This window comes from Psychrobacter sp. CX90 (genome assembly GCF_057396305.2).
Map to the genome: position 1 here is coordinate 2,710,559 of NZ_CM182008.1, position 230,686 is coordinate 2,941,244.

Here is a 230,686-nt window from a genome sequence, read left to right on the forward strand (position 1 = left end):
CATCAGCGTCCACTCCCATCTCAACAGTTCGAGCCACAGCATCAGGTTGCTCATAAATTTCTTTAAGCATATAATGCTTAAATTCGCCCTTATCAGCATTATGTTGCTTAGCGTCAAGCTCTTTTACTGGGCGTGATACCGGTTTGCCATCAGCAAATACACTAATGATATCGCGCGTAATGAAGGCAATATCGCCTTCTTCAAGATACATAAAACGATTTGTAACGGGGAGTAGCGCCAATTGATCTGAGGCAATGAAATTCTCGCCAATACCCACACCAATAACCAAGGGTGAACCCAACCGCACCGTTATTAAAGTATCTGGCTCATCAACATGTAATACACCGAGTGCAAAGGCACCTTCTAAACGTGGTATAACTTTTTCTACGGCTTGAAACAAATTGTTGGTTTGTTTATAAGCATCAGCAACTAAATGAGCGACTACTTCTGTATCTGTTTGAGAGGTAAAAATATAGCCTTTATCTAGCAGCTCTTGTTTTAATTCAGCGTAGTTTTCTACAATACCATTATGTACAACAGCAACTTTACCAGAGACATGAGGATGGGCATTACATTGTGCTGGCTCGCCGTGCGTTGCCCACCGAGTATGTGCAATACCTGTTTTGCCCTCGAAAAAGTCAGGGTTTTTATCTACTGCCTTGACAAGCTCATTAACCTTCCCCACTTGACGCTCACGATGCAGCTCAGAATTACGAATCACGGTCAGACCAGCTGAGTCATAACCTCGGTATTCAAGCCTCTTTAAGCCTTCTAATAAAATATGAGAGATATTACGCTCAGCAACAGCACCTACTATTCCACACATAACGAGTCCTTAATATTTTTTTGTAAATAATTGCCAATACAATAACATGCTAATGTGCCTATGCGCATTATACTATTTCTTCTTTTCAGGACGTTGATAGTTGTCTTTTTGTACTTGACGACCTCTGGCAATAGCAAGCGCATTATCCTCTACATCTTTTGTAATCACGGAGCCTGCACCAATGGTCACAGTATGACCTATAGTAAGGGGAGCAACCAAACAGGAGTTTGTACCGATGAAACTATTGTCGCCTATTGTTGTCTTATATTTATTAATCCCATCATAGTTGCAGGTTATCACGCCAGCACCAACATTCACGCCAGCACCAATTTGAGCGTCGCCGATATAGCTCAGATGATTAACTTTGCTTCCCTTGCCAACTTGGGACTTTTTAATCTCAACAAAATTACCTAAGCGTGCCTTATCGTCAACTATTGTTCCTGGGCGAAGATGAGCAAAAGGACCAATAGTTACGTCATTACCGATTATCGCTTCATCAATGACACAGTTAGGCTTAACAGAAACATTGTCTGCTAACGTGCTGTTTTTAATAACACAACCTGCCTGAATAGTGACATTATTGCCTAGAGTAACTCTCCCTTCAAAAATCACATTGATATCGACAAACACATCTCTGCCAACTGTGATACTACCTCGTATATCAACCCTATTCGGATCAGCAAAGTGAACGCCCTGTATTTGTAAGTCTGCCACTAATTTTGCTTGAAAGCGGCGTTCTAGCTCAGAGAGCTGTTGGCGATTATTCACACCTTCAATTTCAAATTCATGTTCAGGTTCAATAGCCGTTATGGCGATACCGTCTGCAACTGCCATTTTCACAATGTCTGTCAAATAATACTCTTTTTGGGCGTTATCATTTGATAAATTTGGGAGGTACTTATGTAGTAGAGCATTATCCACACAATAAATGCCACTATTAATCTCATGTATTGCTTGTTCTTCTTCACTGGCATCTTTTTGTTCAACAATGGCAATGATATTACCTTGAGAATTACGCTTGATACGACCAAGCCCGAAGGGGTCGCTTACCGTTAAGGTCAACATAGAAACGCCATCTTTATTGGCTTCTTTAAGCTTAGTCAGTGTCTTTGCAGTGACAAGCGGTACATCCCCATATAGGATAAGGCTCTTGCCCTCATTTGGCAATTCATCTAAAGCCACTTTAACAGCATGACCTGTACCCAGTTGTTCGGCTTGCTCTACCCAAGTCAGCGGATAATCAGACATTGCAGACTTCACTTGATTACCACCGAAGCCATACACGACAATTGTCTTATCAACATTTATACTTTGACAGGTGTCTAAAACATGCGCTAATAATGGTTTATTTGCCAACGTTTGCAAAACTTTAGGCTTTGCTGACTGCATACGCGTTCCTTTGCCAGCAGCAAGTACTATGGTGGTAAGAGAATTTTTCATAATTATAAGTCTATTAGTTAAATTACATTTTTAAGTTATAAAAGACAAAAGACGATTCAGTTGTATCAGGAGTAGGTCATATCAAGAGTTATAAATTACCCACATCACGGTAACTAATAATATTCAAAAAAATCAGGCGGGATTAAAACTCATCACTAATGCGACAATCATAAGCCAAGCTACCATTGCCATGATACCTGCTAGAATATCATCTAGCATGATACCTAGCCCCCCGCTAACCTTTATGTCCACCCATTTAATCGGGTTTGGCTTAATAATATCGAAAAATCTAAATAGCCCAAATGCCAACGCCATACCCGACCAATAAAGCGTACTCGTTAGCTGTTGCGGCATATAAGTAATGATAAAGGCCATGGGTATAAGAGTAAACCAAATCCCCACCCATTCATCCCACACAATATGCGGGTCGTCATGAACATTCATAATTGTTGAAGTACGATGACAAATCCATACGCCTATAAGGCTGGCCGCAATTACAATATATATAAATGCTAGAAACCCTAGCGACATAATAGGAATAGCAACAATTAAACCGGCTAATGTTCCCCATGTGCCAGGAGCACGCTTGGGAAGACCACTGCCGAAACCAATACCAAGTAGATACACCATCTTATTAAAAACACTAGCGTCATGTGGCAAAGGAGGACAAACATTTGCTTTGCGGATATCAGGTTTTTGATGGGAAAGGTCTGGAGATGATTCAGGATTTGAAGGATTATTATTCATGAAGTGAATACCAAACTGCAATAGCAGACTTTTATAGAAGCTTAACTAACTAGCACGATGGATACTATTATGTTTTTATAATAAAGAAGTGACATTAATAACACATAGAACAATAGCGTATGGGATTTAGTCAAAAATGTTGAAACCCTTTTAACTCAGGTAATGATTTGAACGGATAAGGACTGTTTTCAGTAACCATACTGCCACGATAAACCATATGTATATTTGTCTTACTATCTACGACAGTATTATGGGCCACTACTTCACCGATACAGGTAACTTTCATATTTAAGTCTTTACTTAAGTCAATACTCAAGTCACTAGGCTGTGACTCATTGACAGGTAAAGTAAAAGCCAGCTCGTAGTCATCTCCGCCCGTCAGCTGGCAACGAAGCCTTTCTAGGAGCTCAACCTGCTGTAGAGGATCGCTACTAGGTAAGTGCTCTAAATTAAGCCGCATCGCAACCTTACTTTGCTGACAAATATGATTTAAATCTTGTGCTAGCCCATCTGACACATCAATCATAGAGGTAACGTTGCCTAATTTAGCTAAAGCCTGACCAAGATGTATGCGCGGCGTAGGCATGTGCAAACGGTGTGCTAATTGCTGACCTATAGCACTGTGTGGATGATTAAGCGCATAACAGGCATCACCTAATGTTCCTGAGACATACACTTTATCGCCTACTTTAGCCCCATTTCGATAAATAGGCCGAGTACCGTTTTCTATAATGCCATTGGCATTCACACTCAACACTAACTTATCATGTCGTGTGGTATCGCCTCCTATTAAGCGTACATCAAACTGACGGCAAGCATGATGTAAGCCTTTGGCGAACGTACGAAGCCATTCTTCATTTGCCAAACGTTTAGGTAGCGTTAAAGCTAATAACAAACTATGAGGCTTTGCACCCATGGCCGCAATATCTGAAACATTCACTGCCACTGCTTTATAACCGATAGAAAAGGCTAACTCATTAATTTGATTCCAGTCATCACTAAAATGGCGACCTTGAACCAGAGTATCTATACAGGTAACCATCTGGCTATTTTCTGAGAACTCAACTACCGCAGCATCATCACCTATGCTTTTAATAATAGAAGCAGAAGATGGGCTAGAGGAAGACCGTTTGTCTTCCTCTAATTTAAAATAACGATATATCAAATCAAATTCAGTCACTTGAATATCAATCGCCAGCTTTACTTTGTGTCACAGACTTTCGGCCAATTCTTGGTTTTGAAACATTTTTAAGGGTTTCAGCATGATTTTCTTCTGGTTTAACTGGCTCAGAACCTAAGTTAGGCTTAGCATTTGCATCCAAAGATGCTTTATTATGAGCCGCTTTCTCAGCGACTTTATCTTTATGCTCGGTATCTGCTTCAACCTCTAAAGTACGTAATTCAGCCGCTAGCTTATCCATTACAGCATTAATTAATTTATGAGCATCCGTTGCTCCAAAATGCGTATTGAGTTTCATTGCCTCATCCAGCACTACTTTGTAAGGAATATGCAAACTATATTTAAGCTCGTATGCACCAATCAATAATACCGCATGTTCAACCATATCTATTTGATTAATATGTCGGTCAAGATGTTGAGAAATTAATACCTCAAGTTCCTCAATCTGCTCAGGAATATCACGCATCATTTCATGATAGTAACCTAAGTGCACAGTGTGCATGGCATTATTTGCTCTTGTACGTGCCGCAATATCGTGCGGGGCATTTGATTGCCACTCGCCTTGCCCTGTTTGCTCAAAACGATGGTCCGTCATCAACCATTCATACAAGCCCTGTAACGCAAAACGGCGGGCTTTGCGCACGGCAGTATGGCTCGTTTTATAGCTTGATTCATTAATGTCGAATTGATTGCTGTCAGCTTTTACCGGATTCTGCTTACTCATTGATGGATGCTCTTAAAGATGGATGCTATTACTTGAAATTATCTTGTGCTAAAAGACTGAAGGCTTTTAAAGATCTTCTGAAAAAATTACCTATGACTAAATCAAGGCATTTATTATAAAAAGTGTTGATTATAAAAGGCATGTTGACAACCGCCGATAATCCCGACGATTGCTCTATATTTTTTTAATATACAAAATACTATGGTCCACTATAACAATTTGATTAATAGCACCCCATTAATCGTCATCATAGTCAGTGCCATATTCATAATCTGCTTCGATTTGAGACAATACAGCGATCATCTCAAGCGCTACCATAGCTGCCTCAGCACCTTTATTACCTGCTTTTGTGCCCGCACGCTCAATGGCTTGTTCGATACTATCTGTCGTCAAGATGCCGTTAATAACCGGAATATTATAATCCATCGCCACGCTATTAAGGCCGTTAGCAGAGGCACCAGCCACATATTCAAAGTGGGGGGTACTGCCACGGATGACGGCACCAAGGGCGACAATAGCATCAAATTTATCAGACTCAGCAGCACGCTGCGCTGCTAACGGTAATTCAAATGCGCCTGGTACTCTAATGACACTAATATTACTGCCCAATACACCGTGGCGTAATAAAGCATCAATAGCACCTTCAACTAACGACTCTACGACAAATGCATTGAAGCGTCCCACAACAATACCAATACGGGCATGACTGTTTTGATGCAAATGGCCCTCAATGTGAGTGATATCATCTCTTTCTTTCTGTAAGTCCTGCATAAAAAATCCTAGATAAAACCAATAGGGGTTTAAAGACAAAAGTTATAAATTTAGCGTTTATCATATGGCTAAGTTTAGTATCGCTATGATAACATTTTTTAGTATTTATTATTATTCCAGTATGTATTATTAACTGACATCACTATTTTTATAACATCAAACTTAAAACTCACTTAAACCAACATGTTATGTCATCGTCTACGGAAAATCTATATCCGCCTCATTTCAATGCCTTGCTCAGCCATAAACTGCTTAGCCTCAGTAATTGTATACTCTCCAAAGTGGAAGATACTGGCTGCTAGCACTGCATCGGCACCACCTTCAAGGACACCGTCTGCCAAGTGTTGCAAGGTACCCACACCACCCGAGGCAATAACTGGCACATTTACCCTGTCAGTTATCGCTTTCATCAGCTCTAAGTCGTAGCCTTTTTTAGTACCATCACCATCCATTGAGGTAACCAGTAACTCGCCGGCGCCAAGATCAGCCATCTTTTCGGACCAAGCCACGGCATCAATGCCGGTAGGTTTACGGCCTCCATGGGTAAATATCTCCCATCTAGGCATGCCATCGACATCGTCGACACGTTTAGCATCAATTGCCACAACAATGCATTGACTACCAAACTTTTCTGCTGCTTCGCCGACAAACTCCGGTGTAAACACGGCCGCTGAATTTATCGCCACTTTGTCAGCACCGGCATTTAGCAAGTTACGAATATCCTCAATTTTACGTACTCCACCGCCCACTGTCAGCGGTACAAACACTGTTTCTGCAATACGTTCAACCATATCGTAAGTCGTATCACGGCCATGATGAGTGGCGGTAATGTCTAAAAAAGTAATCTCATCGGCACCTTGCTCATTATAACGACGAGCCACTTCTACAGGGTCGCCAGCATCTTTAATATCAACAAACTGCACCCCCTTTACCACACGCCCATTATCTACATCTAAACATGGAATGATTCGTTTCGCTAACATGCGTTTGTCCTATTGAGTTATGCTTATTGTTTCATCGCGGTTAATTTAAGCGCTGTCATTATGCTATATACCATTGTTGCATTTTAGCAAAATTAATAGTCGATTTTATGCTAATCTGAGATAACACTTTTATTTATTATCTGAGAGATTTTAACAAAACTGATTTTATAAAACTGCGAATATTGGCATGGTCTGCCAATAACCTTTTTTGCATGCGTCCATTTCATTCAAGCTCGTTCTTTTCTGGATTTAATTATGACTTCACACACTTGGCTATTCTATTTTATAACGGTGCTGATATTAACCGCATCACCTGGACCAAGCACACTGGTGTGTATGACAAAAAGCATTGGTTTTGGATTACGCGCAGGCGTTGTTACCGCATTAGGTAGTCTAACAGCCATTACGATTATAATGACATTGTCATTTACTGGACTTAGCGTTATTGTGGCTTCATCTGAGATTATTTTTAATATCATTAAATGGTTTGGCGCAGGGTATCTAGTTTATCTTGGTTTGAAGGCACTTCTGTCTACTCAAACAACCTATGAGATTGGCCAAAGCCACACGCTATCAGACTCTTTAGCGGTGTCAAACAAACGTCATGTGAGGTCATCTTATAAACTTTATTTGAATGGTTTCCTTGTGGGTGCCAGCAATCCTAAAGCAATTGTATTTTTTACGGCACTCTTCCCACAATTTATCAATCCAAATGCCAATATGCTACAACAATATTTGGCGTTTGCCACCACCTTTGTTTTATTAGAGTTATTCTGGCTATTAACCTATGCCTATATGGGCGCAAAGTCCTCGAAATGGATCATGAAATCTGGACGTGCCACTTTTTTTAATCGACTAACTGGTGGTGTGTTTATAGGTGCAGGTTTGTTGCTATCAACATCAAATAGGACATAATTCAGATCCATTACTTAGGCTATTCCTATCGATGACTACCTTGTAGCGATCTATTGAAGTCCTCTAAAATTAACAAGACTATCTGGCCTTCTCCTACCTCGCCTCTTTAATAATTACCCTATCTAAAACATAGAGCATCCTTAGGCCTGTTTTTCACTCCGCTTCTACTTATTCCACTGCCTTATTAATGACGGGTAGTGATAGCTATTACTCTCTAGACCGCACCACAGAAACTTATTCCTGAGCTGGTAGATTTATACCAAAAGGGTAAATTTCCGTTTGATAAACTCGTTAAATTCTACGAGTTTAATGATATTAACCAAGCGGCTAAAGACAGTGAAAATGGCATCACATTAAAGCCTATTATTAAGATTGCTTGTCATTAAGTAAAATTCATTAAGTAAAATATAGCTAATTTTAAAAAAATTAATTAGCCGCTTAGCTGGAATTATCAAGCACCACTTATGTCAACATACAACGATCGAGTGTGATGTATACGGCTCATGCACCACACTCAATTTTTTATGGTGTTTATATTAGGGTAAGTATACGCTGAAGTGAAGTATAGAAGATATGCGTGGTTTTTAGGTCAAAAAGCTTTTAGGTTAAGAAATAAGTATAGGAAGGTAGATATATAACAGCTATTGGGCGGCGCTTAACGCCTAGAATTCCATTAATTCGGCACATCATGACAAGACAGCATATTAAGAGAACGCTTTACTCAATACGTCAATGATTCTGTAAATATTAATCGATTAGATATCTGTTGCTTTATTTTCGGTATAATAAGTGTATAGAGTGCCTTGTTGTGCGAATAAACTTATTTCAAAAAACCAATTAAGAGAACCACATGTCTGTTTATACTCATCTGTCAGAAGACCAATTTACTGCTTTTTGCCAAGCTTTTGGCGTGTCATTTAGCAAGGCTATTCCCATCACTCAAGGGGTAAAAAACTCCAATTGGTTTATCCAGACGACCGAAGATGACGAAGGTAAATACTCTTATGTCTTTACCTTATTCGAAGAGCGCCCACCAGCAGACATCGAAAAAATGGCCTCTATTTTAAACATCTTAAAGACGCAACTACCTGTAGCGGCACCACTGGCTAAAAAAAGTGTTAAAGCAAACGCAGATACCGAGTATTTAATTCATTATGAAAATAAAGCCATTACACTTGTGCCTTGCCTCTCTGGGACGCATCCTAAAAAGACCACAGCCCATATGTGTCATACGATGGGTAAGGCTTTGGCAAAGCTACATGATACGCTGCAAAGCTTAACGCCAGCAGAAGACTATGGTGTGCCTTTATACCCTTGGGATAAAGTCCGAGATCGTGAAATGCAATTTATGCCTTCTGATGAAGCACAGCTTATGCGTGCTATTTGGGAAGGCTATGAGGCACTACCGTTAGATAGCTTGCCTAAAGGATTATGCCATTTAGATATGTTTGCCGATAACACCTTATGGAACTTAGGTAACGACCAAGAGACATTAACCGGTCTTCTTGACTTCACTGAGGTCAGTATCGAGCATTATGTCATGGATATTGCCATTACCATTAATGACTTCTGTACTACTTGGGGAGATGCAGGAGATGGCGAATCCGTCAATTTCGATACGCAAAAAATGTACGCTTTTATCGAAGGCTATGAAACCATACGCTCGTTAAGTGAAAATGAAAAACAAGCGTTACCCATCATGTTAGCAATGGCAGCCGTTACCTTTTGGCTGCTGCGCCTCAATGTCATTTACTACAATCGTGAGCAAGGTCGAACTGGCGATAATATCATGGTAAAAAATCCCGATCTAATGAAGCGCTTAGCCGCTTATCATTGGAGCGAGGTTGAAAAATTACGCAGTAATCAACAGACTGTTTATGTCTTAGAGCATGCCCGCTTTAAAAATGATAACAGAGAAAACGACGTTGAGGATTTTAAGCTCATTGGGGTATTCGCTAATGAAGCTGAAGCACAGTCAGCAATTGAACAACTAAAAGACAAACCCGGCTTCAAAGATTACCCCAATGGATTTCATATTGATGCCTATCCAGTGGGGCAAATTAATTGGGGCTCTGGCTTTAGCGATATCTAGGAAAGTCAACTCAAAACTGACACATTAAATTTTTAAATGTTTCACGTGAAACACGTCGCCTGAGCGCAACTAGCATCTTATGAAAAAATATTTCACAGAAGTTCAAAAATTGCCTCTTAAAACACAAAACAAGGAATGATTATGAGTAATCAAGTTGATGACTGGCACAAATTAGCAAGTTACGATACCAATATTCAGGGTGAATTGCATGCCAACTTATTGCGAAATAATGGGATTCCTGTATCGATACAAGCACTAAGCGCCATACCTGGAATGAACTCAGGAGCCGTCTTATGGGTACACAGCTCAGACTTAAAAAAGGCAACACAAATCTTAGACAGTATTGATGTCGAACACGTTAATGATGCTAAAAATGGATAAGGGGTAAGCAATCTATGTGTCAACTCCTTGGTATGAATGCCAATACGCCAACCGATATTGGGTTTAGCTTTGCAGGGTTCCGCAAGCGAGGCGGTAATACAGATCATCATAGTGATGGATTCGGTATTGCCTTTTTTGAGCCAAGTTTACGTGAGAACAATGACAATGATCCCGCACTAAATCGAGGGAAAGGCCTACGCTTGTTTCATGACGATAAGGCCAGTTTTGAATCACCCATTGCAGAGCTGGTAAAAAATTACCCAATCAAAGCATTAAATGTGGTGGCGCATATACGTAAAGCAACTCAAGGACATAACTGTTTAGCGAATACACATCCTTTCGTCAGAGAGGTGTGGGGTGAACAATGGGTGTTTGCGCATAATGGACAGATGAATGATGGCTTTATACAGCGCTGTCAACGCCTGCAGGATAATGGAAATGCTACTCATTGCCGGCCCGTAGGAACAACTGATTCTGAAGTGGCATTTTGTTATCTCATCAACCGTTTAAAATCCACATTTAAAACTCGCCCACCAAACGACGATTTATTTAAATTCTTAACGGCTCAATGTCGCTATTTAGCCGCTAATGGGCTATTTAACTGCTTATTATCCAATGGCGATTGGCAATTGGCTTATGCAAACTCTCTGTTATTTTATTTAACCCGTAAAGCACCATTTGGTAATGCTAAGCTTGCTGATGAAGACTTAGCAATAAATTTTGGCGACGTGACCACTGATAATGACAAAGTCACTATTATTGTGACCATACCCTTGACAGAAAACGAAAAGTGGCAACAGCTAGCAGTAAATGAATGTTTAATATTCCGAGATGGCGAGATTATTTATCAGGACACACCGAGTCAGCGTAAATATTTGACTATAGAAGAAGGCGTTGCTATTGCCAAAGCCGTTGGGGCAAGTGTTTAGTGACCTCGATATTAACTCTAAATAAACGCCCCACAACAGCGCTTAAACTTATCTCCTGACCCACAAATACAAGGTTGCTTTTGCGTCAACCTCATTCTTACTGTCGGGTCTAAATAGTACCAGTACCACTTTTGGTCTGCTGCACTAGGTTTGGCTTTAACGAATACTGACAGCTCATGGTGGGCTAATATCTCTCTGCTTAAATCAAGTTTATTATTAGTCTCATCATTATGAGAACCCTCATGATAATATGCTTTGAACTCCACCTGTGCATGCCGTTTACCTACCTTTGGCAGGTATTGTAATACCTCCAGACCTGCCCACCGTGTCTTTGCTGCCCAATCAATGATCTCTTTTTTATCCAGCAGATGCTGTTGGGCTGGTAACGTCGTCTGTACAATGAAGTCAGACCGTTTTAATACGAAAGCTGAATATCGAGAACGCATAAGCTGTTCAGCTGTTTCAGCAGGCTTAACCCCTGTATGTAATGGGTGACAACAATCAGTATAGAGTTGCTGCTTTAACTCAGACATTAACGTTTGGCAGGGACAAATGTTCATTGGCATCTCTTGACACTCTTTGACTAACTCACTTTGAATGACGAATGCTTTAACCGATTATCCCTAGAGCCGCAAAAAGCCCACATCGTCTTTAAGATAATGTGGGCTTTAAACAGGTATAAAGAAATAATATTAAAACACTAATATTTTTTAGTATAACTTACTTCTTCTTCCATGTTTGGCTTCGAGAGAATGGACCTAGATGCCCTTTCAACTTCAAGCTATTACCGTTCAAGTTAGCCGTTAGGCGGTAAGTTTTGCCATTTTCGGGATCAGTAATTTTACCACCGCTATATTTTCCACCACCATCTGCTTTTAGGCCTTTGATAACTGTAGAACCAACATGTTTACCAGTCTTAGTAGACACAATAGTTCCGGTCAATACACCACCAGACTCAGTAATTTTAACAATGGCTTTTGGTTGTCCATTATCATATGTTTGCCAATTAGTGTTGGCAAGCGGATCTGCTGCCATAGCTACGGTTGCTATGCCTAATACAGAGAGGGCTAAAACGGATTGATTTAATAACTTCATAAAGAGATTCCTTTCAAAATAAAATAAACAACCTAATAGTAAGTCCTAGCTTGGTTATTTATCATCAAATTATATCATGCCAAACTTATTGAATATTCGTCTTCAATGTTGAGTCTATTGCCTTTCAGTTCTACTTGCAGAACTTACCATGCGTTAGACTCTATACTAAACGTATTATAAAACTATATAGATAGGCTTAGAATAGGTTTAGAGTTTCTAAAAGCGACATGTGTTCTATTCTAATTATAACGATAAGTTTGTAGAAAGCTAGACATGATTGAGTCAAATATTGCACTTACCTTGTTTAATGGTATTAATTATGAAAATGGATTCTTAACCATTTTGACACTGTTGCTCTGTTCAAGCATATCTTCGCCCTGCTGCATAGTTGAATCGTGACTTCGTTCTTGAGAGTTATTTGAGCTCCCCTCATTTAGGCTATCACTCAGTTCACTGACTATATTAGTAAATAGCCTTTGTAATCTTTGCGCATGCTCTAGCCCAGTTTGAGTTTTGACAATATCAATATCTCCATAAACCGTGACTTTATCAGTTTGATTTTCGATAATGAGCTCACCTACTTGCATGCTTTGATGATCATTCTTGAATGGCTCAAACATAGCGTAACCCTCATTCATTTATATATAAGCACTGGTCATTTTTATTTCTGTAGGTTCTATTGTGGCTTCTGTGGCTAGACCAATCAATCCTGCATCATCGCACATCATATTATGGTTATGCATAATCTACCTTGTTATAATGTTATCTGCTACCCAATGTAACACCTCAATAAAAAGTCTTAACCACAAAGGGGTTTCTTTACTGTCCAAATCACTTTGTCTTTCTCTCTCTTCGCCGATATGAACAGGTAAAAACAGGGTAGTAGATTTTGCTTCCATACTAACCGCTGGAAACGCATCTATCCCTGTTCGCAGTGCTAGCTCGTCCAAGCTAATGACCTCTATACGCTCAGTGCTATCATTTGGCGTATAGTAGGCGGCAGCTTCACCTGTTTTGGGAATATAAATCGCTTTAAATACATGTGTCGGTACCAGAACACGGCCGTTTAGCGCTTTAACGCTCTCACCGATAAAAGCAACACCAGTTATCACATATATCTCTCCATGTTTTTTAGCTAAATATCGAGTCATAGACTCTATATTACGCCATACGTAGCGATTGTTTTCTGGTACTTGTGGAATGATATTAGCAAGGCTAAAACTATCATACTGCTGATTAAGATTAGCCATATCTGCATTTGGTGCAAGATGACCACGATCATAACCTGACCCTTTATAATCAGCTAATTGTGACCTTTTTTTACTGGGTATGCGACTCTCTATATGAAAACTATCCTCTCTTGGGAGGGTATCTGCTTGAGAGAGTCTATCTCGAGTTAAATGTTCAGCTGACCATAATGGCGTACGAGAAATACCAGAGTAGAGTGTCGCAAAGCCATGAAAGCATAGTGCTTCACTTTGAATCAATAGCTTTGGTTCAATGTAATCTGGTTCAGTAGCCTCATAAAAATGCTGATTACAATCACTAAAGCCCTCCGCCCATGCGATAACTGACAGAAAAGGGGGTATCATGAGAACCACTAATAATCGACAAATACACGTCAGCACCTGCCCTGTTTTTTTAATTTGAGATTTATATTGTAACATCAGAAGCTGCGCTCTAATTGAGCGCGGAATAATACTATTTTTAAACACTATTTGAGTTAACCTTGAACCTCCTAAGAGGTTACCTTTGGAGCAGAAACATGAAGCAAAAATACTTTTGCATAGGAAGGAGAGTAATAAAAAACGCTATGCTACCAATGACTATCTAGTGTGTAAAGTGTATAAGCGAAATTTACGACAGAGATGGTCGTCTAAAGTCAAAATAATAGAGTAGAAAATAAGCCATACCAATCTAATAAACAAAAAGATCAAGGTATTGATGACAATGAGCCTACCTTTGGTTATACTATACGCCCTAAACGGTGAAGTGGCTGAGTGGTCGAAAGCGCACGCCTGGAAAGTGTGTATACGTTAATAGCGTATCGAGGGTTCGAATCCCTCCTTCACCGCCAATTTTATTCTCATATCCTGCACCCCTCTCACAAACCCCGAAAATCTACCTATATCAAGGCTTAAGCGCGAGGCTTTTATGTCTTGACTTCGTCATTATTTCTATTAAAATCGACCTAACCTTAATAACTTAACTAAACTTACCTAATTGAGCAATATGAACGATGCTATTGATCAACCATTGGTAGGGAATTTGGTAAAGAATAATGAGCGGTTTATTAGACTGGGAAACTCATACTACTATAAGCCGAATAAATTCGCTGACTCTAGCTTGAGTTTTTTATTTTAAGTTAGGTATACCCCAAATTTTATCTTAGAAAAGGGCGGGTTTTGGCTAATTTGAGTAATCTAGCTAACTAAGGCTAACTAAAAAGGTACTGGACTTTCCCACGCCATCCATGCATTCATAGTAGGGTGCTTCAATCGCAGCTTATGGGCATGCAAATTTAAGCGTGATGACAACTGTAAAGCCTCACCTTCAGCGTAAATTGGATCCCCTATAATGACATGCCCCAAATGCACCATGTGCACACGCAGTTGATGGCTACGTCCAGTCACAGGATGCAATGCCACACGAGTGACAGGTTTGCCATGCCGCAGTTCATGATGAAGGACTTCATAATGGGTAAGCGCGTGTTTTTTCCATTTAGGATCTACGACATGTTTTGGCTTAATACTTGGTTCATAACGCACAGGAATATTGATGTCGCCTTTCTTTCCCGGTGTGGCTAATGTACCCGACACCACTGCCTGATACTCTTTTTGCGGAATGCGCTCGATAAACTGCTTGCTGATATGTGTTTGAGCCGCTTTATTTTTAGCAAAAATCATTAATCCAGATGTATCCATATCTAAGCGATGAATAAGCTTCACATCAGGATTGACACGCGTCAGCCTTGACAATAAGCTTACGCTAAGAGTCTTACCATCGGTACTCAAAAGCCCCGCAGGTTTATCAACGATTAAAACATCGTCATCTTCATATAACGTAATATTGTCTAAGAAATCTTTGAAAAACGATTGTCCATATTGAGTTTCTTCAAAGTTTAACTTCTCAATAATCTCTGGGGATATCACCATAATAAATCGCTAAAATAATTGGGTTTTGAAAGTTTATATGCCTCAAAGTTTGACTAAAAGCTAAACCTGATTAAAATAATAGAATTGCCCACTAAGTATACCATCAATCATACTGATACCAATCATTAACCATATTTAACTGGCTAAAAACAAATCATAGGGAAATAAATGCTAATATAAGGACATGGTAAATTGGTTATCTCTTATTAGTTTTTTGCAAACAACCTATTTATTTAACATAGTTATACTTTAATATGAATTTGATACGCCCATAATTGAACACTCACAAAAGGATAATATTATGTCAGATTTAATCGTCAACTCTTCAGATGCTAATTTTGAACAAGATGTTTTGAAAGCAGATACACCTGTATTAGTCGACTTTTGGGCAGCGTGGTGTGGCCCCTGTAAAGCCATTGCTCCAGTGTTGGAAGAACTCGCTGATGACTATAAAGATAAAGTAAAAGTCGTTAAAATTGATGTGGATGACAACCCTGAAATTGCTAGCCAGTTTGGTATCCGTAGTATTCCCACAATAATGATATTTAAAGAGGGTGAGAAAGTTGATATGGCTATGGGTCTACAGCCTAAAGACCAGTTAGTTGCTTTGATTGATAAACACGCTTAATTTTTGCATTCCGCCATCTCTTCGCTGCACTAGACTCTATGTATAAAACGACTGTCATTTCGATAGTCGTTTTATGCTTTATAATGTCCGAATATTTTATCTGAATTTATCCGGTTATTTTGACCTTTTATTAAAAACAGACTATAAATTAAGGGGAAAGTGAGCAAATAACCCAATGTGCCTGTTAAAAACTAATAAAATTATTGACAGAGCAAGGTTAAACACCGTATAGTTTGACTTCTTAAGAGGCCTGTTGTCACAGTGCGGGGTTTCATTTAGAATTGTCTATATATCTTATTCCTCATTCGATGTATTGAACGTTGCTTATTAGCTTGTATTTTTTAATTCATCACTCGTACTTCAATAATTATTCCACAGTTCATTCGCTATTTTTTAGCCCTAGTAATGGCTAGTACGTGTTATGAGTTATACGTAAAAAAGTTGACAACCCAATTGTTCTTTCTTGCATCTTAGTATGCTCTATCGATACTCGTTAAACATACCTTAATTGATTGTGATTTTTTAATTGGCTTAATGCTTATTATTAAGGGAAACCCTTATAGAAACCTTAATTTTACTAAGTAAGCACCCTGTTTGTACGGTTCATCTTATTCTGTAACCGACATACCAATCAGCCTATATACACGATTATTATTTTAATATGTGGCCTAGTTGTATTACCTGACAGCGGTAAAGAGCTTTTTACAGCATGCAATGACTTTGATTTATTAAAATCAGTATCTATGTGACTAATTTTTTAACCCGACTTCAACGCTATATTGAAAGACTGCCAATTCATACCTTACCTATAAACAAATACCCATTAATCTATTTTCTATAGTTTCCTCTGTGATTCTGACGACTTACTATGACTCAACCTGCAAATGAAACCTCTATGAACTTAACTGAACTGAAAAAAAACTCCGTTTCTGAATTACTTAACATTGCTAAAGACATGGGGCTTGATAATCTGGCGCGTAGTCGTAAGCAAGATATTATTTTTGCCATCTTAAAGAAGCATGCCAAAAACGGTGAAGCGATTTATGGTGATGGTGTTCTTGAAGTCCTGCCCGATGGTTTCGGCTTTTTACGATCATCTGAAGGCTCGTATTTGGCTGGACCTGATGACATTTATGTCAGTCCAAGTCAAATTCGGCGCTTTAGCTTAAAAACAGGCGATTCAATTGCAGGAACCATCCGTCCTCCAAAAGATTCTGAACGTTATTTTGCGTTACTAAAAGTAGGCGAAATTAACTTTGATACGCCTGATCGCTCGCGTCACAAACTCATTTTTGAAAATTTAACGCCCCTGTTTCCTACTAAGCAGTTAAAACTTGAACTTGGTAATGGTACTACTGAAGACTTAACAGGCCGTATCATCGATTTGATTGCACCAATTGGTAAAGGTCAACGCTCGATTATTGTTGCCCCTCCAAAAGCAGGTAAAACTGTATTACTACAAACGATTGCCCAGTCTATTACCCGTAATCATCCTGAGTGTTACTTGATTGTTTTGTTAATCGATGAGCGCCCTGAAGAGGTTACAGAGATGCAGCGTACCGTACGCGGAGAAGTTGTGGCATCTACCTTTGACGAGCCCCCTCAACGTCACGTGCAAGTAGCTGAAATGGTTATTGAAAAAGCAAAGAGGCTCGTAGAGCATAAACAAGATGTGGTTATCTTATTGGATTCAATTACCCGATTAGCCCGTGCATACAATACCGTTATCCCGTCATCAGGAAAAGTGTTAACTGGTGGGGTAGATGCTAATGCTTTAGCTCAACCCAAACGATTCTTTGGTGCAGCGCGCAACATCGAAGAGGGGGGTAGCTTAACCATCATCTCTACCGCACTAATTGATACGGGTAGCAAAATGGATAGTGTTATTTTTGAAGAGTTTAAGGGTACCGGCAACCAAGAAATTACCTTAGAACGTGATCTGGCTGAGAAACGTATCTTCCCAGCAATTAACATCAAAAAATCGGGCACTCGACGTGAAGAAAGACTTTTAGATGAAGAGACGCTGCGTAAGGTATGGATTTTACGCAAGCTTCTGCAGCCTATGGATGGATCACAAGCAACTGAGTTTTTGCTTGATCGATTAAAAGAAGCCAAAACAAATGATGACTTCTTTGATCAAATGTCCAGTAAGTCAAAGAATTAAAGAAGGCTTACGCAATAAAAAGACTGCTCTTGGGCAGTCTTTTTTTTACTAAATTTTAGTGCGGATCTAATATGAGTAAGTTACTAAAATAAGCATGGCTAAAGGGTTCGATAATAGGTAAATATAGACGTTAAAAGTTGTGCTCAACGAGATCAAAGCTTAGTAAAGTTATAATGGCTATATCCGCGCTATTAAATACTGCCACTAAACGTATCACAACTACGTATGTCACCTGAGTTTAACCCTTGGGTAAACCAACGCACACGCTGCTGACTCGTCCCATGAGTGAAATTGTCTGGTACAACAGCCTGACCTTGAGAGTGTGCTAAACGGTCATCACCAATTTGACTGGCTGCGTGCATCGCTTCTTGGATGTCACCCTCTTCTAGAAACTGTACACGTTTTTGATTCCGGTTTGCCCACACTCCCGCATAACAGTCTGCCTGTAATTCTTGACGCACTGACAGCTCATTCGCTTGAGATTTAGTTACCTGACGGCGCGCTTCGTTTACTTTTTGAGACGTGCCTACCAGAGTTTGAACATGATGACCTACTTCATGTGCTATAACATAGGCTTGAGCAAAATCACCTGCTTTTCCTTGGTTTTCACTCTCGCCAGAACCCTGCTGATCACCAGTTATCCCTAAATTACGACGCATTTCGGCAAAAAAACTGGTATCTAAATAAACGGTCTGATCGGAAGGACAATAAAAAGGACCTGTTGCTGCACTCGCACTACCGCAAGCAGAATTAACTGTACCATTAAAAACGACCAAAGATGGCTCTTGATAAGTACCGCCTAGCTCTTGAAAGACTTCATGCCACACTGCTTCAGTATCAGCTAATACTACTGATACAAACTGGCTATCACGGCTATTATCATCAAGTGGCTTCGTTTGAGATGACCCTCCTCCAGCAGTAACCGATTGACCTGCCTGGAAAGCTGACATTGGATTCATACCAAAAACAAGCCAAAGAACTAAACCAATAATAATACCTAAAATACCACCACCAGCAGCTTTACCACCGCTCATTCTAACATTTGCACTGCCTTTTCTATCTCGCCACTTCATAGTGCCTACCCCATACGATTACTAAAAAACAACCAAATTCCTTCTAAATACCAGTAGGTATAGTTTAGGGCTTAGATTATCATATTTACAGTAGTATTAACCATGGTGATGGTTAAATTACGTAGCGCTTAAATAAACATTTGCGAGTTAAAATCGTTACTTTTTGTATCACGTATTAATATTGATATATTAATGATATATAATATGCCAATGAATTTTGGCTCAGCGATTACTAACGTAAAAGTTTAGTCAGGCGCATGTGTCAAATGATACTGCATTTTCTAATAATGAACTGCTTTTCAGTTCTATTTTGTTTTTTGGAGAAATATATGAAACTTAAATTAATCGCATTATCAGGTTTAATGGCTGCTACTATGGGTCTGGCCGCTTGTGACAGCAATAAAGAAAACGCTGTGGAAGATCTTAACGACGCTAAAGAAGAAGTGAATGACGCTGCTGCTGAAGTACAAGAGGCTGCTGCTGAAGGCGAAACTGTTGCTAACGAACAAGCTGCTGTCGCTGATGCTGAAGCTGCTGTAGATAAAGCAGAAGCTGCTGTAATGGCTGGCGATGAAGAAGCGAAAGAAGAGTCTAACACTATGGCAACTGACCAAGCTGACGCTGCTGCCAATGAAGCTATGGGCGCAGCTGATGACACTGCAACTGCTACCACAAAAGAAACTACTACCACTACTACTGTAGAAGAAACTAAGTAATATTTAGTAAACGCTAATATTACTATATTATATTGGATTATAGATTATATAATATTAAAAAAGAGAGCGATTGCTCTCTTTTTTAATATCAGTTGTTTTTAACGATTAAATATAAAGCGGATAAATATATTCATATGTTTACAAAACTATCAATCTGCTGTCCGTTATAGTTATAGTCATTATTCTATCTAAACTCATTGATAGTTAGCGAGACCCCGATTTATCTTCCTTAAACTGTAATGCTTCAACTTGTTGGCGCAGCTTTTGTCCTGCCTTAAAGGTTACGACACGACGCGCGGAAACCATAACCTCTTGTCCTGTTTTAGGATTACGACCTGGACGGCTTTTTTTATCTTTTAATACAAAATTACCGAACCCTGATAGTTTGACATCACGTCCTTCTATTAAATTTTCGGAGATTTCATCAAAAAATGAGTCGACAACCATACGTCCTTGTTGCCTAGTAAACCCTAAATTAGCAACAAGGTGGTCTACCATATCTGCTTTTGTTAACGTCATAACTGTGGCTTCCTTATCATCTCATATCCCTTTGATTATAAATTTCGCTCTTCCTGAGCGTAATAATGTTGCACCTTAAAAAACTTTCATCTACTGTGTCAGATAGCCATTAACTGTCACGAAGCGTAGCGCCGTGCTCGTCATGTAATGCTTTAATGACTTTGTCTACTGCAGCGTTAACTATATCGTCTGACAATGTTTGATTTGCATCTTGCCATATTAAACCAAAGGCGACTGAACGTACACCTTCTGGCGTATTTTTGCCCTGATAAACATCGAATAACCAGTGATGTTGCAATAAACTTCCGCCAGCCTTGCTTATCGTTATAGATAAATCTTGCTTAGGTATATCTTTATCAACAAGTAATGCGATATCTCGACGTACGAGAGGGAATTTTGAGGGGGTGTTAATCTCACTCTCTGCACGATTTACTGAAAAAATGGGCTCTAGAGCAAGCTGGGCTACCCACGTCGTCGGTAAATCAAGCTGAGCAGAAACGCTAGGATGCAGCTGCCCCATCCAGCCTACGACCACACCATGCAACAATAGCGTAGCACTCTGACCTGGATGTAAAAATGCAAGGGTACTCCGCTCATAGGTCAGCTCAGAATCATCTATATTATTAGGAAAAAGTTGTTCTACATCACGTTTTAAATCATAAAAGTCCATCAAACGATTGCTATGTGCTTGCTCAGGGTTGACTTCCCCAGTAGCAACAATAGCGATACTTGGCGTTTGCACAAGCTCACTCACAGTTGCACCAACAAAGCTCAGTCCTGTTTCAAAAAAACGCACACGCGTTTGCTGTCTATTTAAATTATGCTGAACACAAGGGATTAAGCTTGATAATAATGTACGACGCATAACCGCTAAATCAGCTGAAATAGGGTTAGCAAGAGGTAGTAAATTTCCAAGCGCATCATCACTTAAGATATTTTCATACTTCTCATCACTAAAGCTAAAGCTAATGGCCTCCATATAGCCTGCTTCTACCATTGCCAGCTTTAAACGATACGTTAAATCTGCCGAATCATCATAGCTCATGTCTACACCGAGATTTGGCAAGGTACTTGGAATATTATCATAGCCATAGATACGGGCAATTTCTTCGATAAGATCTTCCTTAATCTCAATATCAAAACGATGGCTAGGGGGACGGCAGTTAAGTACAACGTTTCCATCCTGCTCGATTTCGTTAACTTCAATTTCAAGTTGCGTTAAAATATCAATAATGCGTTGTTTCTCAATATTAATACCAATGACTTCTGCGACTTTGAGCAAAGGAAGTTTAACCGCTGGGCGCTTAGGTAGCTGCTCAATACTCTCAATCACGGTTATATTACCCGCTTGGCCCTTAGTTACCCGACTGATTAAATTAACCGCACGGTTTAATGCAGTTGATGGCAGTTCAAAATCTACCCCTCGCTCAAAGCGTTGAGAAGCATCGGTATGTAAGCCAAAGCGACGAGCCCGCCCTGCAATAGCTATTGGATCAAAGAAAGCACTCTCCAATACAATATTTTTTGTGTCATTCGTAACGCTACTGCGTAGTCCACCCATAATACCAGCGAGCGCTAAGATACCTTCATCATCAGCAATGACCAACTCATCACCATGCAAGGTAATGTTTTGTTCATTCAGTAACTCTAATTGTTCGCCTTTATTGGCAATACGCACTGTAATAGCGCCAACGACTTTGTCAGCATCAAAAGCATGTATAGGTTGACCAAGTTCTAATAAAACATAGTTGGTCACGTCTACTAAAAAGTTATGCAATCTTTGTCCGCTATGCAATAAAGACTTTTGAATCCAATCTGGCGTCTCGACACTTCGATCGATATTCATTACTGGCTGAGCCAAATAACGTGGACAAGCGTCAGAAGCTTTAACAACAACGTCTTGAGTGGCATCAACCTCCCCTGCTTGAGCAGTAATATCTGGTGCTGCGATAGCCATACCATTTAAAACGCCTATCTCACGTGCAATGCCACGCACACTGAAGCAATCACCACGATTTGGGGTAATGGAGATGTCGAGTATTTTATTGTCCAAACCTAAGTATTCACGAATATCTGTGCCAATTGGAGCATCATCCGGTAACTCAAACAGTCCGTCGACCACATCAGGCAAATCAATCTCAGAAGCACCGCACAACATACCTTGAGACTCAATACCACGCAGTTTGCTTTTCTTGATCTTAAAACCTTTGCCATCTTCAGTTGGTAACTTAGCACCAATTGTAGCAACTGGCGCCTTCATTCCAACGTGCACATTTGGCGCCCCACAAACAATCTGAAGTGGTTCAGAAGTCGACCCAATATTAACCTTGGTGACTCGCAGTTTATCGGCATCAGGGTGCTGCTGAATATCTATCACTTCGCCCACAACCACACCACTAAACTCTGCTGCAACCGAGGCGATATCATCAATTTCTAGTCCTGCCATCGTTAACTGATTGGCAAGCGCTTGCGTATCATTATTGGGGTTTACCCAGCTGCGTAACCACTGTTCGCTAATTTTCATAGAAGTCTCAAAAGGTATTCAATTATTATATAAGTCGTCGTATTTATCTTTATATGAAACTCAGTAGGGGGCTAACTCATATCGTATAATCCGCCATATTGTATAGCCGATAGTATAACGTGCTATTTTAATTACCTTTACACATTATCTTTAACCAAATTGACGTAAGAAGCGTACGTCATTTTGGAAAAATAAGCGTAAATCATCAATGCCATAATACAGCATGGCAAAACGCTCAATCCCCATACCAAAGGCAAATCCAGTATATTTATTACTATCGATACCGCAGTTAGTCAGTACCTTAGGATGTACCATACCGCAGCCCATAACCTCTAACCACTTACCATTATCATCTAATATATCAACCTCTGCCGAGGGCTCTGTAAACGGAAAAAAGGAGGGGCGGAAGCGCACAGTAAGTTTTTTACCAAAGAAGGCTTCTAAAAACTCATTTATTAAGCCTTTTAGCTCAGCAAATGTTGTGCGCTCAGTGACCATTAAACCTTCTAGCTGATGGAACATTGGCGAATGTGTTTGATCTGAATCGCAGCGATAAACACGACCAGGACAGACAATACGAATAGGAGGCTTATTATTTGTCATCGTGCGAATTTGTACAGGGCTGGTATGCGTACGTAATAAATAATGCGCATCAAAATAGAAGGTATCATGCATGGCTCGTGCAGGATGATGTGATGGAATATTAAGCGCCTCAAAATTGTAGTAATCACTTTCAACTTCTGGCCCGGTCGCTACATTAAATCCCGCTTGCATAAAAAACCGCTGCATACGCTGTGCAGTCATAGTAACTGGATGAAGTTGCCCTTTTCTCTGACCACGCGCTGGTAATGTAATGTCAATGCGCTCAGTAGACAGCTTGGCATCCAAGGCTGCTTGATCAATAATAGCTTGTTGTCTATTTAAGGCATCATTAACTTTAGTTCGTACATTATGCAACCAACCGCCTTTCATCTTCTTATCATCAACACTCAGTTTACCCATCTGCTTCGACCAACCAGTAAGCGCACTTTTTTTACCTGTCAAGTTAACTCGCATTTGCTGTAAGTCTGTAGCCGTTGCAATGTCGCCTAGCGCTGACTGAATCGCTGCCACATAATCCTGTAATTGACACTCTGTCAACTCACTCAAAGCGTTTGTCATTTCAGGCAAGCTAGCCATAATATCTGCGACACTGCGCTTTGAGGCCTCTTGTACTGAATTATTTGATGATGAATTGGTCGATAAAATTTCAGATTGAGTCATGTGAGCATTCTCAGAGTGTATTTGCTATCGGCAATTTGCCAAAATAAATTTATGGGATGGGTGTACTATGAGTAAGAAAAATCTTTCAATACGCTGATTCGTCAACACTCAGCGCTAATTATTTTATAGTGCTTAGATACTTTATTTTATAGAATTTAGATGCTTTATATACTGATTATATATCGTGTCTACTATAGTCGCACTCAAATAATTTCTCTACAAGGCGACCAATCTCAAATAGTAAAATGAGTATATTCAGGGCGCTAAACACCGTAGTGGATTTATTTGAGACAAACTATAAGCTATAAAAAGCATCTGTAATTAGCTTACATAAGTAAAACAAATACTTAATATAGACCTACTTTAATTGTAAGCAAATAAAACTAAAAAAGCCATCGAATATCGATGGCTTTTTGAATAAGGCAGGAACCTCATTAAATTAATAATGACTCATTAAGCCAAAGCAGCTTTCGCTTTTTCCGTCAATGCAGTAAAAGCAGGGGCATCATGCATAGCGATATCCGCTAAAACACGACGATCGATTTCGATATTTGCTCTTTTCAAACCATTGATGAAACGGCTATACGTTAAACCATTTAAGCGTGCGCCAGCATTAATACGTGCAATCCATAAACGGCGGAAAGTACGCTTTTTATTGCGACGGTCACGGTAAGCATATTGACCAGCTTTAGTAACTGCTTGTACAGCGACACGATAAACTCTTGAGCGAGCGCCATAATAACCTTTAGCACGCTTTAAAATTTTCTTGTGACGACGATTTGCTTGAACACCACGTTTTACACGGGCCATAAAATACTCCTAAAAAAATTGATTTGCCTGAACTTATATTCTTAAATAAAACTAATTATAAAAGGTTATACAAGGTCGATAGAAATTAAGTGGGTTTAGATATATGGACACATACGGCGAACCGCAGCTACATCAGCAACGTGTACCAGTTTCGTACCACGTAATTGGCGAATACGCTTAGGAGACTTTTTGGTCAGAATGTGACGCTTAAATGCTTGCTTACGCTTAAAACCGTTAGCCGTTTTTTTGAAACGCTTAGCGGCACCACGTTTCGTTTTCATTTTAACTTTCATAAGAACCTCTTATCTTTGTTGTTAGTATCAGTTATCACGAATGTAACCCATCTAACAGCCAAGGGAAAACCTGTTTGTCAGCATATTTCATTATGATTTTTTTAGGTAAACTACCTAGTTTAAAGCCATTAAATATGTGCCTTGAGGTGGGAAGCGCGCATTATAGCAGATGTTTTACGGTTAACCAACACCTATTCTCTATATTATGATTATGCCAGTATTTAGCAAGCACTTTATACAAATTCAATGTTCAATCAAATCATTTAGCAAGTACAAAAGATATAAGAAGACTTGATAAGAACAAGTTTGCTATCAAAAAAACGACTTATTTATGAATGTTTCCCGACTTACGGTCGATTTTTCCGACTTAGGCGTATATTTAATGTAAAATAACGAATATAACTCTTTTTAATTACCTACGCCTAAATCCAAAAACTAATCTGATAAGATAGATAATTAGTGCTAGCCTTAACAAATTTAACAAAGTTAGGGCGTTTTAAAAAAAAGTATAATGCCTGTAAATTAATCATACTATGGTGTAAGCCTTAGGAGTAACCCATATGGCTAGAATCAATATTGATACGAGTAAAGGCAATTTTATTTTTGAAACTGTGATGTCTGTGCGCCATAATGAAATTGATGTTGGCGAACTAATCACAATCGATTCATTGACCGCTTTGCTAATAGAAGCAAGGGCGCGTTTTTTTTTCTCTCGGGGTATTAAAGACATCAATGATGAGTTTCACGCGCTGATCGCCAACGATATAATTATTAACATTGTACGTCGGGCACGGGTACGTCAAAAGTTATTGTTTGAAGTTGGTGTAAGCAATCTTGCTCGAGATGGCGGTGAGCTGCTGATTAAGGTGTCTAGTATGTACGATAATGCTGTTGTGGCTAAAGCCCTTATTAATTTTGTTAATTATGACTACCGTGCGAATGAAATTACCCCCATGAGTCCCTCTGTCATTCAGGCTTTAGATGTCCGTTCGTAAACGTTTATTTTGTGATAAATTAATGCTGATTTGTCAGTAAGTCTATATACTGGTTAATGAATATAGCTAAAATTAGATATCAACGTAATATCTGCTATATTTACTGCTGAATTAACCTGATATTCTTTAACATAAAATTTTAGTATTGGGCCGTGCCATCCGCTAAATTTAACGATTATAATACGATCTATATAACCGATGGCACGCTCTAGAACTTAGGGTGCACAAAATGTCTAACCCCGTCTCAGATCCTACTCACAAAACCAATACTATATCTCATTGGCTCGAAGAAGTTGCCTTCAATAGAGATGGATTAATACCTGCTATAGCTCATGATAAACAAACAGGCGACATTCTAATGATGGCTTGGATGAACGCGGAATCACTACAGCAAACAGTTCAAACCAAAACTGCCGTTTATTATTCACGCTCTCGTAACAAACTCTGGCACAAAGGGGAAACTTCGGGGCATACGCAGTTAGTACATGACATTTTTTTAGATTGCGATGCCGATGTTATCGTTTTGTCGGTCACTCAAATTGGTGGAATTGCTTGCCACACTGGCAGAAAGTCGTGCTTTTTTCGCCGCTTAGACATATCAGATAGTACTTCCCCAAACTGGGAGGTTGTCGCGCCAGTATTAAAAGACCCTAAAGATATATACAGCCCTACAGAAAATACAGCATCTGATAATGTAAAAACAGCACATATTGATGACATCAGTAACGATGTTGGCAAAAATAAAGTTCTTGATGCGCAAAACCTTTTGCGTCAATTAGATGCCGTATTGTCTGAGCGAAAACAAGCGGATGCTGACAGCTCATACGTCGCAAGCTTATATGCGAGAGGAATTAATAAGATTTTAGAGAAAGTTGGCGAAGAATCAGTTGAAGCAATACTTGCGGCTAAAGATTTGGCTACTGCAGCGCAAGGGAGTAATCAAACTACTGATGCTACTTTAGTTAATGATCTGGTATACGAAATTGCCGACTTGTGGTTTCACACGTTAGTCACATTAGCGTGGTTTAATCTCGACTCGAATATGATTTTAACTGAATTAGCACGACGATTTGGGCTATCAGGTATTGAAGAAAAAAACAGCAGAATAGCTTAATACATTATCTAAGAGAAACCATTAACTAACTTTAAGCAGTGTTACCGTAACATACGGTTTTTAAATCTAATTTAATCGACAGGATACGATGATGAGCCTATCTCCAATGCAGTTATTAATTATTCTTGGTATTGCCCTTCTAATTTTTGGTACCACAAAGCTTAAGAATGCTGGAAAAGACCTTGGCGGGGCGGTTAAAGGCTTTAAAGATGCCGTTAAAGATGAGAATGAAGCACACGCTAATAAACATACTGTCATTGACCATCAAGCCAGTGTGGACAACGATGTTGATGTTAATGCAAAAGTTGAGGAAGTCAAAGCTAAAGACCATCAATTATAGGCGCTGTGATTTATTACCTAACTTTTACACTTTAACAAAGCATTGACTTGTTTCGTATAGTCTACTAATTTTAAAAACGGTTTGATTATAGTCCCAACTCTGCGCCTTAGAGTGGTAGTAGATCATGGCATAGGACAATGGGTAATTATGTTTGACTTTAGTTTTTACGAACTTATGGTATTTGGGATAATTGCGCTCATTGTCCTTGGACCAGAGAAATTGCCTCAAGCTGTACGCACAGCAGGTACTTACTATGCTAAATTTCGTCGAACAGCGAGCACCTTAAAAGCTGAAATGGAAGCTGAGCTTGACTTAGCCGAAACCCGACAGCAACTGCAAAAAGAGCTTGAAATGATTCGCCAAGCTGAAGCTGAGATGCAAAAAGAGATGGCGCAAATACGCGGTAATATGGAGACTTTTAAGAAACAACAACACTCAGAATTAAATGAAATCGAAGACTCTTTTACCAAGATGGGAACCGTTGACACTGATCACGTTGACACTGATCACGTTGACACTGATCATAGTACAATTCAAACCAACCCCCCAATAGTACCGGTGAACATTTCAAAGTCGCAAAAAAATAGTAGGCAACTAGACAGCGAGCAACTGAATAATACGGAAGAAAGTCCTACCGCTCCGCATACATTATCTCGTATTGAATCAGATTATCTACCCTCTGTAGCAGTAACACGACCATGGGAAAATATGTGGTTTTTATTGGGCGACTATGACAAAAAACGTCGTTTGCCCCCTGCCCCTCTGTTGCCAGACTACAAAGCCACCTCACTGATGAACGTTGGTCACTCTCCTGCTAGCAATGCTGACAAAAAACTGCCTCCTAGCAATCCTAAGGTGGCATCATGAGTTTATTTAAATCTGACAAAGCCAACCCTAAATCTACGTATCCAGATAGCGTATCACAGCATAAATCTGACCCAAGCACTGCTGAACAAAGCGCCTCTGAACAGCCAGCTAAATCAGAGGGTCTAGATAGTCTGACTGATATGCCAATCACTGAGCACCTCATTGAGCTGCGCTTGCACTTAATTAAAATCATGGTAGTGGTTGGTATTATCTTTTTGGTGTTGGTAGGTTTCTCTCGTGAACTGTACGATTTTATTTCACAGCCTTTGGTAGATATTTTGCCTGCCGCCTCCACAATGATTGCGATTGATCCTGTTGCCAACTTTATGGCACCCATTCGCCTTACCCTTCTAGTGGCGGCATTCGTGGCCATGCCCTTCATTTTATATCAAATTTGGTCATTTGTTGCGCCAGGATTATATAAGCATGAAAAGCGTATTGCAGTACCCATCTTATTGTCTTCCATCTTACTGTTTTACACGGGTGTTGCCTTTGCTTATTTTATTGTTTTAAAACGAGCACTTGGCTTCTTAATTGCCTTCGCACCTTCTAGCGTACAACCGATGACAGACATTGAAAGCTATCTAAGCTTTGTTACTAAACTGCTTATGATGTTTGGTATTACCTTTGAAATTCCCGTTGTGGTTCTCATCCTGGTTATTACCGGTATTGTTTCTGTTGCAAGTTTAGCCAGTAAACGCCGTTATGTGATTGTCGCTTGCTTTGCTGCTGCTGGCGTCATGTCTCCTCCTGATGTGCCTTCTATGTTTTTATTGGCACTACCTATGATACTGCTATTTGAATTCGGCTTATTAATGGCACGTATGTTGGTTAAAGAGAAAAAGTCTGCAGTAACCGTTGATTAAAGTTGCTTTGCACACATCTCAAATTACCCCAAATATCTAGCATTGGGTATAGGTATTTAAGATACTTTTATTTAAGATACTGATATTTAAGATACTGGTATTTAAAACATAGGAAGCCTTAACTGGTATAATGAAATCAAAGGGATATCAACAGCAAACGCTAAATATTTATATCGGTTTATGCCATCAAATTATGGCTTTTTAGAGCCCTCCATAAGGTTAACGATTCAATTTAGAGTGTTTTGATATGATTTTGCCATTGCCTCGTCAATGGCTTTTTTAGCGATTTAAGAAATAAACAGGTATAGATATGTCTGCAAACGCACCAATGCCCGCCTATATGAGCGACCCAACTGATGAACAATTGGCTGCGCTGAATATGGCAATGGATGGTAAATCATTTAAAGTAGTGGCTTATGCCGGAGCAGGTAAGACCACGACTTTAAAACTTATTGGTGAAAGACTGCGCGGAAGAGGCCTTTATTTAGCCTTTAACAAAGGCATTGCCACAGAAGCCAAGCAGAAATTTCCAGGACATGTTGATTGCCGTACGTTTCACTCATTGGCCTATCGTCATGTACCTCGTGATATAACCGCCAAATTGTCACTACCCAGATTTTCTCCCAAACGTTTGGGCGATGATTTAGGATTGCACACGGTACAAGTGCGGCGTCAAATGGATGGTAAAAGCAGTTATGTGAATCTGACGCCTGCCCGCCAAGCCCGTTTTGTGAGCGATGCGGTCAGCAATTTTTGTAGTACTCATGCCAGCTATCCTGCCCCAAGACATATACTGTTACCCAGCTGGATGAGCGAGTCTGATACTGAGCAATTACGCGAGGCTCTGTACCCGGCTGTGGAACAACGCTGGCTGCAATCTATTGACCCACGCCATCCTGCAGGCATCGGTCATGATATTTACCTGAAGCTCTGGGCATTATCAAAACCTGCTATTCCTGCTGATTTCATTTTATTCGATGAAGCTCAGGATGCTGACCCATTAATGATGGGTATCTTGACTCAACAGCCTCGCCAAGTCATTTATGTGGGTGATGCGCATCAGCAGATTTACGAATGGCGTGGCGCAGTGAATGCCATGAAGAAATTACCGTTACCGCAAACTCTGTTGACTCAATCTTTTCGCTTTGGAGAACCCATTGCTGAGGTGGCGAACCTACTATTAAAGGCGTTGCAAGAAGACGTCCCTTTAAAAGGCAATCCCAATAAAAAATCTGGTACAGCTAAATCATTATTACATGGCAAAAAAGACGCCATCTTATGTCGGACCAATGCTTCAGCGATGGCACAACTGTTGGCTGGCTTAAAAAATGGTCATAAAGTTGCTCTACAGGCCGATGCCGATAGAATGCTTAAGTTCTGTAAAGCAGCTGAAAGCTTAAAAGCAGGTAAATCTGCTTATGGCGTTCCAGAGCTCGCCTATTTTTATCAATGGGCAGATGTGCAAGATTATGCGGAAACCAATGAAGGTAGCGACTTAAAAACTTTGGTAAAATTGGTAGACGACCACGGTACAAATGTCTTAACCAAAGCGGTAAACAGTTTGACAGATGTCAAAGATGCCGATTATGTCATCTCTACTGCCCATAAAGCCAAAGGACTTGAATGGTCTCGAGTGCAGCTTGATGATGACTTTTATTATGATGTGACCACTAACGGTGTAAAAATTAGCCCAGAAGAGCTGCGTCTTTTATATGTCGCCTGTACCCGAGCGCAAGATAACTTAGATATTCATAATATTAGTGATTTGATATCAGGTCTTAAGTCGGGTAAAAAAGTGATTTATGGGTCTTAATTGCTAGTCAAAGATAATGCACTTATTGAAGCCAGTTATACGCTTGGGTTAGCCGAATAAAAATTAATATTTTAGCCATTATAAAGTGTAGTGGCATACCAAATTGGGCTGCTTATGATATCGGCGACTACCTTATAGATATTTATCTAAAGGCTTCGAACCAAACCGCCAGTGAGTGTCATGGTACTAACAGTACGGATATACAAACGTTACTAAGCGAATGCTCTGTCATTAAACACTAAAACCTTGGTATTGCAAACCTCCTCTAATCTAAGATCATTATGTGTGAGCTTTATGTCATTTTCAACTCAGTTTTTCTCAACCCCTGTACGACTGCTCGCACCAATGGAAGGTCTGTCTGACCCTTTGATGCGGCAAATACTCACTCAAATTGCCTACGATTTAGGTCGTCCTTACGATTGGTCGGTCAGTGAGTTTATTCGGGTTACTCAACACGTGTTACCTAATCATGTGTTTTACCGTTATGTTCCAGAACTTAAAAACGAAAGCAAGACTCAAAGTGGCACCCCAATCCATGTTCAACTTTTAGGCAGTAACCCTGAACTCATGGCAGAAAACGCCTTAGCCGCTTGTGAACTGGGTGCCTTAGCCATTGATCTAAACTTTGGTTGTCCTGCTAAAACAGTAAATAACCATCGAGGTGGTAGTGTATTACTGGATGAGCCAACATTAATGCGAGATATTATCTCTGCGGTACGTACTGCCGTTCCAACCGACATTCCTGTATCCGCTAAAATACGCTTGGGCTATACCGATACCACTAACATGGATGATATTCAAAAGGCCATTACTGATAGCGGTGCTGACTGGCTAACCATTCACGCCCGTACCAAGACTCAAGGCTATAAACCACCTGCCTATTGGGAGAAAATAGCCCGTTTTAACGACTTACCTATTCCCATTATTGCAAATGGCGAAATATGGAATACGGAGCATGCACAAAACTGTATGATAAAGGCACAAACCCGTCATTTGATGCTTGGCCGTGGCGCAGTAACACGCCCAGATTTAGTGGCTCAAGTTGATGAATCCAGTGCAGAATTAGCATGGCAACAGCTACTACCCTACCAAATTGCATTTTTGCATGGTGACGCTAAAAACGACACCGTTTTAGTAGGCCGTTATAAACAATGGATTGCTATGCTCTCTAAAGGATATATTGAAGCGAAGCAAACATGGGAAATCATTAAACGAGTGAAAGACAAGCAAGTCATTATTAGAGCATTGGAAGATTCTATTTAAGTTTGCTCAAAATAAAATTAGTTCGACAATCAGGAAATAATTAACTACTGACACGAATGGCTAAGTAAAATAACATGAAACAACAGACCATGGATAAGCCCCACAGAATGGAGCGGAATGTTGGTAAGTTAATGATGTATGCAATGCCGTAAGCGATTCGAATCACGACATACATCACTGCTAAGTTATTAATGACAACTTGAGGCACAAAAAAGAGCATGGCGACAATTACTGAAGCTAAAAACACAGGTAAGGTTTCAAAGCTATTTTGTTGAGCAGCATGAGCACGAGCTGCCCTACCACTAAACTTAGCGACCGTTTCACGCGGATGGGCATTGTCTGCCATATGAAACTCGCCCAAAACCTTTGCCAACATCGCAAACAAAATGGGTAGTATGCTGGCGGCCACCATTGCCCAAATGGCCACACTAGCGGACTGCGGTATTAGTACGAAAAACCAACTCATTTTACTTTCCTTCTAATGCTCATCTTTGGCTTATCTTATTTTTCTTATGTTTATATAAACATCATTTTGTTAAGTGATGGAATAAAGTTATATTTTAAAACTAGTTAAACTTACCTTTTTACCTTTGAGGGCAGACCTTAGCCTTCGCTGGCATCTACTTCAAAGCTATGAGTGATATTAACCCCACCTAATGCTAACATTCGACTGGCCGAGCAGTATTTTTCCGCAGATAATTCGACCGCTTTTGCCACTAGGCTTTCTTTTATATTTTTACCAGTAACGACAAAGTTTAGATGAATATCTGTATAGACCGCAGGCACGCTATCGGCACGAATGGCAGACAATTCACAACGAACGTCTTTAATATCCTGACGCCCTTTTTGTAATATACCGACGACATCATAACTGGCACAGCCTCCTAACCCTAACAAAATGAGCTCCATTGGGCTTGCACCAGCTATTTTATTGGCATCAATATCTACTGTTTGTCCAGATGGCGCTGTTCCTAAAAAATGCTTGTCTTCTTTCCATACTACGCTGCCTTGCAGTGGCATATCTGCTGGTGTTTGAACAGGTGTTTGGTTGCTCATGCGGTTATCCCTAATTTTAGTATTTATCTTTATAAATTTTTCTATAAACTTTTATATTGGCGATGCATAATCGTAACACGACCATTTTTTGATGCAATATTAGTTGGGTAAGTAACGCAACGTTCACTCAAGCAGATAATTAAGTAAGCCTCAATTAAATACTCGAATGGGTTTTCTCACTATTAGATATTAGCTTATTTGAGATTATACCGCTAAAAGTGCTTTTATTTCTAAGCAGAGAGCGAGATATGCAGCGAGCGCGGTCTTACGTTTAACGCTGTTTTATATGCATAGTAATTTCAGCTTGAAATACCGTTTTACCGCTTTCATCTATCAAAACAACTGGGACAACAATATTACCTGCTACCCACTCAATATCTTTATCGCTAGCAATAGCGGTTAAACTTGTTTTAGCTTTATGTAGATACTTTACCGTCATCCCACTAGGTATCCACTTATAGTCAGAGGGTATTGAAACGTCGGTCATCATCCCTGCTGCCAATTCAGCGGCGTTACACATAGCGATCGCATGTATCGTATTGATGTGATTTAGAATGGAACGACGCTTTTTTAGAAGGATTTCACAGTAACCCGGTCTTAACTCCACTATTTTTGGCGATATTGAAGAAAAATATGGCGCTTTAAAGCACACAATTTTACTAAACAAAGGCTTACCTAACGGTAACTTCTGCAAAGTTTGATACAATTTCAAAGTTTTCATGACATCTCAACCATCTATAAATTTTGGGAAGTATAGTCTACCGTCGATTAAATCAACACGGCGTTACCCTAGTTAACCATACTACTGTATAGCCCGCCTTGAGTTGCTTTATAGCGGTTTTAGAGTGACTAAACTAGCGTAAGTTTAAATTGACTGGACTATAAATTTATTCTATTTAAATATTTACGTTGCCACTTTAAAATGTGTTATAAAAATACCAAGCCCTTACCCCTGCTTGGCATTTTTATAAGCTTAGGCTTTTAAACTAGACTGAAAAATTTAAGGTTAAGGAGTGTCCTCATTTTGAAAATGGAGATAAAAATAAGGTAAATCGCAGTCAGACAAGGAAAATAATAGGTAAATATCGAGATATTTCCCCGTTATTTGACGTGGTATGACAAGATTTAGCTATTTTTAGCCCATTTAAATGCAATTGTACGCACTGAGGACACGCCCTAGGTTGCGACTAATTAAAACGCTCTACTGAATCCAACAAACACACTGGTTGCATCATCATCTTTAGCGTTTGTATGAGTCACACCAGCGTTAGCGTTAAACGGACCAAATTGACGAGACAAACCCACAGTCATACCAAAGCTATCCTCATCGAATGCTGGCTGAGGCGTGGTAAAACTATTATCTGGCAAGCTATTTAAGCGGGCAGTAACCCCCTCCTGATCATCAGATAGTTGCTTTTGATAATAAATGTCCCCAAATAAATTCAGGGTCTCACTAAGGTTTCTATTTCCTTTTAGCCCAATCTTGCCATAGCTGGTAGTGTATTCTTGCTCATCAAACTGCATAGCTATACCCGACATTTCGACTTCTTTTAGCGCATCTACATTAACTCGGCTAACTGATGCACCCAAATATGGCGTCATTGTTGTATGGCTAAACTGCATAGGGTAGCCGGCTTGCAAATTGGCATAATACCGCTTTCCATCAGCGTTCGACTTAAACTTTTGCGTATAATCTCTTAGTGTCACAGCTCGGGTAACATCCATATCCAGCTTACCAAATCCTAATGCACCATTAACTTGTATACCGCCAAGATTATCAAATGTATTGCTGTGATAGACGCCAACTCCAAACTCATCTAGTTCAATATCACTAAGCCCTGAGACGACATTGTTATTATTAAATTCTTTTTTAGTGATGTTAGCGTATATTCCCGTCACTGCATGTGGCGAATTAGCGTAGGCAAAATCCATACCCACTAATAATTGAGCATTACCGCTACTTTCAAGATTATCAATATCTTGGCCTTGAACATCGCCCGTTGCCCAAACGTTACGTGTCGCTCTGATAGCGCTGTTATTTAAAGAGTTAGTCATTAAAGAGCCATTAGCGCTTTGGGTCTGGTTGATATGTGACTGCAAGCGCTCATTGGTGGCAAATCCTGCTGTGGTTGCTAAATGCGGTAAAATCGCTATCTGGTTTGGTGCAGTAACGACAGCATTGGCATAATCTGCAATCATTTTATGAGCTTGCCCAGTTGGGTGAACGCTATCAGCAAAAAAGTAGGTCTCATTGGCATCTGCTGCTACTCGCGCTGATTTTCCGCAAATCAAGGAGCTGTCAGTCAAACATGCCTTGTCTGTTACATTTTTGAAGCCGTATGTTTCAGGCGATGCGGCAACCTGCTGTAGCAAGCCAAAAGTGTCTAGCGGTATTACATTTGCATCGATGTTAGCAGCACCTTTTAACATAGCTTGGTTAAACTGATTGGTAACATAAGTGCTGGGCGCTTGAGCAGCAGTTCCTACCACATCAGGCGTTAAGCCAATATCTGGAATATTAGGCACTAAAATATACTTTGCCCCCTTATCACTCAGCTTTTTGATGTTCATAACTTGACTATTAACCGCTGAACCTATGATGTTTTGAGCATTGGCACTATCTTCTGAAGCGGCAAGTAGATCATTTGCACCTGCCCACACCACATATAAACCATTAGGGTCTATTTTATTATTGGCTAAATATTGGTCTATTTGACTACTGGCAGAAGCGACGGGAATGTCAAAGCCAAAGTTACTATTGGTTACTTCCACACCCGCTTTTGCACCACCGATGGCATAGTTATTAATTGCTTGGTTATGAACAGCTTGATCACCCGTTTGACCACCAAATGTATTGGCCAAAGAGGTAAGACCCAGCTGATGGGCAAAAGGGGTTGCCCATGTATCGTCTGGATTGGTAGTAAATTGTCCTGATTCAGTTACGCCAGGAATTTGTTGCGTCACTGGTAAAAAGTAACCCCCGTCAGTTAGGCTATCGCCAAAGAAGGTAATACTGTTGTAATGACTATCCGCATGTGCATGACCTACCACTGCTGCATATAATGCAATGGTCAACATACTTTTAGTGAGCATTCTAGGTGCGTTGTAGATAGGCGTGGTAGTGTGAGACATTGTGGCTTCCTTGGTAACTTGCTTAATAATTTGTTTAGGGTCTGTTGAACATTCACATATTAGGAATGCTGATAGCCTGCTGGGTGGCTTCCTTGTCGTATATACAAGCGGTTTATAAAGTTTAGTGTATAGCGTTTATAGTGGGCTGGCAATTGATTTGGTGGGCAAAATTAAAGGAGAACGTGTTTGATTCTATGGCGGTGTTAGGACGTTAACGACTCAGCAGGGCTGACTGCAAAAGATCAATACTTCCCGACAAAGCAATGCTTATTCGAACCTCATTTTATTCTTTATATTATATCGTTAATAAGCAGTAATAAATCTGTGTTGTCTATTTTGATATTCATTTGGCTGAGCAAGGTAGTTACCTGAGTCTGTGATGGGTGTAATGGGTATGATGATTAAAAAAATGCGGTACTAAAGAGCTAAAAGGCTTGGTAAAGTGATAATGGTTAGTATTTAGATAGGTTAGACCCACCTTATAATCTGAATCTGAATGTTTAGTGTCGTTAATAAAACTCGCTATTATCCTATCAAGTAGTGCTCGGTTAAGTCTATCGCTTTCTAAAGACTTATAGAAAGTCTGATCTAGTGTATTCGGCATAGGGAACTGAGATAACTTAACTAATGACACTGCCTCGCTAAACCACGCAGATACAAGCGAATGGCAGGATTGGCTACTGCTTTATTAGAGGGTATGATTGAAAGTAATGAGTAAAGCTCTTTTTCAAAAATAATCCTACCCTGTTATAAGCCAATTAACCTAGCTTAAGTGGCTGAACTAGCTTGACTTTATTTAGTTGTACTTTAAAACAATGTAAAACAATTATTACCAAAATAAATTACCAATTTACATAATTTACTGGTTTAATAGTAGCAACGATTCTCAACCTACTATTTCATGATTCCTTATTAGATATTAGAACGATAAAAGTAACGTGTTGACGGTAGGTGTTTTTTAATTTCGACAATTTTTAAAGGTTTAAGTCATGATTGATGCAGACGGCTTTCGAGCCAATGTCGGTATCATCTTGGCAAATACACAAGGACAAGTTCTATGGGCGAAACGCGTTGGTCATAATTCTTGGCAGTTCCCGCAAGGGGGGATAGATGTTGGCGAAACCCCCATTGATGCAATGTATCGAGAGCTCTGGGAGGAGGTAGGACTATATCCTCGCCACGTTCAAATGTTAGCCGTCACGGATAATTGGCTAAGATATCGCTTGCCTAAACGATACATTCGTCATGGGCAACACCCTTTGTGTATTGGACAAAAACAAAAGTGGTTTTTGCTCCAGCTAGATGAACCGAACACCGAACATATCCGCTTTGATACATCTAAACCAGAGTTTGATCATTGGAGATGGGTCAGTTACTGGTATCCGCTGGGTCAGGTGGTTCATTTTAAACGAGGGGTTTATCGCCGTGCTTTGCACGAATTAGCACGTGAATTACCCCTGAAACCAGAGTTAGTCATTCCTGAGCAAACCAACCATTTGATTCAGGTATAATACTCTTATGAGATTTTCAATTTGTATAACAAAGAGCCTATATCTAGTGATATGGGCTCTTTGTGTATTCGGGCGTGTCTATAGTGAACCCAGTTTAAAATGGATGGATGTAGGCAAGCGAGCTCAAAGATGCCAACCAGTCGGCTAAGTGAGCTTAGCATGCTTAACACGGTAACCGTTTAAAACCCGTGAGACTATAGGCTATGGCTTGATAGCCACTTTTAACACGCCATCTCGTTGATGCATAAATAAATCATAGGCCTCAACGATATCATCTAGCGCATAGGTGTGAGTTACCATTTCAGACAAATCAATGCGACCTGATTCAATCACATTCATCAGACGGCGCATACGCTCTTTACCCCCCGGACACAGTGCGGTGCGAATAGTATGATCGCCAAGTCCTGCGGCAAAATGCGCCATAGGAATGGTCAAGTCCTCAGAATAGACGCCTAAGCTTGAAAACGTACCACCCGGCTTAAGTATCTTGAGCCCCTGCTCGAATGTCGACTGTAATCCCAATGCTTCGATACTACTGTCGACGCCGCGCCCGCCTGTCAACTTCATCACTTCGTCTACGACGTCCACTTCTTTAAAGTTCAGCGTGATGTCGGCACCCATCTTTTTGGCCATTGCCAAACGATCGTTATTACCATCGATGGCGATAATAGTCGACGCGCCTTTTAATTTAGCACCCGCTGTGGCACATAAGCCAATTGGCCCTTGGGCAAAAATAGCGACGATATCGCCTATTTGAATATTGGCATTTTCAGCGCCTTTAAAGCCCGTGGACATGATGTCAGGGCACATCAATACTTGCTCATCGGTTAAGCCATCAGGGACAGGGGCTAGGTTTGCTTGTGCGTCTGGCACTAGAATATATTCGGCTTGAGTGCCATCGATGATATTACCAAAGCGCCAACCCCCAGTGGCCTTATAACCATGACAAGCACACGTACCATCTGGCTGAATATAACCGCCATCTTGAGAAGGAAAGCCATCTTGGCTCGCATATGAGGTAAAGGTAGGGCAAATTGCACCTGCAACCACCCGTTGCCCCTCTTCGTAGCCCATCACCGCACTACCAAGCTTCTCAATAATGCCAACAGGCTCGTGACCGATGGTAAGACCCTGTGCCACAGGATACTCACCTTTAAAGATATGAATGTCGGTACCGCAAATGGTGGTTGTAGTAATTTTAATTAGAGCATCATTGGGGCCGACGTCTGGTATCTTTTTTTCAGTGATTTCAATTTTACCTGGCTCAACAAATATTAGTGATTTCATCATGCTCATGTGGTACTCCTTGTACTTAGATTGCTGTTTATCTTATATAGGTTATCTCTCTTATAGAATATACCCTTAAAATATGACAAGCCAGTTTAAAGCCACATTATTTTTATGGATTTTGGTAACTCTATACTTTATATTTCGCATACAACAAAGCCATTAGCCCAGTCACGAGATTTAGGTACTATGATTAATTACTATGATGCGGATATTCACGACTCTCTAACGTTAAGATTGAGGTATTGTGAGTGTGTTGTTTATTTGTGTCGAAAGCTAGGTTAAAGCTGGGTACTAAATGTGAGGCTAAACTCAAGGTCAGGATGCTCTGAGTACGTGTACCATAGTCACTCAAATCTGGGGTATCAATACAAATCGATGATAATGCTTTTTCAAGCGCCTCGGGCATACCCGTATGAGGCAATTGATCATCTGCGGCTTGCTGCGTATCAGACAGTACATTCCATGCCGCTGATTTCCAGTAACTTTCCTCGCTATTTTTAAGCTCAAAGCTTTCGGCTATAAGCGGCAGCACTTCTTGGCGCACCCGCCCGCGTAAACGTTCACACTTATACCAACTGCTTTCGGGCTGACCATTTGATAGGATATGTAGTCCACTATAAAGAGAGGTTGGCGGATAACCTCGATTGTTGACCACAACCGCTTGGCGAATGTCCCCGACAATTAAGTTAAATCCTGCGTAAGCTTGCAAGTCAATCTGGCGAGCAAACTGCATAGGCGATAGCTCAGAGGTAAGAAAACCTGCTACTAATTCGCCCCGTGAGCGTTGCTCCTCAGTCGCCTGTACGCCATCACGAAAATTTAATACTGCGGCCCATCGTCCATTTTGGCTGACAAATTGATTGCCACTACTTTGGTTTAGAGTCTGTTGATGATACCCAAGCCAAGTGCCACCACTTTTTTCATCTCGCCCAGCAAATATTGGCGCGTCTTCCCATTGATGCGCTGGCGTGGTAGGACGCTCATAAAACTCATCTCGATTTGATAAAAGCACCAATGGCATCTCGTCAAATAACTGCCATGCTATTGCCACAATACACATGCTGTCTCCTTTCTATAACTATTTTATAGTTCTCTCCATAACGTTCTTAGGGGAGACTGTTATTAAATGCTCATTACCACAAATCTATTTACACACTCAATAGTATCTAGCTAATAAATAGCACCTACCTAAATAGTGTTCTTTAAAACGACATTATCATATTAAGGGGTATAGTACATATTATGACAACCCTGATTATTAAGACAGTCATCAGTGCTTAAAGCGAGTCCTAAAAGATTCTGTTTATAGTATTTATTTGTGGTATTAGATGCATTTGATAAAGCCGATCCTAATTTTCAAATATTTTTGCCAGATAAGGGTATTACTGTTTCATCAAATGCGCGACTCGGCTTTTTTTTCAATAAATAACCAAACCAATGCCATAGTTAGTTACTATTTTTACACCCTAACATTCATTAATCTATAAAAATCATAATCCATAAAATGTCCAATTTAGTGCAGATTTACTGTAAATCGTAAAATAAGTAACTATTTTGGTGCATGTTTGGTGCATGAATGCCCCTGCAAATTCTCCAAAGCATACATATTTTCATTAAATTCCACTTTTTTAAGGTTGGCACAGATATTGAACTATTCATAACAGTAAATCACAGCACGTTACATCTGTTTACAACACTGTTATTTTGAATTTTTGGAGAAATAAATGTTTATATTACCCTCTTCTACTGCTGTAAATGCAGCCGCCACTTCTGACACTCTTTTTACCTCTCGTTTGTCAGTACTTGCCGTTGCTATTGTCGGTAGCTTGAGCCTGATTGGTTGCCAAAAACCTGCTGAAACAGCTGCAGAGACTGCACCAACTGAAGCTTCGACAGAAACTACAGAAACCACCACCACACCAGCTGCAGATGGCGACAAGATTAAAGTGGGTATCTTGCATTCTTTATCTGGCACCATGGCCATCTCTGAGACGTCTCTGAAAGATACTGCACTTATGACCATTGATGAAATCAATGCCAATGGCGGTGTGTTAGGCAAGCAGCTTGAAGCCGTGGTCGTTGATCCTGCTTCAGACTGGCCTTTATTTGCGGAAAAAGCCCGCCAGCTATTAACTCAAGATAAAGTAGACGTGATATTTGGCGGTTGGACGTCAGTATCTCGTAAATCTGTGCTACCAGTCGTTGAAGAATTAAATGGTTTAATGTTCTACCCAGTACAGTATGAAGGTCAGGAACAATCTGAAAATATCTTCTATACAGGCGCAGCACCTAATCAGCAGGCAATTCCTGCTGTTGAATACCTAATGAGCCCTGAGGGCGGTAGTGCTGAGCGTTTCGTACTTTTGGGTACCGATTATGTTTATCCGCGTACCACCAACCAGATTTTAAGAGCGTTTTTGAAATCTAAAGGTGTGGCAGATGAAGACATCATGGAAGAATACACTCCTTTCGGCTTCAGCAACTATCAAACTATTGTGTCGAATGTTAAAAAATTCTCTACTGGTAAAAAGACAGCCGTTATTTCGACCATTAATGGTGATTCAAACGTGCCATTTTATCGTGAACTGGCTAACCAAGGTATCAAAGCTTCTGATATTCCTGTGATGGCATTCTCAGTAGGGGAAGAAGAGCTACGTGGTATTGATACCAGTTTATTACAAGGCCATTTGGCAGCGTGGAACTACTTTATGTCGGTTAAAAACCCAGTCAATAGCGACTTTACCAAAAAATATAAAAAGTATGCCCTTGACCATAAATTACCAAATGCCGACAAAGTGGTAACTAACGATCCGATGGAAGCCACTTATGTGGGTATCAACATGTGGAAGCAAGCGGTAGAGAAAGCGGGTACGACTGATGTTGATAAAGTACGCATTAGCATGGGTGGTCAAACATTCGATGCACCTTCAGGTTACACTTTAAAAATGGATGAAGAAAACCATCATTTATGGAAGCCGGTCATGATCGGTCAAATCCGTGCCGATGGTCAGTTCGATGTGATTAGTAAAACGCCAGAGGTAATCCGTGCGGAGCCTTGGAGTAAGTACATTCCTAAATAAGGCTGACATAGCTTAGAGTTATTTTATAACGCATCATCAAGAAATATAAAAGATCACCTCCCTGCAGGATACTGCTTATTGGATAAAGGAACTAAAACGGCAACGTTGAGGTCAATATCTGCTTAATTAGTATAAAAAGGTTAGACATCATTGCAGGGAATGTCGATTTTAAATCACTTTGGAGCCGTAAAAGATGCCATGCCCACCAATCCGCTCAGTGACCACACAGACAGCCTCTTTTAATACCGATAATATCAATAGCACTATTCACAAATACAGTACGTTACTGATATCAAATCATGCAGAGACTTATAAACAAGGGTTAATGAAGCGTCTTATGAACCTTTGTTTATGGGTGCCCTTGTTATTTATAACATTATTTTCTGTACTGACACCTGCTCATGCCCAAACTCAAGAACAAACCCAAGTTGATACTACTCAATCTATTAATGCAAACCCTATAGATGATGCTTCAGGCCTCAATACAGTAGCGATAACATCGAATTTAACGACATCAACTGATACCACACTGCAAGACCAAAACGCGCAGTCGCTCACGACTCCAAACGTCGCCACTCAGGGTGCTACAACTCATTCTGGTGATGCGATTGAGCAATTTGTAGCGGCTGATTTTGCTCAGCGCCAAGCCATGTTAAACAGCTGGCCTGGAACCGCTGAAAGCTTAGATACGTTAGTTGAGCTTATTAGCAAAGATGAGCTGTATCAAGGCAATGGCGGTCAAACTTATCTGCTCAATAGTGACGATCAATTATTCACTTATCCTGATAAACAAGAAACCAGCGAATGGCCTAGCGATTTATCACAAATTACGCTGACCAATGCCCTACGCTCTGCCCTTATTTTTGGTCAAGCTAAGGTCAAGCTTGAATCAGAAAAACCTGCACAGCGCTTACAAGCAGTAGAAATTCTATCTGAGAATATTGATCAAGTAGACCCTGCGACGATTACAGCAGCCGCTGCTAATGAGAAAAACAGCAAGGTTATAGATGCCCTAGCAGCTCTACAAGCCCGTATAGACTTCAGAGATGGCGATCTACCCACTAAAATTGCGGCGGTAAATCAGCTTGCAGATAGCGACAGTCCGCAAGTCCTAGTTGATATTCAATCTGCCCTCACTGCTGACAATTTAGATCCTGCGTTAAAAAGTGCATTAGTGGCAGCCGAAAGCAGTGTTGCCAATAGAATTAAAGTCAGTACTTGGACAGGTCATTTATTTACTGGTATGAGTACTGCTAGTATCTTGCTTTTAGCCGCTCTTGGTCTTGCCATTACCTTTGGGTTACTAGGTGTGATTAATATGGCACATGGTGAGCTGATTATGATTGGGGCTTATGCCACTTATGTGGTGCAAAATCTATTTCAAACCTATCTACCGGGTATGGCAGGATGGTATTTAGTCGCAGCCATCCCTGTTGCCTTCTTAGTCAGTGCTGTTATTGGCATGATTATCGAGCGTATTGTCATTCGTCCTTTATACGGCCGTGAGCTTGAAACTTTACTGGCGACCTTCGGTGTCAGTCTGATTTTAATGCAGCTGGTGCGTATGATTTTTGGCGCACAAAACGTGGAAGTGAGTAACGTTGACTGGTTAAGCGGTGCTTATCAGGTTTCCGCAAGTTTATCACTACCATATAACCGTATCGCTATTATCGGTTTTACTGTGATTGTATTGGCGCTACTGGTGTATTTGCTGAATAAGACCCGCTTTGGCTTGTTTGTTCGAGCCGTGACTCAAAACCGTCAAATGGCGCGCGCCGTTGGTATTCCTTCTGCCCGTATTGATATGCTCGCTTTTGGACTTGGTTCAGGACTTGCTGGGCTTGCTGGTTGCGCTTTGGCGCAAGTGGGTAACGTTGGCCCTGATTTAGGTCAGACTTATATAATCGATGCCTTTTTAGTCGTCGTCGTTGGTGGTGTTGGTCAAGTATGGGGCGCTGTATTGGCAGCTCTAGGTCTTGGTGTCAGCGGTACTGTGCTTGAAATTGGCATCGGTGCTGTTATGGCTAAAATTGTATTACTGGTTCTTGTGATTCTGTTTATTCAGAAACGTCCACAAGGTTTATTCGCCCTCAAAGGCCGATTTGTGGATTAAGGAGAACCCTATGAAATTGACTCAATTACTATCTGATACACCGCGCAACGCCCTCTTAATTGGTCTATGCTTTCTGGTACTGCTGATATTGCCTTGGCTACATTTAATGCCAGAAACCTCAGCGTTGCACCTATCTGCTTACTGGATCACTTTAATAGGCAAAATCATGGCACTTGCCATGGTAGCGCTAGCTTTAGACTTGGTATGGGGCTATGCGGGTATTTTAAGTTTAGGCCACGGTTTGTATTTTGCTTTAGGCGGTTATGCCTTCGGGATGTATCTCACTCGTGAAACCGCAGGCGCTGCCCTACCCGACTTTATGCGCTTTTTAAGCTGGACTGAAATGCCGTGGTACTGGGCAGGTACTCAACACTTTTGGTGGGCAATGGCGCTGGTAGTTCTAGTGCCAGGTCTTGTAGCGTTTATCTTTGGCTACTTCGCCTTCCGCTCCAAAATCAAAGGCGTTTACTTCTCCATTATTACCCAAGCCATGACCTATGCCGCCGCCTTGCTATTCTTCCGTAACGAAACGGGCTTTGGGGGTAATAACGGCTTCACAGGATTTACCACGTTACTTGGCTATGACATTACCGCCGCTTCAACCAGAGCCATGCTTTGCTTTGCGACCGCTTTGGCACTACTGCTCTCATATATCGGACTTCGCTATTTAATGAATCAACCTTATGGACGTGTACTTGGCGCCATTCGTGACAGTGAAAACCGCTTGCAATATCTGGGCTATCGTACGCTTTGGTACAAGCTATCTGCTTGGGTATTGTCTGCCGTGATTGCGGGTATTGCTGGAGCGTTATATGTCCCACAAGTAGGGATTATCAATCCAGGCGAGATGAACCCCGTTAACTCTATTGAGATGGCTGTTTGGGTTGCTGCTGGTGGCCGTGGAACCTTGATTGGTGCCATAGTCGGTGCTGGCGCTGTGAATGCTATCAAAACCTACTTTACGGTTGCCTACCCTGAATTTTGGTTACTTATCTTAGGTGGGCTATTTGTTGTTGTTACCTTATTTATGCCGAATGGCATTATTGGCCTACTCGACCGCTTTAAGAAGGAAAAAGAATAATGCCAAAACAATCAATTGATTCAAACTTAGCGCAGCCTACAGCAACTGAGGGATTAGTAAAGACCCCTATTAAAGGGGTAACTGACTACAGTGAAAATAACCCCGCAGCTGGTAAGCCCAATAGCGTAGATCATAAACTAACCAGCAAGGCGACAACGACTACGCCTGTGACCACTAGCTTAGGTGAGGATTATGGGGATAGCGATGGCTTAGCGCATCCTAAACCTAAGTCAGGGCCTGATATGAGCCATGGTATTGCGCTCTATTTAGAAGAAGTCAGTGTCTGGTTTGACTCGTTTCGTGCTCTAAACAATTTATCGCTTTATATCGAAGAAGGTGAGCTGCGCTGCATTATTGGACCTAATGGGGCGGGTAAAACCACCCTAATGGATGTCATTACGGGTAAAACGCGACCGACTGAAGGTACGGCGTTTTTTGGTCAGGTTCATGATTTATCGAAGCTGTCTACCGAGCAAATTGCTGAAGCGGGCATTGGTCGTAAGTTTCAAAAACCAACAGTGTTTGAGAACTTTACCGTACTTGATAATTTAATGCTTGCAGCACCTAAAGACAAACGGGTTTCAAAAAGCTGGTTTACTAAAATTGATGCCGACACACAGAACACCCTTGATTCAACACTTGAACAAATCCGTTTAAAAGACATGCTCCATAAGCCAGCTGGGCTGTTATCTCATGGTCAAAAGCAGTGGCTAGAGATTGGCATGTTACTCATGCAAAGCCCAAAGCTTATCTTACTTGATGAGCCTGTCGCTGGCATGACTGACGCCGAAACGGAGCATACTGCTGAGCTGTGTCTACGTCTTAAGAAAAACCATACCCTTGTGGTGGTTGAACATGACATGACCTTTATTGATGCGATTAGTGAGAAGGTAACCGTACTGGCAAATGGGGCAATTTTAGCAGAAGGCACCTTGGCAGAAGTGCAAAACGATGAAGCAGTTATTGAGACCTATCTTGGCCGATAGTTAATATGGTCGGTGGCAGTAAGACTCTATATTGACATGGGCTAAAAATGCCACTGAAAATAATAACGGCACTGAAAAATCAGAATTTACACAAAAATTAGGGTGTTTATATGTTAGAAGTTAATGCCATAAATCAATATTACGGTGGCAGTCATATTCTACGTGATGTGACGCTTGCCGCCCCGATTGGGGAATGTAGTGTGGTACTTGGCCGTAACGGTGTTGGCAAGACCACGTTACTAAAATGCCTAATGGGTATTTTGCCAATAAAATCAGGCCAGATTTTATTAGACGGAAAAGACATCAGTAAGATGACACCTGAGCAGCGTGTGCGTGAGGGATTGGCGTATGTTCCGCAGGGCCGCGATATTTTTTCAACGTTAACGGTTGAGGAAAACATTCTTATTGGCATGGCAAAGTTTTCACAGCGCAAAGCAGGCAAAGTACCAAAGCATCTATACGATATATTTCCAGTGCTTGATGAGATGAAGCATCGCCGTGGCGGTGATTTGTCCGGTGGTCAGCAGCAGCAGTTGGCTATTGCGCGTGCCCTCGCCTCCGAGCCGCGTATTCTCATTTTAGATGAACCCACCGAAGGTATTCAGCCTTCTATCATTAAAGATATTGGCCGAGTCATTCGCAGTTTGGCGGATAAAGGCGATATGGCAATCGTCTTAGTTGAGCAGTTTTATGAATTTGCTGAAGAGCTTGCTGATAATTATACTGTGCTATCACGCGGCCAAGTTGTGGCACAGGGCGCAGGCAATGTGATGGCTGAAAACAATATTCAAGAACTGGTGGCTATTTAAACTTAACTCTAAATTTACTACCTTAGCCGAGTCCTCCACGTACTCGGCTTTTTTGTATCTTTCTCAATCAAATAATAGTTCAGGGTCTGTTTTGATCCTTCAAGCATGGAAATGGCTAGGACTAATTTGTGAATGATCAAACAGACTGTAATGCTCTATTGATTAAATTTTGCTATTATGACTCTCATCAAATAATACAACTAATAGACACTTACTATGATGATTCATCCTCAATTTGATCCTGTCGCATTATCCCTAGGCCCAGTACAAGTACATTGGTATGGATTTATGTATTTACTTGCCTTCGCAGCCGCGTATGGGCTTGCTTGGTATCGCAGTACTAAAAGAGAGGGATGGACTAGTGATATGGTGTCAGACCTTGTATTCTATGGCGCACTTGGTGTGATATTAGGGGGCCGTATTGGATATGTGCTGCTATATCAGTTTGGCGAATTGCTGCAAAACCCGATGTATCTATTCAGAGTATGGGAAGGTGGTATGTCGTTCCATGGGGGCTTTGTGGGTGTGGCACTTGCCATGATATTTTTTGCACGTAAATACAAAAAACCAATTTTCAACGTATTAGATTTTATTGTGCCTTGCGTACCCACTGGGCTGCTATTTGGCCGCTTTGGTAACTACATCAATGGCGAGCTTTGGGGACGTGTCTCAGATGGTGGATACAGCTGGCTGACTTATTTTCCTCAAGCCGCTGCCTTTGATGCACAGCTGATTAATACTAACTCTGCCTTGCAATCCTTAATGACGCAAGTGAACAGCATTTATTTATTACCCCGTCATCCCTCACAGTTGTACGAAGCATTTGCGGAAGGCTTATTGACCTTTATTATTGTTTGGTGGTTTTCATCAAAACCTCGCCCGCGCATGGCCGTGACGGCATTATTTATGCTTTGTTACGGCATCAGTCGCTTTGTAATTGAGTTTTTCCGCCAGCCAGATGCAGGTTACGAGCTTATATTTGGCTGGATGAGTAAAGGCCAGTTATATACCTTACCGATGATTATCCTTGGTGTCGTATTAATGATTTTAGCCTATCGCCGTCAAGAATATGACTGGGGCAAACACGCAGCCGTGTAACCAGTATAATTTGCGTCTATTTCAATACATTCACAACCACACTGATTAATACACTGATAACTATGATAACCTCAAAAAATGAAGCTGCTTACCTTGATTTAATTCGCTATGTGCGTGATCACGGCACCCCTAAAGGGGACAGAACGGGCACGGGTACGCTAAGCCATTTTGGTGCCCAAATTCGGTTTGATTTAAACGATGGCTTTCCTTTGCTGACCACCAAAAAAGTTCATATGAAATCTATTACCTATGAGCTGTTTTGGTTTTTAAATGGCGATACGCACGTTAAGTATTTGCAAGATAACGGTGTGCGTATTTGGAATGAATGGTCTACCGCTGAGCAAACTGCTCGTTTTGGTCGCCCAGAAGGTGAGCTTGGCCCAATTTATGGTCATCAATGGCGTAATTATGGCGCCACAAAAAATGAGGATGGCCGCTATCGGCAAGATGGGGTTGACCAAATAAAAACGCTTATTGAACAAATAAAAACCAATCCAAATTCGCGCCGTTTAATCGTTTCAGGCTGGAATCCAGCGGAAGCCAATCAAGTTGCCCTACCCCCTTGCCATACCCTTTTCCAATTTTTTGTGGCTGATGGAAAATTGTCTTGTCAGTTATACCAACGTTCAGCCGATTTATTTTTGGGCGTGCCTTTTAATATCGCCAGCTACTCCCTACTGACTCATATGATTGCTCAAGTATGTGACCTAAAAGTTGGCGAGTTTATTTGGACAGGTGGTGACTGTCACCTCTATCAAAACCATATTACTCAAGTCAACGAGCAGTTATCACGCACTGCTTATGAGCTACCTAGCTTATGGTTAAACCCAGACGTGAAAGATATTTTTGACTTTAAATTTGAAGACATTCGAGTTGAAAACTATCAATCACATCCAGCCATTAAAGCACCCGTTGCCGTATAATTTTTAGCACCCTTAACGTTTAAGTATTGACTAAAAACAACTGCTTATAACCGCTTATTTATAATAAAAGGATATTCTAATGAGCTATGCGCACACCCAAGTTGCCCAAATTGCTGCCATCAGCAATAACCGCTGTATTGGTAAAAACAATCGTCTTCCTTGGCATATTTCAAAGGACTTAAAACACTTTAAAGCGTTGACCACAGCAGAAACTGATGCCTATGCCGATAGCGGTGTCAAAGGTATCGTTATTATGGGTCGTAAAACTTTTGAGTCGATGGGTGGGAAGCCTCTACCAAAAAGGGTTAACTTTATCATCACTACTCAATTAGATTATGCCAAAGAAAACGGCCTAACTGCAAACGATAACTTTATTATTGTACATAATATGGATGATGCTCTCACTCAAGCGGCTAACGTAGCACATGGTTTGAAATTTACAACCATTTGGATCATTGGTGGTGAGAAGATTTTCAAAAACACTATGATGTATACCGACCGCATCGAGCTAACAGTGGTAGATACTGAGATTGAAAATGGAGACGCATTTTACCCAGAAATCCCAGAAGGTTTTCAGCTTGCCTCAGAGTCTGACTCTCATACTGATGACGATAACGGTTTGACTTATAAATTTGTCACTTATATGAAAATAAAATCATAAAGCATAGCTGATAGACTAAGCTGCTTTTTAATAGAGGCTTAATAGACGAATAAAGAAATAGAGCCTGCTGTAAACGTAGGCTTTTTTTGACCGTTTTATCAAACTATCAGGAGCTGGGGTAGCAACTCTTAACCATACTGACTGTTCTAAATACCTTCAAACAACATCCACCTTAACAACAATGACCTTTAAACAGCGTCGACCTATAAGATTCTTGATTCGTCTTTGTTTAGCCATAAAGGGCCCGCTATGTTAGTAAGCGTACTAAAAAAACTGCTGATTATAGTCATAGCTTTGTTAGGACTATTGGTGCTGCTGGCTCTACTGGGCTTAATGACTTATCAAGATTTACCTGATAATACTCAGCGCAAGGCCTCAGTCCACCTTCCTGTCGATCCTAATAGCACCATAGCTAAACAGATTCTGCCTGTCATAAATGAGCATCCTGGGCTAAGTGGTGTCTACCTATTGGATAATAGTCATGAAGCCTTTTTGGCTCGGCTAGCACTCACAGCATCGGCTCAAGATACGTTAGATGTACAATATTATATCTGGCACGACGATACCACTGGCCACCTGCTCATGCAAAGCCTGTATCAAGCCGCTGAGCGTGGGGTGCGGGTGCGTCTATTGCTTGATGATAACAACACTGATGGTATGGATGAGTTGCTCTCTAAGATCAATGCTCACCCTAATATTGAAGTGCGTCTGTTCAACCCGTTTATGCAGCGCCGCTTTCGCACACTAGGTTACTTAAGTGACTTTTTTCGCCTAAATCGGCGGATGCATAATAAATCATTTACCGCAGACGGCTTAGTGACCATTGGGGGTGGTCGTAATGTGGGCGATGAATATTTTGGCTTTGGTAGTGGTGTCATGTTTGCTGACTTGGATATTCTGGCCGTTGGACCAGTTGCTAAAGATGTCGAGCAGGACTTTGATCAGTATTGGGTCAGTGAATCCTCTTATCCGGCTGAAAATATCATAAAAGATAAGACATTTGCCGCCTTTGATCCCAAGCCTATTAACAATACTGAGACGAACACTTTTTTAAAAGAATTGGGACAATCTACGTTTGTAAAAAAATTGCGCGAGGGCTCACTGCCTCTAATATGGACGGAGACACAGCTGATCAGTGACTCTCCCGCCAAAGTATTGCGACAGCCCAAAAAATCCGACTCACTTCTTACCAATATTATCCCTTTGATGCAGAAAACCCAACATGAGTTGCTGATTATTTCTCCCTACTTTGTCCCCACCAAGCGTGGTAAAGATGTGTTTACTTCGCTGGCTAAAGATGGCAAACGGGTCGCTGTACTTACCAACTCTCTTGCAGCCACTGATGTCGTACCTGTTCATGCCGGTTATGCCAAATATCGGAAACCTTTGCTAGACTCTGGCGTATCGCTTTTTGAGCTAAAGCCGATGGCGACTGTTATTACTAAACACCATGGCGGCATGATCAAAAGTAGCGGTGCCAGCCTACATGCCAAGACCTTTATTATCGATACCAAAACCTTGTTTATTGGATCTTTTAATATCGACCCTCGCTCCGCTTCACTAAACACAGAGATGGGGTTTATATTCGATAGTCCAGAGCTAGCAAGTTATCTGGCTGATAATATGAAGAAAAATCAGATGCAGTACAGCTATGTGGTTAGCAAATCCCCCCAAGGAAAACTACACTGGGAAACCGAAGAGAACCATCAGATTGTTGAGTTCGATGATGAGCCTCACAGCTCTGCATGGTCCCGTATTGGGGTCTGGATATGTTCGTTGCTACCGATTGAGTGGTTATTATGAGAATGATATGAGACGATAAAAATCTAAAAACCGACCCCTTTTTATCATAAAAATAAACGTATAAAAAGACGTCTTATGATTGCTATTTTTTTAGAGGAATTGCTTATTAGGTACTGTAACTACTCAGCTATCTTAGTTTGACGATAATGGGACGGAGAAATACCATAGGTATCTTTAAATAATTGACTAAAATACCCTGCTTGATACCCACACAGCTCAGCAACTATTTGTATATTAAGCATAGGCTGTAGTATTAGCAAATTTTGAGCTTGTCTTAACCGATAATGAGTCAAGTACTCATGAATGCTTTGCCCTGTATAAGACTTAAAATATTGTTTTAGATATGAGGCATTTGTCCCTACCCTTAAAGCCAGCTCCCGGATAGTTAGTGGCTGAGAGTATTCTTTATGAATAATATCACACGCTAACATCACAAACCTCTTAGATTTATTCGCTAAATCATTGCCCACTAAGACATGATCATTTATCGGCTTATGTGTCGGGTTAGACTCAATCATGCCAGCCAGCCAGTCTAAAGCTTTAGACTCTATACGCAACGAGTCGCTAAGTAACCTTGTTAGTGGCAATTGACTTATCTGCCATGCTAAATGTCTTAAAATAGGCGAGACAGTCATCCGGTCAAGTACATATCCATCTTTATAAGAAGCCAAACTTAATAGCCATTTTGGTATTGACTGCTGTTCGTTTAGCGATTCAATAAAGTAACTATCAAACTGTAAACTAACATAATGTAGAGGCTTATTTATAGCGTATAGAGTCTCTGCTTGATATTGAAAGCCATTCGTAATATTCAAATCTTTATGATAGATATGCTTAAACGCTAGATTATTCTTATCTATTTCTTCTGGAGCAAACAAAAAACATACCCCAATATAATCTGTTCTTTCAAATGGCGGATAGTAGAGGGGAGTGGATGTATAGGTCTGTTCACGAACCAATCGAAACCCTTGGCGAATTTGGTGCGTTTCTTTATTGACAGCAACGGAATTTACAGTAATTGGGCCAGTTCTAACGGCACTTCCCACGTCATTACTGTCATCGTAGGCACTTTCAACGACTGCGTTACCAACACTGTTAGTTATCCATAACAACTTATCATAATTTATAGTCATAATTTGTCACTAACTATCTTCAATTCACTCACTATCTTCAATTTACTCACTATCTTCAATATAGCCATCATCAATACAACCTAATACTCATTAGTATGTAGTCTAGCGAAGGTCGCTACAATGCAAAGCGAACCATATGCTAAAAACTTTTCCAATTGCGACATTCTTTTTTTCCGATTATTACATAATTAAAAAAAGGATAATAGATAATAATCATTCTCATAAACCTTAATGCCGAATAATTAATGCTATTCCGATTATTGATTTTATTTTTCGCTCTCTGTGTTATCTCCTTAGTTATCGGTACTAATCAAATTGTATTGCCTGAGCTGTTCAACTTATCGGGTAATACTTGGCTCACGTTGACAGCCAGTAGAATACCCCGTTTAGCTGCCTTGATATTAATAGGCGTTGGGCTTGCTACTAGCGGCGTTATTTTACAGCACATAGTACACAATAAATTCGTAGAGCCTGCTACATCTGGCGGACTAGATGCAGCGAAACTAGGTATTTTAGTAGCTATTACCCTATTACCCAATACCAGTACTTTTAGCAAAATGTTGTTTTCTCTAACTTTTTGCTTTGTAGCTAGCCTACTGTTTATCGCCATCATTAAACGCATCAAGTTTAAAAACTCGGTTCTAATTCCTGTGCTCGGCTTGATGTATGGCAGTGTACTGAGCGCAATAGCAGAATTTTATGCCTATCAACATAATATTCTACAAAGCATGCAAGGGTGGCTGCTCGGTAATTTTTCGCGAGTTGTTCAGGGTCATTATGAGCTGATTTATATCATTATACCCATTGTTGTACTGACTTATTTATATGCCCATCGCTTTACGCTAATGGGCATGGGTGAGGAGATGGCAACCAGTCTTGGGATGAGTTATATAGCAACTACGGCAATGGGGCTTATGTTGGTATCCATTACAGTAGCAGTGTCTGTTATTACAGTCGGAGCTATTCCTTTTGTCGGTTTGGTAGTGCCAAATTTAGTTGCCCTAAAATATGGAGAGAATTTATCCCGAACGTTGCCACTCGTAGCGCTCGGTGGTGCCTGTTTACTGTTAGTTAGCGACATTGTTGGGCGGATTGTTATTTATCCTTTTGAAGTCCCTATTGGGCTAACGGCAGGGGGTATTGGTGGGGTGATATTCCTTATTTTAATCATAAGGGGTGTGCGATGACACAGGTGCCAATAAAAACGGTTTTAAAAAAGATAGTAATGGGTGTGACTCACTCAAAACTGCTGAAAACGTTAGCGATATTCAAGGTTTGGTTGGGTGTCATATTTATACTTGGGTTAATGCTCACTTTTCTGCTGGTCGACTCGAACTTAAGCAATGGTTTAGATTTTGATTACCTTATTCCTAAACGACTGCTTAGACTAGCGACCCTTATTATCGGTAGTGTTTGTTTAACCTTATCGGCGATAACCTTTCAGACAATCGTCGGCAATCGTATTTTAGTGCCCTCTATTATGGGATATGAAGCAGTTTACCTACTTTGGCAAGCACTATTGTTGTTGGTAATGGGGACTAAAGGGACAATGCTACTTGGAGCAACTGGCCACTTCGTTATCTCGTTGCTACTCATGCTGATGTACTCATTGTTGCTACATCGCTGGTTATTGCCAAAGTGTAAGAACGACATGTTTATGCTGCTGCTGTTTGGCTTTGTATTAACAATGGTACTTAGCACGGTTACTCAATTTATCCAGTTGCGTATCAGTCCATCTGAGTTTTCAGTCCTACAAGGGGTAAGTTATACCTCTTTTAACCGTAGCAACCCTGAAATATTAACTTATGGCGCAGTGCTGGTAGCAATAGTGGTCTGGGTAGGGCGAAAAACCTTACCAATATTGGATGTCATGGCATTGGGACGAGAGCAATCTTTGTCGCTTGGGGTCGATTATCCCAAGTATGTGCACTTAGTTTTGGCTTTAATTGCCATTTTGGTGGCGGTATCTACCAGCCTGATAGGCCCTACAGCGTTTATGGGTATCTTCATCGCCAATATTACTTATGCTTTAGTAGGTAGTCATAAGCACAAACTAACTCTACCCATTGGCACTCTGGTGTCTATTGCTATTTTTTTAGTTGCACAGCTTTTGGTGGAGCATGTTTTTAACTATAAAACAACGGTCAGTATTTTGGTAAATCTAGTGTGTGGTATTTACTTTCTGGCTTTAACGGTACATACCAATGCACGTACTAATGTGGGTGGGAAGGGCACAGCATGATTGAGGTCAATAATATCTACAAGCATTATGGCAAACAGGCCATCCTATCCAATATCAGTGTTGACATTCCCAAAGGACAAATTACCTCACTCATTGGACCAAATGGAGCAGGCAAGTCTACATTATTGATGATTATTGCTAAGTTGCTAGAGCCAAGTAGCGGTGAGGTAATGATCGATCATTGCCGTATTCGAGATATTCAGACGTCCAAGTATGCCCATTACGTCGCCACACTCCGTCAAACCAATAGTTTTAACCTGCGCTTGACTGTTGAGGAGTTAGTTTCTTTTGGACGCTTTCCTTACAGTCGCGGCGCATTAACGCAATCGGATTGGCAGGTTATTGAAGACTCTATTTCCTTTTTAGGATTAGAGTCTTTACGCCACTGCTATATCGATGAAATTAGTGGCGGACAACGCCAAATGGCTTTTTTGGCCATGGCCATAACACAACAAACGGATGTGCTGTTACTGGATGAACCGCTAAATAATCTTGACATCAAGCATTGTGTTCAAATAATGCAGGCGCTACGGCGTTTGTGCGATGAGCAAGGTCGCACCGTGGTTTTGGTCATTCATGACATTAACTTTGCTGCCAATTATTCCGATTACATCATTGCTCTAAAAGGCGGAGAGATTATGTTTGATGGTGCAGTAAACAGGGTCATTAATGAGAAAAACTTAACTAAATTATATGAATTAGCCTTTGATATTACTCATATTAACGATGTTAATAAAAGCGGCAATAAAAGCAATAGCGGAATGCTATGTAATTATTTTATGGCAAAAAATGAGGGATAAAAAATGGCTTTAAATAAAGAAAATGGTTGTTTTATATTGGTATGTGGTTTGGCTATTTTAGTCCAAGCCTGTCAACAACCAGAGCATAAGGATGCTCAAGCGTCACAGCAGGGTTCAACAAATGCGACAGAGCAATCGGCATCTTCTCAAGATAGTGCGCAACGAATGGCACTAGAACAAGCAGATTTAGAACAATCAGAACAGTCTTTTCCACTCACTATTCAGCATCAGCTCGGTAAGACAGTAATTGTAAAGCCACCAACAATAGTCGCCGCGCTATCTATGAATGAGGTTGATTTTCTTGACCAACTTCAAATTCCCATTGCAGGTATGGTAAAGGACTTTGTTCCCAACTTTTTATCTCAATACAAAGATGATGGACGTGTGCAAGATTTGGGCTCTATTGTGCAGCCCAATATGGAGCGAGTACATGCGCTGCATCCAGATTTGATTTTGATGACACCACTACAAGCACAAAACTATGAAGAATTATCTCATATTGCCCCAACGCTGCATTTTGATATTGATTATAAAAACAGCCAAAGTGGTCATATCGCCAAAATAAAAGCGCATCTACTAACCTTAGGTAAGATTTTCCAAAAAGAAGCACTAGCCACGAAAAAAATTGATGCTATTGACGAAAAATTAGCGGAAGTGAAAGCGATTACTCAAGATAGAAATGAGCGAGCGTTGGTAATTTTGCATAACAATGGTGCATTTAGCAACTTTGGTGTGCAGTCCCGTTATGGGTTTGTTTTTAGCGATTTGGGGGTTAAACCTGCCAGTACAGTTGTTGAAACTAGTTTACACGGTGAGCCAATTTCAAGTGAGTTCATTCTTAATGCAGATCCTGACATTTTGTACATCATTGATAGAACAGCTGTTATGCAGCATCAAGACGAAATTGATGCCGATAGTGTGAGCAATCCGCTACTTACGAACACCAAAGCTTGGAAAAACGGCAAAGTTATCTTTGTTAATGCAGACGCATGGTACACCACATCCGCCAGTCCAACATCAATACAAATCATAATCGATGATGTTATTAGAGGGTATCAGGAGCAGCCTAAATAGCATTACAAATACTGCTCAGTCTAAATTCAGTCTAAAAATAATCATTTAATAGGATAAGAACATGGCTTTAGTCATTCAAAATAATAGTGATATCCAACCCGCAAAAACTAAAAGTGCTCAACCACCTTTTAAGCTAAATCATATTATGTCAGCAAGATGCACACTTATGTATGGCTTGCTTGGTACGGTCATAGTTTTTAGTCCAGAAGCCCTAGCACAAACTGAAAGCCAATCTCAAAAGCAGTCTCAAGCGTCAGAAGCATTGCCCATAACGGTTTTACCAATTGTCACTGTCGTTGCCAAAGCTGATCAAGAACCCGTCTATCCTGGTGGCCATGTGACGTATAAAAACCATGTTGGATTTTTGGGTAATAAAGACTCGTTGGATACTCCCTTTAATACCATAAGTTATACCGAAACGTTTATTGAAGATACTCAAGCAACCGACCTTAGTGATGTTATCGCTAATACAGATGCCTCCGTTTATAGTAGCGACATTGAGGGGCAAAATCTTGAAAGTTTTAAAATAAGGGGATTTGACTCAAATATTAGTGATGTCACGGTAGATGGTCTTTATGGAGTAGCACCGCGCTATCGCAGTTCCCCTGAAATGTTTGAGCGCATTGACGTACTAAAAGGACCGTCGGCAATGCTCAATGGTATGGCACCCAATGGCTCGGTGGGTGGTGCAATAAATTTGGTACCAAAACGCGCCACTGACAAACCATTAACCCAAGTTACAGCACGCTATTTATCTGACTCACAATTTGGTGGGCATGTCGATTTAGGTCGCCGTTTTGGTGATAACAATCAATTTGGTGTGCGATTTAATGGGGTTTATCGAGACGGAGATAGTCCGATTAATAATCAAACTAAACAAGCACAGCTGGCTGCTATTGGTCTAGACTGGCGAGGCAAACGTATTCGTCTTTCAGCAGATCTTTATGATAGTAAAGAGCACGTAGATGGTCCCACTAGAGGATTGAACCTTGCACCTGATGTTAAGCTTCCTACACCGCTTAATGCAGATACTTTACTCAATCCAGACTGGGCATTTAACGACTCTGTAGACACAGGTGGATTAGCTCGCGGTGAGTTTGATATCAATGACAATCTAATGTTTTATACCGCAGTAGGGTTTAGTAATAGTACCTTTAAATCTCGTAGTGCTGCGGTTTCTACTTTATTGACTACATCTGGTGACTATGAAACTAAGATTGGTGACCTTAAAGATAGATCCAAAGAGAAGTCGGCCGAAGTAGGCTTAAAGACTGACTTTGAGACAGGTAGTGTTGGGCATCAAATTGCGATTAATGCCACAGCATATAAGGATATTAATAATCTTGCTGGGCATTTTTATAAAAACACAATTAACAACAATCTTTACACTAATCTAGTCTGGCCTAATTTTAATGCCCCTTTTACTGATCCTGAGCTTCTTGAAACGCAGACACGCATGACCAGTTATGGGTTAGCAGATACTTTATCATTTAATGACGATAAATATCAGCTTACCTTAGGGGTGCGCCATCAGCAGGTTGAAACTAAGCAGTCTGGACTTTTTGCTTCAGGTAAAGACTATGATGAGAGTGCAACCACACCTTCTGTGGCCTTGTTAGTAAATCTGTCGGATGCAGTATCCGTTTATGGTAACTATATTGAAGGTCTTACCAAAGGAAAGACTGCACCTGTCGCTGCCAAAAATGCAGGTGAAACATTTGCTCCTTATAAAACCAAGCAAAAAGAGGTGGGTATTAAAGTGGATTTAGGCGAGTTTTCGCACACTTTAAGTGTGTTTGATATTCAAAAACCTTATGCTGATGTCAACCCAATAAGCAAAATATATGCGGTGGAGGGAGAGCAGCAAAACCGAGGTATTGAATGGGGTTTCTTTGGTGCACCATTGCCAAATGTGCGTTTGATGGGGGGTGTTACTTATATTGATGCCAGTCTGAACGGGGGCCTCAATCAAGGTAAACAACCCACGGGTGTACCCGAATGGCAGGCGAAACTGGGCGCAGAATGGGACCAACCTTATATCGACAACCTCACATTAACAGCCAATGTAACCTCTGTATCTGACCAGTATGCTACTGATGACAAGACACTATCTATTCCAAACTATACGATAGTTGACTTAGGCACTCGCTATAAAACCTCAGCTTGGCAGTATCCTGTCACCATACGCTCCGAGATTAAAAATGTAGCCGATAAAAATTATTGGACTAAGCCACACTATACTACACTTGGATTGGGTGCGCCGCGAACGGTTATGGTTTCTGCCACTGTCGACTTTTAATTTAAAAATTTTAGAGCGATTCAAAAAATTGCAAATGATCACTGCTACATAAAACACACAATATAAGGAACACCAACATGACGCTTAAGATAACCAATATTGCTAATGAGCTAGAGAGTATTCAAGAATTTTGGCAGCCCAAAACGGCCACTGCCTTTAACCAAATGCAAGTAAAAATGGCGAAGCTGAAAGGCGATTATGACTGGCATAACCATGAATTTGAAGATAAGTTATTTCATGTTGTGGCGGGACAGCTTTTTATAGAACTTAAAGATGAAACTGTCCAAATTAACGCAGGGGAGATGGTAGTCATACCCAAAAATACTGCTCACAAACCCTTTGCACCCATTGAAGCCAGTGTTATATTTTTTGAGCCTTCTAATTGAGTGTCTTATATTGTTCATATAGATAAAACTTTGGTTTAGGCGAGCTTGACTCTAACAGTTAATGTGACCACATCGGTGGTAAATGAGCCATCTGACTGTAGATTATAATACTTTCTTACCTCTTCTCCTATCTGCTGTTGTAAGGCTTGAATAGCTTTTACATAGTCTGTTGGGGTACGCATTCGACTAATCCAACTTGCAAACTCTAATAACAACTTATGAGTTTGCATAGTATTAACGGCTAAGCCTGCTTGACTAAGCATAAGTTGCCACTCAGCTGCTGAATAATCCCTGACATGGCTGTTATCACGCAATATTTCTATGGTTTGTAAAAAGGTATCGCACAAAGGGTTTGCAGGTGCCATGATATCTATGATAATAATGCGACCATTAGGCTGACAAACTCTGCGCATCTCTCTTAAGGCAAGAGGCACATCTTGCCAATGATGTGCTGAAAAACGGCTAATGACTATATCAAAACTATTGTCGGCAAAGGGTAAGGACTCAGCGATACCCTTTACCGTATTTATATTATCCAGTCCTTTTTTTGATGCAGTTATCTCGACGACTTTGAGCATTTCGGCAGATAAATCATAGGCGATGACCGTTTTAGCAACAGGTGCAACACAAAAGCTTATGTGCCCTGCTCCGCAGCCTAAATCCAACACATGGGGTTGATCAAATTGACGCAGTTGATTGTCGACAATAGCAAACTCCTGCCCTGTTGCATGTACACTACTGGTTAAATACTTTGCTGCTTGTGAGCTAAATTGGCGGTCGACTACTTGGTTATGGCTTAGATTTTCATTACCTGAGTGAGTCATATAAATTCTCCGAGAATTAAGCTTGCCCTTATAGGACTATCCCTACAATAGATAATTTAACTCATAATGAATACCGACTTATTAAACACTTAAACCAAACTTATTAGAATATATAAATTATATTCCCAAATAAAAACCCTCTTTTAGTCTTCTAAAAGAGGGTTTTTATTTGGGAATAGTCATTATAAGCTTTAAACCTATTAAACCGCCTTCGTACGCTCAGTCAACCAAACTAACGCATGACCTTTAACTCGGTCTTTCAGCTCGTTAAATACTTGCTGGTGATAATTGTTTAACCAGTCTTTTTCATCTGCATTGAGTAAATCAGCTTGAATCAATCGAGTATCAATTGGACATAAGGTCACGGTTTCAAAGTACATATAGTTGCCAAACTCAGACTCGGTAGGATGTGCTACAGGCTGATTCACAACTAAGTTCTCAATACGAATACCCCATTGCCCTTCACGGTATAATCCTGGCTCATTACTGGTAATCATGCCAGCTTTCATGGCACGTTGGGCAGTCGGTGGTGTACTGTAAGAAATGCTTTGCGGGCCTTCATGCACATTTAAGAAGTAACCAACGCCATGACCTGTGCCATGACCGAAGTCGAGTTGCTCTTTCCATAACGGCGCACGGCAAATAGCATCTAATAAAGGCGCAGATAAACCGTCTGGGAAATGGGCTTTGGCGAGTGCAATGTGTGCTTTTAATACGACGGTAAAATCACGTTTTTGCGCCTCGCTTACCTTACCAATACCGACCACACGAGTAATATCTGTGGTGCCATTTTGATATTGAGCACCTGAGTCAATGAGTAATAAGCCGTCACCTTCAAGGTAGCTGAACTTCTCTTCTGTCGCACGGTAATGGGGTAGCGCACCATTTTCGTTATAGCCTGCAATGGTGGGAAAGCTTGGCGAGACATAGTGCGGTTGTTTACTGCGCATGTCGATTAACAGGGTATCGACATCAAGCTCACTTAAACGCTCGCCTCGGCTTAAACGGGCTTCAAATTCTGCAAAAAACTCACATAATGCGGCGCCATCTTGACGCATGGCTTCACGTATGTGTTCGATATCCTGAGGGGATTTGACGGATTTGAGTAAGGTACTTGGTGCGATATTTTCTATCATACCAATGTCATCTCCTAGCTCATTTAGAGTACCCACCGCCACTTTATTAGGGTCGAGTAACAATAAATCCGCAGGTGTGAGTTGGCTCAATGCAGATTGGATTTGGTCATATTCTGCAATATCAATCCCTGCCTCATTAAGCAACTGAGCCGTGCTACTATCTACTTTATTAATATCCACAAATAAGGTGGCTTTATCAGCACTGATCAGCATATGTGCCAAAAATACAGGGTTGTAATCGACATCACTGCCCCGTAAGTTGGTTAACCAAGCGATATCATCTAAGCTTGAAATAAGGTGATGGCTGGCACCAAGCTCTGTCATATGCTTACGCACATCGGCAAGTTTGGATTTGGCTGATTGAGAGACGAATTGGGCATCATGGGCGAAGAGTTTGGCACTGGGCAACTCTGGACGGTCTGCCCATAGTTGAGTTAGTAAATCTTGTTCAGTGATGAGTCGAATGCCTTCTTCTCGTGTTTCAATATTATCACTATCTTCATTAGCCTCCTCAAAAGCATCCAGCAATCGGTCTTGTTCTGATAGTGATAGAACATTGCCATCGATAGCGACATTGTCCCCAGGCTTAAGATGTGACGCTAGCCAGTCAATATGATTGGGCTGACCTTTTTGCAATTTTTGCATGTCAATACCAGTACCAGCCAATTGGTCTTTCGCTTGTACCCAGTAACGACTGTCCGTCCACATGCCTGCGAAGTCTTCAGTAACAACCAGTGTCCCAACGGAACCTGTAAACCCAGTCAGCCACTCACGACCTTGCCAATACTCTGGTAGGTATTCCGATAAATGCGGGTCAGCAGTCGGCACTATAATGGCAGCAATGTCATTATCTTTTAGGACTTGGCGCAGTTTGCTAATACGGTCTTGGAATATTTGTTTGGTCATATTTTTTCTCTTATTTATTGCTATTTTTATTTTAAATCTTGTCAGCTATAGTCGATATCTAAGCCATATGCCCCATGCTTCAGGTTCAAGGCTAAAGAATGTAAATAGTACACGTAGTATCTCTAGGGAGGTTACCACCGGAGCCGTTTATAATGACTCTGACCATAAGTGTTTCGACTATACCTCTTCCAACTGTATACTAATATACTAATTTTTGATAAATTCCCCGTCTCATGCTTTGACTAACTATAGTTAAAGAAGTCTAAAATGGTTACAAGGCAACCGAGTGCAAGTACTACTGGAGTAGGCTTAACGAGGTTAACGCTGTAACCGTTTAGTAGTTCGCTGACTATATATGGGGCGTATCCGATATAAAAAAACGTGCTACCCAATAATAGGATAGCACGTTGATTGGTTAACGCTGTAGCAAGCTCTTCAATAGCTATTGATCAACATAGAAACCTGATCGGCCAAATGCAATCGTCTTGTTGATTGAAAACTTGTCTATTCAAAAAACATCTATTGGTCTATTTTTACAGTGAGTTATTCAGCTGCTTTTTCTTCTTTCACTTCTGCTGCAGCCTCTTTCAGTTCTTGGGTAGGCTTAGCTTCAGAAGGCTGGCCTTCCTCAGGTGGTAGAACATTTTCTTCAACCGCAGTATCAGTTGCAACGTCTTCTGCCGAAGCTCCAGCATCCTCTTTGCCTTCTGGCGCAGCAGGTGCAGTCTCTGATGATGCCTTACCTTCTGCTATTGCTGGCTCTTCTGCTATTGCTGGCTCTTCTACTGGCGCTGTTTCTTCAGCTTCCGGTTCCGCATTTGCTTCAGCTGCAACCATTTCTGTCGCGCCTTCCTCAGTAGGGGCTTCCGCTACCACATGATCGCCTGCTGGACGTAAAAAAGCGGAAATTGCGATTAACAGTATCATCGCCAAAAACAGAATAATACCAAAAATGGCGAATGTGAATTCTTTAATGGGTTTGTTTTGGCTTGCATCTGCCATAAATCACCTATGTATATCAGCTGAGTGTTAAAGATGTCATCATCACATTGGTGCAGTGCACTTTTAATAATGAGGTCGAATAAGAGTAAGTATAACCTTTAAAGTGGTGCTTTAAATAAAGTGGTGCTTTATAATTTTGGTAACTGGAATAAATTGGATCTTTAAAATATGACGCCTTTACAAGATGATGCGTTTACAAATAGTATCTTAACCTTAATGCCTAAACTTAGCACTTTGAATAAAACACTGTAAATAAAATACTTTGAAACAAACATTTTAAAACCAGCACCTTGCAAAGAGTACCTTCACAAACAATGCATTGCTTATCTCTTGTAAATAACACACAAAACACGAATTTTTTATTCGTAACCAACAAGTGAACTCATCAATACATCATTCACCATTGGCTTAATTGGCCACTGCCTGCTCATGCCTAAGGTTGCTATGACAACCTAAGCCACACCAATACGGTTGGTTTATCTTGCTATTATATCTTAATTTGCTACCTTATGTAAAAACACCTTAATTTATTTATGGATTAGCAGTGCACTTTTTTATCGAGTTTTTGATACATAATTCCCCATAACACTCAATAGTAGCAATAGAGTAATGATGGCCAATATTGGATAGTTACCAAATCGAACATAAGGGGTAACCCCTGTACGCGACTGTACCTGACCACGAAGCACCGTACGCTCGAACTGGGGCGCACGTGCCACAATTCTACCTTTATGGTCAATAATAGCCGTTACACCTGTATTGGTTGCCCGCATAAACCAACGCCCTGTCTCTAATGACCGCATTTGTACCATTTGTAAATGTTGTAATGGGCCGGCAGAGGTACCAAACCAAGCATCATTAGAGATGGTAAGTAGAAAGTCGGTATCAATCGCATTGCGGCGGGTGGTGTCAGGATATGCCACCTCATAACATACAGCTGAGCCTAAGTTACGACCTCGCACTTTTAGTGGCGGTTGGTGTGCTGAACCACGGCTATAACTCAAAACCTCTTGATTGCCCGCTAAGTTGGGAAATAAGTCTAGTGCACCCTCAAAAGGAATATATTCGCCAAACGGCACAAGGCGTTGTTTTTTATACAGACCCTCGGCATCGGCACCTAGTGCAATTACGCCATTATAGAATGGTGCATATTTATCCGTCTCAGGATTAAACGCCGCCTCGTCTTTATAAGGTATGCCAGTGACCCATGTGGTATTGTTTTCTTTGGCGAACTTGACCATCTCGGTAATAAAGGGCCATGCTTCGGTTTGGAACATGGGAATAGAGGACTCTGGCCACACTACCAAATCTCTTCCCCACTCGGTTGCTGTCAGCCCAGCATAGATCTCTAACGTCTGATACTGATATTCTGTCAACCATTTTAGGTCTTGCGGAATGTTGCCTTGAATAAGCGAAACTTTAAGGTCTGGTGTGCCTGCTTTAGGCTGTGTCCAAGCAGGATTAATTAACCATAACGCCACACTTAGTGCCAGCAGTAGCGCCGTGACTACCATGTAACCCGCACGGCGACGGAATATCTCTACCAAGCTTGCCGCCAACAATATGGCAACAAATGATATGGCAAATACACCGCCAAGCGGTGCTAATGAAGACAACCAAGCTTGCTCTGTAAAGGCATATCCCACAAATAACCATGGAAATCCAGTAAATAACCACGTTTTCATCCACTCTTGCAGCACCCACAATGCGGCAAATGCCAAAGGCTGCCTACCGACAAAGCGATTGAATATCACAGCCAACACTGCATGAAACAACCCCATACCGAGACCCATCACTGCGATAGCCAGCAATGCCAGTGGCATAGAGACATCGCCATAGTCGTGAATGGAGGTATATAGCCAAAAAGCACCAACACACCATAGCCCCATGCCATATGCTTCGCCAATAACAAATGCGCGTAGATTAGACATCGGCGCTAACAGTAAGGCGTACAATAAGGCGGGCGATATTAAGGCAATAATCCAGTAACCATAGGGTGCAAGCGACAGCATAAACATCGCCCCTGCCAACCAGGCGACAATAACGGCAATACCAATTGGCACTGCGCTTTGCTGGGCAGACTCAGCAGGCTGGCTAAGTCTGGTTTGAACGTGTTGGGTTGAGGCACGCATGACGGCTCCAATATCTAATACCTGATATTAGGGCAGGTCTTCATTTAGAGATCTAGGATAAAAATAAGAGTGCTACTCATTAAAACACGAATGAATTCAAACAATATTGCTATTGCTATATTAGTGAGAAATCAAACATAGTTTAACCAGAAGACATCCATTTTTAGCCCCTAACCTGTCAGTTGTTAGAAATGAGGAGGTGCCCTAACTATAAAAACAAATGTAAAAGTGTAGACCTAAAGGATGAAACCAAAATAATGGGCGTATCATACCAGTGTCTTGCGAAAAATCCTAAGCCTGATACGCTATAGTCGACATAGTCTAAAATAACCACAAAGCAATCATCAAATAACTACTAAATAGCCACCAAATAACCACCAAATAACCACCAAATAACCAAGTTCATATTAGATGCATACCGAGTGCACAGTACAACTCATTTATTCAAGCGGGTAGCACAAGCGAGGTAAACAGAACAATCGTCAACCATAACGTTGACTCTAATGAACAACATTAACGGTTAGAGGCGGTTGCACTATACTATAATACAGCCACTATACTGTCAGATTACGATATAACAAACCCAATCAAGGGATAACCAATGCCCGATAGCAAACACAGACCAAGTGCCCAACCACAAATGACGTCCGTTGATTTACCCATTAACGTGCTTGCTGGCGTTGGAGTAAAAATCGAAGGTCAGCTTGAGCAATTAGGTATCGCCCGCTTATTTGATTTATTGCTGCATCTGCCTCGGGATTACGAAGACCGTAGCCGCCTCGTCAATATGAGGGACTTACAAGATGGTCAAGCGGCTTTAGTTGAAGGCGAAGTTACCTACGTGGATAATAAACGTAGTGGCATGACCGTGACTATCGAAGATGAAACAGGCGCCATTCAGCTGCGCTTTTTCAAGGTATATTCTGGACTTACGCAAACGATGACGCTGGGCACTCGGCTGCGGGTGTTTGGCGAAATTAAAATAAACCGCTATGGCGTGCAAATGGCACACCCTGAATACACGATAGTAACGGTGGGTGCCCCTGTCATTAATACTGGTCTACAGCCTATCTACCCGAGTGTTAAGGGATTACACCAGAATAAACTGCGTACCTTAGTTAAACTGGCGCTGCAAACGGTAAGTCAGCAAGGTATGCCCATTACGGTATTTCAAAACTCAGATTGGCAAGCCGTGGCAAATTTACCTGCACCGCTCGCTACTGATTACCATTTTTCTAATAAAAATAAGAGTCAGACATACGCACAACGCGCTCAAACTTGGCAAACACTTAGCTTATTTGAAGCGTTAACCCTAATCCATACGCCGCCAATGCACACCGATATCAGTCTGCAAGTGGCACAACTAGAGCAGTTAAAGGAACGTACCCACCCAGCTTGCCAGCGCCTAATTGTCGAGGAATTGACCGCGCATCAACTGAGCATGTTATATCGCCGCAAGCAATTACATCAGCATAAAGCGCCTAAATGCGACAATAAAAGCCCACTTGCCACCAAACTATTGGCAAACCTGCCCTTTGCATTAACCGACGCTCAAAATCGCGTCATTAAAGAAATTACCAGTGATATGGCGACCTCTATTCCGATGCTGCGCTTAGTGCAAGGCGATGTCGGTGCTGGTAAGACCTTGGTCGCTGCCCTAGCGGCTTGCTATGCACTTGACAGTGGTTGGCAGGTTGCCGTTATGGCACCGACCGAGATTTTAGCCGAGCAGCATTTGATTAACTTTAAGTCTTGGTTTGAACCATTAGGTATTGGGGTCGGTTGGCTGGCGGGTAAACAAACAGCTAAACAGCGCCGTGAGGCCTTAGCCGATGTCGCAGAAAATGAGGTGCAAATAGTCGTCGGTACTCATGCGCTATTTCAAGATGCGGTGATATTTGCCAAATTGGGTCTTGCCATTATCGATGAGCAGCACCGCTTTGGGGTTGAGCAGCGTATGGCACTGACTAATAAGGGCGTGGCGGGCAGTACGCCGCACCAGCTTATTATGACCGCTACGCCTATTCCACGCACGCTGGCGATGAGTGCCTATGGCGATATGGACACCTCTATTATTGACGAGTTACCCCCTGGCCGTACCCCAATTACCACCGTGACGATTGACCGCAATCGCCGTGATGAGGTTATTGAGCGTATTGCCGCCAACTGTAAAGAGGGCAAACAAGCGTACTGGGTCTGCCCTTTGGTTGAGGACTCCAGTACTCTAAATGCGCAAGCAGCTGAAGCCACGTTTGCCGATTTAAGTGCACGCTTGGATATTCGTATCGGCATGGTGCATGGCAAAATGAAGTCTAAAGAAAAGCAAGACATTATGGCGGCGTTTAAAAATGCCGAGCTGGATTTATTGGTTGCGACCACCGTGATTGAGGTGGGCGTTGATGTACCCAATGCCTCGTTAATGGTTATTGAAAATGCGGAACGATTGGGTTTATCACAACTGCACCAGTTGCGTGGCCGTGTTGGACGTGGTTCGACTAAAAGCTATTGCGTACTGCTGTACCAAACGCCATTATCCGAGACAGGTATTGAACGGTTAAATGTACTCAGAGACAGCAATGACGGCTTTGTAATCGCCCAAAAGGATCTACAACTGCGCGGGCCGGGCGAGTTACTTGGTAAGCGCCAAACGGGTAATATTGGCTATTATGTGTCTGATCTTAGCCGTGATGAAAACTTACTGATGATCGCCAGTCACCTTGCCAAACGCTTAATTAATGATGACGCACGCAAGGTTGAGGTCACTCAGTTGATCCACCGCTGGATGCCAGAGGCGAGTCGGTATACTAATGTTTGAAGACCATTGAGCTCTTCATATTTTAGAACCTATATTTACAACCTAAAATTGGGTATTTTCGCCTAAAATAAGCCCCTACTTTGCTAAAATTAGGATTAAATAGAATGACTATTTAACCCAAGATTTTAACTTAATGGTGCCTCGTATTGACTCATTTATCCTAACTTCTACTTATGAATACAGGCTCTTAATAGTTTTAACTCTTGGTTATTTATATTTTGTGTATGACGTTTATGAGATAAAAGGCTACCCTCGTTTTAGCTTGTTAAGCATTGCCTTGGTCATTGTTTTTAAATATCCCTGAATAATGTTTATAGAAACTATGGTAAAAAAAATGATAACTCTATAAGATGTTAAGGATAATTTTAGTTTCTATACTGAATTGACATATTAAATATCCTTATAAGATGAGTACCTCTATGAACATTACCTCTAACGTTAAAAACCTAAGTTCTACCATTGCTATCATTCTTTGTACAACGGCTTTAACAGCTTGTGGCGGTGGCGGAGGTGGTTCAGATAGCTCAAGCAGTAATGGGACTACTCCCAATACAGGCACTAAGCCCAATACTGGGTCGACACCTACTGATACATGCAATAGCGCTAATGCCAATAGTTCAGATAAACCCGATTTGGATAAAGATGGCATAGTTGATGACTGCGACACCGATATCGATGGTGATGGGGTAGTAAATGCCAAAGATGCTAGACCTAAAGATGCCACAATTTCAGGTATAAGTAAACGTGTCTATAAAGGGTATGGCTGGGGAAATATCGATGCAAATTCAACGGCTTACTTTAATGCTAAAAAAGAACTGGTAAGAGAGGATTACGTGTCCTCTATCCATCCTGATACAGCCAATTACTCTAAACGGTTTACCTATGATGATAAAGGTCGTTTAATTCGTCTTGAGGTAGCTAAAGGCACTGATAAAGGTATAGATAGGATAGAGGTGTGGGTTTATAATCAAAAAAATCAATTGATAGAGTATAAAGTTAATTCAAATGGCGATAGTATTTTCGATCAGTTGACTACTTATCAATATAATTCAAATGGTGAGATTACTAAGATAGTAAAAACTGATACAGAAGACGCTTCTAGTTGGCACAATAAAACCAAAGAGTTTATTTATAATAGCCAAAATCAACTTAAGCAAGTCAAAACAGATAAAAATAATGACGGCAGTATAGACGAAGCTTACGAGGTAACATTTGATGCTAACAACTATTTGACTAAAACTATAAGATATACGGTTGATGCTGATAACAATAATACTCAAACCCCATATGACGTCTCTACCTATACTTACGATGACCAAGGTAACGTATTAAAAGTCACATCTGGACGTGCAGATTATGAAGGTGATATGGATACAACCACTTATCGTTATGATGCTCAGAAGCACATTGTTAGAGAAATGCTAAGCCGTTATGGGTCAGATACTCCTGTTATGGACACTAAGGTGACCTATAACGGTAATTTAGCGACGGGTTCTGTTACCACCTTTAATAATTATGATAGTAGCAATGTGCAAGATGTCTCTAATCGAGCAGAGTACAATAGCTCGGGCTTCTTAACTAAAGTTACTGAAGATGTGAGCTTAGATGGAAAAATTGATAAAGAGATTACTTATAGTTATGAGGGCAGTGTACCCTTGCACTATAATATTGCGCCTTTCTTAAACCTTGGAGCGTCTTTTGTCATTACGCCGACAGCAAAAAGTGTATTAAGCGATATACCCGTAAACTATACCGCTGATACCATTAAAAACTCTTGTTATATTGGTTACTGTTAGTTTTAAGTAGATAGGTTTTAGGCGTTTAATGTGTGGGTTTAGTTTTCTAGACCCACGCTACTAAGGTTGTAAGATTCTAAGTTGTCATTACAACGCAGGTGATTGTCAGTATTATACTCAGTAGTCTGGGTAAATTTAATACTACCCCTATTCAAAGAGGATTTCATCATATCCCCTCCTATCTATCCCTTCCAATATAGATAGTTGGTTAGATAGACAGTTACTTCATTACACCTCACTATTTAAATAGGCTACAATTAAGACAAACAACGTCTCAAGGATGAGCCAAGTTATGTTGCCTCCAATAAACCATATCAAATCATTAGTGACTGAGTCACATACCCTAAAAGCTAAAGCAACAACGCCTAAAATTCCTTTATCTAAAAAGCTACCGCACTTGCCACGCCTATCTAATCTGCCTAAACGAACCACTGCAACGGTAAAAAGATTTGCGACAAACCTACCCTTTAAAAACAAACATCCTCAATTAGATATCTTAATTATCGGTGCTGGTGCGTCTGGTATTGATATGGCGAAAGACTTTGATATGCAAGATATTGAAAAATATAAAAATAGGGGCTGTAGTAGATAAGGATTAAATATCGCACCATTTTCTCAGAATTTTAAGCTGATTAGATGGTGACCCATAGTTAAATCTAAACTCACACTCTTTTAAAAACAAGTGAAAGTTTTTCTTATTGATTCCGTTGTATTTTCTAAGTGTACGTTTAGATTGGTTCCAGAAGTTCTCAATGCCGTTGATGTGGTTAGCGCCTCGTGCAAACTCTTTAGAATGATTTACTCTAAAATGCTTAAATTCGCTCACATCTAAGGCGTTATAACTATAGTCAGCGAACTACTAAACGGTTACGGCGTTAACCTCGTTAAGCCTACTCCAGTAGTACTTGCACTCGGTTGCCTTGTAACCATTTTAGACTTCTTTGACTATACGATAGTTATCGGTATAAACAAAGCTGTCAGGCTTTATTTTAAGGGTAATAACAGGCATTAGAGTGTTCTGTTTGGTGTCATCTACAACAACGGTATAAACCTTACCGTTTCGTTTTAAAATGCCAAATACGGCGGTCTTACCAGCAGCGCCTCGACCTCTTTTACCTTTACGTACACCACCGAAGTAACTTTCGTCTAATTCGACTTCACCATCAAAGACGTCATCTGCTTCAAGAGATAAATAATACTCAATAACGAGTCTTATTTTATGGTAAAAAAGTGCCGCTGTATTGGGTTGAATACCTAGCAAATCAGCTGCTGTTCGAGCCGTTACTTCAGCGGTAAAAAACTCAAGTAGCCTTAACTGTACTTTTTTACTTAATTTACAACGGGTTAGCTTCATTTTAGTAGTCTAGCATAGTGCTTATCTACTACAGCCCCTAAAAATATGTCAAAGACGGAGCTATTGGAAGAAGTGGAAAACTCTGAACACAGTGCCAAAGTGATCGAATTTTTAAAAGGTTTGATATCCAGTAAGTAGCGTTTAAAAGAGAAAAATCATAACCACAGAGTGGCCTAACTCATATAAGATTTAGCAGAGCCTATGTCTTTTATGCGTTTTTTTATGCCTTACTTTTTACTCTCATTCGTTACCTTTTATCTTAGCGGTTTAGCAGTTCGCTGGCTATATCATAATGTAGGTGTCCGCATCAGTAAGCCGCATAGTCTGTCCCGTTTCCACATACCATATTGACTGAGAATTTGTATTGGCCTATAAAAAAAATAATACTTTTGGTAAGTTTTACAGGAGCGTCATCAATAGCTTTACCGCTATCGTTGCAAATCAGTGTTGCCAATACCTTATAAATAACCAAAGCCGATGCTTCTTATGACTCAGGTCCAGAAGTAGGTCGTCGTGATTTAACTAATATCGACACCACAGATTCAGTGGTTCATCAGGAAGCATTAGTGCCGTTAAATTCTGAAACCCATGCAGCAGAGGATGTCAGTATATATGCGAGAGGTCCAGGCGCCAGCTTGGTATCTAGCACCAGTGAGCAAAATGAGATTTTCCACATTATGAATTATGCGGGTAACTTATTAAATCTTGCGGAATCTAAACAGCCTTAGACAGGCTGTTTTTATTAAGCATTTCCATTATTAGAGAGTTTCTTTAATAATGGTATAAAAAAGGGGCTAGGCGAAATAAAATTATTTCGCCTAGCCCCTTTTTTTAGCCCCTTTTTTTAGCCCCTTTTTTTAGCCCCTTTTTTTAGCCCCTTTTTTATAGTTTCTATTAGGGTTTCTCTATACCTTTGCTTATATCTATAACTTACTTTAGCCTTATCGAACTGCTTTTAACAATTCTTTGACAGCCAATTTACCAAGGTCATTGGCTGCTAGAGGACCATCGCCTGAAATTAGCTTTCTGTCTTGATGGGTATGACCGGTCGCCAATTTGTTGTTAATGCTCATACCTAAGGCTTCTAGTTTTTCGCCAAAATACCACGGCATATCTCCAGGTAGATAGCCCAGTTTGGGCATCTGTTTGTCCATCACATCTGGGAATGCAACTATCTCGTATCCTTTGAAGATAAATTCTTGGTTCGATGGCTTCACGTTACCTGTATCTGTATCGTCCGAATCGGCAGCATCTAAGTTTGCAGACAACAAAGCGGCTGGCCCGTGGCAAAGGGCTATGGTCAATAGATGATTATCGTGCCCCCAACGCAGTAATTCGCCTAAATTTTTATCTTCTGGCAAGCCTAACATCGCACCATGTCCACCGGGTATAAAAATAGCCACATAGTCTTTATTATCCGCCATTTTATCTTTTACGAAGTCTGCTAAACTGTTGGGTTGTTCAAATTTTGATTGATATTCTGCGTAGATTTCTTGAACCTTGTCATCTTCTGTTGGCATCGCCCAATCTTCGATCTTGACCGATTGCCCAGTCGGGGTAAACACGTCGATATCAAACCCAGCCTTTTTGAAGTGTAACATCGGTACCATCATTTCAATGGGCTGATTCCCAGTTGCAAACTTTTTCCCGTTTGCCATGGTCATATACTCTTGTTCCGTACAGACCATAAGGATTTTTTTGTTACCTGTATAAGGGCTATCATAATCTGCATTGTCATAATTACTTTTTTTTGGTGCTGCAAGTTTTAAGGCCGACTGTGCGGGGATAAATACACCGTCTTCTATCTCTTGAGGTTCAAGTCCTAGCGTTTCTTTTATATGTCCTAACGTCTCTTTAATATTCATAATAATCTTTCCTATGTTATTGTTCGTATGTTGGCTTTAGTATGTTATATGGTTAAGTATGTTAGATGATTATCATAGTTATCTGCTATAGGCAGTTGCTTATAGATTATAGATAGCCCATTGTCATCACGTTGTCATCACGGTTAGTGTTAATAGTTTACGGTATTCATGCATTACACCATTTACTTATTATTCTGATGTATTAATATTCTTCTGCGTTAATCATAATGGATTAATCATAATGGGGTGTACTTGTCTAATTTAACAAATCGGTAAGTGATTAAAGTAAGGATACTTTTAATATTTCGTAAGATTTGTAGGTAAAGCGTAGCTAAAAGGGGAAGTTTTACCAAGATTTAGCTATTTTTAGCCCATTTAAATACCATTGTACGAATTGAGGACACGCTCCAGCCTGTTAAAAAGGCATCCCTCACTTAAAACGTATTGCCTAAAAAATATTGCAGAATAAGTTACCTTCCGTTAGTAGGTCAAATAACCCACAGACAGTGTTAACTGTGACAGCGCTTTTATGGCAATGTCATATCACCCAGTTGAATCCAGCCCATGCGCCTCATCAGCCAAGCGACTAGACCAGCAATGATAGCAGGCAAGACAAACATTAATAAGACGATGGCAAGCCACATAGTACCGCTAGACATGGCCTCCGCTGAGGCTTCCAAAACACCAAATACGCCTACCAACCCCGCTGTGCCCATGCCTGACCCACTGGCCGTACATAACAACCCAAAACCTACCGTAGCAATGGGGCCTAATATGGCACTGGCAATAATGGCAGGTAGTAAAATAATTGGCTTCTTAAAGATGTTAGGAATTTGCAGCATACTGGTGCCCAGCCCTTGAGCAATGGCACCACCCAAGCCATTATCTTTGTAACTGGCAACGGCAAAACCAATCATATGAGCAGCACACCCGACAACAGCGGCACCCCCTGCCAAACCATCAAGCCCAATAGCGATACAAATGGCGGCACTAGACGTTGGCATGGTCAGTAGTAATCCCACGACTACGGCGATGACCACACCCATCATAAATGGCTGTAGTTGCGTGGCTATTTGAATGCCCTCGCCAATTGAGTTGACTAAACTAACCACCGGTGGGTTTAACCAAGCACAAACGGCCAAGGCAACAATACCTACTGCCCAAGGCACCAAAATAATGTCGAGCTTCGTTTTACCCTGTATCCACGTGCCCACGCGGTAGGCAAATACGGTCGCCAAATAAGCACCAATGGGGTTGCCCGGTACTGCCAAAAAGGTTGGGGGAGCACCTACTTGTGGGGTAAATAACGTACCCGCCATTAACGCTTCAGAATGCGCCCCCATCATGCCCGCCACTAAACAAGCAAACACCACTAAGGTTGGGGCTTTTAGGTAATAAGCGATCCCGACGCCAATGCCAGCACCCATTAAAACAGATGCCAATTTACCAAGGTCGATAAGCAGTGGCATCTCTAACCCACGTCCTACTTGGGAGAATATTAACCCAGCGATAAGCGTCACAAATAAACCTAATGCCATACCTGTAAAAGCATCAATAAAATATTTGTTAAAAAAGGCCCTGACAGGGGTGGGTATTGCACTGACAGATGATGACTGGGTCATAATCAGATTCCTAAGATACGATGGTTTTATTTATGATAGTTAAGACTTATTTATATCGTTAAGGTTGACAGAAGTGTGGTTAGGGCGACTTTGCTTACTTCCCCTATGTAAATTACTATCCATAGCGCTATCTATCGTTCTATAGTTTGACTCTACCTTAAGGGCTTATTACTCTTTACTCTACAATAACCAATTACTCTGCAATAGCCAAACTTTGCAACAACAATGCTGTTTAAATAATTATGATAGAGTAAGTCTATCTGTTTTTGCTATCGGACACTAAAATTTTTGGCTTTGAGAGGCGTACAACCTCTAAAATAATAACGAAATAAGTAACAAAAAACATAAGCGCTATAATCTATGATTAAAAACTCGATTAATGAACATATTGATAGGCAACGCATTCCTAGACCAAAAATTATCTTTTTTGATATTGATGACACGCTAAGCCGTGCCGGTGTGATTGCTGAGCACAATAAAGTAACGCTTGAGCAGCTTGCCAAAACAGATATTAAATTGGTCATTGCCACAGGTCGTTCAAAATCAATTTTGCCTAAAGACATTTTAGCGCTACTGGATGCGGATGTGTTTGATGCCATTATTTGCACCAATGGGCAATATAGCTTTGATAAAAACGGTATTATTAGCGACTATCCCTTATCGAGTGTTGAGGCCGATACTATCGCAAGACTTTGTCAAGCCAGCCAGCTTGTCTATAAGTTTGATTCTGCGACACATCTGGCTTGGGCACAGATCGATGAGAGAATACGTGAGTTTCATATGAAACATCCAAACTCCATTATAGACCCTGACTATTACAAGTCTAACGCTGTCTATCAGTGTTCGGTATTCTTCAGCGATACGGGCTATCAGATGCAGGATATTGACTTTGCGCAGTATCATTTAAAACTTGTGCCTTGGCATTCCATGGGTGGCGACATTCTACCGATAGAGGCTTCTAAAGCACGCGGTCTACTCGATGTTTGCCGCTATTTTGATATTGATGTGAAGGATACGATGGCGTGTGGCGATGGTTTGAACGATTTAGAAATGTTTGACTTGGTTGGGTTTGCCGTGGCAATGAGAGATGGTCAGCAAGCGCTAATAGATCGGGCAGACTTGGTCACAGGCAGTATTGAAGAATATGGACTGCAAGCCGTGTTAGATCACTTTATATAGGACGGGTTAGCTTATATAGGAGGGGTTAGCAGCAGTAACACTTAGAAACGGGTACCCTATAGAAATGTTCAGTGCAGGCGCTTAGAAACGAGTAGTACAAGCAGGGGTAGTGTGAAGTGAGTGCAGTACAGGTAAGGATAGTGGAAGGGTTTTAGCGCCACTAATCGCTGGTTAACCATAGTTTAAGCCCCTAATTTTGATAACTAATAGACCTTAATGTAGCATTTAGACTGAATAAAGATCATATATAGTCAGCGAACTACTAAACGGTTACAGTGTTAACCTCGTTAAGCCTACTCTAGTAGTACTTGCACTCGGTTGCCTTGTAACCATTTTAGACTTCTTTGACTATTAGAATAGAGATGAAACGTACCATGACCCTATCCCCACCAGATTTTAAAACGGATGATTTATTTAACCTTGAAGACAAATGGATTCAAACAGACACAAGCGAGTTAACACACTATTTTGAGAGCGGCGACGGCGAGCCGATGCTATTTTTGCATGGCTCAGGCATTGGTGTATCCGCCGCCTCAACTTGGTGGCTAAACCTTCCTGAGCTCAGCAACAGCCTACGCACCATAGCATTTGACTTTATTGGCTATGGAGAGACCATCTGCGCTTCCGATGTGACGTATGGTATTAAAGAGTGGGGGGCGCATACCCTTCGCTTGATGGATGCGCTTAATATCGACAAAGCATGGTTAAATGGCAGCTCTCTTGGCGGTTGGGTGGCGTTGCAATTAGCCATTGATTATCCGGAACGCGTGTTAGGGGTTATATCAATTGGCACTGGAGGACACAAGCGTGATGAAGCAAAAGCTTATCAGCCTAGCCCTGAGATATCTAAAGAACTTATACGTCAAGGCCTAGAGAAAAAAATCACAGATAATTCAATAGTTTGTGACACGTTAATTAAAGTGCGTTATGACGCAGCTTTAAAAGACGACTTAGCGGGACGCAGACCTGCTCTTTTAGATGCGCGTGATCGTGACCGTGACGCGCTACCCCTTGACTTTGAGGCGTTAGCTCATTTGCCGATTCCGGTATTGTTGGTGCATGGTATGAATGATAAAGTGGTGCCATTGTCGCGTACCATAGAGCTTCTGACCGCTACTCCTAGCGCTGATGCCCATATTTTTAGTGGTTGCGGGCATTGGCCACACATTGGTAAAGCCGATGAATTTAATCGGGTAGTGATGAACTATATTATCAGTCGCAATGATCGTCAGTCGCAATGACAATGATGCGTAGAGTGACTTTGATAAAACAGTAAAAGAGCCCAGCTTAGCTTTAAAAGAAGCTTTTAATGATCTAAAGAGTTAAAGCGATAAATGCTTAAAGTAGTAATGTTTTAAGATAGCGATGACCCAAATCTGAAGGAGCGTTTTAGCCCTGACAGTAGCGGTATACTGCGTGTTTGGACGAGCTGCGGTGGCTTGGTTTGGGGTGGCGACGCGGTAGCAAGCGACGCCCCAAGCCATAGCTACCGCCTCGGCCAAGCACGCAGATATAGCGAATGGCGGGAGTGGCTAACTGATTTTCTATTATCATACCTGTTAGCGATTCAGTTGATAGGCTTTAATGGGTAAGATAAATTGTTTCACGTGAAACATTGCCCTGTCTAAAGTTTACTGCCTTTGTTCGTTGCCGCGGCTTTTTGACGTTGATAAACATGATAAAAAACAAATGGCAATACTACAGCGTTCATTAATACGCCATATATCGCTGATGGCATAGCAAAGGCAGAAAGTTTGTCAGATTGGCTGAGCAGACTTGCTAGCGCAATGCCCATGGCGCCGTTTTGTAAGCTAGATTCAATAGCGAGCGTTTTTTGTTCTTCAAAGCTCAGGTTAAGTAGACGCGATACAAATTGGCTAACTATCAATAATAATACTGCCATGAGTAACACTAAAATGCCGATTTGCGCTATTTGCGCTACCATTACATCCCAGCTTTGTAGGGTGGCTGCCAATACCATTAGCGCAAACAAAATATTGGCCAATTGCTGTAAGGGGTTTTGCCATTTCATCACAAATTTAGACCAGTAGCCACGAGCGAGCATTCCCAGCATGACAGGAATAGTGGTAATGACCAGCACTTTGAGTGAGAGTGAAGCTACCGAAAAATTTACCGGAAGTTGCTCAAAAAATAGAGGATAAAGGATGTGTACCCAAATTGGCACGGTAATGATGGCTATCATGCTTGTAATAGCGGTCAAGGCGATAGATAAAGCAATTTTACCCCCAGCATAAAAGCTCATCATATTACTGGTAATACCACCCGCACAGATACTGAGTAGCATAATTCCAAAACCCATTTCACTAGGTGGAGAAAATAGGCGCACTAAAAGGTAAGCAATGGCGGGTACACCTATTAATTGTAAGGCCAAACCGGTAAATAAAGCTTTAGGACGAGAACATATTTCTTTAAAATCAGACAGTTGAGTCTGTAGGCCTAGCGCAAACATAATATAGGCTAAAAATAATGGCAAAAGTTGAAACATTTTATGCCTCACTGGATACAGCTAGATAAAAAAACGGGTGGATGTGCAGGCAAGCTTCGCTATCAGCAAATGCTGATATGTGAATTGTATACTGCCCCTAGTTTACTCTCATTATTTGAAAGCGATGTGAAAACGGTGTAAAAATATAGTTATCGTTAACTGTTCATTTAAGCCCATGATTACTCCAATCATTATAGGTTAAGGTCTGTCCTGCCTTCACTGATAGTCTCACTAATAAATGAGGGTAGGCATTTTGGCTTATCCCTACTGTCGCATATCCGCCTATCACACCCAAGACTTGGATAGCAGACTTGAATAGCGACTTTGAATAAGCACTTTTGTACAAGTGCGTTGAATGAAACATCCAATAAAAAATTATAAGACATAAAGCCGAATATCAGCATAAACCTGACAAATAAAAAGGCAACTCATATCGAGTTGCCTTTTTGACAGTTGTTTTAGAGTTTGAGCACTTATTTTACTATTTCACATAGCGGTTTAAAGTAGCCGTTTCAAATCATAAACATCAAATCGTGATGCTTAAGTGACTGCTATTTTGTTTAGTGCGTATGGTTGCGTATGGTTAAGTGCACCACTAACGTTCTTATATCCACCTAATTATTGCGTGTCGACCTAATTATTGCGGCAAGATACGACGGTTTTCCTGTACTTCTACCTGACCTGGTTGAGTGGCCTGTAGTTCCCCTCGTTTATCTTTCACTTTTTCTTGTAGTGTAATTTGGGCTGAATCAGTAGAAGCCACTTCGCCATCTTTAACCTCCCCTTCAATTAATGGACGGTAATCTGGACTATTGTGCTGAAGGTTTAACGGTTGAGGCGCTGTGTCTTGTTGTTCAGGTTGCTGTTCAAGCTGTTGCTGCTCTACATTACCCTCTTCTACATCATCCTCTAGGGTCTGATCTTGCATTTCATCTTGCATCCCACTTTGTAGTTGTTCATCTTGTAACTGCCCGTCATCTTGTTGTAACTGTGCATCATCTTGTGGCATTCCTCTTTGAGCTTGATCTGCTTTTAATGCAGCTTCAGCTCTTTGAGCATGCATCATGGCTTCTTGATTGGCCATTTGCATATCGGCTTGTTCTTGCATAATAGCTTGGTTATTCTGTTCGGCTAACGCGTCTTCTGTTTGATCAACACCCTCTTGATTCATTGCATCTTGCGAATTCATTGCATCTTGCGGATTCATTGCTTCTTGAGGATTCACTGCTTCTTGAGGATTCATTGCTTCTTGTGACGGTACTGCGGAGGCAATTGCTGGCAATGTCAGTAAGCTAGTAATCAATGCCGCTGGTATAATTAAATTATTTTTCATGAGTGACTTCCTTTAATATCATTACTTATGTAATTGATAAACTAGATTAAGTTAGTTAGTAAAAACAGAGGTAATCCATTTCTACTCAATCATTAAGCCAATAAACTTGATTTAATAACCTTTATGCTTAGTTATGCCGATTTATTAAGTGTATTGGTACCTCTTCGCAACCTCTACCTTTTATTAAGGTGCGGGCTTACTAAAGATTCTGAATAGGGATCAGACAGACCTATTCAAAAATACGATATTAATAAAATGACGGATAAAAATATTGAGCTTAGCCTGTCGACTTTAAGATAACGGGTTAATATTTTTAATTTATAAACCTAGTGTAAAGTTATAATTCAAAAATAGTTTTATGTAAGTCTGTCTTACTCATTGCCAAAAAGTTAGTCTTATAAGTTAGAAACAATTACTTATGTTAAATTTTTGGTTTGTTTTGTTCTTTTTTTTGTTCACATATTCATATTGCATATATTTGTCTATAGACCCTATCCATTGGCCTTGTAACTAAAGCTTTACACCAACCGTAAACATGTAGGACATAATTGCCGTATAATTCAAATATTTGACTCTATCCAAACTAAGCCGTTTGCGAGACTGCTATGACCGATCATCCTAATACCCCGAATAGACTCCATGACAATAAAGTGCCTGACGACCTGAACGAAATCCAGCCGCCTTATCCCCTGCCCTCAACATCCAAGTTCAATTGGATTTGGCTACTGCCTATCTTGTTAGTGACGCTAGGGATCGGTTGGTTCGGTGGCAAAATGTGGACAGAAAAACAAGCCGACAATGCCGAGAAGTCAGTAACACCGCAAATTGCAACCGCAACAGGCATCACAGAGGTCGAAAAGCCTTCGTCGCAAAAGCCCGTTTTAACCGTCGAAACTGTCACTCCGCAACAATCAGTCGTTGAAGATGCCTTAAGTGCCGATGGGACGATTAGTGCTGAAACAACAGCTACGGTTAATGCGAAAGTCAGCGGGGTAACAATTGATAAAGTCTTAGTTAAAGAAGGCGCACAAGTTAAAAAAGGTCAAGTATTGGCAGTGTTTGATACCGATGCCATGCGCCAACAACTAACCCAAGCTCAAGCCGAACTTGCTGAAGCACAAACCAGTTTTGAACTTGCCAGAAGAGATGTAGAGCGAGTGCAGCCCTTACTGGAGATGCAAGCGATTAGCCAACAAGAGCTCGATCGCTATATCGCCACTGCCAATCAAGCAGAAGCCTCTGTTATTGCTTCTAAAGCTCGCCTAAATAATCAAAATCTAAACATGAAAAACGCTAACGTGACCGCCCCTGTTAGCGGTGTCATCAGCGAAAAAACAGCCAATGTGGGCAGTGTTCCTGGCCCTGAGCCCCTGTTTACCATAATAGAAAATGGCAAACTTGAGTGGCAAGCACAAGTCGACCCAAGCAGATTAGGCAACATCAATGTAGGCACGCCTGTTGAAGTTAGCCTACCTAATAATAAGAGCGTGATGGGTAAAGTAAGCCGTATTGCACCGACCACCGAAAAAGGCAGCCGTCAGGTAACGATATACGCTTCTTTAGCTCGTCACCCAAATGCGCGTGCTGGCATGTATCAACGTGGTACTTTTAAACTGGGTAGCAATGCAAAAATGACCATTCCTGTGAGTGCTGTAGTAACTCAAGATGGCTACGATTATGTGATGCAGGTTAAAGCGGTAAAAGATGAGAACCGAGAAACCATATATCGTATCAGCCGTATTAAAGTGAAGCTTGGCGAGCGTAGTGGCGATCAGGTTGTGCTCCTTGAACCGTTATCTGGTAATAGCAACATAGTACGCCAAGGCGGTAGCTTTTTGAATGATGGCGATGTGGTACGTATTGCAGATGCCACTAAACAACCTGACCCTGACGCTAATGGCAAGGCAAGCAATCAGGCAAATAATTAAACACGGTTATAAAGTTTGATTCACTACCAATAAGCCTTATATTGAGTTAATTTTCAACAAGTACTCCTATCACGTCATCCGTATTATTAAGAAATAGCGTCATAATAAAACGACGTCAATCCTATTGAATATTGATGATACATACACGCAGGATTTATCTATGAGCCTTAATGTCTCAGCCTATTCCATTAGAAACCCGCTGGTAGCAATTTTGCTATTTGTGCTGCTCACATTGGGCGGCATCTATGGATTTATGCAAATGAAGGTACAGCAGTTTCCAGATATTGATCTACCTGCTGTGGTGGTAACCGTTACCCTTCCTGGCGCAGCACCCAGTCAATTGGAAAACGATGTCGCAAAAAAGCTTGAAAATAAGCTATCGACCATCGAAGGCATCAAGCACATGCGTACCACCTTGCAAACAGGATCAGCGACGATAGCCTCTGAGTTTGTGCTTGAAAAAGACATTCAAGAAGCAATCGACGATGTGCGCTCCGCAGTCGGAGAAGTACGAGGCGACCTGCCTGCCGCAGCAAATGACCCTATCATATCTAAAGTATCTACTGCTGGCCTACCTGTTGTCACTTATAGCATAACTGCTAAAGATGTGAGTGTTGAAGATCTATCATGGTTTGTTGATGACACTATTAATAAACGCCTCTCTAGTATCAAAGGCGTCAATTCGGTAAGCCGTGTGGGTGGCTTAGAGCGTGAAATTAGCGTGGAAGTTAATCCCTCAAGCCTGAATGCATTACAGTTACCTATTACCCAATTATCGCAACAAATCGCGGGCATTCAGCAAGACAGTTCTGGCGGTGAAGCCAAAGTAGGTAGTAGTACGCAAACCATCCGTGTGCTTGGTGCGGTCGATAATGCCCGCGAGCTAAATGACATACAAATCGCTTTGCCTACGGGCGGTACACAGTCGCTCAGAGCTATGGCAACCATCACAGATGGCGCTGCTGAACCCAGCTCACTCGCTAAACTAAATGGCGAAACTGTGGTGGCGTTTAACGTAACGCGTTCACGCGGTGCCAGTGAAGTTGAAGTGGTAGAAATGGTCGATGAAGCGTTAGCACAGCTGCGCGCTGAGATGCCAAACTACAGCATTACCAAGGTGTTTGACCGTGCCACACCCGTCGATGAAGACTATAACGCTTCTCTTAAAATGCTCATTGAAGGCGGCCTCTTAGCGGTTGTGGTTGTATTCTTATTTTTGCGTAATGTGCGTGCCACCATTGTGGCTGCTGTTGCGCTTCCTCTCTCAGTAATTCCAACATTTTTAGGCATGTACCTGTTTGATTTTAGCTTGAATATCATTAGCCTCTTGGCATTATCGCTTGTCATTGGGGTATTGGTGGATGATGCTATTGTAGAGGTAGAGAATATCATGCGCCATTTGCGGATGGGTAAAACGCCTTATGAGGCCGCCATGGAGGCGGCAGATGAGATTGGTCTTGCGGTAGTCGCCACTACATTTACCCTAATTGCGGTATTTTTACCTACCGCATTTATGAGTGGTGTGGTTGGTCAGTTCTTCCGCCAGTTTGGTTGGACCGCCGCCATAGCTATTTTTGCCTCTTTACTTGTTGCACGTCTCATCACACCAATGATGGCCGCCTACATATTACGACCAGAAAAAAACTATGTCGAAAAAGAAAGCAAATTGATGCAAACCTATTTGAAAACGGTTGGCTGGACCATACAACATCGGTGGATTACATTAGGTACCACACTCGTGTTATTTTTTGCATCATTGACCCTAGTCAAATTATTACCAACCACATTTATACCCGAAAATGATATTGACCAAACCCGTGTAGGTATTGAACTCACGCCAGATGCCAGCCTAGAGGACACCACGCGTATTGCTAAGTTGGCAGAAGATCGCATTTTGCAAATTGATGGTGTTGCTAGTGTATTGAGTGCCATTGGCGACCCGCAAGCAGCGAGCCTTGATTCACGTTCGCAAGAGGGCAGTGCGGTTAATGCAGCCAGTTTAGATATCGTACTAAAGCCACGTAGCGAGCGAGTTAGTAAAACTGAAATTGAGCGGCAAATTACCGATAGTTTGATGGCAGTCCCTAGCGCCCGCTTTGAAGTGGGTTTATCAAGTGGTGGCGAAAATGGCTATAGCTTTTCGCTGACCAGTACCGATCCTGACTTACTCGAACAAACGGCTCAACAAGTCATGACTGAAATCCGAGCACTTCCTATGGCAGGTAGTGTCACTAGCAATAGAAGCTTGCCTAGACAAGAGCTGTCGATTATACCAAACCGTGTGGCAATGGCAGATCACGGGGTTACCACCCAAGGCATTTCTGATACCCTTCGGGTGGCTACCGTTGGCGATTATGAACAACGTCTGTCTAAGCTCAATCTCGACACCCGTCAAGTGCCTATCGTTGTTCGTTTACCAGAAGATGCTACCAATAATGTCAGTGAACTTGGCGATTTATTTGTACCTAGCAGCACTGCAAACGGCGCCCGTATTAGTGAAGTCGCAGATTTATCGTTTGGTACTGGCCCTTCAGAGATTCGTCGATTTGACCGTGAACGTGCCATTAACATTAGCGTTCAGATAGGTAATGGCGAGCTTGGTGGGTTAGTTGAGGCGGTCAAAGCAGTTCCTTCATTACAAGCAGGTGCTCTACCGGATGCGATTTCAGTCATCGACCAAGGTCAAGCTGAGAGTATGGCGGAGCTAATGAGTGGCTTTTTGATTGCCATGTCTGTTGGTATTATCTGCATCTTTGGGGTGCTCATCCTGTTGTTTGGTAAAGTGTTACAACCTTTCACTATCTTAATGGCGCTGCCGTTATCGATTGGCGGGGCATTTGTGGGGCTAGTCATTACCAACAGTAGCCTATCTATGCCCTCAATGATTGGCTTTATTATGTTAATGGGCATCGCTACCAAAAACTCAATTCTACTGGTTGACTATGCCATTATTGCAGAAAGAGACCACGGCCTAAACCGTTTCGAGGCGATTTTAGATGCCTGTCGTAAACGGGCACAACCCATTATTATGACAACAATTGCCATGGGGGCTGGTATGTTACCTTTAGTGTTTGGGTGGGGCGAAGCAGACCCAACCTTCCGCCGTCCAATGGCCGCGGCTGTGCTTGGTGGACTGGTTACGTCAACCTTTTTGAGCCTCATTGTTATTCCTATGGTTTATACTTTTATGGATGATATTTCAAAATGGTTTGGCAAGTGGCTGCGTCCGCATGGTAAAACCGAGCAAGCCAGTTAAAGCACACTATAGTGTTCATCACTAAACTTTTAGTTATCAGGCTGATGCCATTAGGGTCTGTTGAAGGATCAAACAGCCCCTAGTCTGAAAGGCTATCCCTTTAAAAAATAATAAAAATCAACTCCCAAACTCCTATATACCGAGGACAAGAGCATGGCTGCACTTAGTGATATTGAAATAGCCCAAAATGCCACGTTACAACCGATTAGCGCTATTGCTGAAAAAATTGGCTTAGCATACGATAAGATTGAGCCCTATGGACACCATAAAGCCAAATTAAACCCCATGGATGTTTTCTCCCAGCCAGCCAAATCTAAGACTCAATCAAAAAAGGCCAAGCTAATTTTGGTGACCTCCATTAACCCCACACCTGTCGGAGAAGGGAAAACCACAGTGACAATTGGTTTAGCCGATGCTTTAAACCGTTTGCACAAACAGCAAAATACTGGAGAGAAAACTATCGTAGCTCTGAGGGAGCCCTCTCTCGGACCTGTATTTGGTATCAAAGGCGGCGCTGCTGGTGGCGGGTATGCTCAAGTAGTACCAATGGAAGATATTAATCTGCACTTTACTGGAGACTTCCACGCTATTGGTGCCGCCAACAACTTACTAGCGGCTATGATCGATAACCATATTTATCAGGGTAACGAATTAAATATTGACCCCAAACAAGTGCTGTGGCGACGTAGCGTAGACATGAATGATCGACAACTGCGCAACATCATTGGTGGGCTTGGTAAACGAACAGACGGCGTGGCACGTGAAGATGGTTTTGATATTACAGTGGCATCCGAAGTCATGGCTATCTTTTGTTTGGCAAAAGACTTGGCCGATTTAAAAGACCGTCTGGGCAATATATTAGTCGCCTACACCTACGACAACAAACCTGTATATGCCAAAGAGTTAAAGGCCAACGGTGCTATGGCTGCTTTGCTTAAAGAAGCCATCAAACCAAACCTTGTGCAAACTATTGAAGGCACGCCCGCCATCGTGCATGGTGGTCCTTTTGCCAATATTGCTCATGGTTGCAATTCAGTGATTGCGACACGGGTTGCCATGCATTTATCAGATTACACTTTAACCGAAGCAGGCTTTGGGGCTGACCTTGGCGCCGAAAAATTCTGTGATATTAAATGTAACTTAGCAGGGCTGACGCCTGATGCGGCCATCATTGTCGCAACCATTCGAGCACTGAAATACAACGGAGGGATGCCAAAATCTGACCTTACGGAAGAGAATTTAGCAGCGTTAGAAAAAGGCCTGCCCAACCTGCTAAAACACATAGAAAACATGAAAGAAGTGTTTGGTTTACCCATTGTTGTCGCTATTAATCACTTTATCAGTGACACAGATGCCGAAGTTGAGCTAGTGCGTAAAGCCTGTGCCGATAAAGGAGTAAAGGTTGAGCTGTGCCAAGTTTGGGAAAAAGGGGGCGCTGGTGGAGAGTCCCTTGCTCAAACACTACTAGACCTACTTGCCAGTCATGAGAATCAACCGAGCAGCTTTAAACTGGCGTATGCTAATGAAGACAGCATTATTGATAAGATTAGAGCGGTTACCATTCGAGTCTATGGGGCAGATGATATTGAAATTAGCACCACTGCTATGGCAAAAATTCGCCGCTTAGAAGATATAGGCCTAGATAAAATGCCTATTTGTATCGCTAAAACACAATACTCGTTAACTGATAATGCCAAACTACTTGGACGCCCTGCTGGTTTTAATATTTATGTGCGAGACGTTAGTGTCTCTGTTGGTGCAGGATTTATTGTGGTCATTTGTGGCAATATCATGAGAATGCCAGGTTTACCCAAACACCCTTCTGCTAAACATATCGATATTGATGCTGAAGGTAATATTTCAGGGTTATCCTAAGTCTAAAATCGCTGTCACTTTGGCTAACTGTCTTGGCTAACTGTCTTGGCTAGCTGTCACTTTGGCTAACTGCCTAACGGCTATGGTTATTTAGAGGGTTAGTCCTACTGAGCTGCTGAGTTGAGTAACGCTATACAACTTCTACCCTATTTTGTTTGTACCTATTCCTTCCTTGCCTTTGCTCGCCAACCAAAGTGATAAGGTAATCAATCCGTAGATAATGCCTGATGAATACGGTTCAAACCTTCACGCAATAACGCTCTCGGACACGCCACATTGAGTCGCACCTTTAAATGTCCCTCATTACCATATTTGATGCCCGAGTTTAACTCCACTTTGGCTTGGCGTAACTTGTCATAAAGCAGCTTGTCATCATCCGCATAAGCAGAACAATCCAGCCAAATTAAATATGAGGCCTCTGGACGCATTACCTTAATATCTGGTAAATGTGATGTCAAAAACTCAATGGTTAAATCGATATTTTGCTCGATATATTCCAGTACTTGTGTGAGCCACTGCTCTCCATGCTCATACGCACTTTGCATCACTGTATACGCCAATAAATTGAGCTCATATTCGTCATTTAAGCGCTGTTTTTGCTTAATTTGCTCAATTAATGCCTTATCTTTAGCAAATATCATCGAACCTTTAATACCCGCTACATTGAAGGTCTTGGTCATTGAGGTCAGACTTACCACGCGGTGTGCATATCCCTTTGCTGCTGCAAGCTTTAAAAAGGGTGTAAATGTGTAACCACTCAAGGTCAAATCTTGGTGAATCTCATCACTGACAATCGCCACATCGTGCTTTTGGCACACGTCAAGCAACGCTGATAACTCCTCTGCCGTCCAGACACGCCCGCCCGGATTATGCGGATTACACAGCAAGAAAACTTTAATTTTATGCTTTTTAATTTTGGCTTCGATATCGTCTAAATTAAAGACATACTTTCCGTCTTGCTCGACAAGCGCAGAGCGAATAACCTGACAGCCATTAAGCTTTGTTTTAGTAACAAAAGGTGCATAAATGGGGTCGTTTATGAGTACCGCATCGCCCACTTGGGTGAACACATTGATCATCAGCGAGATACTTGGTACCACACCGGGGGAGAATATAATTTGCTCAGGCTTTAGGTGCAAATCATAGCGACTACCATGCCATTTTATAATTGCTTGATATAACGCATCGGTTTGTTTGGTATAGCCTAATATACCGTGGTCGATGATATGTTGAAGGCTATCTAACACGGGTTTGGGTGCTTTAAAATCCATATCCGCCACCCATAGCGGAATGGTGTCGTCCTCATAATGCCATTTAATCGACCCGGTATGACTTCTGTCGATAACTTCGTCAAAATTGTATTGCATGGTGGTCTCCTGAAAGGTATAAGAGTGGTGTTTTATGCTATTTATCTTTCTACCTATCTTTAATACTGTAGAATCTATAAACCTATTTTAAGTTTAATTTAAGTGTGTCTTAGCTCTTGCTAGCTTATCGTTAATAACGACTCTGCTTCTGATAGCGTGTCAAGCTACTTCAAACGGTCAAACCCTTATGGCATTAAATAAAAATGTACCAAATACATCAGTATATACGTCATTTATTTGTACTGATACAGAACCGACTTTACAAGACCCTATACTCGACATAATTGAAATTGATAATAAATATGGGTTTATAGATAAGTCAGGCAATCTAGTTATAGAACCTAAATACATAGGTGTCATTGGGTTTGGGGATGGGTTAATAGGCGTGCAAATTGATGATAAGTCTTACCTTCTTTTATGTGGGTTTATTAACTATCAAGGTGAGACTGTCATTCCCTTTGAATATCAAGACGCATCACACTTTTCCCAAGGTCTTGCACCCGTCAAAAAAGACGGCAAATTCGGATTTATAAATCGTAATAACGAGGTCGTCATACCTTTTCAATATGACCATGCCGATGCTTTTTCTGAACTTGGTTTGGCAAGAGTTGAAATGGATGATAGTTGGGGGTTTATAGACACTCAGGGTCAACTGGTAATCCCTTATTATGAAAATGCCACCTCGTTTAAAGATGGTTTAAGCTTAGTCCGTAGCCGTTGTAAAACTGAAGTAATTAACACTCAAGGTACTACGGTAACCCCCTCCATTATGGTCTCAAATAAAAATACTCCAAATATATCCTCTTATACTACATTTATTTCATCCATTATATCTCCTTACACCAAAACGACTGTCCAAGACCCGATACTCGACATAATCGAAATTAATAATAAATATGGGTTTATTGATAAATCAGGCAACCTAGTTATAGAACCTAAATATATAGGTGTGACAGGATTTGGCGATGAATTAATAGGCGTGCAAATTGAAGACGACACTCATCTTTTTTTATGTGGGTTTATTAACTATCAAGGTGAGACTGTCATTCCCTTTGAATATCAAGACGCATCACACTTTTCCCAAGGTCTTGCACCCGTCAAAAAAGACGGCAAATTCGGATTTATAAATCCTAATAATGAGGTCGTCATACCCTTTCAATATGACCATGCCAATTCTTTTTCTGAAGGCAGTTTGGCAAGAGTTAGAATGGATGAAAGTTGGGGGTTTATAGACACTCAAGGTCAACTGGTAATCCCGTATTACGACAGTGCGAGCTTTTTCTATAAAGGGTTAAGCTCTGTGCGTAAATACAATAAAACAGGGGTTATTAATACTCAGGGTGATATCGTCATTCCTTTTGTCTATGACAATCATTACTTAGATTTTAATGAAGAAGGCTTAGCTAGAGTTCAACAAGATAATAGGTGGGGTATCATTGATACGGCTGGCGAGATTGTGATTCCTATTGAATTTGAGGATATGGGTTATTTTAATGAAGGCCTATTAGCTGTGAAACGTGACGATCAATGGGGCTATTTAGACCAGCAAGGCAATATTGTTGTACCCTTTGAGTATGAAGAAGCTTCAGGCTTCGTCGATGGGCTTGCACCTGTCAAACAAGAGGGGAAGTATGGATTTATCAACCGTCAACAACACGTCATAATTCCATTTGTCTATGAGGAAGCCTTCTGTTTTGAAGCTGGGTTAGCCGCTGTTATGATAGACGATAAATTTGGTTTTATTAATAACCAAGGTGAAGTGGTCATTCCTTTTAAGTATGATTTAGTGGGTGCCTATAACAATGGTTTATTTAGTGTAAAAATCATTGAAGATGTAGGTTGGCATAAAATTAACCATCAAGGACAGCGGGTAGATAATTAGCGACTTGTCATCATGGTAGCTCGTTCTATACCCTTACGTATCGATTCGCTCTATCTCAGTGAGTGCACTATTTCGATAATGAATATCTTCACGTACGTCAAAACCAAGCTTGTTCCAAAACCCATTACCGATCTGATTGTCCTTAAAGATAAATAACCCAACTTTGGCTATGGACAAACGCTTCATCTCATCCAGTACATTGTGTACCAAAGCCTGCCCGATGCCTTGATTACGATAAGCAGTATCCACCGCGGTATGATAGATATAACCTCGTCTACCGTCCTCGCCTGCGATAATCACTCCGACAATTTGTTTGTTGCCATTTTCATTATCGCTTTCTGCGACATAGCTTAGAGTTGGGTTGCGCTTCAACATCCGCTCGATGCCTGCTTGCGAGTCGTCAACGTCGTTAAGTCCCATGTTTGGGGTGTTTATCCATAGGGTGTAGACAGCATCGTAATCAGCAATTGTCATTGGGCGAATGGTCATGGGATTGGCCTTGATAGAAAGATCAAAAAAAAGGATTAAACTATAACTTGCTTGGTATATATTACAAGTTAGCTTTATACTCTCATATCATTTAAGCTTTTTTATAATTTAGCTAATAAATCTTAGATATTTATCACCAATGATGTGCCTTTTTTAAAAACCACATCACAAAAGACCTTTTTGTTCATCGTTCATTGCTATCTGCATTATCGCTATTGCATTGATAAGCTTTGTAATAGTTTCACGTTCATTTAGGCTAAAGCGGTTACTGAAGTAATACCGATTTATTCAAGATATTAAAATGTGTGAAAAGCCATCTCAAACAAGTGTTTGGGATGGCTTATTTAAAGGGGATTGAAGAGGGGTAGTTTTGGCTGATATTAAAAACACCCTTAGACTAAAAATACTTGAAGCACTATTTAGTACTATTGTTTTCTACTGCTAAATTCCATTGACTCCAAAGCTTTAAGATAAGGAGGATTTTCCACACCTACAGGCACAATTATATTGTCATCAGAGTAAATAGCTACTTTTTCTAAATCATTGATGCTTATTTCCCATGCTTGTTTTATAACAATGTGTTTCAATTTAATAGCTAAGTCGAATGCAACTTTAGGTTCGCTTTTTCCTTCAACTATATAAGCTGGTGCTATTTTAAAGTTATGAAATTTATTATACAAACTTTCGAAAGCATTCCAACCCGAATCGCTACTAGGTTGCATAGTTTGAATGCGAGATATCATTGTTATAAGTTTAGCTTTTCCTCTTTCCTTAATGTTTTCAGATATAACAACTCTATAATAAGCTGGGTTGTATTTATCAATACCCCTAATGACAGAGATACGAAGTCTATTATCCCGATCAACAGATGTAAGTTGTTCGATTAAATCTCTAAATATTCTTAATCCTTGTTCTCTATCTTTAAAAAGCAGAAACATGTAGGGTGATTCATTAGGCAGGACAGCATAGCCAACACCATTCCATACAGTAGTATCCCATAAGTCGACTCTAATTAGTGAAGTTATGGCTAATTCACTATGCTTGTGCTCTTCCATCTCAAAATAAGGCACATCATTATGGTCACCAATTTTAACTTCCTCCATCTTTTCAATTGTTTTGGGTATAGTACTATCCCAAACAGCTTTTCTCATTAAAGGATATCGTTCTCCTTGAGTCAGCTTATCTAATAAATTTTGATTTGCATTCTCTCCAAGAACGTTATATATCGCCCCTAAACATGTCTCAAACATCATAGAACGAGCAAAGACCAAATCTTCAGTAATCATTTTTTTAAGACTGGTTTCAAGATCTTTAATAATAAATGCTTTATCAATCAAACTAATGATAAAAAACTCAAACTGTTTGTTTATGACAGGTTTATTAGTGGGATTTAAACTAGCCCATGTATAAGGATGACAAAAAACTTCGAAAACTGAACCTCTGTCCTGTACAGAGAACTCATAACTTAATAAGGTATCGGAATCTTCAAAAGAAGAGATATCAATATAAATTTTAGGGATTTTTGCATAAATATCGTCTGTTAAAGCGGTGGCAAGAAAGCTTTCAAGGCTAGTATAGATAGCTTCCGCTAACTCAATAAAAGGGGTTTTATTAGGAAAGGATACTTTCACCTCACATCCTAAGACTTTGGATGAGTAGCTAATATATTTGGGAGTTAATAACAATAGTTTTGACAATGGATGCCCTGTATCGCTGTCTCTAAAATCAACCATTAATTGTAATATTCTTTTTTCATCATCACAGTCGAGTAGCTTCTTAACCTCATCTTCATAGCCAAGAACATATAGTAAAGCAACCTTAGAGTAAAATAATCCAAAAGCCTCTAAACTTTCGACTAAATATTCTAGCTCCTGAATATCTTTTAAATCACAATTAAGTAAAAGGTGTGCTAAACATCCATCAAAATTCTCAATTTTATCTTCATCGATAAATTCGCTACTAATTGCTTGAGAACTTAACAAAGCAGTTTCATACCATGTGAGAGACTGAGCTATACGTCCAAGGACTAACTCATTCCAAGCTACAGAAAAGTAAGCTTCAACAGCTTTAGATAAAATGACTCCATTTTTATGGAAGTAGTTGGTTAATAGAGAAGAAACTATTAAAAGACTTCCTCTAGCAGCCCAATGTAAGTCTACTTGCGTATATATGGTTGCTAAAGCCATATTAGCAAATGTCACATCTTCTATGGATTCCTCTTTATTAAGAGGAGCAAGTGTTTTTCCAATCAACTGAATAGCTTTGTAATAGTTTTTCTTCTCAGCTTGCCTCAAACCACGTTCGAGTGTCAGTCTACTGACTTTTGTATCTCCATGTCTCTTTATTGACTGCTCTGTAAGATAATCTTGTAGAGCCTGATAGCCTGTATACTCACTAAACAAGTTGTCTAGCTCGTTAATGTAGCCATAAACATTTTCAAATGGGAAACCTACTAAATACTCACCATCTTCACAAATACTTAGTATTCTATAAAAAATCTCATTCATTTTTTCATAATCTTGAAAAAACAAAATTAGTTCAATCCTAGTTAAGGATAACTCAGCCTGTAAAGAGTTGCTTGGGCGACTTTTGTCCTTTGAGATATCTTTTAATTGATTAATTGTGTGTGCTACTATCGAATCATCTTGTATGCCCTCTTTATTAGTCTTTATATACGTTTCAGTAATATAAATAGTTAAGAGAGTTACGAAATCATCCCAAAGTATTGAGTTGCTAGATTCAGTGATTAATTCATAAATAGAAATGAAGTTAATTTTAAATAAATCAAAATCCTCAAACCAGTAATAAGATGCTCGTGCGTAGCTGTAATAAGCATTGAAGAGTTGGTTTGTTGTGCCAAAACGCTTTGCTATGTTAACAGCGCGAGCATAGTATCCTTGAGTTTGGAATACAGGTTGTTCTAGTTGCTTACTCAAATTAGCAACTTCTAAAAAAATACCAACTTTATTATGGCTAATATTATCAGGTTTAATTTCACTATTAATCTGACACTCTAGCTCGTCAAACCTTTGCTTTTTACTATAGTCATCAGCGCTTAATATAGTTTCTCGCTTAAAGCTTGTAGGTATTTGAAGTGTCTCAATAGCAATATTTTCCAGTTTATTCTTATAGGTTTCATCAAGTATCCAGCTTAAATCTAAAATACATACCTGAATGTTGTATTGTTTCGATAGCTCATCTTCAAGCGCACTTCTTTGATTAGCTTTAATAAGTTGATTAGTGATACAAAATACCTTTGTATAACCTCGTTCGGTTTCGATTATTTTTTTAACGTCAGTTTTACATTTCGATTTCCATGATTTTTGCGTACTAACAGCAAATGCCCAACGCTCATTGTTAGCATTGTTATTGACGCCTACATACCAAAGTAATTTATTTTGCTCTGATACAGGGAAGGTTTGAGTATCTGTTTTACCATCTCCACCCGCTACGGGTCCCGTTTGTTCTAACAAGTTCGGACAAATCACTTTTTGACAAAGTTCCTTAGCAAAGGTCTCAAACTGTAGTTCTTTGCTCTTCGTATTAAGGCTAATCAAGTAGTTTTCGAGGTGTACTCTATCAAGTTGACCTGTGATTGATTCTTCAGAAGTAGAGAATTGCTCGGGACGTCTATTCTTAAGAAACTGTTTGGGAGATTCTGAATCTTGGATATCCATATAATTACCTTGAACAAAATAAATGCTTATTAAAGTTGGGTTTGCTCATTTAAAAATACTAAATAAATCTATATTTTTATTAAAGTGACACTACAGCTCTAACCGACAAATTAAACAGTTTTTAAATGATACAGTTAAAACTACGATACATGATTATAAGATAATGATCTCACCGCTAGCCCCGATTGAAGCGGATATACTGGTGGCTAAAGGCGGTTGCGAGGGCTTGGTTTTGGCGTGGCGCGCGAAGCAGGCGACATGCCAAACCTTAGCCCATCGCCCGACTTAAGACAGCAGATAGTAGCAAAAAGCGGGAAATAGCTTCATTGATATTTATCTCAGTTAAGCATTTAACAACCCGCCCTAAAACCTAATCGTTATTTAAATAAATCATCACCGCACTGAGACTAAAAATGAGCCAATAGTCGAGATGTTGATGATAGTAGTTAATACTTATCTTTATCTACCTCACTTTCAATTTCAATATGACGCACTATTGAGGTTATGATCATAAGTAGTAGCGTTAGAACACCCCATATCTTAGCGCTCAGCCCAAAATCTGAAAGTGCCATAATAGAGAGGTTTTGGTCTATAAAGTAATGCTTGAGAGTGAGAAAAATATAAACAACCAGCGCCACCATAAAACCACGATAATGACAGGTAATATATGGATGCCCTTTAATACGCCAAGTTATGAGGTTAAATACGCCTTCAAGGACGACTGGACCGACTATTTCGAATACCACTCGTGCTAAAAATCGTACCGCATCATCTAACATTATTGCTACCTATGACTATTGTCTACCTTGCCCATCACGCTTGACCTAAATGCAGTATCGATTCAAGTCTTTATGAGTCATATAGATTAATCGCCCTCTAGCGGCCCTTAAAATCAGCCTCACGTCGTTCAACCATAGACATGACGCCCTCTTTGGCATCTTCTGAATGAAACAACGAGGGTAAGAAGCTATGGATATTGGTCAAGGCACTGCTAGCACCATTGAGAACGCCATCTTGCGCGGAGGCCAATACGCCTTGCACGCCAAGAGGGGCGGCTTTACTGATCTGTTGTGCCCACTCAAGTGCTTTATCATACTGGCTACCTGATTCGACAACTTCGCTAACAAGACTTAAACGCTCAGCTGTAATGGCATCAAACGGCTTGCCAGTTAATAGGTACGGCATGGCTTTTTGCCACCCTGCGGCCGCTACAAATCGAACGGTTGCCCCGCCAAATGGCATGATGCCACGTTGAACTTCCATTTGGGCAAAGTTACAGTCGCTACTAGCAACCACAACATCAGCATTTAGCATCAGTTCAATACCAGCGGTAAAACAAGTGCCTTGGACAGCGACGACTATCGGCTTCGTGCGTCTTTTGCCTGAGATGCCCCACGGGTCAATTTGGCTGTCATCAAAATTAAACACGCCTTTATCGAGTTTGTCTTGTAGTTCCATTAAATCCAGCCCCGCAGTAAAGTGCTCGCCATGGGCAAAAATTAGCGCACAACGTAGCTCACTATCAGCTTCATAACGGGTTAGGGCATCAGATAGCTGTGCAATCATATGACTGTCAAAGGCATTGCGTTTGTCGATACGGTTAAGCCCAATGAAGCACACATAGCCATCGGTTTGATAAGTGATACGGCTGTCTGAAAGGGCATCTTTATTGGTTTGTTTGGAGCTCATGGGGCATACCTTTTATTGTTGTGGTGTTTATTATTTAAGTTGGTTATCGTTTATATTTACTATAGCTCTATGATATAAATGTAGCAAATACCTCATCTTTAATAACGCTTAATTTTTGACTGTACCCAGCTAAAAGCACTATAAAAACGCTAGGATTTAAACAATAAGCATCATATCCAAGATTAAGAATATGAAGACTAGCTCGCACCTTAACAGGCTTTTAGGTTAAGAGCGTGCTGATAGGAGGGCGTTTTGAGCTCGATGTTACTTGACCAAATCTGTTAAACTAGCATTCATCCATCCACATTTGATAAGTTTTTGTACTCTATGACACAGCCTGTAAATAAGTCTAATCAACAAACGCCTCCCCCTAAATCTAGCAGCTTACACCCACGCAATCCGCATCAAGGTCGTTATAATTTTGATAAACTAACCAAGGCATTGCCTGAATTAGCAAAGCACACCATTACTAACCCTAGCGGTGAGCCGACGATTAATTTTTCAGACGCTGAAGCAGTGCTGACGCTGAATAAAGCCTTGTTGGCCTTGCATTACGGCATTAAGTATTGGGATTTACCTAAAGGTTATTTGTGTCCGCCTATTCCTGGCCGTGCTGATTATATTCATCAAGTGGCGGATTTATTGGCAAATAACAACACCAAGAATGCTAATGAATTAGAAAATAAAAAACCACGTGTGTTAGATATCGGTACTGGGGCGAGTTGTATTTATCCTATTATCGGTAGTCAAAGCTATGGCTGGTATTTTACCGCCACTGATATTAACCAAATGGCCTTTAATACGGCGAAAACTATTTGCGAGCTTAATCCCAATCTTAAAAAACTAGTAACTGTCAAACTTCAGCCCAATCCAAAAAATATATTTAAAGGCGTCATCGGTGAGCATGACTACTTCGATATCACGGTATGCAATCCGCCCTTTCATGGGTCAATGGAAGATGTCTTAGATGCCAACCAACGTAAGCAGTCAAAACTGCAAAAAAACCGTGCTCGTCGTAACCCGAATAGCCAGCTAAGTAATAGTGCAGCAAGCAAACAGGCCAATGCAACCAATAACCTCAACTTTGGTGGGCAGAATTCTGAATTATGGACTAAGGGCGGTGAGCTTGGTTTTATCAGTCAGATGATTAAAGAAAGTGTGCAGTATGCTAATCAAGTCAATTGGTTTACGACATTAGTCTCAAGAGCTGAGAATCTAAAAGCGCTTGATGCGCTATTAAGAGAAGGGGGCGCCAGACAAATTAAAACCATCAATATGCAACACGGTCAAAAAGCGACGCGTATATTAGCATGGCGTTTTAAGTAAATATAAACAACGCATAATTCCATTTAGAACTAAAAAAGACCTTTCGTATATAACAAAAGGTCTTTTTTATGGCTGATTGAATATAAACTGCCAACTACAATACCATCTTAATACCAATAGCGATTAACACCACACCGCCTAATATTTCTGCTTTATCTTCCAGCCAAGTACCGGATTGACGACCTAAATAGACTCCAATAAAACTCAATACAGCCGTTATCACAGCAATAATCGTACAGGCTAACCATGCATTAACGGATAATAGGTTTAAGGTAAATCCAGCTGCCATGGCATCAATACTGGTGGCAAGTGCCAATGATGTCATTAATTTATGATCTATTTTAATAGTAGCTAAAGACGCTCCAAGCTCATCTTCCACTTTACCAGTTAAGGCTTCATAAAGCATCTTGCCGCCTAGTATAACTAAAATAATACAGCCTATCCACGGTGCAGCAGAGGCTAACCAGCCAATTATCGCTGAGCCTAATAAATAGCCAATTAAAGGCATAACGCCTTGAGCAAACCCAAAATATAGTCCAGCCAGTAATGCCAGTTTCAGGACTATTTGCTTATTTTTTGGCTTAAAATTAATGCCATGCCGATTAGTACTGATAGCGAGCGTACCAGACTGTTTAGCCCCTAAACCAATGGAGACGACAAAGGCATCCATGGCTAGGGCAATCGCTAATAGAATCACTTCAAGCACATCGTTTACTCCTTTACTCAACGTCTATTTAATCATAAATAAGTTTCACGTGAAACAAAAAAAGCCACCTTACAAGTAAGATGACTTTTAATCTAGAAGTGACTAGCAAAGTTATTGAGCCAATAAAAAGGTATTGAGCCAATAAATCGATACTTTAGATATCTAAATTAGTCACAGTTAAAGCATTTTCTTCAATAAATTGACGACGTGGTTCAACATCATCCCCCATTAAACACATAAACAGATGGTCAGCAGCAATAGCATCTTCAATCGTTACTTTCAACATACGGCGATTTTCAGGATCCATCGTGGTATCCCACAGCTGGTCTGCATTCATCTCGCCTAGACCTTTATAACGCTGTACAGCTAAGCCACGACGGGCATCTTGCATGACCTGTTGCCATAAATGGTCAAAATCACGTAGTAGGGTATCTTTTTCGCCACGACGGATAAATGCCGTATCAGTTAAGAGCGTGTTCCATTCTTTTGATAAACGCATCAAACGCGCATACTCACCAGAATTAAAGAACCCGGAATCTAATAGATAATGCTGGGCAAGATTATGCACATAAATAGTAATACGAGGTAGCCACTGTGACTTGGTCGATAGCATTTCGCTATCTTTGCCTTCAATTATTTGAGCCTCTTCAATATTGTCATTCGGGTTATCTACTTTAGCCCCAACTTTAAATTTAAATTGATTATTAGCATCTTTTACCGCTTCTGACAGTTCGTCTTTTTTCGGTGCGTGGATATCATCAAGCTCAATCTCAGGGCTTAAATCTTTGCCAAATCGTTCAAGCTGCACTTGAAGTTGCGTTTTCCAATGGCTCATCGCCTCAAAATCATACGTCATTTCAGTAGTAAGTTTAGGCACATGCGTTAATGCATCAAGTAATACGGCAGGATAGCGGATTTGTAATCGTGCTTTCACCAATTGGGTTTGGTTATAATCATTTAAAAGAGTCTCAAGGGCTTGACCGGTTATAGCAGGAGCATCCTCACTGACATGAAGCTTCATTTCATCAATAGTAGAAGACAACAAATAGGCTTTGAGCGCTTCATCATCTTTTAAATAAAGCTCTTGACGGCCTTTCTTAACTTTATACAAAGGTGGCTGAGCAATATAAATATAACCCCGTTCAATAAGCTCAGGTGTTTGACGGAAAAAGAAGGTCAATAAGAGGGTGCGAATATGTGATCCATCAACATCAGCATCGGTCATGATGATGATTTTGTGATAACGCACTTTATCTGGATTGTATTCATCGGGGCCAATACCACACCCTAAAGCCGTAATTAACGTACCGACTTCAGCAGACGATAGCATTTTATCAAATCGCGCCCGCTCCACATTAAGAATTTTACCTTTAAGCGGTAATATGGCTTGGTTTTTTCGGCTACGACCTTGCTTAGCAGAACCACCTGCCGAGTCGCCCTCCACAATATAAAGCTCAGACAATGCAGGGTCTTTTTCTTGGCAGTCGGCTAATTTACCCGGTAGGCCAGCGATATCAAGGGTGGTTTTACGACGGGTTAACTCGCGCGCTTTACGGGCAGCATCACGCGCTCGAGCAGCGTCTATAATTTTATTAGCAATAGATTTGGCAGCGCCCGGATGCTCAAGCAGATAGTCGTTAAACTTATCATGCATAGCCGATTCAACAGCTGATTTTACTTCACTAGACACCAACTTATCTTTGGTTTGGCTTGAGAACTTAGGATCAGGTACTTTTACTGAAACGATAGCGGTAAGGCCTTCACGTGCATCATCGCCTGTTGTATTGACCTTTTCCTTTTTCATTAGTTTTTCATTGTCCATATAGCTATTTAGACAACGGGTTAAAGCAGATCGGAAGCCAGACAAGTGAGTGCCGCCATCCTTTTGAGGAATATTGTTAGTAAAGCACAATACTTTTTCATTGTAGGTATCTGTCCACTGTAAAGCCGCTTCAACCACAATGCCATCATCTTGTTCACTAACAAAATGAAACACGTCATTTAAGCCTTCTTTACCCGAATTGATATAAGCCACAAACTCAGATAGACCGCCTTTATGTTCAAACACATGCTTTTTATCTGTACGTTCATCCGTTAGAACAATACGTACTCCTGAGTTCAAAAACGACAGCTCACGTAAGCGTTTTGCTAAGATCTCATACTCAAACACAGTGCCAGTAAACACGTCTGAACTCGGATAAAAGCGAATCTGAGTACCTGTTTTATCAGTCTTTTCTAATTCTTGGATATCACTATCTGGTACTCCATCACTATAGGTTTGCTGATAATGATAACCTTCGCGCCAAATGTTCATTTCAAGCTTTTTAGATAGGGCATTGACTACCGATACACCCACTCCATGCAAACCACCAGATACTTTGTAGCTATTGTCATCGAATTTACCGCCTGCATGCAATACCGTCATAATGACCTGAGCAGCGGATACCCCTTCTTCAGGGTGGACATCGATAGGAATACCTCGGCCATTATCCATGACACTAACTGACTCATCTTCATGAATAATAATATCAATCTGGTCACAATGGCCGGCCAAGGCTTCATCAATTGAGTTATCGACTACCTCAAATACCATATGATGCAGACCTGTACCATCGTCCGTATCCCCAATATACATACCAGGACGTACACGCACGGCTTCAAGACCTCTCAGTACCCGAATATTTTTTGAACTATATTCTTCTGGCAAGGCATCTGCAGGTAAATCAGCTAAATTAGTACCCTCTGCAAGACTTTCTATTAGTTCATTTTCGGTTACGGGGTTTGACTCACTCATGACACATCCTTTACAAAAACAGCAATACTGAACTTTCAGCAATTTATATGAAATATTAAGCAGTGTACTAATGCCTTCTCGCTTATTTTAGAGTACTGTTAATTAATCCGCTTCCGATTGCGAAAAGTAAGAACAACTTCAATAATTCAGGCTTAAGCTTTAGTTTTCTAAATTCGGTTAACAGCTTTTAATACACCAATAAAATCAATAAAAAATCTATCGCTTATTATAGCATTTTTTGCTTTTAAAAACATATTTGTAATGGGATGCACCAATAATCGATAGGAATCAATTAAATTAAAATTTAGATAACTTTTTGAGACTAAAACTCTGATTTTTAGTCCCCTGTTATAGCTTGTAAATTGCCATGTTTCACATGAAACATATTAATATCTGACCAATAATGTTTCACTTGATCGATCAAAGAGTCATCGAGACTGGTAATAAAAACCTGACAGGATAAGGCAGCTAAAGTCTGTAGAAGTATATCTAAAGCTCTTTTATCAAGCTCTGCAGTGATGTCGTCTAATAGCACTAAGGGTAAAACACTCTGATCGTTGTTAGGGGACATATCTTGAGTGGAATGGCGAGTAGATACTGACGACCCATAAAAATTATAAGAAGGTAGGTTATGGGTTGGTTGTTTCCCATACGTGGTTAAATTTTGCGCGCCAAGCTTTACCTGTTGAAAGGGCAATTGATTTTCCCCCGCTAATAAAGGGAGTTGTGACAATCTTAAGGCCGTAATGAGTAGTTTTTTCTCTCCACGCGACAATACATTTGCTGCTTGCTCACGCACTGTGCCAACTGTGGCATCAAAAAAATCAGTCTCATCATCCGTATGCTGATCCTCTTGATTCAACTCGCATCCTTGTGGATCTAAGCCTTGTGAATCTAAGCTCACATCATTAGAAAATGGCTTATAGTTATCAGAATCAGTGCTTTGCTCATGCACTTCTTGCCGAGCCTCAGCGTTATCAACCCACAGTACCTGAATATCGGCTCTATGGCATCCAATCCGTGTATACCCCATTTGAATATCTTGCTGTAAACGCCGTTGTAACAATTCGTCTAAAGGGACGTCTGTATTGTAGCCAGGCATAAAACGTAATTGAATATACGGAGCATAGTCAGGTAGCAGCTGCTTGACCATGCCATCAAATAGAGGTTGCCACGTCTCAAAAACTTGTTGACGGTAATGTGTAATTAGGGCGGCGTGATTGGCCAAGCCTTTATCCCATGATGCCAACTCTTGTTTTTGGAGACCCGACAAGTTGTGAGACTTTTTAAGCAATGCATTACGCTGTTTTAACAATCGCTGATAAGCTACCCACTGTGGATGAAAGCCCTGTTTCACGTGAAACGTTATCCAATCTAACAACTGGCGCCTACTGCTGCTTCCCACTTCTAAAATGTCCATTGAAGAGGGATCTATAAGCAGCGTAGGCAACTGACGAGTCAGCTCACTCTGCACATATACATGCTGCTGCCCTAGGCGTAATACAGTACTCGCATCTTGCGATTTTTGAATTGCCATACTCTCGCCATTTGAAAGTCTCGCATGTACTGTAGTATGAGGTTGATGATGAGAAATATAACGTTTTGGTTGATGATGGCGAAAACTCTTACCACGCGATAAAAGATATAAAGACTCTAAAAGAGAGGTTTTACCGCTTCCGTTAGCACCAATAAACACATTACATATTCCCGCTTTAAAGCTCACTGATTGCAAGTTACGTAAATGATAGATGCTAAGTTGAGTTAGCATATAGACACGCCTTAGCCATTAAAGTTAACAACGATAATTATAGATTAAAAGGTAAGTTATCCAATAATGTCAACATAAGTCGAACATATTATTTAACATAATATAGAGTATATTTATATCAATATCTCTTATTTTGAGAGATCAGCTTTTGAAGTATCCCTAGGTATTGAATAAAATAAAACCCAGTGAGAGTTATTCACTAGGTCTTATAAAACGTTCATCATTCAAGTGTTAAAATAACGATTAACACGATCAGAAAACAATAGCACTGTTGGCCAAATCCAATATAGGCTCATTATATACGCATTGGCATAATCACATACTGATGCTGCACATCGTTTAGCTGATTGACCAATACCGAGCTATTGGCTTGACTCATATGAATCTGTACATCGCCATTTAAAACATCCAATACATCCTGCAAATACGCTGCATTAAAGGACAACTCAATGGATTCGCCTTGATACTGCACTTGTAACGCTTCGACCGCTTCATCCTGCTCAGCATTATTGGCACGAACCTCAACATCGCCATCGTCTGAAAACTTAAAAATAACACCGCGCGACTTCTCATTACTTAAAATAGCGACCCGTCTTAGAACATCCGTCATTTTTTCTTTGTTTGCAAGCGCTACTTTATCAGTATTGGCAGGCATTACACGGCGATAATCTGGGAATTTACCATCAATCAAACGGGCGTTAAAGGTCACTTTCACTGAATCATCTATCATACCAGCGCTGTCAACATTGCCAAAAGGCAAACTTACTTTCAAAAATTCGCGACCAAAGCTTAAGGTTAAATTACCGTCTTTATCACCCAATAGCTTACCCAGTTCTGCCATTAAACGCTCAAGTTCAATGACCGCCTTGCGGGGTAAAATAGCTTGCATTTCAAGATCATCAGCGACCTCAATGGCACTTCGGGCTAAGGCTAACCGATGTCCGTCTGTGGCAACCGTCGTCAGCTGACGCTGTGCTACCTCAAACAGCATACCTGTTAAATAATAGCGCACATCTTGAATGGCCATTGCAAACTGTGTTTTGGTCATTAAGTCCAAAAGCACTTCACGGCTGAGGGTAAGCGGTATAATATTTGCAGGCTCACCAAGTAGAGGAAAATCCTCCGCTGGCAAAGTACCTAATACAAATCGACTTTTACCACTAACAATGACGCATCGCTCATTTGTCTCAGCCTTGATATCAATCATGGCATTTTTTGGCAAAAGCTTACAAATGTCTTGTAGCTTGGAGGCTGGTAAGGTCGTTGCACCAATTTGGCCACTGGCCCCATTCCCAAGCTTCACTTGTGCAGTTAACTCGACTTCAAGATCTGATGCAGTTAACGTTAATAATTGCTCAGAAACCTCTACTTTTATATTACCAAGTACTACCATATTGTGGCGCTTGTCAGCAGCTTTAGCAATCAAGTTTATGGCTTTTAGAAGCAGCTCACGGTTTATCGACAGTTGCATAATAAAACTCTTTAATTGGGTTTTAATAACTGGAAAAGAGATAGAGTATCTTAAAGAGCATTCATTATTTTTATTTTAAAATATCTATCCACTTAAATTTGGGTTTTTATTTGATACTGATCATACAGCTACCCAGCTAGTATACCCAAATGTTAGGGTATCTGCATAGCCATACCGCTAAATAGCCATATCCCTAAGGTTAACTTGTTGTTAATCACTTATTGAACATAAGCTATTGAAGCCTGATAGTTATTTTTTGCTAATAACCTGCGTCATCTATCCTATGTTAGTCAGCTTGTAGTTGTTAGCCAGCTTGTAGTGTCATTGATAACGCTTTGTATTCTTTATCTAAAACTGGATCTTCCTTACGTAACTGCGCCACTTTATCACAAGCATGCATTACCGTGGTGTGATCACGCCCACCGAAGGACTGACCAATATCTGGGTAGCTATCCTTAGTAAGTTCACGGGCGAGCGACATGGCTATCTGACGGGGACGAGCAATGCTACGAGTGCGCTTCTTACTCATTAAATCTTTTACAGACACATCATAATACTCGGCAACTACTTTACGAATATTATCCATACTCACGGCCTGTGAACGAATGGCAATAATGTCCTTTAACGCATATTGAACCATTTCCAAATCAATTGGGTTGCCTGTTAAGTTGGCATTGGCCACAACTTGATTTAAAGCACCCTCTAGCCGACGCACGTTTGAAACCACATTCTGAGCAATAAATAGCGCACATTCTTTCGGTAAATCAACACCAGATAAGTTAGCTTTTTTTTGCAAAATCTGCATGCGAGTTTCCATTTCAGGCGGTTCAATCGCAACTGCCAAGCCAGAGGAAAACCGTGAGCGAAACCTTTCATCAAACTCCGTCATTTGTGAAGGGTGGCGGTCTGAAGCTAAAATCACTTGCTTGCCTTCAACCATAAAATCAGCAAATAACGATAAAAACTCACTGCTTGATTTATTTTTACCCGCCAATACGTGAACATCATCAATAATCAGTAAATCAACCCGTTTTATCTTTTTCTTAAACTGTTCAATTTTTTGGTTACGCAGCGCATAAACCAACTGATTGATAAATTTTTCAGATGAAAAATAGTAAAACGTTTTGTCGATTTTGAGGTAGCGATGAGCCACCGAGTGCATTAAGTGGGTTTTACCAAGTCCTGATGCCCCATATATAAATAAAGGGTTATGACGATTTTGAGACTGCTTTTTACCTAACTCATAGCAGGCTTTATACGCAAGCATATTGGTCTTACCACTAACAAATGTGTCAAAAGTAAACTTAGGATTAATATAACTTAGCGATTTATCAGATGCTATCTGATTAGCCCTTTGTGAAGCCTCTAAATCACTTGTAGAGTTAATGGCACTGTTGCCTTGTAAATCATAACCATTATTACGGTTACCACCCAACACAGTTGCTTGGCTTTGGTTATGACTAATATCATCACTATTGCTTTGATTATTAGCTTCTACCTGAATAACGACTTGCGTAATGCTACCTTGGCTATGCAGTTTAGCCAGTGCTTCTATATCAGCAAAATGATACTGACGCACGTGCGACACAAAATACTGATTTGGTGCCAGTAACATCAACGTATTATCAACAACTCTTGCAGATAAGGGACGTAACCACATCGTAAATTCATTTTCTTTGAGCTGGTACTTAAGCTCATTAAGACACTTATCCCACACCGATAGACTATCTGACATGACGCATTGTTCCCGCTTTACACACTAAGGTTTTATGAATAAGTCTTTAAAAATAGCAGCAATAATTTATGTGGATATGCTTATTGCGAGGTTTGGTTCAAGGTGTGGTACTTTAGCATAAAAAAATATAATTAACATCAAAATTATCTGTGGATAACTTTGTTATAAAGTCTGTGGATAACTAATTTTATGAAGTTATACAGAGTTTGTGAACAGTTTATAAACAATAATAACCACAGTTTAACATACTGTTTTTATTATATTTTTTTGAGTTATACACAGAGAAACACCTCACTAATAATAACAAAAGAGAGTATATATATATAGTTATGGGCAAAGGCAGTAACTGTGGATAACTCAAAACTAAATTTAAAGTAAAGGCTATGAGGAAAAATATAATTTAACCTATGAATCTATTTTATTATCAGGTTTTGCAATGCTTCTGAACCTACGCTAACTTGATTTAATAGATTTCTTATAGAACCCTGATTAGGGGTAAATTGACTGAGTATGATAAAAAAGGTATTTAAAATGCATCAATCAAAAGCACTTTTAAACTATAAAATTGTGTCTATAGATATCTTCTACCCTGTACAATAGGAAACAGCACGAATAAAAATAATTAGCATTGGGTCTTAAAAATGGTAAGGCTTTATTGTTTTTATTAAACTTTGAAAAATTAAGATTTGAGGGATAAAGAAACGATAAAGGATGTTTCTTAGAGGGTTTTAAAGTGGTTTTAGACAGTTACACCATTCATGTGATGACTCAAACAGGGTTGTTTTTTAATATAAGCTGTCTTAATCTGCTTTAACAAGAAGGTGCTTATAATATTGACATTAACCATTTAGACTGGCATAATCTCACGTTACTACAAATTATTAGTGCAGTTTTTCTTTTTAAACTTATTCCTGTCATAGGTGATTTATGAAACGTACATTTCAGCCAAGCGTTATCAAGCGCAAGCGTACACACGGTTTCCGTGCTCGTATGGCCACTAAAAAAGGTCGTCAAGTTTTAGCGCGTCGTCGTGCTAAGGGTCGTCATCGTCTAACTGTGTAATTGAAATTCTTAAATGAATGGATATTCTCAAGTAAAACAATTACCCCTTCTCTGACTTATTTATGGCGATATTTTGATAGACATAAATAACAACAGTACAAAATATTTAACATAAAAAAGCACCTTGATCAGGTGCTTTTTTTATTATCATAACGCTATATTGCAACTCAATTCTTATATTCTATAACTTCATGTTGACCTAATCATGACCGATTTTGGCTATCCAAAGAGTAATCGACTTTTAAAAGCTGCTGAATTTAAAGCAGTATTCAATAACCCAATTTTTAAAGTACATCAGCCTCATTTAATGGTTTTTGTTTCTGAGTCTGAGTCTGAGACAAACCAAGCACGTTTAGGAATGGCCATTACCAAAAAAAAAGTGCCTACTGCGGTGGCTCGTAATCGTATCAAGCGTATTATCAAAGAGCAGTTTAGGCTTACTTATGCCGTATTACCTGCTTTAGATATTGTTTTTATAATTAAAAAATCGCCCCAGCAGCTAAGCAATAAGCAATTAAGGGATGAAATAATAGCTATATTGCGTAAAACTATTCATAAAGCGAGTTATGGAGATAAACAACGACATGAGTCATAAGATAAATTAATAAGCGGCTCAGCGTTGTTTATTTTTAATCTTTAAGTAGAGTTCACTTTCTCTTTATTTAAATTTTATTTAAATAGTGTAGTCGTTAATCAAGGTGTGAAGGTGTAGAGTAAGGCGCATCAAATGAGGGCAATAATTTCTAGCTTTAGTTCCAGTATACTCATGGGCATTATCAAGTTTTATCAAAAAATAATTAGTCCAGTTTTACCTGCTCGATGTCGCTATTATCCCACTTGTTCCGAATATGGATTGACAGCCATTAAGTGGCACGGGCCAAGTAGAGGTGGGTTATTAGCCTTAAAACGCATTTGCAGTTGTCATCCGCTTGGGGGCCATGGTATTGATTTTGTTCCCTTACCTTTATATAAAGACATCTATTATCCTTTTATAAGCTCCGTTACTTCGGATGTTGTTAATTATAGGGGTAACTATCAAAATGATAGTAGTGATGTTTCACGTGAAACTTTTATTGTTGAACGCGGAGTATATAAAGATAGCTCTAGTTACCGAGCGAGACTAAACCATAGTCTCTAGAGTTGGGCATAGTTTATCACTATGCTTGTTACAAAAAGGGAACTTTAAAAATAGGCCATTTTAAAAGTCTCTAGAATCAGGGGTTTTAAAAGTTTGGATTTAGTCTGTCATGTAATAAATATGTACTGTAATTAGGTTACTCTAGGCTCTATATCTTTTAGCGCTGTTTTTTAGTAAAATATCTGGCATTTTATAATCGTTTTTAGGTCATATACCAACGTTTATTCGGTTTATCCGCTTATTATTTTATTTATTTCATTTATTTTGAGTTGTTTAGGACAATCTTATGCAAAAGATACTACGGGTGCTCATCATTATTGCAATGCTGATTACCGCTTATTTGTTGGTGCTTGCTTGGCAAAAAGACTATGCCAATGTACCAGATTCATCAACAGACGCAGTAACCCCTTCTGTATCCACTACATCGGGCTCTGATATACCAAACAGTACTGGCGCAAGTGATATCCCTACTGGGATAGTAACAGACATCCCGTCTACTGAGGATGAAGTAACGACTGCAAAAGTGTCCTCTAAACTGATAAATGTAACAACAGATCTCTATCAAGTTAAAATTGATCCTGTAGGTGGTGACGTTGTTTATGCAGCGCTACGTGACTATGATGCAACTTTAGATAGCGAAGCGCCATTTGTGTTGCTTGAAAACAGTAGTAACCGAGTGTATGTGGCGCAATCAGGCTTAGTTGGTGCGAATGGTATTGATACTGCTGCTGGACGCGCAAAATATAGCTATGAGTCTGATAATTATGTGATGGATGTGAACCATAATACCCTTGAAGTCCCTTTAACCTATAAACAAGATGGTGTGACCATTACTAAAACTTTTACCTTCACTCAAGGTAAATATCCTATTACTGTTAATTATAATATCAATAATACCAGTGCCCAGCCTTGGAATGGTCAACTATTTGCACAGTTAAAGCGTGATGGTAGTAAAGATCCAGGCATGGCTGATAAAGGTGCCTTAAGTATGGCCACTTATCTGGGTGGTGCTTGGGGTACACCAGATGACGAATATAGCAAGCTTAAGTTTAAAGATTTTAATGATGGCGAATTAACAGCATCTAGTGACAAGGGTTGGGTAGGCATTATCCAGCATTATTTTGTTTCAGCATGGACACCTGAGAACTTTACAGGACAATTCTTTAGCCGTGAGTCAGGCGGCGATTATTTTATTGGTATGAACAGCCAGCCAATCGCTGTCCCTGCAAATAAACAAATAGACTTAACCGCCACCCTGTATTCAGGTCCTAAGGTTCAAGAAATCTTAAGAGACGTTGCACCAGGCTTAGATAAGACTGTGGATTATGGGTTGCTATGGCCTATCTCGAAAGTTTTATTTGCAATACTTGAAGGTATTCATAAGGTTATTGGTAACTGGGGTTGGTCGATTATCGCTTTAACGGTACTGGTTAAGATTGCCCTATTTTGGTTTTCTAATAAAAGCTATTATTCAATGGCTAAAATGCGTGCCTTACAACCCCGTCTCGCTGCTTTAAAAGAAGAGCATGGCGACGATCGTATGAAAATGTCACAAGAGATGATGGGCATTTACAAAGAAGAAAAGGTAAACCCTATGGCTGGGTGTTTACCAATCTTACTACAGATGCCTATTTTCTTAGCATTGTACTGGGTATTGGTCGAGAGTGTGGAGCTACGTCACGCTCCGTGGATTCTATGGATTCAAGATTTATCGGCCATGGATCCTTGGTTTATTATGCCAATATTGATGGGTGCCAGCATGTTTGCAATGCAACTGTTTAGCCCGCAACCAACCGACCCAATGCAAGCTAAAGTGATGAAGTTTTTGCCAATAATCTTTACCGCATTCATGTTGTTCTTCCCTGCTGGTCTTGTATTATATTGGACAGTAAATAACTTATTTACTATGGGTCAGCAGTATTTGGTAAACAAAAGAGTTGAAAGAGAACAAAAAGAAAAGTCCGCTCAAGTTATAGGTTAGCAATAAATGAATAACCAACGCTCTGTCACATAGCTATTTGGTTATTTAGCTGATAAAAGCACCTTATTTAATAAGGTGCTTTTTTAATAATCTATTTTTATCTTCCTATATATAAGACCTGCTATATAAGGCCTGCTTAAACGGTGCCGGTAGTAAATTTAGACTGCGAAAATAATGTAGCATATAGATAAACTGTGTGAATAAGGGTAGAAAATTAGAGTTAAGATTAAAAACAGACCATCGGGTTGTAAGCTTGATAGGGCGTTTATTCGACTTCAGATATACTGATACTATGCTAAGATATCAACCCATTTGTAATATAGTTACAGTAATTCTAAGGGTTAAAGTGTTAATCTCGTTTGCAACGTTTGCTTAAATATATCAGCTACTGGCTGAGCTCTTTGCCTTATAGGCCTTTTAGACTACTTAAATGACACCGTTAATACTCTATCAACTGAATGCATTGTCAGTTTCGTTAAATGTATAATTTGTATTATTTTCACTTGGATTTTTGCTAGCAAAAGTACATTAAATTAGCATCAAAGCTGTATAAAGATACTATATAAATAAGTAAACATTACTAGAATTATTAGAGCAAAATATGACTTCTGCTGTTAATCACGACGCGTCTCATTCGAGTACCATAGCTGCGATTGCAACCCCAATCGGTCGTGGCGGTGTGGGTATCATCCGCTTGTCAGGACCTAAGGCATATGCTATTGCTTGTCAACTTACTGGTAAGCACGAGTTCACACCACGTTTGGCCTCTTTTTGTCGATTTTACGATGAGCATAAAAACGTACTAGATGAAGGGCTGGTGTTGTATTTTAAAGCCCCCCATTCCTTTACGGGTGAAGATGTGATTGAGCTACAAGGGCATGGGGGAATGATATTACAGAACCTGCTGTTGTCTCGAGTGTTTGAGCTTGGTGCAAAGCAGGCTCAAGCAGGTGAGTTTTCCTACCGAGCTTTTGATAATGATAAGCTCGATTTGGTTCAAGCAGAAGCGATTGCAGATGCCATAGATGCCACCAGTGTAGCAGCCGCTAATAGTGCCATACGTTCACTTACAGGCGAATTTTCAGAGAAAATAAACCTTGTTTTAGAAGCGTTAATACATTTACGTCTGTATGTGGAAGCTTCCATTGATTTCCCTGATGAAGAGGATGTTGACTTTCTGGCTGATGGGGTTATTGAGGGGAAGCTTGATGCTATAACAGATAAAGTTGCCGCTATTTTAGCGACTGCGCAACAAGGTCAGTTATTGCGAGATGGTGTACATGTTGTCTTAGCAGGTCGACCAAATGCAGGCAAATCAAGTTTATTGAATTGTTTGGCGGGACAAGAGCGTGCTATCGTAACAGAGGTTGCGGGAACGACTCGAGATGTTTTACAAGAGACCATTGTGCTGAATGGGTTAACCATTCATCTTACAGATACTGCAGGACTTCGTGATACAACAGATACGGTAGAGCGTGTTGGTATTGAGCGTGCGCGTACTGCCATCAACCAAGCGGACTTACTGCTTTTGGTGTATGATTTATCAAAAGATGCTGATCCAGTGCAATTAGCGCAAGAGTTATTTAAAACCGAAGATGGCAATTCGCTGCCAAATTTTGATAATTCAAGGATGTTATTTATAGGTAACAAGCGGGATTTAATTAAACAACAAGTGGCAGATCAAGCTGCTATTTCTGGATATGATCAAGTTAATGTTTCATGTGAAACATCACAAGGAATAGATAAATTAATCGAGCTGTTATGCGAAAAAGTTGGTTTTCATCCGCCTGAAAACAGTCTTATAGCACGGGTACGCCATTTAGATGCTTTAAAACGTACTCAGCAATATCTTAAAGAAGCGCATGAACAGTTGGTAGATTATCAAGCGGGAGAGTTGGTTGCGGAAAGTCTACGCCAAGCGCAACATAGCTTGGGAGAAATTACTGGCGAGTTTAGTGCAGATGATTTATTAGGCCAGATATTTGGTAGCTTTTGTATAGGTAAATAATTTTACAGTGTTCTGCTTTCACAAAGCTTTAAATGTAGAGTGTGTTCCACCTATAAACCTCGTTCAGCCGTATTAGCTTTGTGGCTTTTATTAAACTTTACTGAGAATCTAATCATGCAATGCCCCTACTGTAACGCGGACGACACTAAAGTCATTGACTCACGCCTTGCGGCAGAGGGCGCGCAGGTACGCCGCCGCCGTCAATGTAATCAGTGTCAGGAGCGCTTCACGACGTTCGAAGTTGTTGAAGTCGTGATGCCCAGAGTGATTAAATCAAGTGGTCGTATAGAGCCATATGATGCCGAAAAATTAAGGCGTTCGATTCAATTACCTTTGCAAAAACGCCCAGTAACGATTGACGAGCAGGATGCGCTAATTAGCCGTATTGAAAAGCGAATACGCCAATTAGGAGAGCGGGAAGTGAGCAGTAAAAAACTAGGTGAGGTGGTTATGAGTGAACTCAAGGAAGTGGATGATGTGGCCTATGTACGCTTTGCTAGTGTGTATCGTGACTTTCAAGATATTGAGGCCTTTCGTCAAGAGTTACAAAATATACGTCCCTCTGAGAGTTAATGGAGCTTCAATAGTAGGGTTTTAGATGGATATTTCTATCCTTTCAACCGATGCTTCCTTAAAGTGAACCCTATTTAAGCCATTTTTAAGCCACTCCTTTTAAACTATCAATACCAAATAAATCATTTAGGTTTGTTATGCCCACTTCTCATGTCAGTACTCATGGTATTACCCCTCCACAGCCCCAAGACGCCTATTTTATGACGTTAGCAATTGAGCAGGCAAAAAGAGGGATTTATACCACTCGCCCGAATCCCGCTGTCGGATGTATAGTAGTAAAAGATAACCATATTATAGGCAGTGGCTTTCATCCAAAGGCAGGCAAGCCTCATGCTGAGGTTTTTGCATTACGTGAGGCCGGTAGGCAAGCGCAAGGGGCAACTGCTTACGTGACACTCGAACCCTGTAGCCACACAGGGCGAACACCACCTTGTGCAATGGCTTTAATTGAAGCGGGTATAAATCGTGTAGTTATTGCTGGATTAGATCCAAACCCTAAGGTTGCCGGACGAGGTGTGACTATGTTAGTTGAGGCAGGCATAGAAGTATCCATTGGCGTGGGCAAACAACAAGCTGAACAATTAAATTTAGGGTTTTTAAAGGCGATGCGATCTAGTATGCCTTATGTGCGTCTAAAAATAGCCACTAGCCTTGATGGACGCACGGCAATGGCATCAGGTGAGTCTAAGTGGATTACTGGCAATGCTGCTCGTGAAGATGTACAAAAGCTTCGGGCATTAAGTGGGGCTATTATTACGGGTAGCCAAACGATTATTGATGATAACCCGAGCTTGAATGTGCGCTCAACCCTGCTGGGTGTACCATTATCTGAGGTTCCACAACCTCAAATTGTAGTGCTTGATAGACGAAGACGTTTAGTAAATGTGAGCGATAGATATAACGTGTTTAAACAACAAAGCACGCTATTACATGTAGAATCTGATTTGAAACACCTGCTATATAACCTAGTTGCTGACTATCAAATATATGATGTTTTAATAGAGGCTGGGGCTGAGGTCTCTGGTAGTTTTATTAAAGAAGGTTTGGTTGATGAGCTCATTATTTATCAGGCGCCTTGTATTCTCGGCCAAAGTGCCAAACCAATGTTGTCTATGACTATAGATGAATTGGCTAATCAAAAACGATTTAGAGTAAATAGTTTGAGCCAAATAGGCAGTGACATAAAGATTAGTTTATTACCTTTTGATCGTTATTTTATGTAGGAATTAATAGCACTTAAATCCTCGATCAATTTTTAAGCTCTATTTATGTCAAATTCATATAACGCATCAGTTATTAGTATTGATAACTGGTGCGTATATTAGCAAATATATTGAGATTTAAATTAGGCTGCAGAAAAGTTATCCACAGGTTGTTTTTTTATTCCATTAAAAAAGAGTAAATTTTACTGTTTTTATATCAGATTGTGGATTACTTAGGTTTCATGTGGAACTGTCTAATCTGAGTTTTTTATCAATGCTTTATAATCAAAGGTTTCACATGGAACCAGCTATAAATGGATTTAAAATTATAGTTTTTTATTGGGCTGTGGATAACTTTATATTAAGAGGCTTGTTATTAAAGGGTTATAACCGTTATCTATAAGTTATCCACAGGTTTTAGTGATTCTATATTGGATGAAAATATGTTTACAGGTATTATTGAAAGTACTGGTACGTTAGCTGCAATAGATAGTATTGGTGGTGATGTGCGATTGGTTATCCAGTCTAATAATCTGGATTTAAATGATGTCAGTCTTGGCGATTCCATCGCGTGTAATGGCATTTGTTTGACGGTTATTGACATGAGTGAGACAAGTTATTCAGTTGATGTTTCACGTGAAACTTTAACAAAAACAGCGATGGAGAAATGGCAAGTTGGCGATACCCTTAATTTGGAAAAAGCAATGCTACCAACAACTCGCTTTGGCGGGCATATGGTGTCAGGGCATGTAGATGGTGTTGGTACGATCAAAAAGATGGTTGAGGATGCGCGTTCAATCTATATTGAAGTTGCTATCCCCAATGAATTAAAGAAATATGTAGCAACTAAAGGCTCTATAACAGTAGACGGTATTAGCCTGACCACAAATCTGGTTAAAGATAACCTAGTGTGCTTGAATATTATTCCTCACACGGCGCAAGTAACCAATATAGCCAAACACTGGCACATAGATGGACAGGTTAATATTGAAGTTGATTTAATTGCCCGTTATTTGGAACGTCTGGTATACGTTGAGACTGAAAGCTAGTGTTAGAGGGTATCAAGGTATAAGTATTAGCAAAAGTTCTAGTCCACTAGATGGATTCTACTAGTGTAGCGTCTTAATATCTTAATATTTCAATTGTTAACATTTAATATTGAAGAGGGTTATGCATGAGGTTTTTCTTATAAAGGATTAACCAAGGGCATAATCAATTTAGCTTTAAACAGTATTCAATTAACTAACTAAATTAACCCTATGGATTGCCTGACTGCATTCCATGACAAATGAGCGTTATCTCGCTGATTAACTACAAATGATTTTATCCATCAACCTACCTTGTGATTTAATAAATATATGACTGTAACTGACGCTTCAAAATGCTTACCAAAACTAAGACTCATATTCGCAGGCACACCAGAATTTGCAGCAATCAGCTTGCAGGCACTTATTGAGCAACAAGATGCGCTAAATATCGAGATAGTCGCTGTTTATACGCAGCCAGACCGTAAAGCTGGTCGCGGACAAAAGGTAACAGCCTCAGCGGTTAAACAATTAGCATTAGATCATGATATCCCTGTTGAGCAGCCCCTAACTTTTAGAAAGTCAGTGAATGAAGGTTTAATTTCACGTGAAACGTTAGCCAATTATAAGCCTGATATTATGGTCGTGGCTGCCTATGGTCTTATTTTGCCCATAGGGGTGTTAAAGACACCGACATATGGCTGTCTAAATATTCATGCCTCTTTACTACCCCGTTGGCGCGGGGCCGCGCCTATTCATCGTGCCTTGTTAGCAGGAGATGAAAAGACGGGCATTACCATCATGCAAATGGATAAAGGATTGGATACAGGCGATATGCTTTATAAAGTTGACTATGATATAAAGCCTGATGAAACGACTGAAACTTTGCATGACAAAATGGCACAGTTAGGCGCTGAAGCGATTATTACCGTATTAAAGGACCTACCCCGTTACCAAGCCCAAGCGGAAAAACAAGACGATAGCTTAGCAACTTATGCTGAAAAATTAAGTAAAGCAGAGGGTGAAATTAATTGGAACCAGTCAGCAGAATTTATTGAACGTCAGATACGTGGCATGCATCCTTATCCGGGTGCTTATACCTTTTTAGCAGATAAAGAAGGTAAGGGTGAGCCTAAACGTGTAAAAGTTTTATCAGCCATGCCAGTTAATGACAGCCAAACTACTACCAAACCTGCTGGCACAGTTATAAGCATTGGACGCAATGCCATCTTAATGGCATGTGGTAAAAACAGCCCAGATGATGACGTGGCAACTACCCTACGCTTAACCAAGCTACAATTCGCAGGTAGCAAACCTGTTACCGCTGAGCAAATTTGCCACGGCAATCAGCTCGATGACGGTGACCGTTTTGTGTCTCAAAGCTAGCTATTAATTAAAACCTTCCCCTAGTATTTGTAACTAATAAATTAGGTATGTAATGAGCAATAAACCAAACAGCGCCACTTTACAAATGAACGTCCGTGTCGCTGTGATAAATACGTTGTTGTCGATTCAGCAAGGTCAGTCACTAAGCAGTCTATTAGACCCACTATTAAACAGTTTTAGGGATGAGGATAAAGGTTTTGCCCATGCCTTATTACTCACAACCTTACGCCATTGGCATGCAACCGCACGTTTGTTAGATAGTCTAGCCGATAACCCTATTGATGAGATTGAAGTACGCACTACCATTCAATTAGGGATGACTCAGCTATTGTATTTGAATGTAGCGGATCATGCTGCTATCCATGAAACGGTCGAGGCGGTTAAGCACATTGAGTTTTCGCATGCATCAGGTTTAGTCAATGCGGTACTGCGTAAAGTGGCAAAAAATCCCAATAAATTTCGCAAGAAAGCCAATAAGAATCACAGTCTGCCCAATTGGTTAGCACAGCAATTAAAAAGCGATTGGCGCGAGCAGTATGATGCATTAACCCAAAGTTTGCGCCAGTCTGCACCGATGTTTTTACGGGTGAATACTCTACAAACCAATACCGCCAGTTATCTGGATAAATTAACGGCCGAGCAGATTGAAGCTGAACTTGTACCATTTAATACGGCGATAAGAGCAGACGCAACGGATAGCTCAATCCGAATTAATCAAAGTACTATTCAACTTATCGATAGCGTACCAGTGAGTCACTTACCTGAGTTTGAGGAAGGCATTGCTAGCGTACAAGATGTCCATGCGCAGTTGGCAGCACCAATTATTCAAAAGCTGTTAGAGAATAGTTTTAAATCAAATTATGCAGATAAAGATAATAATGTTAATTCTAAATCGAAGCCAAAGACTTTACGCTTGCTTGATGCTTGTGCGGCACCAGGTGGCAAGCTAGCCCATTGGCTAGAGATGTTAGGTGAGCAAGAAACTCAAGAAAATGGCATGTTTCACGTGGAACAATCTACAATTGAATCCGATGATAGTTTAATCAGTGTTGATAATGAAAATAGTTCCAATAGTTTAAGCCCAATAGATAAAATAGAACTGGTTGCCATCGACAATGACGCCAATCGTATTACGCGTATTTTTGAAAATTTAGAGCGGTTACGACTGCCAGCGCCCATTGTGAATAGTAAATTGCATTTGGATATTATTTGCGCTGATGCGACTCAATGGCAAGCTGAAGCAGACGCTTCAAATGCAGACGTTTCAGATGCCAAGGGCTTTGATGCCATATTGCTCGATGCGCCTTGTACCGCTACCGGTGTTATTCGTCGTCATCCTGACATTACCTTGCTACGCACCGAGGAAGATGTCCAACATACCGTACAGTTGCAAGAGCAGATACTAGATAACTTATGGCCGCAATTAAAGCGGGGTGGTTATATGTTATACATCACTTGTTCGCTGCTTAAAAGCGAGAACGTGGAACAAATGCAGGCGTTTCTTGAGCGTCATAATGATGCGGTGGCTGTGGCGTTTGACGATGACGAAACCAATTGGGGTATTGAGCAAGAGATTGGGCGTCAATGTTTGCCGTTAAATGAACAAAACCAATCAGGTGGTGATGGGTTTTATTATGCGGTGCTGATGAAACAAGGCTAGCGTTAGTAATAGATAATTTACGGATGACTTGATGAGTGATTATAACTTCGAAACATTGAACGATAAAGAATTTGAAATTCTAGTTACTGATTTATTGTCAAAAGAGTTCGATACAAGTATTGAAAGGTTTAAATCGGGAAAAGACCAAGGGATTGATGGGCGTTTCTTTGAAGGTAATTCAAATAATCAAACTGTTATTATCCAGTGTAAACACTGGGTTAAATCAGGCATAACTAAACTATTAAAAGAATGTGAAAATACAGAAGCTAGCAAGGTTCAAAAGCTTAACCCTAGTCGCTATATCTTCGTAACCTCACTACCTCTTTCAGCGCAAAACAAAGGAAGAATATTTAGTATTTTTAGACCTTATATTAAAACGGAATCTGATATTTTAGGTCAAGAGGATTTAAACAGTCTTTTATCAAGGTTTCCTGAAATCGAAAAACAACATTTTAAACTTTATCTTTCCAGTGTTAATGTTCTGCAATCAATCTTAGATAATGATGTTATTGGTAGAAGCAACTTTTATCTTAAAGAAATCCAAGAGTTTTTACCGAAATACGTACATACAGAAAACCACAAAAATGCTTTTAGGAAACTAGAAGAGCTTGGAAGTATTATTATTAATGGTGAACCAGGAATAGGTAAAACAACATTAGCAAAACAGTTATGCTTAGACTATGTATCTCGCCAATATGAATTAGTCGTCGTCAGTAAGTCTATTGAAGAGGCAGAAAGAGTCTACAAACCAGAAGTTAAGCAGATTTTCTATTTTGATGATTTTTTAGGAAGTAATTTCCTTTCAGCAATAGAGAGTAATGAAGATGCTAATGTCGTGCATTTTATGAAGCGAGTTAGTAAAGACGACACTAAACGCTTCATCTTAACCACACGCTCTAATATTCTAAATCAAGGTAAGGCTCTTTCCGAACGTTTTGAGCAAAGCAATATCAATAGAAATGAATATGAAATACGAATTCAATCTTTAAGTAGTATTGATAAAGCACAGATACTGTACAATCATGTCTATTTTAGTAATCTAAATAAAGAGTTTATAGATCAAATTTATATTGATAAACGCTATAGGAAGATTATAGAACACAAAAATTTTAACCCTCGTTTGATAGAGTTTATTACCGATTCAGTGAAGGTGAATAAAGTAGTAAATGCTGATAAATACTGGGATTATATAAAAGCATCGTTAGATAATCCAAGAGATATCTGGCGCGGTATGATAACCAATCAAATTAGTGATTTGGATAGACACATTACAATGGCTATTACTTTGAATGGCTCACCAGTTAGTGAGAGTCAAATAGCGCCTTTGTTAAATAGATTGAAAAATTGTGGTTTAGATATATCAAATAGCTATTTTTCAGTCGAAGACACTATGCAAAAATTAACTGGGTCTATATTAAATCGAAATATCTCTAATAACCAAGCAACGTATCAATTATTTAATCCTTCTATTGCTGATTTTTTAATCTCTGAATATGCATCTAGATATATTTACATTGCGAAAATTATTAGCTCACTAAGAACGTATTCTGCGTTGACAAACCTTAAAAACATGTCGAAATCTAAAATTTCTTCTTTAAACTATTCAAGAATAGTGAGTGAGCTAGTAAATTTAGAGCTGTTATCAATTCTTGAACCAAATGATTACACCTTAGAGCTGGTAAAGATAGCTACAGAACAACCTAAAATTATACGCCCCTTAATAGAAAAAACTCTGAAGTATTATCCGACTAATCTATATGAAACTTTTGGGACTTCTTCTATATCAATTATAACACTGGCTGTTGAATACAATATTCTATCTAATGACGATATCTATCTATACACTACGGTATTTAAAATACTGGAAAATGCAGACTACGACGAGTTTCAAGAAGTGGCGGACTTAATTTATCTTTTACCTAATAATGATAGTTTGATTTCTTCATATAAAGAGCAATTTTTAGACTATCTAAGCCGCAACATCACTTATGAGGCTATTAATAATAACCTGTATGAAGATATTTACCATGAAGATGAAATGAATGACGATAAAATCTTAGACTATATCTATGAACTTATAGAGGATTTAGAAAGTGGTTTTGATTTCGAAGATGAAGAAATTGTAGCTATCATGGATTCTTTAGATAGAGATGAAATTATACAAAATAATAGGGATTCATACGAATACTCTGAAAGAAGAAGTGAAGAATATCGAGAAACTAGAGACCTTGATGAAATCACGAATCCTAATATCGACCTAATTGATGATTTATTCCAAAGAGATTAATAGTTGAGGTAACTTGATTCAGAGAGAGGTTTAGCCCAGATTGAAGCGGATATACTTGGTGTAGCATAAGGGTTGCGGGCGCTTAGCAAGAGGCATTATCGTGGTAGCAGGAATGCAACTTGCTATTAGCGCCCGCCCTTATGCCAACCAAGATAGTAGTGGAAAGCTGGAATAGCTACAAAAACCAATCATATCTCTATTTAATATGGCTTATCTCTCAAAATATGCTACTCTTTTTCTAATTTAATATTATAAGACTCGTAGATAGGACAAAACATGAAATATATCAGTACCCGTGGTCAAACTGAGCCGATGGATTTTAGCGATGTGTTGTTGATGGGCTTAGCGCCAGACGGTGGTTTGATGTTGCCTGAAAGATATCCGAAAATTGATGGTGCGACATTAGATAAATGGCGTGAACTGAGCTATCCAGAGTTGGTATTTGCGATTATGCGCTTGTATGCCACCGATATTGATGACGCAGACTTAAAAGATATTATCGAGCGCACGTATACGGCTAAGGTTTTTGGTAGCGAAGAGATTGTGCCGGTACGTAAGCTTGAGGATAATTTGTATATTTTAGGGTTGTCTAATGGTCCCACGCTGGCGTTTAAAGACGTGGCGATGCAGTTTTTGGGTAATGCGTTTGAATATGTGCTCAAAACCAAAAACAAGCGTTTAACCATCATTGGTGCGACCAGTGGTGACACCGGTAGTGCAGCAGAATATGCGCTACGTGGTAAAGACAATATCGAAGTGTTTATGATGTCGCCACATGGCAAAATGAGTGCGTTTCAGCGTGCGCAAATGTACAGCTTGACCGATGCTAATATTCATAACATTGCGATTAAAGGCATGTTTGATGACTGTCAAGATATCGTCAAAGCACTACAGCAAGATGCCGATTTTAAAGCCAAATATAGTTTAGGTACGGTGAACTCGATTAACTGGGGTCGTATCTTAGCGCAAATCGTTTATTACTTTAAGGCGTATTTCGCTGTCACTAATAATAATGCCAATAACGATAAAAAGGTAAGCTTCTGTATTCCTTCAGGTAACTTTGGTAACATCTGCGCCGGTCATATTGCCCGTGAGATGGGTCTGCCGATTGAGCGTTTAATCGTCGCAACCAATGAAAACGATGTGCTAAACGATTTCTTTAATCAAGGCAGTTATTGCCCTCGCCCTGCGGAACAAACGTATGTGACCTCTAGCCCTTCGATGGATATCTCCAAAGCCTCGAACTTTGAGCGCTTTGTGTATTTACTATTAGAAAAAGACAGCAAGCGGGTGCATGACTTATTCGATAGGGTAAAAGAAGGTCAAGGCTTTGACTTATCTGACGTGTTAGAGTCAGTCAATACTCGCTATGGCTTTGCATCAGGTAAATCAACGCATCAAGATCGTCTCAATACTATCAAAGCCGTGTATGACACCTATAATGATTTGATTGATCCGCACACGGCTGATGGTGTTAAGGTTGCGCGAGAGTTGCAACGAGACGGTGAAGTCATTATCTGTGCCGAGACGGCTTTACCAGTGAAGTTTTCTGAGACGATTTTTGAAGCGATTGGCAACATAGACATTGAACGTCCAGAACATACCAAAGGCTTAGAGGCCTTAGAACAACATGTGACGGTATTGGACAATGATACCAGATTAGTCGCTGATGAGATTAAAAAAGTGGTGAAACCTTTATAACGCACTATTTTCTAAACATTATGGATAGACGAATGAAAAAGAGTATGGGTAACTGGTTTAGAAACTCAATGGCAAAGACAGCAATTCTAAGTGTTTTCTCAGTTGTCATGCTCATGGGAGCGTCAACAGCTGGCGCGAATAATCCACCACCGACCTTAAAAGCAGATGCACCAAACCGTTATGTGGTAAAAAAGGGTGATACGCTTTGGGATATATCTGGACGATATTTGAACAATCCGCTGCAATGGCGTCAGATTTGGGCGACAAATAAGCAGGTTAAAAATCCCCATCTCATCTATCCAGGTGATATTTTATTGATGTGTGTGATTAGGGGTGAGACCTTGGTTGGTATTGATACAGGTGAAGGGTGTGCGGGTATTGAACGCAATATGACAGCACCCGCAGCAGCAACGCAGAATGTGACTATAACCCCTTTGAATAATAGTATCCCTGCCATACCCTTATCTGCTATTGAATATTGGCTTGATAGGGTGTTGATTGTTAACCCGACTGATTTTCAAGCAACGCCGTATGTGTTGGCGTCAAAAACAGGCAACCTTATTACTGCTGAAGGTGATAAAATTTATGCTAAGGGTGCACCGCTTATTGTGGGACAACGCTACGGTATTTACCGTGAAGGTAAGCCCTATATTGACCAGCAAAAAAATCAAGTGGTTGGTTTAGAAGTACAACAAGTTGCCACAGGAATCGTGACCAATGTGACAAGCAATAATATATCTAGTATTGATCTGATAAAGTCATACGATACTGAAGTACGTGAAGGTGATAGAGTGTTTATTGAAATAACAAATGATCTATCGCCTATTTTTAACCTTAAAGCTGCCAATGTGAATCGTGGTGGTCAAGTTATTCGGATAATGGGCTCTATAAATAGCGCAGGCAAAGGTAGTGTGGTGGCGGTTAACTTAGGCCTAGAAAATGGCGCTAATGTTGGTGATGTCCTAACCGTCTTTAAAAAAGGGGCATTAGTACGTGATATTAGAGATAACGATATCCCTGTTCGTTTACCAAGTGAGCAAGCGGGTCATCTCATGCTGTTTAAAACCTTTGACAAAATTAGCTATGCATATGTCTTAGATACGGAATTGCCTTTAAATATGGGTGATAGGGTATTACCACTTAGGTTTTAAAACCTAATCAACGGTTAACCATGCTTTGGATATTAATATGAGTTTAAATGTATCGAATTTGATACCAGAGCAGCGCGCAACGTTACTACTATGGCAGCGAGTTAACACCTCGCTATCTGCCTTTTACAAGTTACTTAAGCATTATCAGTCAGCAGGTATCGCCCTGCAAAAATCCGCTGGTGATTGGGCCATGCTTAGTATTCATGCCAAACACATTAGTAGGCATACCGAGGCTAATGATGTGACAGATAAGGCGTTTATACAGGCAATAGAGCAGCAGATTCGCGCCGACCATTATAATCTATTGTTTTTGGATGATGAGGCTTATCCAAATCAATTGAAACAACTGTTTGATCCTCCACCAGTGTTGTTTTATCGGGGCAATGTAAGCCGTTTGGCTCAAGCGCAAATCGCTATGGTTGGTAGTCGAAAACCCTCAACGGCAGCACAAAAAATTACCTTCGACATGGCACAATATCTTGCACAAGCGGGTTATGTGATTACCAGCGGCCTAGCACAAGGTGTCGATGCTCAGTCTCATTTGGGTGCCTTATCCCAGCAGCCAGATCAAGTGGGCCGTACAGTTGGGGTCATGGGTACAGGTATCGATGTGTGTTATCCAAAGCAACATCAGGTGCTGTTTGATAGAATTATTAATGAAGGCGGGTGTATTATATCGGAGTTGCTGCCTGGTACTCCGCCTAATAAACATACTTTTCCAAGGCGAAATCGTATTGTAGCAGGGCTGAGTTTGGGTACTATTGTCACAGAAGCCGCCGTAAAAAGCGGTTCGTTGATTACAGCGAGGCTAACCTCGGAGCAAGGCAAACAGGTATTTGCGATACCTAGCAGTATAGATAACGTCAATGCTCAAGGGTGTCTTTATTTGATTCGTGAAGGAGCGACACTGATTTACCATCCTGACCATGTTATTAGTGACCTAGCCACTCAGTTCAGCACGCCTGTAGGTCAATCTTTAAACTCTATTCAATCGCAAGATTCCAACTCTATTCAATCACAAGAACAGGAAGAACCGATTGCAAAACCCTCACTATTTGTAAATCGTGAGTTATTAGGTTCTAATGAGGAAGATAGTGTTAAATTAGTTAAAACCGTTCAATTTGAACCAAGTCCAACCAATATCTCAAATGGTCATAAACCTAATAGACAATCCACTCCCTCGGTCAATCCTGTCATTGATATCCCCGAGCACTTGCAGTCTGTTTGTGTTCATGTTAATTGGGATGGTCAAGATTTAGATGCGCTCGTTAACAAAACTGGTTTAGATACTCCCTCTTTATTAAGTCAGCTTATGGAGCTGGAGTTATTGGGCGTTATTGTTCAAGTAAGTGGGCGTTATAAAAGAGCTTAAATAGAAGTCACTTTGCCTGTATTCCTGACAACACACTATCACTACTAATACAGGGTCTTTAAAAAAAGACGACCCTCTATCTGCTCTATAATAGTCATTCGAAGTACCAAACTATGAATTCTAAACCCTCACAGATAACTCACAATACCCAGCAAGCAGTCCAATGGTTACATCAAGGAAAACTGCTAGCTTACCCGACAGAAAGTGTTTGGGGTATCGGTTGTGATCCTTTTAATGAAGTGTCAGTTCGGCACATTTTGGCCATTAAAGATAGACCTATTGAGAAAGGGATGATTGTGGTTACTGACAGTATCGATCGTATTAAACCTTTGTTGCTAAATTTACCTGAAGCCAGCCTTCAGTCAGTAATAGATAGTTGGCAACAGTATGATAGTGATGATTCTCTGTCGAAACGCCAAGCACATACTTGGTTACTGCCCTTGCCAAAAACAGATTTGGATACTGATGCTCTTATGAGTATTCCGAGTTGGATTACTGGCAATCATGAATCAGTTGCGGTTCGTGTTATTTCACATCCTTTAGTCCGTGAGCTTTGCAAGAAGATGGTAAGCGAGAATAATCCTTATGGATTTATAGTTTCAACCAGCTGCAACCCTTCAGGTAAAACGCCTGCCACTACTTTTAAACAAGCGTATAATTATTTTGAAGAGGATATTTGTTATCTTCAAGGAGAAACGCTGGGATATACCTTACCGAGTCAGATAAGAGATGCTGTTTCTGGATTAGCCATCAGGTAAATCTATGCACTTTTCATCTGCCTTAGTTTTACCTTATCTCTTCTTAATACTATCATGGTGGTTTGCTTTGCCGTCATTGTATGTCTTTTTCTGAAGACCTATTGCCAAGTTTTGACTACTTGATCTATACAGTTTTTGTTCAAATTGCGGTTTATCATTTAATAGTGATGATGTGAGCCAATGCTACTGTTGGTATGATTGCTGTTTGGGGAGTCCATCACTTGTTTCCAGTAATACCAAACAATCATTTACCAAACATTAATTTACCAAAATTGGCACAGCGCTTTGACTTAGCATTCCCTTACCTAAGTGACAAGCGAATTGTGCCTGGCAAACAAAGAGCGATGGTTTCTATAGCGATGGCCTCTATAAATGACCTTTATAAAAAGTAGCTTGAAAAACTTGAAACCGTTTGGCAATAAGTATGAGCACAAAACTTGTCCTATACATGGGCTATGCGCATAACTAAATAAAGTGATAATAGTTGTTTTAAAACCAAGGAATAATGATGAATATTTTAATTAGCGGTGGTTCAGGGTTTTTAGGCAAAGCGTTAAGTGAGTGGGTACACAAAAACGTTAAGCAAACCGTAAATATCACATGGTTAAGCCGTGATACGTCACAGTCGCACCCTGATTACATAAAAATGATGAGTTATGAAGAGTTACAACTCACTCAGCAACATTATGATGTCATTATCAATCTTGCAGGTGCTGGAATTGCTGACCAAAGGTGGAGCGATGAGCGTAAGCGCATATTATACGAAAGCCGTTTAAAACCTACCCAGTCAATTATCGACTATATTGCCAGAGTCAATAGTAAACCAAAGCTACTGCTAAGCGGTTCGGCAATTGGCTGGTACGGGGCACAGGGCAGCAAACCACTTGATGAAAGCAGCCCGCATGTAGCAAATAGCGAACATGCAGAAAGTGACGATGAAGATTTTGCCTACCAATTGTGTGAGCGATGGGAAAAAGAAGCAACCGGTGCCCAGAGCTTGGGAGTTAACGTCGCCCTGCTACGAACAGGGGTCGTTATTCATCCAGAGGGTGGAATGATAGAGCGTTTGCTTACCCCATTTAAGATGGGTGCTGGCGGAAAGCTAGGAGACGGTCAGCAAATTATGAGTTGGATAAGCCGAGAAGACTGGATACGAGCCACATGGTTTATCATCTCACATCATTTGGGTCAATCAGGAGATAAAGACTCGCAAATTAGCGGTAAGTCACCAAACAAACCAGCGCTGTATAACTTAACCGCACCAAATCCTGTTACCAATGCTGAGTTTACAAAAGCGCTAGGGCTCTGGCTTAATCGTCCAACTTTTATGACCCTACCTGAGTTTGTTTTAAAAACAATGTTTGGTGAGATGTCCACTTTACTTGTAGATGGCCAAAAAGTACTGCCCAAAGCTTTGTTAGGTCTTGGCTTTGAGTTTAATCAGCCTACATTAATGCAGGCACTGGAAGATCAAAATTCATAGACTCTTAAAAGTTAAAGTTTCACGTGAAACAGTGCTCATATTGAAGATGGTTTCATATCTATAGACAACGAATGACGGAATTTTTCCATCTGAGATATGGCTTTTATCTTTACATCGTCCACCCTTTAAATAAAGATAATTTCTATTGTTCACAACGCCCTATTTAATCAATTGATATTTTTTTACCATCAGAGTCTTTTGGTAGGTCTGCTAAACATACTAGGCTGTCGTTATTAACCCCGTGCACTAAAAAATGATCAGACTCTGGAAAGTACTTGACGACCTCAACAGGTGTGTAAGCAAGCGTTTGGTTTTGTAGAATGACCCACACAAAGCCGTGAATGGGGCTAGTGGGTCTAGTGTGCTTACCGTTTAGCTCGCTCAAGTCTGCTTCAAAAATTGCGCTACGCGGCATACGAACGCCAAGCTGAACTTGACCATATTCAATAGTCATAGTGGCACGCATACCTGCTTTTAGAAGGGATTCATTTTTAGTGTCTGGAATAACGGGGGCTCTGACCATTAAATGCTCTTGTTCAGGGTAAGGGGTAATATGACTAATCTGTCCAGTAAATTCACGATTCACATCATAAATTGTAAAATTAACCGTTTGTCCGACAGACAATTGAGGTTCCGCTGAAAGGGGTAGTTTACCAACAAGCTGCAAATGACGTGTGTCGGCAACGCGCATAAACGGTTCGTTAGCGGGAATACTGCTGGTTATATTGTCATCAATCTTATTATCTATCATTTCAAGGTGGGTTACCTCTCCTTCTAAGGGAGATTTAAATATGAGAGTAACCGGTAGCAGGGTATTATCAGCTATAGCCTTTTCTTCTGTATTTTTAGTTGATATTGGCTGCTCTTGATCGGTAATCCGGTTTAATTGTTTGGTAAGGGTCGATGATTCCGTTTTATGTTTGATAACGTCAACCGTGTTTTGTATAGCAGACTCTGTTGATTCAAAGGTATCTCTTAAGTTACTTGAATGGCTTGGTTTATTTGTATTTTCAGAAGCTGCTTGCTTAGGAGCATTCTTATTAGAAGGGTTGTCATTAGAAATCTTGGTATTAGAGTATATGGAGCTAATGTCTGAAGCCTGCTGTTCGTCACTTTTATTGTTTTTATTGTTATTCACTTCAATATCCAAAAACTCAAAGTTAGCTTTTTCAATATCTTTTGCGCTCATCATACTCTGCATTCGAGCAATGACTTGATTTTTTTTAACCTTATCCCCTTCTCTCACTAAGTATTCAGGGCTATTAGCATGATAAGGTGAGCTTATTTTCATAATATCTACAGGAATTAGGGCCCCTTCTAAGTTAAAACTAGGCTGATAGCGTTCAGGGTTGTTGGTACGAATTAACGATTTATCAATAATAATCTCATCGTGATGAATCTGGACTTTAGGTGCCAGATTTGAATCATTGCAACCGATTATTAGAATAGAAGCAGCGAAAGAGATAACGGCTGCCAGTATCAATCTATACCTTAAAAAGGGTATAGAAGTTGAGCTTTGGTTTTTTATTATATGGGAGGCCATCTTAGCGGTTATCCTATTTGTTATTAGCTTTTTTATGAGTGACGACAATACGCAGTCTTAACAATGCTAACGCTGAAGGTATCAGTCAGGACAGTCAAATTAACAAAAGTGATTGTGTTAAGTTTGTGCCTAAAGCTTGAAATTTTAGTGTACGACCTTTATCAAGCTGTTAGCATTGAAGAAAATAACAAAGAAGTGTGTCTTAACAGTACAGATATTTTATAGATCAATTGGTATTTGCGAATATAGAACATGCCCCCATATAAATATAAGTAAGTATAATTGTACGTTAATTTAACGCTTTTTTGGTAGCATCCCTATATATAAACTTTGTACATCAACCAAGCCCGCTAATAAGGCTGTTTAGGAGACATTATGAGTAATGATAATCAGAATGATGAAACTACATCTGCTACCCATGATGCAGAGCAAGCAACTAGCACTGTATTAGAGCAAACGATGAAGGAGTTTGACCCAGCAAATAATGATGGCGAAAACGAAGTGATACACAGTGAATTTGATTTAAAAGTGTATGAAGATCGTATTGCAGAACTAGAAGGTGAAGTTAAAGCGGCTAAAGAAGGTCAAGCTCGTGCGAACGCGGATGCTTACAATGCACAAAAGCGTATGGAGCAAGAGACAGAAAAAAGCCGCAAATTTGCTCTGCAAAAATTTATCAAAGAGCTATTAGAAGTCGTCGATAATTTAGAGCGTGCCATTGTGAGCGTTGAAAATGATGACGATGCTGATGACGCTATTATGGAAGGGGTTAAATTGACCCATAAAACATTTTTATCAGTATTAAGTAAACAGGGTGTGGAAGTGGTTAATCCTGATAATGATAAGTTTAACCCTGAGTTTCATGAAGCAGTTGGTATTGATCCAGATGCTCCAGCAGACACAGTGGGTGAGGTATTGCAAAAAGGATATACACTAAATGGTCGCCTATTGCGCCCTGCTATGGTTAAAGTAGGTCAATAAATAACGTAAACCAGCCTTTGATGTCTATCAAAACATAAAAAGTAAGTTTTTTAGACGTCTGTATGGATAGGGCATACAAAAATTCACATTAAAAATGAGTTTCTAGCAGAATTTAGCTTGAAAAACTGACCAACTAAACCGATATAAATATACAAGAAGCGAGACTTATTAAAAAGTTAATCTATTTTTAGATTAATAACTATTGCAAAGTCATCGCTAGTATTGAAACAAACCTTAATAATAAAACTTTCGGAGCTTTATAATATGGCTAAAACAATTGGTATTGATTTAGGTACAACAAACTCTTGCGTAGCAGTAATGGAAGGTGACAGCGTTAAAGTCATTGAAAATTCTGAAGGGACTCGCACGACACCATCAATCATTGCATATAAAGATGGTGAGACACTCGTTGGTCAATCTGCTAAGCGTCAGGCAGTGACAAATCCTCATAACACCTTATTTGCTATTAAACGTCTTATTGGGCGTCGTTTTGATGACAAAGTGGTGCAAAAAGATATCGGCATGGTTCCTTATAAAATTGTCAAAGCGGACAATGGTGATGCTTGGGTAGAAGTAAATGGTAAGAAAATGGCGCCCCCACAAATCTCTGCAGAAGTTCTACAGAAGATGAAAAAGACGGCCGAGGATTATTTAGGCGAGAAAGTAACTGATGCGGTTGTTACTGTTCCTGCTTATTTTAATGATTCACAGCGTCAAGCAACTAAAGATGCTGGTAAAATTGCTGGCCTTAATGTTAAGCGTATTATCAATGAACCAACCGCTGCTGCCCTTGCTTATGGTATGGATAAAAAGCAAGGCGACCGTACTATTGCTGTATATGACTTAGGTGGTGGTACATTTGACGTATCAATCATTGAAATTGCTGACGTTGATGGCGAGCAACAGTTTGAGGTATTGTCTACTAATGGTGATACATTCTTAGGTGGTGAAGATTTTGACTTAGCTTTAATTGACTATTTAGTTGACGAGTTCAAAAAAGAACAAGATTTCAACTTAAAAGGTGATGCGTTAGCAATGCAGCGTCTTAAAGAAGCGGCGGAAAAAGCTAAAATTGAGCTATCAAGTGCCCAAAGTACAGATGTGAACTTGCCTTATATCACAGCAGATGCCACTGGTCCTAAGCATTTAGTAGTTACTATTAGTCGCTCTAAGCTTGAAGCCCTGACTGAAGACTTAGTAAAACGCACCATTGCCCCTTGCAAAATGGCATTAGAAGATGCCGGTCTTAAGGCCAGTGAAATCGATGATGTCATCTTAGTTGGTGGTCAGACTCGTATGCCTTTAGTACAAAAAACAGTAGAAGACTTCTTTGGTCAAGAGCCTCGTAAAGATGTGAACCCAGATGAAGCGGTAGCCGTTGGTGCAGCAATTCAAGGTGCTGTACTATCTGGTGACAAGACTGACGTACTATTGCTTGACGTAACACCATTAACGCTTGGTATCGAAACCATGGGCGGTGTAATGACGGGTATTATTGAGAAAAACACTATGATTCCGACCAAGAAATCACAGGTATTCTCAACCGCTGAAGACAACCAGCCTGCGGTAACTATTAAAGTGTTCCAAGGTGAGCGTAAAGTAGCTGCACAAAACAAGCTACTTGGCGAATTCAATCTAACCGATATTCCGCCAGCACCACGTGGTATGCCACAAATCGAAGTTACTTTTGACATTAATGCTGATGGTATCATGAATATTTCAGCAAAAGACAAGGGTACGGGTAAAGAGCAAAGCATCCAAATTAAAGCAGACTCTGGTTTGACGGATGAAGAGATCGAACAAATGGTACAAGATGCCGAAGCGAATGCGGCAGAAGATGAGAAATTTGCTGCTCTTGCTCAAGTTCGTAACGAAGCAGATGGCCGTATCCATGCTGTTCAAAAAGCTCTTAAAGAAGCAGAAGATAAAGTAACGGACGAAGAGAAGTCTACCGTTGAAGCTGCTATTTCTGAACTAGAGCTTGCAGCGAAGGAAGATGATCATGATGACATCAAAGCGAAACTTGAAGCATTAGACAACGCCTTCCTGCCAATCAGCCAGAAAATTTATGCTGCTGGAGCGGAAGGTGGCGCAGAAGGTGTGGATCCAAGCCAGTTCCAGCAGGCTGATGGCGCTGATGCAAAAGCCGATGATGATGTTGTTGATGCAGAGTTTACCGAAGTTAATGAAGACGACAAGAAATAAGGATGCTTTTCTCAAAAATTAATTAGCATTGTCAAACTCGCTTAGCGTACTATTTTTAGTATTTGAGCTTGTTTGCTAATCTACTATAATTCTTGGATTTGGCATTGATATTAGTCTTTATGTAACATTATGAGTATAGTTCTCATCATTAAAAAGACCGCACTGTAGAGTGCGGTCTTTTTGTTGTTAATCAGGCTTTTAGGCATAAGTAATTGATAAAACAGCTGGCCAAGTAACAAAACTGTTTAGGTGTGCTTTAGGCTTTGAAAGCGTTAATAATAAGGACACTGTAGGTTAAAGTAACACAACGCTTACCGGCTGTATTGACCGTTGAGAAATTTTGCCAATACGATGTTTCAAACGCTTTTAGTTTTGATTTTGTCCACATAAACGGTTGTGGTTCATTAGTTGGTGTCAATGATGATGACATTTGAGCTTGATTGGTGGATACACCCGTTAGTTTCATGTGTTTTAGGACATCGTAAGGACTGGGAAACTGTAGATCGTATTGATATGTCTCTAAAGATATGCATTTGTAGGCTAAATTTTCTAAGGCATGCTGCCAGTCAGAATTCGAGGGATAGGTTAATCCTTGCCCTGTTAGCGTCTTGATTTGCAAAAAATTATCGGGTGTAAAGGTGTTAAATAATAACTGGCCAGCAGGCGCTAATCTTTTGTACGACTGTTCAACAAAGCGTAGCGGATTATCAAACCATTGTATCGCATTTGCACTGATAATAAGGCTATGTTTAGTGTTATTATTTACACTCAAGGGTATTGTTTCGGCATCACCAATAGCCAAGTTGGCATTGGGTAAAATAGACATCAATACCTCTGCTTGACTCTCACATAGCTCATTAATTAGCCAATGTTTACTTGTGATGTTTTCAGCAAGCAAACGGGTCAGCTGTCCCCTCCCTGCTCCCACCTCTAATACGCTATCTTGATTGTCTGCTACAATTTTGTCACATAGCTGTTGGCAAATTTTCTGCTGTATACGAGCATGCTGATTGTAATGACTTGCACGAGAAAAATGTTTAGCAATGATTTGCTTTCTCGGGCTTAAATTAGCTGAATTAGGAGTACTTAGAAGGTCGTTATTATCCATAACTAGGGTCATGTCCTGTTAGATAGGGATTTATAAATGAGCGCTTATACATAAGTAGACTTTATATGTTTATTGATCATATTGCTATTTACATTACAGTGAGAGGCGTTTTAAATAGATTAGGCTTGCTAACGATTGCTGTAGCAGATTTAATAAATCAACTGCTGTTTACGCTCATTTGCTTGTAACCATTTTAGACTAAGTAGAGGTTTAGACTAAGTGGAGGATTATATAAGGGTTTAAAATATAAGGATATAAGGTCTGTAGATATAAAGTCATCGTAAGTATTATTGAGCTTTGTCTATATATTGAACGGTAAGCTAACTACAGATGCCTTATTAGGCGCTCACAGTCGTCAGTAGTTAGCCTTGCATTCATTACCAGTCTAATGCGCGCCGTATTCACAGGTACCGTTGGTGGCCTAATTGGAAGGGCATAAAATCCAGCCTTTTGTAATTGTTCTGCTTTGGCCACGGCACTGGCATTATCGCCTACTATATACGGTATGATGGGAGAGTGGTATGAAGTGCAAGACGGATTAATGCTTTGGTTAACTTTAAGAGATATCTTTGATAAATAATCGCGCAGGGGATTAAGTTCAGGCATTTTTGCCAAAATAAAACGGGTCCAGCTATGGTTGATGGGGGGGAGCGATGTGCTAAAAATAAACGAACGGGTTTGGTTAATCAGCCATTCTCTGACATCTGCATCGCAAAATATATACGCCCCCATCGACGCAAAAGCCTTACCAAATGTACCAATCAAATAGTCAATATTTGCCAATGTTCCTGTTGCCTCTGCCAGCCCTAGCCCATTACGTCCAAGTACGCCAACGGCATGTGCTTCATCAACATATAATTCAATGCGTGAATCCATTGCTTTAAGATTTACTAAAGTAAGTAGGTCAGCACGATCCCCATCCATACTAAATATGCTTTCAGTAACAATAATAATGCGTTCAACTTGCGCATCCGTGCGTTCAATCAATGAGGCTAATTGGTTATAATCGTTATGCCTGTATCTCTTAAAAGTACAATGCTTGCTTTGGCTTAAGCGGATACCATCGATAATACTGGCATGCACCAGCTTATCAGCCAATATAACCGTATTAATAGGTAGCACTGTCAGGGCTGGCAATAAGCCTATATTAGCATGATAACCACTGTTCATTACTAGAGCAGATTTGCTGAACACAGATTGTTCAAATGTCCCATTTGCTAGTTGATACCACTCTTCTAATTCTGTTTCTAGTGCCTGTAGCTGATAGTCATTGCCTGTCAACAGGCGTGAGGAAGTGGAACCCATTTTTGGTAGGTGTGAGTGGGTTTGTGAACAAGATTGCAGATGTTCAATAAATTCCGCTTGTAGCTGAGGGTCGCCACCTAACCCAAGATAATCATTACTAGCAATATTCAGCAAAGTGGTGTTGTTCGTTTTAACATGTCGCCCCTTATGTTTAAGCGCCGGCAACTGACGATATTGCTGATGGTGTTTGAGAGCCAGTAGTGCTTCTTTTAAATGTATTTGGGTAGGGCTAACCATTATTAACTCAATCCTTTAATCAATCTTTTTTATCCAAAGCCTATTTAGATAAAATAAAACAACTTTAATTGTATCCGAAGTATGGCAAAAAACAGTAATTGTAACAAATAGTTTCATAACTAGGGTTTTGTAACAGCGGCCATAATAACTACTTGCAAAAATTAACCTCGGAGCTATTAAACACCGACAGAAAAAAATAATTCTTTTGATATTATGTCGTTATCGATAGCAAGCACACTTTTTATTTCCACTTATTTGAAAGCTTGTATCGCAACTGTCTATTTAATAGACATATTATTAGGAGAAACATATGAACACTCTACAAAAAACTTTAATGGTTCTAACTGCAAGTTCACTAATGACCGCTGGTGCCCAAGCAGCTGTGAACTATGGCAACATGTCAGCACAGCCATATATCGGAGCTAAGGTTGGTCAGTATGACTTAGATGACGCTGATGAAAAAGCAACATCTTATGGTCTTTATGGTGGTGCTAAATTTACCCCAAATTTTGGTGTTGAAGCTGAATATTTAACCACCGGTGATGAAGACTTTAAAACAGGAACCTTAACTAAGTCTGAGTACAATGGCGAAGTATATGGTTTATATGGTACTTATGACTATGCAATTCCGAATACTGGTGGTTTGTATGCTAAAGGTCGTTTAGGTGTTGCTAAAAATGAAGTAGAGATTGAGTCTAAGGTAGCAAATAGTAAGGTAAATAGTTTAAGCAAATCTGAGACAGGGATTGCGGGTGGTTTAGGATTGGGTTATAACATTGCACCTAACGCAGCTGTTGAAGTTGCCTATGACTGGTATCCTACTGTAGATGATGTAAATGGTAAAGACTTAGATGCTACTGGTATTACTCTAGGTGCTAACTTTAAATTCTAAATCCGTTTAGCGTCAGTTAAAATAATGATGTATTAAAATACTATAAAACGATCGCTTTAGCGGTCGTTTTTTTATGATATTTACAGACATATTTTGCAAAAATCACATCATATTAAATAAAAGACAACAAGTAATATTGAAATATTTTGTTACTATAGTTTTAAGGTTCTTATTTGCAAGATACTTTGGCTAAAGGCTAAAGGCTAAAGGCTAAAGGCTTAGATTTAAGGGCTAGGCTGATATGATTAGCTAATTTAGGTTCAAGCATAAAACTTAAGCCTCAGCGTTTAGTAATGTACTGACATGTTTTCACTGATTAAATAAGCATTTTTAGCTTACTTTATAAACACTTCAATAGGAGAAGATAATGACAATCTTTCAAAAAACGTTAATGGGTTTAGCTGTGGGCTCTCTTTTAAGCGTTGGAGCACAAGCAGCTGTTAACTTAAACTTTGCTGGACAGCCCTATATTGGGGTAAAAGCAGGACAAGTTGACGTAGATATCGATAATGCTAGTACAGATAAGGCTACTACTTTTGGTGTATACGGTGGCTATAACTTTGATCCCTACTTTGGTGTTGAGCTTGAATATTTAACCTCAAATGATGAGGATGCTACTCTTGGCGGCGTAAAAGGCGAGTATGATATGTCTACTTTTGGTGCATATGGTACCTATCGTTATCCTCTGCCAGTTAATGGTCTATATGCTAAAGGTAAATTAGGAATTGCTAAAACGGATATTGATGCGTCTGCAGGTAGAAACGGCAGATCGCTAAGCTCAAGCTCCGATGAAACAAGTTTTGCTGGTGGTCTCGGTTTAGGCTTTGATGTTTCGCCAAACCTCAGTGTTGAAGGTGAATACTCTATGTTAGGTAGTGATGCGGACTTGATGTCAATTGGTGCCCATGTTAAGTTTTAATGAGTCATTTTAATATTGGTCAGTGTTAATTGGTCAGTATTAAATGGCTAAAACGATCGCTTAGGCGGTCGTTTTTTTATTTACACTTATAATATATGTAAATAGTAAGAAGAACCTTTTAAAGTGATATGATAAATAGGATTCTGAGTATAAAAATAGGGAAAGGATAACATCATGTTTGCAATAGAACCTTGGCATTGGTTAGTACTCGGTGTGATATTAATGATCTCTGAGATGTTTTTGACCACGTTTGCTACGTTATGGTTTGGTGTTGCTGCAGTAATGATTGCTTTATTAGCGTGGCTATTACCAATATCTGAAGTAGTACAAATTGTTTTGTGGTTGGTATTTTCCATTATTATGGTAATAGCGTGGTTTAAATATATTAAACCGTTATCTGTAGATCGAACCAAAGCGGGATTAGGTGGAAGCATTATCATTGGCGAAGTAGGTATGATAACTGTGAAGCCATTACCTAATCGTGTTGGAACGGTACGTTTTAGCGTTCCTATAGTCGGTGCAACAGAGTGGATGTGTCGTACTCGTGGTAGCGTAGTAGAGGTGGGCGATAGAGTAGAGGTTATAGATATTGCAGGCAATGAGTTAATTGTTGAGCTGCTTAATTCGTCTACTAAGATGAATGAGGTGTAATCTGTTGTTTATCAGGTTATAGTAAAGTTTAAATAGAAATGAAATAAAAATATTATAAATAGGGAGAATTTGGGTGAATAGTTTTAGTATTGTATTGATTGCATTAGTAGCGCTGGTTGTTTTTACCATTTTTAAAGGGGTAAGGATTGTACCGCAAGGGTATAAGTGGATTGTACAGCGTCTTGGTAAATATCAGCAAACGCTAGAGCCAGGGTTAAATATCATTATTCCTTACGTTGATGATGTGGCTTATAAGTTAACCACTAAAGATATTGTTCTAGATATCCCTTCGCAGGAAGTAATTACACGAGATAACGTGGTTATCATTGCCAATGCAGTTGCGTATATCAGCATTACTCAACCAGAAAAAGCAGTGTATGGTATCGAGGACTACGAATATGGTATTCGCAATTTAGTCCAAACTTCCCTGCGTTCAATTATTGGTGAGATGGATTTGGACAGTGCTTTGTCAAGTCGAGACCAAATTAAAGCGCATCTTAAACAAGCCATTTCAGAAGATATTGCTGATTGGGGAATTACCCTTAAAACGGTTGAAATTCAGGATATTAACCCCTCTCAAACTATGCAGGCTTCGATGGAAGAACAAGCAGCGGCAGAGCGCTTACGTCGTGCTACGGTTACTCGTGCAGATGGTCAAAAACAGGCGGCTATTCTAGAGGCAGATGGCCGCTTAGAAGCTTCTCGTCGCGATGCTGAAGCTCAAGTGGTATTGGCTAAAGGGTCTGAAGAGTCAATACGACTTATTACTAGTGCAATGGGGGAGGAGGAGATGCCTGTGGTTTATTTACTAGGTGAGCAGTACATTAAAGCGATGCGAGAGTTAGCAGAGTCAGATAATGCCAAAACGGTTGTATTACCCGCTGATATTATAAATACAGTAAAAGGTATGGTGGGTAATAAACTCTAGAGTTAATAAAGTTGAATTTATTGATGAGAAATTTGTATTAGGTCCTCTTAAAGTCCTAACTTGATAAAAGTTATTCTAAACCCAACCTGTTGATAAGGATGTGATGGTTTAATGGGTAGACGCTTTATTAATGGCTGCCCATTAAACCATGTGTTTGAATAACTTTAATAAGTGATGTATACACTTTTTCTACCATTGATTACATTTTAATTGTTTTTAATCATTCCATTTAATTATTAAATATAATTTGAGATTCGCCTATCTATCTTATGGTTATCGCAGACTTATGGTTATCTCAAACACAAATCATAAGAGTGTTATGGTAATAATTAATAATAGGTTTTGTATCCGTTACTTCCCGACTCTCTCATTTTAGAATGACTACTTTTGAGAGCCGTATCTATAAGAGATGGCAATAAACCTTTTCTAAAGGCTGCTATCTTTCTTCGTTTAAACCTACAAAACTTTACGAGCACAAAAACTTTTAACTATAAAATCTAATAAATTATAGGAATATTATGATGAGCAAAGATAATTATACTATTGCAGATTACTTATTTGACCGTATAGCTGAAGTGGGTGCCACAGAAATATTTGGGGTGCCAGGGGATTATAACTTATTGTTTCTAGATAATATTATTGAGTCTGATAAGCTACGCTGGGTAGGTAATACAAACGAGTTAAATGCAGGTTATGCCGCTGACGGATATGCACGGGAACGTGGATTTGCTGCTATGGTAACGACATTTGGGGTAGGCGAGTTATCTGCCTTAAATGCAATAGCTGGCTCGTATGCTGAATATGCACCGGTATTACATATTGCGGGTGCACCAAAGTTGAATTACCAAGAAAGAAAGCTAATTCTGCATCATAGCTTAGGTGAAGGCGAATTTGATGACTTTATGGCGATGAGTGAGCCTGTAAGTGTGGCGCAAGCTTTAATTACCCCTAAAAATGCTGCTTCACAGATTGATCATGTCATCTGCCAAGTGATTAAGAAGCAGCGTCCAGGTTATCTGGTACTACCAGCTGATGTTGCTCAAATGCCTATTTATCGCCCGACTACTAAACTGAATCTGGAAAGAGATAATGTGACCAGCCAAGAGGCTTTAGCTAACTTTAAGCAAGCATTGAGTGAACATATTAATGGAAAAGAAACCACATTGTTTGTAGACGCCATTGTCAAACGCTTAGGGTTACAAGCAGAATTGAAAGCACTGGTAGCGGATACGAAAATCCCTTATGCAACTCAGTCGTGGGGTAAGACACTGCTTAATGAAGATAATGACCGCTGGGCAGGTGTATATTACGGAGGATTATCGCATCCAGTGGTTAAGGATGCTGTCGAAAATGCAGAGTGTTTAATTATTGTGGGTGTGACATTTACGGACACAACTAGCTCGGGCTTTAGTCATAAAATTGAGCAAGATAGGACGGTAGATATCCGTGAGGAAGGCTCAGTGATAGGCGGTAAGACATTTGCACCTATCAGCATGAAAGATGCGCTGCAAGCTTTACATGAGGTGCTAACCTCAGGGATTAATGTCATTCCTAAACCGCTAAAAGGCAGGATTGAGGCGCATAAGCAGGTAGGTAAAGATGACGAGCCATTGTTACAAGATGATTTGTGGCATATAGTGACAGACAGCTTAGATAATACCAGTTTAGTATTTGCTGAGCAGGGAACAGCTTACACGGGTATGGGTCCAATTCGCTTGCCTGAAGGCGTAACCTTTCACGGCCAACCGCTTTGGGGCTCCATCGGTTATACCTTACCAGCCAGTTTAGGTGCAGGCCTTGCTTCACCCTCTAAAAGAACCACTTTATTAATTGGTGATGGTTCTGCGCTTTTAACCATTCAAGACATTGCTGTCATGTTGCGTGAAAAACTAAACCCAATCATTCTGCTCGTAAACAATGCGGGTTACACCATAGAACGCGCCATTCATGGGGAGGATGAGCTTTATAATGATATTCCGAAATGTGATTGGCAATTAATGCCTAGAGCATTTGGCGCAAATGATGATAATTGTTTAATGCTAACCGCTAAGACACCTAGTGAACTTAAGTCTGCCTTAACAAAAGCACATGATACTCAAGATAAGATGGTATTCATTGAAGTGTTTACTGCTAAAATGGATATGCCGCCGTTATTAGAAAAGATGGCTGCATTATTTTAGAGCGTTAGGATGTATGAATACGTTTAGGTCTAACGAGTGTTAAATTTTAGACTCCTTTAGCTATCAAGACCCCACAAACTGTAAAGCGTTGTGGGGTCTTTTTACTGGAGATTGGCGGTACATCAAGATTGTCTTCAATTATTAAATTTAAAGTTATGGATTATTTTTGTTTAATTACTTTTTTTATGTTTGTTGATAACTTTTTGTTTTAAGTTATCGTTTTAATGTATTATGACTGAGTAGATTTTCTACCAATACATTCACTATCACCGTAATGGATTATGAGGCAGTAAATATGGAAGATAGAAGCTATACGATTGCGGACTATTTATTTGAACGCGTAGCAGAAGCAGGCGCTACCGAAATATTTGGTGTGCCAGGGGACTACAACCTAACTTTTTTAGATAACGTGATTGCTTCAGATAAGCTGCGCTGGGTAGGTAATACCAATGAGCTAAATGCAGGATATGCTGCCGACGGTTATGCGCGTGAACGTCGCTTTGCTGCCATGGTAACCACCTTCGGGGTGGGAGAATTGTCTGCCATTAATGCGACGGCAGGCTCCTATGCAGAATATGCACCGGTTCTGCATATTGTTGGTGCGCCTGCCACCAAACATATTGAAGGTCAGCGCCGTGTACATCACAGCTTAGGTGATGGGGTATTTAATCACTTTATAAAAATGGTCGAAGCGGTAACGGTTGCACGCGCTGAAATCACGCCTGAAAATGCAGCATCTGAGATAGATAGAGTCATTCGTTTGGTATTAAAAAAGCAGCGCCCAGGCTATTTACTGTTATCACCAGATGTGGCAAAAATGCCGATTTACCCGCCTACCACGCAGTTAAAAGACAGCGAAGAAGATATTACCAGTCAATCAGCTCTCGAAGACTTTAAAACAGCATTGATGGGCTATATTGAAGGCAAAGAGACGACATTGATCGCTGATTTAATGGTGCATCGTTTGGGTCTGCAAACGCAGCTGAGAGCCTTAATAGCGGATACCAATATTCCTTACGCGACGCTTTCATGGGGTAAAACACTGCTTGATGAACAAAGTGAACGTTGGGCGGGTGTGTACGTCGGTAAGCCATCGCAAAAAGTGGTTAAAGATGCGGTTGAAAACGCAGAATGTCTTATCAAAATCGGCGTTAATTACACCGATACGACGACGGCTGGATTTACTCAAAATATTGAAACCTCTCGTGTGGTCGATATTCATCAAGAGCGTGCTACAGTCGCCGGTAAAACTTTTGCGCCGATCGCCATGAAAGATGCGCTACGAGTGCTACATGACGTGTTGACTTCAGGCATAAACATTGTGCCTAAACAGTTAGTGGGCAAAGTGGATTCGTTTAAACAACAAGGTAGTGATGATGCTCAGTTATTACAAAAAGATTTGTGGCATATCATTGCTGAACGGTTACACGAAAATAATATAGTATTTGCTGACCAAGGCACATCGTATTTTGGTATGAGCGAAGTTCGTTTGCCAGAGGGTGTTACTTTTTATGGACAGCCACTTTGGGGATCAATCGGCTATACGTTACCAGCAAGTTTGGGAGCAGCAGTTGCCGCACCGCACAAACGTGGCGTACTACTCATTGGTGATGGGTCAGCTTTATTAACCATTCAAGATATTGCTGTCATGTTCCGTGAAAAGATAAATCCGGTTATCGTCATTGTGAATAATAATGGCTACACGGTTGAGCGTGCCATTCACGGAGAAGAGCAACCGTATAATGATATTCCAACATGCGACTGGCCATCACTATTTAAAGGTTTTGGGGGCACGGAGCACAACTGCTTAATGCTAAAAGCAAGCACGCCAGCACAGTTGAAATCAGCTTTGGATGATGCAAAAGATAATCAAGATAAGCTGGTGTTTTTAGAGGTTATGACCGAGGTAATGGACATACCGCCGTTATTAAAAGCCGTTACCGATTCATTAAAGTAACTAACATTAAGGTAACTAGCATTAAAATAACCAGTTTTAAAGTAATGAGCCTTACCTGTTTAACAATAAAAAACCGACTTTTAAGTCGGTTTTTATTGTGTAATAAGTCATTAAAAGGGGTTTAAATAACTTTAGAGAAACGGCCTTTTTCTTTACTGGATAAATAGGTATCAAACACCATTGCCACATTACGGGCAAGCAAGCGTCCTTTAGGTAGGATGCGAATACCCGCCACATCCATATCAATGAGCTTGTCTTGTTGCATCTCTCCCAATTGCTCAATTTCAGTAATGAAATAAGGAATAGCATCAATACCAAACTTTTGATTTAAGTCTTTGAAGTCAATATAGTCGTGACATAGCAAATTAGAGATGACATACCCACGCAACCGATCCTGAATGGTCGTTTTAATGTACTTAACCGCAGGCAATTTTACTGCATCAATGGTCGCTTGATAGGCATCAATATCGGTGTCATTTTGCAACATATGGCTTGCAGAGTTGCCCTTATTGGCATACAGGGTGCTATTGATTTGGCTAATAGATGACACGCCAAAACCTAGCAAATCACAATCGCCAAGTATCGTATAGCCTTGGAAGTTTCGATGCAATTTGCCCTCACGTTGGGCGATAGCCAACTCGTCATCAGGCTTTGCAAAGTGATCGATACCAATATACTGATAGCCTGCATTGCTTAACGTTTTGATGGTATCACTAAACATATCCAGCTTCTGGGCAGAGCTGGGTAAGTCGGCGTCTTTTATTTGGCGCTGTGCTTTGAAGCGAGAGGGAAGATGAGCATAGTTAAAAATAGATAGTCGATCGGGCGACATCTCAATAATTCGAGATACGGTATGCGCAAAGGTGGCAGGGGTTTGATGGGGAAGACCGTAGATTAAATCAATGTTAATTGAACGATAGCCAAGCGCGCGGGCTTCCTGCATAACTCTGCGGATCAGGGATTCTGACTGTACACGGTTTACCGCAATTTGCACTTTATCTTCTAAATCCTGTACCCCAAAGCTGACACGATTGAAGCCTAATTGTCTTAGTGTTTTTAAAGTTGAATCACTAAGCTCACGTGGGTCAATTTCTATTGAATAGTCGCCAAACTCTGTGCTTGTATCAGATGAAGGGATATCATTAGTTGTGGTTGGCGCAAACTCAAATTGGGTTTGTAAAAACTCCCACAATTCAACCAACTCATCATCACTGAAAAACGTTGGTGTCCCTCCACCCAAATGTAGCTGTTTCACATAGGGTTTTTTGCCAGCTTCAGGTGAGCTTAACAGCGCACGTTTCTGCTTAATTTCACGCTTTAAATAATCAAGGTAATCGCCTGCATCACTGTTCTTTTTAGTAATGATTTTATTACAAGCACAGTAGTAGCAAAGGTGACGGCAAAAAGGAATATGAAAATACAAAGACAGTGGAGTATTCGGGTCACGAGAAGTTAAGACGTCTAGTTCTACTCCAGACTGAATGGGTTTAAATTCAAGCGCAGTTGGGTACGAGGTGTAGCGTGGCCCTGAGCGGTTGTATTTATGGATAAGCGTTTCATCGTACACAAGTGGTGGCATGGTAGATGTGGCGTCGTCAAACTGTTTTTTAGCATACGGGTTTGGTGGCGAAAAATCAGGGCGCTGCGTCGTAGGTGGTAAGTCTGCTTGATCGGTAAAAAGAGAAGAGGGTTTTTGTGGTGTGGTCATAGGGCTAGCCCTTATCGGTTAGCTGACGTGTGTCGGCTTAAGGTTTTCTTTTAGTGTTGTTTGACGAGAGAGTTTTAAAGCAATGACGCTCTTTGTGTTTGATTATAGCAAATCAAACGTGATTTATATCTTCTAACGTCATCGTAACGGATAAATACAGGTTATAAAGTCTGACTGTTAAATACGTTAGCGTCAGTAGATAATACTTAGAATAAATGCTATAACGGTCAGTGTCTAACCGTTTTGTAAGAGGAGGATGTCATGGATGATAAGAGTTTTGTCACAGGACGTGGCACCGTACATAACTGGCAATGCGACCACATGGGTCATGTGAATATTCGTGCTTACAATGAGCTCTTTGAGCAGTCAATATGGCATGTATTTAATCACATGGGTGTCACGCCTAGCGTATTGCGTCAGGGCGAGATAGCCATGGCAACAGTGGCACAAGATTTGCGCTATCTAAAAGAGCTAAAGGGTGGCGATGTGGTTTATATTAGGTCGCATATTACTCAAATAACGGCAAAAAAAGTAGTTGTGGTAAACGAGTTATATAACGCTGAAACAAACGACTTGTGTGCGACTTGCCAGATTACAGCTGTTTGCCTAGATCCCATCTTACGTAAGTCACGGGCTTTTCCTGAAGATATTTATGAGAAAGGGTCTGCGCTTGTATATACTTAGCACAGTTTGCTAAAGTCTTACATTATTCCACAGATTCTTTACTATTTTAAGGCCTTATATGTCGTTTGCCCAAGTTAATACTCGTTCCGTTGTTGGGCTACACGCGCCTGAGGTTATGGTAGAAGTACATTTATCGCAAGGGTTGCCCGCTTTGACTATAGTGGGTTTGCCAGAAGCGGCAGTGCGTGAGAGTAAGGACAGGGTTCGATCAGCCATCATTAATTCAAATTTTCAGTTTCCTAATAGACGTTTGACGATTAATCTTGCGCCCGCAGATTTACCTAAAGAAGGGGCCCGTTTGGATCTGCCTATTGCTATGGGCATTTTGGCGGCAAGTGGTCAAATAGAACCAGACTGGTTAGAGCATTATGAATTTATTGGAGAGCTGGCGTTAAATGGTAATCTGCGGCCTGTTGCAGGCAGTTTGGCCGTTGCACGAGCGATAAAAACAGACGGTAATAACTCTCAGAATAGTAAAGAAAATCTGCAAGAAGGTAATGCAGATAAGGCATTAAATAAAATCCGAAAGTTGATTGTGCCGGAAGCAAGTGGGGCAGAGGCGAGCCGAGTGGCTGGCGTAGAGGTATATGGTGCAGCAACGCTTAAAGCCGTGTGTGAACATTTAAGAGCTGAAAACAGTATCCGTTTTAATGCCAATAGTGAGGCAGCGTGTGAGGGTTTATTAACCCCTGTGGTCAGTAAAGCGCCTGTTTTGAATGCGACTTACAAGGTGGACTTGGCAGATGTTAAAGGTCAGCATCATGCACGTCGAGCACTCGAAATTGCTGCGGCAGGCGGGCATTCGCTACTGTTTACGGGGCCTCCTGGCTCTGGTAAGACCCTGATGGCGTCTCGATTACCAACGATATTGCCAGATTTAACCGATGAAGAAGCGCTAGAGGTCGCCAGTACGTATTCAGTTGCCAATACCGAATATCAATATGGCACCCGTCCATTTCGTGAAGTGCATCACACCATATCAGCAGTGGCTTTGGTTGGGGGTGGTTCACGTCCCAAACCTGGCGAGATTACATTGGCTGATAAAGGCGTTTTGTTTCTTGATGAGATGCCAGAGTTCGATAGAAAAGTGTTAGAGGTGTTACGTCAACCTTTAGAGTCCAAACAAATTACCATCAGCCGTGCCAATCAGCAAGCCACTTTTCCGGCTAACTTTCAATTAGTAGCAGCGATGAATCCTTGCCCATGTGGTTATCATGGCGACCCATCAGGGCGTTGCCATTGTCGCCCTGAACAAATTAAGCGTTATCAAGATAAGATATCTGGCCCTTTATTAGATCGAATCGATTTGCATGTGACTGTGCCGGCACTGCCCATTAGTGATTTGCAAAATGTCAATACAGGAGAGCAGTCGCAAGCGGTACGGGCGAGAGTGACTCAGGCGAGCAAGCGACAGTATGAGCGCCAAAATAAATCCAATAGCGATTTAACCCCGAGTGAATTAGACAGTCACACCCAACTTGGCGAAGGCGAAAAGCAACTATTAGCGATGGCACAAACCAAGTTAAATCTATCTGCTCGCGGTTATCATCGAGTATTGCGTATTGCCCGTACGATTGCAGACTTATCAAACAGTGTGGATATCCAAACACCGCATCTCACTGAGGCGTTAAGCTATCGGGGAAGTTGAGAAAAAATATCAAAATCCTAGAAGTAATCAGAAATATATTAGTTTATTTGCGCCATTTATTACGCATGAACATCAAAAAATAAAACAGTGCAGTACTGATAACGCTAAGTAGCAATACATAAGGTAGACTTTGACCCAGTGACATAAATATGTTGAGTAACCAATTAATGGCGAAGACCACTAAGAAAAATATGAATATCGGTTTTATTCTCATTGGTGTTCCTTTTATGGCAGACAGTCTTACTGACTATGACTGTTATTAGATTAAAAGAGACTGGATTATGCACGATTAGACATCATTGAATGCATGAGCCTTGTTTCAATAGCTGTTTCAATATGAAGGGCGTTGGGTTCATCGTAGCTATGATTTGTTGTCTCAAATTGAGTTAAAACACTATAGCAGTTAAAGGTATATGTTGACCATAGTAGGACAATTAACTGGCGTATCGTACTATGTCCAATCTTTTGCCCAATTTAATAACCCTCTTCTGAGCTAAACTTGTTAAAATAGGCGTCAAATTTTACAACGCTTTTGCCACTCATTATTGGATTGGATGACACTATGACTACTGCCACGCCTGCACTGCCTACCATTAAAGAAGACCGCATATTAATTATCGATTTTGGCTCACAATATAGCCAGCTTATTGCTAGACGAGTGCGTGAGGCAGGCGTATTTTGTGAGATGTATCCCTATGATATTGATAGCGATCGCATAAAAGACTTTGGTGCTAAAGGTGTCATTCTGTCAGGTGGTCCAGAAAGTGTCCATGATGCCAATAGCCCTAGAATCAACCAAGCCTTATTTGATTTAGACGTGCCTATTTTGGGTATTTGCTATGGTATGCAAGCCATGGCGGACCACTTTGGTGGCAAAGTGCAAGCGAGTGATGTACATGAGTTTGGCGCCGCAGTCATTGATATCACAGGGTCAAGCACCTTACTTGATGGCGTTGAAGATGAACATAAAGACAATAGCCGTCTACATGTGTGGATGAGCCATGGCGATAAAGTCGTCGAAGCCCCGAAAGGCTTCGAAGTGGTTGCCAGTACCCCAAGCTGCCCAATCGCAGTCATGGTCAATGAAGACAAAGGCTATTATGGTCTACAGTTCCACCCTGAAGTTACCCATACGCTGCAAGGCGATGTATTGCTATCTCGCTTTGTACATCAAGTGTGCGGCTGTGCTGGCGACTGGACACCTGATAATATTATCGATATGCGTGTTGAGCAGCTTAAAAAACAGATTGGCGACAAGCAAGTTCTATTAGGCTTGTCTGGCGGTGTGGATAGCTCGGTGGTCGCCGCTCTATTGCATAAAGCGATTGGCGATCAGCTGACTTGCGTATTCGTTGATAATGGACTATTGCGGTTGCACGAAGGCGATCAAGTGATGCAAGTTTTCGCTGAAAATATGGGTGTTAAAGTGGTGCGTGTCGATGCCGAAGACCGCTTCTTAGATGCCTTAGCGGGCGAGGCGGATCCTGAAGCCAAACGCAAAATCATCGGTAAAACCTTTATCGATGTGTTCGCCGATGCCGCACGTGATGTGAGTCAAGGCAGCGATGGCAAACCTGTTGAGTTCTTGGCGCAAGGGACGATTTACCCTGATGTTATTGAATCTGCCAAGTCGCACCAAGGCAAAGCACATGTGATTAAGAGCCATCATAACGTCGGCGGACTACCTGACGATTTGGCGTTTGAATTGGTCGAACCGCTACGTGATTTGTTCAAAGATGAAGTACGTAAACTGGGTATTGCGCTTGGATTGCCGCCAAAAATGATTAATCGCCACCCGTTTCCAGGTCCAGGGCTTGGCGTACGTATCTTGGGCGAAGTCAAGAAGGAATATGCCGATATTCTGCGTCAAGCCGATGCTATATTTATGCAGGAATTAGAGCGTTCGGGTTGGTATGAGAAGACGGCTCAGGCGTTTGCAGTGTTTACCCCAGTGAAATCGGTTGGCGTGGTTGGTGATGGTCGTCGTTATGCGTGGGTCATTGCCCTACGAGCGGTTGAAACGGTTGACTTTATGACTGCCCGCTTTGCCCACTTGCCTTATGAGCTCATCGAAACGGTCAGTAACCGTATCATGAACGAAATCGCCGACGTGTCCCGTGTGACTTATGATGTGTCGAGCAAGCCACCTGCAACGATTGAGTGGGAATAATTTTGATTTAAAGGCTGTCTTCCCAAAATTACAAGTAGCTTCTTCTAACTCGTTCTGCCTACTTAATATAGCGCTTTCACTGGTTATTACCGAGCTTACTGTCTAGAATGCAGAAAATTTTGGAATAGATACTAAAGGTTTTCGATTTAGTCTAGATTTTTAGAAGAGAGCATCCGAGAAGGTGCTTTTTTTGGGTTGAGAGGCAGAGTAAGTAGCCAATTCCGCTTTTCACTACTATCTGCCTGTCTGTGCAAAGCGATGGCTAATGGGGTTAGCTGTCACTTGCTTCGCGCGCCATCTAACACCAAGCCATCGCAACTTGCCCAACCAAGCAGGATATCCGCTACAATCGGGGCTAAACCGCATCTCAAGGCTAAGTTTAAGGCGGAAAAAGGTGTAGGTCAGGGCTTTAGCACAGTTTTGACGAGAAGCGTAGGCAGATATGAAGGGACGACCCCCTACATCACTTATAAATGGATGTGAATTAATAGTATAAATAGTGACATAGAAAAAGCACTTTATTCTTTCTATATTTATTTTTAATTCTGTCAAATAGGCTCACTCTCTGAACCTCCTGATTCTTTATTCAAAATCGACAAATACATAAATCCAATCATAGCTAAAGTAATAATCATAGGTGTTAAGTGAAAGTTTAGCACCTCCCGGATGCTCTTATCGCGTCTATAACGTGAATGAAATATTACTCTGATAATCAATATAGCAATGTTTAAAGTTAATCTATTTTATTTTTTACACATAATCTAATAGGGGAACGCCATAATAAAGTTGATCATAGCTGCATATATTCTTAAATTGATTAGGATTTTAATAGAGCTGTCATATTGGTTATATATGCTAATTATAGTAGAGGAGAGGTTATTACCTCACTAATCGATGTCATCAGACTTACTTTTTTATTGTCTATAATTTTGGCAATTAGTTTTAACATTTTTAGTCTTTATCAATGATTGCTGCGAGCTATGATATAAAAAACTCTAATAGAAGGCACTCTTTGGGGTGCCTTTTTTTATGAAAAATCTTAAAGATGATTACGTGAAGGTCATGTATTAAATAATACAAAACCTTAGGGGCTGTAGTAGATAAGCACTATGCTAGACTACTAAAATGAAGCTAACCCGTTGTAAATTAAGTAAAAAAGTACAGTTAAGGCTACTTGAGTTTTTTACCGCTGAAGTAACGGCTCGAACAGCAGCTGATTTGCTAGGTATTCAACCCAATACAGCGGCACTTTTTTACCATAAAATAAGACTCGTTATTGAGTATTATTTATCTCTTGAAGCAGATGACGTCTTTGATGGTGAAGTCGAATTAGACGAAAGTTACTTCGGTGGTGTACGTAAAGGTAAAAGAGGTCGAGGCGCTGCTGGTAAGACCGCCGTATTTGGCATTTTAAAACGAAACGGTAAGGTTTATACCATTGTTGTAGATGACACCAAACAGAACACTCTAATGCCTGTTATTACCCGTAAAATAAAGCCTGACAGCTTTGTTTATACCGATAACTATCGTAGTTATAACGCCTTAGATGTGAGCGAATTTAAGCATTTTAGAGTAAATCATTCTAAAGAGTTTGCACGAGGCGCTAATCATATCAACGGCATTGAGAACTTCTGGAACCAATCTAAACGTACACTTAGAAAATACAACGGAATCAATAAGAAAAACTTTCACTTGTTTTTAAAAGAGTGTGAGTTTAGATTTAACTATGGGTCACCATCTAATCAGCTTAAAATTCTGAGAAAATGGTGCGATATTTAATCCTTATCTACTACAGCCCCAAACCTTAAATGAAAGGTGCGCATGAAACCAATCTAAGCACCATAATGAGCGGTTGTACTCCCTGCGATAAGGTAAGAAAATTTGTCAAAGTCACAATATCGCTAGGGATAGATAGAAATACCGTAAACACCCATAATAATCAAGCCTCTCATTGGTAACGCAAACATAAGTATCACTCTACATTCTGGATATCTCTCTGTTATCGTAATAGGTTTTAATAAGCGTATTGACATTATTGAACATCTAGGAGCCAGCACTCATGACGATAAGTAAAAAAATAATTAGCGTGACTGAAGCGCTAAAGTTAGTAAAAAGTGGTGACCATATTGTTACTGGGTTGGCAGCAGGTGAAGCAAAACTATTTATGGAAAACTTGCATACCATAGCCGAAGATGTTGAAAATGTGACCATTACAAATTGCCTCTCTATGCTTCAACCCGCCTTTTTTGATAAGAAATACAAAGATACCTTTAATATTGATGGCTTGTTTTTCTCTCCAGTGATGCGAAAAGCCCATAAAAACGGCAACGTACATTTTATCCCCAATCACTTGCATTTATCAGGGACAGACCGACTCAAACACATAACGCCTGATATTTTTGTCGGCTCTACATCCCTCCCAGATAAGCATGGTTTTATGTCTTTATCATTATCAAACGTCTATGAAAAACAGATGATGGAAAAGGCAAAGCTGGTTATCTTAGAAATTAATAAAAACTACCCAAGAACCTTTGGCGACAATGAAGTTCATATCAATGATGTGGATTATTTGATTGAAGCCGATTATCAGCCACCGGTGTTGCCCGATATTGAACCTAATGAGAAAGATCTTAAAATCGGCGAACTGATAGCAGAACACATCCAAGATGGCGATACCATTCAGCTTGGTATTGGGGGCATCCCCAATGCGGTTGCCGTGTGTTTAAGGGATAAAAAAGATCTGGGCATTCATACAGAAATGATGACGTCAGGTATGCTGGATTTGATAGAGCAAGGCGTGGTTAATGGCAAGAAAAAAACATTACACCCAGGCAAAGTGGTATTCTCATTTGCTTTGGGCAACCAAAGATTGTATGAGTATTTGGATGATAACCCATCCATTATGGTCGGCAGAGGCTCTTATGTTATCGACCCATACGTGATTAGCAAAAATGACAATATGGTATCTATCAATACCGCAATACAAGTGGACTTAACAGGGCAGGTTAGCTCGGAATCTATCGGACATAACCAGTTTAGTGGCTCTGGCGGCCAGTTTGATACGGCTATGGGGGCACAAATGACAAAAAATGGCCGTAGCATTATCGCGTTATATTCCACCGTAATGGCAAAAAATGAGCAAGGCGAGCGGGTAGAAACCTCAAAAATTGTACCGACATTAAAACCGGGTTCAATAGTCACGCTATCTCGTAACAATATTGATATGATAGCAACAGAATATGGCATTGTCCGCTTAAAGGGTGCCAACGTGAAAGAGCGTATGGAGCGTTTAATCTCTATTGCACATCCAAAATTTAGGGATGAGCTACGTGCCGAAGCCGTCAGTCTTGGTATGCTCGTAGTATAAATAGCCGTTTATTAAGGTCTATTGAGCACTCAAACATCGATAGTAATAATTTTGAATGTTCAGATCCTATATACTCTACATACTAGGAGAACCTTAACTATCTAAGCATCCTAAGTCTTTATAGTATAATTTTATAGCTCACGACCCTTAGTGGTGTATTGAACGACGAAAACAGAAATTAAAATAATTAAAAACCCACTCGATTGTAGTAGAGACAAGCGCTGGTTTAAAAAGAGCCAACCAATGACTACGGCGGTTATAGGGCTTAGTGCTCCAAGGATTGAGACGGCCACTGATGGTAATTTCTCAATTCCTCTAAACCATAAAGCGTAAGCAATCAAAGAGCCAAATAGGGTCAAATAGGTGTAACCCAAAAGGTTACTTGTTGACAGTGTTTCTGGAAAGGTCTCAAATACTAATGCTAAAGGCAATAACCCCACCCCGCCCAGTAATAATTGCCAACCGGTAAAACTGAGATTGCTGATATCAGGTTTCCATAACTTCGTCAGATAGATACCCAAGGCCATCGATACCGCACCCATCAAAGCTGCCATTAACCCAATTGCATCCCATGAACTATCAGGAGTTATTAATAACATCGCCATGCCAATAATAGCGGTGACCGTTGCCACTATGGTTATAGGCTTCGGCGCGATACGATTGATTTTCCATAACAATGTCATGATAATTAAGGGCTGAATTGCCCCAAGTACAGCGGCAATACCGCCAGGTAATCGATAAGCGGCTACAAACAATAAAGCTTGAAAACAGCTGATATTTAAAAAAGACAGCAATATCATTCGCCCCCATTGCCCAGATTTTGGTAGTTGACGCGTCATTAATACTAAGATTAAACCTGCGGGTAATACTCGTATCACTGCTGCGTAGAACGGAAGATTGGTTGGAAGAAACTGGGTAGTGACAATATAGGTTGTGCCCCAAAATATAGGTGCTAGCATCGTAAGAAAAATATTTACACCATAGCTTATCGGTTTGTTTCGGCTATTTAGAGAGGACATTGAAAACGACATAATTTATCTCGATATTAAGATAGTTTAAGTTTATATAAAACTATCTTTATGTCAAGATAAATATTATGATGAAATTAACATATTTCATTTGATCTTGTGATTCCAATTTCTGCAATAAACAGAAGGCTTTAATGTCAGTAAATAAAATTGAAAATAAGGATGCTGTTGATACGTTGATTGACCAATGGCGAACAGAAGGCTTTACATCTGATGAATTGGTAGCGATGGAGACCATAGGGCGTATTAAGCGATTAGAAGTCATGCTTATGCGTATTCTTACGGCCAATTACAAACAGCATGATGGATTAACACATTGGGAGTTTGATGTGTTGGCTACTTTGCGACGTGCAAGTAAGCCTTACTGTCTTAGCCCAACCGCTTTGTTCGATAGTATGATGGTAAGCTCTGGGACAATGACCAATCGTCTGCAAAATCTTGAAAAGAGGCAACTTGTTAAACGAGTCAATAACCCTAAGGACAAACGTAGCTTATTGGTTGAATTGACCAGTCAAGGTATTGAATTGATTGATAGAGTGATGGTTTCTCATGTCCAGTTAGAAAATGAACTGGTGGAAGGGATGAGCACTGAAGAGTTGCATGTTCTTAACCTACTAATGAAGAAACTTGAAAATCAGCTACCCGAATTATAGTAATAATTTAACTTGACATCAAGATTGTATGTGAGGTTTACGGTTTCAACATCTGTCTTTATAAGCTTTTAAGTAGCTTTTTTAAGTGGCATGGTAAATATATTGCAATCCCTCCAAGCAGTGCTATATTAAAGGTACTAAAAAAAACTTCTATCGAGCTAAACTATGGCAAACCTTACCATCGCATATCCTAACTTGACCTCTGATGTAGAACGTAGCCCCGTTTTTATACGCTCAAATATGGCCAATCGTCATGGGCTGATTGCCGGCGCAACCGGCACTGGCAAGACGGTATCGCTAAAAGTACTGGCTGAGCAGTTTGCCGATCAAGGCGTACCGGTATTTATGGCCGATGTAAAGGGTGATATCTCAGGACTGGCACACGCCGGCGAGATGAATAGTAAGCTGCAACAACGGCTGGATGAACTACAGCTCCCCACGCCTAGTTTCACGGCTTATCGCTGTGTGTTTTGGGATGTGTTTGGCGAGCAAGGGCATCCGATTCGTACTACCATTAGCGAGATGGGGCCCTTGATTTTAGCGCAACTGCTAAACTTAAACGACACTCAGGCCGGCGTATTGACCGTCGCCTTTCGAGTGGCAGATGACGAGGGGCTGTTACTGCTAGACATGAAGGATCTGCGTCAGATGCTACAGTTTATTGCGGATAATGCGTCAGAGTTGCGCAATCGTTATGGCAATATATCAGCGGCTAGTGTCGGTGCGATACAGCGTCGATTATTGACCTTAGAGGATCAGGGGGCGGCACAGTTTTTTGGAGAGCCTGCGCTCAATCTTGAGGATTTAATCCAGACGGACGAGCACGGGCGCGGGATCATCAATATATTAGCCGCCGATAAGCTCATGCTTAGCCCGCAGTTATACAGTTGCTTATTACTGTGGTTGATATCCGAGCTATATGAGACCTTGCCTGAAGTGGGCGATATGGAAAAACCGAAAATGGTATTTTTCTTCGATGAGGCGCATTTGCTATTTCAAAATGCCAATGATGCGTTATCACAGAAGATTGAACAAGTGGTGCGTCTGATTCGCTCAAAAGGGGTGGGACTGTATTTTATTACTCAAAACCCAACCGACATTCCAGATGATATTTTGGGTCAGCTGGGTCATCGTATTCAACATGCGCTACGTGCCTTTACTCCAAAAGATCAAAAGGCCATTCGTGCCGCTGCGCAAACCTTTAGACCCAATCCCAATGTCGATGTAGAAGCTGCATTAACGACGCTTGGGGTGGGTGAGGCGTTAGTCAGTGTGCTCGATGAGTCAGGGACACCGACGCCAGTAGAGCGGGTGTGGATGTTAGCGCCTAATAGCCAGTTTAAACCGCTTAGTGCTGGCGAGCGTTTGGATATTATGAATAACAGCGATCTAGCAGGTGTCTATGAAGAGGCGATTGACCGTGAAAGCGCGTACGAGCTATTAAATAAACGTGCTGAGCAAGCAATGATTGATGAAGCAAAGCAAGCAGAATTAGAAATAGCTCAGAAGGAAGCGGAGAAAGCGGCTAAAGAAGCAGAAAAATTAGAAGCGAAACAAGTTGCAGCCACACTTAAAGAGCAAGAAAGAGAAGAGCGTGACAGAGTCCGAGTGAAACAAAAACTGATTGGAACACTTGCAACTGAGGTAGCACGCAAAGTTGCTGGGCCAACGGGTGGGCGATTAATGCGGGGTATATTGGGCTCGTTATTTCGATAGATACGTTTAAGAGACCCCAAGATGAATACGTCAAGACATGTAGACCTAAATATGAGCGATCAGATGTGTGCCTAGATGCTAGATGACGGATTATGAAAGAAGAGTTATTGAGTAGGACAGCCTATTTAAGACGGCTATTCAGGAAGAATCACTTCAAATTCATCATCAACCATATCGGTCAATAAGGGTTCGCCACTTTCATTCACTCTAAATAAGCCATACTCTGCTGCTTCATACGCCTCAGCATGTCCTTCTTGAAAAAAGAAAGCATTGGTGGCAAACCTTATCTGATTATGACGCAATCTGAAATGAAGCGGTGTTTCATTGATTTCTAAATCTTTTGCTTTGATGGTTTTGTCATCTGTCAAACGTACGAAATGCCCTACCCCATTCTCATCTTTTTTGATGATGGCAATGCCATCGTAAGTACGCCACGTATATTCCTTATTGATAGCCTTTAAGGCTTCTAGGATGTCCTCTTCTATAGCAAAGCGTAAAGCCATATAATCGCCCTGCATAAACCCACGTGGATCAACCGGTGCTAGTTCTAATAGAACCGTATCGCCTGTCGCAAGGTGCGCTTCATATTTAGCAATCGTTAAGTTGATTCCTGTTAAGGTTAATAGCATACCAATAAGGGCAATAGCAATTTTGACGGTGTTATTTAACCGATCCAGTTGCCACCAAGGTGTCTTTTTTGATGCACGGGTTGAAGCAGTGCTGAGGTGAGTCATTCGTCTGACTCCTTATTGTCGCGCTTATGGTTCGAGTTTAATTCAGTAGTGCTAATGAGTGGACGGTTGCTGATGTTGAATTTGGTAAATATTTTTTGTACCAATATCCAGCGTATGATTAGAACGCTCAGCCCTACTGCTAACAGAGATAATGACTTAACCAATAGCGTGGTGTCGAGCTGATAATAATACCAAAAAATATAGCTAACCATGGCAATGATAGCGAGTGACAGCAGCACCCGTTGCCTATTAGCAACGGCAATCACACAAACAATGCTAGCCGCTAAAAGTCCTGATGCGTAGACGGATAATATGCCGAGTAGCGTTATGGATGCCACCACAATCATGCCTACTTTGTTTCTATCAGCAAACAGCGATAACCGATACCGCCGCATAATAATATAAGCGGTATATACAGCTACCAATATCAATAGCCCCTGAGCTAAGGGGTAGTTATAAAAAAACAAATCGCTACTTCCCGATCGTACCACCCAAGTAATGATATTATTGCCGTATTCAGCGCTTATGAAATACACTGAGACAATAAGCAACATAATGGCGCTGGCATACGCCAATGACCGACTCATTTGCAAGAGGGCAGTCCGTTTATTGGCAGAGACAATATTCAATAGCTCATAACGCTGTAAGCCAAACACAGCTGTGATTAGCGCTAATACGGCAGCGACAGCTTCAGGCGCACCAAAATAACTCATCAGCCAGACCAAGCACGCCAGTGTTATCAAACTACTCAAAAGGCGATGTAAAAAGTCAGGTATGAGTATAAACAACACCATTTGTATGAGCATAAATAGGCCAATATCCAGAGGCTCAAATAGCGAATAACGAAATATGGCGACTGCTAAAAATATCTGCCCAGCAATGCTGATTGCGAAAGCTAGGCTACTAAAAAAAGTATGGGTTTTTTTATGCGTATGTTTAAATAGTCCAAAACTTACGCAAAGTAATATAACGCCTATGATAGATAAGGCAAGGCTACTGTCTAAAGTATCGCCAAATAATAAAGCCAGAAAGCCAATTAACGACAAGCCAGAAAGTAGACCACTTACGCTCAAAAACAGTTGTATAAACCAAGGGCTATCGTCTTTAGAGTTAAGCGCCAATTTTTGCTGTATTCTTGCATCGATAGATTGCGTATCCGATGATGTCAGTAAATTTTGTTTCGCAAGCGAATTTATTGCCGAAAAAGAGGGGCTTGAGCGGTTATTTGTTTGCGTATTTAAGGAATTATCATTCATTGTCATTACCTCGCGTATTGTGAGGTAAAGCTATGCTATTAGCGTCAGCAGGTTTGAATGAGGCTGTATGATCTAATTTACGTAGTTTATTCAGCCAGCTTACGGCAGCAGAGCTTGTGCCTACCAGCGTCAAGGTTAGTATTAAAAAGCCAAAGGTAGATAAATCGTCTATTAAATATTCAAATACCCAAAACATAATCACAATAATGAGTGAGCCACAAAGGGCAGTCAGCATTAATAAATCAATTTGCTTCTTACGAAAGCGCCAATATATAAAGCCACAAAAGCCCAACCACATCATCAATGCCAATAAAGATATCCAAGAGCTGCCGGTTTCCACGGTATGAAATGCGCCTAGAGATGTTGCATAGTAGGTGGCGATTAGACCAACCACGTAAGTGCTCCAGTTCAACTTGAGCCTATCGGTAGGACTGTTGTCGGTAAAGCGTTGTCGTGTATTATTTGTATAAGCTTGTGAGCCGGGCAGAGACAGGTTTGTCTTTGAGGTACATACAAGCCATAAATTAAAAGCCGTGGCATTGAAGACAAACAAGATGCCTAGATAAATAAACTTGCTGATGGCATAAACAGGGGTAAACCCGCCAAAAACATCAAAAAACTGGGCGAAACTGATATTAATCAGGCCAAGCCACATCAGCCATAGGGCTGGCATACGGGCAATGAGAACCCAAGGCGTGATGAACAATGCCCAGCTTGCAAACAGTTGCCAAGTATCAGCCCCTGTTTGATACACCTGCCCAAATAACGCCAACAAACTGCCCGTTATGATGCTTGCTATGAGTAAAAGCAGTTGTTGAGCGAACGCGTATTTTTCTTTGTACGCCAATACAGCATAACTGACCACACTGATGACTAACGCACTCTCAACCAGCGCAAATTTGCTCAGAGTGCCCATGTTTATCCAGTTATAGGCAATAAAAAACACCAAGGCAAAGGTAAGAGAGACAGACCCTAATATAAGCAATGTCTTATCAAAAAATGCTAGCCAGTCCTGTTTAGAGGGGTAAGTGCCCAGTATTCTTGCAGAAGAATCAGCATGTTTAACAGGCACATGACCTTCTATAAGCAGCTGCTCTAAAATGTGCTTATTCTGTTGTTGCTCATGATTCTGCGAGTCTTGCTCGCCTGTTTGGTCATGGTTGTGATGACGATTTCCATCATCGTATCTTTGAGTCATTAACTTGTCCGTGCATTTGGGTTTATATCTCGGCTAGTTGAAGAATACTACAATGGCAAAGGTCAACCAAGTCTATATAGTTAAGGTTATACAGAGAGTCAGTGTCAAGTCGTAAAAAATTATTTATACTTGACGTTTAAATATTCAAAAGATAAGCCGAGTAATGTAAATAGTAATTTTCTGTTTGTTAGTATGGTTTTATTATTCGAGCGCTTTTATTTATAATAATTTAAACTATTGATAAAGATGAATTCTTTCATTACTACTATCAACTGAAGGAGTGAATAGCAATATCTTGCTAGCTAATTGCTCTTATCGTCGGATTTATTTGCGGTAAATATAACCCAGCTAATATAGTAAACGAGCTACAAACTTGCTACGCTATCAGACGTTGGTTAACGCACTACATGTACAAATTTTTGTCGACCATAGCTCATTAAATGAATATTAACAAGGAAGTATTATGCAAAAACATAGCAAGATTCGGTCAATCGCTGTAAAGTCTGCTTTTTTAAAGCCTGTGCTAATCAAAACAGTAGTGGGCAGTGCATCTCTAGTCGCCATGTTATTTGCTTCAGGATGTGCTACCTCTGAGTTACTGGAGTCAGGGCATCAAACAACCCGTACGACAACTACAAAACAAATACTGGTAGAAGATCAGTTGGTGGCGTTTGGTCGTCCTGCCCAAGCGTTACCTAATATGCCTGCTAGTAGCGTGGTCATTGTTGGCGAAAAAAACAGTTATGTACTGAGTCAAGGCGGTGTAGAGATGGTCAATATATTGACCAATCTTACCCCCAAAAATATCCAAGTCGACAGTGATATGACCTTTTATTCGCCTAATAATGACGGCTACTTCCAAGGTGAGATGAAGATGTCATATGCGAAGCTAAGAGATGAGTTTAAGCGCAGTGACTATCAGTTCTTCTTACAAAATGGGGGTAAAGAGTGTACCAATGCCAGTGATGAGCGTATTGGGGCACAGCGCTTTTGCTTTAATGTACCTATTAAAGGTGGCGTGTATCCTGCGGTAAGCAATTTAAGTCTCATTCAGTCAAAATACAACGCACTGACCAAACCGTATCCTGTCGTTATTTACACCCAATCTAATAGTCAAAAGACCACTCGAAATGGCAAAAATGCGGGTGAAAAATTAGTACTATTGCCGTTCGCCTTGGCCTTCGATGTGGTTACTTTACCTTTCCAATTATTGGACGCCATTGCCAATTAAGGGCAAGTTTATAAGCCAGTCACAGACCCTATTATAAAAAGACCGCTGTATTGGCAGCGGTTTTTTTACGTCATAACTATTTTAGGTCGAAATTATTTTACGTCGAAATTATACCCTTCTAAAAAAAATACCTTTTCTATACAGCCCCTAATTTCTAGACTGGGGTTGACTTGTTATACCTATCACTAACTCTTAATAAATTTAACATAAAGCCTTCATAAATCCTGCTTATTATGATATTGAGCATTGCTATATCAATTTCATGAGAATAAGAAATGATATAGCAAATAACTAATAATAAAGCCCGTTCATAATCTAACGAATTATGACACCAGCCATTAAGGATGAACCATGTCTGTTAATCGTCGAGATTTTTTGAAGTTATCCACTGTTGCCAGTGCAGCTGCAGTAAGTTCAACGCCAGTATTTGCTATTGGTACAGACCGTCCGCTTATCCCATACGGCGTGCAATCTGGGGATATTATGAATGGCAGAGGGGTGGTGTGGAGCCGTACTAACCGCCCTGCGCGGATGATCGTTGAGTGGTCGACAACCTCTAAGTTTAAACAAGTGAAAAGAGTATTGGGGCCAGCAGCACTACCCGAAAATGACTTTACCACCACGGTAGACTTGCAGGGCCTGCCTGCTGGTCAACATATCTTTTATCGGGTCAGTTACGCCGATCTAGGTCGTGCTAAAACACAAAGCTATCCCGTTTTAGGACACTTCAAAACTGCACCAAACCAAAAGCAGGACATTCGTTTTCAGTGGTCAGGTGACACCGTCGGTCAAGGCTGGGGTATTAATGAAGACTTTGGGGGTATGAAAATTTATCATACGATGGCCGAGAGTCTTCCAGATTTCTTTATTCATAGTGGCGATAATATCTATGCCGACGGTCCAATTAAGTCGCAAGTAGAATTGGCTGACGGCAGTATTTGGCGCAACGTGGTGACCGAAGCGAAGAGTAAAGTAGCTGAGACGTTAGATGAGTATCGTGGCAACTATGTCTATAACTTAATGGATAAAAACGTGCGTCGCTTTAACTCTGAAGTGCCTATTATCTCGCAGTGGGATGACCACGAAACCGTCAACAACTGGTATCCGAATGAAGTCTTAAACGATGATCGATACACCGAAAAGAGTGTGGCACTGTTATCCGCCCGCTCTAAAAAAGCCTTTATGGAATACATGCCAATGCGACTCTCAGCCGATGAAAAAGAGCGTATCTATCGTAAAATCCCGTACGGCCCATCGCTTGATGTATTCGTGATTGATATGCGCACTTACCGCGGCGATAACTCTGCCAATCGCCAAGCCCAGCCTAGTGAGGCCACCGCTTATATGGGACGTGAGCAAATTGCTTGGTTAAAGCAAGGATTGAAAGACTCGAAAGCCACTTGGAAGGTAATTGCCTCAGACATGCCTATCGGGCTGATGGTCAAAGATGGTGATAACTTTGAAAACTCGTCAAACGGTGATGGTCCAGTGTTAGGTCGTGAGCATGAGATTGCCGAACTATTGCGATTTATTAAGCACAATAATATCAATAACACCGTCTGGTTAACCGCAGATGTGCATTACACTGCTGCTCATTACTACAACCCTGATAAAGCACAGTTTCAGGACTTTAACGGATTTTGGGAGTTTGTGTCAGGTCCACTAAATGCGGGTACTTTTGGGCCTAATGAGCTGGATAATACCTTTGGCCCTGAGCTTAAGTATGTCAAAGCGCCCAAAGAGGGCGAGTCAAACTTGCCACCGAGTGCCGGCATGCAGTTCTTTGGGGAAGTGGCGATTGATGGTAAAACGGAGAATATGACGGTAATGCTAAAAGACCTGTACGGTCGTACGTTATACACTCAAAATCTTGAGCCACTGGTGTAAGGGCGTTATTTGTCTTATTGGTCTTGGTCAGTGTAAAAATCAATACGACTTAAAATATGTGTTTGTATGATATAAGCACATACATAGGCACTTGGCCATGCAAAGACGAACGCCAACCCCCACGAACTCATAAGATGAGAAAAGAACACATCACTATAGCCCTCTTTAATCAGTATTAAAGCTGCTGAAATGATTATTGACATTAGTAAGGCCATAAGTCCTGTAAATATGAGACGATAATATTTACTGCTGATGCGTATTTTTGATGAGGACGTTTGGCGATGAGAAGATTCGGTCACGGGTTTATGTTACTCCATAAGGCGTATTAAACTCATATAATATCATTTATAAGAATTAACCTACCTATGTCAAGCTCATTTTTCTGGATAGATTAACTCTCATAAAATAGTATAAATTAGATTGTTATCTTTCACTCAAAAAGCCTCTCTTATTTAGGAGAGGCTTTTGCTTTTTAGAAAGCGCTTGCCGTTTATCAGGAAAGTGATATTTTTCTATTTAAATTATCATAACAAGTTGTCGTTATCAGCTCTGTAAGATTTTTGCATAAAAATGTCAGAATAGGGCAGGCACTTTGTTGTTACGTTAAGCACTTTGGTTATTATTGACAGCATTTAATTATAGGATGGGTTAGTTGAATAGTTAATTTAAGTGTATTATTGATTTAACTTATCCAAATGACCTACACACTTAATACATCCCATTTCATCATCATTCACACTCTATAAAAGAGGGGCTTAAATGACCGCGATAACCAAACGTTTGCGTAATGCGCTTGTCGCCCTGCTTGCTGTATGTGTCATCGGCTGTACAACCCCCAATGCCGTAACGGTTGTTACCACTCAAAAGCTGTTACAGCATGAACGTACTAAATCAGGTTTAGAGGTTAAGTCTTTTGTGTTGTCTACAGGAGAGACATTGGTTTATGCTGAAAATAACAACGGCACTGCCGAACCGTTATTACTGATTCATGGCTTTGGCGGTAATATGGATAACTTTGTGCGTATTGCTGATGAGTTCAAGGATTACCACGTGATTATCCCAGATTTATTGGGCTTTGGAGAGTCTGACAAACCGATGTTGGCAGATTACCGTGCCGACGCCCAAGCCAAGCGCTTACATGAGTTAATGCAAGCCAAAGGTATGGCGTCTAATTTGCATGTGGGCGGTAACTCAATGGGTGGTGCGATTACAGTGGCTTATGCAGCCATGCATCCAAAAGAAGTGGCTAGTGTATGGCTGATAGACAGTGCTGGGTTTTGGTCGGTTGGTATACCAAAGTCACTTGAAGGAGCAACGCTTGAGAACAATCCCTTATTGATTAGCAGTTATCAAGATTTTGACGAATTAGCCAACTTGGTCATGCACAAACCGCCTTATATTCCAGTATCAATAAAAGCGGTGTTGGCACAACAAAGAATTGATAACCAAAAACTTGAGGCTGTCGTCCTGCAACAAATTGTTGAAGATAGTGTGGAAGAGCGTGCCAAAGTGATTGCTGAGTATCATATTCCTACCTTAGTAGTCTGGGGCGATAAAGACAATATTATCAAACCAGAAACCGCTAACTATATCGCAACCATCATACCGCAAGCAAAGGTAATCATGATGCCAGAAGTGGGTCATGTGCCTGTGCTTGAGGAAGTGAAGAAAACGGCTGATGATTATAAAGCGTTTCGTGAGGGGATAAAGAAATAGTAGTTTGGATGTTGTGATTTTAGTTAGCCACAGAGTTATCATTAAAATACTTGACTATGAATTTGATGTTAATTGGCGTAGGGTTTGGAGCTGCTCTCTTTTTTCACTTGTATTTGCTTATTTGAGCGAGGCAGTGGCTAATGTTTGGAGTGTCTCTTGCTTCACAAGCTACACCAAATTAACCCCTTCAAATCGCCTAAACAAGCAGGTTATTCCTTTAGAGATTTTCCTTTGGAAGAATTTCTCTTGTGTCCCTAAAATTGCAATACAATGTTTTTAACGGGTCTAAAATCGAGGATAAACTGCTTCTTGATGATAGTTCAGTGTGATTTAAAAATACTCTAAGTAAATTATTGATAAAAATGAAAATATGGAAAATTTAGTGTTTTATTCAAAGATAGATTTATGGGTGCATATGGTCTTTATAGGTACTACGCTTGTTATAATTGCATTGCCGTATCTGTATTACAAAACCACTAATAATATATCTTTGATACAAAGTTTATTTGCGATGCAAATACCAATGCTCTTCAGTTTAAGCATGCTACTGCCCAGTTATTTATATACTTATTATAAAATTAATGACAGTCATCTCAGGGTGAGAAGTGGCATTTTTTCATGGAGGATACCTCTATCAGAGATAGAATCTATTGAGACAACCCATAGTCTTCTATCTGCACCTGCACTGTCGACGGATCGATTGGTTATCCATTACGCTGGAAACAAACGTATTATAGTCTCGCCAAAAGATAAACAGAGTTTTATAGCTGCTATAAATGAGCGATCAGATATTCTATCCTATTAAATCCTTATCAACTCAGTCACATAGAGTTTAACCTTGTTATATAAACAGTCTAAAGACCTGACGTTTTATTTGGTACGGTTATCTCTAATTAAAGTGAATATCATTTCTTTCTTTATCGCTCCAACAATGTCCCAACTCCGTGACCGGCTCTCAACGTCCAATAAATTACCACTCACATTCAGCCATCAACCGTCGCATCAATGCTTCCGCCGATTCATCTCGAACTCGTCTGACCCCTTGTCCTGCCCAGAGCGACAAATACTTACTATTACCAAGTTTGCCCGCATTGGCTCGCATGGGTTTTGTCATGGCATTTAACTGCGGATAGGGTGGCAAATCGTTGCTATTATCGTATTCAGCATAACGAGTCAGATACTCATTTACCAACCCTCGTGCTGGTTTACCCGAAAACAGACGGGTTAAACGAGTGATGCCTTCTCTTTTACCTTGAGCCACATTTAATAGTTCTGCTTTATAGGTTGGGTTAATACCACTCTCATGGGTGGTTAAAAATGCCGTACCTAACTGTGCCATCTGGGCGCCAGCAGTTTGTACCGCTTTTATATCTTGACCTGTCATTATGCCACCTGCGGCAATCAACGGAATATCAGTGACGGCTTTGGTTTGGCTAATCAAGGTCAACAAACCAAGTGGGTCTCGCTCGCTCTGAGGTAGCCAGCCGCCTCGATGTCCGCCTGCCTCATAACCCTGCACACATACCGTATCTGCACCGATATCTGCCCACGCTTTGGCTTCTAGCGGATGGTTCGCCGTTCCGACGACTTTTGTACCGACCTGATGCAAGGCGTCTATCTGATCCTGACTGATAATGCCAAAGGTAAAACTTGCCACAGGTACAGGGTTTTCTAGTAATACTTGAAGCTGTGCGCTAAAGGACTGCGCTGGCGTGTCGGGTAACGCTACCTCAATGCCTTGCTCATCGTAATAGGCTTGTAGCCAGTCAGGTATTGGGCTATCAAAGGTACTTGTTTCTGCCTCACTTAGTACCATTAGGTTAACCGCAAAAGGCTTGTCAGTTAACGCTTTAATCTGATTGATTTGCTCATGCAGTGTATTGGGCGCTGTCATCCCTGCGCCAAGGCTACCGAGTCCGCCAAAGTTACTCACGGCTGCAATAAGCTCAGGTGTGGTGGCTCCGCCTGCCATTGGGGCTTGCACGATGGGGCAGGTTAAATTTAAATCAGTCATTAACGTCATGGCAGTCTCCTGCATAAGAGTTTCTTATTGCGATGATTAGGTTTCATTATGACTTACTGTAGCAAAGTTTTGATGAAGGAGGGATTGATAGGGGTTATTTATTTGGTAAATGTTGTGGACGTTGACTACAGATTTGTAGTTAAAAGAGTTGACTACGGTTTTGGTGTTAAGTAATATAACTACAGATTTGTTGTCAAATAAGAGAATAGATATGAGCACAGGTAATGTAGTAACAGGTGATAAATATTTTTCAAGACCTCGAGACGAAAATAAATTATGGCGATATATATCACAAGGTGCTCATATTTTATTACTAGCGCCAAGACGAGTTGGTAAGACTTCATTAATTACACATATTAGAGATAATCCGGAAGAGGGTTATGCTGTTATCTATGTTTTTGTCCAAGCATGTCACGACGAACAGGGATTTTATCAAAAGTTATTACGTGAGATTTATAACTCTTCTTATATTAGCAAGTACAGCAAAGCTAAAAAAACGCTTACTGAATGGGCAGGGAAAATAAATTTTAATTTGTCAGCCAGTCCAATGAGTATTGATGTTTCAATCAAAGAAAATGAAAAAAGAACGCCAAAAATTACTCATGAGATGATTAGAGACGTTCTATACAATAGTCTTGAGTCAAGTGAAAGCAAAGTCATTATTGCTATTGATGAGTTTCCAGACGTATTAGAAAAAATTGCCGAAAAAGATGGTAAACAAGGTGTCGAAAATTTTCTATCAGGTATACGAGCATTATGCCAAGATACAGATTTCAATAATAAAGTTCAATTTATTTTAACAGGGTCAATTGGATTAGATACTTTAGCAGAAAAACTTGGCGTTACCGATTTAATTAATATGCTAGAGACAATGACAGTTCATCCTTTAAAAGATGATGATGCGATAGCATTTATCGACTTTTATTTTGATAAATACTACTCCGACATTGAATTAGATATCAATACCAAGCAAGCTCTCATAAAGGAAGTTGGTTGGAATATGCCTTATTACTTAGGATTAGTATGTGAACAACTTATTGATATCTTTGAAGAAGAAGAAAGACCAATAGCAGAGAGTGATGTGCAAAAAGCTATCGATGCGTTGTTTAGCCCTGCGATGTCTACAAGGTTTTCGCATTGGCGTGACCGTTTACGTCGTTTAGAAAAGATAGAACAAAGCTATGCCAATCAAGTTTTAGAATTAGTTAGTACATCAGATGATGTCGTTACGCCTGCGAGATTATTTGATATATCGCAACATTCAGACTTTAAAGATGCTATTAACAGAAGATATATTATTAATTGTTTATTACATGATGGGTATCTATACCAGCTCGAAGACAATAGTTACCAATTTACCTCCCCTCTGTTAAAGCGTTGGTGGATTCGTTATGGAAAATAAAAAGCACAACACAAATAGCCAATCTATGTTGTTATATAACACCCAAAATATAGACAGTGAATTACTAAAACTTGGGTTTAGTATTCGAAAAAAAGAGTATCAGCGTATTTGGAAAGATATTAAAACAGGAACGATGGAACGACCCGAAACGCATTATCTCATTCAAGGCGTGCGAGGTGCGGGTAAGACGACGCTACTATCACGTTTGGCTTATGAAGTGACTGATAATACAGACTTAAATAATTGGCTGATTCCTATTTTATTAAATGAGGAAGAATACGGAATATTGTCTTTATTTACTTTTTGGCTACGTATTGCTGAAAAGTTAGCTGACTATAACGCAGAAAAGTACATACCACTTTATCAGCGGTTATTAGATTTAGAGAATGATGATAGCGGTGTTGCATGGGAATTAATACGCCATTATCTAGATGAAAACGGACAGAAGATAATCGTTTTTGTCGATAACTTAGGAGAGCTATTTCAAGACTTCGATGATATAGAACATGCACAATTGCGAGAGGCGTTGAGCTTGCATCCTCAAATTCGCCTTGTTGGTGGGTCAAGCCAACTACTAGAAGCACACTATGATGGCAATGCCCCTTTTTATCAGTTTTTTAAATTAATAAATCTTAAATCTATTAGCGAAGAAGAAATGCATGAACTGTTACGCTCGCTTGCTAAACAAACGAGTGATGAAGCAGTTACCACGATTGAAGATATTATTACCAATCATGCTGAACGCATTGAGGCGGTAAGACGCTTAACTGATGGTGTACCTCGCACTATCGTTTTATTATTCCAAATTATTATGGAAGGGGCAAAAGAGAGCAGCTATGCCTATTTAGAAGAAACCATCGATAAGACAACGCCACTTTATAAGCACCGTATGGATGACTTGCCTCGTCAGCAAAAAGCTATTGTTCATGCTATTGCGATGAACTGGGATGCGATGAGCACCAAAGAAATCGCTGAGCAAACTCGATTACCAAGTAAAACCGTATCAGCGCAACTGGTTAAACTGCAAAAGCAGTGGATAATCGATAAGGTTGAAACAGACACCAAGAATCACCTTTACATTATTAAAGAGAGGTTTTTTAATATTTGGTATTTAATGCGTTATGGTAGGGAGTCTGATAAACGACGGGTTTTGTGGCTGACGAGGTTTTTAGAAAGTTGGTGTAATGAAGAGGAGTTAATAGACCGACTATTCGAAATCGACAATTTAATTGTAAGTTCAAAAATAATGGTATCTCAAGACTACATAAATGCTCTTCTTTCTACCGATAAGATGCCAGTTACTTTTAAGTTACATTATTCTGAAAAGTTTAAAAAACCATATCCCGAAACGGTAAATATTAACATACAAAGTTATACTTACATTGATTTAGCCGATGAAATAGTTAACTCCGTTTACAATAATCAGATTTATAGAGCTGTAGATATTGCTATCAGCCAGTTATACAGTAATGACATAGATGATATTCTGTTTTCGGGTACTTTTGTACAAAAGGTAATTAAATATAAGAGTATGGCGGATAAGTTGTTTGCGCATGCTGAAGCTCTAGTTGAGCAGAAGGGTTGTAATAGTGATGATGTTTTTAAGGTTATAAATTGGTACTATCTAACAGCTTTAAACGAGAGGAAATTAAAAGCACTACATCTTATTTCTAGTGTAGGAGGAGTAGACCTTGATAATGTTATAAAAATCCATCTAGCTATAATTCAGTTGTGGAATAACTTATACGAAGAGTCAGTGGTAACGATTACAGGTTTAGAAGATATTACATCTATCGATACATTCAATCCTATAGATGAATACTTTTTACTACTTCTCTCAAAGTTTCAAGTTGAAACAACTTATAATCTCATTTTAAAATTGAATCTTAAAGAAGAATTGAAACCATTTTACTACGCAACAGTATCTTTATTAAAAGACGAACGCCATCAAGAATATCTGCGTATGGGTTCAGAGTTAAAAGATACTGTTGATGAGATATTGCAAAAGGTAGAAGACTATCGGATTAAATATAGCTAACGGAGAACTATTTTTAAGGATAAGATAGACTATTAACTACCCCCATAATCTACACTAACGGCCAACCCCATGACCCGCTCACAACGCCTCCTTGAGCTATTGCAACTGCTAAGAGCTTATAGTTACCCTGTGAGTGCGTCAGTGTTAGCCGATAAAATGGACGTTACCCCACGTACCATCTACCGTGATATCAACACCTTACGCGATCAAGGCGCAGAAATAATAGGCGAGCGGGGTATCGGTTATGAATTACGCTCAGATAACCATCTACCACCGCTAAACTTCAGCTTGGATGAAGTCTATACGATAGTATTAGGATTGCGCTGGGTACAACGGCATGGCGATGCGTCCTTGGTCGATACCAGCCAACACGCCTATGCCAAAATCAAACATGTATTGCCTGAGCAGTTGCAAGATGCCTTACTCGATGCGCCATTATTGGTGGGTTCAAGGTATCAATTTAGCGAGTTTGAGGAACAACACGCCCAAACCCTGCGCCAAGCCATTAACCAAGAGCATAAAGTCGAGCTAACCTATCAAGACGGCAATGACGAGATGTCACAGCGCATTATCTACCCGTTATGTATCGGATTTTTTAAAGACGTGCAAATGTGTGCGTCTTGGTGTGAGCTACGTCAAGCCTTTCGACATTTCAGGTTCGATAGAATTAAAAAAGCAGTCATCCTAGATGAACACTATACGCCAAGCCGTACTTATTTATTCAAAAGCTGGAAGCGAGAGCTGGGCATCCCACCGCATCTGTTTTAACGGATATGTCTTTAACGTTTCATTTACTCATTCCATCGTAATCACTACTGACACAAACTGTCACGGTCTCCCTCTATAATTTATCTGGCAAAACGGAGTGAGTCATAAACTTATAGTAAGGGAAATAATAACATGAGCCAGTTAACGTTCTATACCAATCCGCAATCTCGTGGTCATACCGTGCAATGGATGTTAAATGAATGTGAGGCGACTAGCGACATTCGTTATGAGACCAAAATCATAGAGTATGACAACATTAAATCGCCTGACTATTTGGTGATTAACCCGATGGGTAAACTGCCAGCGTTGGTCGTTAAGCAAGATGACGCTGCTGACACTAAATCGCAAGGCGATATGGTTATTACCGAAGCCGTGGCAATATGTGCCTATCTAGCAGACACCTATCCTAAAGCTAACTTAGCACCTGCCATCAACAGTCCAGCAAGAGGGGCTTATTATCGTTGGTTGTTTTGGGCGTGTAATGTGCTTGAGCCAGCCATGATGGTTGAGTTTGGCGTATTAACCCGTGATTCGTCTGATAAGACAAAACAATCACTAGGCTTTGGTAGTTTTACCGAGGCGCTAGCGATATTAAACAATGAGTTGGCAGATAAAGACTATCTTTGCGACGGTAAATTTACCACAGCGGATTTATACCTGACCTCGATGTTGCATTGGGCAAGTATGTATAACCCTGATATGGCGTTGCCTGAAAATGTGGCAAGCTATTTAGATAGAAACTCAAAGCGAGAGGCGATTCCAAAACTTAGCTAAGCATTTGAATAAGAAAACGTAATAAAACAAAGGAGGGTTCATTTTGAATGAGTCCTCCTTTTCGTTTAAAAGTGACTTGAAAACCTGCTTTAAAAGCTGGACAGGTTCTACCTGTCAAGACGCATCAACTTCACTATAAACACATGTTGCCTTCAAGCCTCAAATTCCTGCGACCCGATATCAATACTTACCATAAATAAAGGCCAACTATCAATCTAGTGGTGATCGCACTAATCCGTTAGAGCATAGTATGGTAGATAAGTATTTGAAACTCTTTAATATTTTTTATTTACTAATTACTAAGTACGCCATACAAATTGTCATCAAAGTGTTATTTAGGCTTCATTGGCTTGTCATTTATTCTCCATATTATGACAAGGCTTACCTAGCTTAGTCTTATTTACCTTGATTTTTATCTTGATACCCCACCTTGGAGCACACCATGACAACCTCTTTAAATGCAGGCGATATCGCCATCATTGGTATTAACTCAGACAATCCTGATCAAGTTAGTTTTGTCGCATTAACAGATTTAAGTAAAGATACTGAAATTAAATTTACTGATAATGGTGTGACCAGCACAGGTGCATTTAGGGCTAACGAGGGTACTTGGATATGGACAGCCGATCAGCACATTTCTGCGGGTAGTATTATCACATTGACTAATGATGGTGGCGTTGTTGCCTCATTAGGTACAGTGGCAAGCAAAGGTAACTTAGCCTTATCCGCAAGTGGTGATCAGGTCATTGCTTATCAGGGCGACGATACAGCCCCTAATTTTATATATGCTGTTAATTTAGAAGGGTCAGACTGGCAAGAAGATGCCACGAGCTCAAATACATCTGCATTACCTACAGGTCTTGAAGTTGGCAAAACAGCAATCGCCATTGCAGAGGTAGATAATGCCGTGTATCAAGGCACAACCACTGCCTCTAAAGAGGAACTGCTAGCTGCGATAAGTAATCCAGATAATTGGCAAGGCGACAACAGCACTGGATTTGCTCAACCTACGGGCAGTTTTACCTTAGAAGGCGCTGCACCAGATACAACAGCCCCCACTTTGGTTTCTGCCAATCCCGCTGATAATGACAGCGAACTTGCTGCGAATAGTAATATTACCCTGACATTTGATGAGGTTATCCAGACGGGGAGTGGCAATATCACACTCAAAGACGCAAACGGCAATGTGGTTGAAACCTTTGATGTTGCTCTAAGCGATCGCATTAGCGTGGCTGGTAATACGCTAACCATCGATCCAACGAGCGATCTTGAGGCAGATGCGTCTTATCAATTAAGCATTGATGACACCGCCATTACTGACATTGCAGGCAATGCATGGGCCGTTAATTTCGGCGATACCACACCCAACACCCTTGATTTTACGACATCAACATCAGTGCCTCAACCTACCGATTACACACTCATCCATGACATTCAGGGTGTGGGCAATGATGGCTCGCAGGCGTATCTGGGTCAAGAAGTGACTATCAATGCTATTGTGACGGCTTATGTACCCGGCCTGAAAGGATTTTATGTACAAGAGCAAGCGACCGATTATGATGTGAATGAGGCAACGTCGGAAGGTATCTTTGTTTATTATGGTTCTAATAATCCTGGTGTGATGATGGCGAGTATTGGCGATACGGTCACGCTATCGGGCCTTGTTAACGAGTATTATAACAATACCCAAATTAATTATACGCAAGGATTTACGGTTACCAATGACGGAACTATTAATGATTTACCAGAGCCTATCACTATCACGCTTCCTACCACTGACAGCTTCGACTTTGAAACCGTTGAGGGCATGTATGTCAATATTAAATCGGGGTCAGACAATGGTAGCTTAGTGGTTACTGAAACCTATAATTTAGGACGATATGGCGAAGTAGTCCTCACATCGGATGAGGTACAAGTACAATATACAGAAATCAATAAACCCGACGTTGAGGGTAATCAGGATTATCTTGAAGCCTTAGCGCGTGACCGCATCATTATTGAAGATGCCAGCACTGTGCAAAATCCTGACACGGTTCTTTTTGGTAGAAATGGTGAGCCGTTATCAGACACTAATATTCTAAGAGGTGGCGATAGCGTTGCAGAAGTAAACGGGGTGGTTAATTACTCATTCGGTAACTACAAGATTCAACCTATCGATGGTAAAGGTTATAACTTTACCGGTGAAGATAGACCAACTGCTGAAGACTTACATGCCAAAATCGGTGATGCTGAAATAACGGTGGCTTCTGCCAATGTACTCAACTTCTTTACCACCTTTGGCAATTCGAAGTTTGAAACCCCTTATGGCAATGAGCAGTCTAGCCGCGGCGCAGATAATCTTGAAGAGTATAACCGTCAGCTTGATAAATTAGTGTCTATGATTGAAGGGTTAGATGCCGATGTGGTTGGTTTGATGGAAATTCAAAACAATGGCTATGGCGAAGACAGCGCTATCAAAGCATTTGTCGATGCTATTAATGCAAAAATGGGCGCAAATACTTATGACTATATCAAAGGCCCATTTAACAGTAGCACCGAATCCACAGCAGGCACTGAACCTACAGCAGGCGATGACGCTATTATGGTAGGTATGATTTATAAGCCTGCTAACGTGACACCAGTTGGTTCGGCTGCGGTGCCAGATACTGACGCATACCCTGCCTTTGATAATGGCAACCGTGTACCGTTAGCGCAAGCTTTTAAAGCAAACGCAGATGGCGAGCAATTTAGTGTAGTCGTGAATCATTTTAAATCAAAAGGTAGTGTCATTGATCCAGACCAACAAGACGGCCAAGGTAATAACCCGATCACTCGTTTAGAGGCTGCCCAGCAGCTTAAAAAATGGATGGATACTGATCCAACTGGCACAGGCGACACAGATAATGTACTGATTGGCGATTTTAACTCATACACCATGGAAGACTCTTTACAGTATCTGGAAAATAATGGTTACGATATCCAAAAAGAGGGCTACTCTTATGTATTTAAAGGCGTATGGGGATCACTCGATCATATTATTACCAGCGACTCGTTGAGTGATCAAATTACCGGTGTGGCAACTTGGGGCATCAATGCTGAGGAAGCAACCGCCTTTGACTATGATACCTCCTATAAAAGCGATGGTCAGAAACAGTTATATACCCCAGATGCTTACCGAGCCAGTGATCACAACCCAGTATTAATTGGACTTAACTTAAATCAAAATGAAGTTGTAAATACAGCGCCAGAAGTAAACGAGATTATTGCCGATCAGGTCGCTACGGTAGATGAGACGTTTGAGTTGGTTTTCACTGATAGTCTGTTTACTGACAGGGATGGAGATGAGCTGACTTATAGTGTCACGCTTGCGGATGGCAGCTATTTGCCTGAGTGGTTAAGCTTTGATGCCACCTCGAATACCTTATCAGGTATTGCCCCACAAGGTAAAGACATAGCCATTAAGGTAATCGCAACGGATCCAAGCGGTGCACAAGCTGAACAATTATTTGATTTAATAAGCAATGCACGTCCGCAAGTCAATCAAGCTATAAGCCCTGTACAGTATATATCTGCTTCAGACAGCGATTGGCAATATGACTTACCACAAAATGCCTTTACTGATGCTGATGGCGATGCGTTAACCTATCAAGTTAGCATGGCAGATGGTAGTGAGGTGCCAACGGGTATCCGTATTGATGCTAATACTGGCGAATTAAGTGCTGATGCAACTCAGCTAGCGGCGCAACACCATAATCAATCAGCGGTTTATGATATTCAAATTACCGCGACAGATGCTTATGGTGCCCAAGTTAGCAGTGCTACGCAGCTGGTCGTTAGTCACTCTGTTATTGATGCGGATGCAGGCAAAACCAAAGGGACTTGGTGTGATGATATTATCGTCGCCCAAGATGATGCGTCGCACAGAATCTATGGCCTATTTGGTGACGATATTCTGATCGGTGGCAATGGTAAGGATAGCCTTATTGGGGGTCTAGGAGATGATGAACTGTTCGGACAGGGTGGCAATGATTATCTATCTGGGGGTATCGGTACCGATGTCTTAACTGGTGGAGCGGGTAATGATTGTCTTAAAGGTGGGGTTGGCGATGACACTTATGTATTCTCCAAAGGCGATGGCAACGATGTTATTAAAGATTGGTCTGGTAACGACACGCTTGATTTAACCAGCTTTAGCCTATCCGACTTAGTGGTCGATCTACAAGGTTGTAATTTAGTGATAGAGTTTGATGGTCAGCAGGACAATGTTAATGACAGTGTTACCATTCAAAAATGGAATGCGCCAAGCTTTGGCGGTTATTTCCATATTGAAACGATACAACTGGCTGATACTGTACTAACTGATGATCAGCTAACAGCGATGATTGGTTAATCGTAAAGTAATAGTTGGCGAACTACTAAGTCGTTACGGCGTGACTCTCCCTAGATGTACTATTTGTATTCTCTGCGGCCGAGTGCCTTGTAAGGTTTTAGAGTTCTTTGACCATAACCGTCTAATCAGTTTATGAGTGGCTGTTTAAATGGGCCAGTTAAAAACCCGCTGAAGTTATGCTTTAGCGGGTTTTTACTTTGATCGGTGGATATAGTTGAAGGCATATAAATGAATGACGAGGCAACTGAGAAGGCAACTGAGTGACAAATCAACTGAGTGCAAGGCCTATTGTAGTAGGCTCAATGAGGGTAACGTCTCTTTATTAAACCTATGACTATAAATTAACCTTTAGGTGGCCACGGTCTATCAGCTTCACTCTCAATCCATTCCGCCACATAGCCGGTAGGGGGCATTTTCCAATCAGGTTTGCCTAACGCATCTAGTACCTTTTGGGTTTCAATGACTCGGCCGCCTTTAGTAATACCCGTGCGCAATAAAGCCGTTGAACACGGCTTGCCTTTTACCCACATCGACTGTTCGACATAGATCCAGCGTTCATCAATGGCGGCAATATGCGTCTTAATAGTTACTAAATCAAAAGGACGAATACGCTTGCGGTATTGTATGGTACTGCCTGCTACCACCAATCCCCAACGCTTTTGTAGCAACTTCTTACCCAGTCCAGAGCGGATGGCAAAGTCGGTACGGCCAAAGTCGTATAAGGTAAAGACGCGTCCATTGTTCATTTCAATAAAATTATCGATATCCGTTAGACTACAGCGGATTTGAATCTCTGCTGAGTCTTCAAGATTAATGGTATGACCCTTAGTCGTGGCAACAATCGATTTTACGATAGTTTTGCTATAACGATAAAACGGATACATAAAAGAGTCTCAACATAGAATTAGGCTTTCAATTATGCTTAAAACAAAGTGTCTTGCAAAGTGGTAGACGTGTCTCAGCCGTCATAAATACCATCTATGGCAATATAGTCTGTGTCAAAATAATTCGCTCTGCGGTTGAGCTTCCTGAATCTACGACTTGTACTATAGTCGTAGGCACACTAAAGAGCTACAGCGTTAACCTCACTAAGCCTACTAGAGTAGTACTTGCGTTCGGTTGCCTTGTCCCTGATTTTGAAAATCCGTGTTATTAGTTATCAGGGCATGTTTATCAGTGCAGGTTTGCCAGTAACTCTTTTAGTCTATGGAAACTATCATAATCATAATTGTCATTAGCATAAAGGTTAGAGCGGTTTAGCCTTGACGGCAGCGGATATCCTGACGACGACAATGGTGTTGCTGACGGTTACACTGGTAGTGGTCGCTCGGCCAGATGGAACGCTACCAGTTACTGTAGTCAGCACGCCATTGGCTAGGCAGATAGTAGCGAACGGCGAGATTAGCTCCGCATTCGAATTGTTACATATTGTTAGGGGTCTATCAGTATAAAAGTATGGCAGCGTGATAGGAGCGCTTAAAGCTGTTTAAAAAAGTTCATAGAGGCTTCAGGCATCCAGTTGGAGTTGAACTTTTTATTGTGCCACGTCATAAAGCCAATATGCCCGCCATGTTTGGTTTCACACAATATGACATCATCTGAAACATCGCCACTGGTGGGCATAATGCCAATAAAGGGGTCATCCAACGCAGTGATTATCATGGTAGGTTTAGTAATACCGAGCAAATGCGGTAGGGCGGACGCTTTGGTATAGTAGTCATTTTTTGAGCGGTAGCCATGACGAGGTGCGGTAAAAGCCTCGTCGAATTCGCTGAGGCGGCGGCTGGCTTTAATGGCTTGAAGCTCTGCATCGGTTAATGTATATTCCATGGCTTTAGTCACAATGGGGTTGAGCAAATAGGGCGTATAGACACGGCGACCAAGGAGTCTGTCTAGAGCAACAGAAGAGGATGCTAAATCGAGCGGTGCAGATATAATGCTGGCGGCAATACACAAGGCATCGTCGCCATATTCGCCCATATATTTTGCCAATACACTACCGCCAAGCGAGGTGCCAATCGCATATATAGACTCATATCGTTTGTTCAAATACTGTAGAGAGTGATGAACTTCAAGCGTATCGCCTGCGTCATAGAATACTTGGCCATTGACACGAGTGCCACCACAGCTGCGAAAATGAGCCACAACGAAGTGCCACCCTTGCGCGTGTACATAGTGTGCTAAGGTACGCGCATAATGACTTTGGCTACTGCCTTCCATCCCATGAAATAAAACCACTAAAGGGGTTTTGTAGCGTTCTCCCTCTGCTGGTATTGGTTCATTGACATCATGAAAGTCGTAAGCTACTTCACTCTCGTTTAACGAGTCGAGGGTCAGTGCACGCCGATAGGGGGGCGCATCTGGCATGGTAAACTTAGGTAAGATGGTTTGTAGATGTGGGTTAGCAAGCCAAACCGGTGGCTTAAATGGGATAAGGTTGAAGGCATCGTTATTTAAAACGTGGGTAAAAATCTTCTTTTTTGGCTTAATCATATGGCTTTTTGTATCAATGTGAGAGTTGAGTGTACGTATTACATTCGGTATGCAAAGTCGGTGTAGATTAAGCAATATGATACCTACTATGTGTGACAAAACCAATAGTTTTAGTGTACAAATGATTACTGAGCTTTGGAAAGTTAGTCAAAAAACAGTAAAAGAGGGGTGGTATGCCCTTTATTAGTGCTCCTGGTTATGGTTCTTTAATCACTCTACCGTACATGCCTAACCGCTCTTTTAGAGTTTCTATGTCGCTTTCAGCCAAGGTAGCTGTTAGCATAACCACCTTACTATAATGAACCGCATTAACTTTGCCCTTCATATCTTCAACCACATAGCGCACTTGCGACTCATTAGCGAAATCTGCTTCAATTTGCAGGGTGGTCATCGCTACAAAAGGCGTTAGTCCATTCTTACTCATCGCTTCATCAACTGCTGATTGGGCCGCTCCCGCGTAAGCACGTGTTAATCCGCCTGCACCTAGTTTTATACCGCCAAAATAGCGAACAACGATAATGATGGCATTACCGATGTTTTTATGTTGCAGTACATTGAGTATGGGTCGCCCAGCAGTACCATTAGGTTCGCCATCATCGTCGAACCCTGCACTAGTGGTATTATTCGGATCGCCAATAATGTATGCCCAACAGTGATGACGAGCATCGGGATATTTGTTGCGCAGCTGTTCCACGTGAAACATAGCTTGCTCACGCGTAGGGGCAGGATAGGCATAGGCGATAAACTCAGACTTTTTAATGTCAAGTCGGGCATTAACAGGCTTCGCTAAGGTTTGATAGGTCATGAGCGTTTCAAATAAATAGTTTTAAATAGATTTTCAGAGAAAAAGGAATGGTTGTTATAAACTGGTATAACCTAGATGCCTAATTAAACCTAGCTGTCTAATTAAATAAGTTAAACAAATAAGTGGCCTAATTAGGGTGCATGAATAAAGGCGACAACCAAGTTGAATGACCCAGCAACAAAGCTATCGCTTTGTACAGGTATTGCTATGGTAAACTTGCAATAACTAATTATCTAATTTTATAACCTTAAAATAAACCCAAAGGATAGCACATATGCGTTTAGACAAATTTATCAGTAAAGCCACAGGGCTATCACGTAAAGAGGCCAAAAAAGTGCTTCATGCCAGTGAAATTACTGTGAATGACGACATCGTGAAAGATGGTAGCTTGCATGTTGATGAGTTAAATGATGAGGTCATGTGGGTGGGCGAATCACTGTCCGTCGCCACAGGCAATCGCTATATTTTACTGTATAAACCTGAAGGCTTCGAGTGTACGCTGAAGCCGAAAGAATATCCTATTGTGACCGAGCTGATTGCCATACCAGAGCTTGATACATTGCGTATTGCAGGGCGTCTGGATGTCGATACTACAGGGGCTCTGATTTTAAGTGATGATGGCAGCTGGTTACACCGAGTGACTAGCCCAAAGCATCAGCATGAAAAAGTATATGAGCTGACCTTAGCAAGCCCGATGGACGAAAACGAGCAAGCTAATGCCACTACTAAAGTAGCCAAGGGGATTTTACTGGAGGGCGACCATGAGCCTACTAAACCAGCAACACTAGCGTTTATTGATGACACCCATGCCCGTTTAATTTTAACGGAAGGCAAATACCATCAAGTGAAACGCATGATGGGTTATTTTGGTAATAGAGTGATTGAACTGCATCGATCCAGTATTGGTGGTATTACCCTAGAAGGCTTGGAGAAGGGTGACAGTCGTTTTTTAACAGAGGAAGAAGTCGCTAGTTTTTAGCCGTGCTGTATTGCTATTTGGCCGTGCTGAGAGTTTCCCAAAAACTGTGTAACTGCTTATAATCCACTAACCGGAGAATAAGCAATGACTACTCAATCTGACATTAAAAAACTAGCCGAGCAAATGGCTGGTAGCATGAAAAGCTTCGATGACATTAAAGACTTTCAAAGGCAGCTCATGCAATCCTTTATTGATACTGCCTTAGAGGCTGAAATGGAAGACCATCTCGGCTACCCCAAACATCAAAAAGCGGATAAACCTAATAAGCGTAATGGGCACACTAAAAAGACCGTCCGCAGTGACACAGGCGATCTTGAGATATCCACCCCAAGAGACCGTGACGGCGCTTTTGAACCTACACTCGTGCGCAAGCATCAAACCCGTATTAGTGGCCTTGATGACAAGATTATATTCCTTTACGCCAAGGGTCAAACCACCACCGAGATTGTAGAGAGCATTAAAGAGCTCTACGACGTTGATATATCAAGCTCTCTTGTCTCAAGAGTCACGGACAACATCTTAGAGGACATCACCGCTTGGCAGAACCGGCCACTGAGTAGTGTTTATCCTATCGTCTATTTGGACTGTATTGTCGTTAAAGTACGCCAAGATAAGCAGATTATCAACAAGGCAATCTATCTGGCCTTAGGCGTGGGACTTGATGGTAAAAAAGAGCTGCTTGGCATGTGGTTATCAGAGAATGAGGGCGCTAAGTTCTGGCTGGGTGTTCTCACTGAACTACAAAACCGTGGGGTACAAGATATCCTCATTGCCTGTGTCGATGGTCTAAAGAGCTTCCCTGATGCCATCAATACCGTTTATCCCAAAGCCAAGGTTCAGCTGTGTATCGTGCATATGGTGCGCTATTCGATGAAGTTCGTACCTTGGACGGACAAAAAGGCAGTAGCGGCTGATTTAAAGACCATCTACGGCGCTGATACGCTTGAGATAGCAGAGGCCAACCTTGAGCACTTTGATGAAGTATGGGGCAAAGAGTACCCGCATGTCATCAAGTCTTGGCGCAATAACTGGGAGGGCTTAACGGTGTTCTTTGAGTATCCAAAAGACATCAGAAAAGTGATTTATACTACTAATGCGATAGAATCATTGAACAGCGTGATTCGGACAGCCGTGAATAAGCGTAAGGTGTTCCCATCTGATCAGGCAGCATTCAAGGTAGTATATCTGGCAACCCAGCAGGCCTCTAAAAAGTGGTCGATGCCCATCCGTAACTGGACGTCTGCTCTGAATCGCTTTATGATTATGTTTGATGACCGTATCAGTAAGCATTTAATCTAAATGGCAGTTACACAGAATCTGGGATGGTCTCGCCGTGCTACCGTGTTATATTGCTATTTAGTTAACAATACCTTGCCCACCTATGACTCTGAAAACCTATAACGTTGCAATATAACAAGGGAATAAGCGATTCCCATGCTTGATTGAAATGTTGATAGCATCACTGTTTTATATAATATGATTTATCAAATCATAGGGCAGAGTTAACCTATGCTTCAAGTATAACTATGCATGGTTGAGAGACAATTTAAACGATTCAAATTATTAGACTCACGTTTACTATAAAAAAGTCACATTTATAAGCGTTCTCAATCAAACAGTCGCTTACCAAAAAGCGGCTCTCAATATCATGCTTCTTTTAACAGAAAGAACCTTAGCAAAAGAACTTTAGCAAAAAAACTTTAGAGAGTGATGTGGGTAAGATTGATGCGCTATGCTTTGCCTAATGCTTTTTTAGACTTGGTTATTGATATGAATTATTAAGACACTCTTGCATGCAAAGCAATACGATGCACGTAAAGCAGTGCGCCTAAAACTATGTATGCAAACAGACAAGCACTATACAAATAATTTGATTTGAAAGGATAAGCAATGAGGAAAGAGTTTTGCAAACAGTCTATGCCTAAGTCTATCAATAGATCCATAAACCGCTCGACAAGCCCCTCAACAAACAGAATGATAAACAAATCATTAAACACGGCTATTATCTCAATCAAACAATGCAAGTTAACTGTACTCTTAGTCTGTGCCGTATCAAGCGTGGTAGCTATACCCATTCCAGTCAATGCTGCGTCGTCCTCAACCAATGCCAATGACTCAACCCAGCACATCAAGGCGTTTAATCAAACGCTTAACCAATCACCTAGTCACGCTCAAGCCGCTGACCAAGTATCCAGTCAAGCAAGTCATACAGTCACTGGTATTGAAGCGGCAGATAGCCATCATAATGAAACAGAGAAAAATAAAGAGAAAAATAAAACAGAGCAAAGAAAAGATCTTAGCGCACCAACAAAACAGCGCTTACTAAATACCTTACAACAGGCAGGTATAAAGCAGCCAATTCGCTCAATTGAGCCATCACCGCTGCCCTCCATGTATCAAGTAACACTGGTGGGTAGAGATAGTCCGCCCTTACATATTACCGCTGATGGAAAATATGTACTGCAAGGGGTGCTACACTCAAATCCAAGCCCTAAAGTATCGACGCCCCCCAATGAGCCTACTAGTGCAACCAAAAGTGGCATGCCAGTAAGCCCTGTCCTGAGAGCTTCTATACTGAATAATTCGAAAATGTTAAAACATCTGTCACCTGACGTGCCCTTATATTATACGGCTGTTCCGGGTGTGATTTGGGGGACTACCTTGCAAGGTCAGCCTTTTATAACGACGAAATACGCAGACGTGTTTACCGATGGCGAAATATCCGTGATTGAGGATGGGCGGTTTATGGGGCTTGACGCAGAGTTTGAAAAACAAAAAAACCGCTATATCTTCTCTCAGTTAGATGAAAAAGAGCTGATTGTATACCCTGCCACTACTAAAGAGCGTGCTATTGTCTATGTAGCAACAGATGTAAATTGCCCTTATTGCCGTGTACTACATAAAGAAATAGCCAACATTAACGCCCAAGGCATTACGCTAAAAGTGATTGGTTTTCCAGTGTACGCAGAGTCGTCAGAGCAGATGCGCCGAATCTGGTGTGAAACAGATGAGAGGGCGCGAAAAATGGCACTGGATGTGGCAATGAATGGCATCTTACAAAAAGGTAAGTCGAGGTGTCGTCAAGATCAAAATCCACTCTATGTGAATCAAGTCTTAGCAGCAGGGCTTGCTGTATTTGCGACTCCTGCCATATACCGTACAGATGGCGTTATGTATGATCGTGCTTATGATCAAGATGCCTTTTTGACGTTTTTAGGTCTTAAACCTCTTTAATTCCTATAGACAATTAAGTTAAGTTAGTTGAGCAAACAGCATATGAGGCTCAAAGCGCAACGCTTTGAGCCTTTATTTATCTAAGTAAAGTAGCTTATATTAAGTAGCTTGTATTAAGTAGCCCGTATCAAGTAGCCTTTTCGACTATCAACTTTTAAGGCTAGGAAGCACCCTGCAGATAATGTCTTTTGAGCTAGTGGTATTTAGGGTAGCTCAATATCAACAACCTTCCAGTCAATAAGCCCTTGGCGCTGCATATATATGGTAATGGGATAGCCTTTAACCATGCCTGAAATGGTAAAGCAGTTAATTCCGCAATAGCTTAGCTTAGGTTTGGCACTATCCTCTCCTGTTTGCACGTGTGTCGTCAGCTCTTCGGTTTGTTTTTCCATCATGATATTAATTTGATTTTTCACTACGGAGTTCACATCGCCACGCTGGGCAATCATATCTTGGATCAGGTTTTGTAGATTTACCTTATTACTGGCAATGGCCCATGCAGCAGCCAGCTCTTTGCTAGCCGCATTCGCTTGCCCTTGGGTAGCAATCAAATGGCTGATGTTGTCAGCAGTCACTGCCTTATTAACAGACCCCGTAATAAACTCATCTGCCGCTTGGGTAAGCGCTGCACCGCCCAGTTGTTCTACCAAAGGATACTGCGATAAGGTATTCGCAAACTTATGCGTCAATTGAGCTTGGATATTGGGCTGTAGCTGGGTAAAGTCAATATGACTCACGAGTGCTACGCCATCTTTAGCATCATAGGCCTTCTTTAATTGATAGGCCGTGTAATAAGGAGAGCCTACAAATACGGCAATAGCAATCAACAGGATAAAAATAAGGAATTTTTTCATAAAATAGAGACTAATCAAATGAGGTGAGGGACAAGATAGTCTAATTTTATCATGTCTGCTTGATAATTGAGATGTTTGCCACCATAAATGGGTCAAAGTATTATTTTTATATTAGTTAACTTCATTGTGATTGATTTATTGACATAGCGCGATGTTTCTTTCGTGATGTTTATTTTATATTATCCACATCCATTATTAAAAATTTGAGTATTAAAAAATATAACCCGTTGTGAGTTTTACGCTGTGAATGTCATTTCTGCATAGTATTAATTTGAATACAATTATTTTGCATGGTTTCACGTGAAACACAATAGGGCAATTGAGAGGAGCTTTCATGAGCAAGCGAGATTTTTACGAAGTACTAGGCGTCAGCAAAAACGCCGATGAACGTGAAATAAAAAAGGCCTACCGTAAACTGGCAATGAAATACCATCCAGACCGTAACTCAGACGACCCTGATGCAGAAGAAAAATTTAAAGAAGCCTCTCTAGCTTACGAAGTATTAAGCGATAGTGATAAGCGATCAGCATACGACCGTATGGGGCATGCAGCGTTTGAAAATGGTATGGGTAGTGGCGGTTTTGGCGGTGCTGGTGCTGGCAATTTCCAAGACATCTTTGGCGATATTTTCGGTAACTTTGGCGATATATTTGGTCAATCGCGTGGGGGTGGACGTGCACGGCGTGGGTCAGATTTACGTTACGTCATCGAGCTTACATTAGAAGAGGCGGTGCGGGGCTGTAAAAAAGAAATTAGCTTTACTGCGCCAGCGCCATGCGATACTTGTGACGGAAAAGGCGCAAAAGATCCTTCAGATATTGTTACCTGTCAGACTTGTGGTGGTCAAGGTCAAGTCCGAATGCAACAAGGTTTCTTTGCGGTACAGCAAACCTGTCCAAACTGTGGCGGTTCAGGTAAACAAATCAAGAACCCGTGCAGTGACTGTCATGGTAGTGGCGTTAAAGATAAAGCACGAACGCTTGAAGTGTCTATCCCTGCGGGTGTTGATGATGGCGACAGAGTTCGCTTAGCCGGTGAAGGTGAGGCCGGTGGTGCAGGCGTGCAAAATGGTGATCTTTATGTTGAGGTTCGTGTTAAAGAGCACCCTGTCTTTAAGCGTCAAGGTGCAGATCTGTATATGGATGTACCGATTAGCATTACAGATGCAGCTTTGGGTAAAGAAGTTGAAATTCCAACACTTGATGGCAAAGTAAAAATCAAGGTGGCTGAAGGGACACAAAGTGGCAAATTATTACGGGTGCGCGGTAAAGGGGTTACCCCAGTGCGCACCACCATGAAAGGGGATATGATTTGCCGTATTATGGTTGAAACCCCTGTAAACCTTAACCGTGAACAAAAAGAGTTACTCCGCCAGTTTCAAGACACCCTTGATGGCGATGAGAAGCACCATCAATCGCCTAAGAAAAAGTCGTTTTTTGAAAAGTTAGGCGATCTTTTTGATTAATTTTTTTGACTGATTCGTGATCAATAAGCAACTGATAGTAAATCAGTAGCACTAATATAGCAGAACTAATATAGCAACACTGAGATAGAACTATTAGAGCACCGTCTCTGCATTCTTGCAGCATTAATTAAATATTAACTCATAAGTTTCACGTGGAACTTATGAGTTTTTTTATAAGTAGAAGTTTGGCTTATGACAAGGCGGAGCATGGTTTAGTAATATAGCCGTGTTTAGAATCGTGCTATTATTAAAGGGAGTTGTATAAAAATAATCTAATCACACATTTTATAGACAGTGTATCAGGAGTATTATGACAAAAACGGCAGATAGAACAGTTAATATTGGCATCATCGGAGCTGGCGGTCGTATGGGGCGAATGCTTATTGAAGCCGTCATAAACCACCCCCAAACCATACTGAAAGCAGCCATTGATCGTAGTGGCTCAAGCTTAATTGGCGTCGATGCTGGCGAGCTTGTGGGACTGGATAAAAATGGCATTGTTTTGAGCGACAATTTAGAGGCTGAACTGAGTAAGATAGATGTGCTGATTGACTTTAGTTTGCCAGATGCGACAGAGAAGAATCTACAACTGTGTGCTGAGCATCAGGTAGCCATGGTCATTGGGACGACCGGTCTAAGCGAGGCTCAAGAAGCAGTGCTAGATAGTGCGAGTACGCAGATTCCCATCGTATATGCAGGCAACTATTCAACAGGGGTTAATGTCTCGCTAAAACTGATTGAGATGGCAGCCAAAGCCTTCGGTAATACTGCTGATATTGAGATTATTGAAGCTCATCATAAGCACAAAGTAGATGCGCCATCGGGTACCGCTTATATGATGGCCAATGCGGCAGCAACTGCTCGCGGTCAGATTCTAAAGGACGTGGCATTGTATGGGCGTGAAGGTCAAACAGGTGAGCGTAAACAGGGCAGTATTGGTATTCATGCTATTCGAGGTGGCGAAATAATTGGTGATCACAGTGTTATGTTCATCGCTGATGGCGAAATGGTGGAGATTAAACATCATGCGCGCGAGCGTATGACCTTTGCTGCTGGTGCTGTACGTGCTTCTACTTGGATTGTTGAACAAGCGGCCGGTCGTTATGATATGCAAGATGTGCTGGGTTTAAAATAAAGATTATATTAACTGCTTGAGCAGCCGTTTATCTAAGTGCTATATCTTGAATTAAAGGATTTGGACTATAGTCAGCGAACTACTAAACGGTTACGACGTTAACCTCGTTAAGCCTACTCCAGTAGTACTTGCACTCGGTTGCCTTGTAACCATTTTAGACTTCTTTGACTATATCTATAGTAAGCGTCAAACAGTAAGCGCAAAACGATCCGTTCTAAGCAAAGAAACACCCTTTAACGATTGGTTAAAGGGTGTTTTTTTAACCTCTAGCTTTCTCATCATGTCATGCAGTAAAAAGTTAGGGTAGCTGGTTCATTATACCTTAACTGACCCAGTCTCTTTCTCGCGCATTTTAAGCGCTTTACGCACTTTATCACGAGCACGAGTCTGCTTTAAGCGGGATAAGTAATCAACAAAAAGAACCCCGTTGAGATGATCCATTTCGTGCTGAATACAAATGGCAAGTAGGCCTTCCGCTTCTTCCTCAAAGGCATTACCGTCTCTATCTAATGCCTCAATTTTTACTTTTGTAGGGCGCTCAACGGAATCATAGACGTCAGGTACTGATAAACAGCCTTCTTCATACGGCTTTTTATCTTCGACAAGCGGGGTTACTTTGGGGTTAATAAACACCCGAGGATTATCATTATTTTCTGATAGATCCATGACAATCAACTGAATATGACGATCCACTTGTGTTGCTGCCAAACCTATGCCCTTGGCATCATACATAGTCTCAATCATGTCTTCGATGAGCGTCTTAATATCATCATCAACCTTCTTAACAGGCTTAGCAATGGTACGCAAACGAGGATCGGGATAACTTAAAATTGGTAATAAAGCCATAATGAATCACATAATTATTAAAAATGAGTAAGAAACACCGTTTTTTAATGATAATAAATTTATTGAGTTAAGGGCACTCTTAAGCCCAATACCTTATTATAAATCATACCAAGAGATAGTGCTAAACGAAACTGGCAATCTAACTTAGTTACTTGTTAAGTGATCGATGTCACTAAAAAAAGTAACTTGACAGACAGCGGGGCTATCACACTCACACTGCGCGAAGTTTAACGCGAATTTTAATAAGGAGTTTAATCACTTTTACTCAATAATTGACGCTTAATAAGTGGTGTTTCGTAAAAACGCTAGTCTGACGTATATAATAAAAAACGGACCTAATTGCTTAAGTCCGCTTTTACTGAGAGCATTTATTAAAAGTGAGAGCCTATTGTGAGCCTATCGTCATTATACCTTGGGGTTGTATAAACAATATAGATCTCTCTAAGTAAGTAAACACTAAACATAGTTAACAATCGCTAACCATAAATCTAACCATAAATAAAGTTATTAACGTTTGCTCATCAATAACTCATATATAAACAATAGAATAATCGCACCAATTACTGAAAAAGCCAGACCCATGAATCCGCCATCCGCATTGAAACCAAGGGCGCTTGCAATGAAACCACCGACAAAAGCCCCTGCAATACCAAGAATGATGGTCATAATCCATCCCATTGCATCGTTACCAGGTTTAATCGCTCGAGCTAATAAACCTGCTACCAATCCTACAATAACTGTCCAAATCATGTCGTATCCTTATTTATATAATTTATATATGTTATCACTTAAATATATTTATTTATATCAATGTTTATAGTATGCAATATTCTCATAAAGAGATAAGCCTTAATTGTTATTCATGTACATCGTATGTGATAAAATAAAAAAAATCGATACCAATTGGCTAATTTTGTTTATTGGAATGTATACTTTGTATTAAATTGTGTACATTGACACTTTGATTGACACGTTGAAACACAGATAAGATATAAGTTTATTTTTTTAAATTATTAAGATGTGTTAACTACCCCTTAATTTATCAGCTATTTTGATCTCTTTAGTCTAACTTAGTAGAATTGACAGCTTATAATAGGGTGAACTGTGTTATTAACATGAGTTTACTTTCATAAGACGAGTATAAGACCTTTAACAGAGGTTAATCGCTATTGGAGCTCTTCTACATAATTAACCCTTAAAAAGCTTCTATCATTCTTTGATGGATATTTTCAAAACCACCATTAGACATGATAATAATCGCCTCATCTTGCCCTGATGTACCAACTTTAGCTGTAAGGTAGTCTATAATCTGCTGCGTATCATTCATAACATGTTGTGTATTGTTTATACCAGAGGCCATGTTGATAACGTCTTTTAATCCCCACTCTAAGCCAGCAGGCTCATACCATATAACCTCATCAGCAAGCATAGCAGATGCCGCTAAACTATCCTTGTGCACACCAAGTTTCATGGTATTACTTCTCGGCTCTATAATGGCCCATATTTTTGAAAGTTTTAGCTTCTTTTTTGCACCATCTAACGTAGTGGTAATGGCTGTCGGATGATGGGCAAAGTCATCATAGATGCGAACTTGTGTTGAAGACGTTTGAGAATCATGAGTTACCTCAAAGTCGCCAATCAACTCCATACGCCGCTTAATACCTGCAAACTGTGATAAAGCATGGCACGCATCTTCAACAGAAATACCGACATCCACTGCTGCTGCCACCGCAACCATAGCATTTTCAACATTATGGCGTCCGCTCATACCCCAGTTAACGTCGCCGCTGGCCATACTGCCCTCTGCTGGGTTAAACGTGATTTTAAATTGGCTGCCATCATCACGAATTAACTGAGCTTGCCACTGGCTAATGGGGCTATCATTAATAACTGTATTAACTGAGCTATCAGGTGAGTTATTGCTATCCACAATTTGAGTACGCCAGATCGGCGTCCAACATCCTTTATCAATAGTCGCTTCTAGGCTTGGCGTTGCAGCGGGCATAATGATTTGGCCATCACTTGGTATCATGCGAATCATGTGATGAAATTGAGTTTGAATGGCGTCTAAATCTTTAAAAATATCGGCATGGTCAAACTCAAGGTTGTTTAAAATCGCAGTACGGGGGCGATAGTGAACAAACTTAGAGCGCTTATCGAAAAAAGCAGAGTCATATTCATCCGCCTCGATCACGAAATAGCCACGCTTACTGTCAGTATTGCCTGTGCCTAAACTTTCTGCGCCTAAATAGCTACTATGCGCAAATGCTCTAGACAGCCTTTCGTCATCGCTATCGACTAAGGGCACACCACCAATTAAGAAGCCTGTATCAATGCCACAATATTGTAATATCCAAGCCAACATTGTGGTTGTAGTGGTTTTCCCGTGCGTACCAGCAACGGCTAATACATGGCGTTTTTGTAGCACATGTTCAGACAAAAATTGTGGGCCTGAGGTATAAGGAATGCCCGCATTAAGCATATACTCAACCGCCTCAATGCCGCGTTTCATAGCATTTCCAACAATTACAAGATCTGGTGCTGGCTGTAGATGGGTAGCAGGATACCCTTCTTGAATGGTCACCCCGGCACGCTCAAGTTGGGTGGACATTGGTGGGTAAATACCAGTATCTGAGCCGGTTACGGTATGCCCCAAGTCACGGGCTAGTAATGCCAGTGAACCCATGAATGTGCCACAAATACCTAAAATATGAACGTGCATGAAACCTCTTATGTGCTAAATTTAGTGATAGCCAAATGCAAGATAAACAGTGATGCTGTTAACTTCATTAAGCCTACAATGGTAGTGCTTATCATCGGTTGCCTTGTACCTTTTTTATCTGGCTTCGACTATATATATCGATATCGTTAAGGGTGGTGTTAAAAAATTTTCGGTCTTATCGTAATTAGTACTACGCGTATTAGGATTAGGAAAAAGAAAAGGGGCGATTTTGTAAAATACGCTTTAGTAATAATACGTTCATGATAAGAAGAAAGCTGAAAAAAATCAGAGACTGCTCAGGAATACTCATTCCTAGAAACTGCCAATCAATAGTAGCGCATTCGCCAGAGCCTGCTAGGACTTGGTTAATAACTTCTTGCATAGGCAGGGCGTCTAGCCAATAATCTAAGCCTGGACCACATGAGGGCACTTGATCAGGAGGTAGGTGCTGGAGCCAGACATGACGAGCGGCTACACCAGTTGACCACAAAATACCTGCCATAGATCCTATCCAAAGCAATATACGTAGCCCTGTTCTTTTTGGATTTAAAGTGAACGCTATAAGGGCAAAAAGCCCCATTACCATAAGACCAATACGCTGAAATATACAAAGAGGGCAGGGCGCTAAACCTTTGAAGTTTTGTAAGAAGACGATGGCAAACGCCATGCCTATACAGGCAAAAAATACTAAAGTAAAATTTAGACCTCGATAGGATAAAAGACGCTGCATACTAAGTATTCCTAATAGTTAAAAGCCAATAGCGCTTAGCGATACTGTTGAATATAATCATAAAAGGACTGTGTGTCACTTTGCTCGATATCTCGCTGTTGTATCCAAGATTTCTCAGCCAGCACTTCGTAGTTCGCACGGGTTTTTGGACTCAATGTTTTATCCATCAGGGTATCACGGTGCTGTTGAGCGAGGAGTTGACCCAACTTCCACGTGCTCCCCAGCTCTTTGGTATCCGCAATAACCTGCGCTGATAGCGTGGCCTTTGGATAGGCAGCTTTGCCCAGCATCAGGGTCACTGCAACACGGTAATTATTACCACCATATTGCGTATCTAGCAGGGAGGCATACGGTAGCATGGCTTCTAAGTGATCTTGCATCCACGAATGGAAGCTTATTTCGCCTTCTATCGTGTTAATTTTTAAATCTGGCTGACGGCCATGATTAACGACCAGCTCTTGGTTATCCGCTAGCAAAGCGTTTTCTTCAGGCATCAATTCTGGAGAATCTGATAGCAGACAGTATAGAGCCAACACCTCTAAGAAGCAGGCCGTTGATAAACGAATACCAATATTGCTATAAGGATCTAAATCAACTGCTCTAAACTCCACATAGGCGATGCCACGAGTTTGTAAGGCATGACTTGGGGTTTCTCCAGACTCAGTAATTTGTTTTGGCCTGATTGGGCTGTAGTATTCGTTTTCAATTTGTAAAATGTGATCATTAATTTGAATCGGATTGCCATCTTTGTCATCAATACCAAGATTGCTAAAGCCTTTAAATGGCGTATTGACAGCACTTTGTAGACCTTTGACATACTCAGGCAATGAGTTGTAACGGATATCTAATTGGTCTTGCACACTGTTGGTATAGCCAAGCTTACCCATACGCAAACTTGTCGCATGAGGTTTATAATAAGTGGCTTTATTTAATAGCGTTAAGTCGTGGTCACGTCCTGCCAAAAAACAAGGACACACTGAAGGGCTCGCACCCGTCAAATAGAGCACTAAGCTGCTCATCCGTTTAAAGTTACGAATAAGCCCTAAATATTTTGTGTTTTTAAAGTCAGTTAGCGAGGTTTGCTGCTCTATATTAGGCGAATTATTTCGCCAAGCAGAAAATAAATCATCGCTAAAGGATAGATTATAATGTAGCCCCGCTATGGTTTGCATACGGCGACCATAACGCACGCCAAGCCCATTGCGATAGAGAGTTTTTAATTTGCCGACATTTGAGCTACCATAATCAGCTAGGGGAATGTCATCGTCATCTGAGGAAAGCATGCAGGGCATAGATAATGGCCACATCAGCTCACCTTCTTCTAGAGATTGATATACCAGAACATGCAAATCACTCAACATTTTTAGTGTTTCTGTAACGGTAGATTTGGGCGATGTAATTAGCTCAAGTAGGCTTTCAGAATAGTCGGTAGTGATGTGTGGATGGGTTAGCTTAGAGCCTAGAGACTGAGGATGAGGCGTTTGTGCAAGATAACCATCGGGTTGCATCCGTAAACCTTCTTTTTCAATGCCTCGTAACATCCCGGCTAGATGTTGGCTGGTTAACCAAGAAGGCAGAGGGCATTGGTTTTTTGGGCTTTTTACGTCACTCATACAATAATCTCAAAGTCGTTTTAACACATCGGTTTGGGGATGTTTTTTTAATCTCTTTTTTTGGCTATTTCGGTATAGAGATGTCTTTTTATGATCTTAAATAGGGTCTTTAAACGATTAAATTAGTGTAGCTCAAACCCCTAAAAAAATCATGCGCATTTACCAAAGTCCGTCAAATCATTGTAAGATAGGCAATACTAGAGATAAAATAGCCCCTACAAAATATTAAATAGGATGTGTAGTGGCTATTTTATACAGAGTTGTTTAGGAATGAAAGTTAGACGTCACATTAGGTTAGGTAGATGGATGATATAATGAACTTGAGGTTTATATTGGACTTAATGCCAGTGCTATGATTTTTATTGACACTTTTTAACTTAAATCGGTTAAATTGAGAAAGATGACCCACAACCACACGTCGTGGTAGCATTTGGATTACTAACGATAAAGCGCGCTCCTTCAAGGCCTTCAGTATAATCCACTGTTGATCCTTCTAAATACTGATAACTTAAAGAGTCAACCAGTAAGGTAACATCCTCATTTTCAAAGCTAGCATCATCTTCTCCCACCTCATCTGCAAAGTTAAACCCATAAGAGAAGCCAGAGCAACCGCCACCAGTGACGTACACTCGTAGCATTAGATTATTGTCGCCTTCTTCATCACGTAATTTACGCACTTTTTTTGCAGCACTGTCTGTTAATGTAATCGTTGGTGTCATATTATCCTCGCGAAGCGTAAAACTTGCACTTAAGGTTAAATGAAGTTATTCATCATTTTACGTAAATTCCATACTATTAGTAAGGCTTAATACCTTAAGACATATGGACTTAACAACTTCTAAAGCTATTTAATTCTGGGTTACTCAGTATAGCATAATGAGGCATAATGCTTGATTTTCAACAGCACGTTAACAACTAACTCGATATACTGTTACCTAAAATGACAGTATTGTAGGGCTTTATCAATAATGTTCAGCAAAAAATTGTTAGGCAAATAAATAGAAGTTACCTAGCGCAGCCAAGTCTTAGCAAAATTACCCTTATTATCCTTAATATTCACCAATAAAACGATTAAAGCGATTTATAAACATGATTGAGTTTAACCAAGTTAGTGTCCGTCGAGACGGTCGAGTTTTATTTTCAGATGCCACATTTCAAATTCACCCAGGTCAAAAAGTAGGATTGACGGGCAATAATGGAACAGGAAAGTCTACCTTATTTGGTGTATTGTTAACCTATATGGGCGAGCATAGTGAAGATGAGCTAACTGTAGATGCTGGTAATGTTAGCATTCCAAGTGGTTGGGATGTGGCGCATATGGCGCAAGAAGTTGAAGGCAGTGATCAACCAGCCATCGATTACGTCTTAAGTGGCGATAGAGAGTGGTACGAGTTAAATGGCAAGATGATGAGTCCTGATACTCTTAGCGATAATGAGTTGGCACATTTATACCAACGCTTTGACGATATTGATGGCTATCGCACGCCTACTACAGCTGCCCAAATTATGTCTGGCCTTGGTTTCAAGACCAATCAGCACAACTTGCCTGTCAATGACTTCTCTGGCGGCTGGCGTATGCGGCTTAATTTAGCAAAAACACTGATGAGTCGTGCGGATTTATTATTGCTTGATGAGCCAACCAACCATTTAGATTTAGATGCGATTTTATGGTTAGAGGAGTGGATTGCAAAGTTTGATGGCACGGTGCTGCTTATCTCACATGATCAGACGTTTTTGGATGCCACTATTGGATTTATATTACACGTCGAGAATCAGAAAATAACGCTCTATACAGGTAACTACTCTCAGTTTATAAGGACGCGTAGTGAGCGTTTGGCTCAGCAACAACAAGCCTTTGAGAAGCAAGAAACCACCCGAGCCCACCTTGAGGACTTTGTGCGCCGTTTTCGGGCAAAAGCGTCAAAAGCTAAGCAAGCACAAAGTCGATTGAAACAGTTGGAACGTATGGCTGATTTATCGCCTGTTATGGCGGATAACCCATTTAGCTTTCAATTTTATGAACCGAAGCACATGAGTTCGCCATTGATATCGCTAAAGTCAGCAGATATTGGTTATGGCGATTCAGTCATTGTTCAAAATGTCAGTTTGCAAATTACGCCAGACACACGTATTGGCTTATTGGGTATGAATGGGGCAGGTAAATCCACCCTAATTAAAGCTTTAGTTGGCCATTTAGAGCCTTTAACAGGAACCTACAAAACGTCTGATACCCTTGATATTGGTTACTTTAACCAGCATCAAATGGATAGTTTGGACGCTGAAGCTACCCCAATGATTATGTTACGCCGTTTGGCAGGTAAAACGCCTGATCCACAGCTGCGCTCATTTTTGGGTAGCTTTGATTTTAAGGGAGACCGCATTGATACGCCCAGTAAGCTGTTTTCAGGTGGGGAACGTGCACGCTTAACCTTGGCGCTTATTGTTTGGCAAAAGCCGAACGTGTTGGTGCTGGATGAGCCAACCAACCATTTAGACTTACAAATGCGACAAGCATTAACGATGGCATTGCAAGGGTTTGCTGGGGCTGTGGTACTGGTTTCGCATGATCGTGAGTTGATTGCAAATGTGTGTGATGAGCTATATTTGGTGCATGATGGTCAGCTTAATGAGTTTACCGGTGATGTATCTGACTACGGGAAATGGCTATCTGAACAGCGCAAGTCTGAAGCCAAAGAGGCGGCGAAAGAGATAAAGGATGCCAAAGCTGCTACCGCTGCTGAAGATCTAGCGGCAAAAATTGCCTCAGAAAAAAGGGCTAAGGCCGCAAAAAAAGAAAGTGATTCTGGCGCTAGTCCGCTAACTAAAGAAGAAAAACGAAAGCTTGCTGCTGAGCAAAGAAAGCTGACGGCGCCTATTCGCAAACGCATTGAGGCGACCGAACAAGAATTAGAGAAAATAGCCAATGGTTTAGTAGCGTTAGAGGAAAAACTGGCCGATACTGGGCTATATGATGATGCTCGTAAGGACGAACTTTTAATGCTCTTGGATAAACAGAAAACCTTACTACAACAGCAGGATACCTTTGAAGAAGCGCTACTGATTGCAATGAGCGAGCTTGAAGAGAAGGAAGGCTGAGCAGTGGGCGGGTAAAATGACTTTAATTTCGCCCAGAAGCCCTAATAATAAAGTTACTAGAGAATAAGTATTCGTCGATAAAGGACATAACTATGGCAGAAAAAAGCTATTACGATATTTTAGGCGTCAGCAAAGATGCAGATGCAAAAGAAATCAAAAAGGCCTATCGTAAACTGGTACGCAAGTATCATCCTGATGTCAGTGATTTGCCTGATGCTGATGAGAAAATTGCTGAAATTAATAACGCCTATGAAACGTTAACGGATAAGGAAAAGCGTGCCGAATATGATGCCCTCGAGTCAAGTCCATTTGGCGGTCACGGCGGCTTCTCAGGTGGGTTTGGAAGCACGGGTGATGCAAGTCAAGGTGGTTTTAGGTGGGAAGATATTAAAGATCAGTTTGGCGAAGGTGCTCCTTTTGGTAGTGGCAGCTTTCGATTTGACGATATTTTTTCAGCGTTCGGTGGGGGCGCCTCTCAATCATCTAATAGAAACGCTCGTCAGTCAGGTTTTGATTATTTTGGAGATGGGTTTGAGGATGCCAGTGCAGCATCTGGGCAAGATCAGCATGCAGAAATTACCGTTACGCTCGACTCTGTCTATAGTGGGGATGACTATAGTATTAAGCTCAATGTACCCAGACGCCAAGCAAACGGTAGCGTGACTCAAGAACAAAAAACCTTAAAAATAAAAATCCCCAAAGGTATTACTGAAGGCAAGCAGATTCGACTGAGTGGTCAAGGGGCGGCTAGCCTTGGTGGTGGCAAAAATGGAGACCTTTTCTTAAAAGTAACCATAGATCATCCAGATAATATTCGATTAGAAGGTGCTGATGTGTATCAAACCGTAAACATAACCCCGTGGGAAGCCGCTTTAGGCGAGAAGATAAACGTGGAGACGCCAGCCGGCACGCTGGGAGTATCCATTCCAGAAAATAGTAAGTCAGGAAGTCATTTACGTATAAAAGGCAAAGGCATACCTGCAAAACAAGCAGGAGACTTATATTTGACCTTAAACATCGTCAACCCTCCCATTACCACTGAAGGCCAAAAAGAGATGTTTAAAGCGTTAAAAACAAGCTTTGCGGGTACAACAATAAAACGTTAATGAGGCGTTCTTAGTCGTTTTAGATGAGTAAATAGACTGCATCACAAACTAAGCTAAGACCTGTAAGAATAAAAGGATATGCACTATGCAAAATTCTACTGAATTTACCGATATTATCTTAACGTTAGATGAGCTCATTGCTGCTTGTGGTCAGGAGCCAAAGTGGGTTATGGAGCTAATTGAAGAAAACGTCATTGAATATGATGTACCAAATGTAAAAAAATTCACAGGATATCAGCTTGCTACGGTGCGCCGTGCGTCACGTTTAAGCCGAGACTTTGATGCCAGTGTCCCTGCTATTGGATTGATACTAGAGTTATTAAATGAAGTTGAGCAGTTAAGGCAGTTTAAACGTCAATGGGAAGCACAAAACCAGATGACTGACATCATTGATGCAGACTGGGATAAAAAATAGCAGTTGCAGAATCATAGCTTCCCAACAGGTAAATAAATGTTAAGGACTTGAAAGGGTTATGAGACTTTTTTCTAAGTGGATTAAAGTCTCGATTTATTAGGGTGTATGCTTATTGACAGTCATTTACATTGAGTGTGCCAAAAACGGCCAAACGCAACAAAACCAACCAATTAAGTCTTTGAGCAGCATTCGTTTTGCTTAATTTGCTATATAGCCTAGCAAAATTTGCTACTGTATATTGTTCAAGGTTATGAGCTAATTTTTAGCTTCGTTCAAAAGTAATTCTTAGGAAACTGATTCTTATACATTAACTCTTAACACACTCACTCTTAATAAATTGATAGTTATTAAGGGGTTATTTAGGTAACTTGATTATGGCAAAAAATGCCCTACAGGCGCAGCTGCTAAAAGCGGGATTGGTCGATAGTAAAAAAGCCAAAAAACTAAGCAAACAAACTCAACATGCGAAACGTACAGGTGATGCTTCAGTGACTGCGGTAAAAAAAGCAGTGGCAGACGCTCAAGCCAAAAAACTTGAGAAAGACCAGCGGCTAAATGAACAAAGACAACAAGCCCTAGAGCAGAAAACGCTCAGAGCGAATGTGGTACAGATGATAAAACAGCATCAGATTACTGAAACCCAAGGTGATGTTGAATATCAATTTGTCGATGACTCAAAAATTAAGAAAATTTATATTACCCAAAAGTTATATGATCAAATCGTAGCGGGACATGTGGCTATTGCACGTATGGAGTCAGGTTATGCTCTCTTGCCAAGACCGTTAGCAGAGCGTATCAATACAAAAATGGAAGGCTTTATTGTTGTGTCTAATGACAAGTCAGATGAGACGCTTGCCGATGATGATCCTTATGCGAGCTATGTCATTCCAGATGACTTAATGTGGTAGTTTGCCATGGCAATGGCATCACTCTTTTATTGCTGTAGTAACTCGTATACATGATACCCCTCACTTTTTTCAAATATTTTAAAATATCGAATACTGTCAAGGAACTACGTGGATACGGACTCTGATCAACAATACTCTGAGCATAAGTGGGTAGAGGGCTTCACAAAAAGCATGCCAGTGGCAATGGGCTATCTGCCAGCTGGTATTGCGTTTGGCGTACTCGCACAGGTTGCAGGTGTTCCTATATGGGCGACCATCATGCTGAGCGTTGTGCTTTATGCAGGTGCAGCGCAATATGCCTGCTTACCTATGCTAAGTGCCGGCTTGCCTATTGGCAACATTGCCACCAATATTGCCGCAATTAATCTGCGTCATGTCTTTTATGGTATGCCCCTTTTAAAATATTTACCGACCAATACATTCGCCAAAACTTACTGTTTATTTGCGCTCACTGATGAAACATTTTCACTGCTGACCAGCTTACCTGCGGAGCAACGCCGCGCATTAATATTACCTGTGAGTTTTTTTAATCAGAGTTGGTGGGTGCTCGCATCGGCAATTGGGGTCATGATAGGCAGTACGCTTAATGACCTTGTTCCCCACTTAGATTTTGCCTTGGTTTGCTTATTTGCCATTTTGGCTTATGAGCAGTTTCAAAGTATCAAACGTTATTTCCCAATTGCCATTGCTGTGGTTGCCTTAGCAATAGCGTCAATTTTTACGAGTAAATGGGTGTTATTAGTGGCAATCACATTCTGTATGTTAGTGATTTTAGCGCGTGGTCTAATGACACAGCATAGCGGGTTAGGAGACAATAATGACCAATAGTTATCTGCTATTTGCTACCCTTGCAATGGCTGCCGTAACCTTTATTATTCGTGCTACCCCTGCATTGATACCCAAAAAAATACTCGATACACCGTGGTTGCATCGCCTCAATGAAAGCCTACCGCTCTCGGTCATGACGCTACTCATTTTGACCAGCCTCTCTTACCAAGACTTGTCTATCGGAACCCGAATTGGGAGTGCCGAGCTGCAGTTATTGCTGGCGCAAATTGGTGCTTTGTTGATCGTGTTATTGATTTACCATGTTAGCCGCCAGTTATTAGTCAGCATGGTGGCTGGCATTGCCGCAATTAATGGGTTTCTGTGGTTGTTTGGTATGTTCTTTGGATAGGGATGCGCATCTCAGCTCAGAGACATTAAAGCCCTTGTCGTGACTATCGACAAGGGCTTTAATTCATATCAGAAACGGCTTAATAAAACCTAAAGTGACTTACGCATTACGAGCATATTTCGGATCAGCAGCTGCGGTAAATAATACGTCAGTTGATGAGTTTAATGCGGTTTCAGCGGAATCCTGAACCACACCAATAATAAAACCAATCGCAACCACTTGCATAGCAATATCATTTGGAATACTAAATAAGCTACACGCCAGTGGAATAAGCAGTAATGAGCCACCTGCTACCCCAGAGGCGCCGCAAGCACTGACAGTAGCAACAATACTAAGTAGCATTGCTGAGCCAAAGCTAACCTCAATGCCCATAGTATGCGCAGCAGCTAAGGTTAATACGTTAATAGTAATGGCCGCACCGGCCATGTTTATGGTGGCACCTAAGGGTAGTGTCACTGAATAGGTATCTTCATGTAGCCCAAGTTTTTTAGCTAAGTTCATGTTGACAGGAATATTAGCGGCTGAGCTGCGCGTGAAAAAAGCCGTAATACCTGATTCTCGTAAGCAAGTAAATACCAGTGGATACGGATTTTTACCCGTCTTAATGGCCACAATAATGGGGTTAACAACCAAAGCGATAAATAGCATAGAGCCGACTAGCACAGCAAGAATACGGGCATAACTTGCTAACGCTGCAAAGCCTGTCTCGGCTACCGTATTAGCAACTAAACCCAAGATACCAAGCGGTGCAAACGCAATAACGATTTTAACCACCTTAGAGATGGCTTCAGCTAAGTCGCCCACCATAGTAATGGTGCTAGCAGATGCCTGACGTAGGGCAAAACCAATCACTAATGCCCATGCTAATATACCCATATAGTTGGCGTTAGCAATAGCGTTAACTGGGTTGGCAACCAAGTTCATGAGTAGTGTAGTCAGTACTTCTTTCAAACTAGCAGGTGGCACTTGTTCAATAGTACTTTGAATTAATACCAACTCGGTAGGGAATATAAAGCTGGCAGTAACGGCTGTGAGCGCGGCCAAAAATGTGCCAAAAATATACATAATAAGTACTGGCTTGACGTAAACTTTGCCACCAATTTGATGTTGAGAGATGGCAGCCATAACCAATATAAATACTAAGATAGGTGCCACCGCTTTTAACGCACCGACAAACAAGGTGCCAAGCAGCCCAAGAGATAGTGCTAAAGAAGGCAGTAACCACCCGATCAAGATACCGAGCACCAGCCCAATAATAATCAGGGGTACAAGCCCAATGCGTTGATACATAGTAATGATTGCTTTCATGAGCGCTCCGAAAACTTGATAGGTCAACAACAAAGCTGTTGGTGAGTAATGTCGAGGTTAGTGGTTGGGTTAAACCTTGCGAAAAATGTAAACGTTATTAAAATAATAGCATGCTGCTTAAAGGGCCAGTGACAACAAGCGAGGGTAACAGGGTATCGGTTTAGAATTACCTTGCCCTATACTGGTATGGCCGCTAAAAGTCTCACTAATAGCCAATTAAGTGCGTTGATTATACAAATCTTGAGCCTTAGGGCAAGCTAAAAATATAATGGGTTTAATCAATGGGGTAATAAATTAGCTCATAACCAAGGTTACGATAGTATCTGTATTTGTCTCGACCCTGTTGTTTGCTGGTGTCATCTGGGGTAATGATTTCTAGAATGCGTTCAGGTATAACGCCATCATTATTTGGTAAGGATAACGCTGTTGCTGCAAGATTAAGCACCACACCATCAAAGCCCTGAGGCAATGTTGATACAAGACTGACGGGCGCTTTCAACATTGAGGCCTGCAATGTTTTTGTAGTAGTAGCTTTAGGGTCTATAGGGTGCGTGCTACCCTCTGTTTTGGAAGATAAAGAGTGGTTGGCTGGGTCTGATTGTGATTGAATTAAGTGATGCGGAATAAAGCCAGTAGGATCAAATTCCCAGAGTCGTTTATCAAGTTGCTGTAGGCGCTCGCTGTTGTCATCAACAATGACCATACTGTGTTCGCTTTTTTTGAGTATGGTCTGGGTAAGTTTACATACAAAATTGAGCACTGCCTCAGCATTGACAGCTGAAGCAGTGGACTTAGCAGCGTCGTCATGAACCACATAACGCTCGCCTAAAACATAAAAGCTAATTTGCATAATTTTTTACTCAATGCTTACTCAATATTGGCCTTTCTTTTTTATGTCTAATTAAGGCGTGCCCTCATTAACAAGAACCAACATTTAGGGGCTAAAAATGGCTATATTCCCATCAAACTGCGTCTAATTTCTAGCTAATCGGGTTATATTTTCTTCGAAATCATTCGTGTTTGATGAGAATCTATTTTATTTTTAGCCTAATAATCTAAATGAGGACACTTCTAAAGAAAGGTCAGTTATTTAGTAGCCTTGTTTTTTAGATACTGCATAAATAATGGTACAGGCCGACCTGTTGCCGCTTTTTCTTTACCAGATTTCCACGCGGTGCCTGCTACGTCGAGATGTGCCCAAGCTTGACCGTCTTCAATAAAACGAGATAAGAAGCAAGCGGCAGTAATTGAGCCAGCGGGACGACCGCCAATGTTTTGTATATCTGCAAATGGCGAATCAAGTTGAGACTGATAGTCATCATCCATAGGCATATGCCAAATTAAATCACCTGATTGAGCACTGGCATTTTCAAGGTCAAATAGGACATCTTCATCATTGCTATAGACGGCTGAGCGCACATGACCTAAGGCAATAACGCACGCTCCTGTTAATGTCGCTACATCAATAATAGCGCTTGGATTGTAGCGCTGCACGTAGCACAGCGTATCGCACAGTACCAAGCGGCCTTCGGCATCGGTATTTAGAATTTCAACCGTTTTACCATTCATGGCAGTGACAATGTCGCCTGGACGAGTGGCATTACCTGCAGGCATATTTTCGGCACAGGCAAGCGCACCAATCACATTGATTGGCAATCGGGCTTCACAAAGTGCCTTGATTGTGCCAATTACGGATGCGGCACCGCCCATATCAAATTTCATTTCATCCATACCAGCGCCCGGCTTGAGTGAAATGCCGCCAGTATCAAAAGTCACGCCTTTGCCAACCAATACGATAGGTGCATCTGTATTATTAGTTAATTCAGCTTTGCTTGTTGCTTTTTTAGATTTTCCTTTAGCAGATTTAGTTGGTAATTTATCAGCCACAACTTTTAGGTTAGTGGTTAAGGTATTAGCTAGGCTTGAACTCCGGCTTGAGTCAGTATCAAGCTTGGATTTACCTTGATATTCTAAAATAACCAACTGTCCTTCACGCTCTGACCCTTTAGACACAGCTAAAAAACAATTCATACCTAGCTTGTCCATCTCGCTTTCGCCAAGTACGGTTACTTTTAATAAGTCAGGATATGCCTTAGCCAACTCTTGCGCTTGCTCAGCGATGTAAACAGGGAAGCAGATATTGCCTGGCTCGTTTGCTAGATCACGAGTTAAAGACTGACCATGGTATACAGCGGTGGCATAATCTAATGTGGTTTGCTCTATACTATTAGACACCAGTGTCACTTCGGTTAGTTTTGATTCTGTTTTTTCAGACTTATACTTATCAAAGCGGTAGCTTGCGTTTAATAGCTCTAGTGCAAATTGCTGTGATTGATCTTCTGTTAAAGCATTACCTAGAGCAATCGTTAAGCTACTAACACGCTTATGCGTATTGTTATAAACGGCACTGGCTACTTTTTGTATATTGCTAGTACTTAATTTCTCAAGTTTGCCCACACCAACCAGCAATAGCTGTAATGGTGCATTTTTAGCATCAGAGCCTAATGCAAAGTCGGCCACCGTATCGCCCAGTTTGCCTTTAAAGCCTGAAGCTGCTATTAAATCTGTAATGCGGCTTTGATAAGCATCAAGAATGCCCTTATCACTGCCGAGTATTTGAGTATTCTCGTCAACAAAGACAATCAAACATTGTGAGTGTGTGTCAACCGATACGGATTTTTTTAAACGTTTCTTTGTTGTAGCTTTGGGTAAAGTGCTGGTGAGAGATAATGTTAAGCTCATAATTATTCCTTATTGTTTATTTACTAACTGTTAAATGAGGGCGTTATACGTTCTATATACAATAATTGACTACTGTTTGTCTTATTAGGTTTGCTTACTTATTGTTTAGTTTATGTTTACTTAGCCGTTTGCTACGGAATGCTTATTATTAACTAACTCTTTACTACTGATTATATGCGATTTAATGGCTACCTGAAGGTTACTTAAAGATATCTCTTAGGCTGCTTAGTTTAACATATTGAGATAGGCCTTGTTGAGGCTCAGCCATCATTGTGGACTGCACTATCACAATAAAAACGTGCTAGGATAAGCACCTATATTGATATCATGCTACTGTTCAGCAGCTATATTTAGTTTATATTATCTACTTTAAATGATTGATTAATTTATGATTCGAGTGTTCCTGTGATTTTACGCCGATATATGACCCGACAAATTGCCTCAACGACCGCACTGGTGCTAGGGTTTTTAGTAGTGCTCTTACTTGGCGGGCGTATGATTCGCTATTTTGGTATTGCCGCTGAGGGTCGTCTTGACGTTGGCTTGTTGTTTTCCATTATTGGCTACAATCTGCCTTATTTTCTTGAACTGATACTGCCATTATCCTTTTTTATTGGTTTAATGTTGGTGTTTGGTAGACTTTACGTTGATCATGAAATGGCAGTGCTAAATGCAAGTGGCGTATCACGTGGGCGGCTTGCCAGATTAACCACACCGCTTATTATTTGTTTATTTGTTTTAGAAGCAGGTCTGTCTTTATATGCTAAGCCGTGGGGTGTCAAGCAATCCGAAACGATCTGGCAGCAACAAGCACTTACCAGTGCTTTTGATTTAATTCGTCCGCAGACATTTATCAATAGTGAGGACTATCATCTGTATGTAGGCGGTATGAATGAAGACAGAACTGAGTTGCAAGATGTGATACTGATACAAACAGCTGACGAGGCTCAAAATGCCGGCTCGGAAGCCAGCCGTACCCAAGACGCTAATCAGAATGCAGCAATATCAGCATCAGTATCAAAGGTTACTGCTGCTAAAAGCATTGTAGAAGAGGGAGATAACGCAACGAGTAATACGGCAACTGCCACATCACAGGAGGGAGTGGATAATGCCATTTCAGCTATTCCTAACCCTGTCACATCCGTTGAAGAACAACTAAACGGTGCGACACTCGATAATACTAAATTAAAGGTGCCTCAATCAGACGTTGCCAATACAAAACTAACCAATAAGACGAATAAAGCGGGTACGAGAGATACGATTGTATTAGCCAAGCGCGCTAAGCAAGTACAAGGCGCAGATGACAGTAGTAAAACTCAGCTTGATCTGTATCAAGGCCGACGTTATGAGATTGGTGCAGATAGTTTGGTTTATAACCAAGTGAGTTTTGAGCGTTATCGGATTAGTCTCAATAAGCCGCCCTCAGATACAGTTACTGATGATAATGTGGCTACGCAGTCGCTTCCAGTGTTATGGCAAGCAGCAACTGGTCAAGCCTCCTTGCCACTAATAGCGCCTGCCGATGAGACGACAGCTGCTGAGGCTGGTCGACAAGATCAGAGAAGTTCACAGCAGCAAATGCTCCCTGCTCAAGCGGAGTTGGGCTATCGTTTATCTCTGCCTTGGCTGATAATTATTGCCCCTATGTTGGCGGTGCCTTTGGCGCAAGTAAGGCCAAGACAGGGGCGCTGGTTGCGTTTATTACCTTCTATCATCATTTATACCAGCTGCGCTTTGGTCATTATGTCTCTTAAAACGTCGGTGGCTAAAGGTAGTCTTTCCGTGTGGATGTATCCTTTGGTTATTGTTGCCTTTATGATTTTGGCGCTTTACCTCAACTGGGCTAGTCGTATTCATCATAGGGTGCGTTTTGGTTTAGGTCAAAGAACCCATCGTCACAACCTATCCGACAAGCTACCCAAGCATAAAAATGATAACGACAAACAAATCAATAACACCAAGAATAATGATACCAAGAATAATGACATCACGAGTAATGACGAGACGACGGGAGGGCAGTCATGAGTGCAACTAGTCGTGTTACACGACACACTGCAAAGGCTGGCTCAGCAAAGCCTAGCAAAATACTGTCTCGCTACGTCAAAAAAAATGCCTTATTTGCCATGTTGTTTGCGGTTTTAGGCCTTTGGGGCTTGCAAGTGGTTTTCTCTTATTTAGCAGAGCTTGAGAATTTTTCTGACACTTATACTTATATCGATGCATTAAAATACATCCTCTATCGTTCGCCATATTTTTTAGAGCAATTCATACCCACCGGTGCGTTATTAGGGGCGGTAGTGGGGTTAGGATTACTTGCAAATAACTCTGAACTTATAGTCATGCGGTCAGCGGGCGTCAGTATTTATCGTATCGTGGCATGGGTGTTACAACCAGCATTTATATTTGTGGTAGTGGCACTCGCAGTAAACCAGTATGTCTTACCGCACACCAATCTAATGGCTAATAAGATTCATGAGCCTGATACAAAGCTATTAGCGTCTGTGAATGGCTATTGGACCTTACAAACAGACTTTTTACAGACTGACACGCCTAATACTGATACGCCTAATAAGGAAGCAGAGGACAAGGTTGAGCCATCAATTGGCGACGCCTTAGCTGGCAGGGCATTGGGTAGTACTATCGTATTTATAGATTATGCGGATGCTAATGGTAATATTGGCGAAGTAAAGCGCTGGCATTTAGATGGCAATAATAATCTAACCTTTGTCTCCAAAGCCAGTGGTGGCACTTACTTACCTGATGCTAAAAACAATGCTATAGAGAATTCTGAAAAACAGTCAAAACATTCAAAACAGTCTAATGATGCTAATAGAAAATTGGCTCAATATCAATGGCAACTCAATGATGTCTCGACGCTTGAGCTTGCCGACAGAGCAGCGATTAAGTCGCCAGAAACACTTGAGGCAGTCGATAGCTCAGTTCAGCCTAATATAGCGAATACGGACACAGCTCGTACAATTAGCAATGCAAAACAGTCTGCAGCAATTGTGCTAAATAAAGAGCCTCTAGTCGCTCAGAAAAATGCGCTAAGCGATATTATTTCGCTACCAATTGCACCAAGCTCAGTGTACTTGCTGACTCGCCGTGCTGAGGACTTATCACTAACGCAGCTTTATGCACACAAGCGTTTTAATGCCTCGCAAGGCACCCGCTCGCTTGAACATGAGTTGGCATTTTGGCAAAAACTTTTGTCGCCTTTTGCTATTCTCTCGCTAGTGATTGTTGCTTGTTCTTTCGTATTTGGATCACTACGCACGCACAGTCTCGGGTTACGCATTGTGGTGGCGTTACTATTCGGGTTGCTGTTTAGCTATATACAGGATCTAACTGGATTTATCTCATTGGCGACAGGGGTATCACCCTTGCTTATGGTCATACTTCCTATAATAGGCAGTACTTTATTAGGCTTTTATCTGATTAAACGGCAGCAATAACGTTATATAGTCAGCGAACTACTAAACGGTTACGGCGTTAACCTCGTTAAGCCTACTCCAGTAGTACTTGCACTCGGTTGCCTTGTAACCATTTTAGACTTCTTTGACTATAGTAAAGCTCACTCAACCAAAATAGCTAAATCAAAGCCGACAAAGCCCTCCTTTGGATTGAAAGGAGGGCTTTTGTTATTCGTGGAGAGGATGTACTTCTTAATTTACTCCTTAATGGCGCGAGTAATGGTATATGTCTTGCCTTGCTTTACTTTATCAGCATTACCAAATACTTCGGTAAATGCACGCTTCATAAATTGACGTAAACCATTAATAGTGACCACATAGAAGCGCCCACCTGTGCGCAATTTGCTGTAGGCGTCTAGTAAGTACAAATAATGTTGCTCTTTACCAACTTTGGCGGGCAGGTTAGACAGGACTAGGCTAAAGTCTTTGTTCGGGTCAACGTGGTTAAAACCATTGGATAAATGAACATCAACATTGTTAAGGCCATTCTTTACACAATTACGGCGTGCATAGTCTACCGCCATAAAGTCTTTGTCTATAAGGGTGTGTTGACCTTGTGGGCATTCTCTGGCTGCTGTCATCCCTAACACGCCATACCCACAGCCCAAATCAATTGAGTCGTCATCGGTTTGAAAGTCCACATAATCAAGTAGCATTAAGCTGCCTGCATCTAGTTTTTCGGGCGAAAATATGCCCCACGTGGTGGTAAAGTGCATAGGTGTACCCAGAACATCTTGAGTAAATGCAATGTCTTCACGCCATGTCTGGGCTTTATCTAACAGGTCGGCAGGGGGTCTGTGAGTCATAATGTGGCCTAGAGGGTTTGTTTTAAAAGGAGGCTATAACCAAAGTTAAGAATAGTGTCTAATTATCCAATCTACCAAGCTTTGAAAGTCATTAAATGCCTCAGTTGGGTTAAAGTCACGAATATCTTGACCATAATTATACCCGTAAGACAGTCCCAAAGTATCAATGTTGGCGTTTTGCCCTGCTAATATATCGTTTTTTGAGTCGCCAATCATTACTGTTTGCTCAGGTCCGACGTTTAAGGATTTACAGACATGTAGCAAGGGGGCGGGGTCAGGCTTCTTAGTGGATAGACTATCGCCACCCAATACCTCATCAAATAGCATTTGCCACCCAAAAGACTGCAAAATTTTAGGCACAAAGCGAATGGGCTTATTGGTTACTAAAGCCAGTATAAATCCAGCCTCTTTTAACTGTTTAAGTCCTGAGTCTACATCAGGATAGGCGACTGTTTTGCTACCACTAATTTTGGTATAAGCCTCAAAGAAAACAGACTCAGCATAGGCAGCCTCATCTTCAGTTAATTGCCCTTGAGCGACATTAATATCGCCAACTAGTGCACGTTCTACCAGTAGACGTGAGCCATTACCGACCCAATTGCGGATAACGTCTATGGAGTAGGTCTCTTTGCCAAGTGTGGTCAGCATATCATTTACGGCATCCGCCAAATCAGGCACGCTATCTATCAAAGTACCATCAAAGTCAAAGATAAGGAGTTGTTTTTTTAAAGGGGTCATAAATGCCTCAAAGTGTTATTATTTTTTAAGGATGTCTTTATATAAATCAGCTTTTTATACAGGGCTTCTTGTATAAAGTCATTTTTATAGCATGATTTTCGAGACATATTTTTTGGTAAAAAGGTGGGGTGCTGTTAGTTCTCGAAAACTATTCAATGTCTTTATACTTATCACGGTGTGCTTTTTTCATAGCAAGATAGGTTTTATTCTCTCGGCATAAATCCCATTTTTCCTTAAAGATACGTGCGGATTCAGCCTTAACGGAATCCTCCTCTTGACGCGGTAACTCTTCTCGGCCATGCGCACCGCTTTGGCCTTTTTTATCGTCAGGCACTGGGCCTTTATATTTCTTACCGCCTTTGTGATTGGCATAACGGCGTGCCCGAGTATAGCCCATTTGGATAAACTTGCGCGCCATATCTGCACCCACAAAGTCGTTATTAACTAAGTAATCCAAAAACATCTGATAAATAATATTGCTGCTTTCTTGCGCCACATCAGGGGTCGCAAAACGCCAATGCGGCAGAATTTCTGATTTATACGGCTCAACGAGTAGCACCCCTTGTTCACCACGGCCCACACGGTAAAGTTCGGGATGTTCACGAAGGTTTAGGTTCTTATAATCTAGGCTGTAGTCAAATTCACGCATAGGCATAGGCATAGGATAAGTAAGATAGGAGTTAAGTTTAGAATTTAACGCCAGTATAAACGTTATCAAAACACAGCAACATATGGACTCTGTAACGTTATGAGTAGTATTAAGATAAGCTTAATTATTAAAAAATAATAAGACTGACGAGTGAACGGATACACTGGTATTTTCTTCAACGATTGACTGGTGGTTAGGGCAATACAGCAATGTGAGCGGTAATTAGAGTTTAATGGCAATAAAACAAACTGAACCTGAACCCACGCCCACTGAACTCAAGCAAACTTGATAATAAGAAAACTACCACTCAAACCATAAAAAAACCCTCAAACTAACTTTAGCTTGAGGGTTTTTCGTATAACATAATATTCGGCATAAAGATGGTGGCTCGAGGCAGAATCGAACTGCCGACACAAGGATTTTCAATCCTTTGCTCTACCAACTGAGCTATCGAGCCGTCTTTATGAGGTCGCTATTAAACTAAATATTTTCTATTGTGTCAAGTGTTATTTAAAATATAGTCAAAATAAGTGTTTAACTTTTGACTCGCAATAATTCATAATCACTCATGATGCGATGGATGGTTTCATCAACAGGCATAAACTGGCGCACACCCTTTTTTACCTCTTTGTCATAAACCAGTTTAATAAATTTTGCGTCAATGCCACGATTCACATTTTCAGGGTGAATGGCCATATATTGCAGACGTTTGGTATCGGTTTGCCCGTCGTCAAAGCAGCCAACCACCGCAATGGGCTTGTCATTAAACATGCCTACATACATCAGCCCACCCCGTTTAAAAGCATTTTCAAATACCTGCATTATGTCGTCAGGGTAGTTTTGAGGAGAACGACTATTGTTATTTTTCGAGGCATATAAATTAGTAATACGCTCACGTAATTCGCCCTCGTGCTTTGTTTCACGCATAAGGGTAGCATCAAATGAATGAATTGCAACGGCTTCTAATGGCATTTTTTCTCTCGACTTATAGCGACAGGGATCACTAGATAATTAGTTTTCGTACTTGCTGTTCGTTTAATTAAATGAATAGCAATATTTTAGCAAACATTACTATTGGGTAGTGTGTGAATATGGCTTAAATTCAGTACCTTTGCTATTATCATGACATTGCTGTTAAAAACAGACTCTTTATTGTTATAAACTTCGATAAATAAGCCAATTATTAGTGAGCCAATACGCCATGACTACTCCAATCAGTCCGAACCCAGCCGAGCGTCCAGCACGCATAGCCAGTGTTACCCGTGATACCGCCGAGACTAAAATCAGTGTAACGGTTAATCTTGACGGCACGGGTCAAGGCAATATTGATACGGGTGTCCCTTTTTTAGACCATATGCTTGACCAAATAAAGCGTCACGGATTATTTGATTTAGATATTAGTTGTAAAGGTGATGTCGATATTGATGATCATCATAGTGTTGAAGATACGGGTATTACCCTAGGTCAGGCCTTTGCTAAGGCGTTAGGTGATAAAAAGGGCATTCGCCGTTACGGACACTTTTATGCGCCGCTTGATGAGTCTTTATCACGAGCGGTTGTTGATATCTCAGGACGTCCGGGTTTACATATGGACATTCCGTTTACCCGAGCTTATGTCGGTAAATTTGATGTGGATTTATTCAGTGAATTCTTCTTTGGTTTTGTCAATCATGCTTGGATGACGGTACATCTAGACAATCTTAAAGGCGTCAACAGTCATCATCAAATCGAAAGTACGTTTAAGGCGTTCGCTCGTGCTCTACGCATGGCTTGTGAATATGATGAACGGGCACTCAACACACTTCCGTCAACCAAAGAAGCTTTGTAATATGACCAAAATTGCACTACTCGACTATGGTATGGGCAACCTACACTCTGCCAGCAAAGCTTTATCTGCCGTTGGCGCTGACGTGTCTATAACCAATGACCATGACGTTATCCAATCCGCTGACAAGATTGTCTTCCCCGGAGTTGGTGCCATGCGAGATTGTATGGCCGAAATGCGAGCGCAGGGTATTGATGACGTGGTACGTGACGCTGTATTTAACAAGCCTGTGATGGCGATTTGCGTCGGTATGCAAGCACTATTTACCGAGTCTTTAGAGTTTGAGCGCACCCAATGTCTCGATATTATCTCAGGTCAAGTCAAAAAATTTGAGGCGGCATGGGTGGACGAGCAAGGCAAGACGATTAAGATCCCGCATATGGGCTGGAATACCATATCAGGCATGGATTTATCACACCCATTATGGCAGGGTATTGACGAGCACGCTCATTTTTACTTCGTGCATAGCTACTACTGCGATCCTGAAGACACCTCAGTAACCGCTGCTGTCTGTGATTATGGTCAGCCATTTTGTGCCAGCGTCATTAAAGACAACCTATTTGCGACCCAGTTTCACCCCGAAAAAAGCCACAACGACGGATTACAACTGCTAAAGAATTTCGTTGAGTGGGATATTTAAATTATTTTTAATCCACTAGGCCACTAGGCCACTAGGCCACTAGGCCACTAGGCCACTAGGGGACGCTTTGCTTATGAAAGATATGTATTTATACATTGCACTCGCCATATTACAGATTATTTTTATATTTTCCCCAATCCCAAAGAGGCTTGACCACAAGCAATATGCCACTGTAATAATACGCATCATCTTCTTTGCTGGTATAGCTTATAGCACCTTCTTTGATGGGTTAGAACCTACCCCGTATGACATTTACGTTAATATTCCCTGCTTTTTAATCATATTTATATTACCCAGATTTAGGGGCTTTAAATAAAAAAGGCGCTAAGTAACGATTAGTGTAAAAAGGCATTTACGTAGTATTTACGTGGCATTTGAATAGCATTTTAAGATAACGCTTCAATCAGGGCTAGCGGTTACAGAGTCTTAGGGTCAAATCCATCTAAAATTCACATCAGCCTAACGGTTTATCGTATATGATTGAAGGGACAGTTATAAACAAGCATTGAACAAATGATCTAACCCGTTATCTAACAAATCATCACTTACTTTATTAGGTTTTATTATATAGGGTCAAACTTAAAAGATTTTGCTCCAAGGCGACCGACCTCGCATATGACAAGGATTATATTAAGTGCGATCAAAAGCGTAGCGAATTTATTTCAGACAGACTATAGCAGAAACGTTACTGCTATTCGGATATCGGAAGACTAATGTGAATTTTCAACACTTCAAAATGTATCTTGTTTATATAACAGGGCTTGAGAAAGATGCCTTACACATCTACACAGGTATAGGCATCTATCTAATATGTTTGGCCGTCTCTCAGCCCATATTGAGTAAGCAGTCTACTAGACAGCTGCTGGCACTACTGGCAGTAACCAGTGCCGCTATGTTAGGCGAAGTGCTAGACTTGGGCTATAGCTATCCAAATATTGGGCGTGCACAGTTAGGTGCCAGTATTCACGATATAATAAATACCTGCTTTTGGCCATACGTGTTATACGCTATAAATCGCTGGACAACCCTATTGAAATCTTAAAAATAATGTACAACATACCCTAGCGCGGCAATGCTGCGCCATTACCTCGTATCAGGCTCAATTATTTATGTTTACTCCTAAATCTTTCCAAGAAACCAGTCTTGACGCTATCAAGACATTTATTGCTAACCATCCGTTGGCGACTGTTATTGTACAGACTGACTGTGGCTTAGAAGCGTGTCATATTCCCATGTATTGGCAAGACTCTGAATCAAAAGACTCTGAAGTAGAGTTGCCTTCTGAGAATAAACAAGGGTTTTTAATAGGGCATATTGCCAAAGTAAACCCATTAAACAGTGCGTCTTATTTAAAGTCGCCTTGGTTAATCATCTTTCAACAGGCAGGACACTACATCAGTCCCAACTGGTATCCTAGCAAGGCTATAACGCACAAAGAAGTGCCAACGTGGAACTATCAAAGTGTACATATTAGTGGCCAAGCGAAGCTACTAAATGAACCAGAAGAATTAGTACAGATATTGACCCACCTAACTGCAGAGTTTGAAAGTACTCAGCCAGTACCTTGGACGTTAAACGATGCCCCAGGATCCTATATTCAAGCAATGTGCCGAGGCATAGTTGGTATTCAGATTGACATCTCTGATATCCAAGCGCAATTTAAACTAAGTCAAAACAAATCATTAGAGAATAGAGTCGGCGTTGTGAGAGGATTAACAAAGGTGGGCACTGCTCAGGCAGCGGCGATGGCACAGTTGATTGATGTGCAAAGTTAAATGGCATGAAAAGTTAAATGACATGAAAAGTTAACAGCCGTGTTGAATATTATGTTTTTTAGCACTAGGTACAGGTAATGTGTAGTAGAAACGACCGTATTCGCCATGCCTTTGCTTTTTAAATAACTGGGCTACTGTTAATTGTACCGTTGGCAAGTTGGACGTTTATTTATGAGATTTATAACATTGGAGTGATAGCAGTTACCGCCTCAGTTGTCGCTACGGTACGGAACTATTGCTATAACATATTATTTGACAAAGCCTTATTAGAGCTCCGCAATCATGTGTATAAAACAACGGTACCGATACGCGTGCTACACACTGTACTATTTGAAGGTGGGTTATTATTAATGTTTATGCCAATCATTGCGGGGTATCTAGGTATTACTCTATAGGAATCCTTTGTTATGAATATTGCAATGCCACTCTTTTATCTGGTATATACCTTTGTCTATAATATCGCTTATGACACCCTGTTTCCGATACCTGAGTGAGGTTTTTAAAAGGGGCTAAAAGGCGTTAAACGTTGCTCAAAGATAAAAAATGTTAAGAGCCACATTTACCGCAACCCGGACACTTTGATTTCTTTTTAAACAAAACCCTTGTCCAGACATAGTATAGTGAAGCCAAAATAATAACGGTAACAATAATATATTGTAGTGCTTCTGACATACAGTACTCCTATTTATAACCCCAACTTATAACCCCAACGCTTCTTCTGAGACCAACACTTGTTAAAAAACAAATATATGACCGGCAATTTGATACGTTACCCACGCTAGGCCATAAGCCAATACGAATAAATACGCAGTGATAAGTAGGGTGGTAGGCAGTGATTTGGTCTCACGGCGGATGACTGCCAAAGTCGCTAAACACATAGGCGCATAAATATACCAAGCTAAAAATGCAAACGCTGTTGCCAAGCCCCACTGAGCATGGATAATTGGGATAAGGGTTTGATTAATAGCCTCATCACTCCCTGTAGCACTGACTGCGTAAACCGTGCCTAAGGCTGCGACCACTACCTCACGAGCCGCCAACCCTGGAATTAAAGCAATGCACATCTCCCACGTGAATCCAATAGGCGCAAAAATAGGCTGTATGGCATGACCAATGATGCCAGCAAAACTATAATCGATAGCTGGACCAGTTGCACCCGTAGGTGGCTCAGGGAAAGATACCAATACCCATAGCAGCACGGAAAGCGTAAAAATGACCGTACCTGCGCGTAGTAAAAAGGCCTTCACTTTATCCCAAAGCTCAGTAGCAATATGTTTGACATTGGGCATACGGTAGGTCGGTAATTCCATCAATAAAGGAAATGTAGTTGTTTGCGATTTCGAGCTATTAAAGCGTTTGAGAAGCCATGATATTAAGGCTGAAGAAACAATACCTGCCAAATATAAGACAAACAAGGTTAACCCTTGCAGATTAAACAATCCGAACACCGTTTTCTGAGGAATTACTGCCGCTATAATTAAAGCATAAATAGGTAGGCGAGCTGAACAGGTCAACATCGGTATAACTGATATAGCAACAAGCCGCTCTCTAGGGTTGGGAATAGTTCGAGTTGACATTACGGCAGGTATTGTACAGGCAAAACCTGACAGTAATGGAATAAATGAACGTCCAGAGAGTCCTACTTTTGATAGGGTATTGTCTAATAAAAAAGCTGCTCGAGGCAGGTACCCTGAGTCCTCAAGTATTAATAAAAATAAAAAAAGTAAGGCGATTTGAGGCACAAATACCACCACACTACCCACACCTGCGATAATACCGTCTACAATAAGGCTTTGTAAGATACCATCTGGTAACCATGTCGAAACCAGTCCCCCAAATTGGCCTATAAGTGTCTCTAGACCATCCATGATAGGGGTGGCCCAAGCATATACTGCTTGAAATATCACAAACAAAATAATCAATAATAAGGCCATCCCCACCACAGGATGCAGTGCCCAGTAGTCTAGGCGTTGATGCCACTTAGGTAGCTTCTGGGGAACACTAACCGCTTTGCTAATGATCTCATCCGCCATTTGATATAACGTCTGAGTATCAGGCGTAGGTTGTTTAAATCGTAGCGGCTCATCGTGGCTTTGATAGGTGTCGACAAGCTCATTGACCAAGGCCAATAAGTGTTGACTGCCCATTCGTTTAATAGCGACTGTCTTTGCCACAGGCACGCCAAGTGCTTCAGACAATATATGCTCATCAACCACCAAGCCACGACTCATTGCCACATCATTGAGGTTAAGAGCAACCACCATCGGCAACCCCAGATTTTTCAGTTCCAGTATCATACGGAGCGACATTCGCAGATTTGTGGCATCAGCAACCACAATCATCGCTTTAGGAGCCGACTCGCCGGGCATTTGACCCAATAACACGCGTCGGGTAACTTCTTCATCAGGACTGGTCGTTTGCAGGCTGTAGGTGCCAGGCAAATCTATAATATGAACATTATTCTGCCCAAGCAGTGAGGCCATACGCTTATCAACAGTTACGCCAGGGTAGTTGGCAACCTTGGCTTTTGAGCCAGTGAGCGCATTAAAGAGGGCTGTTTTACCGCAGTTGGGTGCACCCACCAATGCTATGTCAAATGGTACTTTAACAGCATTGTCTTGCGGTAGAGTAGTGGAATAGGCCATGAATGAGATTCTAATACGTTATGGTTATAAACCGAGGATTAATGTCCAGATTTGAACTGATGTTTCATTTATGCTTTTAAGCAGGGGATAAAAGTTATTGAAACCTACTCTAAAACACGGCACCGTATCTTGATCAGTTCATCTGTACGCAAGCTAAACTGAATGCCAGAGCCGAGTTGTACGGCATAGGGCGACTTTCCAAATAAGCCTTTTGCAATAACGCAAATGGGCGTATTAGGTAAGAATCCAAGGTCTTTTAGTCGCTGGCTGACCACATTGTCGAGGTTACCAAAACGGGTGTTTTCAATAATATCGAGAATGATGGCAGGCTGGTTCTTTTGTAAATCAAATAATGAGCAAGTTGCGTTTTGATTGCTTACTTGGCTTGTTAATGGAGAGATTGAAGTAGCTGTCTTCATACAGTGACCTCGTTGTCGCTTCTTTATCAGCTAAGGTAAATAATAATGTTAATAGGAATCATTATTATATATAAGGAATTATAGCACTCAACTACGATTAAATACTATATTTAAAATACAGGTTATCAAAAATACAAATTATTTAAAAAAGGTATAGCATTAGGGTATGTTGAATATTCAAACATGTCACTGGCGTAGCCCATTTTTAGCCCATTTAAATGCAATTGTAAGAATTGAGGACACGCCCTAAGACAGGTTATTGAACCTGAAGGCTAGGCTAAACGCTTTGTTGGATTAAGAAGTGGTGGGGGAAGATGATAGCGGTCATTTACCAACAGATAAGAGCAAGTGGACGGCAGATGGCTTTGGTTGGCATTAAATGAAGAAGGTGCAGTAGCTACCTGACATTGCTAATACCAAACAAACTCTCAATAAAATGCCCGACCAATTTTGGTCGGGCATGTATAATCTATATGCTTATTAAGTGACAAAATGAAGTTAAGCTTGGTTTTCTGTTGCCAATTCACGAAGTACGTAATGTAATACACCGCCATGACGCACATATTCACGCTCTTTTGGCGTTTGTAGCATCACGTTAACCTCAAAGGTCTCAGTACTACCATCAGCGCGTGTTGCAGTAACAGTGGCGGTTTTACTTTCGCCATTATCTAAACCAGTGATGCTGAGCACTTCAGAACCATCCAAGTTATGCGACTGGATGCTTTCTCCTTCTTTAAAGGTTAATGGTAGGACACCCATACCCACTAAGTTTGAACGGTGGATACGTTCAAAAGAGCCTGCCAATACCGCTTTTACACCCAGTAGGATGGTGCCTTTGGCAGCCCAGTCACGGCTTGAGCCAGTACCATATTGCTCGCCACCTAGGACAACAAGCGTACGACCATCTTCTTTATATTTCATGGCTGCATCATAGATTGCCATTTTTTCGCCATCTTGTAGTGTCGCTTTATCGTCTTTGAAGTAGTAGGTATAACCGCCCTCGACGCCGTCCATCATCAAGTTTTTAATACGGATATTGGCAAATGTACCCCGCGTCATTACTGCATCATTACCACGACGTGAACCATAGCTATTAAAATCAGCTTCTAACACGCCACGCTCTTGTAGGTATTTACCTGCTGGCGAATCAGCATCAATATTACCGGCTGGCGAGATGTGATCAGTAGTGATTGAGTCGCCAAATAAGCCTAAGATACGCGCATTTTCGATATCTTTAATACCTTCTGGCTCCATCGTCATACCTTCAAAGAAAGGTGGATTTTTGATGTAGGTTGACGCCTCATTCCATGGGTATATCTGACTAGACGCAGAGCTAATAGCATTCCATTCTGAGCTACCATCAAAGACTTCCCCATAGTTTTTGTGGAACATCTCTGCATTGATATTTTCAGCAATCAATCCATCAATTTGAGCTGTCGTTGGCCAGATGTCTTTTAAGAAGACGTCATTGCCGTCTTGGTCTTGACCCAATGGATGTTTAGTTAGGTCGATATCTACAGTACCTGCTATCGCATAGGCCACAACCAACGGTGGAGAAGCGAGATAATTAGTCTTCACATGAGAGTGAATACGACCCTCGAAGTTACGGTTACCTGATAGGACTGAGGCGACCACCAGATCGTTTTCTTCAATACCTTTTTCAATCACATCAGGCAGAGGACCTGAGTTACCGATACAGGTTGTACAGCCGTAGCCAACCAAGTAGAAGCCGATTTTTTCAAGCTCACTCATTAAGTTGGTTTTCTCGAGGTAGTCAGTAACAACTTTCGAGCCTGGCGCTAAAGAGGTTTTGACCCAAGGCTTGGCTTTTAGCCCTTTGGCTGCCGCATTTTTAGCCACTAAACCGGCACCAATCATGACCGCAGGGTTTGAAGTATTGGTACAAGACGTGATGGCGGCAATGACGACAGAGCCATCATTCAAGTGATGCTCTTTATCATCAATGCATACGGTTGAGTAAATACTGTTGGCGGTGGGTTGTCTATCAGTGGTTGACACTTCGATATCAGGTTCAGCTGCCAATTCTTCTGCTTGTTCTTGTTCACCACCCTCTTGATCGAAGCGAACTTTATCCACAACTTCTGTCTTACGGTCTTTTGTCATCTCGGTCAAAGTATTACCGAAACTTTTGTACATGTCCGATAAGGAGATACGTTGATGGGGTAGTTTTGGCCCCGCAAGTGACGGTTCAACAGTATTTAAATCAAGCGTCAAGTTGCTTGAGTAAGTCGCATTTGGTGTATCAACATCATGCCATAGACCCTGAGCCTTAGCGTATTTCTCTACTAGCTCAATTTGTGTCTCATTTCGACCTGACAAGCGTAGATAGTCAATCGCTACTTGGTCAATTGGGAAAATACCACAAGTTGCACCGTATTCAGGCGCCATATTCGCAATAGTCGCACGATCAGCGAGAGGTAAACTGTGTAGACCTTGACCATAGAATTCAACAAACTTACCGACCACACCATGAGCACGCAACATTTCGACAACGCGTAATACTAAATCAGTTGCAGTAACTCCTTCGGACAGTTTGCCTGTTAGCTCAAAACCCACCACTTGGGGGATAAGCATAGATGAAGGCTGACCGAGCATCGCAGCTTCTGCTTCAATACCACCAACGCCCCAGCCTAATACGCCAACACCGTTAATCATGGTAGTGTGGCTATCGGTACCAAATACGGTATCTGGATAAGCAGTCAGCTCGCCATTTTGCTCACTTGCCATGACAACGCGGGCGAGGTATTCAAGGTTTACTTGGTGTACGATACCAGTTGCAGGGGGGACAACGACAAAGTTTTCAAACGCTTGTTTACCCCAATGCAGAAACTCATAACGCTCATTATTACGCTTAAATTCAATTTTTTTATTCAAATCGAGGGCGTCTTCACGGCCATAAACATCTACTTGAACTGAGTGGTCAACGACAAGCTCACTTGGGATAAATGGGTTGATTTGTTCCGCATTACCGCCCAATTTGACGATAGCATCCCGCATGGCAGCTAAGTCAACAACGGAAGGCACCCCTGTAAAGTCTTGTAATACTACACGGGCTGGCATGAAAGCGATTTCTTGCGAAGGTACTGCTTGGGCATCCCACTCTGCTACGGCTTCAATATGATTTTTGCCAACAGACAGCCCGCCATCTTCGTTACGCAGTAAGTTTTCCAATACAATCTTCATGCTATAGGGCAGAGTGTTTATGTTGTTATAAGTTTCGGCAAGTTTTGGTAAGCTATAATAGGCATGCTTTTTGCCAGCTACCGTTAAGCTGTCTTTAACATTAAATATATCGCTCATAGTGGCTTCCTTCTCTAGTTGGTAATGTTAAGTAAGGTGGCTATCTGATAATGACACAGGGTGGTATTGAGCATAACAGGCTCAACGTTTTCTTTTTTTAAGCAGAAAACTAAACTTTTTTTAGTTTGGCAATTCAGTTTTGGTGGATAATCAACCAATATTTAGTAATTAGTACTTAATGATAAGTTTAATAATCAGTCCCTTTGTATATTTATCTCTACATACTGAATATTCCATATTCCACATTCAATATATCCAATATCTATATATCCAATATCTATATATTACCTATATATAATAACATAACAAAATTTATATGACTTATTAAGGACTAGAAGCCGTTGCATCGTGGCAAATTCGTAACAATGCCATTAGCTATTTAACGACATGGTTTATATCAACAATTCTTTTTTTTTGATCTGTCTGAAAATAACATAAAATAAGGTAAAAATTATGACTAAAGAGCTAACATTTGTTAATAAATTAGGAGAGGCACAGGATATTAGACTATCGGTAGTGCAGGGCGATATTACCAAACTTTTGGTGGATGCTATTGTTAATGCTGCTAATTCAAGTTTGCTAGGCGGCGGCGGTGTTGATGGAGCCATCCACCGAGTTGCTGGGCCTGAGTTGTTAGCCTATTGTCGTACCTTAAATGGCTGTCAAACTGGAGAAGCGAAGATAACGCCAGCATTTAATTTGCCAAGTCAGTACATTATTCATACTGTAGGACCTGTTTGGCAGGGAGGCAATTATAATGAGTCTGAGTTATTGGCAAACTGCTATCGCAACTCTCTTCAATTGGCGGTAGATAACGACGTGCAAAGCATAGCTTTCCCAGCCATTAGTACGGGTGTGTATGGCTATCCTATAGAGCAAGCAACCAAAATAGCGATTGCCACTGTTCAAGGTTATCTCATGAATGAAATAGCCTCTACTTCTGATTTTTCAGTCAAAGAAGTGATTTTCTGCTGCTTTTCTAAATCCGATGAACAAGTTTACCAACAGGTTTTGGAAACCCGTTAAAACAGGTCGTTAAAATAGGTCATTAAAAATAGTATATAGGTAGGGCAGTGTAGTGTAGGAATTACCCATCATCTATATCAACTCAATGAGCGATATAAATAGAATAATCAGGGTTTATAGATTGTGCTTCTTATTCTAACGATTCTAACGTTTTTTAACGCAAGTCTATTTTTACCAGAGTTGGTTTACTCAGTCTTTATTGTTAATAGCCTGCTTTTTTTGCCAAGGGAAACGTCCTTCAAGCTCTACTTGTAGTGATAAGCTCAAAAAAGTACGGATAAGTACAATGACACCCAGTACTAAGACACTGCGTAAGGTAGGTTCCGTGACTACAGTAGCCATAATGTCTGCTGCGATTAAAACCTCTAAACCTAATAAGATAGATTTACCGACGCCTTGTCGAATATCGAGATAAGTATCTTGACTAAACTTTTTTGCTGCGGCAGCGGCTTTATAAAAAGCCATTACCAGCCCTAAAAACATAATCATTACCCCTACAAACTCCACTATTTTGGCGATTATATCGATAGTTTGAACCAGTTGTTCTGTCATTATAATTCTCCGCTATACTTAAAAACCTTCATCGATACAGTTTGTTGATTAATGGCTTAATGCTGTAGTTATCATATAATAAAAAATCGGTCTGATATAACAGACCGATTTTTAATATCCAAATGTTAACCCTGTAGTCGTTAAACTATCCGTTACTTAGCGGCAGGTTTACTAGGGTTTTGGTATCCACCATAGTATTTTACTGGCGACCAGCTTGGAATAACTTCAGGCAGTTGAGGATTAAGCTTATTGTATTCGCCAGCACCATATACCACATCGCCACCAACCACTGTCAACACAGATTCAATGGTTTTAATTTTCTCTTCAGGTACTGTGAAGTAGTCGTCTGATAACAATACAAAGTCTGCATATTTACCAGGCTCAAGAGTTCCTTTCACATCCTCCTCACTTGAGAACCATGCACTGCCACTGGTATAGACCTCAAGCGCATCAGCGCGTGATAAGACGTTATCTTTACCATAAAGCTGAGTACCGCCGACTGTCTTACCTGTGGTCATCCAGTACAAAGAAATCCATGGGTTGTAGCTTGCCACACGGGTGCCATCCGTACCAGACCCTAAAGGAATACCCATATCAAAGATTTTCTTAAATGGAGGGCTGGTTTTTGCCGCCTCAGCACCATATCTGTCGACAAAGTACTCACCTGCATATGCCATACGATCTTGAACGGATATACCGCCATTTAAGCGTTTGATTTCACGTAGGGTTTCATCACTAACGGTTTCAGCATGGTCAATTGCCCAGCGCATATCATTCTTGATCTTACCGTTATTTTCACGGTCAATCTCATCCACCAAATCTACGATTAGCTTGGTATTTTCGCCGTAAGTCGAGTGCTGTCTAAATGGCCAGCCCTTATCCACATGCATTTGGATCACTTCTTTGGTGCTTTCACGCCACCCTTTATTATTTTTAATAAATGGCTTAGGCGCTAAGAAGTTTTCAAAGTCGCCCGCAGCCCAAGTCATGTACTCACCACCACCTTCTAACTCATAGCCGTGTTCATGCTCTACATCTTCATTGACAGAAGCGGTGTTATTAGCCATCCACTTCTCAAAGGCTTTACGCTCCTCACCTGCTTTTTGAGGGAACAAGTAGTAAGAGATACGTAGTGATGAATCTCCGCTGGTTGCTAATGCTTTAGAGGCGTCATAATCTTCTGGGAAGGTATGACCACCACCACCAGCGTCAATCGCGCTGGTTAGACCAAAACGGTTTAATTCGTGGTTGAAGTGTTTGGTGGAGTTAATCATCTCCTTCTCTGATAAAGGAGGAAGCTTCCCAATAACCTGGTATAAAATCATGGCATTTGGTTCTGCCAATAAAACACCTGTTGGGTCGCCGTTTTTATCTTTCTCATAACGACTTTGGTCGTTAGGTGGCTGAGTATTTCTATCAATATTTAATGCTTTTAATCCAGCTTTATTTAGCCAACCACGGCTATATAAATACAAGACAAAAGCGGGGGTATCACCAGTCGCCTCATTGATTTCCTCAATGGTTGGCAGTCTTTTTTCTTCAAACTGGTAAGGTGACCATCCGCCAATTACGCGTACCCATTGTCCTTTAGGGGTTCTATCTGCCTGCTCTTTTAGCATGCGTAGTGCTTCTTTTAATGAAGTTACCCCATCCCAGCGTAGTTCAGTATTGTAAAAACGGCCACCACGAGTGACATGAAGATGTGAGTCATTCAGACCAGGGATAAGCGTTCTACCATGCCCATCAATGACTTTGGTACTGGCATTTCGTAAGCGCAGAATATCTTCATCACTACCAGTGCTTAACACTTTACCGTCTTTAATAGCAATGGCTTCAGCTGTGGTTCTCTTGTCATCCATAACCGCAACTTTGGCATTGGTAACAATCATATCAGCTGACTGAAGCGTTGAAGTGGGGCTTTGCGATGCGCTTGGGGTTGCACAAGCAGATAAAACAGTTGCTGCCCCTGCAAGTAGAATGAGGTTTTTCTTTTGCATATTTTTTTCCATAGTATTTTCCTAATAACTATTAATTTTCTTCCTAATAATTATTAATATTCCTAATAATCATTAATAAAGGCTAAAGGAATAAAGACTAAAGCGGAAGAAAGACAAAGATAATGTTGCGAGAGATAATTTAGCACAGAAATATAATACAGAATCGGTTCTGTAAACTTTTATAAACAAGAGAAACAAAAAGTAACATTGTTAAACTAAGCTTTACCAGTAAGTTTTATAATAAAGCTTATCTTCACAGCTTGTTTTCTAGAGTTATTAGAGTTATTTAGAACGGGGTAGGAGCTACCGCCTTAAAGCAAATAGCTCTTTTCAAACAAGTGACGGTTTTAGATCAGATCATTATTTGGGTTCAAGTGGTTTATAACTATTTTATCTTTACAGAATTTGGTAATTTGAAGTATTGCTGCGTAATATGAAATAGAGCAACGTATGAATGATTTTTATCTAATCCGTTACGTAAGCTAAAGTATAGGGAAAGCAAGGCTTGCTATAATCAATTTATGCCAGTAGCGTAATAAGAACCTGTATTCACAACTTATAATTGGCTATTTTCGCCTAGAATAAGCCGCTACTTGGTTAAAATTAGGATTAAATAGAATGACTATCTAACCCGAGCTTTTAACTTATAACTTAGTGGAGCCTTATATTAATGGTGCCTTGTATGGTCTTATTTTATTGTAAAAAGCTCCGGACTGTAGCTTATGAATACAGGTTCTAATTTATTAGCATATAGCTCTCTTACGCTGTTCACTTAAATACATTGGGAATCAAATGAAACGACGTAAATTTATTAAGTCAATGAGCCTAGGACTAGGAGCCGTCGGGACATCGGCAACTGTAACCGGGTGTCAAACGCTTGCCAAAGTTACCACAACTGCCGCGCAGCCTAAGATCATTAAGCAGGCGGGAGACTTTACGAACATTATTGTCGGTAGTGGTTATGGCGGAGCAGTCTGCGCATTACGCTTGAGCGAGCAAGGTCATAAAGTTTTAATTTTAGAAATGGGTATGCGTTGGGATAGAACGCCTGAGCATGATACTTTTTGCAAAATGATTAACGCCGATGAGCGTTCAAGTTGGTTTAGCCACCGGCCCAATGCTCCCATACCCATTCCTAGAGTGATTAGAAAGTACCCTGGCGTATTAGATTTAATCAAATACGATGATATGAAAGTGTATGCGGGTCGAGCTTATGGTGGTGGCTCCATCGTCAATGGCGCCATCGCCATCGAGCCAAGACGTTCTGATTTTGAGAAGACCTTTGCATGGATAGATAGTAATGAGATGTACGATGTATTTTTCCCTCGTGCTCTGCGGTCATTGAAGGTAAGCCAGATTCCTAAAGACTTTTTTAATAATTCTGAACACTACGAATTTACACGCGCTGCAGAACGTCAAGCGACAAAAGCGGGGCTTAAAACAGAGTTTTTTGGTAACAGTTATGACTTTGACTATATGCAAAAAGAAGCCAAAGGTGAGGTGTATCAATCAGGGCTAGGTGGCGAGGTTATTTATGGTAACAATGCGGGCAAGTTTTCGCTGGATTTAACCTATCTCAAAGAGGCAGAGGCGACGGGTAATGTCGAGGTTAAGACGTTGCGTAAAGTAGCATCTATAGAGTCTTTAGACGATGACAAACTTGCGTTAGAAGTTCATGTATTAAACAAACGAGGTGGCGTGGATGCCATTGAGCGCTATACGTGTGATAAGTTATTTCTAAATGCGGGTAGTACAGGGACCTCTGAGCTATTATTAAAGAGCCAAGCTGAAGGTAAGCTTACCAACTTAAATGAACACATAGGTCAACACTGGGGGCCCAATGGCAATATTATGACAGGGCGAAATTTTGTGCATGCCGCTGGCAAGATTCAGTCCACGATACCTGTAAAAGGTATCAATATGTGGGATGGAGATAGAGGCGGATCGCCTTATAAAATTTTTGCTGAGATTGCACCGCTTCCATTAGGTTTGGAGACATGGACGACTTTATATCTTGCCATCACTGATAATCCAGAGAGAGGTAACTACTATTATGATAAAACCACAAAAACGGTTAAGCTAAACTGGAAGCGCTCACAAAATGAATACTCTGTAAAGGCAGCTAAAGCGCTGATTGAAAAATTAGCTGAATCGAATGGTGGTACTACGTCGAGTCTATTATTTAACGAAGGTTTTGGGGATGATTTTTGCTATCATCCATTGGGCGGCTGTGTCTTAGGTCTGGCTACTGATGAGTTTGGACGTGTTAAAGGTCATGAAAATATCTATGTGCAAGATGGGGCCTTGATTCCAGGTAGTGCGGGTGTGAATCCATACGTGTTTATTACGGGGCTTGCTGAACGCAACATGAGCTATATTTTGCAGCAGGATTTTGCTTAGATCATCTCAATGGTATAGCACCAGACGAGGTAGCTTAGAGAGGCAGTCTAAAACAGGTAAGCCGTTTTTTTCTGCCTCTCTAAAACTTTAAGTAAAATGACAAAAACCATCTAACCTCTGTGTTTTAGTTCAGATTAGGCGGTTTTTTATTCGATAAGTAGGACTAAACACGTCACAATCTAGTCGTCATCGTCATCGTCATCGTCATCGTCATCGTCATCGTCAATGTCGTCGTAAAAATCCTCAACAAGTTCATAGTCGTATTCTGTCATACCAAGCAGCTCTTGTTGCGCCAGTAACTCACTGAGTAACTCTAACAAAGACAAAGGGTCTTCAACAAAAACTAAGCTGACCGAATCATAGCTACGTACCTCAATGACCGCATGATAATTGGTGTAACCGTGATCATAGCTTTTTGTTTTATCAGAAACCGTCTTCACAGCAATTGAATAGTCTTGAGCATCATAGTCGATGCTTTCATCTAAAACAAAGATATCCTGCATAGCATCAAAACCTATGGCTTCTGCTAAGCTTTGGTGCTTTTGTTTATCATAGAATGTTTTTAAAAATTTAACTTGCTCTAACGGTATTTTCTCAAGACCAGTTTCTGCATTGTAATGATACATAAAAACTCCATTTAGTTGGTTTATTTAAACGGTTAACTTTATTTCAGCGCATGCTAGAGCAAAAAGTAATCAATCCCTTAGTAACTTAGGATATCTTTGACTGTAACGCTTTGACTATAGCAAAGAATGTTGACAGCTTAAGGTAAAAAAGTGACAAAAAAACAAATACAAACCTTTTTACGCTATCTAAAACGCCATGTATTATTGTATAGATGCCCGCTAACTGTCTTCCCAGTTGCTATTTGCTACGCTAATTCTGCTTGCTTGTTTATGGTTAGGGTATTTCAGAGCAGAATCAATATCACATTCAGGCTGCATAGTCTTCATGCTCCATAGATAGAAAAACTGAGCACATCAGACAACTTATATTTTATAAAACTATGGGATAAAGCTATGGGATAAAACCCGCCAAACAAGACACACTTATAACTCAACTTTATCCAAAATATAATCAATATCTTTATCGCCACGGCCTGATAGATTGACTAAGATAGTCTCATCAGGAGACATGTCTTTAGCTACTTTCATCGCATAAGCAATCGCATGGGCAGATTCTAGGGCAGGGATAATACCCTCTTGGCGAGACAATGCCATAAACGCATCCAAGCATTCTTTATCGGTCACGCTGGTATAAGTGGCTAAGTTAGCATCTTTTAAATAAGAATGCTGTGGGCCGATACCCGGGTAATCAAGTCCTGACGCAATGGAATGCACAGGTGCAGGCTCGCCGTTTTCATCTAGCAGGACATAGCATTTAAAGCCATGAATCTCGCCTTTAACGCCTAACGTCATCGTTGCAGCGTGGTTTGGCGTATCTAGACCTTCGCCAGCGGGCTCAACCCCAATTTTAGCCACATCTTTATCGTCTAAGAAGCCACTAAATATGCCAAGAGCATTAGAGCCACCCCCCACACAAGCCACCACCTTATTTGGCAATTTACCCGTCGTGTCTAAAAATTGCTGGCGTGCTTCATGACCAACCACAGACTGAAAATAAGCCACAATTTCAGGGTAGGGCGCAGGGCCAACTACTGAGCCAATGGCAAACATGCTGGTATCTAACTGTTCAAGATAGGCTTCAAAAGCACTGTCTACCGCTTCTTTAAGCGTACCTGCACCACGCGATACTGGGACGATTTTAGCACCTAAAATTTTCATACGGCTAACATTCGGGTGTTCTTTTTTAATATCCACAAGACCCATATGAATTTCACACTCAATACCCATGAGTGCCGCTGCGGTCGCTAATGCCACACCATGTTGCCCCGCCCCCGTTTCGGCAATGACTTTGGTTTTGCCCAGCTTTTTAGCCAGCAAAACTTCACCCAAACAATGGTTAATTTTGTGAGCGCCAGTGTGGTTCAAGTCTTCACGTTTAAAGTATATCTGTGCGCCACCGCAATACTTGCTCAAACGCTGGGCATGATACACAGGGCTAGGTCTACCGATATAGGTTTTACGTAGGCGTTGCATTTCAGCGATGAAGTCTTCATTTTTGATGATGTCCCGAAAGCCTACCGCTATTTCGTCCATCGCTTTAGCCAATTCAGGATGACCAATCTTGCCTCCAAACTCGCCAAATAAACCGTCGTCATCAGGAAGCGTTGATTGGTGTAGGCCATACCTATCGCTATGGTTTGCTGTTGTCATAGTAATTCCTCAAATCTTAGAACGGTTATAGAATATTTTTTATTTAACACTGGGCGCAATGTGTTTAAATACAAGCATTATTTGTATCAACGTTCTAGTACGATGATACTACATTAACAAATTGTAAAGGAGTTTATATTCGAGGTCAAGATAGATTGAAAAGTAGTTTTTACGAATCACTCGGGCATGAAATAAATCTAAATTGGAAACTCAGGGTAGTGATGAATGATGCTATATTAAGATAATGAAAGTTTAAGTATAGGAATAACTCATCATGGACAAGTTAAAATGCATGGAAGCATTTGTCAGAGTGGCTCAAAGTGGTAGTTTTATAAAGGCAGCAAAACAATTAGGTGTCACACGCTCTGTCGTGACTACTCGCATTCAACAACTTGAGACTTTTATTAATGCCCCTCTTTTTCATCGCAGTACCCGTTCAGTTAGGCTCTCAGAAATTGGCGAGAAATACTATCAAGAGTGTGTTGAACTCATTGATCGTTTTGAGCAGTTAGTAGGCGATATGTCACTGGCGAAAAGTGACATGCACGGCAGTTTAAGAGTGTATATGGCACCAGGTTTCGCTTTAAGTTTCTTTAATGAAATCTTGTCTGATTTTACTCAGAAATATAAAGATATTCAGCTAGAGATAGAAACCAACGATCGCGTCATTGATCCTGTGGCCTCTGGATTTGATATTGTATTTCAAATTTTCCCACCAAATGGGGTCAGTTTAATTGAACGTAAAATATTCCAAATAAATAGGGTGTTTTGTGCCTCGCCAGCTTTTATTGAACAGCATGGACAACCACAACATCCTAGCGAGCTACATAAATATGAACTTGGTTATTATTCCAACTATCCTGAAAGAAATAAAATCAAGTTTTTAGTTAATAGCGAGTTTAAAGAGTACTCAATTAATGCCAGAGTCTCTTCTAGCTCCATTCACCTGCTTCATGATTTTGCTTTAACAGGTGGGGCTATTGTTTGTTTACCCACTCTTGTTGCCAGAAATAGCCTATTAAATCAAAAGCTCATACCGTTATTGGTGGACTATCCTATGCCCAGATATAGCCTTAGAGCAGTATTTCCTTCTAATTCAAGAAATTTAATCAAAATTCGCAGTGTTTTAGATTTTCTCATTGAAAGAATTTCGCCGTTACCTGAATGGGATGAGGCGCTCATTGAACGGGGTTATCTTTCTCCTTTGATTAAGTCTTTTCTTTAACTAATTTTCATTTAACTAAGTAAAGCTTTTTGCTTTAACTAAGTAAAGCGATATTCTGACCACAAGTTATATGCTTTAAGCACCCAATAGCCGCCTGTTATACTATTATTTGTGTGTGTTTATGAGTGCCTAACATCAATTCATCTACTGTATGGGCTTTTAAGCTCTGTTGTAATAAACACAGTGTTTTGCTATTTAAAACAATCAACACACTGAAAATCAAATACACTTAATGAGACAATAAATGAATTAGGGAAATAGGATAGCTATGCCAACCCAAGACATTCAAACTCAAATTAGAGCACTTGAAAAACAGCGCTTTGATTGTTTAATTCAGAAGCGCTTTGATGAATTTAGTACCCTGTGTGATAACAATTTACGCTACGTGCATACGAGTGGCACAGTGGAAGATTTAACGGCGTTTATAACCAAGTTACGAGTAGGGTATTATGATTATCAAAGCATTGACTATGACATCATAGATATCATTGATATGAAAGATTGCGTGATTGTGATCGCTAATCTTTATGCAAAATTATTGGTAAATAACCAACCACGTACCTTGCAAAATCGCGCCTTGTCCATTTGGAATAAAGACAACGATCAGTTAAAACTAATGATGTATCAATCTACTGCCTTTGGTGATGAATAACAGCAATGATTCAAAGTAGGCAGGCTCATGTTTATATGATTGATTTTCTTATCATTAAACAAAATCTGTTAAAAATACTATGCCATCTTGAACATCGATGGGTACAGGAGTAAGTGAGTGACCTTGACAAGGGCCGTCAACACATTCGCCCGTAGTGATGGTAAACATAGCAGAATGATGAGCGCACATTATCTGGTCTCGATAGATATGAAACTTACCTTTTTTGTAATCAAGAGGTATTGAGAAGTGTGGACATACATTTTCATAAGCGTATAAATGGTTGTCTTTTTTAATAATTAGGATGCTTTTTTTACTATCGTGTGGATGGGTAACTCGCAGACAGCTTTCTTCGGCAAAATCTACCTGCTCACACAGTTTGATTAATTGGGTCATTATTACCCCCCTGACAGTACAAAATCATATTCGATTTGGTAATAGTCCTTATCCAGCCCGTACACGGTTTTACTATATTCGTTGGCATGCTCAAGTGTTGGCTTTACAATCAAACGCTCTTTCACACCAAAAACGGCATCGTTTTGCAGATAGTCATCATTTTCTATAAACAAATGGGTGACTAACGACTGATAGTCCTGAGCTACTATTTTGAAATGAATATGAGCAGGTCGCCAAAAGGTGCGTTTGGCATAATTGAGTAGCCGTCCCACTGTGCCGTCTGACGGAATCTGATAACTGACAGGTAAGATTGACTTAAAGGCATAGCGACCATCGGACTCACTAATAAATAAACCGCGTAAATTGTCGATTTGTTGCTCAGGATCTTGTCCAGAATACATCCCATTATCCGCAGTTTGCCAGACATCGATATAGGCCTCGCTAATGGGATCCCCTTTTGTATTGCGAATTTGCCCTTTCACTAGTAAAGGAATAGCAGGCTGATTACCCTCGACCACAATACTGTCCGCAAACTTGCGTATTGGCATTTTATCCACAAAGAATGGCCCAAACACGGTGGAAGGGGTTTGGGTGTCATCCTTTTGATTGTTAATTTCATCGACTAGCATAGAGACGCCCAGCACATCAGATAATAAAATGTACTCTTGGCGCTGTTCATGACACATTTGCCCAGTTTCGGTCAGGAAGTTAATCGCATACAGCCACTCTTCTTCCGTTAACTGCACCTCTTGAACGTAGTCGTGCAGCTTTTGTACCAGAGTGGTAATGAGCTGTTTGTGTCGCGGGTTTTCAATTTGCTGAAAGCTGGCAACGGCTTGTGAGGTTACGTCCATGTTTTACTCCCTATTCCCTGTCACTTATCATGATAATCCATCATATAATCAATGGTTTATAAAGCGGCTCATAAAATGGCTCATAACTTTAAGTCATTTGACGAGTTATTGATGACGACACCAAGGTAAGTGATTGTAATATCCGTTTTAAGCCGCGTACTCATCCTGAGCAGGCAGTATTGCGCTTAAACAGGGGGTAAACCCTGATAGGCTCTAGTTAATAAGTCCTTTAACTCATCGAACTCATAGTCACGAGGGTTATAATACGGACTGTCACAGACAATCTGAGCCACTTTAGCAGGGCCATCCTCAGGCAAGCCAATGTCTTTTAATGCTAGCGGAATATTTAACGATTCGTTTAGGCGATAAATGGCTAATCCAAGTTTTTCACGGCTATTTACACCCAAGGCCTCTGCCAGTTTATCCATCGCTTCAATATCTGCATTGCGATTGTAGTGCACAGAGTAGGCTAAGGTAATGGCATGCGCCTGTGCATGGGGTAGGTTGTAGGTGCCCCCTAAGGTATGGCATATCTTATGATGAATGGCCATGCCAACTGAGCCAAGACATACCCCTGCAAGCCAAGCACCGTAAGTTGCTTGTTGACGGGCAGTAATATCGGTTAAGTCTTTTACAATCACAGGTAAAGCCGCTGCCAACGACTTGATGGATTCGATAGCAAGTAGACTGATGATAGGATTTTTATCTTGAGCATATAATGCCTCAACGGCATGCGCCATCGCATTCATCCCTGAGCAAGCGGAGACCTGTGCGGGCAAGGTCAAGGTAAGCTCAGGGTCGTAAATAGTAATTTTAGGCAGAACACGAATGTCCTTGCCCGTTGTTTTTAAGTTGTCTTCCGTATACCCATACACGGATGTCATCTCACTACCGGCATAAGTCGTCGGTATGGCAACGATCGGAATCTCAGTC

General features: G+C 40.8%; 189 protein-coding genes, 2 tRNA genes and 3 pseudogenes (2 of these 194 cut by a window edge). 108 read left to right on the forward strand and 86 right to left on the reverse strand.

From position 1 onward, the window contains the following. The 7 genes from glmS to hisF form a co-directional block, all read right to left on the reverse strand. Positions 1-826, reverse strand: the start of a protein-coding gene (gene glmS, locus AC2SLN_RS10770) for a glutamine--fructose-6-phosphate transaminase (isomerizing) (RefSeq protein ID WP_486549471.1). 1,022 nt of this gene lie to the left of the window's left edge; only the first 826 of its 1,848 coding nucleotides appear in the window; it begins with the start codon at positions 824-826; its stop codon lies beyond the left edge, outside the window. 72 nt (positions 827-898) lie between these two features. Continuing rightward, positions 899-2,266: a bifunctional UDP-N-acetylglucosamine diphosphorylase/glucosamine-1-phosphate N-acetyltransferase GlmU gene (gene glmU / locus AC2SLN_RS10775; protein ID WP_486549470.1), complete on the reverse strand. Its 1,368-nt coding sequence runs from the start codon at positions 2,264-2,266 to the stop codon at positions 899-901. Positions 2,267-2,398: 132 nt separating this feature from the next. Next, a complete protein-coding gene (locus AC2SLN_RS10780; protein WP_486549469.1) occupies positions 2,399-3,013 on the reverse strand; it encodes a phosphatidylglycerophosphatase A family protein in 615 nt (204 codons plus the stop codon). A 130-nt stretch (positions 3,014-3,143) separates the two neighbouring features. Then, positions 3,144-4,193, reverse strand: coding sequence for a thiamine-phosphate kinase (gene thiL, locus AC2SLN_RS10785; protein ID WP_486549468.1), 1,050 nt, complete (start codon positions 4,191-4,193; stop codon positions 3,144-3,146). A 7-nt stretch (positions 4,194-4,200) separates the two neighbouring features. Then, positions 4,201-4,917 (reverse strand): transcription antitermination factor NusB, encoded by a 717-nt coding sequence (gene nusB / locus AC2SLN_RS10790; protein ID WP_486549467.1) that lies wholly within the window; start codon positions 4,915-4,917, stop codon positions 4,201-4,203. Between the two features lie 237 nt (positions 4,918-5,154). After that, entirely contained in the window at positions 5,155-5,688 is a 534-nt protein-coding gene (gene ribH / locus AC2SLN_RS10795; protein ID WP_486549466.1) for a 6,7-dimethyl-8-ribityllumazine synthase, read from the reverse strand. Between the two features lie 209 nt (positions 5,689-5,897). Next, complete coding sequence (gene hisF / locus AC2SLN_RS10800; protein WP_486549465.1) at positions 5,898-6,671, reverse strand: imidazole glycerol phosphate synthase subunit HisF; 774 nt, start codon at positions 6,669-6,671, stop codon at positions 5,898-5,900. Positions 6,672-6,926: 255 nt separating this feature from the next. Between hisF and AC2SLN_RS10805 the strand changes: the two genes are divergently transcribed. The 5 genes and pseudogenes from AC2SLN_RS10805 to AC2SLN_RS10825 all read left to right on the forward strand — a co-directional run bounded on the left by AC2SLN_RS10805 (position 6,927) and on the right by AC2SLN_RS10825 (position 10,988). Further along, positions 6,927-7,586, forward strand: coding sequence for a LysE family translocator (locus AC2SLN_RS10805; RefSeq protein WP_486549464.1), 660 nt, complete (start codon positions 6,927-6,929; stop codon positions 7,584-7,586). 221 nt (positions 7,587-7,807) lie between these two features. Next, positions 7,808-7,972, forward strand: a pseudogene (locus tag AC2SLN_RS10810) (NAD(P)-dependent alcohol dehydrogenase); the annotation flags it as partial. Between the two features lie 464 nt (positions 7,973-8,436). Beyond that, complete coding sequence (locus AC2SLN_RS10815) at positions 8,437-9,678, forward strand: homoserine kinase (protein ID WP_486549463.1); 1,242 nt, start codon at positions 8,437-8,439, stop codon at positions 9,676-9,678. Between the two features lie 141 nt (positions 9,679-9,819). After that, positions 9,820-10,059 carry a putative signal transducing protein gene (locus tag AC2SLN_RS10820; protein WP_486549462.1) on the forward strand — a complete coding sequence of 80 codons (240 nt, stop codon included), beginning with the start codon at positions 9,820-9,822 and terminating at the stop codon, positions 10,057-10,059. A 14-nt stretch (positions 10,060-10,073) separates the two neighbouring features. Further along, entirely contained in the window at positions 10,074-10,988 is a 915-nt protein-coding gene (locus tag AC2SLN_RS10825; protein WP_486549461.1) for a class II glutamine amidotransferase, read from the forward strand. A gap of 17 nt (positions 10,989-11,005) precedes the next feature. Here AC2SLN_RS10825 and AC2SLN_RS10830 read toward each other — a convergent pair whose 3' ends face one another. From AC2SLN_RS10830 to AC2SLN_RS10845, 4 genes are all read right to left on the reverse strand, one after another. Next, on the reverse strand, positions 11,006-11,554 hold the full coding sequence (locus tag AC2SLN_RS10830; protein ID WP_486549460.1) for a YchJ family protein: 549 nt from the start codon (positions 11,552-11,554) through the stop codon (positions 11,006-11,008). Positions 11,555-11,708: 154 nt separating this feature from the next. Further along, entirely contained in the window at positions 11,709-12,083 is a 375-nt protein-coding gene (locus AC2SLN_RS10835) for a DUF2147 domain-containing protein (RefSeq protein ID WP_486549459.1), read from the reverse strand. 317 nt (positions 12,084-12,400) lie between these two features. Further along, positions 12,401-12,703: a hypothetical protein gene (locus AC2SLN_RS10840; RefSeq protein ID WP_486549458.1), complete on the reverse strand. Its 303-nt coding sequence runs from the start codon at positions 12,701-12,703 to the stop codon at positions 12,401-12,403. Positions 12,704-12,829: 126 nt separating this feature from the next. After that, positions 12,830-13,675: a DNA/RNA non-specific endonuclease gene (locus AC2SLN_RS10845; RefSeq protein ID WP_495057334.1), complete on the reverse strand. Its 846-nt coding sequence runs from the start codon at positions 13,673-13,675 to the stop codon at positions 12,830-12,832. A 394-nt stretch (positions 13,676-14,069) separates the two neighbouring features. On the opposite strand from AC2SLN_RS10845, the gene AC2SLN_RS10850 reads away from it, so the two are divergent. Beyond that, positions 14,070-14,160: transfer RNA gene (locus AC2SLN_RS10850), tRNA-Ser, on the forward strand. 364 nt (positions 14,161-14,524) lie between these two features. On the opposite strand, the gene AC2SLN_RS10855 is transcribed toward AC2SLN_RS10850, so the two are convergent. After that, on the reverse strand, positions 14,525-15,238 hold the full coding sequence (locus AC2SLN_RS10855) for an RluA family pseudouridine synthase (protein WP_486549456.1): 714 nt from the start codon (positions 15,236-15,238) through the stop codon (positions 14,525-14,527). Between the two features lie 301 nt (positions 15,239-15,539). Here AC2SLN_RS10855 and trxA point away from each other — a divergent pair, with 301 nt between their 5' ends. After that, positions 15,540-15,866, forward strand: coding sequence for a thioredoxin (trxA, locus tag AC2SLN_RS10860; RefSeq protein ID WP_486530213.1), 327 nt, complete (start codon positions 15,540-15,542; stop codon positions 15,864-15,866). A gap of 895 nt (positions 15,867-16,761) precedes the next feature. Beyond that, the gene (gene rho, locus AC2SLN_RS10865) at positions 16,762-18,030 is read left to right on the forward strand and encodes a transcription termination factor Rho (RefSeq protein ID WP_486530421.1); all 1,269 of its coding nucleotides are present in this window, start codon (positions 16,762-16,764) and stop codon (positions 18,028-18,030) included. Positions 18,031-18,221: 191 nt separating this feature from the next. Here rho and ypfJ read toward each other — a convergent pair whose 3' ends face one another. Continuing rightward, complete coding sequence (gene ypfJ / locus AC2SLN_RS10870) at positions 18,222-19,103, reverse strand: KPN_02809 family neutral zinc metallopeptidase (protein WP_486549455.1); 882 nt, start codon at positions 19,101-19,103, stop codon at positions 18,222-18,224. Positions 19,104-19,432: 329 nt separating this feature from the next. Here ypfJ and AC2SLN_RS10875 point away from each other — a divergent pair, with 329 nt between their 5' ends. Next, positions 19,433-19,819, forward strand: a complete 387-nt coding sequence (locus tag AC2SLN_RS10875; RefSeq protein WP_486549454.1) for a hypothetical protein — start codon at positions 19,433-19,435, stop codon at positions 19,817-19,819. Positions 19,820-20,023: 204 nt separating this feature from the next. Here the strand turns inward: AC2SLN_RS10875 and AC2SLN_RS10880 are convergent, their stop codons facing one another. From AC2SLN_RS10880 to rpmI, 5 genes are all read right to left on the reverse strand, one after another. Next, a complete protein-coding gene (locus AC2SLN_RS10880) occupies positions 20,024-20,338 on the reverse strand; it encodes an integration host factor subunit alpha (RefSeq protein WP_486549453.1) in 315 nt (104 codons plus the stop codon). Positions 20,339-20,447: 109 nt separating this feature from the next. Beyond that, the gene (gene pheT / locus AC2SLN_RS10885; protein ID WP_486549452.1) at positions 20,448-22,862 is read right to left on the reverse strand and encodes a phenylalanine--tRNA ligase subunit beta; all 2,415 of its coding nucleotides are present in this window, start codon (positions 22,860-22,862) and stop codon (positions 20,448-20,450) included. A 150-nt stretch (positions 22,863-23,012) separates the two neighbouring features. Next, positions 23,013-24,023, reverse strand: a complete 1,011-nt coding sequence (gene pheS, locus AC2SLN_RS10890; protein WP_486549501.1) for a phenylalanine--tRNA ligase subunit alpha — start codon at positions 24,021-24,023, stop codon at positions 23,013-23,015. 555 nt (positions 24,024-24,578) lie between these two features. Further along, entirely contained in the window at positions 24,579-24,935 is a 357-nt protein-coding gene (gene rplT / locus AC2SLN_RS10895; protein WP_486530208.1) for a 50S ribosomal protein L20, read from the reverse strand. 95 nt (positions 24,936-25,030) lie between these two features. Next, the gene (gene rpmI, locus AC2SLN_RS10900; protein WP_011961529.1) at positions 25,031-25,228 is read right to left on the reverse strand and encodes a 50S ribosomal protein L35; all 198 of its coding nucleotides are present in this window, start codon (positions 25,226-25,228) and stop codon (positions 25,031-25,033) included. A gap of 560 nt (positions 25,229-25,788) precedes the next feature. On the opposite strand from rpmI, the gene AC2SLN_RS10905 reads away from it, so the two are divergent. The 7 genes from AC2SLN_RS10905 (at position 25,789) to AC2SLN_RS10935 (ending at position 32,486) form a co-directional block, all read left to right on the forward strand. Next, the gene (locus tag AC2SLN_RS10905) at positions 25,789-26,223 is read left to right on the forward strand and encodes a thioesterase family protein (RefSeq protein WP_486530207.1); all 435 of its coding nucleotides are present in this window, start codon (positions 25,789-25,791) and stop codon (positions 26,221-26,223) included. A gap of 229 nt (positions 26,224-26,452) precedes the next feature. Beyond that, on the forward strand, positions 26,453-27,337 hold the full coding sequence (gene hisIE, locus AC2SLN_RS10910) for a bifunctional phosphoribosyl-AMP cyclohydrolase/phosphoribosyl-ATP diphosphatase HisIE (RefSeq protein WP_486549451.1): 885 nt from the start codon (positions 26,453-26,455) through the stop codon (positions 27,335-27,337). 88 nt (positions 27,338-27,425) lie between these two features. Further along, complete coding sequence (tatA, locus tag AC2SLN_RS10915) at positions 27,426-27,677, forward strand: twin-arginine translocase TatA/TatE family subunit (RefSeq protein WP_486530205.1); 252 nt, start codon at positions 27,426-27,428, stop codon at positions 27,675-27,677. Positions 27,678-27,824: 147 nt separating this feature from the next. Beyond that, positions 27,825-28,544: a Sec-independent protein translocase protein TatB gene (gene tatB / locus AC2SLN_RS10920; RefSeq protein ID WP_486549450.1), complete on the forward strand. Its 720-nt coding sequence runs from the start codon at positions 27,825-27,827 to the stop codon at positions 28,542-28,544. A gap of 140 nt (positions 28,545-28,684) precedes the next feature. Then, entirely contained in the window at positions 28,685-29,410 is a 726-nt protein-coding gene (gene tatC, locus AC2SLN_RS10925) for a twin-arginine translocase subunit TatC (RefSeq protein ID WP_486530419.1), read from the forward strand. Between the two features lie 310 nt (positions 29,411-29,720). Further along, positions 29,721-31,223 (forward strand): UvrD-helicase domain-containing protein, encoded by a 1,503-nt coding sequence (locus tag AC2SLN_RS10930; protein WP_486549449.1) that lies wholly within the window; start codon positions 29,721-29,723, stop codon positions 31,221-31,223. A gap of 294 nt (positions 31,224-31,517) precedes the next feature. Next, a complete protein-coding gene (locus tag AC2SLN_RS10935) occupies positions 31,518-32,486 on the forward strand; it encodes a tRNA dihydrouridine synthase (RefSeq protein WP_486549448.1) in 969 nt (322 codons plus the stop codon). A gap of 40 nt (positions 32,487-32,526) precedes the next feature. On the opposite strand, the gene AC2SLN_RS10940 is transcribed toward AC2SLN_RS10935, so the two are convergent. The 4 genes from AC2SLN_RS10940 to AC2SLN_RS10955 all read right to left on the reverse strand — a co-directional run bounded on the left by AC2SLN_RS10940 (position 32,527) and on the right by AC2SLN_RS10955 (position 36,674). Then, positions 32,527-32,952 carry an MAPEG family protein gene (locus AC2SLN_RS10940; protein ID WP_486549447.1) on the reverse strand — a complete coding sequence of 142 codons (426 nt, stop codon included), beginning with the start codon at positions 32,950-32,952 and terminating at the stop codon, positions 32,527-32,529. 137 nt (positions 32,953-33,089) lie between these two features. Further along, positions 33,090-33,506 (reverse strand): OsmC family protein, encoded by a 417-nt coding sequence (locus AC2SLN_RS10945; RefSeq protein ID WP_486530418.1) that lies wholly within the window; start codon positions 33,504-33,506, stop codon positions 33,090-33,092. 307 nt (positions 33,507-33,813) lie between these two features. Further along, positions 33,814-34,263 carry a hotdog fold domain-containing protein gene (locus AC2SLN_RS10950; RefSeq protein ID WP_486549446.1) on the reverse strand — a complete coding sequence of 150 codons (450 nt, stop codon included), beginning with the start codon at positions 34,261-34,263 and terminating at the stop codon, positions 33,814-33,816. Positions 34,264-34,733: 470 nt separating this feature from the next. Next, positions 34,734-36,674 (reverse strand): autotransporter domain-containing protein, encoded by a 1,941-nt coding sequence (locus tag AC2SLN_RS10955; protein ID WP_486549445.1) that lies wholly within the window; start codon positions 36,672-36,674, stop codon positions 34,734-34,736. Positions 36,675-37,663: 989 nt separating this feature from the next. Here AC2SLN_RS10955 and AC2SLN_RS10960 point away from each other — a divergent pair. After that, positions 37,664-38,185, forward strand: coding sequence for an RNA pyrophosphohydrolase (locus AC2SLN_RS10960; protein ID WP_486549444.1), 522 nt, complete (start codon positions 37,664-37,666; stop codon positions 38,183-38,185). 201 nt (positions 38,186-38,386) lie between these two features. Here AC2SLN_RS10960 and AC2SLN_RS10965 read toward each other — a convergent pair whose 3' ends face one another. Continuing rightward, entirely contained in the window at positions 38,387-39,481 is a 1,095-nt protein-coding gene (locus AC2SLN_RS10965; RefSeq protein WP_486549443.1) for an NAD(P)-dependent alcohol dehydrogenase, read from the reverse strand. Between the two features lie 184 nt (positions 39,482-39,665). Further along, complete coding sequence (locus AC2SLN_RS10970; RefSeq protein ID WP_486549442.1) at positions 39,666-40,535, reverse strand: NRDE family protein; 870 nt, start codon at positions 40,533-40,535, stop codon at positions 39,666-39,668. Positions 40,536-41,199: 664 nt separating this feature from the next. Between AC2SLN_RS10970 and urtA the strand changes: the two genes are divergently transcribed. From urtA to AC2SLN_RS11015, 9 genes are all read left to right on the forward strand, one after another. Then, complete coding sequence (urtA, locus tag AC2SLN_RS10975) at positions 41,200-42,555, forward strand: urea ABC transporter substrate-binding protein (RefSeq protein ID WP_486549441.1); 1,356 nt, start codon at positions 41,200-41,202, stop codon at positions 42,553-42,555. A gap of 193 nt (positions 42,556-42,748) precedes the next feature. Then, positions 42,749-44,668 (forward strand): urea ABC transporter permease subunit UrtB, encoded by a 1,920-nt coding sequence (urtB, locus tag AC2SLN_RS10980; RefSeq protein ID WP_495057335.1) that lies wholly within the window; start codon positions 42,749-42,751, stop codon positions 44,666-44,668. A 10-nt stretch (positions 44,669-44,678) separates the two neighbouring features. Then, positions 44,679-45,749, forward strand: coding sequence for an urea ABC transporter permease subunit UrtC (gene urtC / locus AC2SLN_RS10985; RefSeq protein ID WP_486549440.1), 1,071 nt, complete (start codon positions 44,679-44,681; stop codon positions 45,747-45,749). After that, entirely contained in the window at positions 45,749-46,735 is a 987-nt protein-coding gene (gene urtD, locus AC2SLN_RS10990) for an urea ABC transporter ATP-binding protein UrtD (RefSeq protein WP_486549439.1), read from the forward strand. The genes urtC and urtD overlap by 1 nt, the downstream gene beginning before the upstream one ends. A 110-nt stretch (positions 46,736-46,845) precedes the next feature. Further along, positions 46,846-47,544: an urea ABC transporter ATP-binding subunit UrtE gene (gene urtE / locus AC2SLN_RS10995; RefSeq protein WP_486530780.1), complete on the forward strand. Its 699-nt coding sequence runs from the start codon at positions 46,846-46,848 to the stop codon at positions 47,542-47,544. Positions 47,545-47,760: 216 nt separating this feature from the next. Further along, complete coding sequence (gene lgt / locus AC2SLN_RS11000; protein ID WP_486549438.1) at positions 47,761-48,642, forward strand: prolipoprotein diacylglyceryl transferase; 882 nt, start codon at positions 47,761-47,763, stop codon at positions 48,640-48,642. A gap of 62 nt (positions 48,643-48,704) precedes the next feature. Then, on the forward strand, positions 48,705-49,565 hold the full coding sequence (locus AC2SLN_RS11005) for a thymidylate synthase (RefSeq protein ID WP_486549437.1): 861 nt from the start codon (positions 48,705-48,707) through the stop codon (positions 49,563-49,565). A gap of 79 nt (positions 49,566-49,644) precedes the next feature. Then, the gene (locus AC2SLN_RS11010; RefSeq protein WP_486549436.1) at positions 49,645-50,226 is read left to right on the forward strand and encodes a dihydrofolate reductase; all 582 of its coding nucleotides are present in this window, start codon (positions 49,645-49,647) and stop codon (positions 50,224-50,226) included. Between the two features lie 249 nt (positions 50,227-50,475). Next, positions 50,476-52,029: a phospholipase D family protein gene (locus tag AC2SLN_RS11015; protein WP_486549435.1), complete on the forward strand. Its 1,554-nt coding sequence runs from the start codon at positions 50,476-50,478 to the stop codon at positions 52,027-52,029. Positions 52,030-52,148: 119 nt separating this feature from the next. On the opposite strand, the gene AC2SLN_RS11020 is transcribed toward AC2SLN_RS11015, so the two are convergent. Next, positions 52,149-53,162, reverse strand: a complete 1,014-nt coding sequence (locus tag AC2SLN_RS11020; protein WP_486549434.1) for a helix-turn-helix transcriptional regulator — start codon at positions 53,160-53,162, stop codon at positions 52,149-52,151. 245 nt (positions 53,163-53,407) lie between these two features. Here AC2SLN_RS11020 and AC2SLN_RS11025 point away from each other — a divergent pair, with 245 nt between their 5' ends. From AC2SLN_RS11025 to AC2SLN_RS11050, 6 genes are all read left to right on the forward strand, one after another. Continuing rightward, positions 53,408-54,349: an ABC transporter permease gene (locus tag AC2SLN_RS11025; RefSeq protein WP_486549433.1), complete on the forward strand. Its 942-nt coding sequence runs from the start codon at positions 53,408-53,410 to the stop codon at positions 54,347-54,349. Positions 54,350-54,387: 38 nt separating this feature from the next. After that, positions 54,388-55,404 (forward strand): iron chelate uptake ABC transporter family permease subunit, encoded by a 1,017-nt coding sequence (locus AC2SLN_RS11030; RefSeq protein ID WP_486549499.1) that lies wholly within the window; start codon positions 54,388-54,390, stop codon positions 55,402-55,404. Beyond that, the gene (locus AC2SLN_RS11035; RefSeq protein ID WP_486549432.1) at positions 55,401-56,204 is read left to right on the forward strand and encodes an iron ABC transporter ATP-binding protein; all 804 of its coding nucleotides are present in this window, start codon (positions 55,401-55,403) and stop codon (positions 56,202-56,204) included. Before AC2SLN_RS11030 ends, AC2SLN_RS11035 begins: the two co-directional genes overlap by 4 nt. Before the next feature lie 3 nt (positions 56,205-56,207). After that, the gene (locus tag AC2SLN_RS11040) at positions 56,208-57,278 is read left to right on the forward strand and encodes a siderophore ABC transporter substrate-binding protein (protein ID WP_486549431.1); all 1,071 of its coding nucleotides are present in this window, start codon (positions 56,208-56,210) and stop codon (positions 57,276-57,278) included. Between the two features lie 61 nt (positions 57,279-57,339). Then, a complete protein-coding gene (locus AC2SLN_RS11045) occupies positions 57,340-59,577 on the forward strand; it encodes a TonB-dependent receptor (RefSeq protein ID WP_486549430.1) in 2,238 nt (745 codons plus the stop codon). Positions 59,578-59,654: 77 nt separating this feature from the next. Further along, positions 59,655-59,963, forward strand: coding sequence for a cupin domain-containing protein (locus tag AC2SLN_RS11050; RefSeq protein WP_486549429.1), 309 nt, complete (start codon positions 59,655-59,657; stop codon positions 59,961-59,963). 35 nt (positions 59,964-59,998) lie between these two features. On the opposite strand, the gene AC2SLN_RS11055 is transcribed toward AC2SLN_RS11050, so the two are convergent. The 4 genes from AC2SLN_RS11055 to lnt form a co-directional block, all read right to left on the reverse strand. Then, on the reverse strand, positions 59,999-60,787 hold the full coding sequence (locus AC2SLN_RS11055; protein WP_486549428.1) for a class I SAM-dependent methyltransferase: 789 nt from the start codon (positions 60,785-60,787) through the stop codon (positions 59,999-60,001). A 200-nt stretch (positions 60,788-60,987) separates the two neighbouring features. Next, entirely contained in the window at positions 60,988-62,829 is a 1,842-nt protein-coding gene (locus AC2SLN_RS11060) for an aminopeptidase P family protein (RefSeq protein WP_486549427.1), read from the reverse strand. Between the two features lie 543 nt (positions 62,830-63,372). Then, on the reverse strand, positions 63,373-63,831 hold the full coding sequence (locus AC2SLN_RS11065) for a hypothetical protein (RefSeq protein WP_486549426.1): 459 nt from the start codon (positions 63,829-63,831) through the stop codon (positions 63,373-63,375). Between the two features lie 554 nt (positions 63,832-64,385). After that, complete coding sequence (gene lnt, locus AC2SLN_RS11070) at positions 64,386-65,963, reverse strand: apolipoprotein N-acyltransferase (RefSeq protein ID WP_486549425.1); 1,578 nt, start codon at positions 65,961-65,963, stop codon at positions 64,386-64,388. 601 nt (positions 65,964-66,564) lie between these two features. On the opposite strand from lnt, the gene recG reads away from it, so the two are divergent. Continuing rightward, positions 66,565-68,778, forward strand: coding sequence for an ATP-dependent DNA helicase RecG (recG, locus tag AC2SLN_RS11075; RefSeq protein ID WP_486549424.1), 2,214 nt, complete (start codon positions 66,565-66,567; stop codon positions 68,776-68,778). Positions 68,779-69,197: 419 nt separating this feature from the next. After that, positions 69,198-70,574 carry a hypothetical protein gene (locus tag AC2SLN_RS11080; RefSeq protein WP_486549423.1) on the forward strand — a complete coding sequence of 459 codons (1,377 nt, stop codon included), beginning with the start codon at positions 69,198-69,200 and terminating at the stop codon, positions 70,572-70,574. Between the two features lie 38 nt (positions 70,575-70,612). Here AC2SLN_RS11080 and AC2SLN_RS11085 read toward each other — a convergent pair whose 3' ends face one another. Beyond that, positions 70,613-70,744 (reverse strand): hypothetical protein, encoded by a 132-nt coding sequence (locus AC2SLN_RS11085; RefSeq protein WP_486549422.1) that lies wholly within the window; start codon positions 70,742-70,744, stop codon positions 70,613-70,615. Between the two features lie 122 nt (positions 70,745-70,866). Here AC2SLN_RS11085 and AC2SLN_RS11090 point away from each other — a divergent pair, with 122 nt between their 5' ends. Continuing rightward, entirely contained in the window at positions 70,867-71,166 is a 300-nt protein-coding gene (locus AC2SLN_RS11090; protein ID WP_486549421.1) for a hypothetical protein, read from the forward strand. A gap of 3 nt (positions 71,167-71,169) precedes the next feature. Here the strand turns inward: AC2SLN_RS11090 and AC2SLN_RS11095 are convergent. Beyond that, positions 71,170-71,928: pseudogene (locus tag AC2SLN_RS11095) on the reverse strand (IS1595 family transposase). A 464-nt stretch (positions 71,929-72,392) separates the two neighbouring features. On the opposite strand from AC2SLN_RS11095, the gene AC2SLN_RS11100 reads away from it, so the two are divergent. Continuing rightward, positions 72,393-72,656, forward strand: coding sequence for an alkaline phosphatase (locus tag AC2SLN_RS11100; RefSeq protein ID WP_486549498.1), 264 nt, complete (start codon positions 72,393-72,395; stop codon positions 72,654-72,656). 213 nt (positions 72,657-72,869) lie between these two features. Here AC2SLN_RS11100 and AC2SLN_RS11105 read toward each other — a convergent pair whose 3' ends face one another. Together AC2SLN_RS11105 and AC2SLN_RS11110 are read right to left on the reverse strand one after the other, a co-directional pair. Further along, complete coding sequence (locus AC2SLN_RS11105) at positions 72,870-73,793, reverse strand: DJ-1/PfpI family protein (protein ID WP_486549420.1); 924 nt, start codon at positions 73,791-73,793, stop codon at positions 72,870-72,872. A gap of 527 nt (positions 73,794-74,320) precedes the next feature. Further along, on the reverse strand, positions 74,321-75,415 hold the full coding sequence (locus AC2SLN_RS11110; protein WP_486549419.1) for a PTS sugar transporter subunit IIC: 1,095 nt from the start codon (positions 75,413-75,415) through the stop codon (positions 74,321-74,323). A 360-nt stretch (positions 75,416-75,775) separates the two neighbouring features. Between AC2SLN_RS11110 and AC2SLN_RS11115 the strand changes: the two genes are divergently transcribed. Both AC2SLN_RS11115 and AC2SLN_RS11120 read left to right on the forward strand, forming a co-directional pair. After that, positions 75,776-76,594: an HAD-IIB family hydrolase gene (locus tag AC2SLN_RS11115; RefSeq protein WP_486549418.1), complete on the forward strand. Its 819-nt coding sequence runs from the start codon at positions 75,776-75,778 to the stop codon at positions 76,592-76,594. A 362-nt stretch (positions 76,595-76,956) separates the two neighbouring features. Then, on the forward strand, positions 76,957-77,835 hold the full coding sequence (locus tag AC2SLN_RS11120; protein ID WP_486549417.1) for an alpha/beta fold hydrolase: 879 nt from the start codon (positions 76,957-76,959) through the stop codon (positions 77,833-77,835). A gap of 148 nt (positions 77,836-77,983) precedes the next feature. Here the strand turns inward: AC2SLN_RS11120 and AC2SLN_RS11125 are convergent, their stop codons facing one another. Together AC2SLN_RS11125 and AC2SLN_RS11130 are read right to left on the reverse strand one after the other, a co-directional pair. Next, on the reverse strand, positions 77,984-78,148 hold the full coding sequence (locus tag AC2SLN_RS11125) for a hypothetical protein (protein ID WP_486549416.1): 165 nt from the start codon (positions 78,146-78,148) through the stop codon (positions 77,984-77,986). A 70-nt stretch (positions 78,149-78,218) separates the two neighbouring features. Continuing rightward, positions 78,219-79,100: a bile acid:sodium symporter family protein gene (locus AC2SLN_RS11130; RefSeq protein WP_486549415.1), complete on the reverse strand. Its 882-nt coding sequence runs from the start codon at positions 79,098-79,100 to the stop codon at positions 78,219-78,221. Between the two features lie 3 nt (positions 79,101-79,103). Here AC2SLN_RS11130 and AC2SLN_RS11135 point away from each other — a divergent pair, with 3 nt between their 5' ends. After that, a complete protein-coding gene (locus tag AC2SLN_RS11135) occupies positions 79,104-79,241 on the forward strand; it encodes a hypothetical protein (RefSeq protein WP_486549414.1) in 138 nt (45 codons plus the stop codon). Positions 79,242-79,737: 496 nt separating this feature from the next. On the opposite strand, the gene AC2SLN_RS11140 is transcribed toward AC2SLN_RS11135, so the two are convergent. Next, positions 79,738-80,433 carry a hypothetical protein gene (locus tag AC2SLN_RS11140; RefSeq protein WP_486549413.1) on the reverse strand — a complete coding sequence of 232 codons (696 nt, stop codon included), beginning with the start codon at positions 80,431-80,433 and terminating at the stop codon, positions 79,738-79,740. Positions 80,434-81,038: 605 nt separating this feature from the next. On the opposite strand from AC2SLN_RS11140, the gene AC2SLN_RS11145 reads away from it, so the two are divergent. The 3 genes from AC2SLN_RS11145 to AC2SLN_RS11155 all read left to right on the forward strand — a co-directional run bounded on the left by AC2SLN_RS11145 (position 81,039) and on the right by AC2SLN_RS11155 (position 87,492). After that, on the forward strand, positions 81,039-82,361 hold the full coding sequence (locus AC2SLN_RS11145; protein WP_486549412.1) for an efflux RND transporter periplasmic adaptor subunit: 1,323 nt from the start codon (positions 81,039-81,041) through the stop codon (positions 82,359-82,361). A 160-nt stretch (positions 82,362-82,521) separates the two neighbouring features. Next, positions 82,522-85,617 carry an efflux RND transporter permease subunit gene (locus AC2SLN_RS11150; RefSeq protein ID WP_486549411.1) on the forward strand — a complete coding sequence of 1,032 codons (3,096 nt, stop codon included), beginning with the start codon at positions 82,522-82,524 and terminating at the stop codon, positions 85,615-85,617. 153 nt (positions 85,618-85,770) lie between these two features. Further along, the gene (locus AC2SLN_RS11155; protein ID WP_486549410.1) at positions 85,771-87,492 is read left to right on the forward strand and encodes a formate--tetrahydrofolate ligase; all 1,722 of its coding nucleotides are present in this window, start codon (positions 85,771-85,773) and stop codon (positions 87,490-87,492) included. A gap of 206 nt (positions 87,493-87,698) precedes the next feature. Here the strand turns inward: AC2SLN_RS11155 and AC2SLN_RS11160 are convergent, their stop codons facing one another. Next, the gene (locus AC2SLN_RS11160) at positions 87,699-88,859 is read right to left on the reverse strand and encodes a MalY/PatB family protein (protein ID WP_486549409.1); all 1,161 of its coding nucleotides are present in this window, start codon (positions 88,857-88,859) and stop codon (positions 87,699-87,701) included. A gap of 187 nt (positions 88,860-89,046) precedes the next feature. Between AC2SLN_RS11160 and AC2SLN_RS11165 the strand changes: the two genes are divergently transcribed. Further along, on the forward strand, positions 89,047-90,741 hold the full coding sequence (locus AC2SLN_RS11165) for a WG repeat-containing protein (RefSeq protein WP_486549408.1): 1,695 nt from the start codon (positions 89,047-89,049) through the stop codon (positions 90,739-90,741). A gap of 33 nt (positions 90,742-90,774) precedes the next feature. On the opposite strand, the gene AC2SLN_RS11170 is transcribed toward AC2SLN_RS11165, so the two are convergent. Then, the gene (locus tag AC2SLN_RS11170; RefSeq protein ID WP_486549407.1) at positions 90,775-91,230 is read right to left on the reverse strand and encodes a GNAT family N-acetyltransferase; all 456 of its coding nucleotides are present in this window, start codon (positions 91,228-91,230) and stop codon (positions 90,775-90,777) included. A 425-nt stretch (positions 91,231-91,655) separates the two neighbouring features. Next, positions 91,656-94,907: a hypothetical protein gene (locus AC2SLN_RS11175; RefSeq protein WP_486549406.1), complete on the reverse strand. Its 3,252-nt coding sequence runs from the start codon at positions 94,905-94,907 to the stop codon at positions 91,656-91,658. A gap of 163 nt (positions 94,908-95,070) precedes the next feature. On the opposite strand from AC2SLN_RS11175, the gene AC2SLN_RS11180 reads away from it, so the two are divergent. Continuing rightward, positions 95,071-95,196: a hypothetical protein gene (locus AC2SLN_RS11180; RefSeq protein WP_486549405.1), complete on the forward strand. Its 126-nt coding sequence runs from the start codon at positions 95,071-95,073 to the stop codon at positions 95,194-95,196. A gap of 157 nt (positions 95,197-95,353) precedes the next feature. Here the strand turns inward: AC2SLN_RS11180 and AC2SLN_RS11185 are convergent, their stop codons facing one another. Both AC2SLN_RS11185 and AC2SLN_RS11190 read right to left on the reverse strand, forming a co-directional pair. Next, positions 95,354-95,686 (reverse strand): hypothetical protein, encoded by a 333-nt coding sequence (locus tag AC2SLN_RS11185; protein ID WP_486549404.1) that lies wholly within the window; start codon positions 95,684-95,686, stop codon positions 95,354-95,356. 97 nt (positions 95,687-95,783) lie between these two features. Continuing rightward, positions 95,784-96,596 (reverse strand): crotonase/enoyl-CoA hydratase family protein, encoded by an 813-nt coding sequence (locus AC2SLN_RS11190; RefSeq protein WP_486549403.1) that lies wholly within the window; start codon positions 96,594-96,596, stop codon positions 95,784-95,786. Positions 96,597-96,923: 327 nt separating this feature from the next. Here AC2SLN_RS11190 and rlmF point away from each other — a divergent pair, with 327 nt between their 5' ends. Further along, positions 96,924-97,922: a 23S rRNA (adenine(1618)-N(6))-methyltransferase RlmF gene (rlmF, locus tag AC2SLN_RS11195; protein WP_486549402.1), complete on the forward strand. Its 999-nt coding sequence runs from the start codon at positions 96,924-96,926 to the stop codon at positions 97,920-97,922. 94 nt (positions 97,923-98,016) lie between these two features. On the opposite strand, the gene AC2SLN_RS11200 is transcribed toward rlmF, so the two are convergent. The 5 genes from AC2SLN_RS11200 to dnaA form a co-directional block, all read right to left on the reverse strand. Beyond that, a complete protein-coding gene (locus AC2SLN_RS11200) occupies positions 98,017-98,628 on the reverse strand; it encodes a manganese efflux pump MntP (RefSeq protein WP_486549401.1) in 612 nt (203 codons plus the stop codon). 154 nt (positions 98,629-98,782) lie between these two features. Further along, on the reverse strand, positions 98,783-101,422 hold the full coding sequence (gene gyrB, locus AC2SLN_RS11205; protein ID WP_486549400.1) for a DNA topoisomerase (ATP-hydrolyzing) subunit B: 2,640 nt from the start codon (positions 101,420-101,422) through the stop codon (positions 98,783-98,785). Positions 101,423-101,759: 337 nt separating this feature from the next. Beyond that, on the reverse strand, positions 101,760-103,190 hold the full coding sequence (gene recF / locus AC2SLN_RS11210; protein WP_486549399.1) for a DNA replication/repair protein RecF: 1,431 nt from the start codon (positions 103,188-103,190) through the stop codon (positions 101,760-101,762). Between the two features lie 295 nt (positions 103,191-103,485). Further along, entirely contained in the window at positions 103,486-104,661 is a 1,176-nt protein-coding gene (gene dnaN / locus AC2SLN_RS11215) for a DNA polymerase III subunit beta (RefSeq protein WP_486549398.1), read from the reverse strand. 304 nt (positions 104,662-104,965) lie between these two features. Then, positions 104,966-106,396, reverse strand: coding sequence for a chromosomal replication initiator protein DnaA (dnaA, locus tag AC2SLN_RS11220; protein WP_486530741.1), 1,431 nt, complete (start codon positions 106,394-106,396; stop codon positions 104,966-104,968). Positions 106,397-107,323: 927 nt separating this feature from the next. Between dnaA and rpmH the strand changes: the two genes are divergently transcribed. From rpmH to AC2SLN_RS11305, 17 genes are all read left to right on the forward strand, one after another. Beyond that, positions 107,324-107,458, forward strand: coding sequence for a 50S ribosomal protein L34 (rpmH, locus tag AC2SLN_RS11225; RefSeq protein WP_007394757.1), 135 nt, complete (start codon positions 107,324-107,326; stop codon positions 107,456-107,458). A 205-nt stretch (positions 107,459-107,663) separates the two neighbouring features. Beyond that, positions 107,664-108,053: a ribonuclease P protein component gene (rnpA, locus tag AC2SLN_RS11230; RefSeq protein ID WP_486549397.1), complete on the forward strand. Its 390-nt coding sequence runs from the start codon at positions 107,664-107,666 to the stop codon at positions 108,051-108,053. Between the two features lie 132 nt (positions 108,054-108,185). Next, positions 108,186-108,596 carry a membrane protein insertion efficiency factor YidD gene (yidD, locus tag AC2SLN_RS11235; protein WP_486549396.1) on the forward strand — a complete coding sequence of 137 codons (411 nt, stop codon included), beginning with the start codon at positions 108,186-108,188 and terminating at the stop codon, positions 108,594-108,596. Between the two features lie 286 nt (positions 108,597-108,882). Next, positions 108,883-110,577 carry a membrane protein insertase YidC gene (yidC, locus tag AC2SLN_RS11240; RefSeq protein WP_486549395.1) on the forward strand — a complete coding sequence of 565 codons (1,695 nt, stop codon included), beginning with the start codon at positions 108,883-108,885 and terminating at the stop codon, positions 110,575-110,577. 601 nt (positions 110,578-111,178) lie between these two features. Then, positions 111,179-112,585 carry a tRNA uridine-5-carboxymethylaminomethyl(34) synthesis GTPase MnmE gene (gene mnmE, locus AC2SLN_RS11245; RefSeq protein WP_486549394.1) on the forward strand — a complete coding sequence of 469 codons (1,407 nt, stop codon included), beginning with the start codon at positions 111,179-111,181 and terminating at the stop codon, positions 112,583-112,585. Between the two features lie 114 nt (positions 112,586-112,699). Next, the gene (gene nrdR / locus AC2SLN_RS11250) at positions 112,700-113,158 is read left to right on the forward strand and encodes a transcriptional regulator NrdR (RefSeq protein ID WP_486530736.1); all 459 of its coding nucleotides are present in this window, start codon (positions 112,700-112,702) and stop codon (positions 113,156-113,158) included. A 137-nt stretch (positions 113,159-113,295) separates the two neighbouring features. Beyond that, positions 113,296-114,381, forward strand: a complete 1,086-nt coding sequence (ribD, locus tag AC2SLN_RS11255) for a bifunctional diaminohydroxyphosphoribosylaminopyrimidine deaminase/5-amino-6-(5-phosphoribosylamino)uracil reductase RibD (RefSeq protein WP_486549393.1) — start codon at positions 113,296-113,298, stop codon at positions 114,379-114,381. 422 nt (positions 114,382-114,803) lie between these two features. After that, positions 114,804-115,409 (forward strand): riboflavin synthase, encoded by a 606-nt coding sequence (locus AC2SLN_RS11260; protein ID WP_486549392.1) that lies wholly within the window; start codon positions 114,804-114,806, stop codon positions 115,407-115,409. Positions 115,410-115,718: 309 nt separating this feature from the next. Then, positions 115,719-116,771 (forward strand): methionyl-tRNA formyltransferase, encoded by a 1,053-nt coding sequence (fmt, locus tag AC2SLN_RS11265; RefSeq protein WP_486549391.1) that lies wholly within the window; start codon positions 115,719-115,721, stop codon positions 116,769-116,771. A gap of 52 nt (positions 116,772-116,823) precedes the next feature. Continuing rightward, on the forward strand, positions 116,824-118,431 hold the full coding sequence (locus AC2SLN_RS11270) for a transcription antitermination factor NusB (protein ID WP_486549390.1): 1,608 nt from the start codon (positions 116,824-116,826) through the stop codon (positions 118,429-118,431). 31 nt (positions 118,432-118,462) lie between these two features. Beyond that, positions 118,463-120,718 carry an nSTAND3 domain-containing NTPase gene (locus AC2SLN_RS11275; protein ID WP_486549389.1) on the forward strand — a complete coding sequence of 752 codons (2,256 nt, stop codon included), beginning with the start codon at positions 118,463-118,465 and terminating at the stop codon, positions 120,716-120,718. 276 nt (positions 120,719-120,994) lie between these two features. After that, positions 120,995-122,419, forward strand: a complete 1,425-nt coding sequence (gene thrC / locus AC2SLN_RS11280; protein ID WP_486549388.1) for a threonine synthase — start codon at positions 120,995-120,997, stop codon at positions 122,417-122,419. A gap of 32 nt (positions 122,420-122,451) precedes the next feature. Beyond that, on the forward strand, positions 122,452-123,570 hold the full coding sequence (locus AC2SLN_RS11285) for a LysM peptidoglycan-binding domain-containing protein (RefSeq protein ID WP_486549387.1): 1,119 nt from the start codon (positions 122,452-122,454) through the stop codon (positions 123,568-123,570). 37 nt (positions 123,571-123,607) lie between these two features. Then, positions 123,608-124,942 carry a DNA-processing protein DprA gene (dprA, locus tag AC2SLN_RS11290; protein ID WP_486549386.1) on the forward strand — a complete coding sequence of 445 codons (1,335 nt, stop codon included), beginning with the start codon at positions 123,608-123,610 and terminating at the stop codon, positions 124,940-124,942. Between the two features lie 113 nt (positions 124,943-125,055). After that, positions 125,056-125,700, forward strand: coding sequence for an L-threonylcarbamoyladenylate synthase (locus AC2SLN_RS11295; RefSeq protein ID WP_486549385.1), 645 nt, complete (start codon positions 125,056-125,058; stop codon positions 125,698-125,700). Positions 125,701-125,894: 194 nt separating this feature from the next. Next, positions 125,895-126,092, forward strand: coding sequence for a hypothetical protein (locus AC2SLN_RS11300; RefSeq protein WP_495057336.1), 198 nt, complete (start codon positions 125,895-125,897; stop codon positions 126,090-126,092). Positions 126,093-126,208: 116 nt separating this feature from the next. Beyond that, a complete protein-coding gene (locus tag AC2SLN_RS11305; protein WP_486549384.1) occupies positions 126,209-127,183 on the forward strand; it encodes a TIGR01777 family oxidoreductase in 975 nt (324 codons plus the stop codon). Positions 127,184-127,346: 163 nt separating this feature from the next. Here AC2SLN_RS11305 and AC2SLN_RS11310 read toward each other — a convergent pair whose 3' ends face one another. Then, positions 127,347-128,726 (reverse strand): efflux RND transporter periplasmic adaptor subunit, encoded by a 1,380-nt coding sequence (locus AC2SLN_RS11310; protein ID WP_486549383.1) that lies wholly within the window; start codon positions 128,724-128,726, stop codon positions 127,347-127,349. A gap of 375 nt (positions 128,727-129,101) precedes the next feature. Here AC2SLN_RS11310 and grpE point away from each other — a divergent pair, with 375 nt between their 5' ends. Beyond that, a complete protein-coding gene (gene grpE / locus AC2SLN_RS11315) occupies positions 129,102-129,707 on the forward strand; it encodes a nucleotide exchange factor GrpE (RefSeq protein ID WP_486549382.1) in 606 nt (201 codons plus the stop codon). Positions 129,708-129,971: 264 nt separating this feature from the next. Further along, positions 129,972-131,912, forward strand: coding sequence for a molecular chaperone DnaK (dnaK, locus tag AC2SLN_RS11320; protein ID WP_486549381.1), 1,941 nt, complete (start codon positions 129,972-129,974; stop codon positions 131,910-131,912). A 256-nt stretch (positions 131,913-132,168) separates the two neighbouring features. Here the strand turns inward: dnaK and AC2SLN_RS11325 are convergent, their stop codons facing one another. Together AC2SLN_RS11325 and AC2SLN_RS11330 are read right to left on the reverse strand one after the other, a co-directional pair. Next, positions 132,169-133,020, reverse strand: a complete 852-nt coding sequence (locus AC2SLN_RS11325) for a methyltransferase domain-containing protein (RefSeq protein ID WP_486549380.1) — start codon at positions 133,018-133,020, stop codon at positions 132,169-132,171. Between the two features lie 324 nt (positions 133,021-133,344). Beyond that, on the reverse strand, positions 133,345-134,562 hold the full coding sequence (locus AC2SLN_RS11330) for an 8-amino-7-oxononanoate synthase (RefSeq protein WP_486549379.1): 1,218 nt from the start codon (positions 134,560-134,562) through the stop codon (positions 133,345-133,347). A gap of 310 nt (positions 134,563-134,872) precedes the next feature. Between AC2SLN_RS11330 and AC2SLN_RS11335 the strand changes: the two genes are divergently transcribed. The 6 genes from AC2SLN_RS11335 (at position 134,873) to AC2SLN_RS11360 (ending at position 142,089) form a co-directional block, all read left to right on the forward strand. Continuing rightward, entirely contained in the window at positions 134,873-135,454 is a 582-nt protein-coding gene (locus tag AC2SLN_RS11335; protein ID WP_486549378.1) for a porin family protein, read from the forward strand. A gap of 367 nt (positions 135,455-135,821) precedes the next feature. Continuing rightward, on the forward strand, positions 135,822-136,373 hold the full coding sequence (locus tag AC2SLN_RS11340) for a porin family protein (RefSeq protein ID WP_486549377.1): 552 nt from the start codon (positions 135,822-135,824) through the stop codon (positions 136,371-136,373). A 171-nt stretch (positions 136,374-136,544) separates the two neighbouring features. Beyond that, positions 136,545-137,024, forward strand: coding sequence for an NfeD family protein (locus tag AC2SLN_RS11345; RefSeq protein WP_486549497.1), 480 nt, complete (start codon positions 136,545-136,547; stop codon positions 137,022-137,024). Positions 137,025-137,097: 73 nt separating this feature from the next. After that, complete coding sequence (locus AC2SLN_RS11350; RefSeq protein WP_486530718.1) at positions 137,098-137,952, forward strand: SPFH domain-containing protein; 855 nt, start codon at positions 137,098-137,100, stop codon at positions 137,950-137,952. 521 nt (positions 137,953-138,473) lie between these two features. Continuing rightward, the gene (locus tag AC2SLN_RS11355) at positions 138,474-140,132 is read left to right on the forward strand and encodes an alpha-keto acid decarboxylase family protein (RefSeq protein WP_486549376.1); all 1,659 of its coding nucleotides are present in this window, start codon (positions 138,474-138,476) and stop codon (positions 140,130-140,132) included. Between the two features lie 295 nt (positions 140,133-140,427). After that, on the forward strand, positions 140,428-142,089 hold the full coding sequence (locus AC2SLN_RS11360; protein WP_486549375.1) for an alpha-keto acid decarboxylase family protein: 1,662 nt from the start codon (positions 140,428-140,430) through the stop codon (positions 142,087-142,089). 121 nt (positions 142,090-142,210) lie between these two features. Here the strand turns inward: AC2SLN_RS11360 and hemN are convergent, their stop codons facing one another. Continuing rightward, complete coding sequence (gene hemN, locus AC2SLN_RS11365) at positions 142,211-143,797, reverse strand: oxygen-independent coproporphyrinogen III oxidase (RefSeq protein ID WP_486549374.1); 1,587 nt, start codon at positions 143,795-143,797, stop codon at positions 142,211-142,213. Between the two features lie 261 nt (positions 143,798-144,058). On the opposite strand from hemN, the gene AC2SLN_RS11370 reads away from it, so the two are divergent. The 3 genes from AC2SLN_RS11370 (at position 144,059) to guaA (ending at position 148,299) form a co-directional block, all read left to right on the forward strand. Then, positions 144,059-144,481, forward strand: coding sequence for an acyl-CoA thioesterase (locus tag AC2SLN_RS11370; protein ID WP_486549373.1), 423 nt, complete (start codon positions 144,059-144,061; stop codon positions 144,479-144,481). A gap of 58 nt (positions 144,482-144,539) precedes the next feature. Then, positions 144,540-146,129, forward strand: coding sequence for a YifB family Mg chelatase-like AAA ATPase (locus AC2SLN_RS11375; RefSeq protein WP_486549372.1), 1,590 nt, complete (start codon positions 144,540-144,542; stop codon positions 146,127-146,129). Between the two features lie 562 nt (positions 146,130-146,691). Continuing rightward, on the forward strand, positions 146,692-148,299 hold the full coding sequence (gene guaA / locus AC2SLN_RS11380) for a glutamine-hydrolyzing GMP synthase (RefSeq protein ID WP_486549371.1): 1,608 nt from the start codon (positions 146,692-146,694) through the stop codon (positions 148,297-148,299). Between the two features lie 234 nt (positions 148,300-148,533). Here guaA and AC2SLN_RS11385 read toward each other — a convergent pair whose 3' ends face one another. Then, positions 148,534-148,851, reverse strand: a complete 318-nt coding sequence (locus tag AC2SLN_RS11385) for a hypothetical protein (protein WP_486549370.1) — start codon at positions 148,849-148,851, stop codon at positions 148,534-148,536. Positions 148,852-149,424: 573 nt separating this feature from the next. On the opposite strand from AC2SLN_RS11385, the gene AC2SLN_RS11390 reads away from it, so the two are divergent. Continuing rightward, a complete protein-coding gene (locus tag AC2SLN_RS11390; RefSeq protein ID WP_495057324.1) occupies positions 149,425-150,078 on the forward strand; it encodes an IS1595 family transposase in 654 nt (217 codons plus the stop codon). A 280-nt stretch (positions 150,079-150,358) separates the two neighbouring features. Then, positions 150,359-151,666 (forward strand): acetyl-CoA hydrolase/transferase family protein, encoded by a 1,308-nt coding sequence (locus AC2SLN_RS11395; protein ID WP_486550875.1) that lies wholly within the window; start codon positions 150,359-150,361, stop codon positions 151,664-151,666. Between the two features lie 131 nt (positions 151,667-151,797). Here the strand turns inward: AC2SLN_RS11395 and AC2SLN_RS11400 are convergent, their stop codons facing one another. Then, entirely contained in the window at positions 151,798-152,697 is a 900-nt protein-coding gene (locus tag AC2SLN_RS11400; RefSeq protein WP_486550876.1) for an EamA family transporter, read from the reverse strand. Positions 152,698-152,828: 131 nt separating this feature from the next. Between AC2SLN_RS11400 and AC2SLN_RS11405 the strand changes: the two genes are divergently transcribed. Next, positions 152,829-153,347: a MarR family winged helix-turn-helix transcriptional regulator gene (locus AC2SLN_RS11405; protein WP_486550877.1), complete on the forward strand. Its 519-nt coding sequence runs from the start codon at positions 152,829-152,831 to the stop codon at positions 153,345-153,347. 165 nt (positions 153,348-153,512) lie between these two features. After that, positions 153,513-155,063 carry a helicase HerA-like domain-containing protein gene (locus AC2SLN_RS11410; protein WP_486550879.1) on the forward strand — a complete coding sequence of 517 codons (1,551 nt, stop codon included), beginning with the start codon at positions 153,513-153,515 and terminating at the stop codon, positions 155,061-155,063. A gap of 134 nt (positions 155,064-155,197) precedes the next feature. Here AC2SLN_RS11410 and AC2SLN_RS11415 read toward each other — a convergent pair whose 3' ends face one another. The 3 genes from AC2SLN_RS11415 to AC2SLN_RS11425 are packed head-to-tail and all read right to left on the reverse strand — an operon-like array spanning position 155,198 to position 158,251. Then, complete coding sequence (locus AC2SLN_RS11415; RefSeq protein WP_486550881.1) at positions 155,198-155,797, reverse strand: GDYXXLXY domain-containing protein; 600 nt, start codon at positions 155,795-155,797, stop codon at positions 155,198-155,200. Next, positions 155,794-157,053, reverse strand: a complete 1,260-nt coding sequence (locus AC2SLN_RS11420; protein WP_486550882.1) for a DUF4401 domain-containing protein — start codon at positions 157,051-157,053, stop codon at positions 155,794-155,796. Before AC2SLN_RS11420 ends, AC2SLN_RS11415 begins: the two co-directional genes overlap by 4 nt. After that, positions 157,046-158,251, reverse strand: coding sequence for a DUF2157 domain-containing protein (locus AC2SLN_RS11425; protein ID WP_486550883.1), 1,206 nt, complete (start codon positions 158,249-158,251; stop codon positions 157,046-157,048). Before AC2SLN_RS11425 ends, AC2SLN_RS11420 begins: the two co-directional genes overlap by 8 nt. A gap of 562 nt (positions 158,252-158,813) precedes the next feature. Here AC2SLN_RS11425 and AC2SLN_RS11430 point away from each other — a divergent pair. Together AC2SLN_RS11430 and AC2SLN_RS11435 are read left to right on the forward strand one after the other, a co-directional pair. After that, on the forward strand, positions 158,814-159,482 hold the full coding sequence (locus AC2SLN_RS11430) for a YidX family protein (RefSeq protein ID WP_486550907.1): 669 nt from the start codon (positions 158,814-158,816) through the stop codon (positions 159,480-159,482). Between the two features lie 351 nt (positions 159,483-159,833). Further along, positions 159,834-161,369: an alkaline phosphatase D family protein gene (locus AC2SLN_RS11435; RefSeq protein WP_486550885.1), complete on the forward strand. Its 1,536-nt coding sequence runs from the start codon at positions 159,834-159,836 to the stop codon at positions 161,367-161,369. Positions 161,370-161,383: 14 nt separating this feature from the next. Here AC2SLN_RS11435 and AC2SLN_RS11440 read toward each other — a convergent pair whose 3' ends face one another. Continuing rightward, entirely contained in the window at positions 161,384-161,668 is a 285-nt protein-coding gene (locus tag AC2SLN_RS11440) for a DUF2798 domain-containing protein (RefSeq protein ID WP_486530702.1), read from the reverse strand. Positions 161,669-162,128: 460 nt separating this feature from the next. Between AC2SLN_RS11440 and AC2SLN_RS11445 the strand changes: the two genes are divergently transcribed. Continuing rightward, on the forward strand, positions 162,129-163,085 hold the full coding sequence (locus tag AC2SLN_RS11445) for an alpha/beta fold hydrolase (RefSeq protein WP_486550887.1): 957 nt from the start codon (positions 162,129-162,131) through the stop codon (positions 163,083-163,085). Positions 163,086-163,626: 541 nt separating this feature from the next. Beyond that, positions 163,627-163,890: a PH domain-containing protein gene (locus AC2SLN_RS11450; protein WP_486550909.1), complete on the forward strand. Its 264-nt coding sequence runs from the start codon at positions 163,627-163,629 to the stop codon at positions 163,888-163,890. Positions 163,891-164,055: 165 nt separating this feature from the next. On the opposite strand, the gene AC2SLN_RS11455 is transcribed toward AC2SLN_RS11450, so the two are convergent. Further along, positions 164,056-165,108: an NAD(P)H-dependent flavin oxidoreductase gene (locus tag AC2SLN_RS11455; protein ID WP_486550889.1), complete on the reverse strand. Its 1,053-nt coding sequence runs from the start codon at positions 165,106-165,108 to the stop codon at positions 164,056-164,058. A gap of 211 nt (positions 165,109-165,319) precedes the next feature. On the opposite strand from AC2SLN_RS11455, the gene AC2SLN_RS11460 reads away from it, so the two are divergent. The 5 genes from AC2SLN_RS11460 (at position 165,320) to AC2SLN_RS11480 (ending at position 174,459) form a co-directional block, all read left to right on the forward strand. Then, complete coding sequence (locus AC2SLN_RS11460; RefSeq protein ID WP_486550891.1) at positions 165,320-166,510, forward strand: ATP-binding protein; 1,191 nt, start codon at positions 165,320-165,322, stop codon at positions 166,508-166,510. Then, complete coding sequence (locus AC2SLN_RS11465) at positions 166,500-168,548, forward strand: MarR family transcriptional regulator (protein WP_486550892.1); 2,049 nt, start codon at positions 166,500-166,502, stop codon at positions 168,546-168,548. The genes AC2SLN_RS11460 and AC2SLN_RS11465 overlap by 11 nt, the downstream gene beginning before the upstream one ends. A gap of 69 nt (positions 168,549-168,617) precedes the next feature. Next, positions 168,618-169,316: a helix-turn-helix transcriptional regulator gene (locus AC2SLN_RS11470; protein ID WP_486550894.1), complete on the forward strand. Its 699-nt coding sequence runs from the start codon at positions 168,618-168,620 to the stop codon at positions 169,314-169,316. A 132-nt stretch (positions 169,317-169,448) separates the two neighbouring features. Continuing rightward, entirely contained in the window at positions 169,449-170,090 is a 642-nt protein-coding gene (locus AC2SLN_RS11475; RefSeq protein ID WP_486550896.1) for a glutathione S-transferase family protein, read from the forward strand. Between the two features lie 442 nt (positions 170,091-170,532). Continuing rightward, positions 170,533-174,459, forward strand: a complete 3,927-nt coding sequence (locus AC2SLN_RS11480; protein WP_486550898.1) for an ExeM/NucH family extracellular endonuclease — start codon at positions 170,533-170,535, stop codon at positions 174,457-174,459. A gap of 341 nt (positions 174,460-174,800) precedes the next feature. On the opposite strand, the gene AC2SLN_RS11485 is transcribed toward AC2SLN_RS11480, so the two are convergent. From AC2SLN_RS11485 to AC2SLN_RS11495, 3 genes are all read right to left on the reverse strand, one after another. Then, entirely contained in the window at positions 174,801-175,343 is a 543-nt protein-coding gene (locus tag AC2SLN_RS11485; RefSeq protein WP_486550900.1) for an acyl-CoA thioesterase, read from the reverse strand. A gap of 592 nt (positions 175,344-175,935) precedes the next feature. Continuing rightward, positions 175,936-176,952: a YheT family hydrolase gene (locus AC2SLN_RS11490; protein ID WP_486550901.1), complete on the reverse strand. Its 1,017-nt coding sequence runs from the start codon at positions 176,950-176,952 to the stop codon at positions 175,936-175,938. A gap of 196 nt (positions 176,953-177,148) precedes the next feature. Further along, positions 177,149-177,757 (reverse strand): YigZ family protein, encoded by a 609-nt coding sequence (locus AC2SLN_RS11495; RefSeq protein ID WP_486550903.1) that lies wholly within the window; start codon positions 177,755-177,757, stop codon positions 177,149-177,151. 274 nt (positions 177,758-178,031) lie between these two features. Between AC2SLN_RS11495 and AC2SLN_RS11500 the strand changes: the two genes are divergently transcribed. The 3 genes from AC2SLN_RS11500 (at position 178,032) to AC2SLN_RS11510 (ending at position 181,970) form a co-directional block, all read left to right on the forward strand. Next, complete coding sequence (locus tag AC2SLN_RS11500; RefSeq protein ID WP_486550905.1) at positions 178,032-178,736, forward strand: pseudouridine synthase; 705 nt, start codon at positions 178,032-178,034, stop codon at positions 178,734-178,736. 84 nt (positions 178,737-178,820) lie between these two features. After that, positions 178,821-180,035 (forward strand): IS256 family transposase, encoded by a 1,215-nt coding sequence (locus AC2SLN_RS11505; protein ID WP_486549243.1) that lies wholly within the window; start codon positions 178,821-178,823, stop codon positions 180,033-180,035. 591 nt (positions 180,036-180,626) lie between these two features. Continuing rightward, positions 180,627-181,970 carry a thioredoxin fold domain-containing protein gene (locus AC2SLN_RS11510; RefSeq protein ID WP_486550103.1) on the forward strand — a complete coding sequence of 448 codons (1,344 nt, stop codon included), beginning with the start codon at positions 180,627-180,629 and terminating at the stop codon, positions 181,968-181,970. A 203-nt stretch (positions 181,971-182,173) separates the two neighbouring features. On the opposite strand, the gene AC2SLN_RS11515 is transcribed toward AC2SLN_RS11510, so the two are convergent. Next, positions 182,174-182,824: a DUF2939 domain-containing protein gene (locus tag AC2SLN_RS11515; RefSeq protein ID WP_486550105.1), complete on the reverse strand. Its 651-nt coding sequence runs from the start codon at positions 182,822-182,824 to the stop codon at positions 182,174-182,176. Positions 182,825-183,158: 334 nt separating this feature from the next. Between AC2SLN_RS11515 and dnaJ the strand changes: the two genes are divergently transcribed. Beyond that, positions 183,159-184,289, forward strand: coding sequence for a molecular chaperone DnaJ (gene dnaJ, locus AC2SLN_RS11520; RefSeq protein ID WP_486550107.1), 1,131 nt, complete (start codon positions 183,159-183,161; stop codon positions 184,287-184,289). Positions 184,290-184,599: 310 nt separating this feature from the next. Beyond that, the gene (dapB, locus tag AC2SLN_RS11525; RefSeq protein WP_486550108.1) at positions 184,600-185,424 is read left to right on the forward strand and encodes a 4-hydroxy-tetrahydrodipicolinate reductase; all 825 of its coding nucleotides are present in this window, start codon (positions 184,600-184,602) and stop codon (positions 185,422-185,424) included. 315 nt (positions 185,425-185,739) lie between these two features. Here dapB and def read toward each other — a convergent pair whose 3' ends face one another. The 6 genes from def to erpA all read right to left on the reverse strand — a co-directional run bounded on the left by def (position 185,740) and on the right by erpA (position 192,054). Continuing rightward, positions 185,740-186,270: a peptide deformylase gene (gene def / locus AC2SLN_RS11530; protein WP_486530688.1), complete on the reverse strand. Its 531-nt coding sequence runs from the start codon at positions 186,268-186,270 to the stop codon at positions 185,740-185,742. 507 nt (positions 186,271-186,777) lie between these two features. Continuing rightward, positions 186,778-187,020 carry a GlsB/YeaQ/YmgE family stress response membrane protein gene (locus tag AC2SLN_RS11535; RefSeq protein WP_486530687.1) on the reverse strand — a complete coding sequence of 81 codons (243 nt, stop codon included), beginning with the start codon at positions 187,018-187,020 and terminating at the stop codon, positions 186,778-186,780. A 445-nt stretch (positions 187,021-187,465) separates the two neighbouring features. Further along, the gene (mpl, locus tag AC2SLN_RS11540) at positions 187,466-188,992 is read right to left on the reverse strand and encodes a UDP-N-acetylmuramate:L-alanyl-gamma-D-glutamyl-meso-diaminopimelate ligase (RefSeq protein WP_486550110.1); all 1,527 of its coding nucleotides are present in this window, start codon (positions 188,990-188,992) and stop codon (positions 187,466-187,468) included. A gap of 205 nt (positions 188,993-189,197) precedes the next feature. Beyond that, positions 189,198-189,722, reverse strand: a complete 525-nt coding sequence (locus tag AC2SLN_RS11545; RefSeq protein WP_486550111.1) for a disulfide bond formation protein B — start codon at positions 189,720-189,722, stop codon at positions 189,198-189,200. A gap of 35 nt (positions 189,723-189,757) precedes the next feature. After that, positions 189,758-191,335 carry a glutamate--cysteine ligase gene (gene gshA / locus AC2SLN_RS11550; RefSeq protein ID WP_486550113.1) on the reverse strand — a complete coding sequence of 526 codons (1,578 nt, stop codon included), beginning with the start codon at positions 191,333-191,335 and terminating at the stop codon, positions 189,758-189,760. Positions 191,336-191,721: 386 nt separating this feature from the next. After that, entirely contained in the window at positions 191,722-192,054 is a 333-nt protein-coding gene (erpA, locus tag AC2SLN_RS11555) for an iron-sulfur cluster insertion protein ErpA (protein ID WP_486530683.1), read from the reverse strand. A 370-nt stretch (positions 192,055-192,424) separates the two neighbouring features. Between erpA and AC2SLN_RS11560 the strand changes: the two genes are divergently transcribed. From AC2SLN_RS11560 to AC2SLN_RS11585, 6 genes are all read left to right on the forward strand, one after another. Beyond that, positions 192,425-194,431 carry an ABC-F family ATP-binding cassette domain-containing protein gene (locus AC2SLN_RS11560; protein WP_486550114.1) on the forward strand — a complete coding sequence of 669 codons (2,007 nt, stop codon included), beginning with the start codon at positions 192,425-192,427 and terminating at the stop codon, positions 194,429-194,431. A gap of 92 nt (positions 194,432-194,523) precedes the next feature. After that, positions 194,524-195,537 (forward strand): DnaJ C-terminal domain-containing protein, encoded by a 1,014-nt coding sequence (locus tag AC2SLN_RS11565; RefSeq protein ID WP_486550115.1) that lies wholly within the window; start codon positions 194,524-194,526, stop codon positions 195,535-195,537. Positions 195,538-195,622: 85 nt separating this feature from the next. Beyond that, entirely contained in the window at positions 195,623-195,952 is a 330-nt protein-coding gene (locus AC2SLN_RS11570) for a chaperone modulator CbpM (RefSeq protein WP_486550117.1), read from the forward strand. Between the two features lie 374 nt (positions 195,953-196,326). Next, the gene (locus AC2SLN_RS11575; RefSeq protein ID WP_486550119.1) at positions 196,327-196,860 is read left to right on the forward strand and encodes a DUF2058 domain-containing protein; all 534 of its coding nucleotides are present in this window, start codon (positions 196,327-196,329) and stop codon (positions 196,858-196,860) included. A 183-nt stretch (positions 196,861-197,043) separates the two neighbouring features. After that, positions 197,044-197,688, forward strand: coding sequence for an AzlC family ABC transporter permease (locus tag AC2SLN_RS11580; protein WP_486550218.1), 645 nt, complete (start codon positions 197,044-197,046; stop codon positions 197,686-197,688). Then, complete coding sequence (locus AC2SLN_RS11585; RefSeq protein WP_486550120.1) at positions 197,678-198,037, forward strand: AzlD domain-containing protein; 360 nt, start codon at positions 197,678-197,680, stop codon at positions 198,035-198,037. Before AC2SLN_RS11580 ends, AC2SLN_RS11585 begins: the two co-directional genes overlap by 11 nt. Positions 198,038-198,136: 99 nt before the next feature. Here the strand turns inward: AC2SLN_RS11585 and sstT are convergent, their stop codons facing one another. The 3 genes from sstT to AC2SLN_RS11600 form a co-directional block, all read right to left on the reverse strand. Then, positions 198,137-199,345 carry a serine/threonine transporter SstT gene (sstT, locus tag AC2SLN_RS11590; RefSeq protein ID WP_486550121.1) on the reverse strand — a complete coding sequence of 403 codons (1,209 nt, stop codon included), beginning with the start codon at positions 199,343-199,345 and terminating at the stop codon, positions 198,137-198,139. A 274-nt stretch (positions 199,346-199,619) separates the two neighbouring features. Beyond that, positions 199,620-200,195, reverse strand: coding sequence for a DNA polymerase III subunit chi (locus AC2SLN_RS11595; protein WP_486550122.1), 576 nt, complete (start codon positions 200,193-200,195; stop codon positions 199,620-199,622). A 236-nt stretch (positions 200,196-200,431) separates the two neighbouring features. Then, entirely contained in the window at positions 200,432-202,087 is a 1,656-nt protein-coding gene (locus AC2SLN_RS11600; protein ID WP_486550123.1) for a leucyl aminopeptidase, read from the reverse strand. Positions 202,088-202,510: 423 nt separating this feature from the next. Here AC2SLN_RS11600 and AC2SLN_RS11605 point away from each other — a divergent pair, with 423 nt between their 5' ends. Continuing rightward, complete coding sequence (locus AC2SLN_RS11605; protein WP_486550125.1) at positions 202,511-204,112, forward strand: LptF/LptG family permease; 1,602 nt, start codon at positions 202,511-202,513, stop codon at positions 204,110-204,112. Next, entirely contained in the window at positions 204,109-205,542 is a 1,434-nt protein-coding gene (locus AC2SLN_RS11610; RefSeq protein WP_486550126.1) for an LptF/LptG family permease, read from the forward strand. Before AC2SLN_RS11605 ends, AC2SLN_RS11610 begins: the two co-directional genes overlap by 4 nt. Before the next feature lie 215 nt (positions 205,543-205,757). On the opposite strand, the gene AC2SLN_RS11615 is transcribed toward AC2SLN_RS11610, so the two are convergent. The 5 genes from AC2SLN_RS11615 to AC2SLN_RS11635 all read right to left on the reverse strand — a co-directional run bounded on the left by AC2SLN_RS11615 (position 205,758) and on the right by AC2SLN_RS11635 (position 208,725). After that, the gene (locus tag AC2SLN_RS11615) at positions 205,758-206,366 is read right to left on the reverse strand and encodes a class I SAM-dependent methyltransferase (RefSeq protein WP_486550128.1); all 609 of its coding nucleotides are present in this window, start codon (positions 206,364-206,366) and stop codon (positions 205,758-205,760) included. A gap of 45 nt (positions 206,367-206,411) precedes the next feature. Further along, positions 206,412-207,104, reverse strand: coding sequence for a phosphoglycolate phosphatase (locus tag AC2SLN_RS11620; RefSeq protein ID WP_486550130.1), 693 nt, complete (start codon positions 207,102-207,104; stop codon positions 206,412-206,414). A 148-nt stretch (positions 207,105-207,252) separates the two neighbouring features. Beyond that, a complete protein-coding gene (locus AC2SLN_RS11625; protein WP_486550132.1) occupies positions 207,253-207,753 on the reverse strand; it encodes a DUF4385 domain-containing protein in 501 nt (166 codons plus the stop codon). 381 nt (positions 207,754-208,134) lie between these two features. Then, positions 208,135-208,210, reverse strand: a tRNA-Phe gene (locus AC2SLN_RS11630). 77 nt (positions 208,211-208,287) lie between these two features. After that, positions 208,288-208,725, reverse strand: a complete 438-nt coding sequence (locus tag AC2SLN_RS11635; RefSeq protein WP_486550134.1) for a hypothetical protein — start codon at positions 208,723-208,725, stop codon at positions 208,288-208,290. 229 nt (positions 208,726-208,954) lie between these two features. Between AC2SLN_RS11635 and hisB the strand changes: the two genes are divergently transcribed. The 5 genes and pseudogenes from hisB (at position 208,955) to AC2SLN_RS11660 (ending at position 212,487) form a co-directional block, all read left to right on the forward strand. Beyond that, on the forward strand, positions 208,955-209,581 hold the full coding sequence (gene hisB, locus AC2SLN_RS11640; protein ID WP_486550136.1) for an imidazoleglycerol-phosphate dehydratase HisB: 627 nt from the start codon (positions 208,955-208,957) through the stop codon (positions 209,579-209,581). A 1-nt stretch (position 209,582) separates the two neighbouring features. Then, a complete protein-coding gene (hisH, locus tag AC2SLN_RS11645; protein WP_486550138.1) occupies positions 209,583-210,218 on the forward strand; it encodes an imidazole glycerol phosphate synthase subunit HisH in 636 nt (211 codons plus the stop codon). A gap of 715 nt (positions 210,219-210,933) precedes the next feature. Then, positions 210,934-211,260, forward strand: coding sequence for a hypothetical protein (locus AC2SLN_RS11650; RefSeq protein ID WP_486550140.1), 327 nt, complete (start codon positions 210,934-210,936; stop codon positions 211,258-211,260). Positions 211,261-211,327: 67 nt separating this feature from the next. Then, the gene (locus tag AC2SLN_RS11655; protein ID WP_486550142.1) at positions 211,328-211,993 is read left to right on the forward strand and encodes an FMN-binding negative transcriptional regulator; all 666 of its coding nucleotides are present in this window, start codon (positions 211,328-211,330) and stop codon (positions 211,991-211,993) included. A gap of 134 nt (positions 211,994-212,127) precedes the next feature. Then, a pseudogene (locus AC2SLN_RS11660) lies at positions 212,128-212,487 on the forward strand (PACE efflux transporter). Between the two features lie 52 nt (positions 212,488-212,539). Here AC2SLN_RS11660 and AC2SLN_RS11665 read toward each other — a convergent pair. The 4 genes from AC2SLN_RS11665 to AC2SLN_RS11680 all read right to left on the reverse strand — a co-directional run bounded on the left by AC2SLN_RS11665 (position 212,540) and on the right by AC2SLN_RS11680 (position 218,378). Further along, on the reverse strand, positions 212,540-212,665 hold the full coding sequence (locus tag AC2SLN_RS11665) for a FeoB-associated Cys-rich membrane protein (RefSeq protein ID WP_486550143.1): 126 nt from the start codon (positions 212,663-212,665) through the stop codon (positions 212,540-212,542). A 62-nt stretch (positions 212,666-212,727) separates the two neighbouring features. Next, positions 212,728-214,638 carry a ferrous iron transport protein B gene (gene feoB, locus AC2SLN_RS11670; RefSeq protein WP_486550145.1) on the reverse strand — a complete coding sequence of 637 codons (1,911 nt, stop codon included), beginning with the start codon at positions 214,636-214,638 and terminating at the stop codon, positions 212,728-212,730. Between the two features lie 104 nt (positions 214,639-214,742). Further along, positions 214,743-215,057 (reverse strand): FeoA family protein, encoded by a 315-nt coding sequence (locus AC2SLN_RS11675; protein ID WP_486550147.1) that lies wholly within the window; start codon positions 215,055-215,057, stop codon positions 214,743-214,745. Between the two features lie 498 nt (positions 215,058-215,555). Continuing rightward, positions 215,556-218,378, reverse strand: a complete 2,823-nt coding sequence (locus AC2SLN_RS11680; protein ID WP_486550149.1) for an aconitate hydratase — start codon at positions 218,376-218,378, stop codon at positions 215,556-215,558. Between the two features lie 453 nt (positions 218,379-218,831). On the opposite strand from AC2SLN_RS11680, the gene AC2SLN_RS11685 reads away from it, so the two are divergent. Further along, a complete protein-coding gene (locus tag AC2SLN_RS11685) occupies positions 218,832-219,404 on the forward strand; it encodes an O-acetyl-ADP-ribose deacetylase (protein ID WP_486550151.1) in 573 nt (190 codons plus the stop codon). A gap of 189 nt (positions 219,405-219,593) precedes the next feature. Here AC2SLN_RS11685 and AC2SLN_RS11690 read toward each other — a convergent pair whose 3' ends face one another. Together AC2SLN_RS11690 and AC2SLN_RS11695 are read right to left on the reverse strand one after the other, a co-directional pair. After that, on the reverse strand, positions 219,594-219,956 hold the full coding sequence (locus AC2SLN_RS11690; RefSeq protein WP_486550153.1) for a DUF1622 domain-containing protein: 363 nt from the start codon (positions 219,954-219,956) through the stop codon (positions 219,594-219,596). Between the two features lie 152 nt (positions 219,957-220,108). After that, positions 220,109-221,965: an amidohydrolase gene (locus AC2SLN_RS11695; protein WP_486550155.1), complete on the reverse strand. Its 1,857-nt coding sequence runs from the start codon at positions 221,963-221,965 to the stop codon at positions 220,109-220,111. Between the two features lie 780 nt (positions 221,966-222,745). On the opposite strand from AC2SLN_RS11695, the gene AC2SLN_RS11700 reads away from it, so the two are divergent. After that, positions 222,746-224,353 carry a GMC oxidoreductase gene (locus AC2SLN_RS11700; protein WP_486550156.1) on the forward strand — a complete coding sequence of 536 codons (1,608 nt, stop codon included), beginning with the start codon at positions 222,746-222,748 and terminating at the stop codon, positions 224,351-224,353. Between the two features lie 179 nt (positions 224,354-224,532). On the opposite strand, the gene AC2SLN_RS11705 is transcribed toward AC2SLN_RS11700, so the two are convergent. Together AC2SLN_RS11705 and trpB are read right to left on the reverse strand one after the other, a co-directional pair. Further along, complete coding sequence (locus AC2SLN_RS11705; RefSeq protein WP_486550158.1) at positions 224,533-224,979, reverse strand: hypothetical protein; 447 nt, start codon at positions 224,977-224,979, stop codon at positions 224,533-224,535. A gap of 423 nt (positions 224,980-225,402) precedes the next feature. Beyond that, complete coding sequence (trpB, locus tag AC2SLN_RS11710) at positions 225,403-226,629, reverse strand: tryptophan synthase subunit beta (RefSeq protein ID WP_486550159.1); 1,227 nt, start codon at positions 226,627-226,629, stop codon at positions 225,403-225,405. A 274-nt stretch (positions 226,630-226,903) separates the two neighbouring features. Here trpB and AC2SLN_RS11715 point away from each other — a divergent pair, with 274 nt between their 5' ends. Then, entirely contained in the window at positions 226,904-227,854 is a 951-nt protein-coding gene (locus tag AC2SLN_RS11715) for a LysR family transcriptional regulator (protein WP_486550161.1), read from the forward strand. A gap of 268 nt (positions 227,855-228,122) precedes the next feature. Continuing rightward, a complete protein-coding gene (locus AC2SLN_RS11720) occupies positions 228,123-228,506 on the forward strand; it encodes a nuclear transport factor 2 family protein (protein ID WP_486550162.1) in 384 nt (127 codons plus the stop codon). 54 nt (positions 228,507-228,560) lie between these two features. On the opposite strand, the gene AC2SLN_RS11725 is transcribed toward AC2SLN_RS11720, so the two are convergent. The 3 genes from AC2SLN_RS11725 to AC2SLN_RS11735 form a co-directional block, all read right to left on the reverse strand. Next, positions 228,561-228,899, reverse strand: a complete 339-nt coding sequence (locus tag AC2SLN_RS11725) for a Rieske (2Fe-2S) protein (RefSeq protein WP_486550164.1) — start codon at positions 228,897-228,899, stop codon at positions 228,561-228,563. Between the two features lie 2 nt (positions 228,900-228,901). Further along, positions 228,902-229,753, reverse strand: coding sequence for a dioxygenase family protein (locus AC2SLN_RS11730; RefSeq protein WP_486550165.1), 852 nt, complete (start codon positions 229,751-229,753; stop codon positions 228,902-228,904). Positions 229,754-229,938: 185 nt separating this feature from the next. Then, on the reverse strand, positions 229,939-230,686 hold the 3' portion of the coding sequence (locus tag AC2SLN_RS11735; RefSeq protein ID WP_486550167.1) for a maleylacetate reductase. 320 nt of this gene lie beyond the right edge of the window; 748 of the gene's 1,068 nt are visible here — the last part of the coding sequence; its start codon lies beyond the right edge, outside the window; its stop codon occupies positions 229,939-229,941.

What these genes read in the sequence shown, in the direction of transcription:
- glmU (WP_486549470.1), bottom strand. Translation starts at nt 2,266, where the DNA reads ATGAAAAATTCTCTTACCACCATAGTACTTGCTGCTGGCAAAGGAACG.
- AC2SLN_RS10780 (WP_486549469.1), bottom strand. Translation starts at nt 3,013, where the DNA reads ATGAATAATAATCCTTCAAATCCTGAATCATCTCCAGACCTTTCCCAT.
- nusB (WP_486549467.1), bottom strand. Translation starts at nt 4,917, where the DNA reads ATGAGTAAGCAGAATCCGGTAAAAGCTGACAGCAATCAATTCGACATT.
- ribH (WP_486549466.1), bottom strand. Translation starts at nt 5,688, where the DNA reads ATGCAGGACTTACAGAAAGAAAGAGATGATATCACTCACATTGAGGGC.
- hisF (WP_486549465.1), bottom strand. Translation starts at nt 6,671, where the DNA reads ATGTTAGCGAAACGAATCATTCCATGTTTAGATGTAGATAATGGGCGT.
- AC2SLN_RS10805 (WP_486549464.1), top strand. Translation starts at nt 6,927, where the DNA reads ATGACTTCACACACTTGGCTATTCTATTTTATAACGGTGCTGATATTA.
- AC2SLN_RS10815 (WP_486549463.1), top strand. Translation starts at nt 8,437, where the DNA reads ATGTCTGTTTATACTCATCTGTCAGAAGACCAATTTACTGCTTTTTGC.
- AC2SLN_RS10820 (WP_486549462.1), top strand. Translation starts at nt 9,820, where the DNA reads ATGAGTAATCAAGTTGATGACTGGCACAAATTAGCAAGTTACGATACC.
- AC2SLN_RS10825 (WP_486549461.1), top strand. Translation starts at nt 10,074, where the DNA reads ATGTGTCAACTCCTTGGTATGAATGCCAATACGCCAACCGATATTGGG.
- AC2SLN_RS10830 (WP_486549460.1), bottom strand. Translation starts at nt 11,554, where the DNA reads ATGCCAATGAACATTTGTCCCTGCCAAACGTTAATGTCTGAGTTAAAG.
- AC2SLN_RS10835 (WP_486549459.1), bottom strand. Translation starts at nt 12,083, where the DNA reads ATGAAGTTATTAAATCAATCCGTTTTAGCCCTCTCTGTATTAGGCATA.
- AC2SLN_RS10840 (WP_486549458.1), bottom strand. Translation starts at nt 12,703, where the DNA reads ATGTTTGAGCCATTCAAGAATGATCATCAAAGCATGCAAGTAGGTGAG.
- AC2SLN_RS10845 (WP_495057334.1), bottom strand. Translation starts at nt 13,675, where the DNA reads ATGATACCCCCTTTTCTGTCAGTTATCGCATGGGCGGAGGGCTTTAGT.
- AC2SLN_RS10855 (WP_486549456.1), bottom strand. Translation starts at nt 15,238, where the DNA reads ATGGTGATATCCCCAGAGATTATTGAGAAGTTAAACTTTGAAGAAACT.
- trxA (WP_486530213.1), top strand. Translation starts at nt 15,540, where the DNA reads ATGTCAGATTTAATCGTCAACTCTTCAGATGCTAATTTTGAACAAGAT.
- rho (WP_486530421.1), top strand. Translation starts at nt 16,762, where the DNA reads ATGAACTTAACTGAACTGAAAAAAAACTCCGTTTCTGAATTACTTAAC.
- ypfJ (WP_486549455.1), bottom strand. Translation starts at nt 19,103, where the DNA reads ATGAAGTGGCGAGATAGAAAAGGCAGTGCAAATGTTAGAATGAGCGGT.
- AC2SLN_RS10875 (WP_486549454.1), top strand. Translation starts at nt 19,433, where the DNA reads ATGAAACTTAAATTAATCGCATTATCAGGTTTAATGGCTGCTACTATG.
- AC2SLN_RS10880 (WP_486549453.1), bottom strand. Translation starts at nt 20,338, where the DNA reads ATGACGTTAACAAAAGCAGATATGGTAGACCACCTTGTTGCTAATTTA.
- pheT (WP_486549452.1), bottom strand. Translation starts at nt 22,862, where the DNA reads ATGAAAATTAGCGAACAGTGGTTACGCAGCTGGGTAAACCCCAATAAT.
- pheS (WP_486549501.1), bottom strand. Translation starts at nt 24,023, where the DNA reads ATGACAAACGCTTTGAGTGAGTTGACAGAGTGTCAATTACAGGATTAT.
- rplT (WP_486530208.1), bottom strand. Translation starts at nt 24,935, where the DNA reads ATGGCCCGTGTAAAACGTGGTGTTCAAGCAAATCGTCGTCACAAGAAA.
- rpmI (WP_011961529.1), bottom strand. Translation starts at nt 25,228, where the DNA reads ATGAAAGTTAAAATGAAAACGAAACGTGGTGCCGCTAAGCGTTTCAAA.
- AC2SLN_RS10905 (WP_486530207.1), top strand. Translation starts at nt 25,789, where the DNA reads ATGGCTAGAATCAATATTGATACGAGTAAAGGCAATTTTATTTTTGAA.
- hisIE (WP_486549451.1), top strand. Translation starts at nt 26,453, where the DNA reads ATGTCTAACCCCGTCTCAGATCCTACTCACAAAACCAATACTATATCT.
- tatA (WP_486530205.1), top strand. Translation starts at nt 27,426, where the DNA reads ATGATGAGCCTATCTCCAATGCAGTTATTAATTATTCTTGGTATTGCC.
- tatB (WP_486549450.1), top strand. Translation starts at nt 27,825, where the DNA reads ATGTTTGACTTTAGTTTTTACGAACTTATGGTATTTGGGATAATTGCG.
- tatC (WP_486530419.1), top strand. Translation starts at nt 28,685, where the DNA reads ATGCCAATCACTGAGCACCTCATTGAGCTGCGCTTGCACTTAATTAAA.
- AC2SLN_RS10930 (WP_486549449.1), top strand. Translation starts at nt 29,721, where the DNA reads ATGTCTGCAAACGCACCAATGCCCGCCTATATGAGCGACCCAACTGAT.
- AC2SLN_RS10935 (WP_486549448.1), top strand. Translation starts at nt 31,518, where the DNA reads ATGTCATTTTCAACTCAGTTTTTCTCAACCCCTGTACGACTGCTCGCA.
- AC2SLN_RS10940 (WP_486549447.1), bottom strand. Translation starts at nt 32,952, where the DNA reads ATGAGTTGGTTTTTCGTACTAATACCGCAGTCCGCTAGTGTGGCCATT.
- AC2SLN_RS10945 (WP_486530418.1), bottom strand. Translation starts at nt 33,506, where the DNA reads ATGCCACTGCAAGGCAGCGTAGTATGGAAAGAAGACAAGCATTTTTTA.
- AC2SLN_RS10950 (WP_486549446.1), bottom strand. Translation starts at nt 34,263, where the DNA reads ATGAAAACTTTGAAATTGTATCAAACTTTGCAGAAGTTACCGTTAGGT.
- AC2SLN_RS10955 (WP_486549445.1), bottom strand. Translation starts at nt 36,674, where the DNA reads ATGTCTCACACTACCACGCCTATCTACAACGCACCTAGAATGCTCACT.
- AC2SLN_RS10960 (WP_486549444.1), top strand. Translation starts at nt 37,664, where the DNA reads ATGATTGATGCAGACGGCTTTCGAGCCAATGTCGGTATCATCTTGGCA.
- AC2SLN_RS10965 (WP_486549443.1), bottom strand. Translation starts at nt 39,481, where the DNA reads ATGAGCATGATGAAATCACTAATATTTGTTGAGCCAGGTAAAATTGAA.
- AC2SLN_RS10970 (WP_486549442.1), bottom strand. Translation starts at nt 40,535, where the DNA reads ATGTGTATTGTGGCAATAGCATGGCAGTTATTTGACGAGATGCCATTG.
- urtA (WP_486549441.1), top strand. Translation starts at nt 41,200, where the DNA reads ATGTTTATATTACCCTCTTCTACTGCTGTAAATGCAGCCGCCACTTCT.
- urtB (WP_495057335.1), top strand. Translation starts at nt 42,749, where the DNA reads ATGCCATGCCCACCAATCCGCTCAGTGACCACACAGACAGCCTCTTTT.
- urtC (WP_486549440.1), top strand. Translation starts at nt 44,679, where the DNA reads ATGAAATTGACTCAATTACTATCTGATACACCGCGCAACGCCCTCTTA.
- urtD (WP_486549439.1), top strand. Translation starts at nt 45,749, where the DNA reads ATGCCAAAACAATCAATTGATTCAAACTTAGCGCAGCCTACAGCAACT.
- urtE (WP_486530780.1), top strand. Translation starts at nt 46,846, where the DNA reads ATGTTAGAAGTTAATGCCATAAATCAATATTACGGTGGCAGTCATATT.
- lgt (WP_486549438.1), top strand. Translation starts at nt 47,761, where the DNA reads ATGATGATTCATCCTCAATTTGATCCTGTCGCATTATCCCTAGGCCCA.
- AC2SLN_RS11005 (WP_486549437.1), top strand. Translation starts at nt 48,705, where the DNA reads ATGATAACCTCAAAAAATGAAGCTGCTTACCTTGATTTAATTCGCTAT.
- AC2SLN_RS11010 (WP_486549436.1), top strand. Translation starts at nt 49,645, where the DNA reads ATGAGCTATGCGCACACCCAAGTTGCCCAAATTGCTGCCATCAGCAAT.
- AC2SLN_RS11015 (WP_486549435.1), top strand. Translation starts at nt 50,476, where the DNA reads ATGTTAGTAAGCGTACTAAAAAAACTGCTGATTATAGTCATAGCTTTG.
- AC2SLN_RS11020 (WP_486549434.1), bottom strand. Translation starts at nt 53,162, where the DNA reads ATGACTATAAATTATGATAAGTTGTTATGGATAACTAACAGTGTTGGT.
- AC2SLN_RS11025 (WP_486549433.1), top strand. Translation starts at nt 53,408, where the DNA reads ATGCTATTCCGATTATTGATTTTATTTTTCGCTCTCTGTGTTATCTCC.
- AC2SLN_RS11030 (WP_486549499.1), top strand. Translation starts at nt 54,388, where the DNA reads ATGGGTGTGACTCACTCAAAACTGCTGAAAACGTTAGCGATATTCAAG.
- AC2SLN_RS11035 (WP_486549432.1), top strand. Translation starts at nt 55,401, where the DNA reads ATGATTGAGGTCAATAATATCTACAAGCATTATGGCAAACAGGCCATC.
- AC2SLN_RS11040 (WP_486549431.1), top strand. Translation starts at nt 56,208, where the DNA reads ATGGCTTTAAATAAAGAAAATGGTTGTTTTATATTGGTATGTGGTTTG.
- AC2SLN_RS11045 (WP_486549430.1), top strand. Translation starts at nt 57,340, where the DNA reads ATGGCTTTAGTCATTCAAAATAATAGTGATATCCAACCCGCAAAAACT.
- AC2SLN_RS11050 (WP_486549429.1), top strand. Translation starts at nt 59,655, where the DNA reads ATGACGCTTAAGATAACCAATATTGCTAATGAGCTAGAGAGTATTCAA.
- AC2SLN_RS11055 (WP_486549428.1), bottom strand. Translation starts at nt 60,787, where the DNA reads ATGACTCACTCAGGTAATGAAAATCTAAGCCATAACCAAGTAGTCGAC.
- AC2SLN_RS11060 (WP_486549427.1), bottom strand. Translation starts at nt 62,829, where the DNA reads ATGACCAAACAAATATTCCAAGACCGTATTAGCAAACTGCGCCAAGTC.
- AC2SLN_RS11065 (WP_486549426.1), bottom strand. Translation starts at nt 63,831, where the DNA reads ATGGCAGATGCAAGCCAAAACAAACCCATTAAAGAATTCACATTCGCC.
- lnt (WP_486549425.1), bottom strand. Translation starts at nt 65,963, where the DNA reads ATGCGTGCCTCAACCCAACACGTTCAAACCAGACTTAGCCAGCCTGCT.
- recG (WP_486549424.1), top strand. Translation starts at nt 66,565, where the DNA reads ATGCCCGATAGCAAACACAGACCAAGTGCCCAACCACAAATGACGTCC.
- AC2SLN_RS11080 (WP_486549423.1), top strand. Translation starts at nt 69,198, where the DNA reads ATGAACATTACCTCTAACGTTAAAAACCTAAGTTCTACCATTGCTATC.
- AC2SLN_RS11085 (WP_486549422.1), bottom strand. Translation starts at nt 70,744, where the DNA reads ATGATGAAATCCTCTTTGAATAGGGGTAGTATTAAATTTACCCAGACT.
- AC2SLN_RS11090 (WP_486549421.1), top strand. Translation starts at nt 70,867, where the DNA reads ATGTTGCCTCCAATAAACCATATCAAATCATTAGTGACTGAGTCACAT.
- AC2SLN_RS11105 (WP_486549420.1), bottom strand. Translation starts at nt 73,793, where the DNA reads ATGAATATTAAAGAGACGTTAGGACATATAAAAGAAACGCTAGGACTT.
- AC2SLN_RS11110 (WP_486549419.1), bottom strand. Translation starts at nt 75,415, where the DNA reads ATGACCCAGTCATCATCTGTCAGTGCAATACCCACCCCTGTCAGGGCC.
- AC2SLN_RS11115 (WP_486549418.1), top strand. Translation starts at nt 75,776, where the DNA reads ATGATTAAAAACTCGATTAATGAACATATTGATAGGCAACGCATTCCT.
- AC2SLN_RS11120 (WP_486549417.1), top strand. Translation starts at nt 76,957, where the DNA reads ATGAAACGTACCATGACCCTATCCCCACCAGATTTTAAAACGGATGAT.
- AC2SLN_RS11125 (WP_486549416.1), bottom strand. Translation starts at nt 78,148, where the DNA reads ATGATAATAGAAAATCAGTTAGCCACTCCCGCCATTCGCTATATCTGC.
- AC2SLN_RS11130 (WP_486549415.1), bottom strand. Translation starts at nt 79,100, where the DNA reads ATGTTTCAACTTTTGCCATTATTTTTAGCCTATATTATGTTTGCGCTA.
- AC2SLN_RS11135 (WP_486549414.1), top strand. Translation starts at nt 79,104, where the DNA reads ATGCCTCACTGGATACAGCTAGATAAAAAAACGGGTGGATGTGCAGGC.
- AC2SLN_RS11140 (WP_486549413.1), bottom strand. Translation starts at nt 80,433, where the DNA reads ATGAAAAATAATTTAATTATACCAGCGGCATTGATTACTAGCTTACTG.
- AC2SLN_RS11145 (WP_486549412.1), top strand. Translation starts at nt 81,039, where the DNA reads ATGACCGATCATCCTAATACCCCGAATAGACTCCATGACAATAAAGTG.
- AC2SLN_RS11150 (WP_486549411.1), top strand. Translation starts at nt 82,522, where the DNA reads ATGAGCCTTAATGTCTCAGCCTATTCCATTAGAAACCCGCTGGTAGCA.
- AC2SLN_RS11155 (WP_486549410.1), top strand. Translation starts at nt 85,771, where the DNA reads ATGGCTGCACTTAGTGATATTGAAATAGCCCAAAATGCCACGTTACAA.
- AC2SLN_RS11160 (WP_486549409.1), bottom strand. Translation starts at nt 88,859, where the DNA reads ATGCAATACAATTTTGACGAAGTTATCGACAGAAGTCATACCGGGTCG.
- AC2SLN_RS11165 (WP_486549408.1), top strand. Translation starts at nt 89,047, where the DNA reads ATGGCATTAAATAAAAATGTACCAAATACATCAGTATATACGTCATTT.
- AC2SLN_RS11170 (WP_486549407.1), bottom strand. Translation starts at nt 91,230, where the DNA reads ATGACCATTCGCCCAATGACAATTGCTGATTACGATGCTGTCTACACC.
- AC2SLN_RS11175 (WP_486549406.1), bottom strand. Translation starts at nt 94,907, where the DNA reads ATGGATATCCAAGATTCAGAATCTCCCAAACAGTTTCTTAAGAATAGA.
- AC2SLN_RS11180 (WP_486549405.1), top strand. Translation starts at nt 95,071, where the DNA reads ATGATCTCACCGCTAGCCCCGATTGAAGCGGATATACTGGTGGCTAAA.
- AC2SLN_RS11185 (WP_486549404.1), bottom strand. Translation starts at nt 95,686, where the DNA reads ATGTTAGATGATGCGGTACGATTTTTAGCACGAGTGGTATTCGAAATA.
- AC2SLN_RS11190 (WP_486549403.1), bottom strand. Translation starts at nt 96,596, where the DNA reads ATGAGCTCCAAACAAACCAATAAAGATGCCCTTTCAGACAGCCGTATC.
- rlmF (WP_486549402.1), top strand. Translation starts at nt 96,924, where the DNA reads ATGACACAGCCTGTAAATAAGTCTAATCAACAAACGCCTCCCCCTAAA.
- gyrB (WP_486549400.1), bottom strand. Translation starts at nt 101,422, where the DNA reads ATGAGTGAGTCAAACCCCGTAACCGAAAATGAACTAATAGAAAGTCTT.
- recF (WP_486549399.1), bottom strand. Translation starts at nt 103,190, where the DNA reads ATGCTAACTCAACTTAGCATCTATCATTTACGTAACTTGCAATCAGTG.
- dnaN (WP_486549398.1), bottom strand. Translation starts at nt 104,661, where the DNA reads ATGCAACTGTCGATAAACCGTGAGCTGCTTCTAAAAGCCATAAACTTG.
- dnaA (WP_486530741.1), bottom strand. Translation starts at nt 106,396, where the DNA reads ATGTCAGATAGTCTATCGGTGTGGGATAAGTGTCTTAATGAGCTTAAG.
- rpmH (WP_007394757.1), top strand. Translation starts at nt 107,324, where the DNA reads ATGAAACGTACATTTCAGCCAAGCGTTATCAAGCGCAAGCGTACACAC.
- rnpA (WP_486549397.1), top strand. Translation starts at nt 107,664, where the DNA reads ATGACCGATTTTGGCTATCCAAAGAGTAATCGACTTTTAAAAGCTGCT.
- yidD (WP_486549396.1), top strand. Translation starts at nt 108,186, where the DNA reads ATGAGGGCAATAATTTCTAGCTTTAGTTCCAGTATACTCATGGGCATT.
- yidC (WP_486549395.1), top strand. Translation starts at nt 108,883, where the DNA reads ATGCAAAAGATACTACGGGTGCTCATCATTATTGCAATGCTGATTACC.
- mnmE (WP_486549394.1), top strand. Translation starts at nt 111,179, where the DNA reads ATGACTTCTGCTGTTAATCACGACGCGTCTCATTCGAGTACCATAGCT.
- nrdR (WP_486530736.1), top strand. Translation starts at nt 112,700, where the DNA reads ATGCAATGCCCCTACTGTAACGCGGACGACACTAAAGTCATTGACTCA.
- ribD (WP_486549393.1), top strand. Translation starts at nt 113,296, where the DNA reads ATGCCCACTTCTCATGTCAGTACTCATGGTATTACCCCTCCACAGCCC.
- AC2SLN_RS11260 (WP_486549392.1), top strand. Translation starts at nt 114,804, where the DNA reads ATGTTTACAGGTATTATTGAAAGTACTGGTACGTTAGCTGCAATAGAT.
- fmt (WP_486549391.1), top strand. Translation starts at nt 115,719, where the DNA reads ATGACTGTAACTGACGCTTCAAAATGCTTACCAAAACTAAGACTCATA.
- AC2SLN_RS11270 (WP_486549390.1), top strand. Translation starts at nt 116,824, where the DNA reads ATGAGCAATAAACCAAACAGCGCCACTTTACAAATGAACGTCCGTGTC.
- AC2SLN_RS11275 (WP_486549389.1), top strand. Translation starts at nt 118,463, where the DNA reads ATGAGTGATTATAACTTCGAAACATTGAACGATAAAGAATTTGAAATT.
- thrC (WP_486549388.1), top strand. Translation starts at nt 120,995, where the DNA reads ATGAAATATATCAGTACCCGTGGTCAAACTGAGCCGATGGATTTTAGC.
- AC2SLN_RS11285 (WP_486549387.1), top strand. Translation starts at nt 122,452, where the DNA reads ATGAAAAAGAGTATGGGTAACTGGTTTAGAAACTCAATGGCAAAGACA.
- dprA (WP_486549386.1), top strand. Translation starts at nt 123,608, where the DNA reads ATGAGTTTAAATGTATCGAATTTGATACCAGAGCAGCGCGCAACGTTA.
- AC2SLN_RS11295 (WP_486549385.1), top strand. Translation starts at nt 125,056, where the DNA reads ATGAATTCTAAACCCTCACAGATAACTCACAATACCCAGCAAGCAGTC.
- AC2SLN_RS11300 (WP_495057336.1), top strand. Translation starts at nt 125,895, where the DNA reads ATGATTGCTGTTTGGGGAGTCCATCACTTGTTTCCAGTAATACCAAAC.
- AC2SLN_RS11305 (WP_486549384.1), top strand. Translation starts at nt 126,209, where the DNA reads ATGAATATTTTAATTAGCGGTGGTTCAGGGTTTTTAGGCAAAGCGTTA.
- AC2SLN_RS11310 (WP_486549383.1), bottom strand. Translation starts at nt 128,726, where the DNA reads ATGGCCTCCCATATAATAAAAAACCAAAGCTCAACTTCTATACCCTTT.
- grpE (WP_486549382.1), top strand. Translation starts at nt 129,102, where the DNA reads ATGAGTAATGATAATCAGAATGATGAAACTACATCTGCTACCCATGAT.
- dnaK (WP_486549381.1), top strand. Translation starts at nt 129,972, where the DNA reads ATGGCTAAAACAATTGGTATTGATTTAGGTACAACAAACTCTTGCGTA.
- AC2SLN_RS11325 (WP_486549380.1), bottom strand. Translation starts at nt 133,020, where the DNA reads ATGGATAATAACGACCTTCTAAGTACTCCTAATTCAGCTAATTTAAGC.
- AC2SLN_RS11330 (WP_486549379.1), bottom strand. Translation starts at nt 134,562, where the DNA reads ATGGTTAGCCCTACCCAAATACATTTAAAAGAAGCACTACTGGCTCTC.
- AC2SLN_RS11335 (WP_486549378.1), top strand. Translation starts at nt 134,873, where the DNA reads ATGAACACTCTACAAAAAACTTTAATGGTTCTAACTGCAAGTTCACTA.
- AC2SLN_RS11340 (WP_486549377.1), top strand. Translation starts at nt 135,822, where the DNA reads ATGACAATCTTTCAAAAAACGTTAATGGGTTTAGCTGTGGGCTCTCTT.
- AC2SLN_RS11355 (WP_486549376.1), top strand. Translation starts at nt 138,474, where the DNA reads ATGAGCAAAGATAATTATACTATTGCAGATTACTTATTTGACCGTATA.
- AC2SLN_RS11360 (WP_486549375.1), top strand. Translation starts at nt 140,428, where the DNA reads ATGGAAGATAGAAGCTATACGATTGCGGACTATTTATTTGAACGCGTA.
- hemN (WP_486549374.1), bottom strand. Translation starts at nt 143,797, where the DNA reads ATGACCACACCACAAAAACCCTCTTCTCTTTTTACCGATCAAGCAGAC.
- AC2SLN_RS11370 (WP_486549373.1), top strand. Translation starts at nt 144,059, where the DNA reads ATGGATGATAAGAGTTTTGTCACAGGACGTGGCACCGTACATAACTGG.
- AC2SLN_RS11375 (WP_486549372.1), top strand. Translation starts at nt 144,540, where the DNA reads ATGTCGTTTGCCCAAGTTAATACTCGTTCCGTTGTTGGGCTACACGCG.
- guaA (WP_486549371.1), top strand. Translation starts at nt 146,692, where the DNA reads ATGACTACTGCCACGCCTGCACTGCCTACCATTAAAGAAGACCGCATA.
- AC2SLN_RS11390 (WP_495057324.1), top strand. Translation starts at nt 149,425, where the DNA reads ATGAAGCTAACCCGTTGTAAATTAAGTAAAAAAGTACAGTTAAGGCTA.
- AC2SLN_RS11395 (WP_486550875.1), top strand. Translation starts at nt 150,359, where the DNA reads ATGACGATAAGTAAAAAAATAATTAGCGTGACTGAAGCGCTAAAGTTA.
- AC2SLN_RS11400 (WP_486550876.1), bottom strand. Translation starts at nt 152,697, where the DNA reads ATGTCGTTTTCAATGTCCTCTCTAAATAGCCGAAACAAACCGATAAGC.
- AC2SLN_RS11405 (WP_486550877.1), top strand. Translation starts at nt 152,829, where the DNA reads ATGTCAGTAAATAAAATTGAAAATAAGGATGCTGTTGATACGTTGATT.
- AC2SLN_RS11410 (WP_486550879.1), top strand. Translation starts at nt 153,513, where the DNA reads ATGGCAAACCTTACCATCGCATATCCTAACTTGACCTCTGATGTAGAA.
- AC2SLN_RS11415 (WP_486550881.1), bottom strand. Translation starts at nt 155,797, where the DNA reads ATGACTCACCTCAGCACTGCTTCAACCCGTGCATCAAAAAAGACACCT.
- AC2SLN_RS11420 (WP_486550882.1), bottom strand. Translation starts at nt 157,053, where the DNA reads ATGAATGATAATTCCTTAAATACGCAAACAAATAACCGCTCAAGCCCC.
- AC2SLN_RS11425 (WP_486550883.1), bottom strand. Translation starts at nt 158,251, where the DNA reads ATGACTCAAAGATACGATGATGGAAATCGTCATCACAACCATGACCAA.
- AC2SLN_RS11430 (WP_486550907.1), top strand. Translation starts at nt 158,814, where the DNA reads ATGTTATTTGCTTCAGGATGTGCTACCTCTGAGTTACTGGAGTCAGGG.
- AC2SLN_RS11435 (WP_486550885.1), top strand. Translation starts at nt 159,834, where the DNA reads ATGTCTGTTAATCGTCGAGATTTTTTGAAGTTATCCACTGTTGCCAGT.
- AC2SLN_RS11445 (WP_486550887.1), top strand. Translation starts at nt 162,129, where the DNA reads ATGACCGCGATAACCAAACGTTTGCGTAATGCGCTTGTCGCCCTGCTT.
- AC2SLN_RS11450 (WP_486550909.1), top strand. Translation starts at nt 163,627, where the DNA reads ATGCTACTGCCCAGTTATTTATATACTTATTATAAAATTAATGACAGT.
- AC2SLN_RS11455 (WP_486550889.1), bottom strand. Translation starts at nt 165,108, where the DNA reads ATGACGTTAATGACTGATTTAAATTTAACCTGCCCCATCGTGCAAGCC.
- AC2SLN_RS11460 (WP_486550891.1), top strand. Translation starts at nt 165,320, where the DNA reads ATGAGCACAGGTAATGTAGTAACAGGTGATAAATATTTTTCAAGACCT.
- AC2SLN_RS11465 (WP_486550892.1), top strand. Translation starts at nt 166,500, where the DNA reads ATGGAAAATAAAAAGCACAACACAAATAGCCAATCTATGTTGTTATAT.
- AC2SLN_RS11470 (WP_486550894.1), top strand. Translation starts at nt 168,618, where the DNA reads ATGACCCGCTCACAACGCCTCCTTGAGCTATTGCAACTGCTAAGAGCT.
- AC2SLN_RS11475 (WP_486550896.1), top strand. Translation starts at nt 169,449, where the DNA reads ATGAGCCAGTTAACGTTCTATACCAATCCGCAATCTCGTGGTCATACC.
- AC2SLN_RS11480 (WP_486550898.1), top strand. Translation starts at nt 170,533, where the DNA reads ATGACAACCTCTTTAAATGCAGGCGATATCGCCATCATTGGTATTAAC.
- AC2SLN_RS11485 (WP_486550900.1), bottom strand. Translation starts at nt 175,343, where the DNA reads ATGTATCCGTTTTATCGTTATAGCAAAACTATCGTAAAATCGATTGTT.
- AC2SLN_RS11490 (WP_486550901.1), bottom strand. Translation starts at nt 176,952, where the DNA reads ATGATTAAGCCAAAAAAGAAGATTTTTACCCACGTTTTAAATAACGAT.
- AC2SLN_RS11495 (WP_486550903.1), bottom strand. Translation starts at nt 177,757, where the DNA reads ATGACCTATCAAACCTTAGCGAAGCCTGTTAATGCCCGACTTGACATT.
- AC2SLN_RS11500 (WP_486550905.1), top strand. Translation starts at nt 178,032, where the DNA reads ATGCGTTTAGACAAATTTATCAGTAAAGCCACAGGGCTATCACGTAAA.
- AC2SLN_RS11505 (WP_486549243.1), top strand. Translation starts at nt 178,821, where the DNA reads ATGACTACTCAATCTGACATTAAAAAACTAGCCGAGCAAATGGCTGGT.
- AC2SLN_RS11510 (WP_486550103.1), top strand. Translation starts at nt 180,627, where the DNA reads ATGAGGAAAGAGTTTTGCAAACAGTCTATGCCTAAGTCTATCAATAGA.
- AC2SLN_RS11515 (WP_486550105.1), bottom strand. Translation starts at nt 182,824, where the DNA reads ATGAAAAAATTCCTTATTTTTATCCTGTTGATTGCTATTGCCGTATTT.
- dnaJ (WP_486550107.1), top strand. Translation starts at nt 183,159, where the DNA reads ATGAGCAAGCGAGATTTTTACGAAGTACTAGGCGTCAGCAAAAACGCC.
- dapB (WP_486550108.1), top strand. Translation starts at nt 184,600, where the DNA reads ATGACAAAAACGGCAGATAGAACAGTTAATATTGGCATCATCGGAGCT.
- def (WP_486530688.1), bottom strand. Translation starts at nt 186,270, where the DNA reads ATGGCTTTATTACCAATTTTAAGTTATCCCGATCCTCGTTTGCGTACC.
- AC2SLN_RS11535 (WP_486530687.1), bottom strand. Translation starts at nt 187,020, where the DNA reads ATGATTTGGACAGTTATTGTAGGATTGGTAGCAGGTTTATTAGCTCGA.
- mpl (WP_486550110.1), bottom strand. Translation starts at nt 188,992, where the DNA reads ATGCACGTTCATATTTTAGGTATTTGTGGCACATTCATGGGTTCACTG.
- AC2SLN_RS11545 (WP_486550111.1), bottom strand. Translation starts at nt 189,722, where the DNA reads ATGCAGCGTCTTTTATCCTATCGAGGTCTAAATTTTACTTTAGTATTT.
- gshA (WP_486550113.1), bottom strand. Translation starts at nt 191,335, where the DNA reads ATGAGTGACGTAAAAAGCCCAAAAAACCAATGCCCTCTGCCTTCTTGG.
- erpA (WP_486530683.1), bottom strand. Translation starts at nt 192,054, where the DNA reads ATGACACCAACGATTACATTAACAGACAGTGCTGCAAAAAAAGTGCGT.
- AC2SLN_RS11560 (WP_486550114.1), top strand. Translation starts at nt 192,425, where the DNA reads ATGATTGAGTTTAACCAAGTTAGTGTCCGTCGAGACGGTCGAGTTTTA.
- AC2SLN_RS11565 (WP_486550115.1), top strand. Translation starts at nt 194,524, where the DNA reads ATGGCAGAAAAAAGCTATTACGATATTTTAGGCGTCAGCAAAGATGCA.
- AC2SLN_RS11570 (WP_486550117.1), top strand. Translation starts at nt 195,623, where the DNA reads ATGCAAAATTCTACTGAATTTACCGATATTATCTTAACGTTAGATGAG.
- AC2SLN_RS11575 (WP_486550119.1), top strand. Translation starts at nt 196,327, where the DNA reads ATGGCAAAAAATGCCCTACAGGCGCAGCTGCTAAAAGCGGGATTGGTC.
- AC2SLN_RS11580 (WP_486550218.1), top strand. Translation starts at nt 197,044, where the DNA reads ATGGGCTATCTGCCAGCTGGTATTGCGTTTGGCGTACTCGCACAGGTT.
- AC2SLN_RS11585 (WP_486550120.1), top strand. Translation starts at nt 197,678, where the DNA reads ATGACCAATAGTTATCTGCTATTTGCTACCCTTGCAATGGCTGCCGTA.
- sstT (WP_486550121.1), bottom strand. Translation starts at nt 199,345, where the DNA reads ATGAAAGCAATCATTACTATGTATCAACGCATTGGGCTTGTACCCCTG.
- AC2SLN_RS11595 (WP_486550122.1), bottom strand. Translation starts at nt 200,195, where the DNA reads ATGCAAATTAGCTTTTATGTTTTAGGCGAGCGTTATGTGGTTCATGAC.
- AC2SLN_RS11600 (WP_486550123.1), bottom strand. Translation starts at nt 202,087, where the DNA reads ATGAGCTTAACATTATCTCTCACCAGCACTTTACCCAAAGCTACAACA.
- AC2SLN_RS11605 (WP_486550125.1), top strand. Translation starts at nt 202,511, where the DNA reads ATGACCCGACAAATTGCCTCAACGACCGCACTGGTGCTAGGGTTTTTA.
- AC2SLN_RS11610 (WP_486550126.1), top strand. Translation starts at nt 204,109, where the DNA reads ATGAGTGCAACTAGTCGTGTTACACGACACACTGCAAAGGCTGGCTCA.
- AC2SLN_RS11615 (WP_486550128.1), bottom strand. Translation starts at nt 206,366, where the DNA reads ATGACTCACAGACCCCCTGCCGACCTGTTAGATAAAGCCCAGACATGG.
- AC2SLN_RS11620 (WP_486550130.1), bottom strand. Translation starts at nt 207,104, where the DNA reads ATGACCCCTTTAAAAAAACAACTCCTTATCTTTGACTTTGATGGTACT.
- AC2SLN_RS11625 (WP_486550132.1), bottom strand. Translation starts at nt 207,753, where the DNA reads ATGCGTGAATTTGACTACAGCCTAGATTATAAGAACCTAAACCTTCGT.
- AC2SLN_RS11635 (WP_486550134.1), bottom strand. Translation starts at nt 208,725, where the DNA reads ATGCCATTAGAAGCCGTTGCAATTCATTCATTTGATGCTACCCTTATG.
- hisB (WP_486550136.1), top strand. Translation starts at nt 208,955, where the DNA reads ATGACTACTCCAATCAGTCCGAACCCAGCCGAGCGTCCAGCACGCATA.
- hisH (WP_486550138.1), top strand. Translation starts at nt 209,583, where the DNA reads ATGACCAAAATTGCACTACTCGACTATGGTATGGGCAACCTACACTCT.
- AC2SLN_RS11655 (WP_486550142.1), top strand. Translation starts at nt 211,328, where the DNA reads ATGTTTACTCCTAAATCTTTCCAAGAAACCAGTCTTGACGCTATCAAG.
- AC2SLN_RS11665 (WP_486550143.1), bottom strand. Translation starts at nt 212,665, where the DNA reads ATGTCAGAAGCACTACAATATATTATTGTTACCGTTATTATTTTGGCT.
- feoB (WP_486550145.1), bottom strand. Translation starts at nt 214,638, where the DNA reads ATGGCCTATTCCACTACTCTACCGCAAGACAATGCTGTTAAAGTACCA.
- AC2SLN_RS11675 (WP_486550147.1), bottom strand. Translation starts at nt 215,057, where the DNA reads ATGAAGACAGCTACTTCAATCTCTCCATTAACAAGCCAAGTAAGCAAT.
- AC2SLN_RS11680 (WP_486550149.1), bottom strand. Translation starts at nt 218,378, where the DNA reads ATGAGCGATATATTTAATGTTAAAGACAGCTTAACGGTAGCTGGCAAA.
- AC2SLN_RS11685 (WP_486550151.1), top strand. Translation starts at nt 218,832, where the DNA reads ATGACTAAAGAGCTAACATTTGTTAATAAATTAGGAGAGGCACAGGAT.
- AC2SLN_RS11690 (WP_486550153.1), bottom strand. Translation starts at nt 219,956, where the DNA reads ATGACAGAACAACTGGTTCAAACTATCGATATAATCGCCAAAATAGTG.
- AC2SLN_RS11695 (WP_486550155.1), bottom strand. Translation starts at nt 221,965, where the DNA reads ATGGAAAAAAATATGCAAAAGAAAAACCTCATTCTACTTGCAGGGGCA.
- AC2SLN_RS11700 (WP_486550156.1), top strand. Translation starts at nt 222,746, where the DNA reads ATGAAACGACGTAAATTTATTAAGTCAATGAGCCTAGGACTAGGAGCC.
- AC2SLN_RS11705 (WP_486550158.1), bottom strand. Translation starts at nt 224,979, where the DNA reads ATGTATCATTACAATGCAGAAACTGGTCTTGAGAAAATACCGTTAGAG.
- trpB (WP_486550159.1), bottom strand. Translation starts at nt 226,629, where the DNA reads ATGACAACAGCAAACCATAGCGATAGGTATGGCCTACACCAATCAACG.
- AC2SLN_RS11715 (WP_486550161.1), top strand. Translation starts at nt 226,904, where the DNA reads ATGGACAAGTTAAAATGCATGGAAGCATTTGTCAGAGTGGCTCAAAGT.
- AC2SLN_RS11720 (WP_486550162.1), top strand. Translation starts at nt 228,123, where the DNA reads ATGCCAACCCAAGACATTCAAACTCAAATTAGAGCACTTGAAAAACAG.
- AC2SLN_RS11725 (WP_486550164.1), bottom strand. Translation starts at nt 228,899, where the DNA reads ATGACCCAATTAATCAAACTGTGTGAGCAGGTAGATTTTGCCGAAGAA.
- AC2SLN_RS11730 (WP_486550165.1), bottom strand. Translation starts at nt 229,753, where the DNA reads ATGGACGTAACCTCACAAGCCGTTGCCAGCTTTCAGCAAATTGAAAAC.